The 172,431-nt window shown below is 72.7% G+C and carries 145 protein-coding genes and 2 pseudogenes (1 of these 147 cut by a window edge); 63 read left to right on the top strand and 84 right to left on the bottom strand.

Annotation, left to right across the window (positions count from 1 at the left end):
• Positions 1 to 301: 301 nt before the first annotated feature.
• From ACFYYJ_RS15605 to ACFYYJ_RS15570, 8 genes are all read right to left on the bottom strand, one after another.
• On the bottom strand, positions 302 to 3,199 hold the full coding sequence (locus tag ACFYYJ_RS15605) for an ATP-binding protein (RefSeq protein WP_389132555.1): 2,898 nt from the start codon (positions 3,197 to 3,199) through the stop codon (positions 302 to 304).
• A gap of 92 nt (positions 3,200 to 3,291) precedes the next feature.
• Positions 3,292 to 3,699, bottom strand: coding sequence for an ACT domain-containing protein (locus ACFYYJ_RS15600; RefSeq protein WP_385360556.1), 408 nt, complete (start codon positions 3,697 to 3,699; stop codon positions 3,292 to 3,294).
• A 13-nt stretch (positions 3,700 to 3,712) separates the two neighbouring features.
• Positions 3,713 to 4,108 carry a hypothetical protein gene (locus ACFYYJ_RS15595; RefSeq protein ID WP_385360558.1) on the bottom strand — a complete coding sequence of 132 codons (396 nt, stop codon included), beginning with the start codon at positions 4,106 to 4,108 and terminating at the stop codon, positions 3,713 to 3,715.
• Between the two features lie 216 nt (positions 4,109 to 4,324).
• Positions 4,325 to 4,552, bottom strand: a complete 228-nt coding sequence (locus ACFYYJ_RS15590) for a DUF397 domain-containing protein (protein ID WP_376659906.1) — start codon at positions 4,550 to 4,552, stop codon at positions 4,325 to 4,327.
• A 121-nt stretch (positions 4,553 to 4,673) separates the two neighbouring features.
• Positions 4,674 to 5,867 (bottom strand): thiolase domain-containing protein, encoded by a 1,194-nt coding sequence (locus tag ACFYYJ_RS15585; RefSeq protein ID WP_385125064.1) that lies wholly within the window; start codon positions 5,865 to 5,867, stop codon positions 4,674 to 4,676.
• Positions 5,864 to 6,934, bottom strand: a complete 1,071-nt coding sequence (locus ACFYYJ_RS15580) for a thiolase domain-containing protein (RefSeq protein ID WP_385125063.1) — start codon at positions 6,932 to 6,934, stop codon at positions 5,864 to 5,866. Before ACFYYJ_RS15580 ends, ACFYYJ_RS15585 begins: the two co-directional genes overlap by 4 nt.
• Positions 6,934 to 7,893 (bottom strand): Zn-ribbon domain-containing OB-fold protein, encoded by a 960-nt coding sequence (locus ACFYYJ_RS15575; RefSeq protein WP_389132551.1) that lies wholly within the window; start codon positions 7,891 to 7,893, stop codon positions 6,934 to 6,936. The genes ACFYYJ_RS15580 and ACFYYJ_RS15575 overlap by 1 nt, the downstream gene beginning before the upstream one ends.
• Positions 7,894 to 8,308: 415 nt before the next feature.
• Complete coding sequence (locus tag ACFYYJ_RS15570; RefSeq protein WP_385360565.1) at positions 8,309 to 9,109, bottom strand: crotonase/enoyl-CoA hydratase family protein; 801 nt, start codon at positions 9,107 to 9,109, stop codon at positions 8,309 to 8,311.
• Positions 9,110 to 9,295: 186 nt separating this feature from the next.
• Here ACFYYJ_RS15570 and ACFYYJ_RS15565 point away from each other — a divergent pair, with 186 nt between their 5' ends.
• On the top strand, positions 9,296 to 10,927 hold the full coding sequence (locus tag ACFYYJ_RS15565; RefSeq protein ID WP_389132547.1) for an acyl-CoA synthetase: 1,632 nt from the start codon (positions 9,296 to 9,298) through the stop codon (positions 10,925 to 10,927).
• 279 nt (positions 10,928 to 11,206) lie between these two features.
• On the opposite strand, the gene ACFYYJ_RS15560 is transcribed toward ACFYYJ_RS15565, so the two are convergent.
• Positions 11,207 to 12,064 (bottom strand): alpha/beta fold hydrolase, encoded by an 858-nt coding sequence (locus tag ACFYYJ_RS15560; protein ID WP_385127986.1) that lies wholly within the window; start codon positions 12,062 to 12,064, stop codon positions 11,207 to 11,209.
• Positions 12,065 to 12,171: 107 nt separating this feature from the next.
• On the opposite strand from ACFYYJ_RS15560, the gene paaK reads away from it, so the two are divergent.
• The 3 genes from paaK to ACFYYJ_RS15545 all read left to right on the top strand — a co-directional run bounded on the left by paaK (position 12,172) and on the right by ACFYYJ_RS15545 (position 15,362).
• Positions 12,172 to 13,479: a phenylacetate--CoA ligase PaaK gene (gene paaK / locus ACFYYJ_RS15555; protein ID WP_389132545.1), complete on the top strand. Its 1,308-nt coding sequence runs from the start codon at positions 12,172 to 12,174 to the stop codon at positions 13,477 to 13,479.
• Between the two features lie 92 nt (positions 13,480 to 13,571).
• Positions 13,572 to 14,426, top strand: coding sequence for a YhjD/YihY/BrkB family envelope integrity protein (locus ACFYYJ_RS15550; RefSeq protein WP_385127984.1), 855 nt, complete (start codon positions 13,572 to 13,574; stop codon positions 14,424 to 14,426).
• A gap of 69 nt (positions 14,427 to 14,495) precedes the next feature.
• Complete coding sequence (locus ACFYYJ_RS15545) at positions 14,496 to 15,362, top strand: oxidoreductase (protein WP_385127983.1); 867 nt, start codon at positions 14,496 to 14,498, stop codon at positions 15,360 to 15,362.
• Between the two features lie 42 nt (positions 15,363 to 15,404).
• On the opposite strand, the gene ACFYYJ_RS15540 is transcribed toward ACFYYJ_RS15545, so the two are convergent.
• Positions 15,405 to 16,985, bottom strand: coding sequence for a fatty acyl-CoA synthetase (locus ACFYYJ_RS15540; RefSeq protein ID WP_389132539.1), 1,581 nt, complete (start codon positions 16,983 to 16,985; stop codon positions 15,405 to 15,407).
• A 153-nt stretch (positions 16,986 to 17,138) separates the two neighbouring features.
• Between ACFYYJ_RS15540 and ACFYYJ_RS15535 the strand changes: the two genes are divergently transcribed.
• Complete coding sequence (locus ACFYYJ_RS15535; protein WP_389132537.1) at positions 17,139 to 19,583, top strand: penicillin acylase family protein; 2,445 nt, start codon at positions 17,139 to 17,141, stop codon at positions 19,581 to 19,583.
• Between the two features lie 58 nt (positions 19,584 to 19,641).
• Here ACFYYJ_RS15535 and ACFYYJ_RS15530 read toward each other — a convergent pair whose 3' ends face one another.
• Positions 19,642 to 20,763, bottom strand: coding sequence for a calcium:proton antiporter (locus tag ACFYYJ_RS15530; protein ID WP_389132534.1), 1,122 nt, complete (start codon positions 20,761 to 20,763; stop codon positions 19,642 to 19,644).
• Positions 20,764 to 20,826: 63 nt separating this feature from the next.
• Between ACFYYJ_RS15530 and ACFYYJ_RS15525 the strand changes: the two genes are divergently transcribed.
• The gene (locus ACFYYJ_RS15525) at positions 20,827 to 21,630 is read left to right on the top strand and encodes a hypothetical protein (protein ID WP_389132531.1); all 804 of its coding nucleotides are present in this window, start codon (positions 20,827 to 20,829) and stop codon (positions 21,628 to 21,630) included.
• Between the two features lie 16 nt (positions 21,631 to 21,646).
• Here ACFYYJ_RS15525 and ACFYYJ_RS15520 read toward each other — a convergent pair whose 3' ends face one another.
• Both ACFYYJ_RS15520 and ACFYYJ_RS15515 read right to left on the bottom strand, forming a co-directional pair.
• Positions 21,647 to 23,200 (bottom strand): acyl-CoA synthetase, encoded by a 1,554-nt coding sequence (locus ACFYYJ_RS15520; RefSeq protein ID WP_389132527.1) that lies wholly within the window; start codon positions 23,198 to 23,200, stop codon positions 21,647 to 21,649.
• Positions 23,201 to 23,205: 5 nt separating this feature from the next.
• A complete protein-coding gene (locus tag ACFYYJ_RS15515) occupies positions 23,206 to 24,321 on the bottom strand; it encodes an NAD(P)H-dependent flavin oxidoreductase (RefSeq protein WP_385127976.1) in 1,116 nt (371 codons plus the stop codon).
• A gap of 367 nt (positions 24,322 to 24,688) precedes the next feature.
• On the opposite strand from ACFYYJ_RS15515, the gene ACFYYJ_RS15510 reads away from it, so the two are divergent.
• A complete protein-coding gene (locus ACFYYJ_RS15510; protein ID WP_389132524.1) occupies positions 24,689 to 26,608 on the top strand; it encodes a serine hydrolase in 1,920 nt (639 codons plus the stop codon).
• Here ACFYYJ_RS15510 and ACFYYJ_RS15505 read toward each other — a convergent pair.
• On the bottom strand, positions 26,605 to 27,045 hold the full coding sequence (locus tag ACFYYJ_RS15505) for a nuclear transport factor 2 family protein (RefSeq protein WP_389132521.1): 441 nt from the start codon (positions 27,043 to 27,045) through the stop codon (positions 26,605 to 26,607). The genes ACFYYJ_RS15510 and ACFYYJ_RS15505 overlap by 4 nt on opposite strands.
• A 120-nt stretch (positions 27,046 to 27,165) precedes the next feature.
• On the opposite strand from ACFYYJ_RS15505, the gene ACFYYJ_RS15500 reads away from it, so the two are divergent.
• Positions 27,166 to 27,741 (top strand): TetR/AcrR family transcriptional regulator, encoded by a 576-nt coding sequence (locus tag ACFYYJ_RS15500; RefSeq protein WP_389132518.1) that lies wholly within the window; start codon positions 27,166 to 27,168, stop codon positions 27,739 to 27,741.
• Between the two features lie 51 nt (positions 27,742 to 27,792).
• Here ACFYYJ_RS15500 and ACFYYJ_RS15495 read toward each other — a convergent pair whose 3' ends face one another.
• Positions 27,793 to 28,386 (bottom strand): TetR/AcrR family transcriptional regulator, encoded by a 594-nt coding sequence (locus tag ACFYYJ_RS15495; RefSeq protein ID WP_385364985.1) that lies wholly within the window; start codon positions 28,384 to 28,386, stop codon positions 27,793 to 27,795.
• An 85-nt stretch (positions 28,387 to 28,471) separates the two neighbouring features.
• Here ACFYYJ_RS15495 and ACFYYJ_RS15490 point away from each other — a divergent pair, with 85 nt between their 5' ends.
• Both ACFYYJ_RS15490 and ACFYYJ_RS15485 read left to right on the top strand, forming a co-directional pair.
• Positions 28,472 to 29,656 carry an FAD-dependent monooxygenase gene (locus ACFYYJ_RS15490; protein WP_389132514.1) on the top strand — a complete coding sequence of 395 codons (1,185 nt, stop codon included), beginning with the start codon at positions 28,472 to 28,474 and terminating at the stop codon, positions 29,654 to 29,656.
• A 117-nt stretch (positions 29,657 to 29,773) separates the two neighbouring features.
• Positions 29,774 to 30,223, top strand: a complete 450-nt coding sequence (locus tag ACFYYJ_RS15485) for a nitroreductase family deazaflavin-dependent oxidoreductase (RefSeq protein WP_389132511.1) — start codon at positions 29,774 to 29,776, stop codon at positions 30,221 to 30,223.
• 41 nt (positions 30,224 to 30,264) lie between these two features.
• Here the strand turns inward: ACFYYJ_RS15485 and ACFYYJ_RS15480 are convergent, their stop codons facing one another.
• From ACFYYJ_RS15480 to ACFYYJ_RS15435, 10 genes are all read right to left on the bottom strand, one after another.
• Positions 30,265 to 31,839, bottom strand: a complete 1,575-nt coding sequence (locus ACFYYJ_RS15480) for a phytoene desaturase family protein (protein ID WP_389132508.1) — start codon at positions 31,837 to 31,839, stop codon at positions 30,265 to 30,267.
• A complete protein-coding gene (locus ACFYYJ_RS15475) occupies positions 31,836 to 33,899 on the bottom strand; it encodes a tetratricopeptide repeat protein (protein WP_389132505.1) in 2,064 nt (687 codons plus the stop codon). The genes ACFYYJ_RS15480 and ACFYYJ_RS15475 overlap by 4 nt, the downstream gene beginning before the upstream one ends.
• Positions 33,881 to 34,891 carry an oxygenase MpaB family protein gene (locus ACFYYJ_RS15470; protein WP_389132502.1) on the bottom strand — a complete coding sequence of 337 codons (1,011 nt, stop codon included), beginning with the start codon at positions 34,889 to 34,891 and terminating at the stop codon, positions 33,881 to 33,883. The genes ACFYYJ_RS15475 and ACFYYJ_RS15470 overlap by 19 nt, the downstream gene beginning before the upstream one ends.
• A gap of 145 nt (positions 34,892 to 35,036) precedes the next feature.
• Complete coding sequence (locus tag ACFYYJ_RS15465; protein WP_389132500.1) at positions 35,037 to 35,318, bottom strand: hypothetical protein; 282 nt, start codon at positions 35,316 to 35,318, stop codon at positions 35,037 to 35,039.
• A gap of 13 nt (positions 35,319 to 35,331) precedes the next feature.
• Entirely contained in the window at positions 35,332 to 36,195 is an 864-nt protein-coding gene (locus ACFYYJ_RS15460; RefSeq protein WP_385364976.1) for a universal stress protein, read from the bottom strand.
• A complete protein-coding gene (locus ACFYYJ_RS15455) occupies positions 36,192 to 37,088 on the bottom strand; it encodes a universal stress protein (RefSeq protein ID WP_385127964.1) in 897 nt (298 codons plus the stop codon). The genes ACFYYJ_RS15460 and ACFYYJ_RS15455 overlap by 4 nt, the downstream gene beginning before the upstream one ends.
• Before the next feature lie 107 nt (positions 37,089 to 37,195).
• A complete protein-coding gene (locus ACFYYJ_RS15450) occupies positions 37,196 to 37,645 on the bottom strand; it encodes a universal stress protein (RefSeq protein ID WP_385127963.1) in 450 nt (149 codons plus the stop codon).
• A gap of 78 nt (positions 37,646 to 37,723) precedes the next feature.
• A complete protein-coding gene (locus ACFYYJ_RS15445; protein WP_389132496.1) occupies positions 37,724 to 40,135 on the bottom strand; it encodes a glycoside hydrolase family 65 protein in 2,412 nt (803 codons plus the stop codon).
• Entirely contained in the window at positions 40,132 to 40,887 is a 756-nt protein-coding gene (locus ACFYYJ_RS15440) for an HAD family hydrolase (RefSeq protein ID WP_385127959.1), read from the bottom strand. Before ACFYYJ_RS15440 ends, ACFYYJ_RS15445 begins: the two co-directional genes overlap by 4 nt.
• Positions 40,888 to 41,017: 130 nt before the next feature.
• On the bottom strand, positions 41,018 to 42,094 hold the full coding sequence (locus tag ACFYYJ_RS15435) for a zinc-dependent alcohol dehydrogenase family protein (RefSeq protein WP_389132493.1): 1,077 nt from the start codon (positions 42,092 to 42,094) through the stop codon (positions 41,018 to 41,020).
• A gap of 885 nt (positions 42,095 to 42,979) precedes the next feature.
• On the opposite strand from ACFYYJ_RS15435, the gene ACFYYJ_RS15430 reads away from it, so the two are divergent.
• Positions 42,980 to 44,098 (top strand): DUF6183 family protein, encoded by a 1,119-nt coding sequence (locus ACFYYJ_RS15430; RefSeq protein WP_389132490.1) that lies wholly within the window; start codon positions 42,980 to 42,982, stop codon positions 44,096 to 44,098.
• On the opposite strand, the gene ACFYYJ_RS15425 is transcribed toward ACFYYJ_RS15430, so the two are convergent.
• Positions 44,095 to 44,343: a hypothetical protein gene (locus tag ACFYYJ_RS15425; protein ID WP_389132487.1), complete on the bottom strand. Its 249-nt coding sequence runs from the start codon at positions 44,341 to 44,343 to the stop codon at positions 44,095 to 44,097. The two genes, ACFYYJ_RS15430 and ACFYYJ_RS15425, sit on opposite strands and share 4 nt — an antisense overlap.
• Positions 44,344 to 45,487: 1,144 nt before the next feature.
• Here ACFYYJ_RS15425 and ACFYYJ_RS15420 point away from each other — a divergent pair.
• The gene (locus ACFYYJ_RS15420) at positions 45,488 to 45,775 is read left to right on the top strand and encodes a hypothetical protein (protein WP_389132485.1); all 288 of its coding nucleotides are present in this window, start codon (positions 45,488 to 45,490) and stop codon (positions 45,773 to 45,775) included.
• On the opposite strand, the gene ACFYYJ_RS15415 is transcribed toward ACFYYJ_RS15420, so the two are convergent.
• The 6 genes from ACFYYJ_RS15415 to ACFYYJ_RS15390 form a co-directional block, all read right to left on the bottom strand.
• A complete protein-coding gene (locus ACFYYJ_RS15415) occupies positions 45,768 to 47,357 on the bottom strand; it encodes a protein kinase (RefSeq protein ID WP_389132482.1) in 1,590 nt (529 codons plus the stop codon). The two genes, ACFYYJ_RS15420 and ACFYYJ_RS15415, sit on opposite strands and share 8 nt — an antisense overlap.
• Positions 47,358 to 47,562: 205 nt before the next feature.
• Positions 47,563 to 48,231 (bottom strand): hypothetical protein, encoded by a 669-nt coding sequence (locus tag ACFYYJ_RS15410; RefSeq protein WP_389132480.1) that lies wholly within the window; start codon positions 48,229 to 48,231, stop codon positions 47,563 to 47,565.
• A 163-nt stretch (positions 48,232 to 48,394) separates the two neighbouring features.
• Positions 48,395 to 51,595, bottom strand: a complete 3,201-nt coding sequence (locus ACFYYJ_RS15405; protein ID WP_389132476.1) for a type I restriction endonuclease subunit R — start codon at positions 51,593 to 51,595, stop codon at positions 48,395 to 48,397.
• A gap of 2 nt (positions 51,596 to 51,597) precedes the next feature.
• Positions 51,598 to 52,809: a restriction endonuclease subunit S gene (locus ACFYYJ_RS15400; protein WP_389132473.1), complete on the bottom strand. Its 1,212-nt coding sequence runs from the start codon at positions 52,807 to 52,809 to the stop codon at positions 51,598 to 51,600.
• Positions 52,806 to 54,815 carry an N-6 DNA methylase gene (locus ACFYYJ_RS15395; RefSeq protein WP_389132468.1) on the bottom strand — a complete coding sequence of 670 codons (2,010 nt, stop codon included), beginning with the start codon at positions 54,813 to 54,815 and terminating at the stop codon, positions 52,806 to 52,808. Before ACFYYJ_RS15395 ends, ACFYYJ_RS15400 begins: the two co-directional genes overlap by 4 nt.
• A gap of 90 nt (positions 54,816 to 54,905) precedes the next feature.
• Positions 54,906 to 57,119 carry an N-6 DNA methylase gene (locus tag ACFYYJ_RS15390; protein WP_389132464.1) on the bottom strand — a complete coding sequence of 738 codons (2,214 nt, stop codon included), beginning with the start codon at positions 57,117 to 57,119 and terminating at the stop codon, positions 54,906 to 54,908.
• A gap of 465 nt (positions 57,120 to 57,584) precedes the next feature.
• Here ACFYYJ_RS15390 and ACFYYJ_RS15385 point away from each other — a divergent pair, with 465 nt between their 5' ends.
• The 3 genes from ACFYYJ_RS15385 (at position 57,585) to ACFYYJ_RS15375 (ending at position 63,904) form a co-directional block, all read left to right on the top strand.
• On the top strand, positions 57,585 to 60,044 hold the full coding sequence (locus ACFYYJ_RS15385) for an AAA family ATPase (RefSeq protein ID WP_389132461.1): 2,460 nt from the start codon (positions 57,585 to 57,587) through the stop codon (positions 60,042 to 60,044).
• A complete protein-coding gene (locus ACFYYJ_RS15380; protein WP_389132459.1) occupies positions 60,041 to 60,415 on the top strand; it encodes a hypothetical protein in 375 nt (124 codons plus the stop codon). The genes ACFYYJ_RS15385 and ACFYYJ_RS15380 overlap by 4 nt, the downstream gene beginning before the upstream one ends.
• Before the next feature lie 93 nt (positions 60,416 to 60,508).
• Positions 60,509 to 63,904, top strand: a complete 3,396-nt coding sequence (locus ACFYYJ_RS15375; RefSeq protein ID WP_389132457.1) for an ATP-binding domain-containing protein — start codon at positions 60,509 to 60,511, stop codon at positions 63,902 to 63,904.
• A gap of 1,289 nt (positions 63,905 to 65,193) precedes the next feature.
• Here the strand turns inward: ACFYYJ_RS15375 and ACFYYJ_RS15370 are convergent.
• Positions 65,194 to 66,384: an acyl-CoA dehydrogenase family protein gene (locus ACFYYJ_RS15370; protein WP_389132774.1), complete on the bottom strand. Its 1,191-nt coding sequence runs from the start codon at positions 66,382 to 66,384 to the stop codon at positions 65,194 to 65,196.
• 162 nt (positions 66,385 to 66,546) lie between these two features.
• Between ACFYYJ_RS15370 and ACFYYJ_RS15365 the strand changes: the two genes are divergently transcribed.
• Together ACFYYJ_RS15365 and ACFYYJ_RS15360 are read left to right on the top strand one after the other, a co-directional pair.
• Positions 66,547 to 67,098, top strand: a complete 552-nt coding sequence (locus ACFYYJ_RS15365) for a DinB family protein (protein ID WP_385127957.1) — start codon at positions 66,547 to 66,549, stop codon at positions 67,096 to 67,098.
• 149 nt (positions 67,099 to 67,247) lie between these two features.
• Complete coding sequence (locus tag ACFYYJ_RS15360) at positions 67,248 to 67,943, top strand: hypothetical protein (RefSeq protein ID WP_389132453.1); 696 nt, start codon at positions 67,248 to 67,250, stop codon at positions 67,941 to 67,943.
• Here ACFYYJ_RS15360 and ACFYYJ_RS15355 read toward each other — a convergent pair.
• The 5 genes from ACFYYJ_RS15355 to ACFYYJ_RS15335 form a co-directional block, all read right to left on the bottom strand.
• Positions 67,930 to 68,994, bottom strand: coding sequence for a zinc-binding dehydrogenase (locus ACFYYJ_RS15355; protein WP_389132450.1), 1,065 nt, complete (start codon positions 68,992 to 68,994; stop codon positions 67,930 to 67,932). The genes ACFYYJ_RS15360 and ACFYYJ_RS15355 overlap by 14 nt on opposite strands.
• On the bottom strand, positions 68,991 to 70,163 hold the full coding sequence (locus ACFYYJ_RS15350) for an LLM class flavin-dependent oxidoreductase (RefSeq protein WP_389132447.1): 1,173 nt from the start codon (positions 70,161 to 70,163) through the stop codon (positions 68,991 to 68,993). Before ACFYYJ_RS15350 ends, ACFYYJ_RS15355 begins: the two co-directional genes overlap by 4 nt.
• Positions 70,164 to 70,290: 127 nt before the next feature.
• Positions 70,291 to 70,815 (bottom strand): hypothetical protein, encoded by a 525-nt coding sequence (locus ACFYYJ_RS15345; protein WP_389132444.1) that lies wholly within the window; start codon positions 70,813 to 70,815, stop codon positions 70,291 to 70,293.
• An 18-nt stretch (positions 70,816 to 70,833) separates the two neighbouring features.
• Entirely contained in the window at positions 70,834 to 71,670 is an 837-nt protein-coding gene (locus ACFYYJ_RS15340) for a ketose-bisphosphate aldolase (RefSeq protein WP_389132442.1), read from the bottom strand.
• Positions 71,667 to 72,569, bottom strand: a complete 903-nt coding sequence (locus ACFYYJ_RS15335; protein WP_385360816.1) for an SIS domain-containing protein — start codon at positions 72,567 to 72,569, stop codon at positions 71,667 to 71,669. Before ACFYYJ_RS15335 ends, ACFYYJ_RS15340 begins: the two co-directional genes overlap by 4 nt.
• Positions 72,570 to 72,741: 172 nt before the next feature.
• Here ACFYYJ_RS15335 and ACFYYJ_RS15330 point away from each other — a divergent pair, with 172 nt between their 5' ends.
• The 3 genes from ACFYYJ_RS15330 (at position 72,742) to ACFYYJ_RS15320 (ending at position 74,758) form a co-directional block, all read left to right on the top strand.
• On the top strand, positions 72,742 to 73,521 hold the full coding sequence (locus ACFYYJ_RS15330; RefSeq protein ID WP_385127943.1) for a DeoR/GlpR family DNA-binding transcription regulator: 780 nt from the start codon (positions 72,742 to 72,744) through the stop codon (positions 73,519 to 73,521).
• A 127-nt stretch (positions 73,522 to 73,648) separates the two neighbouring features.
• Positions 73,649 to 74,380, top strand: coding sequence for an IclR family transcriptional regulator (locus ACFYYJ_RS15325; protein ID WP_385127941.1), 732 nt, complete (start codon positions 73,649 to 73,651; stop codon positions 74,378 to 74,380).
• A 48-nt stretch (positions 74,381 to 74,428) separates the two neighbouring features.
• Positions 74,429 to 74,758 (top strand): putative quinol monooxygenase, encoded by a 330-nt coding sequence (locus ACFYYJ_RS15320; RefSeq protein WP_385127939.1) that lies wholly within the window; start codon positions 74,429 to 74,431, stop codon positions 74,756 to 74,758.
• A gap of 30 nt (positions 74,759 to 74,788) precedes the next feature.
• Here ACFYYJ_RS15320 and ACFYYJ_RS15315 read toward each other — a convergent pair whose 3' ends face one another.
• The 3 genes from ACFYYJ_RS15315 to tdh all read right to left on the bottom strand — a co-directional run bounded on the left by ACFYYJ_RS15315 (position 74,789) and on the right by tdh (position 78,431).
• Entirely contained in the window at positions 74,789 to 75,724 is a 936-nt protein-coding gene (locus ACFYYJ_RS15315) for a LysR substrate-binding domain-containing protein (RefSeq protein WP_385127937.1), read from the bottom strand.
• Positions 75,725 to 75,782: 58 nt separating this feature from the next.
• A complete protein-coding gene (locus ACFYYJ_RS15310) occupies positions 75,783 to 76,991 on the bottom strand; it encodes a glycine C-acetyltransferase (protein ID WP_389132435.1) in 1,209 nt (402 codons plus the stop codon).
• Between the two features lie 411 nt (positions 76,992 to 77,402).
• Positions 77,403 to 78,431, bottom strand: a complete 1,029-nt coding sequence (gene tdh, locus ACFYYJ_RS15305; protein ID WP_385360809.1) for an L-threonine 3-dehydrogenase — start codon at positions 78,429 to 78,431, stop codon at positions 77,403 to 77,405.
• Between the two features lie 212 nt (positions 78,432 to 78,643).
• Here tdh and ACFYYJ_RS15300 point away from each other — a divergent pair, with 212 nt between their 5' ends.
• A complete protein-coding gene (locus ACFYYJ_RS15300) occupies positions 78,644 to 79,552 on the top strand; it encodes an alpha/beta hydrolase fold domain-containing protein (RefSeq protein WP_385127933.1) in 909 nt (302 codons plus the stop codon).
• 40 nt (positions 79,553 to 79,592) lie between these two features.
• Here ACFYYJ_RS15300 and ACFYYJ_RS15295 read toward each other — a convergent pair whose 3' ends face one another.
• The gene (locus ACFYYJ_RS15295) at positions 79,593 to 80,345 is read right to left on the bottom strand and encodes a class I SAM-dependent methyltransferase (RefSeq protein WP_389132430.1); all 753 of its coding nucleotides are present in this window, start codon (positions 80,343 to 80,345) and stop codon (positions 79,593 to 79,595) included.
• Between the two features lie 159 nt (positions 80,346 to 80,504).
• Between ACFYYJ_RS15295 and ACFYYJ_RS15290 the strand changes: the two genes are divergently transcribed.
• The 3 genes from ACFYYJ_RS15290 (at position 80,505) to ACFYYJ_RS15280 (ending at position 84,628) form a co-directional block, all read left to right on the top strand.
• Positions 80,505 to 82,637: a SpoIIE family protein phosphatase gene (locus ACFYYJ_RS15290; protein WP_389132427.1), complete on the top strand. Its 2,133-nt coding sequence runs from the start codon at positions 80,505 to 80,507 to the stop codon at positions 82,635 to 82,637.
• A 56-nt stretch (positions 82,638 to 82,693) separates the two neighbouring features.
• Positions 82,694 to 82,903, top strand: coding sequence for a hypothetical protein (locus ACFYYJ_RS15285; protein WP_389132425.1), 210 nt, complete (start codon positions 82,694 to 82,696; stop codon positions 82,901 to 82,903).
• 318 nt (positions 82,904 to 83,221) lie between these two features.
• A complete protein-coding gene (locus ACFYYJ_RS15280) occupies positions 83,222 to 84,628 on the top strand; it encodes an APC family permease (protein WP_385127925.1) in 1,407 nt (468 codons plus the stop codon).
• A gap of 189 nt (positions 84,629 to 84,817) precedes the next feature.
• Here ACFYYJ_RS15280 and ACFYYJ_RS15275 read toward each other — a convergent pair whose 3' ends face one another.
• Positions 84,818 to 86,617: a glycoside hydrolase family 15 protein gene (locus ACFYYJ_RS15275; protein ID WP_385360840.1), complete on the bottom strand. Its 1,800-nt coding sequence runs from the start codon at positions 86,615 to 86,617 to the stop codon at positions 84,818 to 84,820.
• Between the two features lie 43 nt (positions 86,618 to 86,660).
• Entirely contained in the window at positions 86,661 to 87,224 is a 564-nt protein-coding gene (locus tag ACFYYJ_RS15270; protein ID WP_385360800.1) for a DoxX family protein, read from the bottom strand.
• Positions 87,225 to 87,356: 132 nt separating this feature from the next.
• On the opposite strand from ACFYYJ_RS15270, the gene ACFYYJ_RS15265 reads away from it, so the two are divergent.
• Positions 87,357 to 87,839, top strand: a complete 483-nt coding sequence (locus tag ACFYYJ_RS15265; protein WP_385360797.1) for a MarR family winged helix-turn-helix transcriptional regulator — start codon at positions 87,357 to 87,359, stop codon at positions 87,837 to 87,839.
• A gap of 60 nt (positions 87,840 to 87,899) precedes the next feature.
• The gene (locus ACFYYJ_RS15260; protein ID WP_389132421.1) at positions 87,900 to 88,193 is read left to right on the top strand and encodes a YkvA family protein; all 294 of its coding nucleotides are present in this window, start codon (positions 87,900 to 87,902) and stop codon (positions 88,191 to 88,193) included.
• 35 nt (positions 88,194 to 88,228) lie between these two features.
• On the opposite strand, the gene ACFYYJ_RS15255 is transcribed toward ACFYYJ_RS15260, so the two are convergent.
• Complete coding sequence (locus ACFYYJ_RS15255; protein WP_389132418.1) at positions 88,229 to 88,864, bottom strand: alpha-ketoglutarate-dependent dioxygenase AlkB; 636 nt, start codon at positions 88,862 to 88,864, stop codon at positions 88,229 to 88,231.
• A 210-nt stretch (positions 88,865 to 89,074) separates the two neighbouring features.
• Here ACFYYJ_RS15255 and ACFYYJ_RS15250 point away from each other — a divergent pair, with 210 nt between their 5' ends.
• Positions 89,075 to 90,760, top strand: a complete 1,686-nt coding sequence (locus ACFYYJ_RS15250) for a carbohydrate binding domain-containing protein (protein ID WP_389132415.1) — start codon at positions 89,075 to 89,077, stop codon at positions 90,758 to 90,760.
• Between the two features lie 60 nt (positions 90,761 to 90,820).
• On the opposite strand, the gene ACFYYJ_RS15245 is transcribed toward ACFYYJ_RS15250, so the two are convergent.
• Together ACFYYJ_RS15245 and ACFYYJ_RS15240 are read right to left on the bottom strand one after the other, a co-directional pair.
• A complete protein-coding gene (locus tag ACFYYJ_RS15245) occupies positions 90,821 to 91,660 on the bottom strand; it encodes an ABC transporter permease (protein WP_389132412.1) in 840 nt (279 codons plus the stop codon).
• On the bottom strand, positions 91,657 to 92,568 hold the full coding sequence (locus ACFYYJ_RS15240) for an ATP-binding cassette domain-containing protein (RefSeq protein WP_389132410.1): 912 nt from the start codon (positions 92,566 to 92,568) through the stop codon (positions 91,657 to 91,659). The genes ACFYYJ_RS15245 and ACFYYJ_RS15240 overlap by 4 nt, the downstream gene beginning before the upstream one ends.
• 132 nt (positions 92,569 to 92,700) lie before the next feature.
• On the opposite strand from ACFYYJ_RS15240, the gene ACFYYJ_RS15235 reads away from it, so the two are divergent.
• The 6 genes from ACFYYJ_RS15235 to ACFYYJ_RS15210 all read left to right on the top strand — a co-directional run bounded on the left by ACFYYJ_RS15235 (position 92,701) and on the right by ACFYYJ_RS15210 (position 97,049).
• Positions 92,701 to 93,885 (top strand): sensor histidine kinase, encoded by a 1,185-nt coding sequence (locus ACFYYJ_RS15235; protein WP_389132407.1) that lies wholly within the window; start codon positions 92,701 to 92,703, stop codon positions 93,883 to 93,885.
• Positions 93,882 to 94,544 (top strand): response regulator, encoded by a 663-nt coding sequence (locus tag ACFYYJ_RS15230; protein WP_385127912.1) that lies wholly within the window; start codon positions 93,882 to 93,884, stop codon positions 94,542 to 94,544. The genes ACFYYJ_RS15235 and ACFYYJ_RS15230 overlap by 4 nt, the downstream gene beginning before the upstream one ends.
• An 86-nt stretch (positions 94,545 to 94,630) precedes the next feature.
• The gene (locus ACFYYJ_RS15225) at positions 94,631 to 94,918 is read left to right on the top strand and encodes a hypothetical protein (RefSeq protein ID WP_384743967.1); all 288 of its coding nucleotides are present in this window, start codon (positions 94,631 to 94,633) and stop codon (positions 94,916 to 94,918) included.
• A gap of 60 nt (positions 94,919 to 94,978) precedes the next feature.
• Positions 94,979 to 95,983 carry a dihydroxyacetone kinase subunit DhaK gene (dhaK, locus tag ACFYYJ_RS15220; protein ID WP_389132402.1) on the top strand — a complete coding sequence of 335 codons (1,005 nt, stop codon included), beginning with the start codon at positions 94,979 to 94,981 and terminating at the stop codon, positions 95,981 to 95,983.
• Positions 95,984 to 95,988: 5 nt separating this feature from the next.
• Positions 95,989 to 96,645 (top strand): dihydroxyacetone kinase subunit DhaL, encoded by a 657-nt coding sequence (gene dhaL, locus ACFYYJ_RS15215; protein WP_389132400.1) that lies wholly within the window; start codon positions 95,989 to 95,991, stop codon positions 96,643 to 96,645.
• Positions 96,642 to 97,049: a PTS-dependent dihydroxyacetone kinase phosphotransferase subunit DhaM gene (locus tag ACFYYJ_RS15210; RefSeq protein WP_385127905.1), complete on the top strand. Its 408-nt coding sequence runs from the start codon at positions 96,642 to 96,644 to the stop codon at positions 97,047 to 97,049. The genes dhaL and ACFYYJ_RS15210 overlap by 4 nt, the downstream gene beginning before the upstream one ends.
• A gap of 52 nt (positions 97,050 to 97,101) precedes the next feature.
• Here the strand turns inward: ACFYYJ_RS15210 and ACFYYJ_RS15205 are convergent, their stop codons facing one another.
• On the bottom strand, positions 97,102 to 97,500 hold the full coding sequence (locus tag ACFYYJ_RS15205) for an RNA-binding S4 domain-containing protein (RefSeq protein ID WP_385360778.1): 399 nt from the start codon (positions 97,498 to 97,500) through the stop codon (positions 97,102 to 97,104).
• Between the two features lie 134 nt (positions 97,501 to 97,634).
• Here ACFYYJ_RS15205 and ACFYYJ_RS15200 point away from each other — a divergent pair, with 134 nt between their 5' ends.
• From ACFYYJ_RS15200 to ACFYYJ_RS15185, 4 genes are all read left to right on the top strand, one after another.
• Positions 97,635 to 98,030, top strand: coding sequence for a molybdopterin-binding protein (locus ACFYYJ_RS15200; RefSeq protein ID WP_389132397.1), 396 nt, complete (start codon positions 97,635 to 97,637; stop codon positions 98,028 to 98,030).
• Between the two features lie 19 nt (positions 98,031 to 98,049).
• Positions 98,050 to 98,871 carry a molybdate ABC transporter substrate-binding protein gene (modA, locus tag ACFYYJ_RS15195; RefSeq protein ID WP_389132396.1) on the top strand — a complete coding sequence of 274 codons (822 nt, stop codon included), beginning with the start codon at positions 98,050 to 98,052 and terminating at the stop codon, positions 98,869 to 98,871.
• A 166-nt stretch (positions 98,872 to 99,037) separates the two neighbouring features.
• A complete protein-coding gene (locus ACFYYJ_RS15190; protein ID WP_385360775.1) occupies positions 99,038 to 101,011 on the top strand; it encodes an ABC transporter permease in 1,974 nt (657 codons plus the stop codon).
• A 142-nt stretch (positions 101,012 to 101,153) separates the two neighbouring features.
• Positions 101,154 to 102,005 carry a DUF4328 domain-containing protein gene (locus ACFYYJ_RS15185; RefSeq protein ID WP_389132392.1) on the top strand — a complete coding sequence of 284 codons (852 nt, stop codon included), beginning with the start codon at positions 101,154 to 101,156 and terminating at the stop codon, positions 102,003 to 102,005.
• Between the two features lie 24 nt (positions 102,006 to 102,029).
• Here the strand turns inward: ACFYYJ_RS15185 and ACFYYJ_RS15180 are convergent, their stop codons facing one another.
• The 3 genes and pseudogenes from ACFYYJ_RS15180 to ACFYYJ_RS15170 form a co-directional block, all read right to left on the bottom strand.
• A complete protein-coding gene (locus ACFYYJ_RS15180; RefSeq protein ID WP_389132390.1) occupies positions 102,030 to 104,099 on the bottom strand; it encodes a SpoIIE family protein phosphatase in 2,070 nt (689 codons plus the stop codon).
• Between the two features lie 71 nt (positions 104,100 to 104,170).
• A pseudogene (locus ACFYYJ_RS15175) lies at positions 104,171 to 104,662 on the bottom strand (hypothetical protein); the annotation flags it as partial.
• Positions 104,663 to 105,265: 603 nt separating this feature from the next.
• A pseudogene (locus ACFYYJ_RS15170) lies at positions 105,266 to 106,468 on the bottom strand (DUF6777 domain-containing protein); the annotation flags it as partial.
• Between the two features lie 184 nt (positions 106,469 to 106,652).
• Here ACFYYJ_RS15170 and ACFYYJ_RS15165 point away from each other — a divergent pair.
• Entirely contained in the window at positions 106,653 to 107,888 is a 1,236-nt protein-coding gene (locus tag ACFYYJ_RS15165; protein WP_389132771.1) for a streptophobe family protein, read from the top strand.
• Between the two features lie 65 nt (positions 107,889 to 107,953).
• On the opposite strand, the gene ACFYYJ_RS15160 is transcribed toward ACFYYJ_RS15165, so the two are convergent.
• The 3 genes from ACFYYJ_RS15160 to ACFYYJ_RS15150 are packed head-to-tail and all read right to left on the bottom strand — an operon-like array spanning position 107,954 to position 111,932.
• Positions 107,954 to 108,928, bottom strand: a complete 975-nt coding sequence (locus ACFYYJ_RS15160; protein ID WP_389132387.1) for a serine/threonine-protein kinase — start codon at positions 108,926 to 108,928, stop codon at positions 107,954 to 107,956.
• Entirely contained in the window at positions 108,928 to 109,560 is a 633-nt protein-coding gene (locus ACFYYJ_RS15155) for a hypothetical protein (RefSeq protein ID WP_389132384.1), read from the bottom strand. Before ACFYYJ_RS15155 ends, ACFYYJ_RS15160 begins: the two co-directional genes overlap by 1 nt.
• Positions 109,557 to 111,932, bottom strand: coding sequence for an FHA domain-containing protein (locus tag ACFYYJ_RS15150; RefSeq protein ID WP_389132382.1), 2,376 nt, complete (start codon positions 111,930 to 111,932; stop codon positions 109,557 to 109,559). The genes ACFYYJ_RS15155 and ACFYYJ_RS15150 overlap by 4 nt, the downstream gene beginning before the upstream one ends.
• A 179-nt stretch (positions 111,933 to 112,111) precedes the next feature.
• Here ACFYYJ_RS15150 and ACFYYJ_RS15145 point away from each other — a divergent pair, with 179 nt between their 5' ends.
• The 5 genes from ACFYYJ_RS15145 to ACFYYJ_RS15125 all read left to right on the top strand — a co-directional run bounded on the left by ACFYYJ_RS15145 (position 112,112) and on the right by ACFYYJ_RS15125 (position 117,610).
• Entirely contained in the window at positions 112,112 to 113,203 is a 1,092-nt protein-coding gene (locus tag ACFYYJ_RS15145) for a cation diffusion facilitator family transporter (RefSeq protein ID WP_385133092.1), read from the top strand.
• 30 nt (positions 113,204 to 113,233) lie between these two features.
• Positions 113,234 to 113,755: an NUDIX domain-containing protein gene (locus ACFYYJ_RS15140; protein WP_389132378.1), complete on the top strand. Its 522-nt coding sequence runs from the start codon at positions 113,234 to 113,236 to the stop codon at positions 113,753 to 113,755.
• A gap of 59 nt (positions 113,756 to 113,814) precedes the next feature.
• The gene (locus ACFYYJ_RS15135; RefSeq protein ID WP_385360753.1) at positions 113,815 to 115,071 is read left to right on the top strand and encodes a Tm-1-like ATP-binding domain-containing protein; all 1,257 of its coding nucleotides are present in this window, start codon (positions 113,815 to 113,817) and stop codon (positions 115,069 to 115,071) included.
• A gap of 302 nt (positions 115,072 to 115,373) precedes the next feature.
• Complete coding sequence (locus ACFYYJ_RS15130) at positions 115,374 to 116,990, top strand: serine/threonine-protein kinase (protein WP_389132374.1); 1,617 nt, start codon at positions 115,374 to 115,376, stop codon at positions 116,988 to 116,990.
• Positions 116,987 to 117,610, top strand: a complete 624-nt coding sequence (locus ACFYYJ_RS15125) for a hypothetical protein (RefSeq protein ID WP_389132372.1) — start codon at positions 116,987 to 116,989, stop codon at positions 117,608 to 117,610. Before ACFYYJ_RS15130 ends, ACFYYJ_RS15125 begins: the two co-directional genes overlap by 4 nt.
• A gap of 310 nt (positions 117,611 to 117,920) precedes the next feature.
• On the opposite strand, the gene ACFYYJ_RS15120 is transcribed toward ACFYYJ_RS15125, so the two are convergent.
• Positions 117,921 to 119,210 (bottom strand): ATP-binding protein, encoded by a 1,290-nt coding sequence (locus ACFYYJ_RS15120; RefSeq protein WP_385365801.1) that lies wholly within the window; start codon positions 119,208 to 119,210, stop codon positions 117,921 to 117,923.
• A gap of 160 nt (positions 119,211 to 119,370) precedes the next feature.
• Here ACFYYJ_RS15120 and ACFYYJ_RS15115 point away from each other — a divergent pair, with 160 nt between their 5' ends.
• The 3 genes from ACFYYJ_RS15115 (at position 119,371) to ACFYYJ_RS15105 (ending at position 123,226) form a co-directional block, all read left to right on the top strand.
• Positions 119,371 to 120,825: a hypothetical protein gene (locus tag ACFYYJ_RS15115; protein WP_389132369.1), complete on the top strand. Its 1,455-nt coding sequence runs from the start codon at positions 119,371 to 119,373 to the stop codon at positions 120,823 to 120,825.
• A gap of 299 nt (positions 120,826 to 121,124) precedes the next feature.
• Entirely contained in the window at positions 121,125 to 121,901 is a 777-nt protein-coding gene (locus ACFYYJ_RS15110; protein ID WP_385133481.1) for a trypsin-like serine peptidase, read from the top strand.
• Positions 121,902 to 121,966: 65 nt separating this feature from the next.
• On the top strand, positions 121,967 to 123,226 hold the full coding sequence (locus ACFYYJ_RS15105; protein ID WP_389132366.1) for a MalY/PatB family protein: 1,260 nt from the start codon (positions 121,967 to 121,969) through the stop codon (positions 123,224 to 123,226).
• Here the strand turns inward: ACFYYJ_RS15105 and ACFYYJ_RS15100 are convergent.
• The 4 genes from ACFYYJ_RS15100 to ACFYYJ_RS15085 form a co-directional block, all read right to left on the bottom strand.
• Positions 123,223 to 124,470: an acyltransferase family protein gene (locus ACFYYJ_RS15100; protein WP_389132363.1), complete on the bottom strand. Its 1,248-nt coding sequence runs from the start codon at positions 124,468 to 124,470 to the stop codon at positions 123,223 to 123,225. The genes ACFYYJ_RS15105 and ACFYYJ_RS15100 overlap by 4 nt on opposite strands.
• Positions 124,471 to 124,578: 108 nt before the next feature.
• Complete coding sequence (locus tag ACFYYJ_RS15095; protein ID WP_385365796.1) at positions 124,579 to 125,097, bottom strand: NUDIX domain-containing protein; 519 nt, start codon at positions 125,095 to 125,097, stop codon at positions 124,579 to 124,581.
• Positions 125,098 to 125,134: 37 nt separating this feature from the next.
• A complete protein-coding gene (lnt, locus tag ACFYYJ_RS15090; RefSeq protein ID WP_389132360.1) occupies positions 125,135 to 126,760 on the bottom strand; it encodes an apolipoprotein N-acyltransferase in 1,626 nt (541 codons plus the stop codon).
• 43 nt (positions 126,761 to 126,803) lie between these two features.
• A complete protein-coding gene (locus tag ACFYYJ_RS15085; protein ID WP_385133472.1) occupies positions 126,804 to 127,319 on the bottom strand; it encodes a hypothetical protein in 516 nt (171 codons plus the stop codon).
• Between the two features lie 113 nt (positions 127,320 to 127,432).
• Here ACFYYJ_RS15085 and ACFYYJ_RS15080 point away from each other — a divergent pair, with 113 nt between their 5' ends.
• Complete coding sequence (locus tag ACFYYJ_RS15080; protein ID WP_389132357.1) at positions 127,433 to 127,903, top strand: VOC family protein; 471 nt, start codon at positions 127,433 to 127,435, stop codon at positions 127,901 to 127,903.
• A 14-nt stretch (positions 127,904 to 127,917) separates the two neighbouring features.
• Here ACFYYJ_RS15080 and ACFYYJ_RS15075 read toward each other — a convergent pair whose 3' ends face one another.
• Positions 127,918 to 128,970, bottom strand: a complete 1,053-nt coding sequence (locus ACFYYJ_RS15075; protein ID WP_389132355.1) for an FAD-dependent oxidoreductase — start codon at positions 128,968 to 128,970, stop codon at positions 127,918 to 127,920.
• 85 nt (positions 128,971 to 129,055) lie between these two features.
• Between ACFYYJ_RS15075 and ACFYYJ_RS15070 the strand changes: the two genes are divergently transcribed.
• A complete protein-coding gene (locus tag ACFYYJ_RS15070; RefSeq protein ID WP_385133465.1) occupies positions 129,056 to 129,640 on the top strand; it encodes a TetR/AcrR family transcriptional regulator in 585 nt (194 codons plus the stop codon).
• 375 nt (positions 129,641 to 130,015) lie between these two features.
• On the opposite strand, the gene ACFYYJ_RS15065 is transcribed toward ACFYYJ_RS15070, so the two are convergent.
• The 3 genes from ACFYYJ_RS15065 to ACFYYJ_RS15055 form a co-directional block, all read right to left on the bottom strand.
• Positions 130,016 to 131,626: an ABC-F family ATP-binding cassette domain-containing protein gene (locus ACFYYJ_RS15065; RefSeq protein WP_389132352.1), complete on the bottom strand. Its 1,611-nt coding sequence runs from the start codon at positions 131,624 to 131,626 to the stop codon at positions 130,016 to 130,018.
• 118 nt (positions 131,627 to 131,744) lie between these two features.
• Positions 131,745 to 132,536 (bottom strand): glutamate racemase, encoded by a 792-nt coding sequence (locus ACFYYJ_RS15060; protein ID WP_389132350.1) that lies wholly within the window; start codon positions 132,534 to 132,536, stop codon positions 131,745 to 131,747.
• 904 nt (positions 132,537 to 133,440) lie between these two features.
• Complete coding sequence (locus ACFYYJ_RS15055; protein WP_389132348.1) at positions 133,441 to 134,181, bottom strand: nucleotidyltransferase domain-containing protein; 741 nt, start codon at positions 134,179 to 134,181, stop codon at positions 133,441 to 133,443.
• 116 nt (positions 134,182 to 134,297) lie between these two features.
• On the opposite strand from ACFYYJ_RS15055, the gene ACFYYJ_RS15050 reads away from it, so the two are divergent.
• The 5 genes from ACFYYJ_RS15050 (at position 134,298) to ACFYYJ_RS15030 (ending at position 140,545) form a co-directional block, all read left to right on the top strand.
• On the top strand, positions 134,298 to 135,491 hold the full coding sequence (locus tag ACFYYJ_RS15050) for a glycosyltransferase (protein WP_389132346.1): 1,194 nt from the start codon (positions 134,298 to 134,300) through the stop codon (positions 135,489 to 135,491).
• A gap of 256 nt (positions 135,492 to 135,747) precedes the next feature.
• On the top strand, positions 135,748 to 136,278 hold the full coding sequence (locus ACFYYJ_RS15045; RefSeq protein WP_385131347.1) for a DUF6643 family protein: 531 nt from the start codon (positions 135,748 to 135,750) through the stop codon (positions 136,276 to 136,278).
• A 52-nt stretch (positions 136,279 to 136,330) separates the two neighbouring features.
• Positions 136,331 to 137,155: an MOSC domain-containing protein gene (locus ACFYYJ_RS15040; protein WP_385363268.1), complete on the top strand. Its 825-nt coding sequence runs from the start codon at positions 136,331 to 136,333 to the stop codon at positions 137,153 to 137,155.
• 230 nt (positions 137,156 to 137,385) lie between these two features.
• Positions 137,386 to 137,997: a hypothetical protein gene (locus ACFYYJ_RS15035; protein WP_385131342.1), complete on the top strand. Its 612-nt coding sequence runs from the start codon at positions 137,386 to 137,388 to the stop codon at positions 137,995 to 137,997.
• A 100-nt stretch (positions 137,998 to 138,097) separates the two neighbouring features.
• On the top strand, positions 138,098 to 140,545 hold the full coding sequence (locus tag ACFYYJ_RS15030) for a right-handed parallel beta-helix repeat-containing protein (RefSeq protein WP_389132341.1): 2,448 nt from the start codon (positions 138,098 to 138,100) through the stop codon (positions 140,543 to 140,545).
• Here the strand turns inward: ACFYYJ_RS15030 and ACFYYJ_RS15025 are convergent.
• Positions 140,496 to 142,910 (bottom strand): hypothetical protein, encoded by a 2,415-nt coding sequence (locus ACFYYJ_RS15025; RefSeq protein ID WP_389132768.1) that lies wholly within the window; start codon positions 142,908 to 142,910, stop codon positions 140,496 to 140,498. The two genes, ACFYYJ_RS15030 and ACFYYJ_RS15025, sit on opposite strands and share 50 nt — an antisense overlap.
• A 224-nt stretch (positions 142,911 to 143,134) precedes the next feature.
• Between ACFYYJ_RS15025 and ACFYYJ_RS15020 the strand changes: the two genes are divergently transcribed.
• Entirely contained in the window at positions 143,135 to 143,623 is a 489-nt protein-coding gene (locus ACFYYJ_RS15020) for an SRPBCC family protein (RefSeq protein WP_385363266.1), read from the top strand.
• Positions 143,624 to 143,658: 35 nt separating this feature from the next.
• Here the strand turns inward: ACFYYJ_RS15020 and ACFYYJ_RS15015 are convergent, their stop codons facing one another.
• Positions 143,659 to 144,831: a PLP-dependent cysteine synthase family protein gene (locus tag ACFYYJ_RS15015; protein ID WP_389132337.1), complete on the bottom strand. Its 1,173-nt coding sequence runs from the start codon at positions 144,829 to 144,831 to the stop codon at positions 143,659 to 143,661.
• A 201-nt stretch (positions 144,832 to 145,032) separates the two neighbouring features.
• Between ACFYYJ_RS15015 and ACFYYJ_RS15010 the strand changes: the two genes are divergently transcribed.
• Positions 145,033 to 145,623 (top strand): ATP-binding protein, encoded by a 591-nt coding sequence (locus ACFYYJ_RS15010; RefSeq protein WP_389132334.1) that lies wholly within the window; start codon positions 145,033 to 145,035, stop codon positions 145,621 to 145,623.
• A 26-nt stretch (positions 145,624 to 145,649) separates the two neighbouring features.
• On the opposite strand, the gene ACFYYJ_RS15005 is transcribed toward ACFYYJ_RS15010, so the two are convergent.
• Both ACFYYJ_RS15005 and ACFYYJ_RS15000 read right to left on the bottom strand, forming a co-directional pair.
• On the bottom strand, positions 145,650 to 146,906 hold the full coding sequence (locus ACFYYJ_RS15005) for an ROK family protein (RefSeq protein ID WP_385131330.1): 1,257 nt from the start codon (positions 146,904 to 146,906) through the stop codon (positions 145,650 to 145,652).
• Positions 146,907 to 146,948: 42 nt separating this feature from the next.
• Complete coding sequence (locus ACFYYJ_RS15000) at positions 146,949 to 147,557, bottom strand: alpha-ketoglutarate-dependent dioxygenase AlkB family protein (RefSeq protein WP_389132332.1); 609 nt, start codon at positions 147,555 to 147,557, stop codon at positions 146,949 to 146,951.
• Between the two features lie 165 nt (positions 147,558 to 147,722).
• On the opposite strand from ACFYYJ_RS15000, the gene ACFYYJ_RS14995 reads away from it, so the two are divergent.
• Positions 147,723 to 148,466, top strand: a complete 744-nt coding sequence (locus tag ACFYYJ_RS14995; protein WP_389132329.1) for a maleylpyruvate isomerase family mycothiol-dependent enzyme — start codon at positions 147,723 to 147,725, stop codon at positions 148,464 to 148,466.
• 62 nt (positions 148,467 to 148,528) lie between these two features.
• Entirely contained in the window at positions 148,529 to 149,068 is a 540-nt protein-coding gene (locus ACFYYJ_RS14990) for a hypothetical protein (protein ID WP_385363261.1), read from the top strand.
• Positions 149,069 to 149,074: 6 nt separating this feature from the next.
• Here the strand turns inward: ACFYYJ_RS14990 and ACFYYJ_RS14985 are convergent, their stop codons facing one another.
• Both ACFYYJ_RS14985 and ACFYYJ_RS14980 read right to left on the bottom strand, forming a co-directional pair.
• The gene (locus ACFYYJ_RS14985; RefSeq protein WP_389132324.1) at positions 149,075 to 150,025 is read right to left on the bottom strand and encodes a spherulation-specific family 4 protein; all 951 of its coding nucleotides are present in this window, start codon (positions 150,023 to 150,025) and stop codon (positions 149,075 to 149,077) included.
• A 136-nt stretch (positions 150,026 to 150,161) separates the two neighbouring features.
• Complete coding sequence (locus ACFYYJ_RS14980; protein WP_389132321.1) at positions 150,162 to 150,860, bottom strand: TetR/AcrR family transcriptional regulator; 699 nt, start codon at positions 150,858 to 150,860, stop codon at positions 150,162 to 150,164.
• Between the two features lie 174 nt (positions 150,861 to 151,034).
• Here ACFYYJ_RS14980 and ACFYYJ_RS14975 point away from each other — a divergent pair, with 174 nt between their 5' ends.
• A complete protein-coding gene (locus tag ACFYYJ_RS14975) occupies positions 151,035 to 151,496 on the top strand; it encodes a nitroreductase/quinone reductase family protein (RefSeq protein ID WP_389132318.1) in 462 nt (153 codons plus the stop codon).
• 789 nt (positions 151,497 to 152,285) lie between these two features.
• Here ACFYYJ_RS14975 and ACFYYJ_RS14970 read toward each other — a convergent pair.
• Positions 152,286 to 153,482: a geranylgeranyl reductase family protein gene (locus ACFYYJ_RS14970; protein WP_385131359.1), complete on the bottom strand. Its 1,197-nt coding sequence runs from the start codon at positions 153,480 to 153,482 to the stop codon at positions 152,286 to 152,288.
• Positions 153,483 to 153,843: 361 nt separating this feature from the next.
• Here ACFYYJ_RS14970 and ACFYYJ_RS14965 point away from each other — a divergent pair, with 361 nt between their 5' ends.
• Both ACFYYJ_RS14965 and ACFYYJ_RS14960 read left to right on the top strand, forming a co-directional pair.
• Positions 153,844 to 155,208: a dipeptidase gene (locus ACFYYJ_RS14965; RefSeq protein WP_389132315.1), complete on the top strand. Its 1,365-nt coding sequence runs from the start codon at positions 153,844 to 153,846 to the stop codon at positions 155,206 to 155,208.
• Between the two features lie 108 nt (positions 155,209 to 155,316).
• Positions 155,317 to 156,015 carry an MBL fold metallo-hydrolase gene (locus ACFYYJ_RS14960; protein ID WP_385363256.1) on the top strand — a complete coding sequence of 233 codons (699 nt, stop codon included), beginning with the start codon at positions 155,317 to 155,319 and terminating at the stop codon, positions 156,013 to 156,015.
• Between the two features lie 9 nt (positions 156,016 to 156,024).
• Here the strand turns inward: ACFYYJ_RS14960 and ACFYYJ_RS14955 are convergent, their stop codons facing one another.
• The gene (locus ACFYYJ_RS14955) at positions 156,025 to 157,065 is read right to left on the bottom strand and encodes an NUDIX domain-containing protein (RefSeq protein ID WP_389132312.1); all 1,041 of its coding nucleotides are present in this window, start codon (positions 157,063 to 157,065) and stop codon (positions 156,025 to 156,027) included.
• Positions 157,066 to 157,254: 189 nt separating this feature from the next.
• On the opposite strand from ACFYYJ_RS14955, the gene ACFYYJ_RS14950 reads away from it, so the two are divergent.
• Positions 157,255 to 158,241, top strand: coding sequence for a LacI family DNA-binding transcriptional regulator (locus tag ACFYYJ_RS14950; RefSeq protein ID WP_389132765.1), 987 nt, complete (start codon positions 157,255 to 157,257; stop codon positions 158,239 to 158,241).
• On the opposite strand, the gene ACFYYJ_RS14945 is transcribed toward ACFYYJ_RS14950, so the two are convergent.
• From ACFYYJ_RS14945 to ACFYYJ_RS14915, 7 genes are all read right to left on the bottom strand, one after another.
• The gene (locus tag ACFYYJ_RS14945; protein ID WP_389132309.1) at positions 158,235 to 159,155 is read right to left on the bottom strand and encodes a hypothetical protein; all 921 of its coding nucleotides are present in this window, start codon (positions 159,153 to 159,155) and stop codon (positions 158,235 to 158,237) included. The two genes, ACFYYJ_RS14950 and ACFYYJ_RS14945, sit on opposite strands and share 7 nt — an antisense overlap.
• Positions 159,152 to 159,823 (bottom strand): hypothetical protein, encoded by a 672-nt coding sequence (locus tag ACFYYJ_RS14940; protein ID WP_385363253.1) that lies wholly within the window; start codon positions 159,821 to 159,823, stop codon positions 159,152 to 159,154. The genes ACFYYJ_RS14945 and ACFYYJ_RS14940 overlap by 4 nt, the downstream gene beginning before the upstream one ends.
• 458 nt (positions 159,824 to 160,281) lie before the next feature.
• Entirely contained in the window at positions 160,282 to 161,580 is a 1,299-nt protein-coding gene (locus tag ACFYYJ_RS14935; protein ID WP_385127903.1) for a DUF6986 family protein, read from the bottom strand.
• A 182-nt stretch (positions 161,581 to 161,762) separates the two neighbouring features.
• Positions 161,763 to 162,725 carry an electron transfer flavoprotein subunit alpha/FixB family protein gene (locus ACFYYJ_RS14930; protein WP_385127902.1) on the bottom strand — a complete coding sequence of 321 codons (963 nt, stop codon included), beginning with the start codon at positions 162,723 to 162,725 and terminating at the stop codon, positions 161,763 to 161,765.
• Between the two features lie 59 nt (positions 162,726 to 162,784).
• Positions 162,785 to 163,570 (bottom strand): electron transfer flavoprotein subunit beta/FixA family protein, encoded by a 786-nt coding sequence (locus ACFYYJ_RS14925; RefSeq protein ID WP_384734483.1) that lies wholly within the window; start codon positions 163,568 to 163,570, stop codon positions 162,785 to 162,787.
• Between the two features lie 201 nt (positions 163,571 to 163,771).
• Positions 163,772 to 164,305 carry a flavin reductase family protein gene (locus ACFYYJ_RS14920; RefSeq protein WP_384734486.1) on the bottom strand — a complete coding sequence of 178 codons (534 nt, stop codon included), beginning with the start codon at positions 164,303 to 164,305 and terminating at the stop codon, positions 163,772 to 163,774.
• A 264-nt stretch (positions 164,306 to 164,569) separates the two neighbouring features.
• A complete protein-coding gene (locus ACFYYJ_RS14915; protein ID WP_389132763.1) occupies positions 164,570 to 164,869 on the bottom strand; it encodes a thioredoxin family protein in 300 nt (99 codons plus the stop codon).
• Positions 164,870 to 165,198: 329 nt separating this feature from the next.
• On the opposite strand from ACFYYJ_RS14915, the gene ACFYYJ_RS14910 reads away from it, so the two are divergent.
• Positions 165,199 to 165,921, top strand: a complete 723-nt coding sequence (locus ACFYYJ_RS14910; protein WP_385127898.1) for a lysophospholipid acyltransferase family protein — start codon at positions 165,199 to 165,201, stop codon at positions 165,919 to 165,921.
• Between the two features lie 80 nt (positions 165,922 to 166,001).
• Here ACFYYJ_RS14910 and ACFYYJ_RS14905 read toward each other — a convergent pair whose 3' ends face one another.
• Together ACFYYJ_RS14905 and ACFYYJ_RS14900 are read right to left on the bottom strand one after the other, a co-directional pair.
• Positions 166,002 to 167,228, bottom strand: coding sequence for an alginate lyase family protein (locus ACFYYJ_RS14905; RefSeq protein ID WP_389132302.1), 1,227 nt, complete (start codon positions 167,226 to 167,228; stop codon positions 166,002 to 166,004).
• A gap of 121 nt (positions 167,229 to 167,349) precedes the next feature.
• A complete protein-coding gene (locus tag ACFYYJ_RS14900; protein ID WP_389132299.1) occupies positions 167,350 to 167,901 on the bottom strand; it encodes a CGNR zinc finger domain-containing protein in 552 nt (183 codons plus the stop codon).
• Between the two features lie 78 nt (positions 167,902 to 167,979).
• Here ACFYYJ_RS14900 and ACFYYJ_RS14895 point away from each other — a divergent pair, with 78 nt between their 5' ends.
• Complete coding sequence (locus ACFYYJ_RS14895; protein WP_389132295.1) at positions 167,980 to 169,218, top strand: MFS transporter; 1,239 nt, start codon at positions 167,980 to 167,982, stop codon at positions 169,216 to 169,218.
• On the opposite strand, the gene ACFYYJ_RS14890 is transcribed toward ACFYYJ_RS14895, so the two are convergent.
• From ACFYYJ_RS14890 to ACFYYJ_RS14875, 4 genes are all read right to left on the bottom strand, one after another.
• Complete coding sequence (locus ACFYYJ_RS14890) at positions 169,154 to 169,753, bottom strand: transglutaminase family protein (protein ID WP_389132293.1); 600 nt, start codon at positions 169,751 to 169,753, stop codon at positions 169,154 to 169,156. The two genes, ACFYYJ_RS14895 and ACFYYJ_RS14890, sit on opposite strands and share 65 nt — an antisense overlap.
• Before the next feature lie 86 nt (positions 169,754 to 169,839).
• The gene (locus tag ACFYYJ_RS14885; protein WP_385127889.1) at positions 169,840 to 170,934 is read right to left on the bottom strand and encodes a threonine aldolase family protein; all 1,095 of its coding nucleotides are present in this window, start codon (positions 170,932 to 170,934) and stop codon (positions 169,840 to 169,842) included.
• A complete protein-coding gene (locus ACFYYJ_RS14880; RefSeq protein ID WP_385127888.1) occupies positions 170,913 to 171,677 on the bottom strand; it encodes an SDR family NAD(P)-dependent oxidoreductase in 765 nt (254 codons plus the stop codon). Before ACFYYJ_RS14880 ends, ACFYYJ_RS14885 begins: the two co-directional genes overlap by 22 nt.
• Before the next feature lie 26 nt (positions 171,678 to 171,703).
• Positions 171,704 to 172,431, bottom strand: partial view of a DUF6421 family protein gene (locus ACFYYJ_RS14875; RefSeq protein ID WP_385362156.1) — the 3' portion only. Its footprint extends 679 nt past the window's final position; the window shows 728 of its 1,407 coding nt (coding positions 680–1,407); the start codon falls outside the window, past its right edge; its stop codon occupies positions 171,704 to 171,706.

The raw sequence follows: 172,431 nt of genomic DNA, 5'->3' as shown, positions 1-172,431 counted from the left end.
GGGGGTGGTGTGTTTTAAGCCTAGGTGGTTTGTTGGGGGGGGGGGGGGGGGGGGCGGGGGGGCCCCCCCGCCGCCGCCCCCCCGCCCCCCCGGGGGCCCCCCCCCCCCGCGACCTCGATGCGAGCGGCGCGTGATCCGACCACTCCCACTGTGAACACGTTCAATGCGATGGACGGGCCGGTGTACCGCCATCGGGGCGTGATCTCCACCGCCGCCGGGACGGCGGCGCGGGCTGTCCGCCACCTCCGGGGGCCCTCCCGAGCGCCGGGTACGCGCGCCCGGGCGGCCCCGCCCTGGCGGCCTACCTCCCGTAGGCCGCCAGGGCGGCCGAGAGGCCCGTGAGGTCGGTCCCGAGCTTGCGGCAGGCCGTGGAGAGCTCCCAGTCCGCGGCCCCGTCCGAGTGCGGGTTCGGATGCGGGTCGGCCGCCGGTTCCCCGGTCGGGTGCGGGGGCACGTGCGCCTCGGGTACCGCCTCGCCCCGCACCGCCCGTTCCGCCGCACGGAGCTCGCCCTCCGTGAGCCGGTCCTCCCCGAGCGGGACGAGCGACGGACCGCCGCCCGGACCCGCCAGGACGCCAGCCGCCTCGGCCGCCAGGCCGTCGGCTCCGCATTCCCGCGCCGTCACCACGGCCCGCGCCAGCAGCTCCTCGTCCCGCAGCTCCGTGCCGAGGGCGGCGAGTGCCCGGGCCAGTTCGTATCCGGCCGGGGACGTCGCGAGGAGGGCCACCGCCTCGCGCAGCAGCTCCGCCCGGTCCACGGGGGCCGCCACCTCGGCCGCCACCCGCAGGGCCTGGCCGATCGCCGACGGGGCGCCGAAGGCGCGGGCCCGCCGCAGGGCGTCGCCGGCCAGGGCGCGGGCCCGCTCGGGGTCCACGCCCGCCACGGCCCGGGCCAGGTGCAGCTGCCACGGGCACCACGCCGGGTTCTGGATGCCGCGCGGGGTCAGCCGCCGGTCGACCTCCTCCAGCTCGGCCGCGGCCGCCTTCGCGTCGCCCCGGGCCAGCAGCAGTTCGGCGTACACGGTCTGGGAGTCCGGGAAGACCACGGCCGCCGGGAAGGGCCGGCCGAACTCGTGCTCCCGCGCCAGCTCCCAGGCCTCGTCGGTCCGTCCCCGGGCGAGCAGCGTCGTGATCAGGATGGCGATGGTGTACCAGTGCACGGGCGTTCCGCGGCCCACGCGCTCGGCGAGCTGCAGCCCGGCCCGGGCCAGCTCCTCGGCCTCCGCGAGCCGCCCGCGCCGGAAGCGGATGTAGGCGCGCAGGCTGTACCCGAAGGAGAGGTGCGCCCCGCGCCAGCCCTGCCGCTCGAACTCGGCGGTGCCCGCCTCGAACAGCTCGTCGGCCCGGCCGGGGCGGTCGGCGTACATGTGGGCCATGGCCACGAGCACGGGGACCTCGAAGCCGCGGTCCTCGTACGCCCAGCTGAACCCCTGTTCCAGGACCCGCCCGGCGTGGTGGAGGACCACGTCCACCGGTTCACCGCGCAGGCAGGCGTCCCAGGCGCGCAGCCCGATGACGTACCGCTCGGTGAGGTCGCGGCCGGTCAGCCGGTCGGCGAGCCGGGCCAGGCGCCGGGAGCGGGCCGGGGAGTCGGTCTCGGCGGCGTTGAAGGCGTCCCACATGAACTGCTCGGACTGGAGGCGCAGCCGGGCGCGTACGTCGTGGGTGTGCGGGATCTCCCGCGCGAGGGATTCGGAGGCCTCGGCGAGGCGGTCGCTGTGGGCGAGGACCTGGGCGAGCCGGATGACGATGCCCTGGCGCAGGGCGGGGTCGTCCACGGGCTCGGCGAGGGCCGCCCGCAGGTGGTTGACGGTGTTGGCCGGTTCGGTGAGCAGGGAGGCGCAGCCGAGTTCGTAGAGCACGGCGGCGCGTTCGTCGAAGTCGGGGGGTTCGAGCAGGGCGCGGGCGAGCTGGCGGCGGGCCGCCTCGGGGGCTCCGGCCCGGAGGTTCTCGCCGGCGGCCTCGCGCAGCACGCGCACCACCCAGGGGTCGTTCTCCGGGTGGGTCTCCAGGAGGTGGCGGGCGGCCGCGGAGGGGCCGAGGCCGGCGTCGATGACGGCCGCGGCGGCCTTGCCGTGCAGGGCGACGCGCAGCGCGTCGGGGATGGCCCGGTATATGGCGGTGGCGATGAGCGGGTGGACGAACTCCAGCCCCCCATCGGGCTCTTCGGTGGCGGCGGACAGGACGCGGGCGTCCCGCAGCCGGCCCGTGGCGTCCACGGCCTCCTCCGCCCCGAGGGCGGCGACCCGGGCGGCGAGGTCCTGCGGGATGGCGGTGCCGAGGACGGCGCAGGCCCAGGCGAAGCGGACGGTGGAGGGGCCGAGGCGTTCGAGGCGTTCGACGAGGCCGCTGCCTCGCTGGGCGGCGGCGAGGTCGCGCAGCAGCGGGGCGCTGGCCTCGACCGGGGCGAGCCCCTTGTCCTGGATCTTGGCGGTGAGTTCGACGGCCTCGAAGGGGTTGCCGGTGGTGACGGCCCAGGCCTCCTTGCAGAAGGCGTCGTCGGCGTGGTCGCCGATCGCCTCGCGGACCAGGCCGGCCACGGCGGGCTCGGTCAGCGGGGCGAGGGAGAGCGGGCGCTGTCCCGCGCGCCCGGGCAGCGTACGGAAGGCGTCGGCGTGCGCGGGCAGTTCGTCGGGGCGGTAGGCGACGACGAGGAGCAGCGGGAGGTGTTCGGCGCGGGGCGCGTAGGCGGCGAGCCATTCGAGGGATTCGGGGTCGGCCCAGTGGACGTCGTCGACGACGAGGGTGACGGGGGCGCGCTTGACGACGAGGTGGGTGAGCACCCAGTCGAGTCCGTCGCGCAGGCCCTGGGGGTCGGGCGGGGCGCCCTGTTCGGGGGCGCAGAGGCCGAGGGCCGGGCCGACGATGGAGTACCAGCTGCCGAGGGCGGCGCGCAGTTCCTGTTCGGAGGTCCCGGCGAGCTGGGGCTGGATGAGTTGGCGGGCCACGTGGAAGGGCTGGCTCTGTTCCTGTTCGCCGCCGCGTGCCGCGAGGACGGTGCAGGAGAGTGCGTGGGCGCGGCGGCGCAGTTCGGCGAGGAGGGTGGTCTTGCCGAGGCCGGCGGGTCCGGAGAAGGCGAGGAGTGCGCCGCCGCCGTCCGGTGCGGGGCCGGCGAGCAGGTCGAGGGCTTCGTCGACGATGGCGAGTTCGGTCTCGCGTTCGACCAGTGTGCGCCGCATGCGGGTCCGGCGTTCCGTCATGGCTGGTACCCCCCAGGCCTGTTCGGGGGCATCAGCGTACGCCCGCGCGCAACGGGAGGGAGCCTGCTGTCGGAAAGTTTCCGATCTTCTTTTCAGCTGTCCGCGGAGCGCTCCGCGAGGCCCTCCAGAACGGCGACCGCCTCGGCGGCGCGGTCGGCTTCCACGAAGAGGTGGTCGTGGTGGTAGCCGGCGATGACGTTGCAGCTCAGGCCGTGTGCGCCGAGCTCGGCGGCGAAGGCGGCGGTGAGGCCGACGGCGTCGAGGGCGGAGTGGACGCGCAGGGTGATCCAGCCGGCGGTGTAGTCGTAGGCCAGCCCGGCCGCGTCGGCCTCCTCCTGCCGCAGGACGAGAGTGAGCCCCTCGTGCTCCCGAATGGTGGCGACGGGCGCCGTCCCGGCCGGGACGGCGGTGCCGGGGACGGTGCAGAACACGTACGCGCCGTCGTTCAGTTCGGGCCGCATGCCGCTCAGCAGTTTCCGCAGATCGCTCTCGCCGCTCATGGCACAAGCGTAGTCAGCGTTCCGCCCGGAGCCTGCGGTGCCACCACGCGCGGGGGCGTCCGCTGCGGTCGGCCCAGTGGGCGGGCAGCGGATCGGGATCGGGCAGCGTGCGACGGCGGAATTCATCGTCGAGCGCGGCGAGCATCCGGCCGAGTTCCGCCCGGGCCGACGGCGGGAGGGCCTGCCGGCTGTCCCGCAGGGCGTCGCGGACGAACCCGATGTCGTCGAACTCGCACTCCGGGCAGCCGCACTCCACGGCGAGCGGCCTGAGGCGCGAGCCCGGGCGGCTCAGGAACGCCCGGTACAGGGCGAGTTGCTGCCGAAGGGCGCTGAAACCGTGCTCGTGGCCGAAAGTCCCGCTCTCCGTCCAGTGGACGGCGGCACTCGCGGCGGCGGACAGGCGGTCCACTCGGGGCAGGTGGCGCACCCATGCGGGTGGCCTGCGGCCTTCGAATCTTCCTCGTGCGGCGCGCAGCGCGCCCGGCCGTCTACGCGGCATCGCCCTTTCGGGGGTTGATCGTCACGGCCCCAGCATGCCGAGGAGGTCCCACCCCGGGCAACGGCTTTACGCGCCGCGACCCGCTGCCCAGCGGCCGGGCGGCGGGTCACGGCGAGGGGGCGACGCCTACGTGAGGTCGAACTCCCCGCCCCGCGCGCCCAGTACGAACTTGCGCCACTCGTCCGGCGCGAAGATCAGCGAAGGGCTTTCGGGGCGCTCGCTGTTGCGCATCGCGATGAAACCGTCCACGAAGGCGATCTGGACGTCGCCCGCTCCCCGGCTGCTCGACTGCCAGTCCGCCTCGGTGAGATCGAGGTCCGGCTTCCCCCAGCCGGCGAGGGGTTGTGAAGTCATGCTCTCTGCCACGTGCGTGCTCCTCCCGGTACGTCGTCCGGGGCCAAGGTTAACCACAGCAGCGGGTGCCGCACAGGCCACGGTGAGTCACCCTGACCGGTCCGGCACCCCCAGCGGCCCCTCAGCTTGTGGGCTCCTCCGCCCCCACCAACCACATCGCGAAGAACTGCGCGCCGCCGCCGTACGCGTGTCCCATCGCCCGGCGGGCTCCCGGGACCTGGTGTTCCCCGGCCTGGCCGCGGACCTGGAGGGCGGCCTCCGCGAAGCGGATCATGCCGGAGGCGCCGATCGGGTTGGTGGAGAGCACGCCTCCCGACGGGTTGACCGGAAGGTCGCCGTCGAGTTCGGTGACGCCGGCCTCGGTGAGCTTCCAGCCCTCGCCCTCCTCCGCGAAGCCGAGGTTCTCCAGCCACATCGGCTCGTACCAGGAGAACGGCACGTACATCTCGACCGCGTCGATCTCGCGGCGCGGATCGGTGATCCCGGCCTGCCGGTAGACGTCGGCCGCGCAGTCCTTGCCGGCCTGCGGGGAGACGAAGTCCTTGCCCGCGAAGAGCGTCGGCTCGCTGCGCATCGCGCCGCCGTGCACCCAGGCGGGCGGCTTCGGCGAACGGGCGGCGCCCGCGCGGTCGGTGAGGATCATCGCGCAGGCCCCGTCGGAGGAGGGGCAGGTCTCGGAGTACCGGATCGGGTCCCACAGCATCGGCGAGGCCTGGACCTTCTCCAGGGTGATGTCGTGCTCGTGCAGGTGCGCGTACGGGTTCTTCAGGGCGTTGCGGCGGTCCTTGTACGCGACGAGCGAGCCCACCGTGTCGGGCGCGCCGGTGCGCCGCATGTACGCGCGCACGTGCGGGGCGAAGAACCCGCCGGCGCCCGCGAGCAGCGGCTGCTGGAAGGGCACGGGGAGGGAGAGGCCCCACATGGCGTTCGACTCGGACTGCTTCTCGAACGCGAGGGTGAGGACGGTGCGGTGGACGCGGGCCGCCACCAGGTTGGAGGCGACGAGCGCCGTGGAGCCGCCGACCGAGCCCGCCGTGTGCACGCGCAGCATCGGCTTGCCGACGGCGCCGAGCGCGTCAGCCAGGTAGAGCTCGGGCATCATCACCCCCTCGAAGAAGTCGGGGGCCTTGCCGATGACGACCGCGTCGATGTCCGCCCAGGTCAGTTCGGCGTCGGCGAGGGCGCGGGTCGCGGCCTCGCGGACCAGTCCGGCGATGGAGACGTCGTGGCGGGCCGCGACGTGCTTGGTCTGCCCGATCCCGACGACGGCGACGGGCTCCTTGCCCGTCCCGCCCGTGTTACCCGTAGTGCTCACCGAGCGTCCCCTTCCAGGACGGCGACCAGGTTCTGCTGGAGGCAGGGGCCGGAGGTGGCGTGGGCGACGGCCCGGTCGGACTCGCCGCGGTGGATGCGGGCGGCCGCCTCGCCGATCCGGATCAGGCCGGCGGCCATCATCGGGTTGGCGGCGAGGGCCCCGCCGGAGGGGTTGACGGCGACCGCTTCGCCGAGCCCGAGCGCCTTGCGGAGCACGACCTCCTGGGAGGAGAACGGCGCGTGCAGCTCCGCCGTGTCCACCGCGGCCTCGAAGACGCCGGCGCGTTCGGCGGCGATGCGGGTGGACGGCGAGTCGGTGAGGTCGCGCAGGCCGAGGCTGTGGGCCTCGATGCGGTGGTCGATGCCGGTGATCCAGGCGGGGCGTTCGCACAGTCGGCGCGCGGTGTCGCCGGCGGCGAGGACGACGGCGGCGGCGCCGTCGCCGATCGGCGGGCAGTCCCCCGTGCGCAGCGGCGCGACCTGGTAGTCGCCCTGCGGGACGGCGCCGCGGAGCTGGGCGTGGGCGTTGGCCTCGGCGTCGGCCCGGCTGCGGGCGCCGATCGCGGCGAGGGCGGGTTCGTCGGTCTCGCCCGCGTCGATCAGGGCCTGGGCCTGGAGGGCGGCGAGGGCCACCGAGTCGGGCCAGAGGGGGGCCACGTAGTACGGGTCGAGCTGGCGCGTCAGCACGTCGCGCACCGAGCCCGGCGAGGACTTCCCGTACGAGTAGACGAGCGCGGTGTCGGCCTCGCCGGTCTGGATCTTGACCCAGGCCTCGTACAGGGCCCACGCGCCGTCCATCTCGACGTGCGACTCGGAGATGGGCGGCCAGGCGCCCACCCCGTCGAGGGTCATGGTGAAGGAGAAGGCCCGGCCGGCCAGGTAGTCGCTGGAGCCGGAGCAGGTGAATCCGATCTCCCCGGCCTTCAGGCCGGTGGCGGCCAGCACCTGGTGCAGGACCGGCATGACCATCTCGACTTCGCTGAGGTCGGAGGTGTCGCGGCGGTGGTCGCTCTGCGCGAAGGCGACGACGGCGACCTCGCGGGCGTACCTCGACGGCGTCTTCGGCATCAGATGAGCTCCTTGTACGCGTCGTAGTCCGCGTCCGGCTCGCCGGTGGGGCGGTAGTGGTCGGGGTAGCGGCCGCCTTCGGTCCAGACCGGTTCGACCCGCAGGCCCATGCGGACCTGGTCGTACGGGATGCCGCCGATCCGGCCGTGGAGGGCGAGGCCGGCGCCGTCGAGGGCGATGTGGGCGTAGACGTAGGGGACCTCGATGTCGAGGTTCTTGGCCTTGATGTTGACGATGCAGAAGGTGGTGACGGTGCCCGCGGGGCCGACTTCCACCTGGTCGGTGGTGGCCACCCCGCAGGTGGGGCAGGCGCCGCGCGGCGGGACGTACACCTTGCGGCAGGAGGGGCAGCGCTCGCCGACGGTCTTCTGCTCGGAGAGGGCGGCGATGTAGGCGGTCTGGGCGCGGCCCGGGCTGTACGTGTAGTCGAGGCGGGCGCGGGCGACGATGCCGTGGACGGCGTCGTCGAAGGCCCCGTCGTGCGGGGCGCCTTCGCCGACGTCGAGTCCCCCGTACGGCTCGAAGCAGGCGATGTCGGTGATCGCCCCGATGCGGTCCGCGGCCCAGCGGATCCGGACCCGCATGCCGGTGCGCACGGAGTCGGCGTCGGGTGCGTCGAGGGCGTGGAGGAGGGCGGTGTCGGCGCCGTCGAGCTTGACCAGCACCCAGGCGAAGGGGGTGTCCAGGGGCTGGTTCGGCCGGGGGTGGCCGTTCCAGGCCCAGGTGGTGACGGTGCCGGTGTCCGCGACCTCCACGAGCTCGCGGATCTCCTCGGCGGTGGCGGGGTCGTACTCGACGGGCGGCACCATCACCGCGCCGCCGGAGGTCTTGACGCCGAGTACGACGCCTTCGCGCAGTCCGGTGAGGAAGGCGCTCTGGACGGGCCCGAGGGACCGGGTGAAGGGGAACTCGACGACGAGGGGCGCGCGGAGCACCTCCGGTGGGGAGGCAGCTGTCATGGTGGCTCTCCGATGCGTTTGATTCCGGTACGGGCGGTCGATGCACACGGTCCGCGGGCGGGCCCGCTCCCCCCGTCTGACGTCTTGCACGGTCCCGCCCCCGGCAAGCAACTCCGGCTTCGCCGGGCACGTTTCAGCCCCGCCGGCATTTGAGGCGCGGGGTCCGGGGCAGCGCCCCGATCCTTCGGCCCCGCCCGGCAAATCCAGCCCCGCCGGCATTTGAGGCGCGGGGTCCGGGGCAGCGCCCCGATCCTTCGGCCCCGCCCGGCAAATCCAGCCCCGCCGGCGTTTGAGGCGCGGGGTCCGGGGCGGAGCCCTGGCAACGGCGCCGCACCCGGACCCGCACCCGCACCCGCACCCGCACCCGCACCCGCACCCGCATACGGCACGGCACGGCACGGCACGGCGGCACAAGCTACTCCCGGCGATACAGCGGCGGCCGCTTCTCCGCGAACGCCCGCGCCCCCTCCTTCGCGTCCGCCGTGTCGAAGATCGGCCACCCCCGCAGCAGTTCCGCCGCCAGGCCCTCCGTCTCCGTCAGCTCCGCGGACTCGTACACGGAGGCCTTCACGGCCTCCACGGCCAGCGGCCCGCACTCGTTGATCCGCTCCGCGATCTCCAGCGCGGCGTCGAGCGCCGTACCGGCCGGCACCACCCGCCCGACCAGTCCGATCCGGGCCGCCTCCTCCGCGGAGTACGGGCGCCCGGTCAGCAGCATCTCCAGGGCGTGCGTGCGCGGGATCTGGCGCGGCAGCCGCACCGTGGAGCCGCCGATCGGGAAGAGCCCCCGCTTGACCTCGAACAGTCCGAAGGTGGCCCCCTCCCCCGCCACCCGGATGTCGGTGCCCTGGAGGATCTCCGTACCGCCGGCCACGCAGTACCCCTCGACCGCCGCGATCACCGGCTTGCGCGGCCGGTGGTGGCGCAGCATCGCCTTCCAGTGGAGGTCGGGGTCGGCCTTGAGGCGGTCGCGGTACGAGTCGCCCGCCATGCCCTTGCCGGCGAGCGCCTTGAGGTCCATGCCGGCGCAGAAGTCCCCGCCCGCGCCGGTCAGCACCACCGAGCGGATCTCCTCGTCCGCGTCCGCTTCGAGCCAGCCGTCGTACAGGCCCACCAGCAGCGGCAGCGAGAGCGCGTTCTTCGCCTCGGGCCTGTTCATGGTCAGCACCAGCGTGGCACCGTGCCGCTCCACGGTCAGGTGTTCCGTCCCACCCATTGCCGTCCTCCCGTCTCAAGACCTAGAACAGGTTGCAGTAGGGGCGGGTGCAGTTCAATAGTTTTCTGACACTCAGTCAGATTTCTTGGGCGGCGCCCTTCCCAGTTCTCTTCGGCGGCGCTCTAATGACCGCCGAGCAGACAGTCATGCGTCATGCGCGTCATGCGTCACGCGTCAGGAGGAACGGTGGAGTACAACCTTGCCGACCTGTTCGAGTCGGTCGTGGACGTGGTCCCGGACCGCGAGGCCCTCGTGTACGTGGACCACCCCGGCACCGGCGCCGAGCGCCGTCTGACGTACTCCGAACTGGACACGGCGGCGAACCGGATCGCGCACCACCTGCTCGACAGCGGCCTGAAGGCCGGCGAACACCTGGGCCTGCACCTCTACAACGGGGTCGAGTACCTCCAGACCGTGCTGGCCTGCCTGAAGGCCCGGTTGGTACCGGTGAACGTCAACTACCGGTACGTGGAGGAGGAGCTGGTCTACCTCTACAACGACGCCGATCTCGCGGCGCTCGTCTTCGAGGGCGAGTTCACCGAGCGGGTCGCGGCCGCGCTCCCGCAGACGACGAAGCTCCGTCATCTGATCCGGGTCGGCGCCACCCCCGAGGGCGCTCCGGAGCCGGCGATCGCTCCCGTCCCGTACGAGGACGCGGAGGCGGCGGGCTCACCCGAGCGCGGGTTCCCGCCGCGCAGCCCCGACGACCTGTTCATCATCTACACGGGCGGCACCACGGGCATGCCGAAGGGCGTGATGTGGCGGGCCGAGGACCTCTTCTTCGCGGGGCTCTTCGGCGGCGAGCCGTCGGGCGAGCCGGTGAAGCGGCCCGAGGAACTGGCCGAGCGGGTCGCGGCGCGCGGCGCCGGCCTCACCTTCTTCCCCGCGCCGCCCCTCATGCACGGCACCTCCACCCTGACCTCGTTCGTGGCCTTCAACTACGGCCAGCGGATCGTCATCCACCGCAAGTACGCGCCGGAGGAGGTGCTCCGCACGATCGAGAAGGAGAAGGTCTCCAGCGTCTCGCTCGTCGGCGACGCGATGCTGCGGCCGCTCATCGACGCCCTGAACGGGCCGCTGAAGGGCACGGACCTCTCCTCCCTCTTCAGCGTCTCCTCGTCCGGCGCGATCATGTCGGACACGGTGAAGGCGGAATTCCAGCGGCTGGCGCCGAACGTGCTCCTCCTGAACAACTTCGGATCCTCCGAATCCGGCTCCAACGGGCGCGCGACGGACGACTCCGGACCGGAGAAGGGCTTCCGACTGGAGGTCAACGAGCGCACGCAGGTGGTGGACCCGGTCACGCACGAGCCGGTGGAGGTGGGCGTTCCCGGGCGCCTGGCGCAGCGGGGCCACGTACCGCTCGGCTACTACAACGACCCGGCGAAGACCGCCGAGACCTTCTTCCAGCGGGGTTCGGAACGCTGGGTCCTGCTCGGCGACATGGCGACCGTCGACGAGGACGGCATCGTGACGGTGCTCGGCCGTGGTTCGCAGTGCATCAACACGGGCGGCGAGAAGGTCTATCCGGAGGAGGTCGAGCAGGCGCTGAAGTCCCACCCGGACGTGTACGACGCGCTGGTCGCGGGCGTCGCGGACCCGAAGTGGGGCAACCACGTGGCGGCGGTGGTCCAGATCCGCCAGGGCGCCCCGGAGCCGACGCTCGACGAGATCCAGTCTCACTGCCGCACGAAGCTGGCGGGCTACAAGATCCCCCGCCAGCTGGTGATCGCCCCGACCATCCAACGCTCCCCGAGCGGCAAGGCGGACTACCGCTGGGCGAAAACGATAGCCACGGAGGCCGACGCGACCACCTGACCGCCCACCCGGCCGGGCACAACCCGGCACCCCGACGACGGCGCCGCACCCGCCCACCCGGCCGAACGAGAACCAGCCCCGCCGGCGTTTGAGGCGCGGGGTACGGGGCGGAGCCCCGGGGAACGGTGGAAGGGCGGGGCGGGGAGCTGCTCCGCGCAGCGGCACCCGGCCCCGCCCAGGGCACCGGCCCCCGGCCCGGCCCGGCCCGCCTCGGCCCGGCCCGCCTCGGCCCGGCCCGGCCCAGCCCAGCCCAGCCCAGCCCAGCCCAGCCCGCCAGGATCAGCGGCCGGAGGCCAGGAACCGCTCCACCCGGGCCGAGAACCACCCCGCGTCGTCCAGCCATGGAAAGTGCACCGCGTCAGGCTGCACATCCACCACCCCCCGCGGAAACAACTCCGCGAGCTGCCCGGCGAGGGCCGGCCGCGGATTCCCGTCCAGCCCGCCGGCAAGCACCAGCACCTCGCCCTCGACCCGCCGCAGCCCCGCCCGGGTGGCCGGCGGGTCGAAGGCGCCCGGCCCCGCGTAGACCCCGGCCGCCTTCTCGTTCTGGCCCTCCGCACCCGCCGCCCAGTCGGCCCGGGCCGCATCGTCCCAGCGGCCGTAGAACAGTGGCGCGGCCGCGTCCCAGGCCTCGTCACTGTCGGCACCGGCGCCGCCGCCGAGGATCCCCTCGTACGCCTCGATGGCCCGGTCGTACAGCTCCGTACCCGCCCGCAGTCGGGCCGCCTCCAGTCGGTGTTCCACGGTGACCGGAAGGTCCACGGCCCAGGCGGTGGGGGTGACCAGGACGATCCGGCGCACCCGGTCGGGGTGCGCGGCCGCGTAGAGCTGGGCGAGGTTGCCTCCGGCGGAGTGCGCGAGGAGGTCCATGCGCTCCAGCCCGAGATGCGCCCGCAGCGCCTCGACGTCCGCCACCTGGTGGTCGACCCGGTACGTCGACTCGTCCGCCGGTACGGCGGAGTCGCCCGTGCCGCGCAGGTCGAGCAGGATCAGCCGCCGTCCGGCGTCCAGTCCGCCGAGGTCCCCCAGGTAGGCCGAGGCCCGCATGGCGCCGCCCGGAAGGCACACGAGCGGTTCACCCGCACCCTTGAAGTGGTAGGCGAGTTCGGTTCCGTCGTACGTGGTGAAGGTAGGCATGCGGACCATCACAACAGACGATCACTCGTTCGAGTCATTGATTTACCTCACGCGGACCTGGCAATCTACCGAATGATCGTTCGGTTCATTCAGGATGAGGTGACGACATGGCGGTGCACGCGGATCTCCACGACGAAGGCGAGCGGCTGAGCCGCGACGAGCTGGCCTCCCTCCAGTTGCGACGGCTGCGCGCGACCCTGCTCCGCGCCTACGAGCGGGTGCCGTTCTACCGCCAGTCCTTCGACAAGGCGGGCGTGCACCCCAACGACTGCCGCTCCCTCGCCGACCTGGCCCTGTTCCCCTTCACCGCCAAGACCGACCTCCGTGACCACTACCCGTTCGGCATGTTCGCCGTACCGCGTTCCGAGGTCCGCCGCATCCACGCCTCCAGCGGCACCACGGGGCGCCCCACCGTGGTCGGGTACACCGACGGGGACCTGTCCACCTGGGCGGACGTGGTGGCCCGGTCCATACGGGCGGCGGGCGGGCGGCCCGGCCAGATCGTGCACATCGCCTACGGCTACGGCCTGTTCACCGGCGGCCTCGGCGCGCACTACGGGGCCGAGCGCCTCGGCTGCACGGTCGTGCCCGCGTCGGGCGGAATGACGGACCGGCAGGTCCGGCTCATCGAGGACTTCAGACCGGAGGTCATCATGGTGACCCCCTCCTACATGCTGACCCTGCTGGACGAGATGGAGCGCCAGGGCATCGATCCGCGCGCCACCTCCCTGCGGACCGGCATCTTCGGCGCGGAACCGTGGACGGAGGAGATGCGCCGGGAGATCGAGGAGCGGCTCGGCATCGACGCGGTGGACATATACGGGCTGTCCGAGGTCATGGGCCCGGGGGTGGCCCAGGAGTTCGCGTCCACCAAGGACGGGCTCCACATATGGGAGGACCACTTCTACCCCGAGGTGGTCGATCCCCTGACGGGCGACGTGCTGCCGGACGGGGAGCCGGGCGAACTGGTGTTCACTTCCCTCACCAAGGAGGCCATGCCGGTCATCCGCTACCGCACCCGGGATCTGACTCGACTGCTGCCCGGCACGGCGGCGCCGGCCTTCCGTCGGATGGAGAAGATCACGGGCCGCAGCGACGACATGATCATCCTGCGCGGAGTGAACCTGTATCCGACCCAGGTCGAGGAGATCCTGCTGCGGACGGCCGGACTGGCTCCGCACTTCCAGTTGCGGCTGACCCGGGAGGGCCGGCTGGACGCGCTGACGGTGCGGGTGGAGGCCCGCCGGGAGACGGACTCCGACCGGAGGTCCGCCGCGGCCGCCGAGGTGGTCCGGGCCGTCAAGGAGGGCATCGGGGTCTCGGTCCGGGTGGAGGTCGTCGACCCGGAGACTCTGGAGCGTTCGGTGGGGAAGATCAAGCGACTGGTCGACCTGCGGGGTGCCGGGGCGGAGTGACACACGCCCGCGGCCGGGTGAAACCACCCTTTCGGGCCCACTTCGGGGCCCCCTCCGGGAGGGAGGTCATCCGCGCGGGTAGGGCATGAGGCGTGACCTCGATCATCCGGCAGCTCTACGACCGGCTCCAGGGCTCCCCTGCCGGTCTGGCCTGGAGCCGAGGCCGGGAGATGGAGCTCATGCACCGGGCGATGGGCTTCGCGGCCCTCGGCTTCCTCACCCTGGTGCCGTTGCTGATCGTCGTGGCCGCCGCAGCACCCGGCAGCGGTTCGGGGTTCGGCCGCTGGCTCGGCCAGGCGCTCGGGGTGACGCGGGCTTCCCGCAACCGGGTCGAGCTGCTGTTCGGCGCGGCGGACCTGGCGCTGGAGCGGACCACCGCCTTCGGCCTCGCGGCGCTGGCGGTCTTCGGCCTGACCTTCGGATCGGCCGTGCAGACCGGCTACGAGAAGGTCTGGGACCTGCCGACCGCCCGTTGGCACACCATGTGGCGGCACGTCGTCTGGCTGGCCCTGCTGGTCTGCTACCTCGGCCTGCTGGTGGGGATCCCGGCGCCGTCGCACAGCGTGTACGGCACGGTCGTCGGCACCCTGAGCGACCTGGTCGGCACCTGCCTGTTCTTCGTCGCCTCGCAGCGGCTGCTGCTCTGCGGGCGGGTCCGCTGGCGCGCGCTGGTGCCGGGCGCACTGGCGACGAGCCTCGGGCTGCTGGGGCTGCGGGTCTTCTCGCAGTTGGTGTTCTCCCCGCTGATCGCGTCGAACGCCGTCACGTACGGCCCCTTCGGCACCCTGCTGGTCGTGCAGTCCTGGCTGGTCGGTGTGGGCTTCGTGGTCTACGGCGGGGCGCTCGTCGGCCGGCTCGTCCACGAGCACCTCACGCTGACGCGTCTACGGCGCGATGGACCCCAGTCCTCCGGCGGGGGGCCTTCTCATGATCCGGAAACGGGCTGACCGCACCGCTCCACTGATGGCAGGATCGGTCCGCACCGCCGTCAACATGCTTGATTCACAGGGGGATTGATGACAACGCAGCATGCCGCGGGTGAAGCCGCCGGCCGGGTCTGGCTGATCACCGGGGCCTCGTCCGGCTTCGGCCGGACCCTCACCGAGGCCGCGCTCGCGGCCGGTGACACCGTGGTCGCGGCGGCCCGCCGCACCCAGTCGCTCGAAGGGCTGGCGGCCGAGCACCCGGAGCGGCTCGTGCCGCTCGCCGTGGACGTCTCGGACGTCGCGCGCGCCGAGGCGGCCGTGGCGGAGGTCGTGGACCGCTTCGGCCGGATCGACGTCCTGGTCAACAACGCCGGCCGAGGCCTGATCGGGGCCGTGGAGGAGACCTCGGACGCCGAGCTCCGGGACCTGATGGACCTGCACTTCTTCGGCCCGGCGGCGCTCACCCGCGCCGTGCTGCCCCACATGCGGGCCCGCAAGTCGGGTGCCGTCGTCCAGATGAGCAGCATGGGCGGACGGCTGTCGTTCCCCGGGGTCGGGGCGTACTCGGCGACGAAGTTCGCCCTGGAGGGGCTGACCGAGGCGCTCGCCGGGGAGGTCGCGGCCTTCGGCATCAAGGCGCTGATCGTGGAGCCGGGGTCGTTCCGTACGGGCTTCGCGGGCGGGTCCGCGTTGCAGCAGACCGCCACCGAGCTGGCGGCCTACGCGGACACCGTGGGCGGCGTGCGCAAGGGTCTGCCGGACAGCGACGGCAAGCAGCCCGGCGACCCCGTCAAGGCGGCCGCCGCGATCCTGGCCGCCCTGGACGCCGAGCAGACGCCGCTGCGGCTGGCGCTGGGCAACGACGCGCTGGACGCGATCCTGTCCCACGCGGACGCGGCACGCGCCGAGGCCCTCGCCTGGGAGCCGACGAGCCGAGGCACGGACTTCGACGCCTGACCCCGGCCCCCGGGGCCGAAGCCGAGGCCCGGGCGGTCGGGGTCAGTGCGGGTCGGCCGTCGGGGGGTTCGCGAAGCGGTCGCGGAGCGATCGCTTGAGGATCTTGCCGCTGGCGTTGCGCGGGAGGGCGTCCACGAACAGGACCCGCTTCGGGGCCTTGAAGTGGGCCAGCTTCTCCCGCGCGTACGCCATCAGCTCCGCCTCTGTCACCTCCCCGCGCGGTACCACCACGGCCGTCACCGCCTCGATCCACCGCTCGTCCGGCAGCCCGACCACCGCCGCCTCGGCCACCCCGGGGTGCGTGTACAGCACGTCCTCGACCTGCCGGGAGGCGACCAGTACGCCGCCCGAGTTGATGACGTCCTTGACGCGGTCCACGACCGTGAAGTAGCCCTCGGCGTCGCGCACCGCGAGGTCGCCCGAGCGGAACCAGCCGTCCCGGAAGGCCTTCTCCGTGGCCTCCGGGTCGTTCCAGTACCCGCGGCACAGCTGCGGCGAGCGGTAGACCACCTCGCCCGCCGTACCGGCCGGCACGTCCTTGCCGTCCTCGTCGACGACCTTCGCCTCCACGTGCCGTACCGTCCGCCCGCAGGAGTCCATCCGCCCCTCGTGCTCGTCCGGCCCCAGCACCGTGGCCAGCGGGCCGATCTCGCTCTGGCCGAAGCAGTTGTAGAAGCCCAGCCCGGGCAGCCGCGCGCGCAGCCGCTCCAGGACCGGTACCGGCATGATCGACGCCCCGTAGTACGCCTTGCGCAGCGCGCCGAGGTCGCGCCGCCCGAAGTCGGGGTGGTTGGCCAGTGCGATCCAGACGGTCGGCGGGGCGAAGAGGCTGTCCGCCTCCCCCGCCTCCACGAGGTCGAAGACCTGCGCGGCGACCGGCGCGTCCAGGATGGTGTTGCTCGCCCCCACCGCCAGGTACGGCAGCAGGAAGACGTGCATCTGTGCCGAGTGGTACAGCGGCAGCGAGTGCGCCGGCCGGTCCTCCTCGGCCAGGTCCAGCGCCTCGATCGCGCTCTCGTACTCGTGCGCGAGCGCCCGGTGCGTCATCATCGCGCCCTTGGGAAGGGCCGTGGTCCCGGAGGTGTACAGCAGCTGCGCCAGCCCGTCCGGTTCGCTGCGGCCGTCAAAGGGCAGCGGCTCGGCGAGTTCCGCCAGGAAGGATCCGTCGGCGTCGCGCAGCGGCCGCACCCGGTACCCGTCTGGGACCCGCCCGGCGAGGTCGGGATCGGCCAGGACCAGGGCACTGGCGCTGTTGTCCAGGATGTACGCCAGGTCCTCCCCGGTGAGGTTCTGGTTGACGGGGACGTGCGTGAGGCCGGCGCGGGCGCAGGCGAGGAAGGCGAGGAGGTAGGCGTCGGAGTTGTGGGCGAAGGTCGCGACCCGGTCGCCCTCAAAGAGCCCGTACCGCTCCCGCAGGAGGGCGGCGCCGGTGGTGGCGGCGGCGTCGAGTTCCGCGTAGGTCCAGGTCCGTTCGTGGTAGCGGACGGCGACCCGGTCGGGCACCCGGCGCGCGCTGTGGCGTACGAGTCCGTCGACCGTCCGCTCCCGTACGGCCCGCTCCGCGCCGTCGGCGCCCTCCGCCTGCCCTGCCCGCTCTGCCCGCTCTGCCCGCTCTGGCGTCATGGCGCGATCCTCATGCCCCGTACGCCCAAGGTCAATAACCGGGATACCAAACGGGACGTTGACAGATCATCGGACCGACTGCATGAGTGTGGGGGCACTGACGCACCACCTTCTCATCGGCAACCACGCACATCCGCAGGCTACTTGGGAGGCATGTTGCACCTCAGCACCCGTCCGATACTCCGGCGCGTCGCCCTCGCGGGCGCCGCGCTGCTCGCCGCCGCGGCCGCGGCGCCACCCGCCTCGGCCTCGGCTGCGACCGGGGAGCGTATGCCCTCCGGCGGCGGCCTGTCCGCCGTCATCCGGTACACCGAGAACGGCATCCCGCACATCCTCGCCCAGGACTACGCGCACCTCGGCTTCGGCACCGGCTGGGCACAGGCCGCCGACCAGGTGTGCGTGCTGGCCGACGGGTTCGTGACCCTCGCCGGGGAGCGCTCGCGCTGGTTCGGTCCGGACGCCGCGCCCGACGGATCCCTCTCCTCCGCCACCCGGAACCTCTCCAGCGACCTGTACTTCAAGGGCGTCCGGGAATCCGGCACGGTGGACAAGCTCCTCGCGACCCCCGCTCCGGCCGGTCCCGGCAAGGACCTCAAGGAGCTGATGCGCGGCTGGGCCGCCGGGTACAACGCCTGGCTGGCCCAGAACAAGATCACCGATCCGACCTGCAAGGGCGCCGGCTGGGTCCGCCCGGTCACCGCCACGGACGTGGCGGCCCGCGGCTTCGCCGTCTCGGTCCTCGGCGGCCAGGGCCGCGGAATCGACGCCATCACGGCCGCGCAGCCCCCGACCGCACCCGCGGCCGGCGCCCGCGCCGCGGCCCCTCGGCAGACCGATCCGGCGGCAGCGGCGGAGGCCGCGCGGGAGTTCTTCGACACCTCCCGGTACGACATGGGCTCCAACGCGGTGGCCTTCAACGGATCGACCACCGCGAACGGCCGCGGGCTGCTGCTCGGGAACCCTCACTACCCGTGGCAGGGCGGGCGCCGCTTCTGGCAGTCGCAGCAGACCATCCCCGGCGAGCTGAACGTCTCGGGCGGCTCCCTCCTGGGCACCCCCGTGGTCAGCATCGGCTTCAACGAGAAGGTGGCCTGGAGCCACACGGTGGCCACCGGCACCCCGGTCAACCTGCACCAGCTCACCCTCGACCCGGCCGATCCGACGGCCTACCTGGTCGACGGGACATCGGAGGCGATGACCCGGCGCACCGTCACCGTCCCGGTGGCCGGCGGCGATCCGGTGACCCGCACGCAGTGGTGGACCCGCTACGGCCCGGTGATCACGGGTCTCGGCCCGGGCCTGCCGCTGCCCTGGACCGGCGGGACGGCGTACGCGCTGAACGACCCCAACGCGGTGAACCTGCGCGGCTCCGACACCGCCCTGGCCATGGGCAAGGCCCGCTCGGTGGCCGGGATCCAGCAGGCCCTGGCCCGCACCCAGGGGCTTCCCTGGGTGAACACGGTCGCCGCGGACTCCGCGGGCGGCACCCTCTTCACCCAGTCCCAGGTGGTCCCCCGGATCACGGACGAACTCGCCGCGCGCTGCTCCACCCCGCTGGGCCGGGCGACGTACCCGGCCTCGGGGCTGGCCGTGCTGGACGGTTCGCGGGCCGACTGCGCGCTCGGCACGGATCCGGACGCGGTGCAGCCGGGCGTGTTCGGCCCTGCGAAGGCGCCGACGCTGCGGGACGCCCCGTACGCCGAGAACTCCAACGACAGTGCCTGGCTGGCCAATGCCGACCGACCGCTGACCGGCTACGAGCGGATCTGGGGCAACGTCTCCACCCCCCGGTCGATGCGTACGCGCGGCGCGGTCGAGGACGTGTCGGCGATGGCCTCCAGGGGCGGGCTGACGGTGGCCGACCTGGAGCGGCAGCAGTTCGCGAACCGGGTGCCGGCCGGTGACCTGGCGGCGGCCGACGCCGCGAAGGCGTGCTCCGCGCTGCCCGGGGGTACGGCGACGGCGGGCGACGGCACTGCCGTGGACGTCTCGGCGGCCTGCGGGGTGCTGGCCGCGTGGGACCGTACGGCGGACTCCTCCAGCCGGGGCGCCCTGCTCTTCGACCGGTTCTGGCGCAGGCTGACGGCGTCGACGGCGCCCAAGGACCTGTGGCTGGTGCCGTTCTCGGCGGCCGATCCCGTACGTACCCCGCGCACCCTGAACCAGGCGGCGCCCGGCATCGGGCGGGCGCTGGCGGACACGGTGGTGGAGCTGAAGGCGGCCGGGATCGCCCTGGACGCGCCATTGGGCGAGCACCAGTTCGTGGTCCGCGGTGGCCAGAGGCTCCCGGTCGGCGGCGGCACGGAGGCCCTCGGCGTCTGGAACAAGATCGAGGCGCCGTGGAACGCGGCGGCCGGCGGCTACCCGGAGGTCGTGCACGGCTCCAGCCACGTCCAGGCGGTCGGCTGGGACGGCGGCCGCTGCCCGGTGGCCCGCACCCTGCTGACGTACAGCCAGTCCTCGAACCCGGATTCGCCGTACTACGCGGACCAGACCCGGCTGTTCTCGGCGGAGCGCTGGGTGACCTCGCGGTTCTGCGAGCGGGACATCCTGACCTCGCCGAAGCTGAAGGTGGTGTGGCCGCGCGAGCGGCGCTGACACCCGCCGGTCCCTCTTCCCGGCCGTGGCGCCCAGGGCCTGATCCGAAAGACAGGCCCTAAGGGCTCACGGCCAGGAAGAGGTACGCGGCCAGCACCACGAGGTGGACCCCGCCCTGCAGCAGGGTGGCGCGGCCCGGGGCGATGGTGAGGGCGCTGACCACGACGGTGAGCGCGAGCAGCACCATGTGGGTCGGGCCGAGGCCCAGCAGCAGCGGGCCCGAGAGCCAGACCGAGGCCAGGGCGATGGCGGGGATGGTCAGTCCGATGCTGGCGATGGAGGATCCGTAGGCCAGATTGAGGCTGGTTTGGACGCGGTCGCGGCGCGCGGCGCGGACCGCGGCCAGGGTCTCGGGCAGCAGTACGAGCAGGGCGATGATCACACCGACGACGGCGTTCGGCAGACCGGCCTCAGCGACGCCCTTCTCGATGGTCGGGGAGACCGACTTGGCGTCGCCGACCACCGCGACGAGCGCGACGAGCAGCAGGCCGACGCTGATCAGGGCGGCGCGGGGGGTGGGCCGCTCGGCCTCGTGGTCCCCGTCCCCGTCCGCGCCCGCCGCGCCGGTCGGGCCCGCGGATTCCACGGGCAGGAAGTAGGACCGGTGACGGACCGTCTGGACGGCGATGAAGAGTCCGTACAGGGCCAGCGAGGCGACGGCGGCGAAGGTCAGCTGGGCGGTGGAGAACTCCGGTCCGGGCTTGCTGGTCGTGAAGGTCGGGAGCACCAGGCTGAGGGTGGCGAGGGTCGCGACGGTGGCGAGGGCGGCGCCGGATCCCTCGGGGTTGAAGACGGCGACCCGGTTGCGCAGGGCGCCCACGAACAGGGACAGGCCGACGATGCCGTTGCAGGTGATCATGACCGCGGCGAACACCGTGTCCCTGGCGAGCGAGGCGGTCTTGTCACCGCCGTCGAGCATCAGGGTGACGATCAGCGCCACTTCGATGACGGTGACGGCGACGGCGAGCACGAGGGAGCCGAAGGGTTCGCCGACCCGGTGGGCCACGACCTCGGCGTGGTGGACGGCCGCCAGTACCGCGCCCGCGAGGCAGAGCGCGACCAGGGCCACCCCGAACGAGGGCAGCTCGCGTCCCCAGCTGAAGACGAGGGCGACGAGCGCCACCACGGGGACCAGGACGGTCCAGTCGGTCAGGGGTGATTTGCGGGTTGCCGTACTCATATGCGCCAACTTGCCAGAACCATCCCCCCACTGCGGTGCAAGGAGCCCCTCCAAGGCCCCGACGTGTCCCTTCTCACGCTTCCGCCGGGCGTGGCGGAGCGGCCCGGCACCTGGTCCGCCGCAGACTGGGCCATGACCTCCGAGGAGCCCGATCCCGCGTACACCGGCCACATCGGGTACGCCGGATACACCGAGGACGATCTGGACGGCCTCCACCGCATCGCGGTCTGGGCGATGCTGCGCCACGTCTCACGGCCGCCGGGCGGTACCGACGGGCGGCCGGTGCGGGGCGTACTGGCCCCGCCGGGGCGCCCGGACATCACCCGGGTCGTCCTGTGGGACGGCGCGGACACGGCGGGCTCGGTGGCGTACGACCTGCCGCTGGTGCACCCGGCCGGCGGCAACATCCCGTGGAGCGTTCTCGTCGCGGTGCTGCGGATCCTGGCCGTCGGGCCCGCCCCCGCCGACGGGCCGGGCCGCGTGCGGGACGGCCTGGGCATCCCCGTGGTCGACGCCCGCGACGCGACGCTCCGCTTCTGCGAGGAGCCCTCGTACGACCTCGGCGACGCGCTCCACTCCGCGGTGTCGATGTTCCGGTCGTTCGACGGGGGCCGGAAGGAGGGGCCGCGGCTCGGCGGATTCCTCCAAATCGACGCGGACATGGTGCGCCTGTACGCGGACCCCGAGGACGGGGGCGCGCGGGTCGGCCTGGACGTTTCGCTCCGCGACCGCGACGGCCGGGTCAAGGGCGGCCACACCGGCCTGATGGCCGCGCTGGACTCCCTCGTGCGGGACGAGCTGGGGTGGACGCGTACCGAGGCGCCGGATCCGTACTGCGCCTCGGTGCACGACTTCACCCACTGGTGACGGACGCGGGGCCGTGTCACATGGCGCGGTCGTGGCCCTCCCAGTACGGGTCGCGCAGCCGTCGCTTGTACAGCTTGCCGTTGGGGTCGCGGGGCATCGTCGTGATGAAGTCGACCGTCTTGGGGCGCTTGTAGCCGGCGAGCTGTCGCTCGCAGTGCTGCAGGATCTCGGTGGCCAGCGCGTCGCCCGCCTCGAAGCCCTCGGCCGGTTCGATGACGGCCTTGACCTCCTCGCCCCAGTCCGCGTGCGGGATCCCGAAGGCGGCGGCGTCCGCGACCGCCGGGTGGGTGAGCAGGGCGGACTCGATCTCTGCCGGGTAGATGTTGACCCCGCCGGAGATGATCATGTCGATCTTGCGGTCGCGGAGGAAGAGGTAGCCCTCCTCGTCCATCAGCCCGAGGTCGCCGACGGTGAAGAAGTCGCCGATGCGGTTCTTCTTCGTCTTGCCCTCGTCCTTGTGGTAGCTGAAGCCGCCGGTCTTCATCTGCATGTAGACGGTGCCGAGTTCGCCGGGGGGCAGCCGGTTGCCGTCGTCGTCGAAGACGGCGAGTTCGCTGATCGGCCAGGCCTTGCCGACGGTGCCGGGCTTCTTCAGCCAGTCCTCGGCGGTGGCGAAGGCTCCGCCGCCCTCGCTCGCGGCGTAGTACTCCTCCACGCAGGTGCCCCACCAGTCGATCATGGCGCGCTTGACGTGGTCGGGGCAGGGCGCGGCGCCGTGGATGGCGTGCCGCATCGAGGAGACGTCGTACGCGTCCTTCGTGGCCTGCGGGAGCGCCAGGAGCCGGTGGAACTGGGTCGGCACCATGTGGGTGTGCGTGCAGGCCCGCCCGTCGATCAGGCGCAGCATCTCCTCGGGGGTCCACTTGTCCATCAGGACCAGCGGGTGCCCGATGTGCAGGGCCGCGCCCGCGAACTGGAGCACCGCCGTGTGGTAGAGCGGCGAGCAGACCAGGTGGACGTTGTCGTCGAAGGGCCGGATGCCGAAGATGCCGAGGAAGCCGCCGAGGTACGTCTCCTCGGGGAGCTTGCCGGGCAGCGGGCGGCGGATCCCCCGGGGGCGGCCGGTGGTTCCGGAGGTGTAGTTCATGACCCAGCCGAGGGTGCGGTCCGCGGGGGGCGTGGCGGGCCGCCCCTCCAGGAGCTCCGCGTACGGGCGGAAGCCCGGGACGGCTCCGACGGCGTAGCGGTGGCTCGCGGGCAGGCCCGCCTCGTCGGCCGCGGCGGTGGCGGCGTCGGCGAAGCGCTCGTGGGCGACGAGGACCTTGGCGCCGGAGTCGGAGACGATCCAGGCGATCTCGGGGCCGACGAGGTGGTGGTTGACGGGGACGAGGTAGAAGCCGGCCTGGGCGGCGGCCAGGTAGGCGGTGAGGAACTCGACGCTGTTGGGCAGGACGACCGCGAAGACGTCGCCCTGCTCCAGGCCCGCGGCGCGCAGGCCGTGGACGAGCCGGTTCACGTCGGCGTGCAGCCGGGCGGCGGTCCACTCCTCGCCCTCGGGGGTGACGAGTACGGTGCGCCCGGGGTCTGCGGCGGCCTGGGCCCAGAAACCGTTGGGGGGCTGGTCGGTCACGCTGATCACGCCTCTCGGACTCGGCCTGCGATGCGGTTGATGCGGTCGATGGCTCGCTCGAAGCCACGGGTGAGGTCGTCGAAGACGGCCTGGACGCTGCGTTCTTCGTTCATCCGGCCGACGATCTGGCCGACGGGGGTGCCGAGCAGCGGCTGCACCTCGTACTTCTGGATCCGGGAGACGGCTTCGGCGACGAGCAGCCCCTGGAGGGGCATGGGGAGGGCGCCGGGGCCCTGCGGGTCGTCCCAGGCGTCGGTCCACTCGGTGCGCAGCTGGCGCGCGGGCTTGCCGGTGAGCGCGCGGGAGCGGACGGTGTCGCCGGAACCGGCGGCGAGCAGTTTCTCGGTGAGGGCCCGGGAGTGCAGTTCGGCCTCGGTGGTGGTGAGCCAGAGGGAGCCGAGCCAGGCTCCCTGGGCGCCGAGCGCGAGTCCGGCGGCGATCTGCTCGCCGCTGCCGATGCCGCCGGCGGCGAGGACCGGGAGCGGGGCGACGGCTTCGGCGATCTCGGGGACCAGGACCATGGTGGCGATGTCGCCGGTGTGGCCGCCGGCCTCGTATCCCTGGGCGACGACGATGTCGATGCCGGCTTCGGCGTGCCGGCGGGCGTGCTTGGCGCTGCCGGCGAGGGCGGCGACGAGGACCCCGTGGTCGTGGGCGCGGGCGATGACGTCGGCGGGCGGGGAACCGAGGGCGTTCGCCAGGAGTTTGATGGGGTAGTCGAAGGCGACGTCGAGCTGGTTGCGGGCGACCTGTTCCATCCATCCGGTGATCCGCCAGCCGGAGGCCTCGCCCTCGGCGAGCTCGGGCACGTGGTGCTTGGCGAGGGTGTCGCGGACGAAGGCACGGTGCGCGGCCGGGATCATCGCCTCGATGTCGGCTTCGCTGATGCCGTCGACGGCCTTCTTGGCGGGCATGACGACGTCGAGGCCGTAGGGCTTGCCGTCGGTGTGCTCCTGCATCCAGTCGAGGTCGCGCTTGAGGTCGTCGGGAGCGGTGTAGCGGACCGCTCCGAGCACGCCGAACCCGCCCGCGCGGGTGATGGCAGCGGCGACCGCCGGGAAGGGCGTGAAGCCGAAGATGGCGTGCTCGACTCCCAGTTTCTTGCTCAGCTCCGTCTCCATGGGCGGCAGGATGCCGCAGCCCGGCGACCGAGGGAAGAGATTTTCTGATGCAGTGTCAGATTCTTTACGGGCCCGTCGGTGCGGAGCCCGGCCACTGGGCGGGCACATACCCACTAACGTGCGGTGCGCCCGGCCGCGTCGGCATCCGGGGCAGGGGCCACGACCGGCCTCCCCGCCCCACGGGGCGGGAGCCGAACCCCTCGCCGTCGCGGACAGCGGCGGGGCCAAGCCGGCCTCGCCGTCGCGGACGGCCGCAGGGGCAAACCCAGCCCCGCCGGCGTTTGAGGCGCGGGGTCCGGGGCGGAGCCCCGGGAGACGGCGCGGCAGGCCGACTCGGACAGAAGAGCGGGAGACAGGAGGGCCGGACATGGCAGGGACAACGGGGGCCGGCGGGACGGCGGCCGAAGGGCCCGGCACGGGGGCCGGCGGGACAGCGGCCGAAGGGCGCGGCACGGGTGCCGAAGGGAACACCGGCGAGGGTGGCGGCGCAGCCGACGGGCACGGACCCAGCCGCCGCAGGCTCGGCGCACGCCTCCTCGCACTCGGCGGCGTACTGGTGCTCCACGCCGCCCTGCCGGGAGGCCCCGCCGCGGCCGCGTCCGGCAACCCGGCCGAACGCCGCGCCCTCCAGGGCCTCCGCCTGCGCTACGGCTCCGCCCGCCAGGCCGGCCTGGTGGAGCGTCACCTCGACGGCGTGGCGGAGGAGGCACGCCGGTTCCTCGGCCCCTCCCCCGAGCACCCCTATTACGCGGGGGCCGTGGTCCTCGCGGGGCGGGGCCGCACGGTCGCGCTGCACCGCGCGATGGGCGACGCCGTGCGGTACGCGGACTACGACGGGCGGACCGACCGGGTCCGGGAGTTCCCGGCGGCCGAGCGGATCGCCATGGCCGAGGACACGGTGTTCGACCTGGCCTCGCTGACGAAGCTGTTCACGTCGATCCTGGCCGTGCAGCAGATGGAGCGGGGCCGCCTGGCCCTGGAGGCCCCGGTGCGGCAGTACCTGCCGGAGTTCACGGGCGGCGGCAAGGAGCTGATCACGGTCCGCCAACTGCTCACCCACACCTCGGGTCTGCGTTCCTGGGCCCCCTTCTACCGGGAGTCCACGCGCGAGGGGCAGCTGCGACTGCTCTGGTCGGTCCGTCCGCAGGACACCCCCGGAACCGTCTACCGGTACTCCGACCTGAACCTGATCTCCCTCCAGCTGCTCCTGGAACGGATCACCGGTCGCACCTTGGATGTCCTGCTCCACGACGAGATCACCGCTCCGCTCGGGATGCACCGCACTCGTTACAACCCACCGCTCTCCTGGCGCCGGATCACCGCCGCCACCGAGGTACAGCGGCCGCCCTGGTCCGGTCTGGACCGCGGGCTGGTCTGGGGCGAGGTCCACGACGAGAACGCGTACGCGCTCCGCGGGGTCGCGGGCCACGCGGGGGTCTTCGGCACCGCCTGGGACCTGGCCGTCCTCGCCCGGACCCTGCTCGACGGCGGGGCCTACGCGGGCAGGCGCATCCTGTCCCCCGCCTCCGTCGAGCTGCTCTTCACCGACTACAACACCGCCTTCCCCGGCGACGACCACGGGCTCGGCTTCGAGCTCTACCAGCACTGGTACATGGGCGCGATGGCCACTCCCCACTCCGCCGGACACACCGGCTTCACCGGTACCTCACTCGTCCTGGATCCCTCCACCGACTCCTTCCTGATCCTGCTCGGCAACTCGGTCCACCCGGTCCGCACCTGGCGGGCCGGCAGTGCGCCGCGGGTCGCCGTGGGCAACCGCTTCGCCCGCGCCGTCCCGGTCCGTACGAGGCACGGCGGCGCGGCCTGGTTCTCCGGAATTCAGCCGGGCTCCTCGGGGACGCTCAACCTGCCCCCGCTCACCCCGGCCACCGGGGCCGCCCGGCTGCGCTGCGCCGTGTGGTGGGACACCGTGCCGGGCGAGGGCGCCCTCCACCTGGAGGCCTCGGCCGACGGGGAGCACTGGGAACCGCTCCCGTTCACCACCCTCCGCACCACCGGCGGCGCCCCCGAGGAGTGGCCCCGCGGCTCCGTGACCGGCTGGTCGGGCCGCATCTGGCACCGCCTCGAAGCCCCCCTCACCGCCGCGTGGGCGGGCCGCGAAGTCCGGCTGCGCCTGCGCCACTCCGCGACCGGCCGCTATGTCGGCCGCGGCGTCTACGTGGACGTCATCCGCGTCGCGGAGCCGTCCCGCCTCCTCTTCGCGGAGGACCGCCCGTCCGACGCGGCCCGCCTCGTGGCGATCGGCTGGACCAGGTCCGCCGACTAGACGCCGTCGAGCGCCGCCACCAGTTGGGGGAGGTTTCCGCCGGCGACGATGAGGGCGAGGTGGTCGTGGTAGTCCCGGCTGCCGACGATCAGGCCGTCGCGGACGCGCAGCACCTGGATGTTGGCCGCCTCGAAGGTCCGGCCGGTCGCCCGGTGACGCACCCGGTAGTCGAACTCGGCGACGATCACTTCCGGGTCGCCGGTCTCCCGGACGACCACGTTCGCCGGGGTCAGCTCCACGGGTGAATGCGCGGCGACCTGCGCGAACCGCTCCTCCAGTGCGGCCCGCCCCTCGACACGGCGCGGACCGACGGGTTCGAAGACGGTCTCCACCACCGCGTCCTCGGCGTAGAGCGCGGCCAGCTCCTCGTACCGGCCCGCCCCGATGTTCTCGATCAGCTTCCCGAAGACCTCGCGCGGCGACAGCGTTTCGGACATGCCCAACCTCCGATGAGACGGTGACCAGAATCGGACTGACGACTCCGTTTCGACGATACGGACTGGGGACTCCGGTTGTCCAGGGTGGCATCATCGTCGACGACGAAGGGTGGGAGACACATGGGTGGCGCACAGGAGCGCCCGCTGCGCGCGGACGCGGCCCGCAACCGGGCCAGGCTGCTCGACACCGCCACCGAGGTGTTCACCACCCGCGGCGTCGGCGTGCCGACCGAGGAGATCGCCCGCGCCGCCGGGGTCGGGGTCGGCACGCTCTTCCGGCACTTCCCGACCAAGGAGGCGCTCCTGGAGGCCGTGATGGTGCGCAGGCTCGAGGGGATGGCCGCGCGCACGGCGCGGATCGCCGCCGAGGCCGGGCCCGCCGAGGCCTTCTTCGCGTGCTTCCGCCTGGTGGTGGAGGAATCCACCGGCAAGAGCGAGTTCACCCGGGCGCTCGCCGCCGCCGGGGTGGACGCACACGCGTCCCTGCGCGGGCCGACGTCGGAGATCCAGGCCCGGCTGGCCGATCTGCTGACCGGAGCGCAGCGGGCCGGGGCGGTCCGCCCGGATGTGGGACTGCCCGAGTTCATCGCCCTCCTCGCCGGTACGGGAGGGGCGTTGGAGCAGTTGGGGCCCGATCCGGCAGCCAGGGAACGGATCTTCGCGGTGGTCTTCGACGGACTGCGGCCGCACCGCTGAGCGGATCCGGTTCGGACCGAGGGGCCGGCGGACCGGCGGACCGACCCCCCTTCAGCCCGCCTCGGGCGCCAGTACCGCGTCGATCATGCGGCGGGCCACGATCGCGAGTTCGGCCGCGTCCGGGGTCGGGCGGGAGCGGGCGAGGGCGCCCGCCAGGCGGTCGTAGAGCAGCCCGTCCGTCCAGGCGGCGAGGAGTTCGGCGGCCTCCCGGGGCCGGTCGGCCCCGAGCGCGGCGAGCATCGCGGCCGCCCTGGACCGGGCGCCCTGGCCCGCGCGGTGGAGGTCGGCCTCCAGTTCGGGATTGCGGGCGGCCTCCAGGCTGAGTTCGAAACGGGCCAGTTGGCGTGCGCGCCCCACCGTCAGCCAGCGCAGCAGCAGTCCGCCGAACGCCGCCGCGGCCTCGTCCCGGCCGAACGGGATGGAGCCGGACGGGCCGTCCTCGGCCAGGTCGTCCAGGTCCAGCTCCGCCAGCCGCTGGTAGCAGGCGCCGATCAGGGCGGTCCTCGTACGGAAGTAGTACGAGGTGCTGCCCGCCGGCAGCCGCGCCGCGCCGTCGACCGCCCGGTGGGTGAGACCCCGGAGACCGGCGGCGGCCACGAGGTCGATCGCGGTGTCGGCGATCAGGGTTCTGCGCTCCGTTGACATGCCCGCACTCTACAGCTGTAGAGTGCGGGCATGAGCCTCTACGGATGTAGAGGCTCGCGGAAGTCGAAGATGGGGAGGGCTTGCCATGTCGGGACTCCGGCGTCATGTGGTCGTGGCCGGTGCGGGGATCGGGGGCCTCACCGCGGCACTCGCCCTGCACCGGCGCGGCTGGAGGATCACCGTGTGCGAGCGGGCCTCCGGGCCGACCGCCGTCGGCGCCGGGATCGTGCTCGCCCCGAACGCCCTGCGCGCCTTCGACACCATCGGGTTCGACGCCACCCTCGCCGGGGGCCGCACGGTCCCCGCCGCGATGGGCCTGCGGCGCTCGGACGGGAGATGGCTGACCCGCGCCGACACCACCGCGCTCACCGCGCGCTACGGCCGGCCGCCGCTCGCCCTGCACCGCTCGGCCCTGGCCGACGCCCTGGCCGCGGCGCTCCCCGAGGGCACGATCCGGTACTCCACCACCGTTTCCGAGGTCACCTCCGTGGACCACGCCACCGGCCGCCCCGTGGTCCGTACCTCCGCGGGCGACCTCGAGGCCGACCTCGTCCTCGCCGCCGACGGCATCCACAGCGCGCTGCGCCGCCGGCACTTCCCGGACCACCCCGGACTGCACTACAGCGGGGAGACCGCCTGGCGCACCGTACTGCCGGCGTCCGCGGCCGCGGCCGGTGCCGGTGCCGGCGTCGACACGGCCGAGACCTGGGGGCGCGGGGAGCGCTTCGGTACCGTCCCGCTCGCCGACGGCCGCGTCTACGTCTACGCCACCGCCGTCGCCCCCGAGGGGTACCGCCCGGAGGACGTCCACGCCGAACTCCTGCGCCGTTTCGGCGGCTGGCACGACCCGATCCCCGCGCTGCTGGAACGGGTCGACCCGGCCGCCGTGCTCCAGCACGACCTCCACGACCTGGCTGCCCCGCTCCCCCGCTTCCACCACGGCCGCCTCGCCTGGCTCGGCGACGCCGCCCACGCCATGACCCCCAACCTCGGCCAGGGCGGATGCCAGGCCGTCGAGGACGCCGCCGTCCTCGCCCACCTCCTGGGCGCTGCGGACACCGTGGACGTACCGGCCGCGCTCGCCGCGTACAGCGCGGCCCGCTGCGCCCGCACCGACGCCATCCGCGTCCGGGCCCGCCGCATGGGCCGGGTCGCCGCGCTCACCCACCCGTTCGCGGTCGCCCTGCGTGACCTCGCGGTCCGCGCCACCCCGGCCTTCGCCACGAACCGTGCGATGGACGGGATCGTCGACGGCTTCAGGCTCCCCTGACGCCCTCGCCCACCCCGGCACCCCCGGCACCCCCGGCATAAACCTCGTGTCCCACGGTGTTGGCACTCGTTGTTGAGGTTCGTTGACCATTCAACGCGCGAAGGCAGGCTGAATACCGTGACGACCGACATCGACTGGGACCACCCGACCGACCCCCGGCCGGGCAGCTGGCAGCTCGACCACGTCAAGCTGTACGTGGACTCGAAGGGCAGCGAGGGTCAGTACTGGAACGGCACGCAGACCCTGCTGCTCACCACCGTGGGCAGGGTTTCCGGCGATCCGGTGCGCACGCCCCTCATCTACGGCGAGGACGAAGGCCGATACCTCGTCGTCGCCTCCAAGGGCGGCGACCCGGCGCACCCCCTCTGGTACCGCAATCTGACCGAACACCCCGAGGTCCGCATCCAGGTCGGCCCCAGGATCCTCCAGGGCACGGCCCGTACCGCCACGGCCCAGGAACGCGCCGAGTACTGGCCGCTGATGCTGCGTCACTGGCCCCCGTACGACGAGTACCAGTCCAAGACGGACCGCGAGATCCCGATCGTCGTGATCGAGCCCGCCGAGTAGCGGTACGCCGGGCGGCGCGCGGCGGCCGGCAGGCGGCGAGGTCAGTGCCCCAGCACGGCCATCGCCGCGTTGTGGCCCGGGACGCCGCTGACGCCGCCACCGCGGACCGCCCCCGCACCGCACAGCAGGACGTTGCGGTGGGCGGTCTCCACTCCCCACCGGCCGCCGACGGCACCGGCGCCCTCGTCGGCGTACGGCCACGACAGGTCGCGGTGGAAGATGTGGCCGCCGGGCAGGCGCAGTTCGCGCTCCAGGTCGAGCGGGGTCTTCGCCTCGATGCACGGGCGGCCGTCGCCGTCGAAGGCGAGGCAGTCGGTGATCGGTTCGGCCAGGTGGCTGTCGAGCTGCGCGAGGGTGGCGGCCAGCAGGACCTCGCGCGCCTGTCGGTTGTCCTTCTCGAACAGGCGGGCCGGGGTGTGCAGTCCGAAGAGGGTGAGCGTCTGGTAGCCCTGCTCCACCAGCTCCGGCCCCAGGATCGTGGGGTCGGTCAGCGAGTGGCAGTAGATCTCCGAGGGCGGTACGGACGGCAGTTCGCCGGACGCCGCCTCCGCGTGGGCCCGTGCCAGCTCGCCGTAGCCCTCGGCGATGTGGAAGGTGCCCCCGAAGGCCTCGCGCGGGTCCACGGTGGTGTCACGCAGCCTGGGCAGCCTGCGCAGCAGCATGTTGACCTTGAGCTGGGCGCCCTCGGGGGCCGGCTCCCGAGGCGTCTCGCCGAGGAGTTCGGCCAGCGCCCGGGGCGAGGCGTTCACCAGCACGGTCCGGGCGACGACCCGCCCCTCGCCGGTGGCCGTGCGGAACACCACCTCCGCCGGCGAGTTCCCGTCCGTGTCGATCCGCAGCACCTCGTGCCCGGTGGCGATCTCCGCCCCGGCTGCCCGCGCGGCGGCGGCCAGGGAGTCCGTCAGGGCACCCATGCCGCCGACGGGCACGTCCCAGTCGCCGGTCCCGCCGCCGATGACGTGGTAGAGGAAGCAGCGGTTCTGCGCGAGCGAGGGGTCGTGCGCGTCGGCGAACGTGCCGATCAGACCGTCCGTGAGGACGACCCCGCGCACCAGGTCGTCGTCGAAGTGCCCTTCCACCGCCCGGCCGAGCGGCTCCTCGAAGAGCATCCGCCACGCGGCCTCGTCGTCGATCCGGGAGCGCAGCTCCGCGCGGCTGGGCAGGGGTTCGGTGAGGGTCGGGAACACCGCGCGGGCCACGTGCCCGGTGGTCCCGTAGAAGGCGCGCCAGCTCTCGTACTCCCGCTCCGAGCCGGTCAGCCGCGCGAAGGACTCCCTGGTCCGCTGCTCGTCGCCGCCGACGAGGAGTCCGCCGGGCCGGCCGCCGCGTTCGACGGGCGTGTACGAGGACACGGTGCGGCGGCGGACGGCGAAGCTCAGCCCGAGGTCGCGCACGATCTTCGACGGGAGCAGGGAGACGAGGTAGGAGTAGCGCGAGAGGCGGGCGTCGACGTCGGCGAAGGGGCGGCTGGAGATGGCCGCCCCGCCGGTGTTGCCGAGCCGTTCCAGGACGAGGACCGCGCGGCCCGCCCTGGCCAGGTACGCGGCGGCCACCAGGCCGTTGTGTCCGCCGCCCACGATCACGTCGTCGTATACGTCCCGCCCGAAGGTCGTCATGGCTCTTGGTAGCACACCTGGCCGAGCCGCTCCAGACAGTACGCCTCGTCGGCGTGGGCCAGCACCGTCTCGGGGTGCTCGTCGCCCAGGGACCGCTCGCGGATGCCGGAGAGCTCGCGGTAGATGGGCAGCGCTTCCTCCCAGCGGCCCAGCCGGCCGAGGCCGACGGCCAGTTCGCGGCGGCTGACCAGGGTGTCGGGGTGTTCGGCGCCGAGCACCTTCGACCGTACGGCCCCCACCTGGCGGGCCTCGGCCACCGCTTCCTCCCAGCGCTCCAGCCGGCCCAGGTTGACGCCGAGGACGTGCCGGGCGCGCAGGGTCTCGGGGTCGCCGGCGCCGTAGGCGCGGGTGCGGTCGCGGACCAGGGCCCGGAACAGGTCGAGGGCCTGGGCGCTGTTCCCGGTGCGGCCGAGCGCGATGCCGACCTCGTAGCGCGCGGCCAGGGTGTCGGGGTGGTCGCGGCCGAGGACCTGCTCCCGGACGGCGGCGACCTCGCGGAAGCCCGCCAGGGCCTCCTGCCAGCGCTCCAGGCGGCCGAGGGCGTACGCCACCTCGTAGCGCGTCAGCAGGGTGTCGGGGTGCTCGGCGCCCAGGACGGCGGCCCGGTCGGCGGCGACCCCGGCGGCGGTGGCGTGGGCGTCCGCGAACCGGCCGAGGGCGCCCAGGGCGCAGGCCAGGTTGTGGCGGCAGCGCAGGGTGTCGGGGTGGCGCGTTCCCACGGTCCGGTCGCGGGCGACGAGCACGGCGCGGTAGATGTCGTGCGCTTCCTGGTGGCGCCCGAGCCGGCCCAGTTCGTACGCCGCCTCCTGGCGCGCGGCGAGCGTGTCGGGGTGGTCGGCGCCGAGGGCGCGGGCACGGCCCTCGGCCACGGCCCTGTACGCGGCCAGCGCCTCCTCGGGGTGACCGGAGCGGCTGAGCGCGAAGGCGCGGGTGTGGCCGGCGGTGAGCGCGTCCGGGTCTGTCTCCCGCGGGCCCGGGATGCGCGCGACGCCGTACGCCACGGTCAGGCGCGGGTCCTCGGAGGGTTCGGGGCGGCGGAGGGCGTGCTGTTCGCCGCTGGGGCGGGCGGCCGTCCAGGAGCCGGTGAGCACGGCCCATTCCCCGCTCGCGGGGCGGGCGTCGATCCCGGCCTTGCGCCCGGCGGTCATCCCGCGGGCCCACGCCGGGAGCGGGGCCTGGGTGCCGGGCCGCCCGCCGGAACCGAGGCGTGCCTCGACGAGCCGGCGGTGCAGGTGGCGGGCGTCGCCCGGTCGGTCCTCGGGGCGCTTGGCGAGGAGGTCGAGGACGAGCTCCTCGAAGTAGGTCGGCAGTTCGGGGCGGTGCCGGCGCAGCGGCACGGGCGCGTTGTCGCGGTGGCCGACCAGCACGGACCAGGAGTCCCCGAGGTCGAAGGGCGGGGCTCCGGTGGCGATCTCGTACAGGACGCAGCCCAGGGAGTAGAGGTCGCTGCGGTGGTCGACCTCGCCGCCCGCGATCTGCTCGGGCGACATGTAGTGGGGGGTGCCCATGGCCATGCCGCCGCCGGTGAGCTTGGCGGTGAAGCCGATGTCGTGGGCGAGTCGGGCGATGCCGAAGTCGCAGATCTTCACCGTGCCGTCGGTGAGCCGCATGATGTTGGCGGGCTTCAGGTCGCGGTGGACGACGCCCTGATCGTGGGTGTAGCCCAGGGCGGCGGCCATCTGCTCCGCGATGTCGACGACGACGTCGACGGGGAGCGGGCGGGTCTCGTTCTCCTCCAGGAGCTGGCTGAGGTTGCGGCCTTCCAGGAGCTCCATCACCAGGTACAGGCAGCCGCCCGCGGCGCTGTCGTCGCCGAAGTCGTGGACGACGGTGACCCCGCGGTGCTGGAGGGAGGCGGCCACCCGCGCCTCGCGCCGGAACCGTTCGCGCAGGACCTGGGTGAAGTGGGCGTCCTGGTCGGCACCGATCGGCTTGAGGCACTTCACGGCGACCTGCCGGCCCAGGGATTCGTCCCGGGCGCGCCATACCTCGCCCATGCCGCCGCGCCCGATCAGGTCGAGCGACCGGTACCGGCCCTGGATCAGTCTGGACTCCGCCATGTCTTAAAGCCGCCCCCGTCGTCGTGCGATGCCCACCCCGGCCCGTCCAGTATGGAGGCTGCCGCGCGCAGCCCGTGCGTCGAGGGGCGGCTCCCGGGGCCCATGCGACGCATCGCTTTCAAGATGTGACCTGGCGGCAGCTTCCAGCGTAGACCTGCGGGAATGCCGCGCAACACGCGCCCCGTGAGGCGCAGGCGCCGGGTGACCGTGCGCGGGGGCGGTGCGGGCCGCCCGTACAGGTGGTGCGCCCAGTCGGGGAGGGAACCGTACGCGAGGGCGGCGACCGGGCGCCACAGCAGGTTTCGGCCAGGGACGAGGATCGGAGGGACCGGCGGGCCCTGGAGGAAGTCGTACACGTCCTGGGCGTCGGGGCCGGCGGCGAGCTCGGGCCGGACCCGCTCGAAGTACGCGGCGAGGCCCGCGGTGTCGGCGGGGACGCGGGCCGGATCGAGGCCGACGAGGCGGGCGTTCACCCTGTTCTCGTCGACGTAGCGGTCGGCCTGGCCGGGGGTCAGGCCGACGCCGGTGCGGCGCAGCACGTGGAGGAAGCTGTCGATCTGCGCGCAGTGGATCCACAGCAGCAACTCGGGGTCGTCGACGGGGAACCGCTCGCCGGTGGCCGGGTCGGTGGCGGACAGCCTGCGGTGGATCGCCCGGACACGGGCCCCGGCGCGCTCGGCGGCCTCGGTGGTGCCGTAGGTGAGCGTGCCGACGAAGTCGGCGGTGCGCAGCAGTCGGCCCCAGGCGTCGCGCCTGAAGTCGGAGTTCTCCATGACCCCGCGGACGGCCCGTGGGTGGAGTGCCTGGAGGTAGAGGGCGCGGACGCCGGCGATCCACATGACGGGGTCGCCGTGGCAGTGCCAGGTGACGGACGAGGGCCCGTACAGCCCGGGGTCGGGCCCGGTGGGTCCCGTGGGGCAGGTGGCGCCAGTGGGACTGGTGGGGTTCGGGGGGCCCGCGGGGCCTGTGCGTCCGGTCGTGGTGTCGCCCATCCCCGTACCTCCCTGCCACAGGCGCCCGGTGGATCCACTCTAGGCCCTGGCCGAGGCGTGCGTCCGGGTGTCGGCCGTCAGCCCGCGTGCACGTGGGCGCGCGGCCCGCGGTCGGGTGCGGCCTCGCGGATGAATGTCGTCCGGCTCAACGCACGTCCATGGGCACGGTCTGCGTGACGCGCCGCAGGCGCCGGGGCAGCTCCCCTTCCTCGAAGGCGTGTACGTCGTCGGGACGCCGGCCTTCGGCGAGGGAGTCGACCAGCCGCCGGGCGAAGAACAGGGAGTCGCGGCCGTGCCCGGCTCCCAGCTCCAGGACCTCCCGTGCACCGGCCGCCCGGAACACCTCCGCGGCGGGCTCGGAGGGTCGGTGTCCGTACATGCCGGGGTGGGCCGCGTGCGTGGCGTCCCAGTGCGCGCGCTGTGCCACCGCCGACTCCTCCTCATCCGGAGGGAACGGTGATCACCGGGCAGTGGGCCCGGTGGAGCAGGCCGTGGGCGACGGAGCCGAGCCGCATGCCGGTGTAGCCGCCGCGACCGCGGCGTCCGACGACGACGGCGAGCGCGTGCTCGGCCGCCCGGGCCAGTTCCTCGACCGGGTGGCCGGAGAGGACCTCGTGGGTGACGCGCACGTCCGGGGACTCGCCGGTCAGACCGGAGGTCGCCTCGACCAGCAGGATGCGCTCCTCCGCGATCGCGGCCCTTTCGTCGTCCGCCATGAGCATCGACTTCTGGCGGACCCGGACGACCCTGAGCTCGGCGCCCCGCCGGTCGGCCTCGTCGAACGCGAAGGTCAGGGCGTCCTTCGCGGAGGTGCTGCCGTCGATGCCGACGACGACGTAGGGCGGCTGCTGGGTCACGTGTTCGGCGTCGCCCACCACGGCGACCGGGCACGGGGCCTGGGCCGTCACCGGGACCAGCGTCGAGCCGGCGCTGAAGAACTCCGCGATGCGTCCCAGGTGTCGGGAGCCGAGGACCACCAGGTGGGCGTGGCGCGCCTGCGCCACCAGGGCGTGGGCGGGGGAACCGGCGACCAGTTCGGTGGTGACGTCCAGCTCCGGGTTCCGCTCCCGGGCCCACTCCTGGGCCTCGTCCAGCCGGGCGGCGCCCGCTCGCCGCAGGGCCGTCTGCCGGGAGTTCTCACCGGCGTGGCGGGTGTCGTGTTCCGGCGGCACCGCCAGCACGAGGCGCAGGGGCAGCCCGCGGCGCTCGGCCTCGTCGGCGGCCCAGGCCAGTGGGAGGTGCCAGTCCCTCGCCGGGTCGATCCCCATGACGATGTCGCGGGCGGCCTCCCACTCGGCGGTCATGACCGGCCTCCGGAACGGGGGATGAGCAGGACCGGGCAGTGCGCGTGGTGCAGGACCCCGTGGGTGACCCGGCCCAGGTTGCGGCCGAGTCCGAGCGGGGTGGGGGCCCGTCGGCCGCCCATGACCAGCAGGTCCGCCCGGTGGGACGCCTCGACCAGGGCTCCCGCGATCGAGGAGCTCTTCTCCGCGTCGCCCTGGACTTCCAGCCCGGGGAACGCGTCACGGATCTTCTCCGTGAGGGCCCCCAGGGTCCCTTCGTGTCCCCCGGCGATCTCGTCCACGCCGTCGAGCATGGTCACCACGTTACCCACGGAGTCGAGCATGTTCCACACGTGCAGCAGGCGCAGGGACGCCTTGCGCAGCCGGGCCTCCTGGGCGGCATAGCGGGCGCACACGAGGTCGTGCTCGTCGCGGACGGCGGCCAGGACGCTGCCGCGTTCCTCCGCGTCGTCGATGCCGCGCACCACGATGACGGGGTTCTCGGCGATGGCCGCGATACCCAGCCCGACGGAGCCGAGCATGAGCGACTGGAAGCCGCCCAGGCCTCGGTGGCCGACGACGACGGTGCCGTGCAGGCCGCCGGTCCGGTGCAGGGTGGTGACGGCGCCGGCGCGGCTGAACTCGGTGGTCACGCGCAGACCGGGGTACGCGGCGGCCACGGCCTTCGCCGTGTCGTCCAGGAGCTCCCTGCCCGCGACGCGGACCCTCTCGATGGTCTTCGCGGACAGGTAGAGGGCCCTGCCTTCCGTGTCGGCACCGTGGACCACGTGCAGGGGGCGGTCGCGGCGTACGGCCTCGCCCGCGGCCCACAGGGCGGCGGCGCGTGCCGCGTCCGAGCCGTCCACGCCGACGACGACCGAGCTGGTGTCCGGCGTGCGGATGGTGATGTCCACGATGTCTCCCGATCGATGAACCGATGGGTGGCACCCTCACGCTCACCTCGGCGGGCGCGGACGTCGTCGTACCTGCCGCCCGGACCGCGCCCGTACTCGCGTGGGTTTCACTCGCCGGAGGCGTCCGGTCGCACGATGGTCACCGGGCAGGGGGCGTGGAGGGCCGCCTGCTGGCTCACGGAGCCGAGCAGGGCCCGGCTGAAGCCGCCGCGGCCGCGGCTGCCCACCACCAGCACGTCCGCTCCCTCGGCCGCGTCCACCAGCACGTCGACCGGATGCCCGTGCACCAGGCGCTGGCGCACCGATGACGCGCCGTCCTCGCCGAGCACCGTACGGACCTCTTCGACCAGGCGCCGTTCGGCGTCCTCCTCGTCGAACGTGGCGTCGACGGCCGGCGCCGACCACGCCGAACTGCCGGGGACTTCCCAGGCCGTGACCGCCTCCACCGTCCCGCCGACGAGACCGGCGTACCGCACCGCCCATCGCAGCGCGGCCTGGGAGGAGGGCGACCCGTCGACGCCCACCACGATGCGTGGAGCCTCATGCTGCGTGCCCATGTGTCCCTCACTCCTTTCGGCGCTCTCTCTCCAGCGTGTGCGAGGCACGGGCGCGCCGCCACGCGACGGGCGGTCGCCTCACCCCTCGGGCAGGCGGTACCACCGCTCCTGGCCTGCGGCGATCCACTCGCGCCGGTCACCCGGAAGGATCAGGGGCACCGGGCCGAGGAGCGAGGGGCGGACGCGGATCCCCAGCCGCCCGGGCCGGAACCGGATGCGGATGTCCCTGTGGCCGAGGTAGGAGACGGAGAGGGTCGAGCCCTCCGTCCCGGACAGCGGCACCGGGTCGATGCGCAGGCCGTCGGCGGCGGGGTCGAGCCCGACGATCCCGCGTTCGACGAGGTCCAGGGTGCCCGCCATGGCGCCGAGGTGGATCCCCTCGCCCGTGGTGCCGCCCTGGATGTCGGTGACGTCGCCGAGCAGGGCTTCCCGGCAGTAGCGCCAGGCGTCCGGGCCCTGCTGCCGGGCCAGCACCCAGCCGTGGACGAGGCTGCTGAGCGTGGAGCCGTGACACGTCCGGCGCAGGTAGTACGCCACCGTCCTCGCCCACAGCTCGTCGTCGAAGCCGTAGCCGAGCCGGGTGAACAGGCGGGCGAGTTCGGCAGGGCGGAAGAGGTAGCCGAGCATGAGGGTGTCGGCCTGTTTGGACGCCTGGTAGCGGTTGGGCGTATCGCCTTCGGCCTCCAGGATGCGGTCCAGGCGGCGGATGTCGTGGTAGTGGGCACGGTACCGGTCCCAGTCGAGCTCGACGAGGTCTCCGTAGCCGTGGAACTGGCTGATCACGCCCCGGTGGAAGGGCACGTACATGCGGTGCGAGATGTCCTCCCAGCCTGCGAGGTCGTCCGCGTCGAGGCCGAGCCGTACGAGGAGCTCCGCGCGTCGGGCTTCCGGGAGTTCCGCGTAGAGGTCGAGGGCGCGGGCGAGCACCCAGGCCGCGGTGACGTTGGTGTACGCGTTGTCGTCGATGCCGGGGGCGGCGGCGTCCGGGTAGGCGTCGTGGTATTCGTCCGGGCCGACGACGCCGTGGATGCGGTAGCGGCCGAGGGCGGCGTCCCAGGTGGCGGCGCCCGACCAGAAGTGGGCTATGTCCAGGAGGAGTTCGGCACCCGGGCCGTGCATGAAGCCGGTGTCGCCGGCGGCGAGGCCGTACTGCCACGCGTTCCAGGCGATGGCCGAGCCCACGTGGCGCTGGAGGCGGGAGTGGTCGGGCAGCCACCGGCCGGAGCGCGGGTTGAGGTGCAGCCGTTGCGTCTCCTCGGTTCCTGAACTGCCGCTCTGCCAGGGGAACATCGCCCCCGCGGCCCCCGCCCGGCGGGCGGCTTCCCGTGCCGCGGGCAGCCGCCTGTGGCGGTACATCAGCAGGGCGCGGGCGGTTTCGGGGAAGTGCAGGGCGAGGTGGGGCAGGACGAACAGCTCGTCCCAGAAGACATGGCCCCGGTACGCCTCCCCGTGGAGGCCGCGGGCGGGTACGCCGACGTCGAGTTCCGCGGTGTGCGGGGAGAGGGTCTGCAGTACGTGGAAGGCGTGCAGGCGCAGGATCCTGCCGGTCTCCCCCGTCGTCCGCAGCTCTCCCTGGCTCCGGATCCGCTGCCAGGCCGCCTCGTGGGAGGCCAGCAGGGCGGCGAAGTCCGGGGCGTGCGCGGCCTGTTCGACCGCGCTCCGTACGGGGTCGGCGCGGGGGCGGTCGAGCGAGCTGAACAGGGCGGCGGTCTTCACGACGACGACCGGTCGCCCCCGCCCGATCGGCAGTACGGAGGTCTGCGTCGCCGAGGTGGTCGTGCACGCTCGGTCGGCGGCCGTCGGGAGGCGCGTGGAGGTGCGTACGGCGAGCCCGATGGTTACGGCGGGGGTGGGCGTACGGCGGGACGTACGGCAGGACAGCCAGGCGGTGCCGTCCGCCTCGGCGCCGGCCCGGTGCCCGACGAGGTGACGCCCGGCGAGGGCGGCGTAGCGCTCCACGCCGCCGTTGACGACGTCGCCGTCGAGGACGGAGACGACCTCGATCCGTCCGATCCAGCCGGACGCGCGGAAGCGGGTGCGTTGCGCGGCCAGGTGCGGGTCGCCCATGTGGACGAGTCGGGTGTGGGTGACGCCCAGGCCGCGGCCTTCGGCGTCGACGAAGAGCATGCGGCGGGTGAGCGTCCCGCTCCGCAGGTCGAGCGAGAGGTGGTGGCGGCGCAGGGAGGGGTGGTCCGGGGTGAGCCATTCGCCGGGCGGGGCGCCGTCGGGCAGGCAGCGGTAGCGCAGGGCGGTCCAGTCCGGCAGCCGGACCAGGTCCTCGTTGGAGACGGTGCGTCCGGCGACGGCGGAGGTGAGGCGGTCGTAGCAGCCCGCGAGGTAGGTGGCGGGGTAGTGGACGGCGTCGGCGGTGGTCTCGGGAGCGGATCCGCGGGTGGCGAAGCGGCCGTTGCCGAGGGTGCACAGGGACTCGGCGAGGCGCTCGGTCCTGGGATCGTAGCGCCGGTACTCCCAGCGCCAGGACGTGTTCACCGCCCTGGCCCGTCGAGCGCGGCGGGGAGTCCGAGGAGGTCCGGCAGGACGAGGTGGGCGCCGTGCGCGCGCAGTGCGTCCGCTGTGTGCGGGTCGCGGCCGCGATCGATTCCGACGACCAGGTGGAAGCGGCCGCTGCGGCCCGCCTCGACGCCGACGAGGGCGTCCTCCACCACGGCGGCGCGCTCGGGACCGCTTCCGAGGCGGTCGGCGGCTTCGAGGAAGAGGGCGGGGTCGGGCTTGCCGGGGAGGGCGAGCGCGTCGGCGTCCCGGCCGTCGACCAGGGCGCCGAAGAAGCCGGTGAGGCCGGCGGACCCCAGGAGGGTGCGGGCGTGCCGTGAGGCGGAGACCGCCGCGCATCGCACGTCCGTCTCCCGCAGTCGCCGCAGGACGGGCCCGACGTCGTCGAAGACCGCCACCCCTTCGGTCCGCAGCATCTCGGAGAAGACCGCCTCCTTGCGGGCGGCCACCGCGTGCACGGTGTCGCATCCGGGCGGGTCCTCGGGGGTTCCGGGCGGGAGGTCGATGCGGCGCGCGGTGAGGAAGGCGCGTACGCCGTCGAGCCGGGACCTTCCGTCGACGAGGTCCCGGTAGTCGTGGACGGCGTCGAAGGGGCGCGGCCGTGGTCCGACGTGCCCGCCCCACCGGGCGAGGCAGCCGTCGAAGGTCTCCTTCCAGGCGGCGGCGTGCCGGTCGGCCGTGGCCAGCAGCACTCCGTCGGTGTCGAAGACGACGGCGCGCACCCCGCTCATGACCCGTGGGCCACGCGACGGCCGGTGGGACGGACGGGGGTGGGCTCCGTCCCGTGGGTGCGGGGTCCCCCGTCCCACGGCCGGGGCCGGGCGGCCCCCGGCCGGGACCGGGCCGAGGCGGTCACGGTGATCACTGCTCCTGGGGCGGTACGGCGACCGTGTCGTGCTGCGGGCCTCCGAGGACGACCTTGAGGGCGCCGGTGTCGGCGGCTCGGGCGAAGACGTCGTACGCCTCTTCCATCTGGTCCAGTTCGAAGCGGTGGGTGACCAGCGCGGATCCGGGCAGCCGGCCGGCGGCCGTCATCCGCATCAGCATGGGGGTCGAGTGGGTGTCGACGAGGCCGGTGGTGAGGGTGACGTCCTTGATCCACAGGTCTTCGAGGTGGAGGGTCGCGGGCTTGCCGTGGACGCCGATGTTGGCTACCCGGCCGCCGGGACGGACCATCCGGGTGCACATCTCGAACGCCTCGGGCACCCCGACGGCCTCGATGACCACGTCCGCGCCGAGCCCGTCGGTCAAGTCCTCCACCAATTGCTCGGGCCCCTCCCGGGCGCTGACCGTGGCATCGGCGCCCAGGTCGCGGGCGGCGGCGAGCCGGGAGGCGGCCAGGTCGACGACGACGGTCCGGTACGGGCTGTAGAGCTGTGCGGTGGCGATGGCCGCGAGTCCGATGGGCCCGGCGCCGACCACGACGACGGTGTCTCCGGGGCGGACGTTCCCGTTGAGGACGCCCACCTCGTAGGAGGTGGGGAAGATGTCCGCGAGCAGGACCGCCTCGTGACCGGCCAGTGCGCTGGGCAGCGGATGGACGGAGAGGTCGGCGAAGGGGACGCGGACGTACTCGGCCTGGGTGCCGTCGATGGTGTGGCCGAGGACCCAGCCGCCGCCTCCGCGGCACTGCCCGTAGCGGGCCTCGCGGCAGAAGCGGCAGCGGCCGCACGCCGAGATGCAGGAGATCAGGACCCGGTCGCCCGGGCGGACGGTGCGGACGTCGCCACCGGCCTCGACGACGGTGCCGACGGCCTCGTGGCCGAGCACCCGACCCGGTGTGACCTCCGGGACGTCGCCCTTGACGATGTGCAGGTCGGTGCCGCAGATGGTGACGGCGTCGACCCGGACGACCGCGTCCGCGGCGTCCTCGATCGCGGGGTCCGGAACGTCCTGCCAGGAGGTCCGTCCGGGCCCGTGGAAGACGAGTGCCTTCATGGCGCGGCCTTCTCTCTGTGTGCGGTCCGAAAGCGGTCCGAAAGAGGTCCACCGCCGGGCCGTGCCCGTGTCCCGTCGGCCCGCTCGGGCCGGTGGGCCCCTTGGCGGTTACCGGTCGGGCCCCTCCCGGGAGACCTGGCCCGGTGAGGCGGTGGCGTGACCGGCTCCCGTCCCGCGAGGAGGGCAGCGGACTCTTCCAGGGTGTCTCGGACCCGGCACACCGCAACCGGGGCGGGCGTATGACCAGGATTCCTACTTGGCATCAGGCAACGTTCGTGACCTCCACTGATGCCAAGTAGGGTCAGCGCCTGGAGGGGCAGAATCAGAAAGATAGTTGGCACTTTGGTACAGCGCAGGTCACGAGGCGTGTCACCACAGCGAGCATTCCAGCAGACTGCAGATCTTCGGCAGCACGGGAACAGGCGCGCGGGTGCGGCAGTCCCCCTGGCAGGCACACCAGCGCAGGCAAGGTCCGGGCTAGCGGACCTGTTCGGCGCAGGCGCCTGCGGGGTACGGCGTCGGCAACCGCGCCGCCGCGATGGACGGCAGACCTCGAACTACTGCCGTGCCGGGAGATCCTTCGCCTCGCAGTCCACCCCGAGCTGATCGGCATAGGGGCCAAGTCTCTGAAGCAGAGTCAGCATTCCGCCACGGCGGGCGTTACGAAGCTGGTTCGCAGCCATGGTCACGGCACGCGCGCCAGGCAGCCGCTTTCCAGTCGCAGTGTCTCCGATCAGGGGACTGAACAGGTGGTAGCCCTGAGTCGCGCGAACCCAGGCGAGCACGGAAAACCCCATGTGGTGGTGGGACTGCGTGAGGCTGTTGCCCAAGTCGCACGTAAGGTCCACCCAGTCGCGTGCGAGCGACGACCTAGGCTGTCGCACCGTGAACGACGAGGCAAACGACCTGACGATCAACAGCAAGCCCGAGTACATCTCACGCAACGAGGCCCTCCAGCACGCCATGGCCGGCGACATCACCCATCTGCGCGGGCTGGGGTCGCACCTCACCGCCCGTTACGCGGCCGCCGCCCGGGCCGTCCGGATCCACGGAACCGACCTCGCCTACCTCCGCCGGCTCCTCACCACGACCCCGGGCCGTGACAGCGTCGAGCTGCTGCTCCAGCTCCTGGGTGCACAGGAAGCCGCCACCGGATCCGTGGGACTCGAACTTCCGCTCATGGCGACGATGCTCGCCCAGCACCAGCCAGCCGCGGTCCTCGCACGGACGGTCTTCGCCGACATCCCCGAAGGGGACCGACTTCGCGAGCTGCGGACCTGCCTGTTCCACGAGTTGCTGTTGCGCGGGGTGGACCCGGACGAGTTCCCTGCCCTGCGCCCCGGCTGGCTGCCTCCCCTGGACTGGCTCCCTGACCGCCGCCGCGCCCTGGAGACCAAACCCGACTTCACGCGCCATACCGTGAACGGCTCGGCCAGCGGCGTGAAGAGCGGCCTGCCCGGGCACGACCGTCTGGATCCGCCAACCCCCCGGCCATCCGGAACATCACCGCTGCGCAACTCCGTGACGGTGGACGAGCACGACCTCATCGTCACCGCCGCCGAAGACAACTGGGGCTACGCCGAGGCCTGGGTCTTCCGGCCGGACCAGCCCATCACTCCCGCCCAGGTACCCGCCCTGCTCCCCACCCTGCCGATGGAGTGCGTCACCGACCTCGGCCCCGCGGGCCGCTACGAGATAGCCGCCCGCCCCGTGGGCGACATCTGGTCCCTGCTCTTCGCCACCGCATCCATGGGGGGCTTCTACAACTCCGGCAGGTACGGGGCCTGGGGCCGGCTGCAGGCATGGCGCTCGCTCGCGGGCCTGTGCGGCCTGCCGTTCCACGCGAGCGCGGAGGAGGTGGAACGCCTCGCCGAGCAGTACACCTGGTTCCACTTCCAGACGGACTCCGAGTTCTTCCACAATGACGGCGACGACTACGGCATCGCGGCTCTCTCCCCGGACGGCCTGCGCCTCGCCGTCCTGGCGGCCACAGACACTGACTAGAACAGGCCGGTGCGCTTGTGGTGCGTGAGGTTCTCGAGGATCTCGTGCAGCCAGGGGACGCGGACTGCCGGCAACCGGACCAGCGTGTGCGCGAAGATTCCCGGGTCGGCCCGGAACAGGCGGTGAGGTCGTGGTGCGGGCGGGTCATCGCGGAGTACACCGGCGGGCATGATTCCCGAGGCGGGGAGGGCCAGGTCCCGTTCGGGGAAGGCCATCCACATCCACACCCCGAACGGCAGCGGCACGGGGTACGTCGAGGCGGCCGGACCGGCCGGGCTCCAGGGTTTCCCCGCCTGCGGGTAGAGGCACGAAAATGATGTCGGCGTCCCCTGCGGGGGCGGGCAGTCCCGGTCCGGCCAGAACTGCCCGCCGCGCGGGCTGGACTGCGGGCAGCAGGGCGTCGACGGTGCGTTGGAAGACTTCCGCGACCAGGCCGTGCGGGACCGTCACTGGCCGGCCACCCGAGGCTCCCAGCAGGTGGGCGAGGGCCTGGCCGGCTGCCGCCTCCCACTGAAGGCTCCAGGACCACCAGCAGTCCAGCCCCAAAAGCGACCCCCCGTCTGGTGATGGGCTCGATCGGTGGCGTGGCCTTAGCCTCCATCAGCACTTCCGCTCAGGAGCGCCTTGCGTTGCTGGCGGGGAGGCGGCGCACGGCATTGGGTACGAGCCAGACCGCCTGCCAGAGTGAGCAATCATCGATCCGGCTTGCCACGGGCATGCCACACGCCTCACACACCATGTTGGGGCTGTCACCCCAGTCAAGGCCTCAGCAGTAGCCGCAACCTTCCTCCGGGATCGGCACGGTACCGCGCTGATCCCCCGGGGCGATGACAATCGTGCCGGGCTCAGCATCGGACAAGGCGTAGACAGGAGCGTACATGCCGCGGGCCGCCGCCGCGTCTCACGGAGCGCATCGTCCCCAGCTGCCCGGCCGCGTCGGTGGGATCTGGCGGAGGTGCTCGCATCGGTTGAACTTCGGGCGCTTGGTTCTTGGATCGAGTGCCCTGTCCTCCTTCGTCTCATAGACGGGGATCAGCTCGATGTGCGGTCCGTTCCTGCAGGGGATTTCGACTGCGTGGTAGAAGCGGCGGCTGTTCACTCCGGAGCGACGGGAGTTCTCGCACGGGGAGCGGAGCGTAGATGGTCTGTCCGTCGACGGAGATGTGCCGTTCGCATGGACGTCCAGCTTCCGCGTAGACGTCGCGGATGCAGTGGTCATATCGGTACTTGTTCAGTGGCCTGGGCTTGATTCCGTCGTGCTGTGGTGTGTAGACGACGATTCCGCGGGCGACGAGTCTGGCCCGGTGGGTTCCGCGCCAGGCAGTGTCGAGCACGGCGGCAATGACGCCTGGCGCGCGGTCGAGGATCTCGTGGGCGAGGCGCAGGGCCATGCTCGCCTCCTCCTCCGTCCGGGTCCTCTTCCGGGGACCGGTGGCGGGCGCCGTCGGCGTTCAGGATGATCCGGCTGTGAGCTCTCCCCGGCAGGCGTACGGAGAAGGAGACGATCTTCTTTCCGTAGACGGCCCGGTCGCCACCCTCGATCTGGATTCCGGCATCCGAATCGACTCTGTGCCGCCGCATCTCGCCGGTCTTCTCGTCGGTGGTGAATTCCTCGGTCTGGTGGCCTGCTTCAGTGACTCCAGCCGAGCCTGCGAGGTGTACGAGCGGGTTACCTGACAGCGTCGTCGTCGAGGTCAAGGCGGATCAGGGCCAGCGCCGCGGCAATCTCGACGGTCATCTCGTCGTCGGGACCGAACACCATGCACATGTCCTGATGGAGCGGTTCGAGGACCTGCCGGGCTTCGGCGGCTCGGCCCTGGGCGAGCAACAGCATCCCGATGTTGTGCCGCAGCTCCACCGCTTCCTCGCTCGCGTCGCTGTCGACGGCCCGCACGACGTTCAGCACGCCCTGGAGCGCGGCGAGCGCGTCGGTGACCTGGCCCAGTTCGGCGCGGCACCGGGCAGCTTGGGCGCGGCAGGCGCGGGACTGCTCGCCGGTGGGTCCGGAGATGCGGGCGTAGGCGTCGGAGAGGGCCTCGAACTCGGGCAGGGCGGACCGGTAGTCGCCGCCGAGGAGGCGGATGGCCGCTCGCTGGCGGCGCAGCGCCAGAACGGCCTTGCTCTCGGAGCCGAGGGCGAGGGCCGCGGGTTCGATGATCTCGCCGAGCACCTCGGCGGCCTGAGTGAACCGCTCCTCATCCAGCAGGGCGTCGGAATGGGCGTACGCCGCCTTGATGTCCTCACGCAGTTGGGCGGGAACGGGCACCGGCCGGGCCCCCGGGAGGACGGCCGTGGGCGGCACGTCATCAGGTACGGGCGACTGGGCGCGGGCGCGGGGCGCGAAAGGACGACGGAAGACGCCCGTCGGGTCGGGCGCTCCGGCCAGCCCAGCATCCGTCGTGCCGGGTTCCTGGCCCGGAGGCGGGAGGAACGGCAGCAGCCGCGCGTACACCTCCTGCGTGTCGGCGGGCCGTGCCTCGGGAGCCTTCCGCAGCAGGTGCAGGACCAGCTCCTCCAGTGCCTCGGGGACCTCGGGCCGCAGCTCCCGCAGCGGGGTGGGGGCGGCGTTGACGTGCTGGTACATCAGCATGTACTCGCTGTCCGCCTCGAACGCGAGTCGTCCGCTGAGGAGTTCGTGCAGTACACAGCCCAGGGCGTACAGATCGGTCTGCGGGGTGACGCGTCCGCCGCGCACCTGCTCGGGCGACATGTACTGGTGGGTGCCGATGGGGCTGCCGGTGGCGGTCAGTTTGGTGACATCGGTGCGCAGGATCGCGGCGATGCCGAAGTCGAGGACCTTCACGGTGCCGTCGCGTGCGACGAGGATGTTGCCCGGCTTGAGGTCGCGGTGGATCACCGGGACGTCGTGCGCGTACGACAGTACGGTCGCGACCTGCGCGGCGACGGCGGCCGCCCAGCTGACCGGCAGCGGCCGGCCGGGGTCCAGGTAGGCGGACAGGGGTACGCCGTCGACGAGCTCCATCACCAGGAACAGCCGCTCGTACGACGTGTCGAGCACCGCGTCGTACACCTGCGGCACGCCGGGGTGCTGGATGCGTGCGGTGATGCGGGCCTCGCGGCGGAAGCGCTTGGCGAACTCCTCGGCCAGTTGGGGAGAGGTGACCGAAGCCTGCCGGATGAGCTTCACGGCGACGGGCCGGTCGAGCACAGCGTCGTAGCCGCGCCACACGTCGCCCATGCCGCCGTGGCTGAGCTCCTCCAGAAGTTCGTAACGGTCGGAGATCGCCTCCTGCGGCACCTTGCCCCCGGTGTGCGTGATGAACGGTCATGGTCAGGGGCCAAGTGTGGCCGCCGCGTTGATCTGCCGTCCAGCGGTCTCCGTGCGAAAGGGGCCACGGGGGTCGCCGACCGCTGGGACTGGCACGCGCGCAAAGGAAGTGCAATGCGCGACTGCATTACTGTCTGGCAACTGAGTCGGCGGTACCGAATCCGATGCAGTGTTGCTACTTCACGTCTTTGGCCAGGACGGCGACGGCGACCTTGCCCACCACCGTCGTCAGGACGTAGTTGGTTGAGCTGCTGAAGGCGACACCTACGCCGGCGGGAATCGCCTTGGCCATCGCCTTCTGGGTGAAGGTGATCGACACCCGCTTGAACAACTGCTTGATCGTGACCAAGGCCGGCCCTCGCAGGTACTGATAGACCAACTTCTCGGCGATCTTCATGACCGCTGCCTTGCCGCCCTTCGACGCCATCTGCTCTACCGAACCCGCCAACGCGAGCACGGAAGCCAGGTGCTTCTTGTCCTCATTGCTCAGCTCGGTCTCGTACACCTCGACCAGGCACATGCACATGTCGATCTGGAGCTTGAGTGCCGCGGCGATGTCGGTGATGCCGCCGCCAAGGACTGCGACCGCCGTCCCGACCCCTGGAATCACACTCGGGGCTGCGGTGACCGCGCCGGTGACTGCCGAAAGCTTGGAGTACCGGCCGACTATCTTGGCCGCGATCCGGCGCTTGTCCTCCAGGCTCTCGGGCTCTCGCTTGAACTTGGCCTCGAAAGTCGCACGGTACCCGCCCACGAGCTCAGCGGCCGCCTCCGGTGTGATGGCGATCATCTCGACGGCCTTCTGAAGCCGAGACTCTTCGAGCTCGTCCCCCGCGTGGCTCATTTTTCCCCTCCCGATCCGTTACACCTCATGAAGAGGGCAACTTGCACTGCGGACAGTCTTGTAAGCAGAAATCCAGTGGCACGCGCGCAGCCGACCCCCTGTTGGAGCGTTGCATCGCTCCAACAGGGGATCCCAGCCCCCACATCCGGCCGGGACGTATGGATCAGACGTCGTCGTCCAGACCCTCCTCGCGGCGGATCATCCGCCAGGCGGCCTTGCGGGCGCTGCGGTCCAGACTGGACTTGAAGCCCTTGTCGGGGCCGAAGTACTGGCGGCCCATGCCCGCGATGGTGTCGATGTGGTCGGCCATCTTGTCCGCGAAGACGTTGTCGAAGACGAGGCCGAAGTTCTCCTCGTCGTTGACGACGGCCGCCGCCCGCACCTTCGGGTCGGCCTTGGCCTCCTCGAACGGTCGGATGACGTCCTGCTCGGTGAACTCGGTGCCGAAGCGGTCGTTGAAGTCGTCGATCAACTTCGAGAGCAGGGACTTCTCCGCGTCCTTGGCGCCGCCCGTGCCGTCACCGAAGCCCTGCATCGTCGTCGGCCCCTCGGAGGTTAGAGAGACGTCGTACTCGCCGGTCTTCTCCACCCGCATGTGGCTGAGGTCGATCTCGCCGATGTCCACGCCGCCGTCCGCCCGGCGCGGCAGCCGGTTGAGGAGGTAGCGGCCGTAGAGGTGCAGCCGCTCCAACTCGGCATCCTGGTACGGGACGATCTGCGCGAGGAAGCCGTACTTCCTGACGTAGTCGTTGAGGGCGGCGCGGAAGTCCTCCGCGGCCTCCTGGTCGTCCGTGTCCTCGCTTTCGAGCAGGGGCGTGAAGCGGGCGACGGCGGGGGAGAGCAGCCGGTACAGCTCGGCGTGCAGTTTCTCCCACTTGGACTGTGAGCCCGCCGCCTTCTCCTTGGCGGCGAAGTACGCGGCGGCGAACTCGTCCATCTCCTGCCCGGACAGGATCGCCGCCTGCATGACCCGGCTCTGCGCGGTGTAGAGCAGGTTGGGGTCGGAGGGGAGGGTGTTCGCCTCCTCGAAATACGGGCGGAAGGCGTCCTGTATGTCGTTGGCGTCGTTGACGAAGTCCAGGACCGCCAGGTCCGCCTGGCTCTTGCGCTCGGCGGTCCGGTTCAGCCGGGACAGGGTCTGGACGGCTGAGATGCCGGTCAGTGACTTGTTGACGTACATCGTCGTCAGCAGCGGCTGGTCGAAGCCGGTCTGGTACTTCTCCGCCACGACCAGGATCCGGTACTCGCGCTGGCCCGTGCCGCCGGCCCGGGCGGCCTTGTCGTCGACACGCGTGTACGCGAACGCCTTCGGCAGCGCGCTCTCCGACAGCCCGCCGTTCTCCTTCGGCTCGGTGGTCTCCTCGCCGTCGACCGTGAGTGAGCCGGAGAAGGCGACGAGGACTCCCAGGTCGGGGTACTTGGTGTCGTAGTCCCGGTCCTTGAGATAGCTCTTGATCGCGCGCGCCATCTGCACGGCGGACTGCCGGGAGGCGGTCACCACCATGGACTTGGCCCGGCCGCCGAGACGGCCCCGGCTGTGCGCCACGAAGTGCTCCACGATCACCTGGGCGTGCTGGGCGACCGTCGAGTGATGGGTGAGCGCGTACCGGGCGAGCAGGCCGTTCGCCTTCGACGGGTCGACTTCCCGTTCGTCGGGGTTCTGGTTCACCAGCTTCCAGTACGTGTTGTACGTGACGTAGTTGCGCAGCGGGTCGAGGATGAAGCCCTCCTCGATCGCCTGCCGCATGGCGTACGTGTGGAAGGGGCGGTAGGCAGCCTTGCCGTCGATGTCCTGGAGCGTCCCGAAGAGTTCGAGCGTCTTGGCCTTCGGCGTGGCGGTGAACGCGAAGTAGGACAGGTTCGCGGCGCGGGAACGCTGCTCGGCCCTCTTCTTGAGCTGCTCGTCGAGGGTTGCGGCGGCCTCGGCCTTGACCGTGGTCGCGCCCGCCTCGTCTGAGTCGGAGTCCAGGCCGAGGTCGCGCAGCGCGGACCGTACGGCGGTGGCGGCGTCACCGGACTGCGAGGAGTGGGCCTCGTCCACGATGATCGCGAAGCTGCTGCCCTGGATCTCCGTGGGGTTGCGCTGGAGGTAGTCGAGCATCGCCGGGAAGGAGTGCAGCGTGACGGTGACGATCTTCCCGGTGTCGCGGGAGAGCGCCTTGGCGAGCTGCTCGCCCTTGGCTCCGTACTTCTCGTCGATCTCCACGACTAGGCCCGCGGTCTGCTCGAAGTTGCCGACCGTTTCGCGGAGCTGGGCGTCCAGGTTGCGGCGGTCGGTGATGACGATGACCTTGTCGAAGACCGGCACGCCCGGCTTGAGGCCCTTGGCGATGGCCTCGGGGTCGAGTTCGCGCGGGTCGGTCGGGGTGTGCAGGTCGCTGAGGCGGTGCGCGAGCCAGCCGATGGTGTTGGACTTGCCGGAGCCGGCCGAGGCCATGACCAGGTAGTCGTGGCCTGCGCCGTGGGTGGAGGCGTGCGCGGTGAGCTTCTTGACCGCGTCCCACTGCTGGAACCGGGGGAAGACCATCGTCTTGGTGGTGCCGCCGCCGGGCGTCTTGCTCTTGTGTAGGTGCACGAACCGCTGAAGCAGGTCCAGCCAGTTGTCCGGCCGCCAGACCTGCTCCCAGAGGTAGGAGGTCGCGTACGTGCCGTAGGTGGTGGGGGCCGGGTTACCGGCCCCGCCGGGCTGGCCGGGGCCGTTGGATCCGGTGTTGAAGGGGAGGAAGCGGGTGTTCTTGCCTTTGAGCTGGGTGGCGACGAAGACCAGGTCCGGGTCCACGGCGAAGTTCGCGACGACGCGGCGCGTGAAGATCAGCTCGGTGGGGTCGCGGTCGGTGCGGTACTGCTCCTTGGCCTGCTCCACCCCCTGCTTGGTCAGCGGGTTCTTCAGCTCGGCCGTGGCGACCGGGATTCCGTTGAGGAAGAGGGCGAGGTCGAGCCGGTTGCCCCAGTCGGCCTGCTTCGTCGCGTACTCGAGCTCGCGGACGACGGTGAGGCGGTTGGCCCGGTAGCCGTCGAGCACGGAGTCGTGGGCGACGAGGTTGGGCTTGAAGTAGGCGACGCGGAGCAGGACGCCGCGGTCCTTGACGCCGTTGCGGAGGACATCGAGGAGCCCGTTGGTGGCGATGGCCTGGTCGAGGCGGCCGGCGAATCCGCGCTGGGCCTCGTTGGGGTCACCGCCGTAGACGGTGAGCAGCTCGCTCCACTCGTCTGGCTGGGTCGCGCCGATGAAGGTGAAGAGTTCGTTGGTGTCCAGACCGAGGTCGGCCTGGTAGTCCTGCGGGCGCGCCTCGCGCCAGCCGCGCTCGATCATGGCGGCGACTATGGCGTCACCGAAGGCGGACTCCGTGTGGATGGGGCTCATGGCTAGGCGGTGACTCCGTCCGTTACGTTGCGCCCGCTGGCGGTGGATACGTCGAACTGACCGGTTACGGCGGCGGTGATCAGGGCTTGGCGGCGCTCGGCGAGGAGGCTGAGTTGGAGAGCGACGGCGGTACGGAGTCGAGCTGTGCCCTGCATACCGCCTTGAATTTCCTGCACCAATGTGGCCTGCTGCGTCTGCGTAGCCATCGGCATGGGCCAGGTTTTGATGTCCTCCCCACGGAGTTTCACCATAGACTGGGAAGTTCCCCGCGCCACAGATTCAATCAACGTACGTACGCGGCCGCTCAGTGCTACCTGCGCCACGAAGTCCGCGTTCATCTCGGGCATAAGGTCAACGCGATAGATCAAGTCAGGAAGTAGCAGCTTCTGGTGATCGCTTTCGACAACTGCGACATCGCCAACCAGGCTCGGCGTGTTGGCGCGCGTTACCAAAAGGTCACCTCGCCTCACCTGATAGGCGGAAATCGGCTCAGTGCCCTCTGGCAGGCGCTTGTTTTCTGAGGAGATGAAGTTCCCACCCTTGACGGCGCTGAGCTTCAAGACGCCCCATTCGTCATCGCCTTGCCGAGGGATGGCCTCACACTGCGGGCTTGCTCCCTGCTCAATCCGTGTAGTGAATCGACGCAGCGGAACCTCGCCAACTGTCCTAGCCAACTCATTGACCAGGTTGTCACGCAGGGCGTTATCACGCTCATCGATCCTCGCCCTCAAGGTCACTTGTAGGGCGACCAGTCGGTCGATGCGGGCGGTCTCAGCGTCGAGGAAATCGGCGATGCGACGCTGTTCCCTAAGGGGAGGTTGCCAGATGTCGATCTTCTTGAGATCTTCTTGTGTGAGCTTGTCCCGTGTTGACCCTGTGAGGTAATTTGAGTAATCAACGCAGTTGAGCGCGTAAGCGAGGAATCGTCCATCGGCACCTGTTGCGCGCAGGGCGTGGATGTGGTTGTTGATCCAGCTCGGTCCCTCTACGTAATGGGCAACGCCCTTTCCTGGGATAAAAAATGGAGATCCATCTTCCTTGAGTAGAACCAATGGCTCGTTGAAGATTGCCTGATCGACAAAATCCAGTACGCCGCCAGCTCCCCAGTACGGGACGCTCCCCTTCATTTCTGCCCGCTGCTCGCTGTTCAGGGGGATTCGTCGGCCATCGAGACATGTAACGAGGCGTCGCAACGGTACAGTTGGCCAGGTCATTCTGTAACCTCTTCCAGCAGCGCCTGAATCTCTGCTTCCAGGGACTTCAGCTCTGCGTCGATCTCGGCCAGCGGCCTCGGCGGCTTGTACACGTAAAAGTGCCGGGTGAACGGGATCTCGTAGCCGATCTTCGTCTTCGTGTGGTCGATCCACGCGTCCGGGACGTGCGGATGCACCTCGCGCTTGAGGTAGTCCTCGACGTCCTCGCCGAGCGGAACGTTCTCGGAGTCGCGCAGGTCCGTGTCCGGCTCAGCCGCACTCTTGATTTTCTGGACCTCACCCTCGGGGTCCCGGACGCCGATCGTCTCCCGCACTACCTTCGCGAATGGCGCGCCCGTCGGCCACGTCAGGCCGGCCGCGACGACCGCATCCTTAAGTGCGATGAACGCCTCTGACTTCGTCGGCCAGGACGAGCCGAGCAGCGTACGCACCGCCGCGACGAACTCCTCGCTCCGCTCCAGCCTCGCCACCGGCTTGGCCTCCGTCAGTGCAGCCAGGGTCTCCTCCGTGACCTCGAAGCGAAGCTTCAGCGGGCGTTCGACGGTGATGCGCTGGTAGCCGAAGTCCTCGTTGGCGAAGAGCTTGACCTTGCCGTGCAGCCGGTGCTCGGGGTCCTTGGCGACCTGGAGGGCCTCCGAGTACAGGCGGGTGATGTCGCCGATGTGGTCGGGGCGGCCGTTCGTCCCGTCGCCCAGTTCCTTGCGCTTGTCGCCGAGCGACTTGCGCATCTTCACCCACTGGTCGCGCGCGTCCAGGAGGACGACCTTGCCCTTGTGGTCGGCGTCCTTGCGGTTGGTGAGAATCCAGAAGTACGTGGAGATGCCGGTGTTGTAGAAGAGCTGGTCCGGGAGGGCGATGATCGCCTCCAGCCAGTCGTTCTCCAGGATCCAGCGGCGGATCTTGGACTCGCCGGAATCAGCCGCGCCCGTGAACAGCGGGGAGCCGTTGAAGACGATGGCGATGCGAGATCCGCCCCCGCCGTTCACGTCCACCGGCTTCATCTTCGAGATCATGTGCTGGAGGAAGAGGAGCGAACCGTCGTTGATGCGCGGTAGGCCGGCGCCGAAGCGGCCGGCGTCGCCGAGCGACTTGTGCTCGTACTCGACCTCCTCCTTGACCTTCTTCCACTCCACGCCGAACGGCGGGTTGGCGAGGATGTAGTCGAACTTCCGGCGGGAGTGGCCGTCGTCGGAGAAGGAGTTGCCGAAGCGGATGTTCTCCGGGTCCTGGCCCTTGATCATCAGGTCGGACCGGCAGATCGCCCAGGACTCGGGGTTGAGCTCCTGCCCGTACACCTCGACCGTCGCGTCCGGGTTGAGGGCCAGGATGTGGTCGTCGGCGGCGCTGAGCATGCCGCCCGTGCCGCAGGCCGGGTCCATGACCGTGCGGACGACACCCGGCAGGCTGAGGGCGTCCGCGTCGGGCGCCACCAGCAGGTTGACCATCAGCTTGATGACCTCGCGCGGGGTGAAGTGTTCACCTGCGGTCTCGTTCGACTGCTCGGCGAAGCGGCGGATCAGCTCCTCGAAGATGTAGCCCATGTTGTGGTTGGGCACGACATCGGGGTGCAGGTCGAGGTCGGTGAACCTGCCGATGACCTGGTAGAGCAGGTTCGCGCCGTCGAGCTTCCTGACCTGCTGGTTGAACTCGTACTTCTCGAGGACCTCGCGGGCGTTGTCGGAGAAGGCGCCGACGTAGATCTGCAGGTTCTTCGCCGCGTTCTGCGGGTCGGCCGCGATCTTCTTGAGCGTGAGGTCGCTTTTGTTGTAGAAGGAGTGACCCGAGGCCTTGCGCAGGAAGTGGTCGGTGTCGATCTCCTGGCCCGCGAACCTGTCGACGGTCTCGGCGACCTTCTCGCGCGTCGGCTCCAGGACGCACTCCAGGCGGCGCAGTACGGTGAACGGCAGGATGACCTTGCCGTAGTCGGACTGTCGGTAGTCACCGCGCAGGAGATCGGCGACGGACCAGGCGTGGTTCGCCAGCTCCGTGTGCTTGCTGCTGTTCAAGAGGTCCCGGCTTCCTTCCGAAGAGCGCCGTCCGGGCGTGGGACGGCTGGGATTCAGTGTGGTCTTGTGCGGTGGGACTCGTGGGGCGTTTCAGACAGAACGGCTGCCCGGGGTGCCCGGGCTGGTCGGGTCGGCCGGTGGCAGGAGTACGCCCGCGGTCAGGCCGGTGGTGAGGGTGGCCGCGGTGTCGGCGGCTAGGTCAGCTGTTCTGCGGACGGCCGCGCGCAGTTCGTGCACGCGGCGGAAAGCCTCCCCGTAGCGCCGCTGTTCCTCCAGGGGCAGCAGCGGTAGGCGCAGGCGGCCCGGTGTGACGTGCACGAGGCTGCTGCCGGTCGACGCGGAGGCGATGTTGTCCTCGGCGCCGAGGAACCCGGCCAGGAACCACGGGTCGAGGCGGGCGGGGTCGGGGCGCAGGAGGTGGATGTGCTGACCCAGCAGGGCGCCGGCGTCCCGGTCGTCCGCTACCCGGGTCATCGCCGCCGCGTTGCCGCCGTTCGCGACGGCGCGTACGAGGACGTCCCCGGCGGCTACGGGTTGCGCGGCGTCCGAGTGGATGTCGACAGCCGTACCGGACGGCGGGTTTCCGCCCGAGATGTCGCGGGCGGTGAGGACCGGCCGCTCCACGGCGGGGGCGCCGGAGCCCTTGGAGCCTCGTGTGCCGGGCGTAGCCGCCCGCAGCACGGTCAGGGCTCCGCCGCGCGCCAGGTCGGAGACGGTCGCCGTACGCCACTCGCGGGCCGAGGCCCCGGACGGCTGCCACCCGCCGGAGGCGGAGGAGGCCGCCAGTGCGCTGACCTGCTCGGCCAGTTGCCCGTACAGGTCGTCGACGCGGCGGGCCAGGTCGGCCGGGTCGATGTCGCCCGCGGTCGCCCGGACATGGCGGGCCGGGGTGACGTCGACGACGTCGTCGAGGAGGTCGACGAGGGGCACCGCGCGGGCGACGCCTGGCTCGTCGGCGTAGGTGTCGGGTGCGGTGGTGAACGCGGCCCACTGGCCGAGGACCCGGTCAGTCAGCCCCGCCCAGTCGAAGGAGGCGGCGGAGGAAGGGGCGGCGGAAGAGGACGAGCCGGAGCGGCGGGGGCGTGAGCCGCCACGGGTGCCGGCGTCGGCCGTGGCCATGTCGGTGGCGGACGCCGTGCCCGGGGCGCCGTCCCGCTGCTCGCCCTCCCCGTCGACGAACAGCACCGTCGTACGGTCCGTGCCGCCCGGCTCGGGGCGTTGGAACACCCAGATCTGCAGGCCGATGTGGAGCGGATACGCGGCACGCGCCGGAAGGGAGACGACGGCGCGCAGGGCCCCGCCGCGGATGAGTTCCGCGCGGACGCGGCGGCCGGACGAGCGGAAGGCAACCCCGGGTGGCAGCAGCATGACCGCGTAGCCGCCGGGCTCCAGGTGCGCGAGGGCGTGCTGCACCCACGCCAGTTCGGACTCGAAGCGCGGCGGAAGCCCGTACGCCCACCTTGGGTCGTAGGCCAGCTCGTCGTGACCCCAGTCCCGGTCGGCGAACGGCGGGTTGCACAGGACGGCGTCCACGGTGACATCGGGAAAGGCGTCGTCGCGCAGGCTGTCGCCGACGCGGATCGCCGTCTCGGCTTCGGGTGCGGCCAGCAGCAGCCGGACCGCGGTGCGCTGGCCCTGGACGGGGAGCGAGTCCTGCCCGAACAGCTCCCGCGCGCCCTGCCGGGCGGCGGCAGCCAGGAGCGTGCCGCTGCCGCAGGCGGGGTCGAGGACGCGGGACGGGTCGGCCGGCAGGAGCAGTGCCATGAGGAGGGCCAGGCCCTCCGGGGTCTGGTAGACGCCGCTGGCGGCGCCCTCGTCCAGTTCGCGTTCGGCGAGGACGTCGACGGCGGCCTGCGGCCCCGCCTCACGGACGCAACCCAGCAGCGCGCGGACCGCGTCCGCGTCGTCCGGACCGTAGCGGACCGGCTCGGCCTCGGGCACGGCGGCCGGAAGCTCGCCCGCGGTCTTCTCCGCTCGGGCGATCAACTGGTCGTCGGGCAAGGCGGCGAGTTCGGTCAGCTCCTCCGGTCTGCGCCGGGACGCGGCAGCCGCCAGCGGGAACAGTCGCGCGGCCACTCCCGAGCCGGGTCCCAGCAGCCGGAGCGCTGTACGCAGTTCCTCGGCCGGCGAGGCGGTGGAGGTGTGCCCGCGTCCCCGCAGCCATGCCTGGACGGCCGGCAGGTCGTAGAGCGGACTGGTTTCCGTGCCTGCGCTGGGAGCCGGGAAGTCGTCGTGGCGGCGGCGCCAGTTGCTGACGGTGGCGCGCGTGACCCCTGCGATACGGGAGATCTCGGCGGCTGTCACATGCGCTGAGGGTGCCGGTTGGGCTGGTGGCTGCTGGGGCATGGCGTGGGGTTCCGCACCTCTCGGGCCAGTCGGACGGGGACGGTTAACACATTACAACGGTCGTCAAATTCGTCAAGTCGTTTGACAGTGCTTTCAGTGTCATGCTTATCTAGTCACGGTTCCGAGTGGAAGCGTGACGCTGACTTTGCGAGCGAACTGTGGAGCGCCCTGTCGCCGTACCGCGTCACGCATCCGATCTCCGTCAGTCCCTACTCATCGCAACGCGACACGTCAGGGCCGCGCCCTCGCCGGATCCGTTCCGCACCGAAGTCGCCACCCACCGCACATGTCCCCTCCCTCTCAACGGGGGACCACGCCGCGCACCACCACCCCCACGCGAACGCCGGGGCACCATCCGCACCGACCGCGTGCCGGTGTCCGCCCCATCCTCCGAACCAGCATCTGGCCCCCGGGAGAAAGCACATGACCGTGACGGAACAGTCCCAGCGGAACGCGGACGAACCCACCGACCCCACTCGGCCGAACTCCGCCGACCAGCCCCCGCCCCTGGCCGATCTGGTGCGGACCCGTCTGGGCGAGGCGGCACTCACCGAGCCCGTGAAGGCGCTCCTGAAGGAGACGCTGGGCGAGAACGAGACCCGTGGAACCTCTCCGGTCGGGCGCGTCTACCTCGGCTCCCTCGCCGTCAACGGCTTCCGTGGTATCGGCCCCCGTGCCCGGCTGAGCCTCAGCCCCCGTCCGGGTGTCAACCTCGTCGTGGGCCGCAACGGCTCCGGCAAGTCCAGCCTCGCCGACGCCATCGAGGTCGGCTTCACCGGCACCCGGGCCCATCGGCCGGGCCAGGACGCCACGCGCGGCGGCCACTGGTACAACCTCCACAACGCCGAAAGCCCCAAGATCGAGCTCAAGCTCGCGATCGAGGGCGACACCGGCAACAGCACCCTCACCCGCACCTGGACGAGCCAGGAGTTCGGCAGCTCCGAGGCCACCTTCAAGCGCCCGGGTCATGCAGCCGTCCCCGTGGCCGAGGCCGGCTGGGACACGCCCCTCGCCGACCACCGGCCGTTCCTCTCGTACACCGACCTCGACCTCATGCTCACCGGCAAGCCGTCCGAGCGGTACGACGCGATCGCCACCATCCTCGGCATGGAGCTGCTCTCCATCGCGACCAACCGGCTGAGCGCGCGGGAGAAGGCCCTCGCTGCCGTCGCGAAGGAGACGAGGGAGGCCCTGCCCGGCCTGAAGGACGCCCTCTACGCGCTGGGGGACGACGACCGTGCCGTACAGGCCCTGCTCGCCGTGGACACCCCCGGCGCCCTGGACCTCGACACCATCGACGCGCTCGTCGCGGGGCTCCCCCCGGCCGACGACAGCCGGCTCGCCGAGCTCCAGAGTGAGGCCGGGGCGCAGGGCCCCGACCTGGCGGAGGTCGGGGAGGCCGTTCAGCGGCTGAGGATCGCCCTGGCCGACGTGGAGGACCTTCACGGCACCGACGCCGAGAACGCCCGGCTGCGCGCCGATCTGCTGGAGAAGGCCCTCGCCCACGCCGACCGGCACCCCGACGACGATGTCTGCCCCGCGTGCGGAACGGAACGGGTCCTCGGACGGGAGTGGTACGACCGCGCCTCCCGGCAGGTCGCGGAACTGCGCCACGAGGCGAAGACCGCCGAGGACGCCCGCGCCGCCGTCCGGACCGGTAAGCGGAACCTCCACAACCTCATCGAGAACCCCCAGCGGATCCCCGTTGCACTGGCCGGCCCGTGGAAGGCGTGGAGCGACTGCCGGCAGATCACCGACCCCGCCGAACTCGCCCGGAGCGCCGAAGAAGCCGCCACGGTCCTCGTTGACGCCTGCGACACCGTCAGGAGGCATGCGGCCCACGAGCTGGAGGAGCGCGACGAGCGGTGGCGCGCGCTCGTCACCCGGCTCGCCGCCTGGGCGGACAAGGCCCGCGAGACCGAGCGGGACAAGCCTCTGCTGGGCGACCTCCGAAAGGCGGTGAAGTGGCTCAAGGACCTCTCCACCGAGCTGCGGGAGCAGCGCATGGAGCGCTTCACCGACGCCACGCAGGCCATCTGGGAGCGCCTGCGGCAGGAGAGCAATGTCGACCTCACTTCCGTGAGCCTGAAGGGCAGCGAGAAGGCGAACGTCCGCAAGCTCGTCATGGCGGCCTCCGTCGACGGCCAGGACGCCCCCGCGCTCGACGTCATGAGCCAGGGGGAGCTGCACTCCCTCGCGCTCTCCCTCTTCCTGCCGAGGGCCACGACCGCGGACAGCCCGTTCGGCTTCCTCGTGATCGACGACCCCGTGCAGTCCATGGACCCGACCAAGGTGCACGGACTCGCCCAGGTGCTGCACGAGATCGGCAGGCACCGGCAGATCGTCGTCTTCACCCACGACCCTCGTCTGCAGAAGGCGTTCACCGACCAGGAGCTGCCGGTCACGGTCTTCCAGGTGGCGCGTGGCGAGGGGTCCCGGGTGAAGGTCGACTGCGTCGACGACCCGGTCGCGCAGGCCATCGGCGACGCCCGGGCCATCGCCGCCACTCCGGGGCTTCCCCCCGAGACGTACAGCCACGTGGTGCCCGGCCTGTGCCGGATCGCCCTGGAGAACACGTTCCTGGAGGCTGCCTGGATCCGCCACCACCGCACCGGCGGCTCGGAGTACGACCTCCAGACCGCGATCGACAGCGCGGAAAGGTTCCAGGAGGTCGCGGCCTTCGCGCTCTTCGGCGACGTGACGCGCGGTAGCGACGTCAAGGAGGAGGTACGCCGCCGCTACGGAAGCCCGGCATGCTCCCTGATCCAGCAGTGCCAGAAGGGGGCCCACGCCGGCGGCACCTCGATCCCCAACCCCCACCGCTTCGTCACGGACGTGGAGAACCTGGCGCAGAAGATCCGCAAGCCGGAGGTGACCGCATGACCGCCCCCGCGCCTGCTTCTGTCGAAGGTCTGCTGCTGACGGCCGACGGCCTCCTCGACGGCGAACTCGCCCACGCCACCACCGCCGGCCGGCACCGCGGCGCCTGCCTCGCGCTGCGGACCGCGCTGGAGCTCTGCGTCGACCGGGTGCTGGAAGCCGCGATGCCAGGTCTGCCCCGCACCACGGGGCGCGCCAAGCTGCTCCTCCTGCACTCCGTCGCGTCGACCGGAACGGCTCGACGGGCGAAGGCCCTCTGGTCGCAGCTGAGTCTGGGGTGCCACTACCACCTGTACGAGCTCGGGCCCACGTACGCCCAGGTGCGGGCCTGGCGCGCCGAGGCCGACGGCCTCATCCGAGAACTGATCCATTGACTCTTCGTCACCGTCCGTTTTCTGGTAGTTGTTTCAGCGGGGTACGGGCACATGCCCGTGGCGGTGTCCCCCGGCACCGCAGGGAGGACGCACATGAGCACCACCACTCGGGACGAGATCCTCGCCGGCGAGCAGCGGGCGGTGGACCACGCATATGACTGCTACACCACGAAACTGGCCGAACTGAGCGGCACCTCGGCGGCCACCGCCTCGGCGAGCGGCAAGGACGGGATCGCCAACCGGGCCGAAGCGGAGGCGCGGGCCGAGGCCTACGGAGGACTGGGCGGCGAGGCGCTGGTCTTCTCCCGCGTCGACGCCCCGGAGGACCCGGGCGGAGAGCCCCGGCCGTGGTACATCGGGCGCCGTGGGGTGAAGGACAGCGCGAACGATCCGGTTGTTCTGCTGTGGACCAGCCCCCTGGCGAAGAAGTGGGTCGAGACCCGGCCCGAGAGCCCGGGCGAGGTGGTCCTGCGTCGTCAGCTCCGCTGCGTACAGCGGATCGTCGAGAGCTACTTCGACGAGATCTCCCTGGCGACGCCCGCTCCCGTGCCCTTGTCCGTACCCGAGCCCGCCGCCGTACCGGTGCCCCGTCAGGCCGCCGACGACAGCGCGGCGGAGGAGACGGACGCGTCCACCGCCCCGGAACGTACGTCGGCACCCACGCCCGGCGATGTCGTCCGATGGCAGCGGCGTAAGGCACTCCAGCCGGACGACTTCCTGCTGCAGGAACTCCAGCGGTCGCGCGGCGGTCGGATGAGGGACATCGTCGAGACCATCCGCCGTGACCAGATGGAGCTGGTCACCGGCTCGCCCTCGGACATCCTCGTCGTGCAGGGCGGCCCTGGTACCGGCAAGTCGGCGGTCGGTCTCCACCGGGTGACCTGGCTCGTCAACAACGAGCACTTCAAGGCCCAGGACATCCTCGTCATCGGTCCCCACCAGCGGTTCCTCGACTACGTCGGCCAGGTCCTCCCCACCCTCGGCACCCGGGATGTGAACGCCGTCCAGCTGGACCGGCTGTGGGAGGGCGAGATGCTCGGTGTGGACTCGCCGAAGGCGCGTCTGGCGAAGTCGGGTGAAGGCATGGCGGCCGTGCTGCGGCGCCGGGTCGAGAGCGACTACCGCCCCGAGGCTCTTGACGCCCTCACGGTCGTCCCCTCCTTTGAGGGCGATGAGCCCGGGGTCGTCGTCACCGCCGGCAGTACGACCCTCCGCGTACCGAAGTCCGAGGTCCTCGCCCTCCTCGACCAGGCTCACGCCGGCGACGGGCCCTTCCGGGAGCGGCGGGACCGCTTCCGTGGCCTGTTCGTCGACAGGCTTCTCCAAGAGCTCGCCGATGTCGCACCGCGCCGCGGACAGGCCGGCACGATCCGCCGCGACCTGGAACGCAACCGCCGGGTCGAGCGCCTCGTCGAACGGGTCTGGCCGTCCCCCGGGCCCCGGGAGGCCCTGCGTAGCCTCTACGACTCGGCCGACCTCCTGCGGGACTGCGCCGACGGCATCCTCGACGAGGAAGAGCAGGCGGCCCTGTTGCGGGCCCGCGCTGCCAGCGCCGACGCCGACCCGTGGACCCTCGACGACCACGTCTGCCTCGAAGAGCTTCGCGTGCTGATCAGCGGCGACACCCCGCCGCGATACGGCCACATCGTCGTCGACGAGGCCCAGGACCTCACGCCCATGCAGGCCCGCTCCCTGCGGCGGCGGTGTGCGGTGGGCGGCTCCATGACCGTCCTGGGCGACCTCGCGCAGGCGACGGGCGCCCACATCCCGACGAGCTGGGACCTGCTCGGCGCACTCCTTTCCGACCACGGCGACTGGAGCGTGGCTCAGCTCACCACCAGCTACCGCGTCCCCGCCGAGATCATGGAGTTCGTCGCCCCTCTCGCCCGCGTGGTCGCCCCGTCCCTGCCTTATCCGCAGGCTGTCCGTGAGGCGGGCGTGGGCGCCGTGCGGACCGTGGCGACCGAACCATGGAAGCTGCTCGACGACACCGTCGCCCACGTGGCACGACTGGTGCGCACCAGCGACGGCAGCAACCCCCGCTCCGTTGCCGTCATCGTCCCGGACGACTCCGACTGGCTGGACGCCATCAGCCACCGAATCCACGAGGGCGGCGACATCGCCGCGCGCGATCGCGATGCCGTGTCCGTACTGGCCGCCGGGCAGGCCAAGGGAATGGAGTACGACCACGTCCTGGTCGTCGAGCCCGCGACGATCGCCGACCGTGGTCCGGCCGGGCTGCGCCAGCTGTACGTGGCCCTCACCCGCAGCACCCAGAGCCTGACCGTCCTGCACACCGCCGCGTTGCCGGAGGCGCTCACCGCCCCCGCGGACGACTCTGGATCCGCGGCACCGGACGTCCGGCCCGTGGGCGCGGCGGAAAGCCTTCCCCGGATCGGCAGCGATGTCCGGGTCGAGGTGGTGGGCCACGTCTCTGGCGGTCGGTACAAGGTCAGGCCGCTGTCTCCGGTGATCGGTCGGCCGCTCGTGCTCACCGTCCGCCAAGGCACGGTTCCCCCGCGCCGGGGTGACGCGCTGGACTGCTGGGTGTTCGCGAACGACACGAGTCAGACGGTGCTCACCGCCGATCAGCGCGGCCGGTCGCCCGTCTCGGAGCGGATGGCGGGACGCTATCTCGCGGCACTGGACGTGCTGGGAGAGCTGACCGGCAGCGACGGCGACGTTCCAGACGCCCGCAGCCGCCTCTCCGAACTCCAGGGCATGGCCAACCGCATCCTTCGCCGGGACCAAGCCGACTGGGTTGACGTCCTTCACCTGTTCGGTGATCCGGACAGAGAGCAACTCGGAGCTCTTCGAGACCTTGCCGCGACAACCAACCGTGCGCTCAAGGAGGGCACCTTCGACGCAGGTCGGCTCGCGGAGGGGTTGGACGCTTCCGGCTGGGCAGGGCCCCTCGCTGAAGCACGGCGAGAGCTCCAGGAGCGCTTCAGCACGGCGATGAAGCCGAACTCCGACAGCGCGATCCCCGTCGCCCCGACGCAACCAGATCACAAGGAAGAGGTGCAGATGACAACCGCGGACACCGCCGCCACAACACCGGCTGCGACCACGAAGGACGGTTTCCTCCGCGCGCTGGAAGCGGCTGCCGGGGCCGACCGTACGTGCAAGAAGCACGAGGCGGTCCGTCATGCGCTGAAGGCATCGCTTCTCTGGGCGGACCTCCAGCCGGCCGACTCCTCGGTCGTCGACGTCAGCTGTGTCACCCAGCACGGTCTCTTCCTCTACGAGGCCCTGGGCGCAGGCTGCTCCACCTATGAGGACCTGCGATCGGGCGCGACCCGCCTGCTCGAGATCAACCACACGCTGCCCGTGCGGGCCGACGGTCTCTACCTTGTCCTCTCCGAATCGCCTGCCGAAGACTGGTCTGTAGACACGATTCGCGACGTCTTCCGTGTCAATGTCATCTGGCGCAGCCCGACCGGCTGGGGCGGCGACAACGCGCATACCGCCTTCGGCTCCTCCGGGTGAGCAATCAGTAGTAGCCGTCGTCCAGTCCAGGGCACAACGCGCAGCCCCTCAACAAGGAGAGATGGGGCCCTCGGGAATCCACCCCTCGACGTATCCGGTGGTCAGCGGGACGATGCCCTCAGGGTGGATCTCCCGCCTTCGTCTTCGTAGGTCTGTGACGCCCCATCGAGAGTGCGTCGGTGATCTCTGCTCGATTGCGGCCCCCTCGGTGTCGCTGATGCGGACGATGAAGACACGTGCCGCCGTCACGCGGTCGAACTCCGTACGTGCCGGCGACGTCTACGACACCCAGAATGTGCCGCCAGGTCACCGCGGACCGCCAGGCCCCGGGGCGTCATCTCATACCCCGGGCCACACCCCAGCGGGGTCGAAGCCCGGGCCGTCCTACGGCTACTCGGCGCGGTCGGGGCGGGCTAGGGCGGGCTTGGGCCAGGTACGCAGCAGCTGGTCGTCGGTCATCGCCGTCGTGTGCGGTCCCGGGCCTGGCTCGAGGCCGAAGCCAGCCAGCAAGACGTCCACGTAGCGGCACCAAGCGCCGGGGGCGACGGCCTGCTGGGCCATTGATCGATCACCCTCGTGAACACGTGGTCAGGGTCCGGTTCACACCGTGTTCGCGTAGCCGTGCCATCACCAAGTCCGGTGAAGTGCGCAGCCTGTCGCCGCCGCGCCGGTGCCCGCACGCGAAACAGGGGCACGGTCCGGGCTTCGCCCGCATGGAGTCCACCCGGGTCGTGGTCTCCTGCCAGCAGGACATGGACCAGCCCTTCCACTTGTGGCTGACCCCGGGGCATGGCTCCATGGGGAGGAAGCCCTTCTCTCGGATCGTCCACTCGCGGATCTTCCCTTGGTCCCCATTGAACCCGCGCTGCCGGGGGCGGGGGGCGCAGGAGCGCAGCCTGTTCCGTGTACCAGCCGCGGCCGACGGCCTGGAGCATTTCGGCGAGGGGGATCTGTTCGCCGATCCGGCCGGCGGGGGTGTCGAGGATGTGAGTGAACTCGGTGCGGATGGCCCTCACCGTCAGCCCACTCGACGTCTACCAGACCCAGATCCATCGCCGGCTCCGCGTACCTGCCAAGACGACCGTGACAGGTACTGCGTGAACCGGACGAGGGAAATGCGACCAAACCCCGTGTACGGGGCGCATGCTGGCACTCAGCGCACGACGCAGCGAGAGTCCCACAGCAGCACCGCGACGGGAAAGTGATGCACCGCCACCTCTAGGGAGAGGTTGATCTTGGCGCCAACTAGAAATCTTAAGTGCCAACTATAAATCCTCGTCACACGGGCGCTACCTGCGCACGCGGGGCATGCCCAGGCCGATCCAGGAGATGATCTCGCGCTGGATCTCGTTGTTGCCGCCGCCGAAGGTGAAGATGACGGCGCTGCGGTAGCCGCGTTCGAGTTCGCCGTGCAGCACCGCGCCGGCCGAGCCGTCCTTGAGGGAGCCCGCCGCGCCGACGACCTCCATCAGCCAGGCGTACGCGTCCCTGCGCGCCTCGGAGCCGTACACCTTGACGGCGGAGGCGTCCTGGGGGGTGAGCGTCCCCTCCTCGACCGCGTTGACCATCTGCCAGTTGAGGAGCTTCATCGCGTCGAGCCGGGCGTGGGTGCGGGCCAGTCGGCCGCGGACCCAATTCAGGTCGATGACGCGGCGGCCGTCGGCGAGTTTGGTCGCGGCGGCCCAGCGCTGGACGTCGTGGAGGGCACGGATGGCCATGGTGCCGTGGGCGGCGAGGGTGACCCGTTCGTGGTTGAGCTGGTTGGTGATCAGCCGCCAGCCCTTGTTCTCCTGCCCGACGCGGCGGCTCGCGGGGACGCGGATGTCCTCGTAGTAGCTGGCGGTGGTGTCGTGCGAGGCGAGGGTGTTGATGAGGGTGCAGGAATACCCCGGGTCCGAGGTCGGCACGAGGAGCATGGTGATGCCCTTGTGCGCGGGGGCGTCCGGGTCGGTGCGGACGGCGAGCCAGACCCAGTCGGCGGTGTCGCCGTTGGTGGTCCAGATCTTCTGGCCGTTGACGACGTAGGTGCCGGTCTCCTCGTCGCCCTCGCGCACGGCCTTGCACTTGAGTGCGGCGAGGTCGGTGCCGGCGTCGGGCTCGCTGTAGCCGATGGCGAAGTCGATCTCGCCCGCGAGGATCTTCGGCAGGAAGTACGCCTTCTGCTCGTCGGTGCCGAACTGCATGATCGTGGGGCCGACGGTGTTGAGCGCCATCAGGGGCAGCGGTACGACGGCCTGCGCGGCCTCGTCGAAGAAGATGAACTGGTCCATCGGGGTCATGCCGCGGCCGCCGTACTCCTTGGGCCAGCCGACCCCGAGCCAGCCGTCCGCACCGAGCCGTCGGATGGTCTCCCGGTAGAACCGCTTCTGGGCGGCGGGGTCCTCGTATCGGGAGTAGACGTCCTCGGGGACCAGCTCGGCGAAGTAGGCGCGCAGCTCGGTGCGCAACTGCTGCTGCTCAGGCGTGTATTCGAGGTGCACGGCCCCTCCGGGAGTGTCGCGGTCCAGCCGGTTCGCCGCGGCGGCGGTGATGGCGGCGGTCAGACTAGAACCCGTTCCAAAAAATCGGAAGGGCCCTGAAGGGGCGCGCAGTTCGGCGTGGCCCACGCACTCCCGTTCGGCGGTGCGCGCATACTTTCGACCATGACGACCCAACAGAGCAGAGCGGAAATCTTCGTCGGCCCGGAACGGGACCACCGCTTCACCGGCCCCGCGACCGGTGACGAACGACTGATGCTGGCCGGCTTCCTGGCGGACCACCGCGCGACCCTGGAGCTGAAGTGCTCCGGGTTGGGGGCCGAGTTGGCGCGGCGGTCGGTGGAACCGTCGACCCTCTCCCTGCTCGGGTTGGTCCGGCACCTCGCCGACGTGGAGCGGCGTTGGTTCCGCAGGGTCCTGGCGGGCCAGGACGCCGAGCCGATCTTCTCCTCGGCGGACGAACCCGACGGGGGCTTCGACGGGGCCGTCGACGACCCGGCGGTGGTGGCGGCCGCGTGGGAGGCGTGGCGCGACGAAGTGGCCTTCGCCGAACGGTTCGTCGCCGACGCGCCCGACCTCGACGTCGAGGGCGATGACGTGTGGCGGGGGAAGGTGTCCCTGCGCTGGGTCCTGATCCACATGGTCGAGGAGTACGCCCGGCACAACGGCCACGCCGACCTGCTCCGGGAACGGATCGACGGGGCCATCGGCATCTGATCCGCGCGTGGCGGCCCCGGATCCGGGCTGACTGCCGCACAATGGCGGTCGGTACCGTCCGGGCCTTCCGGGTCTTTCGGGCCTTCCGGGCCGGAGCGGCGCGGGGGCGGGGCGGGGCGGGGCGGGCAGAAGGAACCGGGGGAACCGACATGGACCACGACGCGCGACGCCTGGACAACCCCGAGTACGGCCTGGCGGTGACCCAGATCCACGAGCCGGGGGCCCTCCCCGTGGACAACGGCATCCCCGCACGCCACGAGTACTGGGAGAGCCTGCCCGAGGACGTCACGGCCCGGCTGATGGAGAAGGCGGGCCGGACCCTGACCTGGTGGGCCGGGCCGGACGCCGACGGGCGGCCCTCCGCGCTGGTGGCCGGCGACCGCGGCCTCTGCCGGGTCCGGCAGGAACTGCGGCACGGCGTACCGGAGTTCCGGGGGCAGCGGGTCCGGGTGGAGCCGGGCTCGCTGCGCAGCCGGTCCTTCGACGGGAAGCCGTCGCCGGACGGGCGGGCCGCCGCGCCCGGCGCTCCGGGGGCTCCGGTCCTGCGGCTCGGCCTGCACGCGTGGGCGCAGGGGGTGCTGGGCCATTTCCCCCTCCACGTGCAGGACTTCCTGCAGCGGCCCTTCCTGTCGGGCCTCTCCGGGGGCGAGACCGTCACCGCGGACTGCTACTACGACGAGACCGTCGAGGCCGAGCGGACCGTCTGGTTCGTGGCCGTCTGCCTCTCCACCGGGCGCACCCTCACGGTCGCGGAGGGCACCCGGTCCCTGGCCCGGGGCGCCCGCCCGGACCGGGCCGAGTGGCAGGGGATCCAGTGCCACGAGGCCCGGCTCACACCGCGTTGATCCCGTCCCCCCGGAGCCCCGGCCTGATCAGGACCTTGATGTGCTCCTCGGGGCGGCGCAGCGAGGCGAAGGCCGCGTCCAGACCACCGAAGCCGGCCTCGCCGGTGACCAGGGCGGCCGGGTCGATGCGCCCGTCGGCGAGCCGGTCGAGGGTCGCGCCGAACTCCCGCGGCGGGTAGGTGAGGCACATCCGGATGGTGACGTCCTTGTAGATGCCGACCACGGGACGGATCACGTCCTCGGTCATCACCCCGCCGATCTGCAGGATCTCGGTCCCGCGCGGAACGCCGTGCAGCAGTGAGTTGAGCATGCCGGGTACGCCGACGCAGTTGACGACGAGCATCGGCCGCGCCCCGGCCCCGGCCAGCTCTGCGCAGTGGGCCACCGGGTCCTCTCCGGCGCCCGGGTCCAGCACCGCGTGTGCGCCCAGCCGGGCCGCCGCCGCGCGGCGCAGCGCCGAGGGGTCGGAGGCGACGACCGGCCCGGCGCCCCGCTCCAGCAGGGCGGCCACGGCCCCCAGCCCCACGGGGCCGCAACCGATCACCACGGCCGGGGTGCCCTCGCCGGCCGCGGTGCGGGCGACGTTGCCGAAGCCGACGGCGAGCGGCTCGGTGAGGGAGGCCGTCGCCAGGTCCATGGAGTCCGGTACGGGCAGCAGCGCCTGCGCCTGTACGACGATCCGCTCGCCGAAGCCGCCCGGGAAGGCGTTGCTGTAGCCGACGGTACGGACCGCTCCCCCGGCGTCGACCGCCCAGGGCAGGCCGACCACCCCGGTGCCGGGTTCGGGGCCGCTCGCGCCCGGGCCGTAGGCGAGTACGCGGCCGGAGAACTCGTGGCCCATGACCAGCGGCCGGTCCGGGTCGAAGAGGAAGCTGGTGGTGCCGCTGTCCCGGGAGGCCCGCAGGAACTCCTCGGTGTGGGCGACGGCGCTCAGGTCGGAGCCGCAGATCCCGCAGGCCTCGGTCTCCACGAGTGCCTGTCCCGGCCCCGGTACGGGATCGGCGTGCTCGCGGACGTGGAAGCGTCCGCCTTCCAGCACCGCGGCCCTCACCGGACCTCTCCCTTGCGGGCGATGGCCTCCATGGTGGAGCGGCGCATCGCCCCGACGAACCGCTCGCTGTTGCGGCCGGCCCAGTCGAGGCTGGCGCGGCGGGCGTCGGTCGTTCCGGTGAGGCGCGGTACGACGCGCTCGGCGAAGAGTTCGAGGCTGCGCAGGGCCGCGGCGGGATCGGCGATGTCCAGCTGGAGGATGAGGAAGGTGCCGAAGCCGCCCGTCTTGTCGGCGAGTTGTCCGATGCGTTCGAGCGCGTCCTCGGCGGTTCCGATGACGGCCCGGCCGAAGGTGGGCAGACCGTCCGTGACCCAGCGTTCGACGGCTCCCGCGGCCGTGCCGCAACCGTCGAGGCGGGTGCCGCCGAGCGTCTCGATGTATCCGACGAGGTCGAGGATCCCGAATTCGGCTTCGCGCAGGGCCTGTTCCCGGGTCTCGGCGAGGTGCACGGGGGTGACCAGCCGCCAGGCCGACCTGTCCGGCTCCCGGCCCGCTTCGGCGCAGGCCCGTTCGTGTGCGGCCCAGTTGGCGTCGAGGGCGGCGAAGCCGTCCGGGTCGGCGGCGGCCAGCGAGAGCATGCCGACGCCGTGCCGGCCGGCGAGTACGGCCCCGGTGGGCGAGACCGCCGAGGCGACGGCCACGTCCAGCTCCCGCCCACGGTAGGGGCCGAGCTGGAGCCTGGCCTCCTCCAGGGCGAACCAGTCGGTGGCGGCCGTCACGATCTCGCCGCGCAGCAGCCGCATCACGGCGTCGAGCGAGTCGGCCATCATCTCGCGCGAGCGGAGCGGGTCGACGCCCATCATGAAGGCGTCGGACGGCAGTTGCCCGGGCCCGACGCCGAGCATGGCGCGGCCGCGCGACTGCTGGTCGAGCTGGCAGATCCGGTCGGCGAGGATGAGCGGCTGGTGGTACGGGAGGGAGTTGACGCCGGTCCCGAGCATGATCCGGCCGGTCCGCTCGGCCGCCGCCGCGAGGAACAGTTCGGGCGAGGCGATGATCTCGTACCCGGCGGAATGGTGCTCCCCGGCCCACACCTCCTCGTACCCCAGCCGGTCGAGGGCGCCGACGAGGTCGAGGTCGCGGCGCAGTTGGAGCGCCGGGTCGCGGTCGGGCCGGTGGTAGGGGGCGAGGAACACCCCGAATCGGCTGGGGAGACGGTGCTGCGGCATCGGGGGTGGGCCCTTCCGTCGTGCGGCTCGGCAGGTCTGCCGTACGACGAAACACCGTGCGCGCCGCGGCTTCAACGGTGCCGCGGGCGTCCTCCCGCTGAGTGGGACATCAAGGGCGTGAGGGGCTTCAGGAGAAGAGGTAGAGCACGTCGAAGCGGACGAGGTCGCGCTCCACGTCGAAGTGGTACTCGCCCGACGCGCTCGTCGCGTCCGAGCTCTGACCGTTCATGTACGTGTCGAACTGCGGGCTGTGCTGCCAGGCCGCCTCGGCGGGCACGTACGTCTTCAGGCGTTCGGGCAGCGCGGACGGCTCGGCGGGCGCGAAGGCGCGGCCGGGGGTGCGGACGACCGCTGCCGCGCCCCCCGGCGGCAGGTGGGCGACGCCGACGAGCCGGATCCGGGAGTCCGGGCCCGGGATGGTGCGGCTGTCCTGGCCGGCCTCGTCGATGTCGTAGCCCAGCCAATGCGCCCCGCTCAGCTCGCCCAGGTACGGCTTGAACCGGTCGTTCAGCGGCGCGAGGTCGGTGCGGACCGGGTTGCTGTGCGGCTCCGGCCACAGCAGGTACGTCATGCCCCCGCCCACCGCCAGCAGCGGGAGGCCCGCGATCAGCAGGAACCTCCGCCTGTTCGTGCGTCCCCGCCCCGTGTCCACGCCCGCCCCCGCCACCGCTCAGTTCAGGGCGCTGATCATAGCCGCGGCCGTCTCCGTCATCGCCGTGCGGGCGGCCGTCAGGTACGGACGGGGGTCCGCCGGGGTCAGGTGGGCGCGGATGGCCCCGGTCATGGCCACGTTCAGCGCGGTACCGATGTTGACCTTGCGGATGCCGCCCGCGACGGCGGCGGCGAGTTCCGAGTCCGGCAGCCCAGAGGAGCCGTGCAGGACGAGCGGCACCTCCACGCTCTTCGCCAACCGGGCGAGCAGCACGTGGTCGAGGGCGGCGGTCCGGGTGGTCATGGCGTGGCTGCTGCCGATGGCGACGGCCAGCGCGTCGACCCCGGAGTCGGCGACGAAGCGCCGGGCCTCGTCGGGATCCGTACGGGCGCCGGGCGCGTGGGGGTCCAGCGGGGCGGCGCCGTTCTTGCCGCCGACCTCGCCCAACTCGGCCTCGATCCACAGCCCGTTGGCGTGCGCCCAGTCGGCGGCGGAGCGGGTCGCCTCCAGGTTCTCGGAGTACGGGAGTTGCGCGGCGTCGTACATCACCGAGCTGTAGCCCGCGTCGCACGCCTGGCGGAGCAGTTCGGAGCTCTTGACGTGGTCGAGGTGCAGGCCGACGGGGACCGTGGCGGCTTCCGCGCAGGCGGCGGCCGCCCGGGAGATGGGCAGCAGGCGTCCGCCGCGGAACTTCACCGCGTTCTCGCTGAGTTGGAGGATGACGGGCAGGCCGGCCGCCTCCGCCCCGGCGACGACGGCCTCGGCGTGCTCCAGGGTGATGATGTTGAAGGCGGCGACGGCGCGGCCCGCGCGGGCCGCCTCCTGGACGAGGGGACCGGCGGGTACGAGGCTCATCGGACCGCCTCCTCGCCGGCGGAGAGGATCACCGAACGGGTGAGGTGGCGCGGCGCGTCCGGATCGAGGCCCTGCTGGGCGGCGACGGCGAGGGCGAGGCGGTGCACCCGGACCAGTTCGGCGAGCGGGTCGAGCCGCCCGGCCACCCACTGGGAGCCGGTGGCGCGCACCTGCTCGGCGAGCCCGTCGGGGGCCTCGCCGAGCGACCAGGTGACGGTGCCGGGCCCGGAGACGCTGATCGGCCCGTGCCGGTACTCCATCGCCGGATAGGACTCGGCCCACGACAGCGAGGCCTCGCGCATCTTCAGCGCGGCTTCGTTGGCGAGGCCGACGCTCCAGCCCCGGCCGAGGAAGGTGAACTGGCCGTGACCCTCCAGCCCGGCGGGCAGCGGCTCGGCGAGCGCGGCGCGGGCGTCGGCGACCACGGAGACGGTGTGCAGGCCGAGGTGGGCGCGCAGGAGGGTGAGGGCGGTGGTGGCGAAGCGGGTCTGGACGACGGACCGCTCGTCGGCGAAGTCGAGGACCACGGCCTCGTCGGCGAGGGTCATCACGGGGGTCTCCGGATCGCCGATGACGGCGGTCGTGGGGACGCCCGCCTCGCGCAGCCCGGCGAGCAGGTCGAGCACCTCGGTGGTGGTGCCGGAGCGGGTGAGGGCGACGACCCGGTCGTAGCGGCGGTGGCGCGGGAACTCCGAGGCGGGGAACGCGTCGGTCTCCCCCTGCCCGGCCTCCTCGCGCAGCACGGCGGCCGCCTGTGCCATGTAGTACGAGGTGCCGCACCCGACGATCGCGATACGGTCGGCGGGCCTCGGCAGCACCGGCCGCTGCGCCGGGGCCAGTTCGGCGGCCCGTTCCCAGCATTCGGGCTGAGTGCTCAACTCGTACGCGACGTGACTCATGGGGCTCCCTAGCGGGTGGGTGCGAGTGTGCCATCCTTGCGTGTTTCTGCAAGGTAGCGGGGAGTTTCACGCAACTTCAAGCATCATGAGGGCTGATCGGCTGGGTTAGTGTCGGCGTGTAGGCCAACGGAGAACATGCCGGAGGGCGGCGCGACACCCGAGGGGGCTGCTGATGACCCGCAAAGAGCGCTGGCAGGGGCTGCTGGATCTGCTCGTGGAGCAGGGCGAGCTGGAGGTGGAGCCGGCGGCGGACGCCCTCGGCGTGTCCGCGGCGACGATCCGCCGCGACCTGGACCAGCTCGCCGAACAGCAGCTGCTGGTCCGCACGCGCGGCGGTGCCGTCCCGCACGGCGTCTCGTACGAACTCCCCCTGCGCTACCGCACGTCACGGCGGGCCGCCGAGAAGCAGCGGATCAGCCGGGCCGTGGCGGCCCTGATCGGCCCGGGCGAGGTGATCGGCCTGACGGGGGGCACCACGACCACCGAGGTCGCCCGCGCCCTGGCCGGACGCCCGGACCTGGCCTCGGGGTCGCCCGCGCTGACCGTGGTCACCAACGCCCTCAACATCGCGAACGAGCTGGTGATCCGCCCGCAGTTCAAGATCGTGCTGACGGGGGGTGTCGCCCGACCCCAGTCGTACGAGCTCACGGGCCCCCTCGCCGAACAGGTGCTGGGACGGCTCGCGGTGGACACCGCCGTGCTCGGCGTGGACGGCTTCGACCCGGCGGACGGCGCGGCGACCCGCCACGAGGACGAGGCCTCGATCAACCACCTGCTGTGCGAGCGGGCCGGGCGGGTGGTGATCGCCGCCGACTCCAGCAAGCTCGGCGTGCGCGCCTTCGCCCGCATCTGCGATACCTCGTCCGTGGACGTGCTGGTCACGGACACGGGCCTGTCGGCCGCGGTCGCGGAGCGGTTCGCGGACGCCGGGGTGGAAGTGGTGCGGGTCTGAGGGCTGCCGTAGCCCGCCGCGGCCGGAGCCGGCATCCGCGGCCGGCCCGGGTCCCCGGCCGGCCCGGGTCCTCGGCCGCGGGCGGCGGTACGCTCGTGGGTCCGACACCCCCGGAAGGATCACCGCCATGTCCGTGCCGCAGTCCGTGGACCGTGCGCTGGCCCTGCTCGACGCGGTGGCCGACGCACCGGGGCCCGTGAGCGCCAAAGCGCTCGCGCGGCGCGTGGGGTGTTCGCTGTCGACCGTGTACCACCTGCTGGGCCCGCTGACGGCGCGCGGCTACCTGGTACGGGTACCGGAGGGGTACGCGCCCGGGCCGCGGGTCCCCTCCCTGCACCGCTCCTTCCGGCGGCACCTGGGGACGGGGAGCGCGGTCGCCGCGCTGCTGCCGCACGTACGGCGGGCCACCGGCGCCGAGGCGTACTTCACCGCTTACAGCGGCGGACGCATCACCGTCATCGACAGCACCACGCCCCTGAACGACTCCGAGGACCCGTTCGCTCCCGGCCCCGAGACCCGGGCGCACGCCACCGCGCACGGCAAGGTGCTGCTCGCCCCGCTAACCCGGGCCCAGCGGCGGCGCTACCTCGCCGACCACGGGATGGCGCGCCTGACCGAGCACACGATCACCGACGAGCGGCGTTTCGAGGCGGAGCTGGCGGGCGTCCGCGACCGGGGCATCGCGGTCTCCGTCGGCGAGGCGGACCCGGCCTACACCTGTCTGGCCGTGCCGCTGCCGTCACGTCCGGACCACGCCCTGTCCGTCTCCCTCCCGCTCGCGGACTTCAGGCGCCGCCGGGACGAGATCGGCTCGCTGCTCGTGCTGGCCGCGGCCGCGTTTCCGGCAGGGTCGGAATGAGCCCGTGCCCGGCCGGCCCGAGCCCGCCGGGTGCCGCATCGTAGGGGCATGATCTTCATCGCCGTACGATTCACCGTCCGTCCCGAACACTCCGACGCGTGGCTGTCCCTCGTGGGCCCCTTCACCGAGGCGACCCGCGCCGAACCGGGCAACCTCTTCTTCGACTGGTCCCGCAGCGTCGAGGACCCGCACAGGTTCACGCTGCTGGAGGCGTTCGCGGACGACGACGCCGCCGTCGCCCACGTGCAGTCCGAGCACTTCACCGCCGGGCTCGCGGCCATGGCCCCCGCCATCGCGGAGACCCCCGAGATCATCAACGTGACCATTCCGGACCAGAACGGGTGGGGTCCCATGGCGGAACTCGCGCCGCAGGCGTAGTCCCGGCCCGGTCCGCGGCGGGCGGCTGCCTCAGTGCTCCGGCAGCCGCTCCGACTCCCGTACCAGGGCCGCCAGGACCGGGGCGATCAGCGGGTGGGACTCCGCGCCGCGGCGGGTCGCCGCGAAGACCCGGCGGGTGGCGGCGGGACCCGACGCGGGGCCCCCGGCCGGTGCCACCGGGCGGACCTGGACCTCCTTGAGGTCCATGCCGCGCAGGGCGGACCGCGGGACCAGGGCCACCCCCGCCCCGGCGCCCACCAGCGCCGTGACCGCGCGGAAGTCGTCGGAGGAGTGCACGAACCGGGGCTGGAAGCCCGCCAGTTCGCACGCCAGCAGCGTCACGTCGTGGCAGGGGTTCCCCGGGTACTGGCCCACCCAGTCCGAGTCGGACAGGTCCGCCAGGGACACCGCCGGGAGATCGGCCAGCGGGTGCCCCGAGGGGAGCACCGCGTCGAAGGGTTCCGCGTACAGCGGCAGCACCGACAACCGCCCGTCGTCCGCTCCCGGCCCGCCCCGGTACTCGACCGCCAGCGCCACGTCGGCCTCGCCGTCCAGCAGCAGCGGCAGGCTCTGGTCGCCCTCCGCGTCCCGGACCCGCAGCCGGATGCCGGGGTGTTCCAGGGCCAGCCGGGCGATGGCCGGGGCCAGTACCTCGGCGATGCCCGTGGCGAAGGCCGCCACGGTGACCTCGCCCGCGGAGCCGCCCGCGTAGGCGGCGAGTTCGGCTTCGGCCCGCTCCAGCTGGGCCAGCACCTCGTGCGCGTGCCCGAGCAGGATCTCGCCGGCCGCCGTGAGCCGTACGCCCCGGCCGCTGCGGGTGAGCAGCGCGTGGCCCGTCTCCTGCTCCAGTGCCGCGAGCTGCTGGGAGACCGCGGAGGGAGTGAGGTAGAGGGCTGCGGCCGCGGCGGTCACCGTTCGGTGATCCGCCACGGCCCGCAGGATGCGCAGCCGGCGGGGGTCGATCACCCCGCCATTATCTCAGGCAGCGCAGGTCACCCGGCCCGCGCGGGCCCCTCGGGGCCGCTCAGGCCTCCTCGGCCTCCAGCGCCGCACGGGCGTCCGCGAAGGCCGCCACCGCGCGCTCCACGTCCGCCGTGGAGTGGGCCGCCGAGAGCTGGACGCGGATACGGGCCGCGCCCATCGGCACCACCGGGTACGAGAAGCCGATCACGTACACGCCGCGCTCCAGCAGCAGCTCCGCCATCCGGGCCGCCTTCGCCGCGTCGCCGATCATCACGGGGGCGATGGCGTGGTCGCCGGGCAGGATCTCGAAGCCCGCCTCGGTCATCTTCGTACGGAAGAGCTCGGTGTTGGCGGCGAGGTGTTCGCGCAGGTCACCGGCGGACTCCAGCAGGTCGAGGACCTTCAGCGAGGCCGCCGCGATGACCGGGGCGAGGGAGTTGGAGAAGAGGTACGGGCGCGAGCGCTGGCGCAGCAGCTCCACGATCTCGGCGCGGGCCGCGACGTAGCCACCGGACGCGCCGCCGAGGGCCTTGCCGAGGGTGCCGGTGATGATGTCGACGCGGTCCATGACGCCGTGCAGCTCGGGGGTGCCGCGGCCGCCGGGGCCGACGAAGCCGACGGCGTGCGAGTCGTCGACCATGACCATGGCGTCGTAGCGCTCGGCCAGGTCGCAGATCTCGGCGAGCGGGGCGACGTACCCGTCCATGGAGAAGACGCCGTCGGTGACGATCAGCTTGCGGCGGGCGCCGCCCTCGGTGGCCTCCTTCAGGCGCGCCTCCAGCTCGGCCATGTCGCGGTTGGCGTAGCGGAAGCGGCGGGCCTTCGACAGCCGGATGCCGTCGATGATCGAGGCGTGGTTGAGGGCGTCGGAGATGACCGCGTCCTCGGCGCCGAGCAGGGTCTCGAAGACGCCGCCGTTCGCGTCGAAGCAGGAGGAGTAGAGGATCGTGTCCTCCTGGCCGAGGAAGGAGGAGAGGCGCGCCTCCAGCTCCTTGTGCACCTCCTGCGTACCGCAGATGAAGCGGACGGAGGCCATTCCGTAGCCCCAGCGGTCCAGGGCGTCCTTCGCCGCGGCGACGACCTCGGGGTGGTCGGCGAGGCCGAGGTAGTTGTTGGCGCAGAAGTTCAGGACCTCGCCGGGGGCACCGCCGGCGGTCACTGCGACGGCGGCGTTCTGCGGGGTGCCGATGACGCGCTCGGGCTTGTGCAGGCCGGCGGCGCGGATCTCGTCGAGGGTGGCGCGGAGGTCTTCGCGGACGGTCTCGAACATACTGCGGTCTCCTTGTGCGTTTTGCCGTCCGGCGGACGGGAGGGGGGCCGGACCCCGCGGAGGGGGGAGGGTGTGCGGGGTCCGGCCGTAGGGAGATGGTTCAGGGGACCGACGGCCCGCGGCCGACCCGGTCGGATCTTGGCTCGGCACCCGGCCCGGCGTACCGGTGGCCTGCGGCCGGCCTGGTCGGGCCTTGGCCGAGCCGGCGGGTCGGTGAGCCGTGGACCGAGGCTCGGTGGGCCGTGGCCCGGTGGGCCGTGGCCCGGTGGCCGGTGGGTTCGGGGCCCCCGGCCCGAGGCCCGTGGGCCAGGACCCGTGGCCTCGGGCCATGGCCCGGGAGCGGCCGGCCGAGCCCCGTGGCTCCTGGTCCGGGGGCCAGGGCCACGGGGCCGGAGCCACGGAGGCGCCGGGTCAGGCCGTCCAGTCCAGGATGATCTTGCCGCTGCGGGCGGTGGACGCCTCGTCGAAGGCGGCCTCGAAGTCGCGGTGCGAGTAGCGGCCGGTGATGACCGGGGTGAGGTCGAGACCGCCCTCCAGCAGCACCGTCATCGCGTACCAGGTCTCGAACATCTCGCGGCCGTAGATGCCCTTGATGGTGATCATCGAGGTGACGACCTTCGCCCAGTCCACCGGGAACTCCTGCGCGGGCAGCCCCAGCATGGCGATCCGGCCGCCGTGCGTCATGTTGTCGATCATGTCGCGCATCGCCTCGGCGCGGCCGGACATCTCCAGGCCGATGTCGAAGCCCTCGCGCAGGCCCAGCTGCGCCTGCGCGTCCGCGATGGAGCGCTCGGCCACGTTCACCGCGAGCGTGGCACCCGCCTTGCGGGCGATCTCCAGCCGCTCGGGGCTGACGTCCGTGATGACGACGTTGCGCGCGCCGGCGTGCCGGGCCACGGCCGCCGCCATGATCCCGATCGGGCCGGCGCCGGTGATCAGCACGTCCTCGCCGACCAGCGGGAACGACAGCGCCGTGTGCACGGCGTTGCCGAAGGGGTCGAAGATGGCGGCCACGTCCAGGTCGACCGGCGTGCGGTGCACCCAGACGTTCTGCGCCGGCAGGACCACGTACTCGGCGAAGGCGCCGTCACGGCCGACCCCGAGGCCGATGGTGCTGCGGCACAGGTGGCGGCGGCCGGCCAGGCAGTTGCGGCACTTGCCGCACACGAGGTGGCCCTCGCCGCTGACGAGCGCGCCGACCTCGATGTCGCGGACGTCCGCGCCGAGCGCCGCGACCTCGCCCACGAACTCGTGGCCCAGGATCAGCGGGGTCTTGACCGCGCCCTGCGCCCAGCCGTCCCAGGAACGGATGTGCAGGTCCGTTCCGCAGATGCCGGTGCGCAGCACCTTGATCAGCACGTCGCCCGGTCCGTAGTCGGGTTCGGGAACGTCCATGAGCCACAGCCCGGGCTCGGCCTTGTGCTTGACGAGTGCCTTCATGGGGTGGCTCCAGGCATGCGGAAGGGGTCGCCGCGGGCGTGCGGGCCCGTACGGCGTCGGTGACGGCACCAATCTGCCGATCGGCACCGTGATCAGTCCATCGAGACTTTCTTAAGCGGGTCGACAGCGCAGCTTCACGCCTATGCTCCTCAGGTGACGGGGCAGGGTCCCGGGCCGGTACGAAGGTCCGGGGAAAAGGGGAGGTGAGGGGCGTGCCGAGTCTGCGCAGCAGGGCGCTGTCGGCGGCGCTGATCGCGGCGGGCAGGCGAAGACGGTTCGCGAGCGCCGAGGCGGTCCAGGCCCGGGTCGCGGAGTCCGCGCGGCGACCCGCGTCGCACCTTCCGCCCCGCTGGTTGGGCCGGGTCGCGGAGATCTCGCGGACGTTCGTCGGAGCCTGGCCGGTGTACGACGTCTCGCCCCTCGGGGTCGAGCCGGAGGCCCAGGTGCTGTACGTGCACGGCGGTGGGTACATCAACGAGCTCGTCCGCCCGCACTGGGCGCTGGTCCGGCAGCTGGTCGCCCAGGCGCGGGCGCGGGTGGTCGTGCCGGCGTACATCCTGGCCCCGCGCGGGACCGCCGACCGGACGGTCCCCGTCGCCGCGGACCTGCTCAGCGGTCTGATCGAGAGCGGCGGCGCGGGCGGCACGGTGCTCATCGGGGACTCCGCGGGCGCCGGGCTGGCGCTGGCCGCCGCGCAGCGGCTGCGCGACCGGACGGGGGCGCAGCCCTCCCGGATCGTACTGATCTCGCCCTGGCTGGACGTGTCCATGAGCCATCCGGACCAGGCGCTGATCGAGGCGGCCGATCCGATGCTGGCCCTCCCCGGACTGCGGGAGGCAGGGCGGCTGTACGCCGGAACCCTCGCGGCCGACGATCCGCGGGTGAGCCCGCTGCACGGGTCCTTCGCGGGGCTGGCGCCGCTGACGGTGTTCACCGGGACCCGGGACGTGCTCACCACGGACAGCAGGGAGCTGCTGAGCCGGGCCCTCGCGGCCGAGGTCGACGTGGAGTTCCACGAGGAGCCGGGGCTGCCGCACGGGTACCCGCTGCTGCCGGTGCCGGAGGGGCGGGCGGCGCGGGAGCGGATCGTGCAGCTGATCCGGGCCACGGCTGACGCCTGACCTCCCGCCCCGGGCCTCGCGCCTCCCACGTCCCCGGCGCCTACGCCGTGCAGGTCATCAGGGAGCTGACCGGCCAGGCCCGGTACCCCGTCCAGTACTCCTCGTCGCGCACCGGGTCGGCGGGCGGGGTCCGGGTCGGCTGCCAGCCGACGGTGGCGAAGCCCGCCTCGACGGCGGCCTCGGCCAGGTCGGCGTGGGCCCATTCGCGGAACTCGAAGGGCACCGGCGGCTCGGTGAGGAAGTGGGCCTTGAGCAGGGGCGCGTCGCCCTCCGGGAGCCGGTCGATGATCCGGAGCCCGTACGGGGACCAGTCCACGCGGGGGAACGCCCCGGCGTTGGGCACGATGGCGAGGAGTTTGGCCCCGGCGCGCAGATTGGCGCGGACGGACCGGAACATCGCGTGCAGGGAGCCGCGGTCGGGTGCGTGGTTGAACAGGTAGACGGCGGTGGCGAGGTCGAAGGGGCCGAGGTTCGGGAGGCCCGCGGCGTCGGCGACGTGGTACTCGATCGCCGACCGGTCCCCGTCCGTCGCGAGCCCGGTCGTCTCGTGCGCGCGTGCGAGCCGGATCATCTCCTCGGAGATGTCCACTCCGACGGTCCGGCGGGCCCCGCCGCGGGCCAGCAGCCGGGTGTTGTGGCCGTGTCCGCAGGCCAGGTCGAGCGTGTCGAGCCCGCGGACCCCGCCGAGTTCGTCGAGGGCTCCCAGGAGGGTGTGGGTGTCGGCCGCCGAGAAGGCGGCCGTGCTCTTCGACTCCGCGTAACGCTCGCCGATGGCGTCGTACTGGTAGCGCATGCTCTGCCTTCCGGTGGCCTGCCGGGGTGGGGGACGCGTGCGTATGCTGCCCCGGCGCGTGGCCGCTCGCCGCCCGAACGGCCGTGCGTCCCCCGGACGAGGGAAGCGGTCGGCCTAGCCGGGGTGCGTCGGTCGCCGCCGAGGGCGCATCCTGACGGTGTGACCGCGAGAGGGGACAGCCCAGGACCGGCCCCCGATGCCACGGCCCAGGCGCTCGCGCGTGGCACGGCGCGTGCCGTGGAGGCCGTCGGCGGGTACGCGGGCGGGGTCTACCTGCGCTCGCACACCGATGAACTGCTGCTGGCCGCAAGCGTGGGTCTCCCGGGTGAGCTGTTCCGGTCCTGGTGGCGGATGCAGGTGAACCGCCCGTACCCGGTGGCGGAGGCGTACCGGTCCGGGCAGTCCGTGCACCTGCCCGACCCGGAGTCGGCCGTACAGCGCTTCCCGCAGCTGATGGCGGGACTGCCCTTCCCCTTCGGTTCGCTGTTCGAGCCGGTGACCGCCGGCTCGGAGCGGTTCGGGGTGCTGATGGTGCTGCGCCCGGCCACCCCCGGTGTGCCGGTGGGGGCCGGTGACCGGGAACGGCTCCGCGAGGCCGCGGCCGAGCTGGCCCGGGACCTGGCCGCGCTGACCGCGGCCGGGGAGCCGGTGATCTGGGAGGGCGACCCGCTGTCCGTGCCTTCGCCCGCCCCGGTCGGGGGCGTCCGCGCCGTGGTGGACCGGCTCGCGCAGGCGCTGCTCTCCGTGGACCGGGAGGGCAGGATCCGCTTCGCGAACGCGGCCGCCGAGACGATGTTCGGCATCCCGGAGGAGCGGCTGCTGGGGCAGGTGCTGTGGAAGGCGGCGCCCTGGCTCGGGAAGCGCGCGTACGAGGACCACTTCCGGGCCGTCTTCCTCGCCGGTGAGGTGGTGCACTTCCCGGTCCGGCGCGGCGGGCACCGGCCCAGGGAGTGGCTGTCCGTCGACCTGTACCCCGGTTCCGGCGGGGTGACCGTGCTGATCGGCGCCGCCGAGCAGCCCGATTACCCTCCCGACTCCGCGGCCCAGGCGAACGGGAACATCGGCTCGGTGGCCGATCGGGCCTCGGCGCTGTACCGCCCGGTGGCCCTGGCGATCGCGCTGACGGAGGCGGTCACGGCCCGCCAGGTATCGGCGGTCGTCACCGACGAGCTGCTGCCGGCCTTCGGCGGCCGCCAGCTGGCGATCTACATGCTCGACGAGCGGCATCTGTACCTCGCCTGGGAGACGGGGTTCCCGAGGGGTTTCCTCGACCGGTTCGACGGTGTCTCGCTCGAAGCGGAGCTGCCCGGCGTGGAGACGTTGACCTCGGGTCGGCCGATGTTCTTCGAGTCGATGGAGAAGCTGGCCGCCGCCTATCCGGGGATCCCGCTGGACGCGCACGTCGGTGCCCGTGCCTTCCTGCCGCTGATCGCCTCCGGCCGGCCGGTGGGCTCCTGCATCCTCGGCTTCGACGCGCCGCGCGGCTTCAGCCCGGAGGAGCGTACGGTGCTGACGGCACTGGCCGGGCTGATCGCGCAGGCCCTGGAGCGGGCGAAGCGGTACGACAACGAGGCCGCGCGCGCCCGGGGCCTCCAGTCGGCGCTGCTGCCGCACCGGCTGCCGGTGCGCGAGCACGTGGACACGGTGGCCCGCTACCTGCCGGGCTCGGTCGGCATGGACGTCGGCGGCGACTGGTACGACGTGATCGAGACGGACGACGGGCTGCTGGCGCTGGTCATCGGGGACGTCCAGGGCCATGGCGTAGCGGCCGCGGCCACGATGGGTCAACTCCGCAGCGCGGTACGGGCCTTCGCGCTGAGCGGCAGTTCCCCGCAGGAGGTGGCGAGCGGCACCAACCGGCTGCTCATCGACCTGGACCCGGGGCAGTTCGCCAGCTGCTGCTACGTGTTGCTCGACCCCGTGTCGGGGAAGGCCCGCGCGGTGCGCGCCGGGCATCCCCAGCCGCTGATGCGGCACCCCGACGGCCGGGCCGAGGTGCTCGACCTGGCGGGCGGGGTGGTGCTCGGCATCGACCCGAATGCCTCGTATCCGGTGACGGAACTGCGGCTGGCCACGGGCTCGGTGCTCGCCCTGTACACGGACGGGCTGGTGGAGAAGCCGGGTACCGACATCGACGTCGGCGTGGAGCGGCTGCGGGCGGCGCTGGCCGCGGCGGGTCCGGCTCCGCTGACCGAGATGGCCGACCGGCTGATCGGCGAGGCGGGCAGCTCCGCCGACCGGCCCGACGACATCGCCCTGTTGTTGGCGTCCCGCACGGGCGGCGACCCGTAGGAAGCCCCGGGTTCAGGCGGCCTTGCCGGCGGTGGCGCGGGCGTACGCGTCAGGACGTGGCGGTGCTGTGCGACATGGGCAGCGCGGTGCCGACCCTGAAGTCGCTGATCGCCGAAAGCCCCTCCCCGCTGCCGGCCGGCACCCGGATCGTGGACGCGCCGTTCCTGGAGGGCGCCGTGGCCATCATCCTCACGCCGGCGATCGGCGGGGACCTCGACTCCGCACCCGCCGCGGCCGAGGACGCCCGCCGGTACCGAAAGCTCTGAGCACACGCTCGCTCACGCACAGCCGGACACCGTCCGCATTCCGGGCGGTGTCCGGCAAAGCAGAGGGAAATCTTCGGCGGACGAGCTGCGGTTATCGCACCCACCCCTTACGCCGCCTTAACACGGCCTTTACGCCACACAGGGGCGTCGGCGCCGCCCGCGACAACGGAATCCGCAGGTGAACAGCTCTTGACCTGCGGTTCTCGCGGAGATTCCATGTCGGCCCGGGAGCCACGGAACCACTTGCTGACCACCGCCTCGGAGGCGATACAGCTCCCGCGCTCATTTCCCAGCTCTGCCGATCGGAACACCGCACCGATGACTGACACGATCAGCGCACCTCAGGCCCTCTCCCCCGCCACGGGGCCCGCCCCCCAAAAGCTCAAGCGTTCCATCGGCGTCGTCGGCGGCACTCTGCTGACCCTCTCGTGCGTGACGCCCGCCTCGACCCTCTTCGTCGTGGTGCCCGACCTGTTCTCCAGCCTCGGCACGTGGACGGCGCTGACCATCGCGATCGGCTCGCTGCTCTGCATCGGCGTCGCGTTCTGCTACTCGGAGCTCGGGACCCTCATCCCCAGCGCCGGCGGCGAGTACGCGATGGTGTCCACCATGGCCGGCCGCCTCGCCGGCTGGTTGGTGTTCGTCATGTCCCTGCTGGTCGTGATGATCGTGCCGCCCGTGATCGCCATGGGCACGGCCGACTACCTGGCCCCCGTGGTCCACATACCGGCGCCGGTCGCCGGTGGCGCCGTGATGCTGCTCGCCACCCTCGCCGGCCTCCTCGACCTGCGGGCCAACGCCTGGATCACCGGCATCTTCCTGGTGCTCGAAGTGATCGCCGCGGCGCTCGTCGCCGTACTGGGCTTCGCCCACAGCGAGCGCGGCGCCGACGCGCTCGTGCACGGCACGGTCGCGGCCGAGGGCGGCGGCACCTCCGCGGTCACCGCGATGATGGTCGTCTCCGGACTCGCCATCGCCCTCTTCGTCACCCAGGGCTTCTCCACGGCCGTCTACCTCTCGGAGGAGTTGGAGAACCCGAAGCGCAACGTGGCCCGCACGGTGCTCCTCACCCTCGCCATCTCCAGCGCCGTCATCCTGGTCCCGGTCATCGCCATCACCATGGGCGCACCCGACCTGGAGGCGCTGACCGCCGGTGACCTCGGCGGCATGGTGACCGCCTGGTCGAACTCCGCCGTCGGCACCTTCGTCAGCCTCTGCGTGGCCCTCGCCATCATCAACGCGGGCATCGTCATGGTGATCCAGAACTCCCGCGTGCTGTTCGCCTCCGCCCGTGACCGCGCCTGGCCGATGCCGGTGAACAACGCCCTGTCCAAGCTGGGCCGCTTCGGCTCCCCGTGGGTGGCCACCCTGATCGTCGGCGTCCCGGGTGCGGCGCTGTGCTTCGTCAACCTCGACACCCTGTACGGCGTCACCGGCGTCTCCGTGACCGGGATGTACCTCCTCGTCGCGGTCGCCGCGCTGTTCAGCCGGCGCGGGGCGCACGGCCAGGCGGTCGCCTGGCGGATGCCGCTGTGGCCCGCCGTGCCGATCGTGCTGATCCTCGTCTTCGCCTACATCCTGACCCAGCAGGACGCCAAGTACCTGCTGTGGACCGGCGGGATCACCGCCGTGGCCACCCTGTACTGGGCGTTCTACCTGCGTCCGCGCCAGGACACCCGCTGGCTGGTGACCATCCCGGAGGACGACCTGGGCACGGAGGCGTAGCCCGCCCTGCCCCGGGTCGACTCCCGAGGCCGATCACGACCTTGCCGAACGGCGGGTCCACGTCGTAGTCCGACAGGCCGTGCGCACTTCCTCGAAGGAGTGCGCACGGCCTGTCCGCGATCGCAGCCCGTGCGCCGTGACGGCCCGGTTCATCGCCTCGAACCGCGCCCGGCTGCCGACGGGCGCCGGTCAGCCGCCGAGCGTGAGCGCGCTGTTGACCAGCCCGATGTGGCTGAACGCCTGCGGGTAGTTGCCGAGTTGGCGTCCGGCAGCGGGGTCGTACTCCTCGGCGAGCAGGCCCACGTCGTTGCGTACCGCCAGCAGCCGTTCGAAGAGGTCCCGGGCCTCCTCCTCGCGGCGGGTCATGTGCAGGGCGTCGACCAGCCAGAACGAGCAGGCCAGGAAGGCCCCTTCGTCGCCGGGCAGTCCGTCGACGGAGGCGCCTTCGGTGCTGTAGCGGCGGACCAGTCCGCTGCTGCCGAGTTCGGCGCGCACCGCGTCGACCGTGCCGACGACGCGCGGATCGTCGGGGGGCAGGAAGCCGACCCTGGGGATCAGCAGGGTCGCCGCGTCGAGTTCGCGAGAGCCGTAGTACTGGGTGAAGGTGCCGCGCTCGGTGTCGTACCCGTTCTCGCAGACGTCGCGGTGCACCGCTTCGCGCATGGCCCGGAAGCGCTTCACGTCGCCGTCGAGCGAGGGGTCGGCCTCCAGGGTCCGCACGGCGCGGTCGGCGGCGACCCAGGCCATCACCTTGGAGTGCACGAAGTGGCGGCGGGGGCCGCGCACCTCCCAGAGCCCCTCGTCGGGGCGGTGCCAGTTGCGCTCCAGGAAGTCGAGGAGCGCGATCTGGATCCGCCAGGCGTGGCGTTCGGCGGGCAGCCCCGCGGACCTGGCGAGGTAGAGGGAGTCGATGACCTCCCCGTACACGTCGAGCTGGAGCTGGTCGGCGGCGGCGTTGCCGACCCGGGCGGGGGCGGAACCGGCGTACCCGCGCAGCCACGGCAGCTCGCTCTCGGGGATCCGGCGCTCGCCCCCGAGCCCGTACATGATCTGGAGGTCGGCGGGGTCACCGGCGACCGCCCGCAGCAGCCACCTGCGCCAGGCGCGGGCCTCGTCGAGGAAGCCGGTGGCGAGGAGGGAGTCCAGGGTGAGGGTGGAGTCGCGCAGCCAGCAGTAGCGATAGTCCCAGTTGCGGACTCCGCCGATCTCCTCGGGCAGGGAGGTGGTGGCCGCGGCGGCGATGCCGCCGGTGGGGGCGTAGGTGAGGGCCTTGAGGGTGATCAGGGAGCGGGTGACGGCTTCCCGGTAGGGGCCCTCGTAGCGGCACTGGGCGGTCCATTCGCGCCAGTCGGCGAGGCTCTGCTCCAGGGCGGCGTACGGGTCGACGGGCTCGGGGCGCGGCTCGTGGGAGGGGTGCCAGGTCAGTACGAAGGCGACGCGTTGGCCTTCGGCGACGGGGAACTGGGAGCGTGTGCTGTTGTCCTCGCCCCAGGTGCGGACCGGGGGCTCGCTGCGGAACCAGACGGAGTCGGGTCCGGCGATGGCGACGCGGTCGCCGTTGCTGCGGCGGACCCAGGGGACGACGTGGCCGTAGTCGAACCGCAGCCGCAGGGTGCTGCCCATCCTGACCCGGCCGGAGATCCCCTCGACGACGCGGATGACCTCGGGGGCCACGTCGCGCTGCGGCATGAAGTCGATGACCTTGACGGCGCCGGTGTCCGTCTCCCAGTAGGACTCCAGGACCAGCGTGTCGTCCACGTAGGCCCAGCGGGTGCAGCGCTCGTCGGCGGCGGCGTCGAGGGGCGCGATCCGCCAGTGGCCGTTCTCCTCGTCTCCGAGGAGTTTGGCGAAGCAGGCACCGGAGTCGAAGCGCGGCAGGCACAGCCAGTCGAGGGACCCGTCACGGCCGACCAGTCCGCTGGTCATCAGGTCGCCGATGAGTGCGTAGTCTTCGATGGGTTGGGTCATTTGTGCCTTGTTCCACCAAATGCCCGGGGTCAATCAGGACGGACCCCGGGCATCCGGCAGGGCATCAGCCGCGCACGAGGAGGAGGACGCCCCCGAGGACGACGCCGAGGGCGACGGCGAGGGCTCCGTGGGCCAGTCGGTGGGCGCGCAGGACGGGCAGGGAGCGGTCGACGGCGTACCGTCCGGGGCCGGTGAGGGCGAGGGCGGCGGCGCCCGCCGTCAGGAGCAGTTCGTATTCGACGCCCTGCGGGGCGAAGAAGGAGCCGGCGCCGTGGACGGCGATGGCGTTGATCAGGGTGCCGACGACGGCCGCTCCGGCGAGCGGGGTGAGCAGTCCGACGGCGAGGCCGAGGCCGCCGAGGGTCTCGGTCAGGCCGGCGAGGACGGCCATGGCGTCCCCGGCGGGGTAGCCGCTCGCGGTGAAGAACTGACCGGTGCCGCTGATGCCGCCGCCCCCGAACCAGCCGAAGAGCTTCTGGGAGCCGTGCGCGGCCATGGTCAGCCCGAGGACGAGGCGCAGGATCAGCAGGCCGACGTCGTGGCCGGGGGTGGACAGGGCCGTGGGGAGTGCGGTGGCGGAGGCGGAAGCGGCCGGCGACTTCGCCGCGGTGGCGGAGGGGCTGGTCATGGGGGGTTCGGTTCCTTCCGGAGGGGCGGTCCGTGGACTCGGGTGGTTCGCATGCGAGGTAGTTCAAATTCGAACTCGACCACCGACCCTAACCAGTGATTCAAATTCGAACAACCCGTGTAGGGTGGAGCCATGGCTGATTCGGCTGACACGGCTGGTACGAGATGGCTGGACGAGCGCGAGATGCGGGCCTGGAGCGGCTTCCTGGCCGCCTCGGCCCTGGTCAACCGACGACTCGACCAGCAGCTCAAGGACGACTCCGGACTCTCGCACCCGCAGTACGAGATCCTCGTGCGGCTCGCCGCGGCGCCCGACCGCGAGCTGCGGATGACCGAGCTCGCCAATGGCCTGATCAACTCCAAGAGCGGGCTCACCTACCAGGTGACCCAGATGGAGAAGGCCGGTCTGGTCCGGCGCCGCAGCTGCCCCTCCGACGTCCGCGGGGTGTTCGCCGTGCTCACCGACGCCGGCGCCGCCAAGCTGAGCGAGGCCGCACCCGGGCACGTGGCGACGGTGCGGGAGGTCCTCGTCGACGTCCTGACGCCCGCGCAGTTGGACGCGCTCGCCGACGGGCTCGGCGAGGTCGGCCGCAGGCTGCGCGCGCAGGGCGCGTAGGGGTACCGTCGACGGCGGAGCGTCCGGTAGCACCTGTCCGAATCGGGGTATATGGGCGTCATGGACACCACGGCCTGGTTCACACTGGCGACGGTCCTCACGGTCGGCCTCGCGATCGCGGCGGCCGTGCTGCTCGTACGCGTCTTCAAGGCGCGGCGACTCCTGCTCGACGCGGGGATCCCGCTCCACGACAAGGCGCTCTTCTGGGTCGCCGTGGCGTACACGATCTCCCCCGTGGACCTGATCCCGGACCCGGTGTACCTGGACGACATCGGGATCCTGCTGCTGGCCCTGCGCGCCCTGCACGCGGCGGCGACCGCGGCCCGGGCGGACAAGGAGCCGGGCGCCGCGTAGCGGGTGGCGGGCCCGCGGTCGGCGCACGCCCGCGGTCAGCGCACGCCGCGGGTGCGGAACTGGACGCTGATCCGCGGCCCCACGGCCCGCGCCGACTTGGGCACGGCGTGCTCCATGGTGCGCTGACATGAGCCGCCCATCACGACGAGGTCGCCGTGGCCGAGCGGGAGCCGGAGCAGGGTGGGGCCGCCGTCGCGGGGGCGCAGCGCGAGATCGCGCGGGTCGCCGACGGACAGGATGGCGACCATGGTGTCCTCGATGGAGGAACGGCCGGTGCGGTCCCCGTGCCAGGCGACGCTGTCGCGGCCGTCGCGGTACAGGCACAGCCCGGCGGTGGCGAAGGGTTCGCCGAGCTCGATGGCGTAGTACCGGCCGAGCGTGTCGCGGGCCTCGGTGAGCGAGGGGTGCGGGAGGGTCTCGTCCTCCCCGTAGAAGGCGAGCAGCCTGGGCACCTCCACTTCACGCTCGTACATCTGCCGCCGCTCGGCGTGCCAGGGCACGTCGGCCGCGAGCCGCTCGAAGAGCGCGTCGGCGCCGCTCAGCCAGCCGGGCAGGTGGTCGACCCACGCCCCCGCCCCGAGGTCCGTGCGCCGCACGGCGTCCAGCGGGCCGAGCCGGATCTCGTCGCCCTGGTCGAAGAGGGAACCCTGGAGGCCTTGGACTGCGTACATGTCCCCAGCCTAACCCGGAGAACCGAACACTTGCACGAATACTCCCCTCGGATCACCCACCTCCCACCACTTCGGCCAATTGGTCCAGACCTATTGACGGCGGGGCATCCGGAGGAATAGGTTCCCGGCGACGAGGCGGCCCAGCCCCCAACTACCGCCGCCTTCAACGGTGTTGCCGCAATCCCCCCACCCCACGCCGGAGGCATTTCCTTGCGCACCCCCACACGCACACGCACACGCACCCGTTTCGCCTGCGGCCTGGGCGCCGCCCTCCTCGGCGCGGCCGCGGTGCTGACGGCCCCCGGCTCCGCGTTCGGCGCCGATCTGCTCGCGAACGGCGGCTTCGAGGCGGCCGGCACCCCGGCCGGCTGGTCCTGCTCGGGCGGCCTGGGCTCCGTGGTGAGCTCACCCGTGCACGGCGGCTCGAAGGCGCTGGCCGGCGCGGCCACCGCCTCCGACAACGCCAAGTGCACCCAGTCCGTCTCGGTCCGACCGAACACCACCTACACCCTCTCGGCCTGGGTCCGCGGCAGCTACGTCTACCTCGGAGTCACCGGCGGGCCCTCGACCTGGACCACCTCCCCCGGCGCCTGGTCCCTGCTCACCGTCACCTTCACCACGGGCGCCTCCCAGACCAGCGCGGAGGTGTACCTCAACGGCTGGTATGGGCAGGGCACTTACCACGCCGACGACGTCGTCCTCGACGGCCCCGGCGGCACCGCCGACACCCAGGCACCCACCGTCCCCACCGGCCTCACCTCCACGGGCAAGACCTCCACCAGCGCCTCGCTCGCCTGGACCGCCTCCACCGACAACGTCGGCGTCACCGGCTACGACGTCTACCAGGGGGCCGCGAAGGTCGCCACGGCCACCGGCACGAGCACGACCGTCACCGGCCTGACCCCCGCCACGAGCTACACGTTCAGCGTCCGGGCCCACGACCTGGCGGGGAACACCTCGGCCGCCTCCGCCGCCGTGTCCGTCACCACCGACAACGGAACGACCCCGACCGGCTTCAAGCAGGCCGCGCCCTACCTCTACCAGGGCTGGGGCAACCCGCCGAGCGCGACCACCGTGATGAACGCGACCGGCGCGAAGTGGTTCACGATGGCGTTCATCCTCTCCTCCGGCGGCTGCAACCCGGCCTGGGACGGCCAGCGCCCGCTGGCCGGCGGGGTGGACCAGAGCACCATCGCCTCGATCCGCGCGGCGGGCGGGGACGTAGTCCCGTCCATCGGCGGCTGGCAGGGCAACAAGCTCGGCCCCAACTGCGCCACCCCCGAGGCGCTGGCCGGCGCCTACCAGAAGGTCGTCGACGCCTACGGCCTGAAGGCGATCGACGTCGACATCGAGAACACGGACGAGTTCGAGAACGCCGCGGTCCAGGACCGCATCCTCGGCGCACTCAAGATCGTCAAGCAGAACAACCCGGGCCTGCGGACCATCCTGACCTTCGGGACCGGCACCACCGGCCCGACCTCGTGGGGCAACCGCCTGATCGACCAGGCCAAGGCGCTGAACGCCGACATCGACGTCTTCACCATCATGCCGTTCGACTTCGGCAACGCCTCGACCGACATGTACGCGAGCACGGTCGGCGCCACCGAGGGCCTCAAGGCCAAGCTGAGGCCCGCCTTCGGCTGGGACGACGCGACCGCCTACGCGCACATCGGCATCTCCGGCATGAACGGCATCAGCGACACCCAGGAGACCACGACCGTCCAGAACTGGACCGACATCCGGAACTGGGCCAACTCCCACCACATCGCCCGCCTCGCCTTCTGGTCCGTCAACCGCGACCGCGGCTGCCCCGGCGGCGGCCTCCAGGAGAGCTGCTCGGGCATCGCGCAGAGCGACTGGCAGTTCACATCCATCACGGCGGGCTTCACCGGCTGACCACCGCACCCCGCACGGGGCCGCCGCCGGGACGCCGGCGGCGGCCCTTCCGTGCGCCGTCTAGACGTCCCGGCGCCGTACGACCGTCATGGCGACGGCCACGGACACCAGCGCCCAGGCCGCCAGAGCGATCCAGGAGCCCGTGATCGTCCCCGGATACGTGCCCAGGCTGGTGTAGGAGTCGGGGTTCAGGCCGAGCCGGGACTGCGCCGCCAGCGGCAGGTGGTTGCCGATCTCCTTCAGGAAGCGGTACCGGTCGCCGCCGAAGAGCAGGGGCACGATGAACAGGAGCCCGACGACGGCGACGATCGAGGCCGTGGCATGGCGCAGGACCGCGCCGAACGCCAGCCCGATGAGCGCGCAGACCGGTACGACCAGGGCGTACGCCGCGACGGCCCGCAGGCATCCGGGGTCGTCGATCGAGAGTCCGACGTGCCGTGAGGCCAGCATCGCGTTGGTGGTGAAGAAGGAGGTGGCGGAGACGGCCGTGCCGAGCAGGAGCGTGATCGCCGTGACCAGCGCCACCTTGGCCGTGATCACCGCACCGCGGTCGGGAACGGCGGCGAGCGTGGTGCGGATCATTCCGGTGCCGTACTCGCCGAACACCGTGATGGCGCCGAAGGCGGCCGCGGCCAGTGCCATGACACTGCAGGCGATGCCGTTCAGGCCGTGGAAGAGCGGGTCGTACTTGAAGGGCCGCATGTCCGGCCCCGGGGGCGGCGGCTGGTCGATGTACGGCAGGTCGGAGTGGACGGCGTTCACATTGATCGCGATGGCGACGACGGCGCTGAGCACGAGCACCCAGTACGTCGACCTGAGCGAGCGCATCTTGATCCACTCGGCGGCGAGCAGGTCGGTGAACCGGGCGGCCGGTGCGACCGCGGGCATGGTGGGGCTCATCGGGCTCCTCCCGCGAGGTATTCGACGCTGTCGGCGGTGAGGGACATGAACGCCGACTCCAAGGAAGGGGCGCGGGTGGCCAGTTCGTGCAGCACGATGCCGTGCCGGTGCGCCAGCTCGCCGATCCGGGCCGCGCTCAGGCCAGTGACCCGGGCCCCTCCGTCGTCTTCCCGGCTCACCGACGCACCCTCCGCCCGCAGCACGCAATCGAGGGCCGCCAGGTCGGGGGTGTGCACGATCACGCCGAGCGGGGCGCGGCGGTCGGAGAACTCCCGCAGGCTCTGGTCGGCGATCAGCCGGCCCCGGCCGATGACCACGAGCTGATCGGCGGTGGCCTCCATCTCGGCCATCATGTGGCTGGAGACGAACACCGTGCGGCCCTCGGCGGCCAGCCTGCGGAACAGGCCGCGCACCCAGAGCACGCCCTCCGGGTCGAGGCCGTTCAGCGGCTCGTCGAAGAGCAGCACCGGCGGATCCCCGAGCAGCGCTCCCGCGATGCCGAGGCGCTGCTTCATGCCGAGGGAGAACCCGCCGATCCGCCGCCGCGCGGCCTTCGCCAGCCCCACCTCCCGGAGCACCTCGTCGACGCGGGTCTGCGGGATGCGGTTGCCGCGGGCCAGGGCCGACAGGTGCGCCCGTGCGCTGCGCCCGCCGTGCACGTCCTGGGCGTCGAGCAGCGCACCGACGTGGCGCAGTCCGCGCGGGCGGGAGGCGAAGGGGACGCCGTCCACGGTGACGGAGCCGCTCGTGGGGGCGTTCAGGCCCAGGATCATCCGGAGCGTGGTGGATTTGCCGGCGCCGTTGGGGCCGAGGAAGCCGGTGACCTTGCCCGGCTCCACCGTGAAGCTCAGGTCGTCGACGGCCGTGGTGTCGCCGTACCGCTTGGTCAGTCGGGTCGATTCGATCATGGGTCCACGGTGCCGTCGAGGGCGCCGAGCGGACATCGGCCGACGGTCGACACCGGTCCGGCCCGCACCTGGCCCGGGGGCTTAGTCCCGTGGGCCAATGCCCGTGCGGGGGCGCGTGGTTACGATCGACGGATGATCGCCACTCCGCGTCCGCCCCTGCCCAGACGCCTGCCCGCGGGTGTGTGGGTGGGGGCCTTCTGGTCGGCCCTCATCCTGATGCGCACCTTCCAGCGGGAGGACGAGCTGAGCCGGCTGCTGCGGTACCACGGCAACACCGAGGACGCGCCGCTCCTGGTGACCGCCGTCGTCACCACCGCGGGAGCGTTCCTGCTGGTGCGGGCGCCTCTGGCGGCCCTGGCCGTGGCGCTCGCGGGAGCCGTGTTCTCCCTGGGGATGGAGGTGCGCGAGACACCGATCGTGCTGTTCCTGCTGGCGGACGCGGTCGTGGGCTACACCGCGGCGACCCGCTCGCGGCGCGTGTCGGTCCCGGCCGCCTTGCTGCCCATCGCCGTGGTGGCCGGGGACACGGCCGGGCGGGTGTCCCAGGGGTACCTCAACCTCTCGGCACCGGTCCTGCTGACCTCGACCACCGCCATCGCCTGGCTGATCGGCAACACGGTCCATCAGAGCCGGAGGCACGCGGAGACGGTGCGCGAGCAGGCGGCACGGCAGGCGATCACGGCCGAACGGCTGCGGATCGCCCGGGAACTGCACGACATGGTCGCGCACAGCATCGGCATCATCGCCATCCAGGCGGGCATGGGCAGCCGCGTCATGGACACGCAGCCCGCCGAGACGCGGCGCGCGCTGGAGGCCGTCGAGGCCACGAGCCGGGAGACCCTCGCCGGTCTACGGCGGATGCTCGTTGCCCTGCGGCGCGGTGACGAGCAGTCCGCTCCGCCGGCCCCGGTCCCCGGGCTCGCCGCGCTCGGTGACCTGGTGGCGAACACGGCCGCCGCCGGGGTGGGCGTCGAGGTCCGGTGGAAGGGCCGCCGTCGCGCACTGCCGTCCGACATCGACCTGGCGGCGTTCCGGGTCATCCAGGAGGCCGTCACCAATGTGGTGCGGCATTCCGGCGCCCGCGGGTGCGCCGTGACGGTCGACCACCGGCCGGACGTGCTGGCCGTGGACGTCGTCGACCTCGGCCCTGGTACCGGCTCCGCCCACCAGAACCCGGGCGGCGGTTTCGGCATCATCGGCATGCGGGAGCGGGTCGGTCTGCTGCACGGGGAATTCAGCGCCGGTCCGCACCCCGAAGGCGGATTCCGCGTGTCGGCGCGGCTGCCGGTCCCCGTCGAAGCGGAGGGGGCGCGGTGATCCGGGTCGTCCTGGTCGACGACCAGCCGCTGATCCGCACGGGCCTGCGAGTGCTGATCGCCGACACCCCCGATCTGGAGGTGGTCGGGGAGGCCGCGGACGGCGCCGAGGCGGTCGAGCTCGTCCGGAGGCTGCGGCCCGACGTCGCCATCATGGACATCCGGATGCCCGGTACGGACGGCATCGAGGCCACCCGCCGCATCAACGCCGACCCGGAGTCGGCGACCCTCGTCCTCGTCCTGACCACGTTCGACGACGACGAGTACGTCTACGGGGCGCTGCGCGCCGGTGCGAGCGGCTTCCTCGTCAAGGACATGCCGCTGGAGACCATCCTCGACGGGGTGCGGGTCCTCGCCGCCGGGGACGCCCTCATCGCCCCGAGCGTCACCCGACGGCTCATCGAGGAGTTCGCCGCCCGGCCCGCCCCCTCCCCCGGCCGGGACCCCGAGGCGGCCTCCGGGATCACCGGCCGGGAGCGAGAGGTCCTCACCCTGGTGGGCCGCGGACTCACCAATACGGAGATCGCCGGGGAACTGTGCATCAGCGTGGCCACCGCCAAGGCGCACGTGGCCCGCCTCTTCACCAAGCTCGACGCCCGCGACCGGGTGCACCTCGTGATCCTCGCGTACGAGTTCGGGCTGGTCACGCCCCCGCGGTGAGACGGCTGCCCGCGCGCGGGAGCGGTGCGGGGGCCCACAATGGAGGGAGCCGGTCCCGCTGCGTCGTGACTCCGTGGAGGTGTCCCATGTCCCGCAGTCACCACTTCCACGTCGACCACGGCGCCCATTCGATCACCGTCAACGTCGGGCCCGGACGGACGGGTGAGATCGAGCTCCTCGTCAACGGCAAGCTCATCGCCCACCGCGAGGAGCACGAACCGGGCACCACGGTGCTGGAGGGCGTCCTGCCCGAGGAACCGGCCCATCCCTTCCGGATCATGGTGCGCCAGCCGCACCTGGTCCCGACGCCGCCGCGGTGCACCTGGGAGATGGACGGCGTCGAACATGTCATGCCGGAGCGGTACTCCCCCTAACCTGGCCTCGAACAGCCCGTCACCGCAGGGCACTTGATCCGGCAGTCGAGGGAGACGTCCGTGAAGATGCTGATCAACTCCGCGGAAACCGTGGTGGCCGACGCGCTGCACGGGATGGCCGCCGCCCACCCCGAGCTGGACGTCGACGTCGAGCGTCGGATCGTCGTACGACGGGACGCGCGCACCGGCGGCCGCGTCGGGCTGGTGTCCGGGGGCGGGTCGGGGCACGAGCCGCTGCACGCCGGGTTCGTGGGCTACGGGATGCTGGCCGCCGCCTGCCCCGGGGAGGTGTTCACCTCACCGGTGCCCGACCAGATGGTGCGGGCGGCCGCCTCCGTGGAATCCGGGCAGGGGGTGCTCTTCGTCGTCAAGAACTACACCGGGGACGTGCTGAACTTCGAGATGGCCGCCGAACTCGCCGAGGAGGACGGGCTCCGGGTGGAACGGGTCCTGGTCGACGACGACGTCGCCGTGACCGACAGCCTGTACACGGCCGGGCGGCGGGGCACCGGGGCCACCCTCTTCGTGGAGAAGATCGCCGGAGCCGCCGCCGAGGAGGGGGCGCCGCTGGAGCGGGTCGCCGCGATCGCCCGGAGGGTCAACAGCGCCTCGCGCAGCTTCGGGGTGGCGCTGACCGCGTGCTCCACTCCGGCGAAGGGCAGCCCCACGTTCGAACTGCCCGACGGGGAATTGGAGTTGGGTGTCGGGATCCACGGCGAGCCCGGCCGGGAGCGGCGCGCGATGATGCCGGCGCGGGAGATCGCGGAGATCGCGGTCGGGGCCGTACTGGAGGAACTGGCCGAGGTGGGGCCGCCCGACGGGCCGGTACTGGTGCTGGTCAACGGGATGGGCGCGACCCCGCTGCTGGAGCTGTACGGGTTCCACGCGGAGGTGGCTCGGCTGCTGGCGGCGCGAGGTGTGCCGGTGGCGCGGGCGCTCGTCGGAAACTACGTCACTTCGCTCGACATGGCGGGGTGTTCGGTCACGTTGTGCCGCGTCGACGAGGAGCTGCTCGGGCTCTGGGACGCGCCCGTGCAGACGGCGGCGCTGCGCTGGGGCCGCTGACTCGTATGGTGTCGACGGACCGCGCAGTACGAGTCGGGTCGAGGCGAGGAGAACCGGTGCGTGACGCAGACTTCTTCCGGCGCTGGATGGCGGCCGCGGCGGCCGCGGTGGAGCGCGAGGCGGACCGGCTGACCGAGCTCGACTCCCCCATCGGGGACGCCGACCACGGGAGCAATCTGCTGCGCGGCTTCACGGCGGTGCTCGCGGCCCTGGACGCGGAGGCCCCGGCGGCGCCCGGGGCGGTGCTGCAGCTCGCCGGGCGGACGCTGATCTCGACGGTGGGCGGGGCGTCGGGGCCGTTGTACGGGACGCTGCTGCGCCGCACCGGCAAGGAGTTCGGGGATGCCGCCGAGGTCTCCGACACGGAGCTGCGGAAGGCCCTGTACGCGGGGGTGGCCGCGGTGGCGCAGCTCGGCGGGGCGGCGCCGGGCGACGCGACGATGCTGGACGCGCTCGTGCCGGGGGTGACCGCGCTGAGCACCTCGTACCGGGCGGCCGGTGACGCGGCCGAGCACGGGGCGCTGGCAACGGTGCCGATGCAGGCCCGCAAGGGCCGGGCGAGCTATCTGGGCGAGCGGAGCATCGGCCACCAGGACCCGGGCGCGACCTCGTCGGCACTGCTGCTGGGGGCGCTGGCCGACGTGGCGGACGGCGTCCTGTGACGGGCGGCGGACCGGTCGGCATCGTGCTGGTGTCGCACAGCGCGGCGGTGGCGCGGTCGGTGGCGGAACTGGCCCGCGGCTTGGCGGCGGGCGGCACGGTGGCCCCGCTGGCCACGGCGGGCGGCACGGCCGACGGGGGGCTCGGCACGAGCGCGGAGCTGGTCCTCGCCGCCGCGGCCGAGGTGGACCGCGGCGCCGGGGTCGTGCTGCTGGCCGACCTGGGCAGCTCGGTACTGACAGTGAAGGCCCTGCTGGCGGAGGACGAACTCCCTGAAGGGTCGCTGCTGGCGGACGCCCCGTTCGTGGAGGGCGCGGTGGCGGCCCTGATCACCGCCTCCACCGGAGCCCCCGCCTCCGCCGTGGCCTCGGCCGCGGCGGAGGCGTACGCGTACCGCAAGGCCTGACCCCGCCACCGCCGGATCCGGGACCGCCCGGCGCAACCGGGCGGTGTCCGCCCTAGGGCCGGCCGCGCAGGGTTTCGATCTCTCGGCGTTCCCGCTTCGTCGGGCGGCCCGCGCCGCGGTCGCGGATGCCGACGACCGCGGCTTCGACCGGGGTCGGCGGCGGCGGGCTGTTGTCGACGTAGCACTCCGCGGCGACCGGCGGGCCCACCCGCTTGGAGACGGGCCGCCTGACCACCACGATCCGCTCGCGCCCCGCGTGGAACAGCCGCACCTCGTCACCCGCGCGCACCGACTGGGCGGGCTTGGCGCGTTCCCCGTTGACCTTCACGTGCCCCGCCCGGCAGGCGGTCGCCGCGATCGAGCGGGTCTTCGTAAGGCGCACGGACCAGATCCACGCGTCGACCCGCACCGTGCCCGCGTCCGTTCCCGATACCGATACCGATTCAGCCATGACCCGACTCTAGCGAGACGAGCGGGTCGAAACGGAACGACTTTTGGCGATTACGACAAGTGCCATCGCAGCTACCAGGTACTTCATCCTGATGAGATTGCAAATGCGCGACGCATGCCCCTACCTTGTCGCACATGCAGTCCTACACAATCGGACAGGCGGCGCGTCTGCTGGGTGTCAGCCCGGACACCGCGCGCCGCTGGGCCGACGCCGGCCGGGTCACGACCCATCGTGACGAGACCGACCGTCGACTGATCAACGGCCGCGACCTGGCCGCCTTCTCCATCGAAGTGGGACAGGGTGCCCACATCGAGGACGGGGAGCCGTACACCTCGGCGCGGAACGCCTTTCCCGGCATCGTCACGGCCGTCCGGCTCGGCGACGTGGCCGCCCAGGTCGAGATCCAGGCGGGTCCCCACCGCCTGGTCTCCCTCCTCACCCGTGAGGCCGTGGAGGAGTTGGGGCTGGAGGTCGGAATGCGGGCCACCGCCCGCGTGAAGTCCACCAGCGTGCACATCGATCGCATCTGAACCGAGGAGTAATCCGCTCATGTCCCTGATTTCCACCCCGTCCCGCCGTCGCGCCACCACCGCCGTTCTGGCCGCCGCCCTGCTCGTCCCGCTGGCCGCGTGCGGCAAGAGCGGCGGTGACGGCAAGAAGGACGCCGCCGGCTCCTCCGCCGCGCCCTCGGCCTCCGCCGCGCCGGCCGCGAACCTCACCGTCCTGGCCGCCTCGTCCCTCACCGACGTCTTCAACTCGGCCAAGGACGTGTACGAGAAGACCCACCCGGGCACGAAGATCACCCTCTCCTACGCCGGTTCGCAGGAGCTCGCCGCCCAGGTCAAGCAGGGTGCCCCGGCCGACGTGCTGGTGACCGCCGACACCAAGACCATGGACGGCGTGAAGGCCGGGACGGGCGATGCCACGATCATCGCCAAGAACCGTCTGGTCATCGTGGCCGGCAAGGACAACCCGTACAAGATCGGCGCGCTGAAGGACCTGGCCGACACCAAGATCAAGGTCGTGCTCGCCGCGCCCGAGGTCCCGGTCGGCAAGTACAGCAAGCAGATCCTCGACGCCCAGAAGATCGAGGTGAAGCCGGTCTCGCAGGAGCCCAACGTCCGCGCCGTGCTGAGCAAGGTCGAGCTGGGCGAGGCCGACGCGGGTCTGGTCTACAAGACCGACTCCATCAAGTCCGGTGACAAGGTCTCCTCCGTGGACATCCCGGACGAGCAGAACGTGGTCGCCACCTACCCGGCCGCCACGCTGAAGGCGTCCAAGAACGCCGAGGCCGCGGCCGCGTTCGTCGCCTGGCTGAGCACCCCCGAGGCGCAGAACCTCTTCCAGAACGCGGGCTTCCAGAAGCCGTGACACCGCCGCGTCGCGGACGGCACGAGGGACTGCCCGATCCGAGGGGGGACGGGCAGTCCCTCTCGCCGTCCGCGGACGTTCCCGTCACAAGCGGTCCGTTCGAGCGGGCCGCCCCGTACGCTTCCCACGGCGGCCGCCCGCCGCCGCCCGCCCAGCCAGGAACCTGATGAGCACCTTCCGCACCCGCACCCGGCCTCCCGTGACCCTGGCGCTGCCCGCGCTGGTCGCCGTCGCGTTCCTGCTGCTGCCGCTGATCGGCATCCTGACGCGCACTCAGTGGGGCGAGCTCGGTGAGCACCTCACCAGCCCCGGTGTGCTCCAGGCCCTGCGGCTTTCGCTGGTCGTGTCCCTCTGGGCCCTCGGACTCTCGCTGGTGCTCGGTGTGCCGCTGGCCTGGCTGCTGGCCCGCGTCCAGTTCAAGGGCAAGGCCCTGGTCCGCTCGCTGGTCCTGCTGCCGATGGTGCTGCCGCCGACCGTCGGCGGTGTGGCCCTGCTGCTCGGCTTCGGGCGCCGCGGACTGCTCGGCCCGTGGCTGGAGAACACCTTCGGGATCACCCTGCCCTTCCACACTTCGGGCGCGGTGCTCGCGGCCACCTTCGTCGCGATGCCGTTCCTCGTGATCAGCCTGGAGGGGGCGCTCGGCGGCCTCAAGCAGAGCTACGAGGAAACCGCCGCGTCCCTCGGCGCCCCGCCGGTCCGCGTGTTCTTCACCGTGACCCTGCCGATGGTGGCTCCGGGCCTGATCGCGGGCGCCGCCCTCACCTGGGCCCGGGCGCTCGGCGAGTTCGGCGCGACCATCACCTTCGCCGGGAACCTGCCCGGCACCACCCAGACCCTGCCGCTCCAGGTGTACCTGCTGCTCCAGGACCGGCCCGAGGCCGCCACCTCCGTCTCGCTGCTGCTCCTCGCGATCGCGATGGCCGTGCTCATCGCCCTGCGGGGGCGCTGGACGAGCACGCCCACCGCCGCCTCCGACTCGGCCGGCGGGGCGGCGGGGTCCCGGGTGACGGCGGACGAGCCGACGCCCCTGACCGCGGCCCCGGCCGGTGCGCTCGCCGGCCGGCCCGCCGGGGACCCTGCGGGGGAGCCCGTCCCGGCCGGCGGGCACTGGCGCCTGCACGCCTCGGTCACCGGCTTCAACGAGCTCACCCTCGAAGCCGAACCCGGCACCACCATCGCCGTGGTCGGCGAGAACGGCGCCGGCAAGACCACCCTGCTGCGCGCCCTGCTCGGCCTCACCCCCCGGGCCCGCGCCGACCTGCGGCTCGGCGACACCGACGTCACGGCACTGCCCCCGCACGAGCGGCAGGTGGCCTGGGTCCCGCAGGACGGCGCCCTGTTCCCGCACCTGAGCGCCCTGGCCAACACCGCGTACGGGCTGCGGGCCCGCAGGGTGCCGCGGGCCGAGGCGCGGCGCGAGGCGCAGACGTGGCTGGACCGGCTCGGCGTCGGCCACCTCGCGCAGCGCAGGCCCGCCCAGCTGTCCGGCGGCCAGGCCCAGCGGGTGGCCCTGGCCCGCGCCCTGGCCGCCCGGCCCCGGCTCCTGCTGCTGGACGAGCCCCTGGCCGCCCTCGACCAGACGACCCGGGCGCACGTGCGGCACACCCTGCGCACGCACCTGGCCGGCTTCGGCGGGGTCTGCCTCATCGTCACGCACGACCCCGTGGAAGCGGTGTCGCTGGCCGACCGGGTCCTCGTGCTCGCCGACGGCCGCACCCTCCAGGACGCTCCGCCCGCCGAGGTGTCCCGGCACCCGCGCTCCCCCTGGGTGGCCCGGATGCTGGGTCGCAACGCCTGGCCGGGCACGGCGTCGACCGACGGGCTCACCCTCGACGCCGGCGGCCGGCTCGTCGTCGCCGAGCGGCTTCCCGAGGGGGCACAGGCCCTCGCGATCATCGCCCCGGAGGCGGTGTCGGTGCACCGGAAGCAGCCGACCGGCAGTCCCCGCAACGTCTGGCAAGGCACCGTACGGGAGATCACCGCGGTCGGCAGCCGGCTGCGCGTGCTGGTCTCCTCGTACGGGGCTCCCGACCTGGTCGCGGAGATCACCCCGGAGGCGGCCGCGGAACTGGGCATCGTCGACGGCTCCGAGGTGTGGACAAGCGTGAAGGCGACGGAGGTCACGCTCGTACGCCTGTGACGGGCGGGGCGGGCCGGCCGGGATCATCCCGGCGGCGGGCGGGGCGCGACCTGTCGTAGTGTCAGCGGTGCCCGTGCCGGTCCACTTCCTTCGTACGGGCACTCGTCTTCAGATCGATCGTTCCCGTGGGGGGTACACCGTCATGTCCTTCAGCGCGCCCGGATCACCACCGCCGCCGCAGCCGCAGCCCGGCCTCCCGCCGTACGGCGCGGCCCCGCATCCGGCCCCGCATCCGGCCCCGCCCCAGGCGGGCGGCCCCCTCCCCGGGCAGCCGTACCCGGCCCAGGGGCAGTACCCGCGGCCGCCGTACCCGTACCCACCTCAGCTCGTGGACGTCCTGCGTTCGCCCCAGGGCCTCGCCACCGCCCTGACGGTCGTGTTGTCGGTCACCGCCGCCGTCAATCTCTTCTCGGCCGGCGCCAACGTGTACGCCCGGTCCCTGATGACGGACCTCATCGCGGATCGGGACACGGTCTCGGAGGGTTCCCTGGACCTGTCGGACGTCATGACCGGCGCCGCCGGGTCCCTCCAACTGCTGACCGTGCTCGGCACGGCGGCCCTCTTCATCACCTGGTTCCACCGCGTGCGCGTGAACGGCGAGATCTTCCGCCGCGACGGGTTCACCCGTACCCGCGGCTGGGCCATCGGCGGCTGGTTCGTCCCCATCGGCAACCTGTTCATCCCGTACCAGACGGCACTGGAGATCTGGGCGGCGAGCACGCAGCAGGCGCCGGACGGCTCCTACCGGCGGGTTTCCACCGCGCCGGTCACGGCCTGGTGGGCGCTCTGGGTCCTCGCGGCGATCTCCGACCGGGTGTTCAGCGTGCTCTACGCGCGCGCCGAGACCCCCGAGACGCTGCGGAGCGCGTCATCGGTGGGCATCGTCTCCGACCTGCTCACGGTGGCCGCCGCCGTGCTCGCCATCGTCTTCGTCCGCAGGCTCACGGCCCTGCAGAACACCAAGGCCGCCCAGGGCCCGAACGCCGCGCTCTGAGCTCCGGCCCCGGAGACCCGGGCTTCACGCGGCGTGCTCCGGGGCGGTCGCGGCGAACTCGCACCAGACGCATTTCCCGGCGCCCCGGGGCTCCACGCCCCACCGGTCCGAGAGCCGGTCCACGAGCATCAGGCCGCGCCCGGACACCGCCCAGTCCCCCGCCTCGCGGCGCCTCGGCAGGGCGCTGCTGGAGTCCTCGACCTCGATCCGGATCCGACCGTCCGCGGTCAGCCGCATGCTGACCTGGCCGCCGCCCTCGGTGTGGACCAGGGCGTTCGTCATCAACTCGTCCGCCGCCAGTTCGATCTCGTCGGCCCGGTCCCGGGCGCCCCAGGCCGCCGCCGCCGCCCGGATCAGGTGGCGGGCCAGCGCCGGGGCCTGCGCGTCGCCCGGCTCCAGCTTCTGGGAGAGCGGGCCGCCGCCGCGCGCCGGAGGCGTGCCGCGGCGGCGCAGCAGGAGCAGGGCCATGTCGTCCCCGCCTCCGGAGTCCCCGACCAGGTCGCACAGCAGGTCGGCGAGTTCCTCGACGTCCGCGGGGCCGGTTCGGACCGCCGCCATCAGCTCCCGCATCCCGGTGTCGGTGTCCGCTCCGGGCCTTTCGATGAGGCCGTCCGTGCACAGCAGCAGGGTGTCGCCCGGGTGCAGTTCGAGGCTGGTGACGGGGTAGCCGGAGCCGCTCTCCCCGTGCTCGCGCGGGGGCAGGCCGAGCGGCAGTCCGCCCGCCACCTGGATGCGGTGGGAGCTGCCGTCGCCGCGCCGGACGATCGGGTCGAGGTGGCCGGCGCGGACCGTGCGGAACATGCCCGTGGTGAGGTCGACCTCGGCGTACGTGCAGGTGGCGAAGCGTTCCGTGGCCAGTTCGCGCAGGAAGGCGGAGGCCCGGGCCATCGCGGTGCCCGGGGTGTGCCCCTCGACGACGTACGCGCGGAGCACGATGCGCAGCTGGCCCATGACGGCGGCGGCGTCCGTGTCGTGCCCCTCCACGTCGCCGATCATCACCCCGACCCGGCCCTCGCCGAGCGGGATCACGTCGTACCAGTCGCCGCCGATGTCCCGCCCCATCCGTGCGGACCGGTACCGTACGGCGATCTGCGCGCCCGCCACCTCGGGGATCCGGCGGGGCAGCATGGCCCGCTGGAGGCCTTCGGCCAGGTCGTGCTCCTGCTCGAAGAGGATGGCCCGCTGGAGGCTCTGCGCGATGCCGCTGCCGAGGGCCATGAGGACGTTCCTCTCCTCGGCGGTGAAATCGCCCTCGCGCGCGTAGAGGAGCCCGAGGGCGCCGATGACGCGGCCCTGGGCGATCAGCGGCAGGTAGACGCCGCTGCGCACGGACAGCGGCTCGATGTACGGCCACAGCAGCGGGTAGCGGCGCGGGAACTCCTCCCGCGCGGACAGGTAGACCGGCTGCATCGTGCGCACGGCCTCGCTCATCGGGAACTGCGCCTCGATCCGCGTGTACTCGATCTCGGGCACGTACGTACCGAGCCGTCCCTCCGCGACCAGGTGGATGCGGCCGCCGTCCACGATGCCGAGCATCACGCTGACCGCGCCGAGGTGTCCGAGGGCCTCGGGGTCCTTGAGGACGTCGGTGACGTCGTTGACGGTGCGGGCGTGGGCGAGGATCGCGGTGGTCCGCTCGACGACCCCGGTCATCCGGCGGCGCCCCTCGGCCTGCTCCCCGGCGGCGCCGGGCTCGCCGGGGTCGTGGGCGGCGTCGCGGAGGATCCCGATGATGCGGTACGGGCGGCCGTCCGACTCCCGCAGGATGTGCCCCTGGATGTGGGTCCATGCCGGCGATCCGTCCCGGCGGCGGCTGCGCACGTACGCCCCGTAGTGGCTGCGGCCGTCCTTGAGTGCCTGCGCGACGCGGGCGTCGAGCCGGGCCTCCTCGGCCGGAGCGATGCGCGAGCGCAGTCCGGCGGGAGTCCCGGTGAACTCGTCCGGGCGCAGGTCGAGGACCTCCAGCGCGGTGGGATCCAGATACATCCGACCGCTGCCGAGGTCCCAGTCGAACGTGCCCATGCGGTTGAGCGCGAGACTCCTGTCCGGCCGCGCGGGCCAGTCGACCTCGGGGTTCCTTCCCCTCTGGACCATGCAGCCAGGGTCTCACCCTCCGGCCATATCGGCATGAAAAGGAACGCGGGACGGAAGCTCGGCCTCTTGCCCTACCGGCGAGCGTCGATCGCCGGATTCCAGGCGCCGTCGAACAAGGCGAGTTCCAGCAGATCCGGATTCGCCGCAGGCCACCCGATCCCCGAGGCTGCGAGCTGCTCGGAAGCGGCAGTGATCCAGTGCAGGTAGACCCCGTAGCGGTGTGGCGTCCAGCCGCTGTCCGACCACGTCCAGCCCGCCACGTCCGCCGCCGAGGACAGTCCGCTCTCGCGTGCGGTCCGCGCGGCGTGAGCGCGTACGACTCGCGCGACCCTCTGGTCCATGACAAGGGCACGAGGGGTGCAGGGAGCGTCCATGGCCAGGTCGAGGAAGTAGAGGAGCTTGGTGAAGAACGCCGGCCCCAGCCCTCTCACCGCTTTGCACAGCATTGCGTACGCCGCGACCGCCCCCTCGTTCGGGAGGGCCCTCCCGGCCCGGGACAGCGCGTCGGCGACGTTCGGCTCGGCCAGAACCGACTTGAGACGGTGGGGGCCGTAGCCGGTGCGACCCTGTCCCCACCCTCACCCCTCCCGTGGCGCTCTCGCCGTCCTGCACGACGGGGCCCGTGGCGGGGGCGGTCTGCGCGACATCGGGCCCCGGTCGCGGTGGGTGAGGGGATCACCCGCCGCGGCCGGGGCCGGTTCGGTCATCTACTACTGGTTTCCGTTCTCGTTGCCGGTGCCACCGTTCTGGTTGCCACCGTTCTGGTTGCCACCGTTCTGGTTGCCACCGTTCTGGTTGCCACCGTTTTCATTGCCGCCGTTCTGGTTGCCGCCGTTGTCGTTGCCGGCTCCTCCGTCGCTGTTCTGCGTGGGAGCCGCGGGAGGTGACGGCTGCTGCGGTGACGGCTTCGGGGGCAGCGGTGACGCCTGGGGCGGTGCGGTCGGCAGCTGGGGCTGCGTCGCGGCCGGGGGTTCAGGCGCCGGCGCCGTGGTCCGCGGGGCCGGCGGTACTGGTTCCGCCTGGCTCCGCTGGACCGACGGGGAGGCCGACCGGGATTCCGGCGCGGACCGCGAGGCGGATGCCGACGGGGACGCCGAGGCGGACGGGGTCGGGGAGGTGGACGGGGTCGGGGACGGCGAGGTGGACGGCGACTGCGAAGGCGACTTCGAGGGCGACTCGGATCCCGACGGCGAGACCGACGACGTCGGGGTCGAGGTCGGGGTGGAGGTCGGCGTCGACGTCGGAGTCGTGGTCGGGGTCGTGGTCGGGGTCGACGTGGTCGTCGGCGTCGTGGTCGGGGTCGTCGTGGGCGTCTTCGTCGGGGTGGACGTCGGGGTCGTGGTCGGGGTCTTGGTGGTCGTCGGGGTCGATGTCGGCGTCCGGGTCGGAGTGTGCGTCGGCGGGATCAGGGTCGGCGTCACGATCACGGGCGGCGGGACCGGCCTGTCGTGCTTGCCGTGGTGGTCACCGCGGTAGCGCTCGTACCAACGCCGGTCCTGGTGGTCGTAGATCACGAACTTGTGCACGATCGTCGGCGCCGGTGCGATGACCACGACCTGCGACGGCTGGTACGAGTTCCACACCTGTCCGTAGCGCTTCGGGTTGGCCTGCAGCGCCACCGGCGGACCGAGCGGGTTCCCGCAGGCGCAGCGCACCCGCGGCACCCCTCGGTCGTCGACCAGTACGGCCGTCCCGGCCTGGAGCACCGCCTGGTAGGTGGTGAGCTTGCCGTCCTGATAGCCGTGGTTCGTGACCCGGGTGTCCATCCGCAGCTGCACCGGGGTGAGCGAGCGGAGGTACGCGGGGACGGCCGCCGGCTGGACGCCGACGCCCGAGGCGAAGGCGGCGTTCTTGGCGGGGTCCGCCGAGAGGTCGCTGATCAGCTTCTCCACGTCACAGCTGGCGGAGTTCTTCGTGCCCCCGTACACGCCGGGTGAGGATCCGCTGATGCTGCGTGTTCCGGCCGGTGTGGCCGTGGCGGTGGGCTGCGCGGTGGGCGTGGGGCTCACCGGTGGCGGCTGTGAACCCTCCTTCGTGACCGTCGACGGCGTGAAGGGGTCGGGGCCCGAGGCCGCGGCCGGCTGGAGGAACACCTCGCGGTCGGCCTGCGGGGTACCACTGGGCCGGGTCAGCACCACGGCCAGGGCCACGGCCGCGGCCACGGCGACGAGCACGGTGGCGAGCCGGGGTACGGATCGCCACCAGGGGCCCTTCGGCTGGTCGCCGGGACCGCCCGGGCCACCCGGGCCGCCGGGTATGCCCGGGCCGCCGGGCGGCGCGGACGGCGGTGGAGGCGGCGGCGGGCCCTGTTGCTGCCCGCCCGAGAGCGGGCCGGAGGGGGGCCCCGTGGGGCGGCCGGAGGGCGGCACCGAGGGGCGGTCTGGTGACGGCGGCTGGCTGCCGGAAGGTTGCGTGGTCACGGGCTCTTCTTCCCAGGAGGAGGAGTTCCCTGCCGGACCATTGTGTGCGCCGTTCAGGTGGTGCCCGCAAGCCGAGCCTGCCTACGGTGGCTGGGTGAGCCATACGACGCGATCACCATCGCCGGGGGGCTCCATGGGGGCGGTGCGCGACGCCTTGGTCGCGGTCGTGGCGGCCTTCGCCGTGATGGCCGCCGTCGCCGCGGCCGGGCTGGCCTGTGCCGACGCCGTCGATCTGCCGGGCGGCGCGTTCCCCCGGGTCGTCGCCGCCGTGGTGGTGATGGCGGCCGGCGGGTCCGTCGAGGTGACGGGCGGCGCGGGCGTCCTCGGGGGCGCCGAGGCGAGCCTGTCCCTGCTGCCGCTCTCGGTGAGCCTCGCCGGCGCCCTCACCGCCGGCTGGCTCTTCCTGCGCCCCCTGCACAACCGGGCGGTGGCGCGGCCCCGCGAACTCCTGAGCCGGGCCGTCCCGTTGGTGGTGATCTGGCTCCTCGTACTCATGGGCGCGACCCTGCTCGCCCGCCAGACGTTCGCCATCTCCACTGGGGACAACCCCCTCGGCCAGATCGGTGAACTCCTCGACTCCGCGCCGAAGGTGGGCTTCGAGGGCGCCCTGGGCCCGACGCTGCTGTTCGGACTGCTCTGGATCCTGGGGCTGTTGCTCGTCTCGCTGCTCGTCTCGCGGCGCGCTCCGCTGCCGGCCCGGCTGGTGCGCTTCCACACGGCACTGCGCCCGGCCGCCTTCGCCACCGTCGTACTGCTCCTCGCGTACGTGGTCCTCGGCATCCTCGTCGGGCTGGTCGTGGCCGCCACGCAGGGCCATGCCGCGCAGACCCTCGCCGTGCTGCTGCTCGGGCTGCCCAACCTGGTCTGGCCCGCGCTGACCCTGGGCTTCGGCGGCGCCTGGGAGGGCAAGGTCGAGGGGCCCTTCGGGCTGCCGATGCCGCAGCTGCTGGACCAGGCCCTGCGCGGCCCCGACCTGTCCACGATCGACGTCGCCTCCCTCGCGGAACGGGACGCGCGGGCGTGGTGGCTGGTGGTCGTCGCCGCCGTCCTGCTGCTGGGCACGGGCGTGCTGACCGCCGTGCGCTCCCCCGCGCACGTGCGCCCCTGGCAGCACGCGCTCCACCTGGGCGTGGCCCTGGCCCTCGGGACGCTCACCGTCTGTCTGCTGGCCGGGGTCCAGGCCCGGTTCGGGCTGTCCCTCCTGGGCATCGGCGACGTGGACGGCCTGGGCGGCACCGTCGAGTTCGCCGCGGTCCTGGGGCGGACCGTCGGCCTCGCGCTCCTGTGGGGCGCGGTGGCCGGGTTCTTGGGCGCCCTGCTGGCCCGCCCCCTGCACCGCCGCGGCAGGGTGGAGGAACCGAAGGGGTGACAGGTCTCCCTTCAGGGCTCCCCTTCGGGGCAGGCCGGAGCACGCCAGGGCAGGTCAAGCGCAGGTCAGGTGTCCCCACGGAAGACCGGTAGGGCCCAGCGCGGCGGCGTCGGCGGGGGCGCAGGGGCCTTCGGCCCGCCCTCCGGCCGCTCCCCCGGCCCGGGGTCCGTACGGCGCAGGGCGCCGATGAACTCCAGGCAGGTGTCCCAGCGGTCCTCCGGCGACTTCGCGAGGGCCTTCGCCAGCACCTCGTCCACCGCGGCGGGCAGGCCCGGCCGGAGGGAGCCGAGCGGGGGCGGCGGATCGTACTGGTGGGCCCAGAGCAGCGCCATGTCGTCGTCGCGCCGGAAGGGCGGCGCGCCGGCGAGGGTCTCGTAGACGACGCAGCCGAGGCTGTAGACGTCGCACCGGCCGTCCACGGGCTTCCCCCAGATCTGTTCCGGCGCCACGTAGTCCAGGGTTCCGACGAACTGCCCGGCCGTCGTGAACCCGGTCAGCGACAGCGACTTCTTCGTCAGGCCGAAGTCGGTCAGGTACACGTGTTCCGGGTGCTCGCTGTCCGTGCCCGCCGCGACGAGGATGTTGGCGGGCTTCACGTCCCGGTGGACGAGGCCGTGGTCGTGCGCCGCGTCGAGTGCCGAGGCGACCTGCCCGGTGATCCGGGCGGCCGTCCCCACCGGCAGCGGACCGGTCCGGTCGAGCATCGCCCGCAGGTCCTGACCGGCCACGAAGCGCATGGCGATGTACAGCAGCCCTTCCGTCTCCCCTGCCTCGAACACGGGGACGATGTGCGGGTGGTCGATGGCCGCGGCCACCTTCGACTCGTGGACGAACCGCTGCCGGAAGGTGTCGTCGTGCGCCAGCTGCGGGGCCAGCAGCTTGAGCGCCACCGTCCGGTCGAGCCGCAGGTCCCGGGCGCGGTAGACGACCGCCATGCCGCCGCGCCCGATCTCGCTCTCCACCAGGTATCCGGCGATCTGCTTCCCCCGCAGGTCGGAAGGGCGGCCGGGGGCCGGTTCCTTGCCGGGCGACTCGCCCATCACTTGGTCCCGGGGTCTTTGACGATCTGGGTCGGGGCGTGCCCCACCGGTCCGGCGGGCGGCTCGTCGGCGCCGTCGGGCAGTACGTCGAGCTGGACGCCGAGCGCGTCGGTCTCCGCGTCGGGCGAGGCGCCCGGTCCCGCGGCCACGGCGTAGGTGCTCAGGTGGGTGCCGTCCCCGTAGAGCCATCGTCCGGTCGCCTCGTCGTAGAGCCAGACCGACTCCCCGTCGAGCACGATTCCGGCGCGCAGGCCCCGTACCGAGCGCCGGAAGGCCTCGGCGTCGATACGCCCCGAGGCGAGCTCCTCGACGGCCCGCCGGTAGCGCTCCACGGTCTGGGTGCTCCGGGCGAGCCGGGGCCTGGGGTCCTCACCGCGGGCGGGTGGGCTCCCGCCGACGGTGGGCGGCGGTTGCGGTACGGCGATCAGGAGCCGGCCGTCCACCCAGGCGGACCAGCCGTTGGCGCAGAGGACCTCGCCCCAGTCCCCGCTGCGGGACAGCAGCTGCACGGGCAGGAAGGGGTCGAGGGGGACGGTGGGCCGGGTCGCGTCGGGGTACTCCCAGGCCGGCATCCCCTCCTGGGGGACGACGTGGGTCGGGTTGAAGTCCGCGACCGCGTCGGGGAAGGTCATCGCTTCGGCTGCTTCCGCATGACGGCCGGCTCGTGCCTGCGCAGCAGCCGGGACACCAGCAGTCCGAAGAGCACGGACAGGACCGGCAGCATGGCGATGCTCACCAGCCACACGCTGGTCCTGTGTTCGAAGATCGGGTCCTGTGTGAGTCGGCCGGGGACGATCGCGCCGACGTCGATGGTCCCGCCCATCGCGCCCATCGCCCACCGCGCCGGCGCGAACCAGGCCACCTGTTCGAGGACGGCGACGTCGTAGAGCTTCAGCAGGGTGCCGCAGAAGACGACCTGGACGATGGCGAGGAGGACCAGCAGCGGCATGGTGACCTCCTCCTTGCGGACCAGGGCGGAGATCAGCAGTCCGAGCATCATCGCGGTGAAGGACAGCAGGGCGACGGCGAGGGTGATCTCGATCAGCGGTGGCATGATGACGCCCCTGCCGTGCGGGGCGTTGAGTTTCACTCCGCCGAGGGCCACGAGGGTCAGTACGACGGCCTGGGCGACGGTGATCGTGCCGAGCACCACCACCTTGGACATCAGGTAGGCGGAGCGGGAGAGTCCCACGGCGCGTTCGCGCTGGTAGATCACGCGTTCCTTGACGAGTTCGCGGACGGCGTTGGCGGCGCCGGTGAGCACTCCGCCGATGGTCAGGATGAGCAGGGCGTTGAGCGCCGTCTCCGCGGTGAGGGTGCTCCCGGCGAGTGCGCGGGCCATGGCCCCCATCATGAACGGCAGCGCGACCATGATGATGAGGAAGGTGCGGTCGGCGCCGAGCACGGCGGCGTACCTGCGGATCAGGGTGGACAGCTGGGAGCCCCAGCTCTGCGCCTTCGGCGGCGGCAGGGGCGCGGCGCGCAAGGGCTCTGCGGCCCCGGCGGCCGGCCGGGACTGGTGGGCGGTGACGTCGACGTAGCGGCGGTGTTCGGGTGAGGCGCGGTAGGCGCCCGCCCAGTCGCGGTCCTGCTGGGTCTCGAACGCCTCGAACGCCTCCGGCCACTCGTCGAAGCCGAAGAAGGAAAGGGCCTCCTGGGGCGGGCCGAAATAGGCGACGCGACCGCCCGGCGCGAGGAACAGCAACCGGTCGCAGACGTCGAGGCTGAGCACGCTGTGGGTGACCACGATGACGGTACGGCCGTCGTCGGCGAGGCCGCGCAGCATGTGCATCACCGAGCGGTCCATGCCCGGGTCGAGGCCGGAGGTGGGTTCGTCGAGGAAGAGCAGGGAGGGCTTCGTCAGCAGTTCCAGGGCGACGGAGACGCGTTTGCGCTGGCCGCCGGAGAGGCTGTGGATCGGCTGGTCGACCCGCTGGACGAGGCCGAGTTCGCGGATCACCTCGTCCACCCGTGCCTCGCGTTCGGCCTTGGCGGTGTCCTGCGGGAAACGCAGTTCGGCGGCGTACACGAGGGCGCGGCGGACGGTGAGCTGGGCGTGCAGGATGTCGTCCTGGGGCACGAGGCCGATGCGGCTGCGCAGTTCCGCGTAGTCGCGGTAGAGGTCGCGGCCGTCGTAGAGGACGGTGCCGCTGTCGGCGGGGCGCAGGCCCGTCAGCGCTCCGAGCAGGGTGGACTTGCCGGCGCCGCTGGGGCCGACGACGGCCAGCAGGCACTTGGCGCCGACGGGGAAGGAGACGCCGTCCATGAGGGTCTTGCGGCCCTGGTCGACGGTGACGGTGAGGCCCTCGACGTCGAGGGAGACCTCGCCGGTGTCGACGTACTCCTGGAGCTGGTCGCCGACGAGGCAGAAGGCGGAGTGGCCGATGCCGACGATGTCGCCTTCGGAGAGCCGGGCGGGCCCGTCGATGCGGGCTCCGTTGAGGTAGGTGCCGTTGTGGCTGCCGAGGTCTGCGATCTCGTACGTGCCGTCGGCGAGGGAGCGCAGTTCGGCGTGCCGGCGGGAGACGACGAGGTCGTCGATGACGAAGTCGCTGTCGGGGGCGCGGCCGATGCGCACGACCGTACTGGGGGCCAGCGGGCGCACGGTGGTCGGCTGCCGGAAGGTGGCGGTCATGCCGGGGTGGGAGACGCTCGACGGCCGGGCGGCTCCCGCGGCCGTGGGGGTCCGGCCGAGGACGACGGCGCGGGGGCCGTCCTCGACGCTGCCGAAGCGGAGCTCGGTGCCGACCCCGACGCTCCACTCCTGGACGCGGTGGCCGTCGACCCACGTGCCGTTGGTGCTGCCCTCGTCCTCGATCGTCCAGTGGTCCCCGTCGGGGCGCAGGATCGCGTGGTGCCAGGAGACGCGGGCGTCGTCGAGGCAGATCTCGCAGAGGGGGTCGCGGCCTACGTGATAGCTCCGGCCCGGGCTCATCCGTGTGGAGCCGAGGTCGGTTTCCAGGACGAGCTCGGGCGCGGTCGGCACACCGGGACGCTGGACCATGAGCAGATTTTCCCACGATCCGACCAGCACGGCAGCGGCGTGACATCGCCGCAGGTCAGAGGCCTCTTATGGGTAATGACAACGGTCCCCGTTGCAGCCTTTGCCCATCTCGTCCGGGTGCGGTTCACTTCGAGCGACGGACCCGAACACACGGGTGTGCGATGGAGACGGGGGACCCCATGTCTGGGCTCGACCAGGCTCACGACCACCGGCACGGGAGCGATCACGCTCACGACGAGGCCGGGCACGCGCACGACGGGGCGGCGCGGCCCGACGACGGCCACGGGCACGACCACGGGCACGGACCCGGCGGCCACAGCCACGGCGTGTCCGCCGACGCCGACCGCCGCTGGCTGGGCATCGCGCTCGGCCTGATCACCACGTTCATGGCCGCCGAGGTGGTCATCGGCATCGTGGCCCAGTCGCTGGCCCTTATCTCCGACGCGGCCCACATGCTGACGGACGCCGTCTCGATCGTGCTCGCGCTCATCGCGATGCGGCTGGCCGCCCGGCCCGCCCGCGGCGGGTTCACGTACGGGCTCAAGCGCGCGGAGATACTCTCCGCCCAGGCCAACGGCCTGACCTTGCTCCTGCTGGGGGCGTGGCTGGCGTACGAGGCGGTACGGCGGCTGATGGATCCGCCGCCGGTGGAGGGCGGCCTGGTCCTGGTGACCGCGCTCGCGGGCATCGTCGTCAACGTGGTGGCGGCCTGGTGCATCTCCCGGGCGAACCGTTCGTCCCTCGCCGTCGAGGGCGCCTTCCAGCACATCCTCAACGACCTGTTCGCCTTCATCGGCACCGCCGTGGCCGGTCTGATCGTCCTGACCACCGGCTTCCGGCAGGCCGACGCCATCGCCACGCTCGTGGTGGTGGTGCTGATGGTCAAGGCGGGCTACGGGCTGATCCGCGAGTCCGGCCGGATCCTGCTGGAAGCCGCACCGGCCCACGTGGACCCGGACGCGGTCGGCGACCGGCTCGTCGGTCGACCGCCGGTCACCGAGGTGCACGACCTGCACATCTGGACCATCACCTCCGGTCAGGCGGCGCTCTCCGCACACGTGCTCGTGGAGCCGGGCGGTGACTGCCACGCGGTGCGCCGGGACCTGGAGGGGCTGCTGGCCAAGGAGTACGGGATCACGCACACCACGCTCCAGGTGGACCACGTGCAGGACTCGCTGCTCACGGTCGGGCGCCCGGGCGAGGATCCCGCGGACTCCCATTGCGCGGACGCGCACGGGCCGGTCCACCGTCAGGGCCCGCACGACCACTGAGTCCGCGTCCGGCGGGGCATACATGTGCCCATGAGCCATGGGAAACGCAGTGCCGGTCTGCTCCTCTTCCGGCGCACGGGGCAGGCGGGGCACACGGGGCGCACGGGCGGGGCGGCGGACCCCCCGCCCGACCACGGGATCGAGGTCCTCCTCGGCCACATGGGCGGCCCCCTGTGGTCCGGACGGGACGCCGGGGGCTGGGCCATCCCCAAGGGCGAGTACGAAGCGGACGAGACACCGCGGAACGCGGCCCGCCGGGAGTTCACCGAGGAGCTCGGGATGCCCCCTCCGGAGGGCGAGTACCTGCCGCTCGGCGACGTACGCCTGGGCAGCGGCAAGCTGGTCACCATCTGGGCGGTGGAGGCGGACCTCGACCCCGCGCTGATGGTGCCGGGCACGTTCTCCCTGGAGTGGCCCCCGCATTCCGGAACCGTGCGGCAGTTCCCCGAGCTGGACCGGGTCGCCTGGTTCGCTCCATCGACGGCGCAGTCGAAACTGATCCCCGCTCAAGTTCCTTTTCTCGAACGGCTATTGACCCTTTTGGAGGATTGATAGGACGTTGACCCGACCTTTACTTGCCACCAAACCCCACCTGCGTGGACATTGCACATATGACGAACGTCGTGCTGGTGGGAACCCTGGACACCAAGGGTGTCGAGTACGGCTGGCTGCGCGAGAGGCTGCTGCGCGCCGGCGTCGAGGTGGTACTGGTCGATACGGGGATCATGGGCGAACCCCGCGTGCCCGCGGACGTCCCCAGAGAAGCGGTGGCCCGGGCGGCGGGAGCCGAACTGTCCGAGCTGCGCACGGCCGCCGACCGGGGCGCGGCCGTCACCACGATGGCCCGGGGCGCGGAAGCGACCGTGCTGCGCCTGCACGCCGAAGGCCGGCTGCACGCGGTGCTCGCGATCGGCGGCAGCGGCGGCACGTCCATCGCCACCCGGGCGATGCGCGCGCTGCCGCTCGGCGTACCGAAACTGATGGTCTCGTCCATGGCGTCCGGGGACGTGTCCCCGTACGTCGGCTCCTCGGACATCACGATGATGTACAGCGTCGTGGACATCGCGGGGATCAACAGCATCTCCGCGCCGGTCCTGGCCAACGCGGCGGAGGCCGCCGCCGGGATGGCCAGGGGCTTCGCCCGCGCCTCCCTGGAACTGCGCCGCCCGGCGCGGCTGGGCACGGGCTCGCGGCCGCTGATCGCGGCGAGCATGGCGGGGGTGACGACGCCCGGCGTGGACGCGGCCCGGGAGCGGCTGACGGAACTCGGCTACGAGGTACTGGTCTTCCACGTCAGCGGCACGGGCGGCCGCACCCTGGAGACCCTGGCCGGCCAGGGCGTCTTCGCGGGCGTCCTCGACCTGACGCTCAGCGAGCTCGCCGACGACCTGTGCGGGGGCATCCTCACCGCGGGTCCCGACCGGCTGAGCGCGGCCGGACGGGCCGGGATTCCGCAGGTGGTGAGCCTCGGGGCGCTGGACATGGTCAAGTTCGGGCCGGTGGAGACCCTGCCCGAGCGGGTCCGGTACCGCAGGGTCCGGGTCCACAACCCGTCCATCACCGTGATCCGTACGACCGAGGCCGAATGCGCCGAACTCGGCCGCCGGGTCGCCGCGAAGCTGCGTACGGCCACCGGCCCCACGGAGGTGTGCGTCCCGCTCCGGGGGCTGTCCACGCTCGGCGCACCGGGCGGGCCGTACCACGACCCGGCCGCGGACCGGGCCCTGTTCTCGGCGCTGCGCGACGGCTTGCGGGGCAGCGCCGCCCGGCTCCACGACTACGACACGCACATCAACGACCCGGCCTTCGGACACGCGGCGGCGGACCGTCTGCACGCCATGATCGGCGCGGTGTCGGCCGCTGCCTGAGACGCCCGGCCCGGTTGGGAACCGGCCGTGGCGGAAAAGTGTCCTGGGGGGTGGGGGGGGGGGCGCCCGGCCCCCCCCCCCCCCCCCGGGGGGGGGGGGGGGGGGGGGCCCGGGGGGGCCCGGGGGGGGGCCCCCCCCGGCGGGGGCGCACGGCCGGCACCCCTTTATGGGCGGGGGGCCGCCGGCGCCCTCCCCCCCCGGCCCCGGGGGGGGCCGGGCGGGGGGGGGGGTGGGGGGGGGGGGGGGGCCGGGCGCCCCCCCCCCCACCTCGACGACCCGGGATGCGGGGGGGGGCTCAGGCAATGACGGACACGTGGACGGTCCCCGGCTATTCGGAGGTCCGGGAACTGGGTTCGGGCGGCAGCGGCCGCGTGGTGCTGGCCGTCCACGACGGCACGGGCACGGCCGTCGCGGTGAAGTACCTCAGTGACCGGATGCGCGAGGACCCGGCCTTCGTCGGGGAGTTCCGGGCCGAGGCGCGCCTCCTAGGGAACCTGCGCTCCCCGCACGTGGTGCGGCTGTACGAATACGTCGAATACGCGGAGGCGCCCGGCGGCGCCGCCATCGTGATGGAACTGGTCGACGGGATCTCGCTGCGCGCACTGCTGAAGCAGTCGGGGCGGACGGACGCCGAGGCCGCCCTGGTGGTGCTGAAGGGCTCCCTGCTGGGGCTGGCGGCGGCGCACCGGGCGGGTGTCGTCCACCGGGACTACAAGCCGGAGAACGTGCTGGTCGCGGCGGACGGCTCCTCGAAGCTGGTGGATTTCGGCATCGCCGCCGACCGCGGCGCGACGCCCGGTGTGGCCGGCACCCCCGCCTACATGGCGCCCGAGCAGTGGCAGGGCCGCCCCGCCTCCCCCGCCGCCGACGTGTACGCGGCGACGGCGACCTTCTTCGAGTGCCTCACCGGCCGCAAGCCCTACGACGGGAACAACTTCGCGGAGCTCGCCGTCCAGCACATAGAGGCCCCGGTCCCCGAGACCGAGGCCCCCGAGCCCGTACGGCCGCTGATCCGGCGCGGTCTGGCCAAGCGGCCCGAGCAGCGGCCGGAGAACGCCGAGGCGTTCGTGGCGGAGCTGGAGGACGTGGCGCTCGCCGCGTACGGCCCCGAATGGGAGGAGCGCGGGCAGCGCAAACTGGCGGCGCTGGCCGCCCTGCTGCCGCTGTTGTTCCCCTCGGCGGCCGCGTCCGCGGCGGGTACGACGGCGGTGGCGACGACCACCCTGCGCACCGGTTCGAGCTGGGCCCCGGGCCGACGCGGCCTGTTGGCGGCCGGGGTGGCGCTGGTGCTGGGAGCGGCTCTCCTCCTGACGACGGACGCGCTCGGCGCCTCCCCGGGCGGGGCCGCGGCGCTCAGCGCGTTCGCGACGACGAGCGCGGCCCCGCCCGGCCAGGGCTCGCCGACGGCCGGCCCGAGCACGTCCGCGTCCGCGTCCCCTTCCGCGACCCCGTCGCCGTCTCCGTCGGCCTCGGCGAGTCCCTCCGCCTCGCCGAGCGCGTCGCCGTCCGCGTCGCCGTCGCCGTCGTACAGCCCTGACCCGAGCCCCACGCCGAAACCGACGACCCCCAAACCCACGACGGCGCCGCCGACTCCGCCCGTCGAGGTGTACGTGGCCCGGGTGACCCTCACGCAGACGGCGCTGGACCAAGGTCGGGCCGCGGTGCTCCTGAAGGCCTCGGGGACCGGGAACGTGAAGGTCACCTTCGAGTGGTTCACCGGAGACGCCGGCGACCCGTTCGCGAGGCCCGACGGCACCAGCGTGTACCAGTACGCCGTCGGTTCGGACCAGCCCTCGATGGCGCACACCTTCACCGGCGCGGGCTGCTACTGGGGCGTCCGGGTCACCACCACGCCGGCGGCCGGATCCGGTCCGGACACGTACAGCATCCAGGCCAAGCGGAGGTGCGTTCCCGCATGAACGACGTCACCCGGAAGCTCACCAGTGACGGTTCGGGCAGCGGCGACGAGGAGTACAGCGCCACCGTCCTCGGCAGCCACTGGTTCGCCGGCCCCGATGGGCCCGGTACGGTCGCGCCCGACCGGGTCGAGGGCTCCGTGCTCCGCTTCGGGCCGGGGGTCACCGCGGCCATGCCCGCGCCGTTCCCGGTGACCGTTCCGACCGCGCCTCCGCAGCGCCGCCGGGGCGCGGGCCTGCGGCGGTACGCCCTCGCGGCCGTGGTGCTGCTCGCGGTCCTCGCGTACCTCGGCTGGCAGCGGTTCGGGCCCGCCCTGGAAGTCCGGAGCCTTGCCGTGACCACCGATTCCAAGGGCCCGGCCTGCGACTCGGCGGCCGACGTGGTCGCCGTCGTCGGCACCGACGGCCGCCCGGGCACCCTCGCCTACCGCTGGGTGCGGAGCGACGGCACGCAGTCCGAGCAGCTGACCGAACGGGTGCCCAGTGGGCAACGGGAGACCCGGTTGCACCTGCTGTGGACCTTCCGGGGCCGGGGCAGCTACCCGGCCAGGGCCGAGCTGCACCTGCTGACGCCCGAGCGGCGCACGGCGGCCGTGGAGTTCACGTACGACTGCCGCCCATAGGCGGACGGATGACGGCGAGACCGCCGTCGAGGTCGACTCGGGTACGCGTTCGGTCTTTCGGCCGAGGCGGTCGTGGCCGTCCGGCCGAAGCCCGCGACGGGCTCCCACCGGCAGACTCGGATGTGTTGACGAGGGCGTGCAGGACGCCCTCCGGCACCGATGCGCGTCACGTTCCAGCCGGCGAACACCCCAACCGGAGCGTGGCCGTCCCGCATGGATGCCAAGTCCGCGCGGGAGGCCCGCGGTCGCTTTGGGGAGCGACCGCGGGCCACTTGCGCACCCGTCCCCCGCCGCAACCGGGGGACGGAGTTCAGAAGCGGGCGTGGGCCGTGATGTCGGCCTCGAACTCGCCCGTCATGGCCGGGGTCACCGTCGGCCGGCACTGCGCGACCGCCTCCAGGTAGTCCGCCGTGGTCGCGCCGAGCTGCGAGGCCGCCGCGCCCCGCGCGCCCACCGCCTCCAGGTCCCGCTCGAAGGACACCTGGGCGGCGATGCGCGCCGCGTGCTCGATGTCGGCCGGCGTGAACAGCTCTGTCGCCTCGACCAGTGCCGTGACGTCGACGTCCGCGCGCCCGGCCGTGTACCGCGACCAGATCGCGGCGCGGGCCCCGGCGTCCGGGGTGCCGATCGGGATCAGGTAGTCGAAGCGTCCCGGCCGCAGGAAGGCCGGGTCGAGGGAGCGGATGGAGTTGGTGGCGCACACCAGCAGGCGCTCGTCGCCCTCGCGGAAGCCGGGTATCAGCTTGAGCAGTTCGTTGGTGACGCCGTGCATCCCGCCGGGCTGTGCGGGCTCGCTGCGCACGGGGGCGATCTCCTCGACCTCGTCGATGAAGACGAGCACCCGCTCCAGTTCGGAGATCCGGGCGAAGGCGTCGCGCAGCGCGGTGGCCAGGTTGCCGCCGTCGGCGAGCCGGGAGGGCAGCAGTTCCACGAAGGGCCAGCCGAGCCGGGAGGCGATGGCGCGGGCGAAGGTGGTCTTGCCGGTGCCGGGCGGGCCGAAGAGGGTGATGGCGCGCGGCGGCCGCACTCCGTGGGCGGCGGCCCGCTCGGGCTCGGCCAGCGGCAGCACCACGCGCCGCTCGATGAGGTCCTTCTCCTTCTCCATCCCGGCGACCTTGGTCCACAGGTCGTTGGGGAGGAAACGGCCGCCGAGGTCGTCGAGGAGGCCTGCCGCCGGTCCGTGCAGCGGCTCGGTCTTCTCGAAGTAGGCGACCGCCGGCTGCCGGGTGTACCCGGCGTTCAGCAGTCCCTCGCCGAGGAGGTCCTCCTCGGGCAGGACGTAGGCGATGCGGCCGACGCGGGCGGCGATGAGGCGCCGTTCCAGCTCCACGAGCAGGGCGCTGGCCAGGCCCCGGCCGCGCCAGCCGGAGGCGATCGCGATGCGCATGACCCACGCCCGCTCGCCGGTGACGCAGGCGAGGGCCGCGCCGATCGGGACGCCCTGGTGGACGGCGACCACGCAGGGCTGCCGGTCCGTGAGGGCGCTGATGCACTCGGCGAGCGAGAAGACGGATTCCTGGCCGAGTTCCGCCGTGGTGTCGATCAGGTGGACCACCGCTGCGAGATCGCTCTCGCGGTAGTCGTGGATGAGCCAGTTCACCGGGTACCGCCCCTCGTTCGTGCTCCTGCGGCGAGGCTAGGGGCCAGGGGGCCGGCCGATCACGCACCTCCGTGCACAACAGGCGGTCCGGAAACCGTCCGTGTCGTCCATAGACTGGTGCTTTCCGCCCGAACGCCAGACCGAGGATTCCAGCGCCTTCATGCTTTGCCACATAACCGCGGCCCGACGTGGGCCGCTCATATGGATCGCTCCCTTCCTCTGGACCCTGGCGTTGGGTCTGTGGGGGCTGTCACGGCAGGACAGCGTGTGGCGGGACGAGGCGGCGACCTGGCAGGTCGCGGGGCGCCCGGCGGGCCGGATCGCGGAGATGCTCGCGAACGTGGACGCCGTCCACGGGCTGTACTACTTCCTCATGCACGGCCTCTTCGAGGTCTTCGGCGCGAGTACGACCACCCTGCGGCTGCCCTCGGTGCTGGCCGTCGCGGCCGCCGCGTCCTGCGTGGCGCTGATCGGGCGGCGGCTCGCCGGTTTCTGGGCGGGGCTCGGCGGCGGACTGGCGCTCGGGCTGCTGCCGGCGGTCCAGTTCTACCTCCAGGAGGGCAGGCCGTACGCGCTGGTCGCGGCGGGGGCCGCGGTGTCGACGCTGCTGCTGGTGTCGCTCCTGGACGGCGGCCCGGGGCGCAGGGCGTGGCCGCGCTGGACGGCGTACGGGATCACGGTGCTGGTGTGCGCCCTGCTGAACTGGCTGTCGCTGCTGATCCTGCCCGCGCACGCGGTGACCCTGTGGTGGGTGCGGGCCGGGCGCGGTGTGTGGCTGCGCTGGGCGGCGTACGGCACGGGTGCGGTGGCGGGGGCGCTGCCGCTGGTCCTGTTCAGCCGGACCCAGTCCGACCAGGTGTCGTGGATACCGCCGCTGACCTGGCACATGCTGATCGGTCCGGGGATCCTGCTGGCGATCGGCGCCCTCGGGGCGTGGGCGGACCGGCCGGACCGGTCCCGAGTGTCGGCGGCCGCGGTCGGGCTGCCGCTGCTGGCGGTGCCGCAGCTCGGGCTGATCGGGCTGTCGCTGGTCCAGCCGCTGTTTCTCGACCGGTACGTGCTGTTCGGCATGGTGGGCCTGGCCCTGCTGATCGGGGCCGCCCTGGGGGCCGCGGTACGGGCCTGCGCTCCACACTTCCCGAGGACGTCGGCCCTGCTGGTGCCGGGGGTGATCGGGGTCGCGGTGCTGGCCCTGCTGCCGGTGGAGCTGGGCAAGCGGGCCCCGGCGAGCCGGGTGGACGACGTGCTGGCGGTGGCGGGCGAGGTGGCCCGGCTGAAGGAGGACGGGGACGCGGTGCTCTTCGTACCCGCCGCTCGACGTGACACGGCGCTGGTCTCCCCCGGCGACTTCACGGGCCTGGACGACATCGCGCTCGCGCGGACCCCGGTGGCCTCGGCCACCCTCAAGGGCGAGGAGTCCGACCCGGCGCGGATCAGGGCGGCGATGCTCACCCGGCGGCGCGTGCTCCTGGTGACGGACTCGGCGAAGGTCGCGAAGGCCCCGTCGGCGGAACGGGACAAGACGAAGGCCGCCGTCCTGCGGGAGCACTTCACGGCGGTGGAGGACCGCCAGCTGCGCGGCCGCCGGGTGACGGTGTACGAGCGGCGCTCCTAGGGCCTGTCTTTTGGATCAGGCCGGATCAGGGAGCGGGGCCTGGTGCGTGCGATCGCAAGGCGGAGGAGGGAGTCAACGCGGAGCGTTGGCGACCGACGACAACGCGGCGAGCGTGCGTGCCAGGCCCCGCTCCCTGATCCGGCCTGATCCAAAAGACAGGCCCTAGCCCTCCCTTCCGGGTCCTGCTTCCCGCCTGGCGTTTCCTACGGTCCGGATTTCACCGGGGGTCCACGGGATTCACAGCGTATTCATACGGAATACCGGGCTCCGGGCAAAGGTCGGGCAGGCAGGGTGGGGGCATGATCCACCGAACGCTCCACCGACCGGCCCGGCGCACCCGTGCGCGGCGGGCGTCCCGGATCCTGCTCGCCCTGGCGGCCATGGCCGCACTGATCGGCGTCGACGTGCCCGACGCCGTGGCCGGCGCACCGCTCGGCGTCACCGCCGAGGCCCTGCCCGACGCAGCGGCGGACCGGGTGGGCGCCCTCTTCACGGGCGGACTCGACGGCGGGCACTTCTGCACCGCGGCCGTGGTGCGGAGCGACGACCACGACGTGATCGCCACCGCCGCGCACTGCGTGGGCGACCCGGACTCCACCTTCTTCGCGCCGGGCTACCGCGAAGGCAAGGCCCCGTACGGGCTGTGGCGGATCACCGGCGTCTACGTCGCCGAGGGCTGGAAGACCGGCCAGGACCCGGACGCGGACATCGCGTTCGCGACGGTCGCCCCCGCGGACGGGGGGCCGGGCGGGGCGGTCGAGGACCGGGTGGGCGGCTTCCCGGTCGCCGCGGAACAGCCGGACGACGCCACGGTGACGGTGATCGGCTACCCGCGCACCCAGGAGACCCCGCTGCGGTGCGCGAACACCACCGCGCTTCTCTCGCAGACCCAGCGCCGGATCGGCTGCCCGGACCTCACCGGTGGCACCAGCGGCAGCCCGTGGCTGGTGGACGGCGCGCTGGCCGGGGTGCTCGGCGGGTACGAGGGCGGCGGATCGGTACCGGAGATCTCCTACAGCGCGGTCATGGGGGACCAGGCCGTCGAGCTGTACCGGGAGGCGGCCGACGCCGGCTGACGCGGTACCTGTCGCGCTGACGCGGTACCGGTTGCGCGGGGCGCCGCAGCGGGCAGTCTGTGGGCATGAGCCAGCCGAGGAACCCGAGGCCCTCCGTTTCCGAGGACGACGGCCGGACCGATCCGCTGGTCCGGCTGTCCCTGGAGCAACTGCGCCGGCGCACCAGCATGAAGTGGCGCACCCATCCCGCGGACGTCCTCCCGCTGTGGGTGGCCGAGATGGACGTGCCCCTCGCGCCTCCCGTGGCCGAGGCCCTGCACCGGGCGATCGACCGGGGCGACACCGGCTATCCCCACGGCACCGCGTACGCCGAGGCCCTGGCGGCCTTCGCCGCGAAGCGCTGGGGTTGGGACGGCATCCGGATCGAGGACACCGCGATCACCCCCGACGTCATGCTGGGCATCGTCGAGTTGCTGCGCCTGATCACCGGTCCCGGCGACGCGGTGGTGGTCTGCTCCCCCGTGTACCCGCCCTTCTACGCCTTCGTCGCGCACGACGGCCGGGAGGTGGTCGAAGCGCCCCTCGGCCCGGACCTGCGCATCGATCCCGGCGCGCTGGAGGACGCCTTCGTCCGCGCCCGGCGCGGGGGCCGCCGGGCGGCGCTCCTGCTGAGCAACCCGCACAACCCGACCGGTGTGGTCCATACGCGTGCGGAGCTGGAAACGGTCGCCGTGCTGGCCCGGCGGCACGGCGTGCGGGTGGTCTCCGACGAGATCCACGCCCCGCTGGTGCTGTCCGGGGCCCGGTTCACCCCGTTCCTGAGCGTGCCCGGCGCCGAGGACGGCTTCTGCGTCATGTCCGCGTCCAAGGCCTGGAACCTGGCCGGCCTCAAGGCCGCCGTGGCCGTCGCGGGCCCGGAGTCGGCGGACGATCTGCGCCGGATGCCGGAGGAGGTCGGCCACGGCCCCAGCCATCTGGGGGTCCTGGCGCACACGGCGGCGTTCCGGGACGGCGGGGAGTGGCTCGACGAGCTGCTCACGGGGCTGGACGCGAACCGCGGTCTGCTGGGCGCGCTGGTCGAGGAGCACCTGCCGGGCATCGGCCACGTCCCGCCCGAGGGCACGTACCTGGCCTGGCTGGACTGCACGGCGCTGGGCCTCCACGACGACGAGCCGCGCGACGGCCCCGGCGTGGTCGCCGACATCGCGGGACCGGCGAGGCTGTTCCTCGACCGGGCCCGCGTGGCCCTGAGCTCGGGGCACGTCTTCGGCACGGGCGGCGCCGGATGCGTACGCCTCAACTTCGCGACCTCGCCGACGATCCTGCGCGAAGCGGTGGCCCGGATGGGACGCGCGCTGGCGGAAGTCGAGGACCCGGTGGCCTAGCGGACGGCGGGGACGCGTTCGGCCTCGGGGGCGGAGGACTGCGCGGGAAGGCAGTCGAGCGTGGGCCGGGACGGGGTCGGGGTGCCGGAGCGGATGTCCTGCATCCCGCGGCGCAGGCTGCTGCGCAGCACGCGTCCCAGCGGACGTTCCACGAGCCGGTGGACGACCCAGGCGACCGCGAGCATGACGGCGGTCACGCCGAGGACGAGGGGTACGGGAGGCACCCGGTCGCGGAAGTGATGGATGAGCGTCAGCCCGGCCATCATGTGGATCAGGTAGAGCGGGTACGTGAGCGCCCCCGCGTGCGGGAGCCAGCCCCAGCGGACGCGGTCGAAGGCACCGAGCGCCATGCCCGCCATCACGAGGAAGCCGAGCAGGATGATCACGTGCGCGGGCCATTCCGGTGTGTGCGCGGTGACGCCCCGGCCGAGGCTGGAGATCATCCGGGCCTTCACGTGGTGCTGCGCGATGAGGAACTGGGCCACGACGAGGGCCCACAGGACGGCGTTCGGCCGGAAGCGGCGCATCAGGTGGAAGGCGATCCCGGCGATGAAGTACGGGGAGGCGGACGGGACGGCGAAGAAGGACAGCAGGCCGCTGTCGGCGGTGGGCGCGACCACGCCCGCCAGGGTCCAGATCCCGCAGAACAGCACGCAGTTGCGGTAGGTCAGACCGCTCATGACGACGATCGCGAACAGTACGTAGAACTTGAGCTCGACGAAGAGGGTCCAGTACGCGTCGTCGACGTGCGGGACTCCGAGGCCGCCCTGGACCATCGACAGGTTCACCATGATGTCGGTGAACCCCGCGGCCTTCCGCACCTCGGGCCAGCCGAGGAGCACGAGCGAGGTGAGGGCGACGGCCGCCCAGTAGGCGGGGAAGAGCCTGGAGACGCGGGACACCGCGAACTCCCCCACGCTGCGGCCCCAGGCGCTCATGCATATGACGAAGCCGCTGACGAGGAAGAAGATCTCGACGCCGAGCCAGCCGTAGACGGCGAAGTGGCGGGCGATCGGGAAGACGCCTTCGGTCGCCTCGCCCCAGGCGCTCGCGAGGGCGACGTAGTGGTAGAAGAGCACGGCCAGCGCGGCGAGCACCCGGACGCCGTCGAGGATCGCCAGCCGTCCGGCGGGCGCCCCGGACGACCCGGACGACGTCCCGGCCGGCGTCCCGCCGGGTGCTCCGGCACGCGTCCGGCCGCTCGGTATCGGCTCCGGCCCTGCGTCCGAACTGCGCACACTCATCCCTGGAACGCCCCCTGGTACGTACAACTGTCCGAATCTTGCGGCGGATCTGCGGAACTCTAGCGCGCTCACGGACGTCTCACGGGGTCGGGCGGGGCGAGGGACGCCTCACTCCGCGTTCAGTTGGAGTTCGCCCTCCGGTTCCTCCGCGGACATCTCGAACGGCTCGAACCACGTGGGCTCGTCACGCAGGGCCTGCTCGATCCGGAACAGGGAGAACCGCTCCATCGGCGGCAGCTCGTCCACCGCGAACCAGGCCACCTCCAGGGATTCGTGGTCGTTGGCCCGGGCCTCGCCGCCGGTCGCGCGGCAGCGGAAGGTGATGTCCTGGAACTGGCAGACGTCACCGTTGGGATAGGTGATCGGAGCGAGCATCTGCACGAGGACCACCCGTTCGGGGACGCAGCGCACGGCCGTCTCCTCGTGGACCTCGCGCACGGCGGTCTCGGCCGGCTGCTCACCGGGCTCGCAGATCCCGCCGACGACGGACCAGCGCCCGTTGTCGGAGCGCCGGCCGAGCAGGACCCGGCCCCGGTCGTCGAAGACGATCGCCGTGACGGCGGGCAGCAGGAGCAGTCGGTGCCCGGCGGTGGCACGGATCTCGCGGATGAAATCGGGTGTGGTCATCCCCCGACCCTACGAGGCCGGGGGCGTCGTTCCGGCGTCAGGCGGCGCGGCGCGTGCGGATGCGGCGGGTCAGGACCAGGCCGAAACCGCCCGCCGCGATCAGCAGGAGGACGTACTCGGGGAGCGGCCCCAGCCGGGTGGCGGGGGTCTCGGTGGAACGCAGCGGGATCTCCTCTACCAGGGCGTCCGCCGTGAACATCTTCGTCTGCCGGACGATCTTGCCGTCGGGGCGGATGACCGCGCTGACCCCGCTGGTGACGGGGACGAGGACGGCACGGCTGTGCTCGACCGCGCGGATCCGGTCCATGGCGAGCTGCTGGTACGTCATCTGGGTGCGGCCGAACGTGGCGTTGTTGCTCGGTACGGCGATCACCTGGGCGCCGTCGCGGACGGTGGAGCGGACCGCGTCGTCGAAGGCGGCCTCGAAGCAGGTGACCATGCCGACGCGGCTGCCGGCCATGTCGAAGACGCCGGGGTCCTTGCCCGGGCCGAAGTCCCGGCGCACCCGGTCCACGTCCGAGCTGAAGAGCCGGACGAAGGAGCGCATCGGGATCCGCTCGCCGAAGGGCTGGATCTTGCGCTTGTCGTAGGTGTCCGTGGGGCCCTTGACCGGGTCCCACAGGATCATCGTGTTGCGCAGCGGTCCGGTCTCCGGGGCGACGACGGCGCCGATGGCGACGGGCACGCCGATCGCCTGGACCGCGCTTTCGATGGCGGCGTAGGCGTCGGGCTCGGTGTACGGGTCGAGGTCGGAGGAGTTCTCCGGCCAGACGACGAAGTCGGGCTTGGGTACGCGACCGGCCTTGACGTCCTGGGCGAGCTCGATGGTCCGGTTGACGTGGTTGTCCAGGACCTGGCGGCGCTGGGCGTTGAAGTCGAAGCCCAGGCGCGGGACGTTGCCCTGGATGACGGCGGCGACGACCTTGCCGTCCTCGGCGGAGTCGGAGACCAGCGGGCGGGCGGCGAGCCCGGCGCCGATGGGGGCGGCGACGCTGAGCGCGGCGACGGCGGCGGTGGCGCGGCCGGGGTGCTCGCGGGCCGCGCGCAGGGCCGCGTACAGACCGAATCCGCAGAGGGCGACGGCGAAGGAGAGCAGCGGGGTGCCGCCGAGGGCGGCGAGCGGGGTGAAGATCCCGTCGGCCTGACCGAAGGCGAGCTTGCCCCAGGGGAAGCCGCCGAAGGGGATCCGGGCCCGCAGGGCCTCGCCGGCGACCCAGACGGCCGCGGCGAAGACCGGCCAGGCGGGGAGCCGGCCGACGAGGGCGACGCCGAGGCCGGTGACCCCGACGAAGAGGGCCTCGACGGCGGCGAGGGCCAGCCAGGGCACCGGGCCGACCTCCGAGCCGGTCCACACGAGGAGCGGCAGCATGAAGCCGAGCCCGGTGAGGAAGCCGAGGCCGAAGCCGGCCCGCGCGCGGCGGCCGTGCAGGCAGCCGGCGAGCAGGGCGAGGGCGAGGGGGGCCAGCCACCACAGGGGGCGGGGCGGGAAGCTGAGGTAGAGCAGCACGCCGGCGAGCGCCGCGAGCGGGGCCCGCACCAGCCACAGGGACGTGCGCGGCCCCATCCGGGAGAGGATTCCGCCGTGGGCGCCGGGGGCCGCGCCCGCCGGGTCGGCGGGCTTCACGGGCTCGTTCCCGGCCGTGCGGGTGACACTGCTGCTCATTTGGCGGAGTGTACGTCCCCTCGGTCAAAGCGCAGGTAAGGACCTATCGGGCGAGGGCACGGAGGTGGGTGCGAATGACCCGGACGGCGTTCTCCGCGTCGTCGACGGTGACCGTGAACAGCTTTCCGTCGCCGAGTCTCAGTTCCACGCCTTCGCCGCGCCGGACGATGACCGCGGTGCCCTTCTCCGGGCGCCAGCGGTAGCCCCAGCCGCCCCACTGCTGCGGGGTGATCCGGGGGACGAACTCGGCCGAGGCCACATCGCTGAGCCGGATCCTGCGGCGGGGCAGCCCCATGTGGCCGCAGCGCACTTCGAAGACCTCGGCGTCGACGGTGACGGCGACGTGTACGAAGGCGAGGGTCCCGAAGAGGATCAGCAGTCCCGCGGCGAGGCAGCCGATCACGGACATGAGCAGGGGGACGTAGCCGGAGGTCCAGGCGTTGTCGACGGCCAGTTCCGCGCCGAGCGCCAGACAGGCCGCACCGGCCGCCGCCAGCAGCCACTGCACGCGGTTGGAGGCCCGGCCCGTCCAGCGCGGGCCCGGGGTGTGCACCGTCATGTTGAGCAGCGTACTCACGTTCCGCACCGGCGCCACCACCTCTCGCCCACGTGCCGCGATGCGCGCCTGCCCGCGCTTGACCTCAACCAAACTCGAGGTCCTACGGTCCCGGCATGACCACTCACCAGGCAGTCGAGACAGCAGGCAACGGCGTACCCGCGCGCTACCGCACGGCTGTGGTGCCGCACATCATGGTGGCCGACGCCGCCGCGGCGATCGATTTCTACGTCCGGGCCTTCGGCGCCGTCGAGGAGTTCCGGCTCGACGCCCCCGGGGGCGGGGTGCTGCACGCCGAGATCCGGATCGGCGGGGCGGTGATGATGCTCGGCGACACCTCCGAGGGCCCGTTCTCCCCGCCTTCGGCCCTGGGCGGGACCTCGGTCGCGCTACACGTGTTCGTACCGGACGTGGACGCGCTCGCCCGGACCGCGGTGGCGGCCGGCGCGGAGCTGGTGCAGGAGCCGGCGGACCGGTTCCACGGCGACCGGACCGCCATCCTGCGGGATCCGTCCGGGCACCTGTGGGTGTTCCTGACCCACCTGGAGGAGGTGTCCGGGGAGGAGATGGCGCGGCGGCTCGGATAGCGGGGCTTTCGGGGTCAGCCGGGGAGCAGGCCCACGAACGCGTCGCGCAGGGCCGGGCGGCGGGCGCTCACGAACCGGTGCAGGTTCCGCGAGGCGAAGGCCACGCGCTGCGCGCTGCGGCGCCGCTCGGCGTCGTAGGCGCGCAGCGCCCCCGCCAGTCCCGTCCGTCCGTGCCCGGCCACCGCGCGGGTCAGGGCCTCCGCGTCGAGCAGGGCGGTGCAGGCGCCCTGGCCGAGGTTGGGCGTCATGGCGTGGGCGGCGTCGCCGACGAGGGCGACCCGGCCGACGGCGGTGAAGGCGGGGAGCGCGGGGTACAGGTGGCGCATCTCGTACCGGATCCACGTCGCGGGGTCGGTATCGGCGAGGACGCGCGGGACGGGATCGTGCCAACCGGCGAAGGCGTCGCGCAGCTCCTCGGCGGTGGTGGCCTCGGGGACGGCGGCGTACCAGTTGGTGCGGCCGGGCTCGACGGGGGTCATGCCGAAGAAGCGGCCCGCGCCCCAGGTCTCGCCGTACACGCCCGTCTCGAATCCGGCGATGCCGATCCAGGCGACCGTTCCGATGCTGCGCGGAGCGCTGGCGCGGCCGAAGTACGCGGTGCGGACGGCGCTGTTGATGCCGTCCGCGCCGACGAACAGGTCGACGCCGGGCGGCACCTCGACCGGTTCGGCGAGCGCCTGCCCGTAGGCGATCCGCGCGCCGCCGAGCCGGTCGAACTCGGCGACCAGGGCGTCGATCAGGTACGGACGGGCGATGAGGAGCTCGGGCCTGCCCGCCTTCCGCTCGATCCGTTCGAGCGGAAGGGCGGCGAGGACCGTGCCGTCGGGCCGCCGGATCCGCGCGTCGCGGTACGGGACCGCGCGGGCCCGCAGCGCGTCGCCGAGGCCGAGGCGGTCGAGGGCGGCCTGCGCGCCGGGGTGGATGCCGAAGGCGGTTCCGTAGCGTTCGAGTGCCGCGCGCCGCTCCAGGACGGCGACCTCCCAGCCGGCCCTGCGCAGTCCGATGGCGGTGGCGAGTCCGCCGACTCCGGCGCCGACGACGAGGGCCGTACCGCGGTTGGCGCTCATGCTGTCTCCCCTCAGCGAGTACCCGAATACCACCACAGCCGTGGTACTACATCTGTGGTACCACGGCTGTGGTTATGCTGACAAGGTGAACCAGGGGAACCAGGGCCGACGGGACCGGCTGCGGGACGCGGCCGTCGCCGTACTGGCCGAGTCGGGCGGGCGCGGCCTCACGCACCGGGCCGTCGACGCCGCCGCCGACGTGCCGACGGGCACGGCCAAGAACTACTTCCCGACCCGCGACGCGCTGTTGCGTGCCGTGGCCGAGCGCTGCCTGGAGCAGTACCTGGCCCTGACCGCCGGACCCCCGCCCGGCGACGCCGAAGAGCTGGCGGTCCTGCTCGCGGGGCTGCTCCGCAACGTGGCGGGGCCCGGGCGTCCGCGGATGGTCGCCTACATGGAACTCCAGACCGAGTCCACGCGGCGGCCCTGGCTGGCGGCCCTGCTGGACCCGATCGGCGCCTCGGACTTCACGGCCCACGCCCATCTGCTGCGCGCGGCCGGCCTGCCCTCCGGACCGCGGACGGCCCGCGCCCTGACCCTCGCCCTGCACGGCGCGATCCCCCACCTCCTGGCGGGCGCGCCCGGCGCGCTGACGGCGGCCGGCCTGGACGACCTGGACCGCTTCACGCGCGAACTGCTGGCCGCCGTGTGCGCGGGGGAAAGCCCCTGACCACTACCGGGGCTCCGCCCCGCACCCCGCGCCTCAAACGCCGGCGGGGCTGGATTTGGCTGCTGCCTCACGTCAGACGCGGCTGGTTCGCCCGGCGTTTGAGCCGCGGGTTGTCAGCCCGTCCGGCGTTTGAGGACCGGGGTCCGCGGCGGAGCCCCGGGGAACGGTGGAAGGGCGGGTAGGGGACCGGCCCCGCGCAGCGGCACCCCTGGCCCGGGCGGCACCGGGGGCCGTCGGGGGCGGGCGCGCGCCGGGACACCTCCTCGGGCGTCGAACGGGAAGCGGCAGCGGACATGCAAGACGTGGTGCGTTCGACGCCCTGCGGGGGCGCCCCACCGCACACCCGACCCCGACGGCGCGGGGGTGTCACGGGGCTCAGCAATCAACGGTGGCCACTTCGCGCCGAAGCTCCAGCCGCCGCCCCGCAAACGCCCCCCGCACCCGCCGGTCGTGGGTCACCACGACCAGGGTCCCCCCGAAATCGGCAAGGGCCGCCTCCAGTTCCTCCACCACCGCCGGCGCCAAGTGGTTCGTGGGCTCGTCGAGCAGCAGCAGGTCCAGCGGCCGCGCCACCAGCCCCGCCAGCTCGACCTTGCGGCGCTGCCCGGACGAGAGGGTGTGCAGCGGCCGGCCCAGGTCCTCGCGGGCGAGCAGGCCGTGTGCGGCGGCCTGTTCGGCGGCTTCCTCGCCGAACACCTGGACCACGGAGCGCGGTTCCTGCGCCCAGGGGTCGTCCTGTCGGAGCAGCCCCACCCGCGCCGGCGTGCGTACGAGACCCCACGCGGGCTCCAACTCCCCCGCCAGCAGGTGCAACAGGGTCGACTTGCCGGCCCCGTTGGGCCCGGTGACCAGGAGCCGCTCCCCCGGGACGAGCGTCAGCGACACCGGTCCGAGCCGCCCCGGCACGCCCGCGCCGGCCAGCTCCACCACCCCGGCGGAGCCCTCGGCGAACCGGCCGGTGAAGGCGAGCGGTCGCGGGGGCGGCGGAACCGGGTTCTCCGTCAACCGGTGCAGTCGTTCGCGGGCGGCCCGGATCCGGCTCGCGGCGCCGTGGCCGCGGGACCGGGCGCGGAACGCGCCGGCTCCGCTGAAGCCGCGGGGCAGCTTGCGCGGGATCGCCGCGAACCGGCCGATGTTGGCGTCGGCGAGCCTCTCGGCGCTCCGGACCTCCTCGCACCACTCGTCGTACTCCCGCTGCCCGCGGGCCCGTTCGGCGGCGCGGGCGGTCAGGAACCCTTCGTAGCCGTTGCCGTAGCGGCTGACCGTCCGACGGCCCTGGTCCACCTCCAGGATCGCGGTCGTGACGCGGTCGAGGAAGACCCGGTCGTGCGTGACGGCGATGACGGTGCCGCGGTGGCCGCGCAGCCGCTCCTCCAGCCAGCCGACCGCCTCGTCGTCGAGGTCGTTGGTCGGCTCGTCGAGCAGCAGGAGCTCCGGCTCGGAGGCGAGGGCGGCCGCGAGCGCGAGGCGGGATCGCCGACCGCCCGACAGGGTGCCGAGCCGGCGGTCCGGGTCGAGCCCGGCGCGTTCGCCGAGGTGGCGCAGGGTGGTCGCGACGCGTCGTTCGGCGTCGCGGCCGCCGCGCGCCTCATGGGCGTCGAGGAGCGCCGCGTACGAGGCGAGCTCCTCGGGACCGGCGAGGTGCAGTACGGATTCCGCGGCCCGGATCCGCCGCTCCAGCGCGCGCAGGTCGGCGAGCGCGAGGTCGACGGCGTCGCCTACGCGGGCGGACGGCGGGAGGTCGAGGGTCTGCGCGAGGTGGCCGATGCCGCCGGGCACGGTGACGGTGACCTCCCCCCGGTCGGGCCGCTCCCGTCCGGCGAGGAGCCGGAGCAGGGTGGATTTGCCGGAGCCGTTGTCACCGACGACACCGACCCGCTCGCCGGGCCGGACCGTGACGCTGACGCGGTCCAGGACGACGTGGGTGTCGTAGCTCTTGGTGACCTCGGACAGGACGATCTGGGTCGAGGCGAGTGGAGCACGCAAGGGCGATCCCTTTCCCTAATTACGAGACGAACCGTACCGTCTCGTTATGCGGGTAAAGGTAGACGCCTTGGCGACATCACGCAAGACGTTTCGTCTCGCCGATGGGTGGGGGCCGGGGCTACCCGACGGGTGCGCGGTGACCCGCGAGCAGCCGGCCTTCGGCGTACGCGAGCGCGGCGGCGGGGAGGTTCTCCTCTCGCCCGCTGCGCAGGACGGTCAGTCCGCCCGTGCGGGGCAGCTCGGGCGCCGGCCCGACCCCGAGACGGCGCAGCGCCTGCAGGGCGACGGGCTCGGCGGAGCCGTGGAAGACGTACCCGGCTCCCCGCGTCCGCTCGTCGAGGGCGGCCCGGATCGGGGCCTCGACCAGCTCGTAGTGCGTGCAGCCGAGCACCACGTCGGTGACGTCGGGCGGGGTCAGCGCGGTCGCGGCGGCGACGGCGGCCGCCACGGCCTCGTCGTCCGCCGCCTCGACGGCGTCGGCGAGACCGGGGCAGGGCACCTCGGTGACCCTGGCCCCGGCGGCGAAGTCGCGGATCAGCCCGCGCTGGTAGGGGCTGCCGGTGGTGGCGGGGGTGGCCCAGATGGCCACGCGGCCGCCGGCCGCGGCGGCGGGCTTGATCGCCGGCACGGTTCCGATGACGGGGATGCCGGGCTCCAGCTCGGCCCGCACGGCGTCCAGGGCGTGCACGGTGGCGGTGTTGCAGGCCACGATCAGCGCGTCCGGACGGTGCGCGGCGGCGGCCCGGGCCACGGCGAGCGCCCGCCCGGTGAGGTCGGCCGGGGTACGCGGCCCCCAGGGCATCCCGTCGGGGTCGGAGGACAGGACGAGATCCGCGTCCGGCCGCAGCCGCCGCATCGCCGCGGCCGCCGCGATGAGGCCGATTCCGGAGTCCATGAGGGCGATCTTCACCCCGCCACCTTAATCCCTGCGGGGCGCGGCGGTACGGGGGCCACTGCGGCGGGGCCGGTTCCCGGCGGGACTCGGCGGCGTACGGATCGCTTCGGCGCAGCCGCGTCCTTGTGCGGCTCGGCGGTACGGGGCCACTGCGGCGGGGCCGGTTCCCGGCGGGACTCGGCGGCGTACGGATCGCTTCGGCGCAGCCGGGTCCTTGTGCGGCTCGGCGGTACGGGGCCACTGCGGCGGGGCCGGTTCCCGGCGGGGCTCGGCGGCGTACGGATCGCTTCGGCGCAGCCGCGTCCCTGCGGAGTCGGGGGTTCAGGGGGGTTCGCTTCGGTGGATCCATGGCCGGAGGGTCGGTTCCGCGGGGCCGCGCCGGGGTGTCTCCTCGTCCTCGCGCCCGAGGGCACCGCTTCGACGGCCGAGGGTGGTGGCGCGCTCGTCCCGCGGGGACACCCCGGCCCGTCCCCACTCCCCTCAACCGGCCGAGCATCCGTGCGGGACACCGCCCATCCCCCGGCCTGACGAAGCCCGCCGCGCGCCCCGTCGAAGCCGACCTCGCGCCCCCTGAGGGAAGTGCCCGTGGGGCGGGGACACGGCGGAGTGTCCCCGCAGGGCGAGCGCGCAACCACCCTTGACCGTCGAAGCGGTGCCCTCGGGCGCGAGGACGAGGAGACACTCCGCCGGGGCACCGCCCCACCCGACCGGCCCCGCACGGGGGGGAACCGCCTCAGGACACCACCGGAGGGAGACCGCACCCCGGCCGGGCACACTCCCGTCGCGGGGCACCGCCGAAGGCACGGGCACCGCCGAAGGCACGGGCACCGCCGAAGGCACGGGCACCGCCGAAGGCACGGGCACCGGCAAAGGCACAGAGCACCACCCCGCCCCCGCAACGCCCGGCCAGGGCATCGGCTCAGCGCCGCGCGGGCTCGGGCGCCGCAGGGTTCCGCCACGTGCGGCGGTAGCCCTCGCGGAGGGGGCCGCCCACCAGGTCCAGGACTTCCCCGGCCGCCACGAGCAACGCCGCCGGATCCCCGGACTCGCACAGGTGGAGGTGCGCGTCCACCAGCGCACCCCCGCGCCGCGCGTCCGCCGCCCGCAAGCGCCTCGGCAGCCACTTGCCGCCGCCGGTCCACGCCCGGTGGTGGTCCAGGAGCAGTTCGGCGGCGCCCCCGAGGACGACCGACGCCACCGCGATCCGCTCCGCCCGGTCACCCGCGTCGCCGAGGTCGTCCAGCGCGTCCGTCAGCGCGTACCGCTTGCTCTCGACCGTCTCCGGATCCAGCCCCGGCGGCCCCTCCCGGAGGTCGGCCTCGGCCAGCGCGCGGGCCTGCCCCGCCCCGCCGTCCACGTCCACGAGGACGCGCCCCGCGGTGTACATGTTCTGCATCACCCCGTGCCGCGTGGCGATGTCCGCCGCGAAGAGCTCGCCGAGTCCGGTGCGGGTGTGGACGAAGAGTTCCACCAGCCGCCCCTCGTACCGGATCGTCTCCCGGTACGTCTCGCCGCCGTCGGCCACCAGCACGGCGATGTCCAGGTCACTGGTGGCGGTGACGCGCCCGGCCGCCGTCGATCCGGCGAGGATCACGGAGAGCGCGTCCGGGAAGAGCTCACCGGCAAGCCGCCGCGCCTGCTCCACAGGGTCTGTATCCATCCGGTCAGGGTGGCAGACCAAGTGATCAAGAACGACCCGGTTTCCCACCGCCACCGCCGCCACCCCGGCGCGTCCAGGTCCACGACACGCCCCGCAGGGCCCGGCACACTGCCGACATGGGCCCCCTCACCGCCGCCGACGCCGCCACCGGCGCGGCCTTCGCCTCCCTCGCCGCCTGGCTCTGGCTCACGCTCGCCCAGGGCATGTTCTGGCGTACCGACGTCCGGCTCCCGGAACCCCACACCGCCCCCGCCCGCTGGCCGTCCGTGGCGATCGTCGTGCCCGCCCGGGACGAGGCCGAGGTGCTCCCCCGCAGCCTGCCGTCGCTGATCGCCCAGGACTATCCCGGCGAGGCCGAGGTGGTGCTGGTGGACGACGGCAGTACGGACGGCACGGCCGCCCTCGCGCTGGAGCTGGCACGCGAGCAGCCGGGGCTGCCGCTCACGGTCGTCTCCCCCGGCGAGCCCGCCCCCGGCTGGACGGGCAAGCTCTGGGCGCTGCGCCACGGCATCGCGCACGCCCGCACCGCGCATCCCGCCGAGCCGGACTTCCTCCTCCTCACCGACGCGGACATCGCGCACGAGCCCGACAGCCTCCGCGAGCTGGTCGCCGCCGCGACCTCCGCCGACCTCGACCTCGTCTCCCAGATGGCCCGGCTGCGCGTGGTGGGCTTCTGGGAGCGGCTCGTCGTACCGGCCTTCGTGTACTTCTTCGCGCAGCTCTACCCGTTCCGCCGGGTCAACCGCCCGGGCGCCCGCACCGCGGCGGCGGCCGGCGGCTGCGTGCTGCTGCGCACCGGGGCCGCGGTGAAGGCCGGGGTGCCCGATTCCATCCGGCAGGCCGTCATCGACGACGTGTCCCTCGCGCGCGCCGTCAAGCGGTCCGGCGGCCGGATCTGGCTCGGGCTCGCGGAGCGGGTCGACAGCGTGCGCCCGTATCCCGTGCTCGGCGACCTGTGGCGGATGGTCTCGCGCAGCGCGTACGCGCAACTCCGTCACCGGCCCCTCGTGCTGGCCGGCACCGTGGCGGGGCTGGTGCTCGTGTACCTCGTGCCGTCGGTCGCCCTGCTCGGCGGGCTCGCCACCGGGCACGCGGCGGTCGCCTGGGCCGGCGGTCTGGCCTGGCTGCTGATGGCGGGCACCTACCTGCCGATGCTCCGCTACCACCGCCTGCCGGTGGTGCTCGCGCCGCTGCTGCCGTTCACCGCGTTCCTGTACCTGCTGATGACGGTCGACTCGGCCGTCCAGCACTACCGGGGACGCGGAGCCGCCTGGAAGGGCCGTACCTATGCCCGCCCCAGCGATGCCTGAAACAGGGAAACACCTACGAACTGGGGCCAAAACCAACGTCATCCGAGGTCACCGACGCGTGACGCTCCGTCAACAGCAAATCGGTGCACCACACAACCGGTGAGGACGAGTGGGACAAGGCGGTGCGGACGTGGCGAATCGTGCACGTGAACGTCAAGTGAAAGGTGGGGCTCTGACCTGCGAATATGCAGGTCAGAGGGGGGTTGGTGACACCTCGCTATGGACCCGGTGAAGTCGTGGGCTTAACTTAGGTCCCATGACCTCCCCCCGCTCCACTTATGGCGGCGGTTACTACTCCGCGCCCTCTTTCCCGGACACCCCCATCTACGACTCCCTCGTCGCCGAACGCGGCACTCCGCAGATCGCTCCGATCCGCGTTCCGGCCGCCTACGACTCCCCGAGTTCCGGGTATTCGAGCGGCGGGTACCTCCCGGCCCTCGCCTCCGCGCTGCCCGCCCTGCCGGCCGCCCTCCCCCCGGCGACGCCCCAGCAGCAGGCCCCCGCGTACGGGTACCCGTACCCGCAGCAGGCCGCCGCGCAGCCGATGCCGCTGCAGAACGCGCCCGCGCCGTACATCCCGCAGCAGCAGCCGGTCGGCGCCCGCGCCGGGTTCGTGCCGCAGCCCCAGCTGCAGCCGCCGCGCCCGGTCTCCACGACCACCGGTTACGAGGCCATGCGTCCGGCCGCGCCGCGCCCGATGCAGGTTCCGGTTCAGGTGCCCGCACCGGTCCAGGGCGCCTCGTACGAGGACCCGTACGGCCGCCCGTACCAGGGGCGCGGCTACTGACCGATCCCGCGACAGTTGCATGGACAGCCGACGGGGCTGGCAGTATGCCCCCATGTCGAACTTGCGTGTCCATGCGCTCCACGTCCATCCCGTCAAATCAGTAGCGGGTACCGCCCCCGACGCGGTGGCCGTGGAGCCGTGGGGTCTGTCCGGGGACCGGCGGTGGGCGCTGGTCGACACCGAGGGCATGGTCATCACCCAACGCCAGCAGCCGCGGCTGGCGTTGGCGTCGGCCCGTCCGGTGGGCGACGGACGGATAGCCGTGTGCGCGCCGGGCATGGCGGAGCTGGTGGTGGAGGCGCCCGGACCGGGGCCGCTGGAGCCGGTCGTGCTGTTCGGGCAGAAGATCGAGACGGTGATCGCGGCCGACGCCGCGGCCGCCTGGTTCGGCGAGTACCTCGGGGTGCCGGTGCGGCTCGCGTACATGGACGATCCGGCCGTGCGCCGACCCGTGGACCCGGATTACGCGCTGCCGGGCGAGACCGTGAGCCTCGCCGACGCCTATCCGCTGCTGCTCACCACGCTAGCCTCGCTGGAGGCGCTCAACGCGCTGATCGCCCGGGGGGACCATCCCGAGGAGGGTCCGCTGCCGATGAACCGTTTCCGCCCCAATGTGGTGGTCGCCGGCGCGGAGGCGTGGGCGGAGGACGGCTGGCGGCGCCTGGCGATCGGCGACGCCGAGTTCCGCGGGGTCCGCGAATGCGGCCGGTGCGTCGTGACCACCACCGACCAGCGGACCGCGGAACGCGGCAAGGAGCCGCTGAAGACCCTCGCCAAGCACCGGCGGATCGGCAAGTCGCTGGCCTTCGGGCGGCAGCTGGTGCCGGTGCGGCTGGGGACCGTACGCGTCGGCGACGAGGTCCGCATCCTCGAATGACCCGCTCAGACCCCCCGGAATGACACCTTCGGGGGGAGCCTCGCCCCGACTGGAACCAACCGGCCCGACCACGCCGTTGGATCAGTCGAGACAGGTGGGCACCCGGTGACGGGATGGCACCGGATCGGGTGACCACATGTCTCGTGCGTCCCGGAATGCGCGTTACCGGGGGGTGCGGGAGGCTTGTACGCGCAGACAGGCGAAGCTCGCGGGGCAGGGGGAGCCAAACCGTGTGGACGGCAATGGGTGTGTGGCGCTGGCGGCGCAATCCGCTGCGGCGTCCGACCGATCTCTTCGAGGCGTGGGTGGCGTTCGCCGCGCTCGTGTGCCTCCTCGTCGTGGCTCCGGCCCTCGGCTGGGTCGCGGGCCTGAAGGTCGACGGGACCTTGCAGCGCGCCGCGCACGAACAGCAGCAGGAGCGGCACCTCGTGGCGGCGGTCGTGCTCCGGCCGGCCCCCGAGCCGGCCGCGGGCTCGTCGGCGGATCCGTCGGCGCAGCGCACGGCTCCGCACCGGACGCAGATCGTGGCCTCGTGGACGGCTCCCGACGGCACCAGCCACCAGGGCACCGTGCCTGCGGCGGAGGAACCGCCTCGGCCCGGCGACCGCTTCCGGATCTGGACGGACGGGCGCGGCCGCCTGGTGGGGCAGCCGCTCGATCCCTCCTCCGCCGCGTTGCACGCGGGAGTGGCGGGGCTGGCGATCGCGATCGGTTCGGCCGCGCTGGTGGAGACGGTGCGCCGGCTGGTCGTACGCAGGCTCATGCATCGGCGGTACATACGTCTGGACCGCGCCTGGGCGGCCGCCGGTCCGGATTGGGGCCGGGCGGGCGCCGGCAGTTGACCTGGCCACCCAGCGGCGCCGCGCGCGCTACGGTGGGGCGGCCGGACCGGATCGATCGGATCGGCATCGGCGAGTACGAGGGCGGGGGCACGACAGCACCATGGCTCAGGGCACGGTCCAGGTGACGCACGGCGGGACTTCGCGGTGGCGGCGCCGCTCCGGCGAGTATCCGACGCTGGCCGCCGCGCTCGCCGTCGCGGGCGACGGGGACGTGTTGACGGTCTCGCCCGGCACCTACCGGGAGAACCTGGTGCTGGAGCACGCGGTGACCCTGCGCGGGCCCGAGGGCGGGCTGGGGTCGGTGCGGATCGCCCCGCTCGACGGGGTCGCCCTGACCGTGCGCGCCTCGGCCGTGGTGCAGGACCTGCACCTGGAGGGCCAGGACCGGGCGACGCCCGCGCTGCTGGTCGAGGACGGCTCGCCCGAGCTCACCGATCTGCGGGTCAGCACCCACTCGGCGTCCGGCATCGAGGTGCGCGGTTCCGGCGCCCGGCCCCTGGTGCGGCGGTGCACGGTGGAGAATCCGACCGGCGTCGGGATCGCCGTACTGGACGGCGGCGGCGGGGTGTTCGAGGAGTGCGAGGTCGTGGCCGCGGGGCAGGCCGGCGTCTCGGTGCGCGACGGCGGCCGACCCCGGCTGGAGCGCTGCCGGATCCACCACGCCACGGGCGCGGGCATCGGCATCACCGGCGAGGGTTCGGGCCTGGACGCGCTGGGCTGCGAGGTGTACGAGATCAAGGGCGCCGGGGTGCAGATCGCCGCGCGGGCCTCGGCCCGGCTCACCGACTGCTCGGTGCACCGCACCTCCGCCGACGGGGTCACCCTCGACACCGACGCCGTGCTCACGCTGGCGGGCTGCGACATCCACGACATCCCGGAGAACGCGGTCGATCTGCGGTCCCGTTCGGTGCTCACCCTCAGCCGCACCACGGTCCGCCGGTTCGGCCGCAACGGCCTGTCGGTGTGGGATCCGGGGACCAGGGTCGATGCCGAGGCCTGCGAGATCCACGACAGCACGGGCGACTACCCGGCGGTGTGGATCAGCGACGGGGCCACCGCCTCCCTCGCCTCCTGCCGGGTGCACGACGTGCCGGACGCGCTGTTCGTGCTGGACCGGGGCTCGCGCGTGGACGTGGTCGACAGTGATCTCTCGCAGGTGCGCAACACCGCCGTCTCGGTGAGCGACGGGGCCGTCGCCGAGCTGGACGACTGCCGGATCCGCGAGGCCGGGACGGGCGCCTGGTTCCGCGACCACGGCAGCGGCGGCACCCTCGCCAACTGCACCTTCGACTCCGTGCAGACCGGCGTGATCGTCACCAAGGGTGCCGACCCCGCCCTGGAGCGGTGCACGGTCACCTCCAGCGCCGAGGCGGGGTTCTACGTGTCGGCGGGTGGGCGGGGCACGTTCACTGCCTGCCGGGTGGAGGGCAGTTCCGGCTTCGGTTTCCACGTCATCGACGGCTGCCGCACCACGCTGACCCGCTGCCACACCGAGCGGTGCGCGCGCGGGGGTTACGAGTTCGCGGAGGACGGGCCGTCCGTCGAGGACTGCACCAGCGACGAGTCGGGGACCAGGCGGGCTGCCCAGTCGGGCTCCGTCGGCGCGTTCGCCGGGGAGCGTGCGGGGATCCGTACGGTCACGGCGGCGCGCGTCGACGTACCGGCGTCGGCGCGGGTGCCCGTACCGCGCCCGGCGCACGAGCCGGACGACGGGCCCGGGGCGGCCCCTCGGGGTTCGGGCGAGACCCTCGGGCAACTCGACGCGCTGGTGGGCCTGGACAGCGTCAAGCGCGAGGTGCGCGCGCTCACCGACATGATCGAGGTGGGCCGGCGGCGTCAGCAGGCGGGCCTCAAGGCCGCCTCCGTGCGCAGGCACCTGGTCTTCACCGGCTCCCCCGGCACCGGAAAGACCACGGTGGCCCGGCTCTACGGGGAGATCCTCGCCTCCCTGGGGGTGTTGGAGCGCGGCCATCTCGTAGAGGTGTCCCGGGTGGACCTGGTGGGCGAGCACATCGGCTCCACCGCGATCCGTACGCAGGAGGCCTTCGACCGGGCGCGCGGCGGGGTGCTGTTCATCGACGAGGCGTACGCGCTGGCCCCGGAGGACTCGGGCCGGGACTTCGGGCGCGAGGCGATCGACACCCTGGTCAAGCTGATGGAGGACCACCGGGACGCGGTGGTGGTGATCGTCGCCGGGTACACGGCGGAGATGGACCGCTTCCTGGCCGTGAACCCGGGCGTCGCCTCACGGTTCTCACGGACCATCACCTTCGGCGACTACGGGCCGGACGAGCTGCTGCGGATCGTGGAGCAGCAGGCGGAGGAGCACGAGTACCGGCTCGGCGAGGGCACGTCCGAGGCGCTGCTGACGTACTTCACGGAGCTGCCCAAGGGCCCGGCGTTCGGCAACGGCCGCACCGCGCGCCAGACCTTCGAGTCGATGGTGGAGCGGCACGCGGGGCGGGTGGCGCAGCTGTCCGAGCCGAGTACGGACGAGCTCACCCTGCTGTTCCCGGCGGATCTGCCCGCCCTGCCCGCTCCTTGCTGAGCCCCGGCCCCTGGGCCGGTACGGCCCCGGCCACCGCCGGGCGGGGCTCCCCGGCACGCGCGGCTTCGTCGGCCCGCGCGGCCTCGTCGAGCCGGGCGAGCAGCGCGGCGCGTTCGGCGGCGAAGGCCGGGTCGGCCTGGTAGTCGGAGTGGCCGAGGATCGGCGCGGGAAGCGGGTACCGGGCGCTGCGGCCGTAGGCGACCGGGTCGGCGAGCGGGCCGCGGTCCACGCCCTGGCCCGCTCCGGGGAGCGCGGGTCCGCCGATGGGGTCGGTGGCCCGCCACAGGTTGCGCCAGCAGTCGAGGTCGCCGTGCAGCGCGGTGAGCGGCCCCGGGCCGAAGTAGGCGGGGAACCAGCGGCCGTAGAGCCGGGCGAGCGGGGATCCGTAGGTGAGCAGGGCCACCCGGCGCCGGACGTGCGGGGGCAGTTGCCAGACGGCCGCCGCGGCGAGGACGCTGCCCTGGGAGTGGCCGGAGATGACCAGCCGTCCGCCGGTGCGGTCCGTCCAGCCGGTCATCCGCCAGGTCAGGTCGGGCACCGCGCGCTCGGCGTAGCAGGGCGGGGCGAAGGGGTGGGCGGCGCGCGGCCAGAAGGTGCCGACGTCCCACAGGATCCCTATGGTGCGGCGGGCCGACGGGTCCCGGTAGGCGCGCCGGCCCCAGGCCACGAAGAGGACGAAGCCGAAGCCGATGAGCCAGGACCCGGCGTCCTGCGCGGTGCGGGCGGCGGTCTCCAGCAGCGGGCCGGTGCCGCGCGCCGCCTCGTAGGGGACCCGGCCGCCGATCCACGCCCCGGCGAGGGCTCCGGCACCGAGCAGCAGGGTGATCCCGGAGACGGCCCCGACGAACCAGGGCGCGGAGTCGGTGAGCGCGGCGGCGGCCCGCGCCCCCGCGATGCGGCGGCTGCGGGGCCCGTCCGGTGTCTCCCCGGGGTATTCGGCGGCGATGCCGGCGGCCAGGCCGCGCCGCTCGCGGACGCCGCGCACCGTGAACCAGGCGGCGAGCAGGGCCAGTACGAGCAACAGCGGCGGCAAGACGGCGGCCTGCCAGGTCAGCAGCACGGGCGGCCCCGGCAGCGGGGCGCCGGGTGTTCCGGGGACGGCGCCGCCGTCCAGCCAGTCGGCGACGCGCTGGGCGACGCCGCCCGACATCACCCCGCCGAGAGCGCAGCCGAGCATGCCGACGGCGGGCCCGCCGAGGCCGCCCAGGGCGGTGGTCGGATCGGGGGCCCGGCGGTGCAGGTACCGGGCGACGGCGGCGAGCGCGAGCACGCAGCAGCCCTGCCCCAGCATCAGCACCCCGAAGGCGAGGTCTCCGGGGAGCCGTCCGGCGGACGTCCAGCCCGGGCGTGCCCAGCAGGCGTGCACGAGGACGGCGACCAGCAGTGCGAGGGCCGCCCCGGGCAGCAGGGTGACCGCGGCCCGGTCGAGATGGTGGTCGGCCCGGTCCTCGGTGCGGCCGCGCCGGCAGACGACCCAGGCCACGGCCGCGGCCGCGACGGCGAGCAGCCCCTGGGTGGCCCAGCCGACCGATTCCAGTACGGGTGCGCCGGCCGGCCCGCGGTCGTGGCGGGCCGTGGGCACGGAGACGGCCACCGCCACGGTGAGCAGCCCGGCGGCGGTGTGCGCGGCGCGCAGGCGGGCCACGAGTCGGCGCCCGTACCAGAATCCGGGCCGGCCGAGCGCGGGTACCGCGTCCGAGGCGGTGTCCGGATCGGCCGAACCGACGGGCGGCGGCTGGGACTCGTAGGCGCTCCAGGTGCGGTTCGACAGGTACCAGAGCAGCCCGGTCAGGGCGGCCGGGACCAGCGCCGCGAGCGCGAGGCGGCGGCCGGGTTCGGCCCACCAACCGCCTCCGGGGGCGAGGAAGCTCAGCGAGGAGAAGCGGGAGCCCGCGCAGGAGCCGGCGCCCGCGCACTGCCAGGCGAACAGGTCGAGCGCGACCTCGCAGGCGGCCGCGATCAGCAGCACGGTCAGGCTGAGCGCGAGGATCCGTACGAGGACCCCGTACGTCCGCACGGCGCGCGGCGAGGTGCCGGCGGGGCGGGCCCAGTGCGCGAGGTTGGCCACCATGAAGGGCAGGAGCAGCAGCCACAGCGCGCGGGCGCCGTTGCCGGAGGTGAGCCGGGACCAGCAGTAGGCCTCGGGGACGGGCCGCCCGGCGTACCGCTCGGGGTGCGCCTCGGCGTCGGCGTCCTCGGTGCGGCGGAACACGGCGGCGGTGGAGTCCCCGGTGACCCGCACGGTACGCGGGTCACCGAGCAGCTCGCCGGGTGACGCGCCGGCCACGCCGTGCACGAGGAGCTCCAACGCGAGCACGGCCGGGGCCGGGGCCGGGCCGTCGGCCCGGCGGTCGTCGCGGCGCATGTCCCGGCGCTCGACGCGGGGCTCGTCGCGGCCGAGGGGTGGCGGTGGAAGGGGCGTGTCCGGCACGGCGGGCCTCCGCTTTCGGGGAACACCAGCATCCCGCCGGGCGGGGCGCCTCGCCGGCACCTCGGCCACATGTACGCCTTGAGTGTGCGGACTTCTTCGCGGGGTGCGGCTATGGTGTCGCCGCGCACGACAGTGATCTCACCCCAGGGGGTACCGCCATGGCTCGCCGACTCCGCCCGGTGGGGCTGGACTTCATCGAGGACGCACCGGTCCGGCTGGTCTTCGCAGCTCAGGTCTCCGCCGCGCCCGAGGACGTGTACCGGGCCCTCGCCGAGGAAGTGGAGGGCTGGCCACGCTGGTTCAAGGCGGTGACGCTCGCCCGCCCCACGCACGGCGGCGCGGGCCGCGAGATCAAGCTGATGGGCGGTGTCCGCTTCGGCGAGACGATCATGGCGGCGGATCCCGAGCGGCGTTACGCGTACCGGGTGGACACGACCAACGCCCCGGGCCTCCAGGCCCTGTTGGAGGAGTGGCGGTTGACTCCCCACGGGACCGGCACGCATGTCCGCTGGACCTTCGCCGCGGACGGACCCGCCGCCTTCCGCTTCGCCCTCACCCTCGCCCGCCCGGGACTGGGCCACTCGTTCCGCCAGGCGGTCAGCGCTCTGGACGCCCGCCTGGCCGCCCGGCGCGCGGCGGGTCAGTAGCCGGGGCGTCCGGTCCCCCGTACCCGCCGGCCGGTTCAGGCGGCGGGCTCGCGCCAGGTGCCCGTCGTCAGGAGCGTGTCGATGGTCTTCGCGTACGGGGCCAGGTCGAGGCCCTGTTCCGCCAGCCACTGGTCGGAGTAGTACTTGTCCAGGTAGCGGTCGCCCGAGTCGCAGAGCAGGGTGACCACGCTGCCCGTGCGGCCCTCGGCCACCATCTCCGAGACGATCTTCAGGGCGCTCCACAGGCCGGTGCCGGTGGAGCCGCCCGCCTTGCGGCCGATCGCCTGCTCCAGCGCACGGCAGGCGGCGACGCTCGCCGCGTCCGGGACCTTCATCATCCGGTCGACGGCGCCCGGCACGAAGCTCGGCTCCATGCGGGGCCGCCCGATGCCCTCGATGCGCGAGCCGCAGTCGCTGGTCGCGTGCGGGTCGTTGTTCGTCCAGCCGTCGAAGAAACAGGAGTTCTCCGGGTCCGGGACGCAGATCCGGGTGTCGTACTGCATGTAGTGCACGTAGCGCGCGACGGTCGCGGAGGTGCCGCCGGTGCCGGCGGTCGCGACGATCCAGGCCGGTTCGGGGAAGCGCTCCAGGCGCAGCTGCTGATAAATCGATTCTGCGATGTTGTTGTTGCCGCGCCAGTCGGTCGCCCGCTCCGCGTACGTGAACTGGTCCATGTAATGGCCGCCCGTACGGGCCGCGAGCTCGGCGGACTCCTCGTACATCTTCATCGAGTCGTCCACGAAGTGGCATTCGCCGCCGTGGAATTCGATGAGGCGGCACTTCTCCGGGCTGGTGGTCCGAGGCATGACCGCGATGAACGGGACGCCGATGAGCTTGGCGAAGTACGCCTCGGAGACCGCGGTCGAGCCCGAGGAGGCCTCGATGACCGGACGACCGGGGCGGACCCAGCCGTTGCAGAGGGCGTAGAGGAACAGCGAGCGCGCGAGGCGGTGCTTGAGCGAGCCCGTGGGGTGCGTCGACTCGTCCTTGAGGTAGAGGTCGATGCCCCACGCCTCGGGCAGCGGGAAGCGCAGCAGATGCGTGTCCGCGGAACGGTTGGCGTCCGCCTGGACCTTGCGAACGGCTTCCTTCAGCCACGCACGGTACTCGGCGTCGCTGTGGTCCACGTCGGCGGTGGTGGCGGTGGTGACGGTGGCGCCGCTCGTGGCGGTCTTGGCGGCTGCGCCGGTTGTGCCGGTGGTGCTCATGCGCCGTGCTCCTTCGTGCCCGTGTTTCATGCCCTGTGCTTTCGCAATGTACCTCCCTCACCTGCGCAAACAGTCGCTTTGGGTTTCCATGCGGATCGCTTTAGGACGCGTTCGGTTGCACTGTGGCGCACCGTGGGTGACCCTGGTGGAGCATTACCGAGGGTGCAGCACCCGTAACACTCATGTCGGGGAGTCGCAGCCGTGATCAGTCATTCCCGCAGGCACTGCGTCGTCGAACTGCAGGCCTTGCCGTCGCGGATCGGCCAAATCCGCAGGATCGTCTCCGCGCAGCTGCGCCACTGGCAGCTCGACCCGCTCATAGACCGGGCTGCGCTCGGCGTGACGGAACTGCTCAGCAACGTCCATCGCCACGCGCAGCCGGACAAGACCTGCACGGTGGAGATCGAACTGCGCCTCGGGCGCCTCACGGTCTCCGTCATCGACAGCGATCCGCGGCTCCCGGTGCTCCGCGAAACGTATCCGCCGGCGGAAACGCATCCGCTGATGCCGCAGCCACTGGAGTCGTTGGAGACCTGCGGACGCGGGCTCGCGCTCGTGGCGGCGCTCAGCGAGGCCTGGGGGGTGCGGGAGCGGCCGGACGCACCGGGCAAGACGGTGTGGTTCTCCCTGCGGGTGGCGCCCGTACCGCAGGCTCCGGCGCAGCCGAGGCGGATCAAGACCACGCCCGTACGAGAGCCCGCGCGAGCGGTGTCCCTCGCCGGGGACCCCGGGGCCGTACCGACGGCGCTGCCGGTGGCGGCCTCGGTCTCGGTCGGCACCGGGCCCGGCTGACGCCTCCGGACACACCGCTGCCGGCCCTAGGCCAACGCGCCCAGTGGGTCGTCGAGCACCGGCTGCCACGCCAGTTCCGCCGCGCCGACCAGGCTGTTGTGGTCGAGGGTGCACGGCAGGATCGGCACTCCCCCGCTGCGGCCCCACAGGCTGCGGTCGGCGACCACCGCGCGCAGCCGGTCCGGGTCGGCGTGGAGCAGTTCGCGGTGCAGGCCGCCGAGGATGATGCGGTCCGGGTTCAGGATGTTGACCAGGCCCGCGAGGCCGAGGCCGAGGCGGTCGATCAGTTCCTCGGTGGCCGCCCGTACCCCCGCCTCGCCGGGCTCGTCGCGCAGCAGGTCACGGGCCTGCTGGAGCAGCGACACCTCCGGGCCGGGGGTGCGCCCCGCCGCGGTGAGGAAGGCCAGCGGGTCGGCCTCCACGTCCAGGCAGCCGCGGCTGCCGCAGTGGCAGGCCCGCCCCTCCGGGTTCACGGTGAGGTGGCCGACCTCCAGGGCCAGGCCCGAACTCCCGCTGTGCAGGCGCCCGTCCAGTACCAGGGCCCCGCCGACCCCGCGGTGCCCGGTGGCCACGCACAGCAGGTGCTGCGCGCTGCGACCCGCACCGTGCCGGTGCTCGGCCAGGGCGGCGAGGTTGACGTCGTTGCCGGTCAGCGCGGGACCGTCGATGCCGGCCGCCTTCACGCACCGCGCGAACACGGACCGTACGGGTGAGCCGGGCGGCCAGGCCAGGTGCAGCGGGTTCAGCGCGGTGCCCTCGGGCTCGGCGACGGCCGAGGGGACCGCGAGGCCGGCGCCGATGCAGCGGCGGCCGCTCTCCTCCAGCAGCCGCGCGCCCGCGTCGACCACCGCGCCGAGCACCTGCGCCGGGTCGGCGGAGACGGTGATCTTGCCGGGTGCGGTGGCGACGATCCGGCCGCCGAGGCCGACCAGGGCCGCGCGGAAGCCGTCCGGGTGCACCTGGGCGGCGAGCGCGACGGGCCCGTCGTCCGCGACCGCCAACCGGTGCGAGGGGCGGCCCTGGGTGCCGCCGCCGCCCGCGCCGCCGGGCCGGGAGTCGACGCGGATCAGCCCGAGCGCCTCCAGTTCCGCGGCGACGGCCCCGGCGGTGGCCCGGGTGACCCCGAGCTCGGCGGTCAGGACGGCACGCGTGGGGGCACGGCCGGTGTGGACCAGCTCCAGCGCCGGGCCCAGTGCCCCGCGGCCGCGCTCCAGCTTGGTCCGTGCGGACGTGGACACCGTGGTCACATCCCCCACCCGCGGCGGGGCCCCGTTGCCGTTCATGGCAACGATCCTCGCATGATCGGAGGGCACCGGACGCCGCCGCTACGTCAGGCCCGGGCCGAGGCCGCCGACGCGGAGGGTGATGTTCAGCCGGCCGGCGAGGCCGAGCCCTTGCGGACCGGTGCCGGGCAGGACCTTCGGCACGCCGTGGTAGGCCAGACGACTCGAACCCCCGAAGACGAAGAGATCCCCGCTGCGCAGCTCGACGTCCCGGTACGGACGGCCTCGCGAGGCGGTGTTCCCGAAGCGGAAGACGCAGCTGTCGCCGAGGCTGAGCGATACCACCGGAGCCCCGGACCTCTCCTCGGCGTCGCGGTGCATGCCCATGCGGGAGTCGCCCTCGTAGAAGTTGACCAGGGCGATGTCGTGGACCACCTCGGGGTCCGGCACCCGCCCGTAGGCGGCGGCCAGCGCTTCCCGCCCCAGCGCGGCCAGCCAGTCGGGCATGGGCTTGACGGGCGCGCCGTCCCCGTCGACGGCGGTACTCGCGTATCCGTACGGGTACCAGTGCAGGCCGAGGCACACCTGCCGGGCGGTCATCACCCCGCCGCCTGGAGTCCTTACGGTGCGCAGGCCGGCGGGCGGGCGGGCCCACTCCCGGCAGGCGTGGAGCAGCTCGCACTGGCGCGCCGGCCCCAGCCAGTCGGGCACGTGAACGGCGCCGGGAGCGATCTCGGCCCGCTCGCGCGGGAACAGTTCCCCGTGATCCCCGTGATCCCCGTGATCCCCGTGAGCCCCGTGGCCTCCGTGATCCCCGTGGTCTCCGTGTTCCCCGTCCATGGCTCCATTGTCGGCTCCGGCTGCGAGACTCCGGGCATGGAGATCATCGAATACGTGAAGACGGTCGCGCGGGAGGGCGAGCTCCTCGCCGACGCGGCCGAACGGGCCGGCACCGAGGCCCCGGTGCCCACCTGTCCGGGGTGGCACGTGGCCGATCTGCTGCGGCACACGGGGGCCGTGCACCGCTGGGCGGCCGGTTACGTCGCGGAGGGGCGGCTGGAGCCGGTGGGGTTCCCCGACGCGCCCGAGTTGTCGGGGGACGAGCTGCTGAGGTGGTTCCGGGAGGGGCACGCCGCGCTGGTGCGCACGCTGACCGAGGCGCCGACCGACGTCCAGTGCTGGACCTTCCTGCCGACGGCCGCACCGTCCCCGCTGGCGTTCTGGGCGCGGCGGCAGGCGCATGAGACCTCGGTGCACAGGCTGGACGCGGAGTCGGCGCTCGGCGTGGCGTACTCGCCGGTGGACGCGCGGTTCGCGGAGGACGGGGTGGACGAGCTGCTGATCGGCTTCCACGCCCGCCCGCGCAGCCGGGTCCGTACCACGGAGCCCAAGGTGCTGCGGATCCGGGCGGCCGACACCGGTGCGTCGTGGACCGTCCACCTGTCCGCGGAGCCGGCCCGCACGGTCCGCGGCACCACGGAGGAGCCGGCCGACTGCGAGGTGACGGGCACCGCGTCCTGGCTGTACGAGGCCCTCTGGAACCGCGTCCCGCTGTCGGGCCCCGGCGTCACGGGCGACCTCTCCCTGGCCGGGCTGTGGAGGGAGACGGCCGGCATCTGATCCGGGACGGCTCCGCGAGAGGCTGTAGGGTCGGCCCCCTCAGACGATCATGGGGGTAGTCGATGTTCGGTTCCACTGTGCGGCGCACGGCGGTGGTCGCGGTGGTCTTGGCCGGGTTCACGGTCTCCTGCGGAGGGGACCCGGCCCAGCAGGCGGCCGAACCGGGCGCCGCGCCCCCGACGACCTCGTCGTCGTCTCCGGCGGCACCGACGGCCTCGTCTTCGGCCTCCCCGGCCCCCGGCCGGCCGGTTCCGGGCTCCTCGGCGCGTCCGTCGGCCGCTCCCTCCGACGTACCGCCCCCGAAGGTCCGGGACGCCTTCGCGGGGCTGCAGGCAACGCTGGGCGACTCCTGCACGCCCGGAAACTGCGCCTACTTCCTCGGGCGGGTCCACGACGAACTCCACCGGCTGGACATCGCGATGAAGGCGGACCCGAAGGGTCCCGGCCACTTCCCCGAGCCGATCGCCCTGATCGCGAAACTCGACGAGGAGCTCGGCGGCAACAGGGAGTTCGAGAACCTCAAGCAGCACCAGGACCTGCTCATCGGCACCCGCGACAAGATCAACACCTGGATGCAGGGTCACCCCGACGACTACCGCTGATCCGGGTCACTCGCCGAGGGTGGCGGCGTACGCGGTCTGCGCGCGGTACGGCCAGGCGGGCGCCGCGTTCCAGGGGTTGGGCATGGTCCGGCCGGTCGCGTACGCGTAGCCCGCGCCACGGGTGAAGGCCGTCCGGAGGGCGGTGCGCATCGCGGCCGCGTCCGGGACCTCGTGGACGAGGTGCCAGAACGCCGTTCCGCTCGGGTCGAGTTCGGCGCCGTCGCGGTAGCCGCCCACCGGGTCGAAGACGTTGCCGCCGAGCCAACCGCCGCCGGTGTAGGCGGCGTAGGTGTCCTCGTACGTGACGAATACGTCGGCGGTCCGGTGGCCCGGTTCCAGGTAGCAGTCGGCGATGGCGGTGCCCGGGTTGTCGACGACTAGTTCGGGGACCGAGGGGTCGACGGCGTCCATGCCGGCCTGCACGTAGCGGCGGAGCTCCGCGTAGTGGTCGCGGGTCGCGTTGCCGGGCCCGCAGTCGCGGCTGACGACGTCGAAGAAGATGCCGTCGACGTGGAGGCGGCCGTCGCCGTCGGCGGGTCTGAGGTAGTTGTCGACGGAGGCCTTCACCTCGGCGATGTCACGGTTGCCGTGGTCGGTGTGGACGTAGCCGAGCACCTTGGTCTTCTCGCCGGTGGCCGTGGTGGCGCGGCGCAGGGCGTCGGCGCGGGACCGCCAGGCCGCGTCGAACGGGGCGTCGCCGTTGCCGGGGTTGAGGACCACCACGGAGGGGGCCGGGCGGGTGGCGGCGAGATCGGTGAGCACGGGGTCGTCCGCCCAGACGTAGGCGGGGACCGCGATGTCGAGGCCCCTCACGCCGGTAGCCCGGGGCGAGGCGGCCCAGGACTGAGCGGGTTCGGTCGGGGGCGTGTCGCGCGCCGACGCGGTGACGACCGGCGCCGGCGCGACGAGTAACGCGATGGCGACGATGGCGAAGAGGGCCTTCACGGCGCGGGGCATGAACGTTCCTCCGGCGGCGGCAAGGGGTGGGCGGCCCGAGGAACACTAGCCGGGCGGTCCCGGCTTCCGGCCGGAACCGCGCGCATTCATACGAGGAACAGAAGAGCGAACGGGCGGGGTGGGGTTGCCCGCCGTGTCACAGGGCGGGCAGCCCCACCCCGTGGGCCAGTTGGTCGGCGGCATGCGTGAAGAAGGCGTCCCGGTCCTCGACGACCCGGTTGAACTGGCCGAACAGCTCGAAGGAGACGAGGCCCGCCAGCTGCGCCCAGGCGGCGACCAGGGCGGCGGTGACCTCCGGCGGCAGTCCGGTGGCGAAGTCGGCGGTCATCCGATCGGCCTCGGCGCGCAGGGTCGCGGGCAGCGGCGGCAGGGCGAGACCGCGACCCTCGTGGGCGGCCCGGGCGATCCCGATGAGGATGTTCCCGACGCGCGAGGCGGGCCCGATGGTGTCCATGGGGGCGCTGTAGCCGGGCACGGGGGAACCGTAGATGAGGGCGTACTCGTGCGGGCGCTCCAGCCCCCACGCGCGGACGGCTTCGCAGACCGCGATCCAGCGGGCGCGGGGCGGGGCGCCGGCGGCGAGGGCGCGGGCGTCGGCCTGCTCGGCGGCGGCGCCGAGGCTGTCGTACGCGTCGACGATGAGCGCGGTGAGCAGGTCGTCGCGGCTGGGGAAGTAGCGGTAGAGGGCGGAGGAGACCATGCCCAGATCGCGGGCGACCGCGCGCAGGGAGAGTTTGGCGGCGCCCTCGTCCGCGAGCCGGCGGCGCGCCTCGTCCTTGATGGCGGCGGTGACCTCGATGCGGGCCCGTTCCCTGGCCCCTCGCACGGTGTTCATGCGGGTCAGTCTGCCACGCAACCGGAGCACTGCCCAAGAATCGGATCTCCGCTCCATTTCGAGAGCACTGCTCTTGCTTTGGAGCATCGATCCGTGCACACTGGTCTCAAGCGAGAGCAGTGCTCTCCAAAACCGGAGAAGACCCACGCAGACCGAGAAGACCCGGAGCCCACCATGAGCAGCACGCCCACCCCGTACTACGTCCAGGCCAGTCCGTTCGCCGTCCGCTTCAACGCCGTCTTCGGCAAGCTGGCCCGCCTCGGCATCAGCCTGGCCGGCACCGCCGAGCTGTCGGTCCGCGGCCGGAAGTCCGGCGAGATGCAGCGGATCCCGGTCAACCCGCACACGCACGAAGGAGCGCAGTACCTGGTCTCGGCCCGCGGCCACTCCCAGTGGGTCCGCAACATGCGCGTCGCCGGCGGCGGCGAGCTGCGCGTGGGCCGCAAGCTGCGGACCTTCACCGCGACCGAGATCACCGACCCGGCGGAGAAGGCCGCCGTCCTGCGGGCCTACCTGGAGAAGTGGGGCTGGGAAGTCAACCGTTTCTTCCAGGGCGTGACGGCGAAGTCCTCCGACGCCGAACTCCAGGCCGCCGCCGGCGACCACCCGGTCTTCCGCATCGCGGTCTCGAACTGACCCCCGCCCGCCGGACCGCCGGGCCCCGCTACTCGTGCGAGGGAACGCGCCGGTGGACGGCTTCCAGTACGGCCGGCTCCTCCTCGGACAGCCGCACGGCGCCCGCCGCCACGTTGGCGGCCAGGTGGTCGGTATCCCCGGGTGCGGGGCGACCTCGACCGCCTGCGGGAGGAGCAGGGGCGCCTGGGTCCCCGTCTGCGGGGTCTGTACGCCGACCCGCGGGCCCGTCGGCAGCGGATCGCGGAAGAGATCGAAACCTACTGGGAGCTGGCACTCGCCCCTACTGGGCGCGGATCCGGGCCGTGCTCGACGCCGACGTCTTCCACCGGGCCCGCCAGTCGGCCGAACAGGGTCCGGGACACCTGCTGGACGACCTGCACCCCTCGCTGAGCTGGGACGACAACGCGCTCCGGCTGGCCTACCGGCAGCGGACGCTGTCCCGGAAGACGGCGGGCACGGGTTTGGTGCTGATCCCCTCGGTCTTCACCTCACGGGGCCCCTTCACCCGGGTCACCCCGCCGGAGCCGCCGCAGCCGGCGTACCCGGCGCGCGGCACCGGCGGACTCTGGCGAATCCGCGCCGCCACCCGGACCGAGGCGGTCGCAGGGGTCCTCGGCCGCTCGCGCACCCGACTGCTGGCCGAACTGGACACCCTGCCTCCACCACCGAACTGGCCCGCCGTACGGGGCTCTCGCCGTCCGGGGTGTCCGTCAGGAAACGGGCGACCCGACTCCCCGCGGGTCCGCCGACTTCGCTCGGGACCCGCGGGAAGTCGGCGGTCAGGTCCCTCTAGCCCCGCCCGCCCCGGCGGGCCGCCTGCCGGGCGTCCATCGCGTGCAGGGCCCGCCGCGCCAGCGGGTGCGTCCGTACCAGGTCCGCCAGCGTCGTCGAGCCGCGCGTGATCCGCGCGAAGGCCCGCCACGCCGGGCGGAAGCCCGTGATCGCCGCGTGCAGCAGCCCCGGCTTGGCCTCGAACAGGGTCAGCATCCGCTGTCCGACGCCCATCTCCGCGCCCAGCCCGGACTTCACCGCGAAGGCGTAGTTCAGGGCCTGGCGACGCGCGTCCACCGCGTCCTGCGCCTCGGAGATCTTCGCCGCCCACTCCCCCGCCAGCCGCCCCGAGCGCAGCGCGAAGGAGATGCCCTCCCGCGTCCACGGCTCCAGCAGCCCGGCCGCGTCGCCCGCGACCAGGACCCGGCCGCGCGAGAGCGGCGAATCGGTCTTGCGGCAGCGCGTCAAGTGCCCCGAGGAAATGGCCGGTTCGAAGCCGGCGAGCCCGAGCCGGGCGATGAAGTCGTCCAAGTAGCGCTTGGTCGCGGCACCTTCGCCCTTCGCCGAGATGACGCCGACGGTGAGGGTGTCCCCCTTGGGGAAGACCCACCCGTAACTGCCGGGCAGCGGGCCCCAGTCGATCAGCACCCGTCCCTTCCAGTCCTCGGCGACCGTCTCAGGGACGGGGATCTCCGCCTCCAGGCCGAGGTCCACCTGCTCCATCTCCACGCCGACGTGCGCGCCGATCCGGCTCGCGCTGCCGTCCGCGCCGACGACCGCGCGGGCCAGTACGGTCTCCCCGTCGGCCAGCACCACGGCCACCGTGCGCCGGTCGGGCACCGCGGCCCCGTGCTGTTCGACGCGGGCCACGGCGGTGCCCGTACGCACCGACGCCCCCGCCTTCTCGGCCTCCGCGACCAGCCCCGCGTCGAACTCCGGCCGGTTGACGAGCCCGAACAGCATCTGCTTCGAACGCCGGGTCCGGGTCAGCTTCCCGTCCAGCGAGAAGGTCACCGCGTGGATGCGGTCCTTGAAGGGCAGGACGAAGCCCGGCGGCAGCGCGTCGCGCGAGGGCCCGATGATGCCGCCGCCACAGGTCTTGTACCGGGGCAGTTCGGCCTTCTCCAGCAGCAGGACGCTGCGCCCCGCCTTGGCCGCCGCGTACGCCGCGGACGATCCGGCAGGGCCCGCCCCGACCACGACCACGTCCCACACCTCGCCGGTCTCCCGACCCGCCTCGAACACCTCGGACACCTCGTCGGCCTCCCCCGCCACTCCGGACACCTCGTCGGCTTCGCCGGTCACCTCGTCGCCCACCCTCTGGCCGGACCGCTCCGCGTCCGCGCCTTCGCCTGCGCCCGTACCTGCGTCGCGTACGTCGTCGTCGCTGCTCACGATGTGTTGCTGCTCCTGATCACCCGTTGCTCCGATGCCGGGCAAATCCTAGCGAGACGCTCCGTCGCCCCGTTGTGCGAGGATCAGGACTGTCTTTCGCCGTCCCCGGCATACGCGCACCCCCGCGGATGCGGGGAAGCCCTACACGAAGCACAACGTCGCACCCAAAAGGAGCGTGCCCATGTCCCAGAATCCGATCGCCGAGACCATCGCCTCGCTGATGCCCCGCGCCAAGCAGGAGCTCACCGAGCTGGTGGCCTTCCAGTCGGTGGCGGACTGGGCACAGTTCCCCAAGAGCGAGAGCGAGGGCGCCGCGAACTGGGTGGCCGAGGCGCTGCGCGTCGAGGGATTCCAGGACGTGGCCCTGCTCGACACCCCCGACGGCACCCAGTCCGTCTACGGCTTCCTGCCCGGCCCCGAGGGGGCGCCGACCGTTCTGCTCTACGCGCACTACGACGTGCAGCCGCCGCTGGACGACGCGGCCTGGATCTCCCCGGCCTTCGAGCTGACCGAGCGCGACGGCCGCTGGTTCGGGCGCGGTGCGGCCGACTGCAAGGGCGGGTTCATCATGCACCTGCTGGCGCTGCGCGCGCTGAAGGCCAACGGCGGCGTGCCGGTGAGCGTGAAGGTGATCGTCGAGGGCTCGGAGGAGCAGGGCACCGGCGGTCTCCAGCAGTACGCGGAGGCGCACCCGGAGCTGCTGACCGCCGACACCATCGTCATCGGCGACGCGGGGAACTTCCGCCTGGGCCTGCCGACGGTGACGGCGACCCTGCGCGGCATGTGCCTGCTCAAGGTGAAGATCGACACGCTGGGCGGCAACCTGCACTCCGGCATGTTCGGCGGGGTCGCCCCGGACGCGCTGGCCGCGCTGATCCGGGTCCTCGATTCGCTGCGCGCGGCGGACGGTTCGACGACCGTCGACGGTCTGGCCTCGGACGCGGTGTGGGACGGCCTGCAGTACCCGGAGGCCGACTTCCGCTCCGACGCGAAGGTGCTGGACGGTGTCGAGCTCATCGGCGAGGGCACGATCGCGGACCGGCTGTGGGCCCGTCCGGCGGTGACGGTGCTCGGCATCGACTGCCCGCCCGTGGTCGGCGCCACCCCGTCGGTGCACGCGAGCGCGGGCGCGCTGATCAGCCTGCGGGTGCCGCCGGGCGTGGACACCGCCGCGGCCGTCAAGCTGCTGGAGGCGCACATGGTGGCGCACACCCCGTGGAAGGCGCGGCTGGAGCTGGAGGTCGTGGGCCAGGGCCAGCCGTTCCAGGCGGACACGGACAGCCCGGCGTACGCCTCCATGGCCGCGGCGCTGGGTGAGGCGTACCCGGGGCAGGAGATGCAGGTCGCGGGCATGGGCGGCTCGATCCCGCTGTGCAACACGCTGACGCAGCTGTACCCGGAGGCGGAGATGCTGCTGATCGGGCTGAGCGAGCCGGAGGCGCAGATCCACGCGGTGAACGAGAGCGTGTCACCGGAGGAACTGGAGCGGCTGTCGGTGGCGGAGGCCCTGTTCCTCGTCAACTACGCGGAGTCCAAGCGCGGCTGACCCCCGCGATGACGCGCGTGTACGCCCAGGGCGCAGTGCGCTCTGGGCGTACCACGCTCCCGGCGAACTCGCGTGCCCGGGGCGGACGGCCGTGCGTACGTTCGCCGTATGGATCTCGTCGAAGTACTTCCGAACCGGCTCCACATGCTCCGTTTCCCCATCGGCCAGGCCTACCTCTGGCAGGACGACGGAGCCCTCACCCTGATCGACTCGGGCAACGCGGAGTCCGCCGCCGAGATCGAGGGGGCGATACGTTCCCTCGGGCTGGAGCCCGGGCGGCTGGAACGGATCGTCCTCACACACTGCCACGGCGACCACATCGGCGCGGCCGGTGAGCTCGCCGCCCGCTGGGGCGCCCGTGTCCTCGCGCACCGCCTGGACGCGCCGGTGATCCGGGGCGAGCGGCCGGTGCCCGAACCGGTGCTGCTGGACTGGGAAGTCCCGCTCTACGAGAACGCCCTGACGGTGGTGCCCGAGGCCCCGCCGACCCCCGTCGACGGGGAGCTGGAGGACGGGGACGCACTGGGCTTCGGGGACGGGGCCTACGCGGTCCACGCTCCGGGCCACACGGACGGCAGCATCGGCGTGCACCTGCCGCGCCACGGGGTGCTGTTCACGGGGGACTGCGTCGCCGCCGTCGGCCCGCTGATGCTGGGCGTCTTCAACGTGGACCGCGCCCGGGCGATCGACTCGTTCCGCCGGCTGGCCGCCCTCTCCCCCGACGTGGCCTGCTTCGGCCACGGCGATCCCCTGACCACGGACACGGCGGCGGCGCTCGCGAAGGCCGCCGCCGACACCCCGGCCTGACGGGGCCCGTCAGCCGACGGGGACGCCCGCCTCCAGGTACAGGGGGTGTCCCCGCTCGCGGGCGCGCAGGGCCCAGCGCAGGCGCTCGTAACGGTGCTGCGGGAGCAGTCCGGCGGCCTCGGACTCGGTGACGAAGCGCCAGGAGCGGAGTTCCGGGCCCGGCAGCCGGATCCGCCGGGCCGCCGACGCCTCGGTGAGCCGGCCGCCGTCGAAGAGCAGCCGCAGCCCCCCGAACCCGGGGGGCTGCGGGGCCTCCCAATCGACGACGAGCAGGCCGGGCACGTCGTCCAGTACGAGGCCCAGCTCCTCGGCGACCTCCCGTACTCCCGCCCGGGCGGGGGCCTCGCCGGCTTCGACGACGCCGCCCGGGAACTCCCAGCCCGCCTTGTACGTGGGGTCCACCAGCAGCACCCGGTCGTGCTCGTCGAAGAACAGCACTCCCGCGGCCACGGTCTCGCGCACGGGGTCCGGGGTCTGCACGATGTCGCAGACGGGGGCCGCCTCGGTGCGGACGGCCTCGGCGATCCGCTCGGCGGTCTCCCGCACGCTCAGTGCGCCGTTGTCGATGACGTGCGCGTCGGCGGTGAGCCAGCCGAGGGCCTGCTGGTAGACCGGGATGTGGTCGTAGGCCCACTGGCGGACGTGGAGGTCCACCTCCGGCGGGGCCCCCGGCTCCTCCCGGTTCGCGATCCGCTCCCGCAGGATCGTTTCGGCGGGGGCCAGCAGCACATGGCGCACCGGAATGCGGCGCGCCGCGAGGCCGCCGAAGATCTCGTCCCGGTACTGCTGCCGCAGCAGCGTCATCGGCACGACAAGCACGCCTCCCAGTTCGGCGAGCATCGCCGCGGCGGTCTCCACCACCAACCGGCGCCAGCTCGGCAGGTCCTGGTAGTCGGTCACCTCCGCGAGCCGTTTGCGCGGCAGCAGCACGCGCAGCGCGTCCCCTATGAACTCCGGGTCGAACAGGGTGCTGTCCGGCAGGATTCCGGCCAGTTCGCGGGCCGTGCTGGTCTTCCCGGCGCTGAATGTGCCGTTGATCCAGACAATCACGTCTACCCCTCTCCGCATGGCTCGTCCGGAGCCCCCAGTGGCTTGCCCGCACCACCCTGCCATGGAAACCCGTTAATCAGCCGAGTGCTTATCCTCAAGGTCAGAGCGCTGTCCGCTACCTCCGGAGGTTTTCCCGCCGTGGCCACCAACCGCCGCCCGTCCGAGCCCCGCTACGGCAACCGGCCCACCATGAAGGACGTGGCGGCCCGCGCGGGTGTGGGCCTGAAGACGGTGTCGCGGGTGGTCAACGGCGAGCCGGGCGTGACCCCCGAGACGGAGAAGCGCGTCCAGGAGGCCATCGAGGCGCTCGGATTCCGCCGCAACGACAGTGCGCGCGTGCTCCGCAAGGGCCGTACCGCCACCGTCGGCCTGGTCCTGGAGGACCTCGCCGACCCCTTCTACGGCCCGTTGAACCGGGCGGTGGAGGAGGTGGCGCGGGAGCACGGGGCGCTGCTCATCAACGGTTCCAGTGCCGAGGACCCGGAGCGGGAGCGGGAGTTGGCGCTCGCGCTGTGCGCCCGCCGGGTGGACGGGCTGATCGTCATCCCGGCGGGCGACGACCACCGCTACCTGGAACCGGAGATGCGCGCGGGCGTGGCCACGGTGTTCGTGGACCGCCCGGCCGGACGGATCGACGCGGACGTCGTCCTCTCGGACAACTTCGGCGGCGCCCGGGACGGCGTCGCCCACCTGATCGCGGGCGGCCACCGCCGGATCGGCTTCATCGGGGACCACCCGCGCATCCACACGGCGACGGAACGTCTGCGCGGCTACCGGGCCGCGATGTCCGGGGCGGCCCTGCCGGTGGCCGATTCGTGGGTCTCCCTCGGCTCCACGCACCCCGAACGGGTGGCGGCCGCGGCCCGCGCGATGCTCGGGGCCCCGGAACCGGTGACGGCCTTCTTCGCGGGCAACAACCGGGTGACGGTCACGCTGGTCCGGGTCCTCGCCGCCCTGGAGCACCCGGTGGCGCTGGTCGGCTTCGACGACTTCGAACTGGCCGACCTGCTGAGCCCGGGCATCTCGGTGGTCGCCCAGGACGCGGCCGCCTTGGGCCGCGTCGCCACGGACCGCCTCTTCCAACGCCTCACGGGCGCCACCCTCCCCCCGACCCGCACCGAACTCCCGACCCACCTGATCCCGCGGGGCTCGGGGGAACTGGGCCCCGTCTACTGAGTGCCGAGGCCGGGAACGCCCAGGAGGCCGAGTCCCTGGTCGATGCCGGCGAGCGCCGCCTGGCCGGCCAGTGCGGGCGCCGCCTGGATCAGTACCTCCCTGATCCGGTGCCAGGCCCCGGCACGGCCGGCCGGTTCCCGCTCCGCGTCCTGGAGCGCCTCCACGTCTGCGTCGAACTGCGGTCCGCCGATGCCGTGCGCGGCCGCGAGGGCGCGGATCCGGTCGATGACCAGAGCCGTCTCCGTGGCCGGGTGACCGATGTTCTGGCTGACGGTCACGCCTTGTGCGGCGGCCCCGCCGTAGACGTTCTGGGTGAACGTGGGGGTCGTCGCGGGCTGCTGCCGATCGTTCATGTACTGCCTCACGTTCCGGTTCGAGACCGCGCAGTCCTCGCCGCGCGGCGTGAGCATCAGGGCATCGGGTTCCCCTCCGAAAGCCGGCGGGAACGGCATGACCAATTCGTGCCCCTGCAGGTACCGAACCGCTCGCCGAACGATGCCCGGTCGCAGCGGCAGGCCGAGGAAGGTCGTGCGGGCGAGGAACGACTTCAGGGATACCGTCGCGTCGGGTGACTCGGCCGCCTGACGGACCAGTTCGTCGAGCGCATGATCGAACTGCGGGCCCACCCGGCCCCTGACCTGGACGACCCGGTCCGCTTCGGTCAGTCCGGCCGCTCTCAGGCGCACGAGTGCCGCCCCGAAGGTGTATTCCAGAGTGATGTGCCCACGGCTGCGGAGCAATTGGGCCGCGGCCTCCGCCATCGCGGCGCGCGGGTCGTCGTCGGCCACGAAGTCCGTCAGCGCAGACTCCGCTGCGCGCCCGCTCCGCTGCGCCCGCAGCCAGATCAGCAGTTCCACGGCCAGGTCTTCGGTCCGGTCGGTGGCGACGTACGGGGCGAGGTCGGCGGTGTTCATGACGGATCGGCGGTGTCTGCCGCCGCGCAGTGCTCGTTGATGTCCGCCAGGAGGCGGGGATGGCCGCTGAGGTCGACGCGCTCGGCGTCCCGGGCCTGGTCGAGGAGGTCGGACAACTTCTGGGTGTATTCGGTCCGCCACATGCTGCCGTAGCGTTTCGGATGCTCAGAGACGCTGTGTGCGTTACCTCGGGTCTCCAGTGCGGCAAGTCCGGCCAGGGCTTCGGCGAGCTGGTCCGGCCAGGGCGCGGCCGCCCGCTCCGCCAGGTCCGGCAGCGCCACGAGGCGCCGCGCGAGTCCTGCGACGCTTGTGTCCCGCCGGTCCGCCCGGTCGGGGCCATCCGGCTGATCACGCAGGGAACGGGCGTACTCGACCCGCTCGGCCTGCTTGAGGCGAGTGCCCTTGGCCTCGTCGAGGTCGGAACGCAGTTGGAGGTAGCGCCGTTCGGCGGCCTGCCGGGACTTCAGCCCGAGGGCTTCGGCGAGCCGGGCCCAGGTGATCCGCTTGCGCCGGGCGGCCTTGAGCAACATGACCTCGTCGCTCTGGAGCTTCTCGCGGAGTTCCCTGATGACCAGCAGAGCAGCCAGCAGGTCCGTCTCGAGGACCTTGTCGACCTCGTCCCCCTCGACGTCGATGGTGATGCGGTCGTACTTCTGCCCGATCTCCATGAGTCGTCTCGTCGTCTCCAGGCCCAGCACTCCCGCGACCCGGCCGGGACGCTCATCGTCCGGCCTCGACGGCCTCGCCAGATACCGCCAGGCGCTGTCCCGGTCGCGCTCGGCTGAGGCTCGACCTTTGGACGTCGCCCTCAGGACGACATTTGTCGTCTGCCGGACGACGTCCGAGTGTTCCATCATGGGCGGATCTCCTGACAGCACGCGATGAGACGGGCACGAGAGGGCGGAAGCGCGGACACCGGACACACCGGACCACTCCGCCCCACCGGCATCCTCCAGCAGCTGGCAGCCGCCCCAGGGGCCCTCCGCCTATTCGCCAGGCTTCGCCAGGGATCGCAACACCATCAACTCGGCAGATTCCTCCTGAACCACCGAAACCGCGACGAACACACCGCAGCCCCGCCCGGATTCCGGGCGGGGCTGCGGTGAGGGACCTGCGAAGACTCGGATCAGGCGGTCGCCGTCAGGGTCGCCGAGCGGCGGGGGATCGCGAAGGCGTCCAGTTCGGCGCGGGTCAGGCCGGTGAGGGCGGTGACCTCGTCGGCGCCGACCGCGCCGCAGTCGAGGCCGCGGACCAGGTAGCCGGCCAGGGCCTTGGCGGTGGCGGGCTCGTCCATCACGTCGCCCTCGATCTTGGCCACGTACGCCTTCAGGCGCGCGGCGGCGGCTTCGAGGCCCTCGCGGTAGAAGGTGAAGACGGCCGCGTAGCGGGTCGGGAGGTGGCCCGGGTGCATGTCCCAGCCCTGGTAGTAGGCACGGGCCAGGGCGCGGCGGGTGAGGCCGTAGTGCAGCTTCCAGGCCTCGTGGACCTTCTCCGTGGTGCCGATCGGCAGCACGTTCGTGGAGCCGTCGGAGACGCGCACGCCGGTGCCGGCGGCCGCGACCTGCATGATCGCCTTGGCGTGGTCGGCGGCGGGGTGGTCGCTGGCCTGGTAGGCGGCGGACACGCCGACGCAGGCGCTGTAGTCGAAGGTGCCGTAGTGCAGACCGGTAGCGCGGCCCTTCGAGGCCTCGATCATGCGGGCCACGGTGGCGGTGCCGTCGGAGGCCAGGATGGACTGGCTCGTCTCGATCTGGATCTCGAAGCCGATCCGGCCCGGGCGCAGGCCGCGGGTGGTCTCGAAGGCCTCCAGCAGCTGGACGAAGGCGGTGACCTGCTCGGCGTACGTCACCTTCGGCAGGGTCAGGACCAGGTTGTCCGGGAGGCCGCCGTGGGCGAGCAGGCCGGACAGGAAGACGTCCGTGGTGCGGATGCCGCGGTCGCGGACGTTGGACTCCATGCACTTCATGCGGATGCCCATGTACGGCGCGTTCGTGCCGTTGGAGTACGCCTCGGAGATCAGGCGGGCGGCACGCGCGGCGGCCTGGTCCTCCTCCTCGTCGGAGCGGACGCCGAAGCCGTCCTCGAAGTCGACGCGGAGGTCCTCGATGGGCTCGGTGGCGAGCTTGGCGCGGACGCGCTCGTAGACCGGTACGGCCAGCTCGTCCGGGATGCCGAGCACCTTGGCGAAGGTGGCGGCGTCCGGGGCGTGCTCGTCCATGGCCGCGAGGGCCTGGTCGCCCCAGGACCGGATGGTGTCCGCCGCGAAGACGTCACCGGGTACGTAGACGGTGTGAATGGGCTGACGGGTGCCGGGGTCGCCCGGGTAGTGGCGCGCGAGTTCCGCGTCCACCGGCGCGAGGGAAGCGCTGATGCCCTCGCTGACCGCGCCTGCGAGGCTCGTCGCCACCTTCTCCTGCTGACCCATCGTGCACTCTCCTCTTTTCCGCTTCACGGAAGCTTAGATCCGCATAGCAGAATTTAGTCACGGGGTTCCGCTCCGTCAATGGTCCCTCGGCCGTCCTGGACAAACGACTCGGGGCCGCGCGGTGACAATCACCACACGGCCCCGGAGAAGTGGAGCTTCGAAGAGAAGCGCAGGTCAGGCGATTAGCCCTTGCGCGCCTTGATCTCCTCGGTCAGCTGCGGGACGACGGCGAAGAGGTCGCCGACCACGCCGTAGTCGACCAGGTCGAAGATCGGGGCCTCGGCGTCCTTGTTGATGGCCACGATGGTCTTCGAGGTCTGCATGCCGGCACGGTGCTGGATCGCGCCGGAGATGCCCGAGGCGATGTACAGCTGCGGGGAGACCGACTTGCCGGTCTGGCCGACCTGGTTCGAGTGCGGGTACCAGCCGGCGTCGACGGCGGCGCGCGAGGCACCGACGGCCGCACCGAGGGAGTCCGCGAGGTCCTCGATGATGTGGAAGTTCTCGGCACCGTTGACGCCGCGGCCGCCGGAGACCACGATCGCGGCCTCGGTCAGCTCGGGGCGGCCGGTCGACTCGCGCGGGGTGCGGGAGGTGACCTTGGTGCCGGTGGCCAGGGCGCCGAAGGTGACGGCGAGCGCCTCGACGGCGCCGGCGGCCGGAGCGGCCTCGACCGGGGCCGAGTTCGGCTTCACGGTGATGACCGGGGTGCCCTTGGAGACACGGGACTTGGTGGTGAACGACGCGGCGAAGGCGGACTGCGTCGCGACCGGGCCCTCGTCACCCGCCTCCAGGTCGGTGGCGTCGGTGATGATGCCGGAGCCGATGCGCACGGCGAGGCGGGCGGCGATCTCCTTGCCCTCGGCGGAGGACGGGACGAGCACGGCGGCCGGGGAAACGGCGTCGTACGCGGCCTGGAGGGCGTCGACCTTGGGGACGACGAGGTACTCGGCGAACTCGGGGGCGTCGGCCGTGAGGACCTTGACGGCACCGTGCTCGGCGAGGGTGGCGGCGGTGTCGGCGGCGCCGGCACCCAGGGCGACGGCGACGGGCTCGCCGATGCGGCGGGCCAGCGTCAGCAGCTCGAGGGTGGGCTTGCGGACGGCGCCGTCCACGTGGTCGACGTAGACGAGAACTTCAGCCATGGGACTGCTCTCCTGCTTTTGCGAAGTGTCTGGGGACTGTGAGGGGTTGGCCGAAGCTCTTAGATGAACTTCTGGCCGGCCAGGAACTCGGCCAGCTGCTTGCCGCCCTCGCCCTCGTCCTTGACGATCGTGCCGGCGGTGCGCGCCGGACGCTGCGCCGCGGAGTCGACCACGGTCCAGGAGCCCTCGAGACCGACCTCGTCGGCCTCGATCTCCAGCTCCTCCAGGTCCCAGGACTCCACCGGCTTCTTCTTGGCGGCCATGATGCCCTTGAAGGACGGGTAGCGGGCTTCGCCCGACTGGTCCGTCACCGAGACGAGCGCGGGGAGGGAGGCCTCCAGCTGCTCGCTCGCGGTGTCGCCGTCACGGCGGCCGGTCACGACGCCGTCCTCGACCTTGACCTCGGAGAGCAGGGTGACCTGCGGGACGCCCAGGCGCTCGGCCAGGATCGCCGGCAGCACGCCCATGGTGCCGTCGGTCGACGCCATGCCCGTGATGACCAGGTCGTAACCGGCCTTCTCGACGGCCTTGGCGAGCACCAGCGAGGTGGCCATGACGTCGGAGCCGTTCAGGTCGTCGTCCTCGACGTGGATGGCCTTGTCGGCGCCCATCGAAAGCGCCTTGCGCAGCGCGTCCTTGGCGTCCTCGGGGCCCACCGTCAGGACGGTGATCTCGGCGTCGTCGGCCTCATCGGCGATCTGCAGCGCCTGCTCGACGGCGTACTCGTCGAGCTCCGACAGCAGGCCGTCGACGTCGTCGCGGTCGACGGTCAGGTCATCGCCGAAGTGCCGGTCGCCGGTGGCGTCGGGCACGTACTTCACACAGACAACGATCCTCAGGCTCACGCCGGCTCTCCTACCGCATCGTCTTTTTCTGGTACCGCCTTGTGCAGGCAGCATAGGCGCCTTGTCGGGCGGATCCCGGTCGGGGCGGCCCGCGCTCCGATGGGAATGTTACTCGTCAGTACACCTTGGGTTCCGCCAACCCGCAAGGCCGGTGAACTGTGATCTGTCCAACGCCGGGCAACTGCTCCCAACAGGGACGATTCAGTCGCGCAACGCGTTGAAGCGTCCTTGGTGGTACAGCAGCGGCCGGCCCGCGCCGGCAGGATCCCCCGCCGGGTCCCCCGCGACCGCCTCCGCGATGATCACACGGTGCTCTCCGGCGGGCACGCGCGCCACCACCCGACAGACCAGCCACGCCAGTACGCCGTCCAGCACGGGGACGCCGTGCGGCCCGACGCTCCAGTCGGTGGCCGGGCCGAAGCGATCGGCCCCGCTGCGGGCGAACAGGCCCGCCAGCTCCCTCTGGTGCTCGCCGAGTATGTGGACGCCGAGGTACTCGCTGTCGCGCACCGCGGGCCAGCTGGAGGAGCCGGTGCCGGTCGTGAAGGACAGCAGGGGCGGCTCGGCGGAAACGGAGTTGAGCGAGGTCGCGGTGAAGCCGACCGGGCGCGCACCGTCCGCGGCGGTGATCACGGCGACGCCGGCGGCGTGCCGGCGGAAGACGGAGCGCAGGAGGTCGGGAGAGCCCGGGAGGGCGGCCGCGAGGCCGGGGGAGGGTGCCGTCGGGGCGGTCATGAGTCTTCCTTCTGCCGCGGCGAACGCGGGCACGGGTCGGGGATCAGGGGTCGGGGCGTTCACTGATCCCAACAGCGCGCGCTCGCGTGGCGGACGAGGTCTATGTGGACCCGTCCGAAGAGCAGGAGTTCGTACCGCATGCCGCCAGCCTGGCGATCTCCCGTGTACACAGTCAAGCGAGACGAGACAGATGTCAGGCGCGTCACGCTGCGTGCGGGCGCGCGCACCGGCGCGTCCGGGGCCCTCCGATGCCCCGGCGCCCCGTCATACGGCGGCCCCCAGGGCCGCGATGACGTCCACCTTGCGGGGCATCCCGGCCGCCCGCCGCACCTCGCGGCCCGCCGCGTCCAGCACGAGCACGGTCGGGGTCTTCTCGATCCCGAGGGCCCGTACGAGGTCCAGCCGCTCCTCGGCGTCGATCTCGATGTGCGCGACCCCCTCGACCATCGCCGCGACCTCGGCGAGGATCCGCCGCGTCGCCCGGCACGGCTGGCAGAAGGCGCTGGAGAACTGCACCAGGCTGGCCCGCTCCCCCGGCTCCGCGCCCAACTCCGCCGCGCCCAGCCCCGCCGCCCCGGGCCCCGCCGCCCCGGGCTCCGCCGCCCCGGGCTCCGCCGCACCCGGCCCCGTCGACCCCTCCGCTCGCCCGAGCACCCGCACTCCCGTCTCACGTCCGTCTTCGTCCGCGCACATCATCGCCGTACGCTCGTACGAGGATCGGAGCGCTGCCCGGACCTGCGCAATTCCCGGCGTGACGAGAATCTCCCCGGGCGCGGGCGTCTGGACTGGCCAGCAGCCCGCGTATGGGGCACGATCCCCCATGGCCGCGTACCTACGCTGCCGTAACTTCCGGCCGGGAGCACCTCCCCAGGCAGAAAGCGGGGTTCCGCACCATGGCTGAGCTCGTCTACCCCCCGGTGATCGGCGCCGCGCACACGTTGTTCCGGGCGCTCGACATCCGCATCGACATGAAGGGCACCGAGAACATCCCGCGCAAGGGCGGTGCGGTCCTGGTGTCGAACCACATCGGATACCTCGACTTCATCTTCGCCGGCCTGACCGCGCGGCCGCAGAAGCGGCTCGTGCGCTTCATGGCGAAGGAATCGGTCTTCCGGCACCGGGTGTCGGGCCCGCTGATGCGCGCCATGAAGCACATCCCGGTGGACCGCTCGCAGGGTGAGACCGCCTACCAGCACGCCCTCGAATCGCTGCGCTCCGGCGAGATCATCGGCGTCTTCCCCGAGGCGACGATCTCCGAGTCGTTCACCCTCAAGAGCTTCAAGTCGGGTGCGGCCCGGATGGCGCAGGAGGCCGGGGTCCCGCTGATCCCGGTGGCCCTGTGGGGCACCCAGCGCCTGTGGACCAAGGGGCGTCCGAAGGACCTCAAGCGCAGCCACATCCCGGTGACGATGCGCGTGGGCGAGCCGATCGAGGCGCCCTCCGACCAGTACGCCGGTGCGATCACGCGCAGGCTGCGCGAGCGGGTGCAGGAACTGCTCGAATCGGCGCAGCGCGCCTATCCGGCCAAGCCGAAGGACGCCTCCGACTCCTGGTGGCTCCCGGCGCACCTGGGCGGCACCGCCCCGACGGCCGCCGAGGTCAAGGAGCGCGGCTGACCCGGCCGGCACCGCGCGCGACGGCCCCCTGGACCACCAGCCGGTCCCGGGGGCCGTCGGCGTGCCGTCCGCCCGCCCCGTCAGTTGGGGTTCTCGGCGTGGGTCAGGGTCTCCCAGGCCTCGAAGTGGTTCTCGGTGCCCGCGGGGCGCCGCCCCTCGGTCAGCCTTCGGGTGTTCTCCATGGTGACGCCGAGCCGGGTGTGCAGGGCGTTGTAGCCGACCTCGGTGGCCGGGCCGATGCCCTTGGTCAGGCTCCCGCCGCACAGCCAGGAGGGCACGGGTTCGCCGAGTTCGTACTTGGCGTGGAATCCGAGTGCGTGCCGGAAGCGGTCCTTGAACTGCGGGTAGAGGTCGCGGCCCTGGATCCGTGAGGTCTCGGCGACGTGCATGGCGGCCGCGATGCCCATGCCGGTGTGGCCGAAGTCCCGGCAGGTCTCCTGGGCGAGGCCGTCCACGAAGGTGCTCTGGCCGTGCCAGTAGTCGATCAGCTCGCCACGGGTGTCGATGTTCGAACGCGGCGGGTAGACGGGCTGCGCGCCGTCCGAGGCCAGGTAGAAGTAGGCGGGGACGCGGCCGAGGTAGATGCCCATCGCCTTGTCGTAGCTCGCGCGGTCGTCGAGGTGGACGGAGATGCCGACGGCCGCGTCCATCATGATCAGTTCCCAGTTGCCGTTGCTGTTCGGCCTGCCGCCGATCACCTCGGGCAGGTAGACCTCGCGCAGCATGCCGGCGAAGCGCCCCTGGTTCGGCCAGCCGCCGGTCCAGGTGTGCTTGATGATCTCGGCGGCGCGGGGCCAGGTGGAACCGGCCCAGCCGCTCTGCAGCGGCGCGTTGCTGTTGGTGTGGTCCTTGACGACCGCGGACCAGGCGTCCATCAGCTCGATGGCCTTCCGCGCGTGCGCGGGGTCCTTGGTGATGTACCAGGCGAGTGCGTGCGTGTAGGCCGCGATGGCGTCCTCGCGCTCGTCGGAGCAGCCGATGTCCGGGTTCGAGTACGAGCCGCATTCGACGACCGCGCGCGGCTTGGCGGTGCGGGTCGCAGAGGCGTACTTGCTCGCGAGCATCTGGTCGAACGCCGCTTTCCAGGGCTGCCGACCGGCCTGCACCTGGGTGCGTACGAAGTCCAGCTGGGCGCGACTGTCGAGGACTCCGGGGTGCGCGAACTGCGCGGGTGCGGCACGGACTTCGGGCGCGGCCGGGGCTGCGGGCGCTGTCTGCGCGGGGGTTGCCTGCGTGGGGGCGGGCAGCAGGGTCACGGCCAGGCCGAGGGTCAGGGCGGCGAGTCCCGCGGGGATTCCGAAACGCATGGGGGGCCTTCCGGTGGGAGGGGTTCCGGTGGGCCGAAGATACTCATGCTCATGCCAAGACGACAACGATGTCTGGCAAGAAAGTTTCCTATCAGATGCGCCGGCAACGGCCGGGCTACGGTCAGCCCTCGCGCTTGCGGCGGCGGTGGGCCGCGACCCTCTCGCGGGTGGCGCACGTGGTGGAGCAGTAGCGTCGGGCGCTGCCCGGACCGGTGGCCAGGAAGAACCGCCCGCAGCCCGTGGCGGCGCAGGCCCCCCAGGCGATCCGGCCGTACTCGGTGAGCAGCCCGGCGAGCGCGAGGGCGCCGGAGGCCAGGAACCAGTCGGCCCAGCAGGCCCCCTCGCCCCGGTCCACGTGCAGGTGCCAGGGGTGACCGTCGTGCCGGGTCAGCCGGGGCCGGGTGGCGCACTCCGCGAACAGCGCGTTGAGCGCCTCGGCGGCCCGGTCCTCGTCGGTTTCGGCGAGCACCTCCCCCATCCGCCGTGCCGCGGCCCGCAGTTCCGCCGCTCCCGCCTCGGAGAAGGCCTCCTCGGTGAGGTCGGCCGGGCGTTCCCCATGCCCGGCGAGCAACTCCGCGAGGGCGGCGCGCGGCAGGTCGGGGGTGGCGCGGACCGCCTCGGCGAGGTCGATCAGCCGCCGGGCCGCCGAAAAACCCCCTCCGGAGTCCACCATGCCTGGATCCTTTCCCCGTACACTCGAATGACGTAACGTCTTGTCCAGCTATCACGTTACACAACCCGGGGGGCCGCAATGGGCGGGTTCGGGCGCTACCTGGCGGCGGCACTGGCCGCGCGGTTCGCCAACGAGGGCATGGGCATGGCCGTGGTGCTGCTCGCCCTGGAGCGCACCGGGAGTGCGGCGCACGGCGCGTTCGTCCTGACGGCCTGGCTGGTGCCGAACGTGCTGGCGGCCCCGCTCGCGGGCGCCGCAGCGGCCCGGACCCGCAGGCCACGGTTGTTCCACGTGGGCGCGCTGGCCGGGTTCACGGCAGCCGTGGCGGCGCTGGCCCTGCTGCTGGGCCGGGCCCCGGAGCCGCTGGTGTTCGCGGTGGCGGTGCTGGGCGGGACCTGCGGACCGATGGTGACGGGCGGCATGTCCAGCCTCGTCACCGGGCTGGTCCCGGCGGGGCCCGGGCGGGACCGGGCGTACGGCTGGGACGCCTCGACCTACAACGCGGCGGCGGTCACCGCCCCGGCCGTGGTGAGCCTCGTCGCGGCCACGGTGTCGGCGGGGCCGGCGATGGGGGTCCTGGCGGCGGCCACGGCGCTGGCGGCGGCGCTGGCGGCGACCCTGCCGTACGAGGACCGGGCCGCGGGCGCCGCGCCTCTCGGCCCCTTGGCCGGAGCGGCCGCGGGCCTCGCGGCGCTGTGGCGGGTGCGGGAGCTGCGCGCGGTCACCGCGGCCACGACCGTCGCGTTCGTCGGCATAGGCTCGCTCACCACCACGTCGGTACTGCTGGCCACCGGGCTCGGCAGCCCGGGCGCCGGGGGCGTCCTGATGACGGCCTTCGCGGTGGGCGCGCTGGCGGGCTCGCTCACGCTGGGCCGGATGACGTCGGTGGCGCCCGGCCGGCTGGTGCGCCGGGCGATGGTCGGTACGGGGGTGGCCCTGACTGCGGCGGCGTTCACGCCCTCCGTCGCCGCCACGGCGGCGCTGTTCGCGGTGGCCGGGGTGTGCGACGGGCCGCTGCTCACCGCGACGCTGCGGATCCGCGCGGAGTACGCCCCGGACGGGGTGCGGACGCAGGTGTTCACGCTGGGGGCCGGGCTGAAGATGACGGCCGCGTCGGCCGGGGCGGCCCTCGTGGGGCTCGCGGCCGACGCGCCGGCGGGGCTGCTGCTGACCGGGATCGCCGGACTTCAGTTCGCGGCGGCGCTGGTGCACGTACTGACGGTGGGGCGGGGGCCCGCGCCCACCGGAGCGGTCACAGAGCCGTCGGCAGGTTTCGCCACAACTCCGGCCGGTCGGCGGAGTGCCGGAGCGCCTTGAGGGCGGCCGGGTGCGGGGCCGCGTACAGCTCGGGGTGGTCGATCTCCCCGAGCTCCGGGCGTACGGGGAAGGCCAGCCGCTCGACGTCCAGGCTGAACTGCGCGTCCACGCCGGGCTTGTTCCCCCGCGCGTCGACCCGGGACCAGCTCTCGCGGCCGGGCAGCCGCAGGGCGACCAGCCCATGGATCACGGCGTTCGTACCGTCGTCATCCGCGAGGAGCTGGTAGCAGAGCCCCGCCGGGATGCCCTGGGCGCGCAGCAGGGCGACGAGGGCGTGGGACTTGGCGTAGCAGATGCCGTTGCGCGTGGCGATGACGTCGGAGGCGCGCCAGGAGACCCTCATGTCCCCGGAATCGCCCGAGTGGGGGATGGTGTCGCGGACGAACTCGAAGGCCGCCTTGGCGTATGAGTATGCGTCGCCGGTGGCGAACCAGAGGGCGTCGGCGGTTTCCTGCACCAGCGGGTGCCAGTGGTCGATCGCCTCATCCGACGTCAGATAGGCATGGATATCTGGGTTCTGTTGGATCAGCTGCATGCGCCGGAGCATAGACAGACCCCCGACCGAAGATCAATAGATTTTCGGTCGGGGGTATATCTATGCAGTGTCAGCGACGCCCTGGGTCAGCGGGCCATCTCTTCCTTCAGGGCCTGGAGGAAGGCGTCGACGTCCTCTTCCTGGGTGTCGTAACTGCACATCCAGCGGACGTCGCCGGCGCTCTCGTCCCAGAAGTAGAAGCGGAAACGCTTCTGCAGTCGACGGGACACCTCGTGCGGCAGCCGCGCGAACACCCCGTTCGCCTGCACCGGGTAGAGGATCTCCACGCCGTCGGTCTCGCGGACACCCGCCGCCAGCCGCTGGGCCATGGCGTTGGCGTGCCGGGCGTTGCGCAGCCACAGATCCTTCGCGAGCAGGGCCTCCAGCTGCACCGACACGAACCGCATCTTGGACGCCAGCTGCATCGACATCTTGCGGATGTGCTTCATCTGCCGGACCGCGTCCGGGTTCAGCACCACCACGGCCTCGCCGAACATCATGCCGTTCTTCGTGCCGCCGTACGACAGCACGTCCACGCCCACCGCGTTGGTGAAGGCGCGCATCGGCACGTCGAGCGAGGCCGCGGCGTTGGCTATGCGGGCGCCGTCGAGGTGCACCTTCATGCCCTTGGCGTGCGCGTGCTCGCAGATCGCGCGGATCTCGTCGACGGTGTAGACCGTGCCCAGCTCGGTGTTCTGGGTGATCGACACGACCTGCGGCATGGCACGGTGCTCGTCCTCCCAGCCCCAGGCCTGCCGGTCGATGAGCTCCGGAGTGAGCTTGCCGTCCGGGGTCGGGACGGTGAGCAGCTTGATGCCCGCCATCCGCTCGGGTGCGCCGCCCTCGTCGACGTTGATGTGCGCCGTCTCGGCGCAGATCACGGCGCCCCAGCGGTCCGTCATCGCCTGGAGGGCGGTGACGTTCGCGCCGGTGCCGTTGAAGACCGGGAAGGCTTCCGCGTACGGGCCGAAGTGGCTGCGGAAGATCTTCTGTAGGTGTTCGGTGTACTCGTCGTCGCCGTAGGAGACCTGGTGGCCGCCGTTGGCGAGCGCGACGGCGGCCAGGATCTCCGGGTGCACCCCCGCGTAGTTGTCGCTCGCGAATCCGCGCACCGCGGGGTCGTGGTGGCGGTGGGCGTCGGTCTTTCCCGTATCGGTTCTCACGGTTGCGGAGTGAGCCACAGACGCTGTCCGTTCACATCGATTGCGGACCGCTCCCAGACGCCGGCGATGGCCTCGGCCAGCTCCTTCACGTCGGTGAAGCCCGCGAACTTCGCATTGGGACGCTCGGCGCGCATCGCGTCGTGCACCAGTGCCTTGATCACCAGGATCGCAGCCGCGGCGCCCGGGCCCTCGTCCCCGCCGATCTTGCGGAAGGAGTCGGCCATGGCGAGCGTCCACGCCTCGGCCGCCGCCTTGCCCGCGTTGTAAGCGGCATTGTTGGCGACCGGCTTGTGCGCGCCGGACTGGCTGACCAGGACGAAGCGGCCGCGGTCGCTGCGCAGCAGTCCGTCGTGGAAGGCGAGCGAGGTGTGCTGGACGGTGCGGATGAGGAGCTTCTCCAGGAAGTCCCAGTCCGCGAGGTCGACGTCGGTGAACGTCTTGCTGCCGCGCCAGCCGCCGACGAGGTGGACCAGGCCGTCGATCCGGCCGAACTCCTTCTCGGTCTGCTCGGCCCAGGCCTTGGTGGCGTCCAGGTCGAGCAGGTCCACGGTGTCACCGGTGATGGTGGCGCCACCGTGGGCGTAGCGCGCCGCGTCCACGGCCTCCGCCAGCCGTGCCGGATCGGCGTCGGAGGCGACGACGATCGCTCCCGCCTCGGCGAGGCGGAGCAGGGTGGCGCGGCCGGCGGGCCCGCCGGCCCCGGCCACCGCCACCACCGCTCCGTGCAGCTGTCCGTTGTTGCCGTTCCCGGAGCCGTTCATCTGTGCAGCCTCCTGTGGGCGAGCGCTCACGCGGCGACTCGCTCGGCCTGATCGGCGTTGAGGGCGGTGATGCCCTTGGTGGAGGCGATCGTTCCCTTGAGCTTCTTGGCGAGCGCCTCAAAGAACATGCTCAGGGGAAACTCGTCCGGAAGCACGTCGTCGACCAGCTTGCGCGGCGGCTGCGTCAGGTCGAGGGCGTCGGCGCCCTTGGCCCACTTGGAGCCCGGGTGCGGGGCGAGGTAGGTCGAGACGAGCTCGTACGCCTTGAACCAGTGGACGAGCTTCGGACGGTCGATGCCCGCCCGGTAGAGCTCCTCGATCTCGGCGCACAGCTGGTTGGTGACCTGCGGGGCGCGCATCCAGTCGATCTTCAGCTTGTTGTCCGTCCAGCGCACGACGTCGTGCTTGTGGAGGTACGCGAAGAGCAGCTGGCCGCCGAGACCGTCGTAGTTGCGGTTGCGGTCGCCGGAGACGGGGAAGCGGAACATCCGGTCGAAGAGGACGGCGTACTGCACGTCACGGCCGTGCTCGTTGCCCTCGGACTCCAGCTTCACGGCCTCCTTGAAGGCGGTGAGGTCGCAGCGCAGCTCCTCCAGGCCGTACATCCAGAACGGCTGGCGCTGCTTGATCATGAAGGGGTCGAACGGCAGGTCGCCGTGGCTGTGGGTGCGGTCGTGGACCATGTCCCACAGGACGAAGGCCTTCTCGCAGCGCTCCTGGTCGGTGACCATCGCGGCGATGTCGGCGGGCAGCT

This window comes from Streptomyces sp. NPDC002467 (assembly GCF_042889825.1).
Classification (GTDB): domain Bacteria; phylum Actinomycetota; class Actinomycetes; order Streptomycetales; family Streptomycetaceae; genus Streptomyces.
The sequence above is the reverse complement of the archived record's forward strand: the minus strand, read 5'-3'. Positions and strand labels throughout refer to the sequence as shown.

Bases quoted from the DNA above. Each gene is read 5' to 3' on its own strand.
- paaK (WP_389132545.1), top strand. From the start codon at position 12,172: ATGGCGGTGCACGCGGATCTCCACGACGAAGGCGAGCGGCTGAGCCGC.
- ACFYYJ_RS15135 (WP_385360753.1), top strand. From the start codon at position 113,815: ATGACGAACGTCGTGCTGGTGGGAACCCTGGACACCAAGGGTGTCGAG.
- dhaL (WP_389132400.1), top strand. From the start codon at position 95,989: ATGGTGTCGACGGACCGCGCAGTACGAGTCGGGTCGAGGCGAGGAGAA.
- ACFYYJ_RS15025 (WP_389132768.1), bottom strand. From the start codon at position 142,910: ATGCGCCGCGACGACCGCCGGGCCGACGGCCCGGCCCCGGCCCCGGCC.
- ACFYYJ_RS15270 (WP_385360800.1), bottom strand. From the start codon at position 87,224: ATGACCAGCCCCTCCGCCACCGCGGCGAAGTCGCCGGCCGCTTCCGCC.
- ACFYYJ_RS15560 (WP_385127986.1), bottom strand. From the start codon at position 12,064: ATGCCTACCTTCACCACGTACGACGGAACCGAACTCGCCTACCACTTC.
- ACFYYJ_RS14945 (WP_389132309.1), bottom strand. From the start codon at position 159,155: ATGAACACCGCCGACCTCGCCCCGTACGTCGCCACCGACCGGACCGAA.
- ACFYYJ_RS15255 (WP_389132418.1), bottom strand. From the start codon at position 88,864: ATGTACGCAGTCCAAGGCCTCCAGGGTTCCCTCTTCGACCAGGGCGAC.
- ACFYYJ_RS15150 (WP_389132382.1), bottom strand. From the start codon at position 111,932: ATGGTCCAGCGTCCCGGTGTGCCGACCGCGCCCGAGCTCGTCCTGGAA.
- ACFYYJ_RS15540 (WP_389132539.1), bottom strand. From the start codon at position 16,985: ATGACGCCAGAGCGGGCAGAGCGGGCAGAGCGGGCAGGGCAGGCGGAG.
- ACFYYJ_RS15240 (WP_389132410.1), bottom strand. From the start codon at position 92,568: ATGATCGAATCGACCCGACTGACCAAGCGGTACGGCGACACCACGGCC.
- ACFYYJ_RS15180 (WP_389132390.1), bottom strand. From the start codon at position 104,099: ATGGTCCAGAGGGGAAGGAACCCCGAGGTCGACTGGCCCGCGCGGCCG.
- ACFYYJ_RS14895 (WP_389132295.1), top strand. From the start codon at position 167,980: ATGGGCGGGTTCGGGCGCTACCTGGCGGCGGCACTGGCCGCGCGGTTC.
- ACFYYJ_RS15045 (WP_385131347.1), top strand. From the start codon at position 135,748: ATGACCTCCCCCCGCTCCACTTATGGCGGCGGTTACTACTCCGCGCCC.
- ACFYYJ_RS15490 (WP_389132514.1), top strand. From the start codon at position 28,472: ATGTCGGGACTCCGGCGTCATGTGGTCGTGGCCGGTGCGGGGATCGGG.
- ACFYYJ_RS15080 (WP_389132357.1), top strand. From the start codon at position 127,433: ATGACCACTCACCAGGCAGTCGAGACAGCAGGCAACGGCGTACCCGCG.
- ACFYYJ_RS15495 (WP_385364985.1), bottom strand. From the start codon at position 28,386: ATGTCAACGGAGCGCAGAACCCTGATCGCCGACACCGCGATCGACCTC.
- ACFYYJ_RS15340 (WP_389132442.1), bottom strand. From the start codon at position 71,670: ATGAGCCTCGTACCCGCCGGTCCCCTCGTCCAGGAGGCGGCCCGCGCG.
- ACFYYJ_RS15580 (WP_385125063.1), bottom strand. From the start codon at position 6,934: ATGCCGAAGACGCCGTCGAGGTACGCCCGCGAGGTCGCCGTCGTCGCC.
- ACFYYJ_RS15405 (WP_389132476.1), bottom strand. From the start codon at position 51,595: ATGAGCCCCATCCACACGGAGTCCGCCTTCGGTGACGCCATAGTCGCC.
- ACFYYJ_RS14880 (WP_385127888.1), bottom strand. From the start codon at position 171,677: ATGAACGGCTCCGGGAACGGCAACAACGGACAGCTGCACGGAGCGGTG.
- ACFYYJ_RS15470 (WP_389132502.1), bottom strand. From the start codon at position 34,891: ATGGGCGACACCACGACCGGACGCACAGGCCCCGCGGGCCCCCCGAAC.
- ACFYYJ_RS15295 (WP_389132430.1), bottom strand. From the start codon at position 80,345: ATGCGCTACCAGTACGACGCCATCGGCGAGCGTTACGCGGAGTCGAAG.
- ACFYYJ_RS15265 (WP_385360797.1), top strand. From the start codon at position 87,357: ATGGCTGATTCGGCTGACACGGCTGGTACGAGATGGCTGGACGAGCGC.
- ACFYYJ_RS14975 (WP_389132318.1), top strand. From the start codon at position 151,035: ATGAGCAGCACGCCCACCCCGTACTACGTCCAGGCCAGTCCGTTCGCC.
- ACFYYJ_RS14990 (WP_385363261.1), top strand. From the start codon at position 148,529: ATGTTCGGTTCCACTGTGCGGCGCACGGCGGTGGTCGCGGTGGTCTTG.
- ACFYYJ_RS15590 (WP_376659906.1), bottom strand. From the start codon at position 4,552: ATGACTTCACAACCCCTCGCCGGCTGGGGGAAGCCGGACCTCGATCTC.
- ACFYYJ_RS14890 (WP_389132293.1), bottom strand. From the start codon at position 169,753: ATGCAGCTGATCCAACAGAACCCAGATATCCATGCCTATCTGACGTCG.
- ACFYYJ_RS15435 (WP_389132493.1), bottom strand. From the start codon at position 42,094: ATGAAGGCACTCGTCTTCCACGGGCCCGGACGGACCTCCTGGCAGGAC.
- ACFYYJ_RS15145 (WP_385133092.1), top strand. From the start codon at position 112,112: ATGTCTGGGCTCGACCAGGCTCACGACCACCGGCACGGGAGCGATCAC.
- ACFYYJ_RS15245 (WP_389132412.1), bottom strand. From the start codon at position 91,660: ATGAGCCCCACCATGCCCGCGGTCGCACCGGCCGCCCGGTTCACCGAC.
- ACFYYJ_RS15095 (WP_385365796.1), bottom strand. From the start codon at position 125,097: ATGACCACACCCGATTTCATCCGCGAGATCCGTGCCACCGCCGGGCAC.
- ACFYYJ_RS15260 (WP_389132421.1), top strand. From the start codon at position 87,900: ATGGACACCACGGCCTGGTTCACACTGGCGACGGTCCTCACGGTCGGC.
- ACFYYJ_RS15600 (WP_385360556.1), bottom strand. From the start codon at position 3,699: ATGAGCGGCGAGAGCGATCTGCGGAAACTGCTGAGCGGCATGCGGCCC.
- ACFYYJ_RS14980 (WP_389132321.1), bottom strand. From the start codon at position 150,860: ATGAACACCGTGCGAGGGGCCAGGGAACGGGCCCGCATCGAGGTCACC.
- ACFYYJ_RS14900 (WP_389132299.1), bottom strand. From the start codon at position 167,901: ATGGTGGACTCCGGAGGGGGTTTTTCGGCGGCCCGGCGGCTGATCGAC.
- ACFYYJ_RS15130 (WP_389132374.1), top strand. From the start codon at position 115,374: ATGACGGACACGTGGACGGTCCCCGGCTATTCGGAGGTCCGGGAACTG.
- ACFYYJ_RS14905 (WP_389132302.1), bottom strand. From the start codon at position 167,228: ATGCGTTTCGGAATCCCCGCGGGACTCGCCGCCCTGACCCTCGGCCTG.
- ACFYYJ_RS15400 (WP_389132473.1), bottom strand. From the start codon at position 52,809: ATGACCTGGCCAACTGTACCGTTGCGACGCCTCGTTACATGTCTCGAT.
- ACFYYJ_RS15140 (WP_389132378.1), top strand. From the start codon at position 113,234: ATGAGCCATGGGAAACGCAGTGCCGGTCTGCTCCTCTTCCGGCGCACG.
- ACFYYJ_RS15105 (WP_389132366.1), top strand. From the start codon at position 121,967: ATGAGCCAGCCGAGGAACCCGAGGCCCTCCGTTTCCGAGGACGACGGC.
- ACFYYJ_RS15185 (WP_389132392.1), top strand. From the start codon at position 101,154: ATGTCCTTCAGCGCGCCCGGATCACCACCGCCGCCGCAGCCGCAGCCC.
- ACFYYJ_RS14965 (WP_389132315.1), top strand. From the start codon at position 153,844: ATGTCCCAGAATCCGATCGCCGAGACCATCGCCTCGCTGATGCCCCGC.
- ACFYYJ_RS15100 (WP_389132363.1), bottom strand. From the start codon at position 124,470: ATGAGTGTGCGCAGTTCGGACGCAGGGCCGGAGCCGATACCGAGCGGC.
- ACFYYJ_RS15535 (WP_389132537.1), top strand. From the start codon at position 17,139: ATGTTGCACCTCAGCACCCGTCCGATACTCCGGCGCGTCGCCCTCGCG.
- ACFYYJ_RS15570 (WP_385360565.1), bottom strand. From the start codon at position 9,109: ATGGGTGGGACGGAACACCTGACCGTGGAGCGGCACGGTGCCACGCTG.
- ACFYYJ_RS15605 (WP_389132555.1), bottom strand. From the start codon at position 3,199: ATGACGGAACGCCGGACCCGCATGCGGCGCACACTGGTCGAACGCGAG.
- ACFYYJ_RS15280 (WP_385127925.1), top strand. From the start codon at position 83,222: ATGACTGACACGATCAGCGCACCTCAGGCCCTCTCCCCCGCCACGGGG.
- ACFYYJ_RS15450 (WP_385127963.1), bottom strand. From the start codon at position 37,645: ATGGGCACGCAGCATGAGGCTCCACGCATCGTGGTGGGCGTCGACGGG.
- ACFYYJ_RS15500 (WP_389132518.1), top strand. From the start codon at position 27,166: ATGGGTGGCGCACAGGAGCGCCCGCTGCGCGCGGACGCGGCCCGCAAC.
- ACFYYJ_RS15385 (WP_389132461.1), top strand. From the start codon at position 57,585: ATGACCGTGACGGAACAGTCCCAGCGGAACGCGGACGAACCCACCGAC.
- ACFYYJ_RS15055 (WP_389132348.1), bottom strand. From the start codon at position 134,181: ATGGATACAGACCCTGTGGAGCAGGCGCGGCGGCTTGCCGGTGAGCTC.
- ACFYYJ_RS14940 (WP_385363253.1), bottom strand. From the start codon at position 159,823: ATGGAGATCGGGCAGAAGTACGACCGCATCACCATCGACGTCGAGGGG.
- ACFYYJ_RS15365 (WP_385127957.1), top strand. From the start codon at position 66,547: ATGACGACCCAACAGAGCAGAGCGGAAATCTTCGTCGGCCCGGAACGG.
- ACFYYJ_RS15320 (WP_385127939.1), top strand. From the start codon at position 74,429: ATGATCTTCATCGCCGTACGATTCACCGTCCGTCCCGAACACTCCGAC.
- ACFYYJ_RS15410 (WP_389132480.1), bottom strand. From the start codon at position 48,231: ATGAGCCACGCGGGGGACGAGCTCGAAGAGTCTCGGCTTCAGAAGGCC.
- ACFYYJ_RS14960 (WP_385363256.1), top strand. From the start codon at position 155,317: ATGGATCTCGTCGAAGTACTTCCGAACCGGCTCCACATGCTCCGTTTC.
- tdh (WP_385360809.1), bottom strand. From the start codon at position 78,431: ATGAAGGCACTCGTCAAGCACAAGGCCGAGCCCGGGCTGTGGCTCATG.
- ACFYYJ_RS15085 (WP_385133472.1), bottom strand. From the start codon at position 127,319: ATGACGGTGCACACCCCGGGCCCGCGCTGGACGGGCCGGGCCTCCAAC.
- modA (WP_389132396.1), top strand. From the start codon at position 98,050: ATGTCCCTGATTTCCACCCCGTCCCGCCGTCGCGCCACCACCGCCGTT.
- ACFYYJ_RS15030 (WP_389132341.1), top strand. From the start codon at position 138,098: ATGGCTCAGGGCACGGTCCAGGTGACGCACGGCGGGACTTCGCGGTGG.
- ACFYYJ_RS15155 (WP_389132384.1), bottom strand. From the start codon at position 109,560: ATGACCTTCCCCGACGCGGTCGCGGACTTCAACCCGACCCACGTCGTC.
- ACFYYJ_RS15050 (WP_389132346.1), top strand. From the start codon at position 134,298: ATGGGCCCCCTCACCGCCGCCGACGCCGCCACCGGCGCGGCCTTCGCC.
- ACFYYJ_RS14930 (WP_385127902.1), bottom strand. From the start codon at position 162,725: ATGGCTGAAGTTCTCGTCTACGTCGACCACGTGGACGGCGCCGTCCGC.
- ACFYYJ_RS15040 (WP_385363268.1), top strand. From the start codon at position 136,331: ATGTCGAACTTGCGTGTCCATGCGCTCCACGTCCATCCCGTCAAATCA.
- ACFYYJ_RS15575 (WP_389132551.1), bottom strand. From the start codon at position 7,893: ATGACAGCTGCCTCCCCACCGGAGGTGCTCCGCGCGCCCCTCGTCGTC.
- ACFYYJ_RS15075 (WP_389132355.1), bottom strand. From the start codon at position 128,970: ATGAGCGCCAACCGCGGTACGGCCCTCGTCGTCGGCGCCGGAGTCGGC.
- ACFYYJ_RS15160 (WP_389132387.1), bottom strand. From the start codon at position 108,928: ATGGGCGAGTCGCCCGGCAAGGAACCGGCCCCCGGCCGCCCTTCCGAC.
- ACFYYJ_RS15380 (WP_389132459.1), top strand. From the start codon at position 60,041: ATGACCGCCCCCGCGCCTGCTTCTGTCGAAGGTCTGCTGCTGACGGCC.
- ACFYYJ_RS15225 (WP_384743967.1), top strand. From the start codon at position 94,631: ATGTCCCGCAGTCACCACTTCCACGTCGACCACGGCGCCCATTCGATC.
- ACFYYJ_RS14935 (WP_385127903.1), bottom strand. From the start codon at position 161,580: ATGGGTCAGCAGGAGAAGGTGGCGACGAGCCTCGCAGGCGCGGTCAGC.
- ACFYYJ_RS15310 (WP_389132435.1), bottom strand. From the start codon at position 76,991: ATGTTCGAGACCGTCCGCGAAGACCTCCGCGCCACCCTCGACGAGATC.
- ACFYYJ_RS15360 (WP_389132453.1), top strand. From the start codon at position 67,248: ATGGACCACGACGCGCGACGCCTGGACAACCCCGAGTACGGCCTGGCG.
- ACFYYJ_RS15335 (WP_385360816.1), bottom strand. From the start codon at position 72,569: ATGAGTCACGTCGCGTACGAGTTGAGCACTCAGCCCGAATGCTGGGAA.
- ACFYYJ_RS14950 (WP_389132765.1), top strand. From the start codon at position 157,255: ATGAAGGACGTGGCGGCCCGCGCGGGTGTGGGCCTGAAGACGGTGTCG.
- ACFYYJ_RS15350 (WP_389132447.1), bottom strand. From the start codon at position 70,163: ATGCCGCAGCACCGTCTCCCCAGCCGATTCGGGGTGTTCCTCGCCCCC.
- ACFYYJ_RS15205 (WP_385360778.1), bottom strand. From the start codon at position 97,500: ATGGCTGAATCGGTATCGGTATCGGGAACGGACGCGGGCACGGTGCGG.
- ACFYYJ_RS15325 (WP_385127941.1), top strand. From the start codon at position 73,649: ATGTCCGTGCCGCAGTCCGTGGACCGTGCGCTGGCCCTGCTCGACGCG.
- ACFYYJ_RS15110 (WP_385133481.1), top strand. From the start codon at position 121,125: ATGATCCACCGAACGCTCCACCGACCGGCCCGGCGCACCCGTGCGCGG.
- ACFYYJ_RS15510 (WP_389132524.1), top strand. From the start codon at position 24,689: ATGGCAGGGACAACGGGGGCCGGCGGGACGGCGGCCGAAGGGCCCGGC.
- lnt (WP_389132360.1), bottom strand. From the start codon at position 126,760: ATGAGCAGCAGTGTCACCCGCACGGCCGGGAACGAGCCCGTGAAGCCC.
- ACFYYJ_RS14995 (WP_389132329.1), top strand. From the start codon at position 147,723: ATGGAGATCATCGAATACGTGAAGACGGTCGCGCGGGAGGGCGAGCTC.
- ACFYYJ_RS15005 (WP_385131330.1), bottom strand. From the start codon at position 146,906: ATGAACGGCAACGGGGCCCCGCCGCGGGTGGGGGATGTGACCACGGTG.
- ACFYYJ_RS15200 (WP_389132397.1), top strand. From the start codon at position 97,635: ATGCAGTCCTACACAATCGGACAGGCGGCGCGTCTGCTGGGTGTCAGC.
- ACFYYJ_RS15480 (WP_389132508.1), bottom strand. From the start codon at position 31,839: ATGACGACCTTCGGGCGGGACGTATACGACGACGTGATCGTGGGCGGC.
- ACFYYJ_RS15545 (WP_385127983.1), top strand. From the start codon at position 14,496: ATGACAACGCAGCATGCCGCGGGTGAAGCCGCCGGCCGGGTCTGGCTG.
- ACFYYJ_RS15420 (WP_389132485.1), top strand. From the start codon at position 45,488: ATGCTCGCCTCCTCCTCCGTCCGGGTCCTCTTCCGGGGACCGGTGGCG.
- ACFYYJ_RS15020 (WP_385363266.1), top strand. From the start codon at position 143,135: ATGGCTCGCCGACTCCGCCCGGTGGGGCTGGACTTCATCGAGGACGCA.
- ACFYYJ_RS15375 (WP_389132457.1), top strand. From the start codon at position 60,509: ATGAGCACCACCACTCGGGACGAGATCCTCGCCGGCGAGCAGCGGGCG.
- ACFYYJ_RS15475 (WP_389132505.1), bottom strand. From the start codon at position 33,899: ATGGCGGAGTCCAGACTGATCCAGGGCCGGTACCGGTCGCTCGACCTG.
- ACFYYJ_RS15440 (WP_385127959.1), bottom strand. From the start codon at position 40,887: ATGAGCGGGGTGCGCGCCGTCGTCTTCGACACCGACGGAGTGCTGCTG.
- ACFYYJ_RS15505 (WP_389132521.1), bottom strand. From the start codon at position 27,045: ATGTCCGAAACGCTGTCGCCGCGCGAGGTCTTCGGGAAGCTGATCGAG.
- ACFYYJ_RS15165 (WP_389132771.1), top strand. From the start codon at position 106,653: ATGGGGGCGGTGCGCGACGCCTTGGTCGCGGTCGTGGCGGCCTTCGCC.
- ACFYYJ_RS14985 (WP_389132324.1), bottom strand. From the start codon at position 150,025: ATGCCCCGCGCCGTGAAGGCCCTCTTCGCCATCGTCGCCATCGCGTTA.
- ACFYYJ_RS15530 (WP_389132534.1), bottom strand. From the start codon at position 20,763: ATGAGTACGGCAACCCGCAAATCACCCCTGACCGACTGGACCGTCCTG.
- ACFYYJ_RS15115 (WP_389132369.1), top strand. From the start codon at position 119,371: ATGCTTTGCCACATAACCGCGGCCCGACGTGGGCCGCTCATATGGATC.
- ACFYYJ_RS15460 (WP_385364976.1), bottom strand. From the start codon at position 36,195: ATGACCGCCGAGTGGGAGGCCGCCCGCGACATCGTCATGGGGATCGAC.
- ACFYYJ_RS15515 (WP_385127976.1), bottom strand. From the start codon at position 24,321: ATGGAGACGGAGCTGAGCAAGAAACTGGGAGTCGAGCACGCCATCTTC.
- ACFYYJ_RS15235 (WP_389132407.1), top strand. From the start codon at position 92,701: ATGATCGCCACTCCGCGTCCGCCCCTGCCCAGACGCCTGCCCGCGGGT.
- ACFYYJ_RS15190 (WP_385360775.1), top strand. From the start codon at position 99,038: ATGAGCACCTTCCGCACCCGCACCCGGCCTCCCGTGACCCTGGCGCTG.
- ACFYYJ_RS15330 (WP_385127943.1), top strand. From the start codon at position 72,742: ATGACCCGCAAAGAGCGCTGGCAGGGGCTGCTGGATCTGCTCGTGGAG.
- ACFYYJ_RS14910 (WP_385127898.1), top strand. From the start codon at position 165,199: ATGGCTGAGCTCGTCTACCCCCCGGTGATCGGCGCCGCGCACACGTTG.
- ACFYYJ_RS15125 (WP_389132372.1), top strand. From the start codon at position 116,987: ATGAACGACGTCACCCGGAAGCTCACCAGTGACGGTTCGGGCAGCGGC.
- ACFYYJ_RS14920 (WP_384734486.1), bottom strand. From the start codon at position 164,305: ATGACCGCCCCGACGGCACCCTCCCCCGGCCTCGCGGCCGCCCTCCCG.
- ACFYYJ_RS15015 (WP_389132337.1), bottom strand. From the start codon at position 144,831: ATGAGCACCACCGGCACAACCGGCGCAGCCGCCAAGACCGCCACGAGC.